The sequence below is a fragment of the Lysobacter niastensis genome, assembly GCF_015453285.1.
Classification (GTDB): domain Bacteria; phylum Pseudomonadota; class Gammaproteobacteria; order Xanthomonadales; family Xanthomonadaceae; genus Lysobacter_J; species Lysobacter_J niastensis.
Genome location: NZ_JADLZT010000006.1, coordinates 54,102 through 280,451, shown reverse-complemented (window position 1 = coordinate 280,451; position 226,350 = coordinate 54,102). Strand labels below are relative to the sequence as shown.

The 226,350-nt window shown below is 66.3% G+C and carries 218 protein-coding genes, 7 tRNA genes and 3 pseudogenes (1 of these 228 cut by a window edge); 81 read left to right on the top strand and 147 right to left on the bottom strand.

Annotation, left to right across the window (positions count from 1 at the left end; genetic code table 11):
• The first annotated feature begins 79 nt into the window (after positions 1–79).
• Together IU514_RS12420 and IU514_RS12415 are read left to right on the top strand one after the other, a co-directional pair.
• Positions 80–2,623 carry a cation-translocating P-type ATPase gene (locus tag IU514_RS12420; RefSeq protein ID WP_194931419.1) on the top strand — a complete coding sequence of 848 codons (2,544 nt, stop codon included), beginning with the start codon at positions 80–82 and terminating at the stop codon, positions 2,621–2,623.
• Between the two features lie 105 nt (positions 2,624–2,728).
• Positions 2,729–5,569, top strand: coding sequence for an AMP-binding protein (locus tag IU514_RS12415; protein ID WP_194931418.1), 2,841 nt, complete (start codon positions 2,729–2,731; stop codon positions 5,567–5,569).
• 173 nt (positions 5,570–5,742) lie between these two features.
• Here the strand turns inward: IU514_RS12415 and IU514_RS12410 are convergent, their stop codons facing one another.
• A complete protein-coding gene (locus IU514_RS12410; RefSeq protein ID WP_194931417.1) occupies positions 5,743–6,564 on the bottom strand; it encodes a universal stress protein in 822 nt (273 codons plus the stop codon).
• A 158-nt stretch (positions 6,565–6,722) separates the two neighbouring features.
• On the opposite strand from IU514_RS12410, the gene IU514_RS12405 reads away from it, so the two are divergent.
• Positions 6,723–7,289: a GNAT family N-acetyltransferase gene (locus tag IU514_RS12405; protein WP_194931416.1), complete on the top strand. Its 567-nt coding sequence runs from the start codon at positions 6,723–6,725 to the stop codon at positions 7,287–7,289.
• 69 nt (positions 7,290–7,358) lie between these two features.
• Here IU514_RS12405 and IU514_RS12400 read toward each other — a convergent pair whose 3' ends face one another.
• Together IU514_RS12400 and IU514_RS12395 are read right to left on the bottom strand one after the other, a co-directional pair.
• On the bottom strand, positions 7,359–8,207 hold the full coding sequence (locus IU514_RS12400; protein ID WP_194931415.1) for a universal stress protein: 849 nt from the start codon (positions 8,205–8,207) through the stop codon (positions 7,359–7,361).
• Between the two features lie 507 nt (positions 8,208–8,714).
• Positions 8,715–9,041: a DUF4377 domain-containing protein gene (locus IU514_RS12395; RefSeq protein WP_194931414.1), complete on the bottom strand. Its 327-nt coding sequence runs from the start codon at positions 9,039–9,041 to the stop codon at positions 8,715–8,717.
• Positions 9,042–9,508: 467 nt separating this feature from the next.
• On the opposite strand from IU514_RS12395, the gene IU514_RS12390 reads away from it, so the two are divergent.
• On the top strand, positions 9,509–10,024 hold the full coding sequence (locus tag IU514_RS12390; protein WP_194931413.1) for a cytochrome b: 516 nt from the start codon (positions 9,509–9,511) through the stop codon (positions 10,022–10,024).
• A 372-nt stretch (positions 10,025–10,396) separates the two neighbouring features.
• On the opposite strand, the gene IU514_RS12385 is transcribed toward IU514_RS12390, so the two are convergent.
• Positions 10,397–10,603: a hypothetical protein gene (locus tag IU514_RS12385; protein ID WP_194931412.1), complete on the bottom strand. Its 207-nt coding sequence runs from the start codon at positions 10,601–10,603 to the stop codon at positions 10,397–10,399.
• Between the two features lie 81 nt (positions 10,604–10,684).
• Positions 10,685–10,942, bottom strand: a complete 258-nt coding sequence (locus IU514_RS12380) for a helix-turn-helix domain-containing protein (protein WP_194931411.1) — start codon at positions 10,940–10,942, stop codon at positions 10,685–10,687.
• 600 nt (positions 10,943–11,542) lie between these two features.
• Between IU514_RS12380 and IU514_RS12375 the strand changes: the two genes are divergently transcribed.
• Both IU514_RS12375 and IU514_RS12370 read left to right on the top strand, forming a co-directional pair.
• Positions 11,543–11,968: a hypothetical protein gene (locus tag IU514_RS12375; protein WP_194931410.1), complete on the top strand. Its 426-nt coding sequence runs from the start codon at positions 11,543–11,545 to the stop codon at positions 11,966–11,968.
• A 42-nt stretch (positions 11,969–12,010) separates the two neighbouring features.
• Positions 12,011–13,708 carry a SulP family inorganic anion transporter gene (locus IU514_RS12370; RefSeq protein WP_194931409.1) on the top strand — a complete coding sequence of 566 codons (1,698 nt, stop codon included), beginning with the start codon at positions 12,011–12,013 and terminating at the stop codon, positions 13,706–13,708.
• Positions 13,709–14,177: 469 nt separating this feature from the next.
• On the opposite strand, the gene IU514_RS12365 is transcribed toward IU514_RS12370, so the two are convergent.
• Complete coding sequence (locus tag IU514_RS12365; RefSeq protein ID WP_194931408.1) at positions 14,178–14,648, bottom strand: Hsp20/alpha crystallin family protein; 471 nt, start codon at positions 14,646–14,648, stop codon at positions 14,178–14,180.
• Between the two features lie 366 nt (positions 14,649–15,014).
• Between IU514_RS12365 and IU514_RS19245 the strand changes: the two are divergent.
• The 4 genes and pseudogenes from IU514_RS19245 to IU514_RS19240 form a co-directional block, all read left to right on the top strand.
• Positions 15,015–15,236: pseudogene (locus IU514_RS19245) on the top strand (IS3 family transposase); the annotation flags it as partial.
• A gap of 100 nt (positions 15,237–15,336) precedes the next feature.
• On the top strand, positions 15,337–16,584 hold the full coding sequence (locus IU514_RS12355) for a DUF4236 domain-containing protein (RefSeq protein WP_194931407.1): 1,248 nt from the start codon (positions 15,337–15,339) through the stop codon (positions 16,582–16,584).
• Positions 16,581–16,916 (top strand): hypothetical protein, encoded by a 336-nt coding sequence (locus tag IU514_RS12350; RefSeq protein ID WP_194931406.1) that lies wholly within the window; start codon positions 16,581–16,583, stop codon positions 16,914–16,916. The genes IU514_RS12355 and IU514_RS12350 overlap by 4 nt, the downstream gene beginning before the upstream one ends.
• Before the next feature lie 200 nt (positions 16,917–17,116).
• Positions 17,117–17,437 (top strand): potassium channel family protein, encoded by a 321-nt coding sequence (locus tag IU514_RS19240; RefSeq protein ID WP_386761034.1) that lies wholly within the window; start codon positions 17,117–17,119, stop codon positions 17,435–17,437.
• 117 nt (positions 17,438–17,554) lie between these two features.
• On the opposite strand, the gene IU514_RS12340 is transcribed toward IU514_RS19240, so the two are convergent.
• The 10 genes from IU514_RS12340 to ppsR form a co-directional block, all read right to left on the bottom strand.
• Positions 17,555–18,055, bottom strand: coding sequence for a hypothetical protein (locus IU514_RS12340; protein WP_194931405.1), 501 nt, complete (start codon positions 18,053–18,055; stop codon positions 17,555–17,557).
• A 112-nt stretch (positions 18,056–18,167) separates the two neighbouring features.
• Positions 18,168–18,764: a His-Xaa-Ser repeat protein HxsA gene (gene hxsA, locus IU514_RS12335; protein ID WP_194931404.1), complete on the bottom strand. Its 597-nt coding sequence runs from the start codon at positions 18,762–18,764 to the stop codon at positions 18,168–18,170.
• A complete protein-coding gene (hxsC, locus tag IU514_RS12330; RefSeq protein WP_194931403.1) occupies positions 18,757–19,947 on the bottom strand; it encodes a His-Xaa-Ser system radical SAM maturase HxsC in 1,191 nt (396 codons plus the stop codon). Before hxsC ends, hxsA begins: the two co-directional genes overlap by 8 nt.
• Positions 19,947–21,440, bottom strand: a complete 1,494-nt coding sequence (gene hxsB, locus IU514_RS12325; protein ID WP_194931402.1) for a His-Xaa-Ser system radical SAM maturase HxsB — start codon at positions 21,438–21,440, stop codon at positions 19,947–19,949. The genes hxsC and hxsB overlap by 1 nt, the downstream gene beginning before the upstream one ends.
• Positions 21,437–21,736, bottom strand: coding sequence for a hypothetical protein (locus IU514_RS12320; RefSeq protein WP_194931401.1), 300 nt, complete (start codon positions 21,734–21,736; stop codon positions 21,437–21,439). The genes hxsB and IU514_RS12320 overlap by 4 nt, the downstream gene beginning before the upstream one ends.
• Before the next feature lie 221 nt (positions 21,737–21,957).
• Positions 21,958–22,140 carry a protein NO VEIN domain-containing protein gene (locus IU514_RS19235; protein ID WP_386761159.1) on the bottom strand — a complete coding sequence of 61 codons (183 nt, stop codon included), beginning with the start codon at positions 22,138–22,140 and terminating at the stop codon, positions 21,958–21,960.
• A 400-nt stretch (positions 22,141–22,540) separates the two neighbouring features.
• Positions 22,541–22,616, bottom strand: a tRNA-Glu gene (locus IU514_RS12310).
• Between the two features lie 20 nt (positions 22,617–22,636).
• Positions 22,637–22,712: transfer RNA gene (locus IU514_RS12305), tRNA-Ala, on the bottom strand.
• A gap of 45 nt (positions 22,713–22,757) precedes the next feature.
• The gene (locus tag IU514_RS12300; protein ID WP_194931399.1) at positions 22,758–23,273 is read right to left on the bottom strand and encodes a DUF1249 domain-containing protein; all 516 of its coding nucleotides are present in this window, start codon (positions 23,271–23,273) and stop codon (positions 22,758–22,760) included.
• 168 nt (positions 23,274–23,441) lie between these two features.
• Positions 23,442–24,263 (bottom strand): posphoenolpyruvate synthetase regulatory kinase/phosphorylase PpsR, encoded by an 822-nt coding sequence (gene ppsR / locus IU514_RS12295; protein ID WP_194931528.1) that lies wholly within the window; start codon positions 24,261–24,263, stop codon positions 23,442–23,444.
• A 134-nt stretch (positions 24,264–24,397) separates the two neighbouring features.
• Here ppsR and ppsA point away from each other — a divergent pair, with 134 nt between their 5' ends.
• Positions 24,398–26,782, top strand: a complete 2,385-nt coding sequence (ppsA, locus tag IU514_RS12290; RefSeq protein ID WP_194931398.1) for a phosphoenolpyruvate synthase — start codon at positions 24,398–24,400, stop codon at positions 26,780–26,782.
• A gap of 78 nt (positions 26,783–26,860) precedes the next feature.
• Positions 26,861–27,778 carry a mechanosensitive ion channel family protein gene (locus IU514_RS12285; RefSeq protein WP_194931397.1) on the top strand — a complete coding sequence of 306 codons (918 nt, stop codon included), beginning with the start codon at positions 26,861–26,863 and terminating at the stop codon, positions 27,776–27,778.
• 15 nt (positions 27,779–27,793) lie between these two features.
• On the opposite strand, the gene orn is transcribed toward IU514_RS12285, so the two are convergent.
• Positions 27,794–28,366 (bottom strand): oligoribonuclease, encoded by a 573-nt coding sequence (gene orn, locus IU514_RS12280; protein ID WP_194931396.1) that lies wholly within the window; start codon positions 28,364–28,366, stop codon positions 27,794–27,796.
• 78 nt (positions 28,367–28,444) lie between these two features.
• On the opposite strand from orn, the gene IU514_RS12275 reads away from it, so the two are divergent.
• Positions 28,445–28,927: a DUF2721 domain-containing protein gene (locus IU514_RS12275; protein ID WP_194931395.1), complete on the top strand. Its 483-nt coding sequence runs from the start codon at positions 28,445–28,447 to the stop codon at positions 28,925–28,927.
• Between the two features lie 6 nt (positions 28,928–28,933).
• Here the strand turns inward: IU514_RS12275 and tadA are convergent, their stop codons facing one another.
• The 5 genes from tadA to folD form a co-directional block, all read right to left on the bottom strand.
• Complete coding sequence (gene tadA / locus IU514_RS12270; protein ID WP_324187832.1) at positions 28,934–29,413, bottom strand: tRNA adenosine(34) deaminase TadA; 480 nt, start codon at positions 29,411–29,413, stop codon at positions 28,934–28,936.
• On the bottom strand, positions 29,410–29,907 hold the full coding sequence (locus IU514_RS12265; RefSeq protein ID WP_194931394.1) for a hypothetical protein: 498 nt from the start codon (positions 29,905–29,907) through the stop codon (positions 29,410–29,412). The genes tadA and IU514_RS12265 overlap by 4 nt, the downstream gene beginning before the upstream one ends.
• A gap of 36 nt (positions 29,908–29,943) precedes the next feature.
• Entirely contained in the window at positions 29,944–31,509 is a 1,566-nt protein-coding gene (gene guaA, locus IU514_RS12260) for a glutamine-hydrolyzing GMP synthase (RefSeq protein WP_194931393.1), read from the bottom strand.
• A gap of 81 nt (positions 31,510–31,590) precedes the next feature.
• On the bottom strand, positions 31,591–33,048 hold the full coding sequence (gene guaB / locus IU514_RS12255) for an IMP dehydrogenase (protein ID WP_194931392.1): 1,458 nt from the start codon (positions 33,046–33,048) through the stop codon (positions 31,591–31,593).
• A gap of 119 nt (positions 33,049–33,167) precedes the next feature.
• Positions 33,168–34,076, bottom strand: coding sequence for a bifunctional methylenetetrahydrofolate dehydrogenase/methenyltetrahydrofolate cyclohydrolase FolD (gene folD, locus IU514_RS12250; protein WP_194931391.1), 909 nt, complete (start codon positions 34,074–34,076; stop codon positions 33,168–33,170).
• A 106-nt stretch (positions 34,077–34,182) separates the two neighbouring features.
• On the opposite strand from folD, the gene IU514_RS12245 reads away from it, so the two are divergent.
• Positions 34,183–34,494 carry a DUF1244 domain-containing protein gene (locus IU514_RS12245; protein ID WP_194931526.1) on the top strand — a complete coding sequence of 104 codons (312 nt, stop codon included), beginning with the start codon at positions 34,183–34,185 and terminating at the stop codon, positions 34,492–34,494.
• 3 nt (positions 34,495–34,497) lie between these two features.
• Positions 34,498–35,316: an alpha/beta hydrolase gene (locus IU514_RS12240; RefSeq protein WP_194931390.1), complete on the top strand. Its 819-nt coding sequence runs from the start codon at positions 34,498–34,500 to the stop codon at positions 35,314–35,316.
• Between the two features lie 7 nt (positions 35,317–35,323).
• Here the strand turns inward: IU514_RS12240 and moeB are convergent, their stop codons facing one another.
• The 10 genes from moeB to ndk form a co-directional block, all read right to left on the bottom strand.
• Positions 35,324–36,448 carry a molybdopterin-synthase adenylyltransferase MoeB gene (moeB, locus tag IU514_RS12235; protein ID WP_194931389.1) on the bottom strand — a complete coding sequence of 375 codons (1,125 nt, stop codon included), beginning with the start codon at positions 36,446–36,448 and terminating at the stop codon, positions 35,324–35,326.
• Positions 36,449–36,479: 31 nt separating this feature from the next.
• The gene (locus IU514_RS12230; protein WP_194931388.1) at positions 36,480–37,712 is read right to left on the bottom strand and encodes a molybdopterin molybdotransferase MoeA; all 1,233 of its coding nucleotides are present in this window, start codon (positions 37,710–37,712) and stop codon (positions 36,480–36,482) included.
• Positions 37,709–38,293, bottom strand: a complete 585-nt coding sequence (mobA, locus tag IU514_RS12225; protein ID WP_194931387.1) for a molybdenum cofactor guanylyltransferase — start codon at positions 38,291–38,293, stop codon at positions 37,709–37,711. The genes IU514_RS12230 and mobA overlap by 4 nt, the downstream gene beginning before the upstream one ends.
• Before the next feature lie 129 nt (positions 38,294–38,422).
• On the bottom strand, positions 38,423–39,823 hold the full coding sequence (der, locus tag IU514_RS12220) for a ribosome biogenesis GTPase Der (RefSeq protein WP_194931386.1): 1,401 nt from the start codon (positions 39,821–39,823) through the stop codon (positions 38,423–38,425).
• A gap of 71 nt (positions 39,824–39,894) precedes the next feature.
• The gene (gene bamB, locus IU514_RS12215; RefSeq protein WP_194931385.1) at positions 39,895–41,091 is read right to left on the bottom strand and encodes an outer membrane protein assembly factor BamB; all 1,197 of its coding nucleotides are present in this window, start codon (positions 41,089–41,091) and stop codon (positions 39,895–39,897) included.
• Positions 41,091–41,729, bottom strand: a complete 639-nt coding sequence (locus IU514_RS12210) for a YfgM family protein (RefSeq protein ID WP_194931384.1) — start codon at positions 41,727–41,729, stop codon at positions 41,091–41,093. Before IU514_RS12210 ends, bamB begins: the two co-directional genes overlap by 1 nt.
• Before the next feature lie 86 nt (positions 41,730–41,815).
• Complete coding sequence (locus IU514_RS12205) at positions 41,816–42,619, bottom strand: RodZ domain-containing protein (RefSeq protein WP_194931525.1); 804 nt, start codon at positions 42,617–42,619, stop codon at positions 41,816–41,818.
• The gene (gene pilW / locus IU514_RS12200; RefSeq protein ID WP_194931383.1) at positions 42,619–43,416 is read right to left on the bottom strand and encodes a type IV pilus biogenesis/stability protein PilW; all 798 of its coding nucleotides are present in this window, start codon (positions 43,414–43,416) and stop codon (positions 42,619–42,621) included. The genes IU514_RS12205 and pilW overlap by 1 nt, the downstream gene beginning before the upstream one ends.
• Positions 43,417–43,474: 58 nt before the next feature.
• Entirely contained in the window at positions 43,475–44,605 is a 1,131-nt protein-coding gene (gene rlmN, locus IU514_RS12195) for a dual-specificity RNA methyltransferase RlmN (protein WP_228760711.1), read from the bottom strand.
• A 138-nt stretch (positions 44,606–44,743) separates the two neighbouring features.
• Positions 44,744–45,169, bottom strand: a complete 426-nt coding sequence (gene ndk, locus IU514_RS12190) for a nucleoside-diphosphate kinase (protein ID WP_194931381.1) — start codon at positions 45,167–45,169, stop codon at positions 44,744–44,746.
• 222 nt (positions 45,170–45,391) lie between these two features.
• Between ndk and IU514_RS12185 the strand changes: the two genes are divergently transcribed.
• The 3 genes from IU514_RS12185 to IU514_RS12175 are packed head-to-tail and all read left to right on the top strand — an operon-like array spanning position 45,392 to position 49,662.
• Positions 45,392–46,012, top strand: a complete 621-nt coding sequence (locus tag IU514_RS12185) for a TetR/AcrR family transcriptional regulator (protein WP_194931524.1) — start codon at positions 45,392–45,394, stop codon at positions 46,010–46,012.
• 39 nt (positions 46,013–46,051) lie between these two features.
• Positions 46,052–48,427 carry a 3-hydroxyacyl-CoA dehydrogenase/enoyl-CoA hydratase family protein gene (locus tag IU514_RS12180; protein ID WP_194931380.1) on the top strand — a complete coding sequence of 792 codons (2,376 nt, stop codon included), beginning with the start codon at positions 46,052–46,054 and terminating at the stop codon, positions 48,425–48,427.
• 26 nt (positions 48,428–48,453) lie between these two features.
• Entirely contained in the window at positions 48,454–49,662 is a 1,209-nt protein-coding gene (locus IU514_RS12175; protein ID WP_194931379.1) for an acetyl-CoA C-acyltransferase, read from the top strand.
• A gap of 54 nt (positions 49,663–49,716) precedes the next feature.
• On the opposite strand, the gene IU514_RS12170 is transcribed toward IU514_RS12175, so the two are convergent.
• Entirely contained in the window at positions 49,717–50,058 is a 342-nt protein-coding gene (locus IU514_RS12170) for a tRNA-binding protein (protein WP_194931378.1), read from the bottom strand.
• Between the two features lie 135 nt (positions 50,059–50,193).
• On the opposite strand from IU514_RS12170, the gene IU514_RS12165 reads away from it, so the two are divergent.
• A complete protein-coding gene (locus IU514_RS12165; protein ID WP_194931377.1) occupies positions 50,194–50,628 on the top strand; it encodes a hypothetical protein in 435 nt (144 codons plus the stop codon).
• Between the two features lie 24 nt (positions 50,629–50,652).
• Here the strand turns inward: IU514_RS12165 and galU are convergent, their stop codons facing one another.
• The 8 genes from galU to cmk form a co-directional block, all read right to left on the bottom strand.
• On the bottom strand, positions 50,653–51,555 hold the full coding sequence (gene galU, locus IU514_RS12160) for a UTP--glucose-1-phosphate uridylyltransferase GalU (RefSeq protein ID WP_194931376.1): 903 nt from the start codon (positions 51,553–51,555) through the stop codon (positions 50,653–50,655).
• The gene (locus tag IU514_RS12155) at positions 51,555–53,468 is read right to left on the bottom strand and encodes a polysaccharide biosynthesis protein (RefSeq protein WP_194931375.1); all 1,914 of its coding nucleotides are present in this window, start codon (positions 53,466–53,468) and stop codon (positions 51,555–51,557) included. Before IU514_RS12155 ends, galU begins: the two co-directional genes overlap by 1 nt.
• Before the next feature lie 15 nt (positions 53,469–53,483).
• A complete protein-coding gene (locus IU514_RS12150) occupies positions 53,484–54,464 on the bottom strand; it encodes an MraY family glycosyltransferase (RefSeq protein ID WP_194931374.1) in 981 nt (326 codons plus the stop codon).
• A 3-nt stretch (positions 54,465–54,467) separates the two neighbouring features.
• Positions 54,468–55,646 (bottom strand): lipopolysaccharide assembly protein LapB, encoded by a 1,179-nt coding sequence (gene lapB / locus IU514_RS12145; RefSeq protein WP_194931373.1) that lies wholly within the window; start codon positions 55,644–55,646, stop codon positions 54,468–54,470.
• A gap of 3 nt (positions 55,647–55,649) precedes the next feature.
• The gene (locus IU514_RS12140) at positions 55,650–55,901 is read right to left on the bottom strand and encodes a lipopolysaccharide assembly protein LapA domain-containing protein (RefSeq protein ID WP_194931372.1); all 252 of its coding nucleotides are present in this window, start codon (positions 55,899–55,901) and stop codon (positions 55,650–55,652) included.
• Positions 55,902–55,986: 85 nt separating this feature from the next.
• Positions 55,987–56,304 carry an integration host factor subunit beta gene (locus IU514_RS12135; RefSeq protein WP_324187831.1) on the bottom strand — a complete coding sequence of 106 codons (318 nt, stop codon included), beginning with the start codon at positions 56,302–56,304 and terminating at the stop codon, positions 55,987–55,989.
• A gap of 123 nt (positions 56,305–56,427) precedes the next feature.
• Entirely contained in the window at positions 56,428–58,116 is a 1,689-nt protein-coding gene (gene rpsA / locus IU514_RS12130; RefSeq protein WP_194931370.1) for a 30S ribosomal protein S1, read from the bottom strand.
• 193 nt (positions 58,117–58,309) lie between these two features.
• Complete coding sequence (gene cmk, locus IU514_RS12125; protein ID WP_194931369.1) at positions 58,310–59,002, bottom strand: (d)CMP kinase; 693 nt, start codon at positions 59,000–59,002, stop codon at positions 58,310–58,312.
• Between the two features lie 135 nt (positions 59,003–59,137).
• Between cmk and ykgO the strand changes: the two genes are divergently transcribed.
• From ykgO to IU514_RS12085, 8 genes are all read left to right on the top strand, one after another.
• Positions 59,138–59,263, top strand: coding sequence for a type B 50S ribosomal protein L36 (gene ykgO / locus IU514_RS12120; RefSeq protein WP_010342887.1), 126 nt, complete (start codon positions 59,138–59,140; stop codon positions 59,261–59,263).
• 174 nt (positions 59,264–59,437) lie between these two features.
• Positions 59,438–59,767, top strand: coding sequence for a hypothetical protein (locus IU514_RS12115; protein WP_194931368.1), 330 nt, complete (start codon positions 59,438–59,440; stop codon positions 59,765–59,767).
• 139 nt (positions 59,768–59,906) lie between these two features.
• Complete coding sequence (locus IU514_RS12110) at positions 59,907–60,941, top strand: agmatine deiminase family protein (RefSeq protein WP_194931367.1); 1,035 nt, start codon at positions 59,907–59,909, stop codon at positions 60,939–60,941.
• A 76-nt stretch (positions 60,942–61,017) separates the two neighbouring features.
• Complete coding sequence (locus IU514_RS12105; protein ID WP_194931366.1) at positions 61,018–61,905, top strand: carbon-nitrogen hydrolase; 888 nt, start codon at positions 61,018–61,020, stop codon at positions 61,903–61,905.
• Between the two features lie 4 nt (positions 61,906–61,909).
• Entirely contained in the window at positions 61,910–62,455 is a 546-nt protein-coding gene (locus IU514_RS12100) for a GNAT family N-acetyltransferase (RefSeq protein ID WP_194931365.1), read from the top strand.
• 53 nt (positions 62,456–62,508) lie between these two features.
• On the top strand, positions 62,509–63,111 hold the full coding sequence (locus tag IU514_RS12095; protein WP_194931364.1) for a TetR/AcrR family transcriptional regulator: 603 nt from the start codon (positions 62,509–62,511) through the stop codon (positions 63,109–63,111).
• Positions 63,112–63,147: 36 nt separating this feature from the next.
• On the top strand, positions 63,148–64,074 hold the full coding sequence (locus tag IU514_RS12090) for an alpha/beta fold hydrolase (RefSeq protein WP_324187830.1): 927 nt from the start codon (positions 63,148–63,150) through the stop codon (positions 64,072–64,074).
• Between the two features lie 165 nt (positions 64,075–64,239).
• On the top strand, positions 64,240–65,445 hold the full coding sequence (locus tag IU514_RS12085; protein WP_194931363.1) for a TraB/GumN family protein: 1,206 nt from the start codon (positions 64,240–64,242) through the stop codon (positions 65,443–65,445).
• 79 nt (positions 65,446–65,524) lie between these two features.
• On the opposite strand, the gene IU514_RS12080 is transcribed toward IU514_RS12085, so the two are convergent.
• Genes IU514_RS12080 through IU514_RS12070 form a run of 3 tightly spaced genes read right to left on the bottom strand, consistent with a single transcriptional unit; the run spans position 65,525 to position 73,310 of the window.
• Complete coding sequence (locus IU514_RS12080; RefSeq protein ID WP_194931362.1) at positions 65,525–68,629, bottom strand: efflux RND transporter permease subunit; 3,105 nt, start codon at positions 68,627–68,629, stop codon at positions 65,525–65,527.
• 11 nt (positions 68,630–68,640) lie between these two features.
• Entirely contained in the window at positions 68,641–72,159 is a 3,519-nt protein-coding gene (locus IU514_RS12075) for an efflux RND transporter permease subunit (protein WP_324187829.1), read from the bottom strand.
• Positions 72,160–72,176: 17 nt separating this feature from the next.
• Positions 72,177–73,310: an efflux RND transporter periplasmic adaptor subunit gene (locus IU514_RS12070; protein WP_194931361.1), complete on the bottom strand. Its 1,134-nt coding sequence runs from the start codon at positions 73,308–73,310 to the stop codon at positions 72,177–72,179.
• Positions 73,311–73,603: 293 nt separating this feature from the next.
• On the opposite strand from IU514_RS12070, the gene IU514_RS12065 reads away from it, so the two are divergent.
• Together IU514_RS12065 and IU514_RS12060 are read left to right on the top strand one after the other, a co-directional pair.
• A complete protein-coding gene (locus IU514_RS12065; protein WP_194931521.1) occupies positions 73,604–73,972 on the top strand; it encodes a c-type cytochrome in 369 nt (122 codons plus the stop codon).
• 14 nt (positions 73,973–73,986) lie between these two features.
• Positions 73,987–74,427, top strand: a complete 441-nt coding sequence (locus IU514_RS12060; RefSeq protein ID WP_194931360.1) for a c-type cytochrome — start codon at positions 73,987–73,989, stop codon at positions 74,425–74,427.
• Positions 74,428–74,505: 78 nt separating this feature from the next.
• Here IU514_RS12060 and IU514_RS12055 read toward each other — a convergent pair whose 3' ends face one another.
• A complete protein-coding gene (locus IU514_RS12055; RefSeq protein WP_194931359.1) occupies positions 74,506–76,212 on the bottom strand; it encodes a transmembrane repetitive protein in 1,707 nt (568 codons plus the stop codon).
• Between the two features lie 19 nt (positions 76,213–76,231).
• Positions 76,232–76,828 (bottom strand): NfuA family Fe-S biogenesis protein, encoded by a 597-nt coding sequence (locus tag IU514_RS12050; protein WP_194931358.1) that lies wholly within the window; start codon positions 76,826–76,828, stop codon positions 76,232–76,234.
• 103 nt (positions 76,829–76,931) lie between these two features.
• Between IU514_RS12050 and IU514_RS12045 the strand changes: the two genes are divergently transcribed.
• Positions 76,932–77,273: a 4a-hydroxytetrahydrobiopterin dehydratase gene (locus tag IU514_RS12045; protein ID WP_194931357.1), complete on the top strand. Its 342-nt coding sequence runs from the start codon at positions 76,932–76,934 to the stop codon at positions 77,271–77,273.
• Positions 77,270–77,689 (top strand): energy transducer TonB, encoded by a 420-nt coding sequence (locus IU514_RS12040; protein ID WP_194931356.1) that lies wholly within the window; start codon positions 77,270–77,272, stop codon positions 77,687–77,689. Before IU514_RS12045 ends, IU514_RS12040 begins: the two co-directional genes overlap by 4 nt.
• Positions 77,690–77,716: 27 nt before the next feature.
• Here IU514_RS12040 and IU514_RS12035 read toward each other — a convergent pair whose 3' ends face one another.
• Positions 77,717–78,676 carry an RluA family pseudouridine synthase gene (locus IU514_RS12035; protein WP_194931520.1) on the bottom strand — a complete coding sequence of 320 codons (960 nt, stop codon included), beginning with the start codon at positions 78,674–78,676 and terminating at the stop codon, positions 77,717–77,719.
• Positions 78,677–79,118: 442 nt separating this feature from the next.
• On the opposite strand from IU514_RS12035, the pseudogene IU514_RS19230 reads away from it, so the two are divergent.
• Positions 79,119–80,940: pseudogene (locus IU514_RS19230) on the top strand (Rne/Rng family ribonuclease); the annotation flags it as partial.
• Between the two features lie 1,263 nt (positions 80,941–82,203).
• Here IU514_RS19230 and IU514_RS12025 read toward each other — a convergent pair.
• Positions 82,204–82,851, bottom strand: coding sequence for a response regulator (locus tag IU514_RS12025; RefSeq protein WP_194931355.1), 648 nt, complete (start codon positions 82,849–82,851; stop codon positions 82,204–82,206).
• A gap of 126 nt (positions 82,852–82,977) precedes the next feature.
• Between IU514_RS12025 and IU514_RS12020 the strand changes: the two genes are divergently transcribed.
• On the top strand, positions 82,978–83,904 hold the full coding sequence (locus IU514_RS12020) for a M20/M25/M40 family metallo-hydrolase (RefSeq protein ID WP_194931354.1): 927 nt from the start codon (positions 82,978–82,980) through the stop codon (positions 83,902–83,904).
• 84 nt (positions 83,905–83,988) lie between these two features.
• Positions 83,989–84,798 (top strand): isocitrate lyase/PEP mutase family protein, encoded by an 810-nt coding sequence (locus IU514_RS12015; protein ID WP_194931353.1) that lies wholly within the window; start codon positions 83,989–83,991, stop codon positions 84,796–84,798.
• Positions 84,799–84,866: 68 nt separating this feature from the next.
• On the opposite strand, the gene IU514_RS12010 is transcribed toward IU514_RS12015, so the two are convergent.
• Together IU514_RS12010 and IU514_RS12005 are read right to left on the bottom strand one after the other, a co-directional pair.
• Positions 84,867–84,956, bottom strand: a tRNA-Ser gene (locus tag IU514_RS12010).
• 33 nt (positions 84,957–84,989) lie between these two features.
• The gene (locus IU514_RS12005) at positions 84,990–85,997 is read right to left on the bottom strand and encodes a LysR substrate-binding domain-containing protein (protein ID WP_194931352.1); all 1,008 of its coding nucleotides are present in this window, start codon (positions 85,995–85,997) and stop codon (positions 84,990–84,992) included.
• Positions 85,998–86,115: 118 nt separating this feature from the next.
• Between IU514_RS12005 and IU514_RS12000 the strand changes: the two genes are divergently transcribed.
• Positions 86,116–86,697, top strand: a complete 582-nt coding sequence (locus tag IU514_RS12000) for an FMN-dependent NADH-azoreductase (RefSeq protein ID WP_194931351.1) — start codon at positions 86,116–86,118, stop codon at positions 86,695–86,697.
• A gap of 102 nt (positions 86,698–86,799) precedes the next feature.
• Here the strand turns inward: IU514_RS12000 and serS are convergent, their stop codons facing one another.
• Positions 86,800–88,092 (bottom strand): serine--tRNA ligase, encoded by a 1,293-nt coding sequence (gene serS, locus IU514_RS11995; protein ID WP_194931350.1) that lies wholly within the window; start codon positions 88,090–88,092, stop codon positions 86,800–86,802.
• A 130-nt stretch (positions 88,093–88,222) separates the two neighbouring features.
• Here serS and IU514_RS11990 point away from each other — a divergent pair, with 130 nt between their 5' ends.
• Positions 88,223–88,864, top strand: a complete 642-nt coding sequence (locus IU514_RS11990; RefSeq protein WP_194931349.1) for an energy transducer TonB — start codon at positions 88,223–88,225, stop codon at positions 88,862–88,864.
• Between the two features lie 4 nt (positions 88,865–88,868).
• On the opposite strand, the gene IU514_RS19155 is transcribed toward IU514_RS11990, so the two are convergent.
• From IU514_RS19155 to serC, 5 genes are all read right to left on the bottom strand, one after another.
• A complete protein-coding gene (locus IU514_RS19155) occupies positions 88,869–90,461 on the bottom strand; it encodes an O-antigen ligase family protein (RefSeq protein WP_194931348.1) in 1,593 nt (530 codons plus the stop codon).
• Between the two features lie 196 nt (positions 90,462–90,657).
• Positions 90,658–91,980, bottom strand: coding sequence for a 3-phosphoshikimate 1-carboxyvinyltransferase (gene aroA, locus IU514_RS11980; RefSeq protein ID WP_194931347.1), 1,323 nt, complete (start codon positions 91,978–91,980; stop codon positions 90,658–90,660).
• Complete coding sequence (hisC, locus tag IU514_RS11975) at positions 91,977–93,146, bottom strand: histidinol-phosphate transaminase (protein ID WP_194931346.1); 1,170 nt, start codon at positions 93,144–93,146, stop codon at positions 91,977–91,979. Before hisC ends, aroA begins: the two co-directional genes overlap by 4 nt.
• Positions 93,143–94,279 (bottom strand): prephenate dehydratase, encoded by a 1,137-nt coding sequence (pheA, locus tag IU514_RS11970; protein ID WP_194931345.1) that lies wholly within the window; start codon positions 94,277–94,279, stop codon positions 93,143–93,145. The genes hisC and pheA overlap by 4 nt, the downstream gene beginning before the upstream one ends.
• A 56-nt stretch (positions 94,280–94,335) precedes the next feature.
• Positions 94,336–95,421: a 3-phosphoserine/phosphohydroxythreonine transaminase gene (gene serC, locus IU514_RS11965; protein ID WP_194931344.1), complete on the bottom strand. Its 1,086-nt coding sequence runs from the start codon at positions 95,419–95,421 to the stop codon at positions 94,336–94,338.
• A 148-nt stretch (positions 95,422–95,569) separates the two neighbouring features.
• On the opposite strand from serC, the gene msrP reads away from it, so the two are divergent.
• Positions 95,570–96,538: a protein-methionine-sulfoxide reductase catalytic subunit MsrP gene (gene msrP, locus IU514_RS11960; RefSeq protein WP_194931343.1), complete on the top strand. Its 969-nt coding sequence runs from the start codon at positions 95,570–95,572 to the stop codon at positions 96,536–96,538.
• Positions 96,538–97,200, top strand: a complete 663-nt coding sequence (locus IU514_RS11955) for a protein-methionine-sulfoxide reductase heme-binding subunit MsrQ (RefSeq protein WP_194931342.1) — start codon at positions 96,538–96,540, stop codon at positions 97,198–97,200. The genes msrP and IU514_RS11955 overlap by 1 nt, the downstream gene beginning before the upstream one ends.
• On the opposite strand, the gene IU514_RS11950 is transcribed toward IU514_RS11955, so the two are convergent.
• Complete coding sequence (locus tag IU514_RS11950; RefSeq protein WP_324187827.1) at positions 97,169–97,969, bottom strand: FHA domain-containing protein; 801 nt, start codon at positions 97,967–97,969, stop codon at positions 97,169–97,171. The two genes, IU514_RS11955 and IU514_RS11950, sit on opposite strands and share 32 nt — an antisense overlap.
• Positions 97,970–98,052: 83 nt before the next feature.
• Between IU514_RS11950 and IU514_RS11945 the strand changes: the two genes are divergently transcribed.
• Positions 98,053–98,331 carry a polyhydroxyalkanoic acid system family protein gene (locus IU514_RS11945; protein ID WP_194931340.1) on the top strand — a complete coding sequence of 93 codons (279 nt, stop codon included), beginning with the start codon at positions 98,053–98,055 and terminating at the stop codon, positions 98,329–98,331.
• Between the two features lie 6 nt (positions 98,332–98,337).
• Here the strand turns inward: IU514_RS11945 and IU514_RS11940 are convergent, their stop codons facing one another.
• Positions 98,338–99,066: a DUF8198 family protein gene (locus IU514_RS11940; protein ID WP_194931339.1), complete on the bottom strand. Its 729-nt coding sequence runs from the start codon at positions 99,064–99,066 to the stop codon at positions 98,338–98,340.
• A 92-nt stretch (positions 99,067–99,158) separates the two neighbouring features.
• Here IU514_RS11940 and IU514_RS11935 point away from each other — a divergent pair, with 92 nt between their 5' ends.
• The 3 genes from IU514_RS11935 (at position 99,159) to IU514_RS11925 (ending at position 102,240) form a co-directional block, all read left to right on the top strand.
• The gene (locus IU514_RS11935; protein WP_194931338.1) at positions 99,159–100,421 is read left to right on the top strand and encodes a patatin-like phospholipase family protein; all 1,263 of its coding nucleotides are present in this window, start codon (positions 99,159–99,161) and stop codon (positions 100,419–100,421) included.
• A gap of 81 nt (positions 100,422–100,502) precedes the next feature.
• Entirely contained in the window at positions 100,503–101,066 is a 564-nt protein-coding gene (locus tag IU514_RS11930; RefSeq protein WP_194931337.1) for a phasin family protein, read from the top strand.
• A 193-nt stretch (positions 101,067–101,259) separates the two neighbouring features.
• Positions 101,260–102,240 (top strand): restriction endonuclease, encoded by a 981-nt coding sequence (locus tag IU514_RS11925; RefSeq protein WP_194931336.1) that lies wholly within the window; start codon positions 101,260–101,262, stop codon positions 102,238–102,240.
• 24 nt (positions 102,241–102,264) lie between these two features.
• On the opposite strand, the gene IU514_RS11920 is transcribed toward IU514_RS11925, so the two are convergent.
• Positions 102,265–104,253 (bottom strand): SDR family oxidoreductase, encoded by a 1,989-nt coding sequence (locus IU514_RS11920; RefSeq protein WP_194931335.1) that lies wholly within the window; start codon positions 104,251–104,253, stop codon positions 102,265–102,267.
• 155 nt (positions 104,254–104,408) lie between these two features.
• On the opposite strand from IU514_RS11920, the gene IU514_RS11915 reads away from it, so the two are divergent.
• On the top strand, positions 104,409–104,666 hold the full coding sequence (locus tag IU514_RS11915) for an acyl-CoA-binding protein (RefSeq protein ID WP_194931334.1): 258 nt from the start codon (positions 104,409–104,411) through the stop codon (positions 104,664–104,666).
• A gap of 28 nt (positions 104,667–104,694) precedes the next feature.
• Positions 104,695–105,321, top strand: coding sequence for a TetR/AcrR family transcriptional regulator (locus tag IU514_RS11910; RefSeq protein WP_194931333.1), 627 nt, complete (start codon positions 104,695–104,697; stop codon positions 105,319–105,321).
• 64 nt (positions 105,322–105,385) lie between these two features.
• Here the strand turns inward: IU514_RS11910 and IU514_RS11905 are convergent, their stop codons facing one another.
• Entirely contained in the window at positions 105,386–105,784 is a 399-nt protein-coding gene (locus IU514_RS11905; protein ID WP_194931332.1) for a hypothetical protein, read from the bottom strand.
• A 137-nt stretch (positions 105,785–105,921) separates the two neighbouring features.
• Between IU514_RS11905 and IU514_RS11900 the strand changes: the two genes are divergently transcribed.
• From IU514_RS11900 to arsC, 3 genes are all read left to right on the top strand, one after another.
• Positions 105,922–106,776, top strand: coding sequence for a tetratricopeptide repeat protein (locus IU514_RS11900; RefSeq protein ID WP_194931331.1), 855 nt, complete (start codon positions 105,922–105,924; stop codon positions 106,774–106,776).
• Positions 106,777–106,864: 88 nt separating this feature from the next.
• A tRNA-Val gene (locus IU514_RS11895) sits at positions 106,865–106,939 on the top strand.
• 80 nt (positions 106,940–107,019) lie between these two features.
• Positions 107,020–107,373, top strand: a complete 354-nt coding sequence (gene arsC / locus IU514_RS11890; protein WP_194931330.1) for an arsenate reductase (glutaredoxin) — start codon at positions 107,020–107,022, stop codon at positions 107,371–107,373.
• A gap of 6 nt (positions 107,374–107,379) precedes the next feature.
• On the opposite strand, the gene IU514_RS11885 is transcribed toward arsC, so the two are convergent.
• The 23 genes from IU514_RS11885 to IU514_RS19150 form a co-directional block, all read right to left on the bottom strand.
• On the bottom strand, positions 107,380–109,002 hold the full coding sequence (locus tag IU514_RS11885; protein WP_194931329.1) for an FMN-binding glutamate synthase family protein: 1,623 nt from the start codon (positions 109,000–109,002) through the stop codon (positions 107,380–107,382).
• A 56-nt stretch (positions 109,003–109,058) separates the two neighbouring features.
• Positions 109,059–110,339 (bottom strand): nucleotide sugar dehydrogenase, encoded by a 1,281-nt coding sequence (locus IU514_RS11880; protein WP_194931328.1) that lies wholly within the window; start codon positions 110,337–110,339, stop codon positions 109,059–109,061.
• Positions 110,340–110,452: 113 nt separating this feature from the next.
• Positions 110,453–110,539: transfer RNA gene (locus tag IU514_RS11875), tRNA-Leu, on the bottom strand.
• Positions 110,540–110,642: 103 nt separating this feature from the next.
• Positions 110,643–110,716: transfer RNA gene (locus tag IU514_RS11870), tRNA-Cys, on the bottom strand.
• Positions 110,717–110,829: 113 nt separating this feature from the next.
• Positions 110,830–110,905 (bottom strand) — tRNA-Gly (locus IU514_RS11865).
• 152 nt (positions 110,906–111,057) lie between these two features.
• Positions 111,058–111,651 carry a CDP-diacylglycerol--glycerol-3-phosphate 3-phosphatidyltransferase gene (pgsA, locus tag IU514_RS11860; protein WP_194931327.1) on the bottom strand — a complete coding sequence of 198 codons (594 nt, stop codon included), beginning with the start codon at positions 111,649–111,651 and terminating at the stop codon, positions 111,058–111,060.
• A complete protein-coding gene (gene uvrC, locus IU514_RS11855; protein WP_194931326.1) occupies positions 111,648–113,519 on the bottom strand; it encodes an excinuclease ABC subunit UvrC in 1,872 nt (623 codons plus the stop codon). The genes pgsA and uvrC overlap by 4 nt, the downstream gene beginning before the upstream one ends.
• Before the next feature lie 172 nt (positions 113,520–113,691).
• Positions 113,692–114,174 (bottom strand): low molecular weight protein-tyrosine-phosphatase, encoded by a 483-nt coding sequence (locus IU514_RS11850; protein WP_194931518.1) that lies wholly within the window; start codon positions 114,172–114,174, stop codon positions 113,692–113,694.
• Between the two features lie 10 nt (positions 114,175–114,184).
• Positions 114,185–114,952 carry a 3-deoxy-manno-octulosonate cytidylyltransferase gene (kdsB, locus tag IU514_RS11845; protein ID WP_194931325.1) on the bottom strand — a complete coding sequence of 256 codons (768 nt, stop codon included), beginning with the start codon at positions 114,950–114,952 and terminating at the stop codon, positions 114,185–114,187.
• Positions 114,953–114,964: 12 nt separating this feature from the next.
• Entirely contained in the window at positions 114,965–116,029 is a 1,065-nt protein-coding gene (lpxK, locus tag IU514_RS11840) for a tetraacyldisaccharide 4'-kinase (protein WP_194931324.1), read from the bottom strand.
• Entirely contained in the window at positions 116,026–117,687 is a 1,662-nt protein-coding gene (gene msbA, locus IU514_RS11835; protein ID WP_228760707.1) for a lipid A export permease/ATP-binding protein MsbA, read from the bottom strand. The genes lpxK and msbA overlap by 4 nt, the downstream gene beginning before the upstream one ends.
• An 83-nt stretch (positions 117,688–117,770) precedes the next feature.
• A complete protein-coding gene (locus tag IU514_RS11830) occupies positions 117,771–118,214 on the bottom strand; it encodes an ExbD/TolR family protein (protein WP_194931322.1) in 444 nt (147 codons plus the stop codon).
• Between the two features lie 12 nt (positions 118,215–118,226).
• Positions 118,227–118,865, bottom strand: a complete 639-nt coding sequence (locus tag IU514_RS11825) for a MotA/TolQ/ExbB proton channel family protein (RefSeq protein WP_194931321.1) — start codon at positions 118,863–118,865, stop codon at positions 118,227–118,229.
• Positions 118,866–118,930: 65 nt separating this feature from the next.
• Positions 118,931–121,270 carry a DNA internalization-related competence protein ComEC/Rec2 gene (locus IU514_RS11820; RefSeq protein WP_194931320.1) on the bottom strand — a complete coding sequence of 780 codons (2,340 nt, stop codon included), beginning with the start codon at positions 121,268–121,270 and terminating at the stop codon, positions 118,931–118,933.
• Positions 121,271–121,273: 3 nt separating this feature from the next.
• Positions 121,274–121,969, bottom strand: a complete 696-nt coding sequence (gene lolD, locus IU514_RS11815; protein ID WP_228760705.1) for a lipoprotein-releasing ABC transporter ATP-binding protein LolD — start codon at positions 121,967–121,969, stop codon at positions 121,274–121,276.
• Between the two features lie 22 nt (positions 121,970–121,991).
• On the bottom strand, positions 121,992–123,236 hold the full coding sequence (locus tag IU514_RS11810) for a lipoprotein-releasing ABC transporter permease subunit (protein WP_194931318.1): 1,245 nt from the start codon (positions 123,234–123,236) through the stop codon (positions 121,992–121,994).
• Between the two features lie 6 nt (positions 123,237–123,242).
• On the bottom strand, positions 123,243–123,671 hold the full coding sequence (locus tag IU514_RS11805) for a YgfX family protein (RefSeq protein ID WP_228760685.1): 429 nt from the start codon (positions 123,669–123,671) through the stop codon (positions 123,243–123,245).
• Entirely contained in the window at positions 123,640–123,894 is a 255-nt protein-coding gene (locus IU514_RS11800) for an FAD assembly factor SdhE (protein WP_194931317.1), read from the bottom strand. The genes IU514_RS11805 and IU514_RS11800 overlap by 32 nt, the downstream gene beginning before the upstream one ends.
• A gap of 82 nt (positions 123,895–123,976) precedes the next feature.
• Positions 123,977–124,759: a succinate dehydrogenase iron-sulfur subunit gene (locus tag IU514_RS11795; RefSeq protein WP_194931316.1), complete on the bottom strand. Its 783-nt coding sequence runs from the start codon at positions 124,757–124,759 to the stop codon at positions 123,977–123,979.
• A 19-nt stretch (positions 124,760–124,778) separates the two neighbouring features.
• Positions 124,779–126,572 (bottom strand): succinate dehydrogenase flavoprotein subunit, encoded by a 1,794-nt coding sequence (gene sdhA, locus IU514_RS11790; protein WP_194931315.1) that lies wholly within the window; start codon positions 126,570–126,572, stop codon positions 124,779–124,781.
• A gap of 3 nt (positions 126,573–126,575) precedes the next feature.
• Positions 126,576–126,968: a succinate dehydrogenase, hydrophobic membrane anchor protein gene (gene sdhD / locus IU514_RS11785; RefSeq protein WP_194931314.1), complete on the bottom strand. Its 393-nt coding sequence runs from the start codon at positions 126,966–126,968 to the stop codon at positions 126,576–126,578.
• Positions 126,965–127,360, bottom strand: coding sequence for a succinate dehydrogenase, cytochrome b556 subunit (gene sdhC, locus IU514_RS11780; RefSeq protein WP_194931313.1), 396 nt, complete (start codon positions 127,358–127,360; stop codon positions 126,965–126,967). The genes sdhD and sdhC overlap by 4 nt, the downstream gene beginning before the upstream one ends.
• Before the next feature lie 60 nt (positions 127,361–127,420).
• A complete protein-coding gene (locus IU514_RS19150; RefSeq protein ID WP_324187826.1) occupies positions 127,421–127,588 on the bottom strand; it encodes a DUF1674 domain-containing protein in 168 nt (55 codons plus the stop codon).
• A gap of 26 nt (positions 127,589–127,614) precedes the next feature.
• Between IU514_RS19150 and ygfZ the strand changes: the two genes are divergently transcribed.
• Complete coding sequence (gene ygfZ / locus IU514_RS11770) at positions 127,615–128,484, top strand: CAF17-like 4Fe-4S cluster assembly/insertion protein YgfZ (protein ID WP_194931312.1); 870 nt, start codon at positions 127,615–127,617, stop codon at positions 128,482–128,484.
• A 14-nt stretch (positions 128,485–128,498) separates the two neighbouring features.
• Here ygfZ and asnB read toward each other — a convergent pair whose 3' ends face one another.
• From asnB to IU514_RS11740, 6 genes are all read right to left on the bottom strand, one after another.
• Positions 128,499–130,451 carry an asparagine synthase (glutamine-hydrolyzing) gene (asnB, locus tag IU514_RS11765; RefSeq protein ID WP_194931311.1) on the bottom strand — a complete coding sequence of 651 codons (1,953 nt, stop codon included), beginning with the start codon at positions 130,449–130,451 and terminating at the stop codon, positions 128,499–128,501.
• 10 nt (positions 130,452–130,461) lie between these two features.
• Positions 130,462–132,741 carry a thiamine pyrophosphate-dependent enzyme gene (locus tag IU514_RS11760; RefSeq protein WP_194931310.1) on the bottom strand — a complete coding sequence of 760 codons (2,280 nt, stop codon included), beginning with the start codon at positions 132,739–132,741 and terminating at the stop codon, positions 130,462–130,464.
• Between the two features lie 43 nt (positions 132,742–132,784).
• Positions 132,785–133,423, bottom strand: coding sequence for a glutathione S-transferase family protein (locus tag IU514_RS11755; RefSeq protein WP_194931515.1), 639 nt, complete (start codon positions 133,421–133,423; stop codon positions 132,785–132,787).
• On the bottom strand, positions 133,423–133,974 hold the full coding sequence (locus IU514_RS11750) for a GNAT family N-acetyltransferase (protein WP_194931309.1): 552 nt from the start codon (positions 133,972–133,974) through the stop codon (positions 133,423–133,425). Before IU514_RS11750 ends, IU514_RS11755 begins: the two co-directional genes overlap by 1 nt.
• 108 nt (positions 133,975–134,082) lie before the next feature.
• Positions 134,083–135,246 carry an acyl-CoA dehydrogenase family protein gene (locus IU514_RS11745; RefSeq protein WP_194931308.1) on the bottom strand — a complete coding sequence of 388 codons (1,164 nt, stop codon included), beginning with the start codon at positions 135,244–135,246 and terminating at the stop codon, positions 134,083–134,085.
• 172 nt (positions 135,247–135,418) lie between these two features.
• Positions 135,419–136,225: a glycine zipper 2TM domain-containing protein gene (locus IU514_RS11740; protein WP_194931307.1), complete on the bottom strand. Its 807-nt coding sequence runs from the start codon at positions 136,223–136,225 to the stop codon at positions 135,419–135,421.
• Positions 136,226–136,386: 161 nt separating this feature from the next.
• On the opposite strand from IU514_RS11740, the gene IU514_RS11735 reads away from it, so the two are divergent.
• Both IU514_RS11735 and IU514_RS11730 read left to right on the top strand, forming a co-directional pair.
• Positions 136,387–136,593, top strand: coding sequence for a DUF6116 family protein (locus tag IU514_RS11735; protein ID WP_194931306.1), 207 nt, complete (start codon positions 136,387–136,389; stop codon positions 136,591–136,593).
• Between the two features lie 4 nt (positions 136,594–136,597).
• Positions 136,598–137,365 carry a TatD family hydrolase gene (locus IU514_RS11730; RefSeq protein WP_194931305.1) on the top strand — a complete coding sequence of 256 codons (768 nt, stop codon included), beginning with the start codon at positions 136,598–136,600 and terminating at the stop codon, positions 137,363–137,365.
• Between the two features lie 6 nt (positions 137,366–137,371).
• Here IU514_RS11730 and IU514_RS11725 read toward each other — a convergent pair whose 3' ends face one another.
• Positions 137,372–138,184 (bottom strand): tRNA threonylcarbamoyladenosine dehydratase, encoded by an 813-nt coding sequence (locus IU514_RS11725; protein ID WP_386761003.1) that lies wholly within the window; start codon positions 138,182–138,184, stop codon positions 137,372–137,374.
• 99 nt (positions 138,185–138,283) lie between these two features.
• Between IU514_RS11725 and IU514_RS11720 the strand changes: the two genes are divergently transcribed.
• Complete coding sequence (locus tag IU514_RS11720; protein ID WP_194931304.1) at positions 138,284–138,730, top strand: hypothetical protein; 447 nt, start codon at positions 138,284–138,286, stop codon at positions 138,728–138,730.
• A gap of 161 nt (positions 138,731–138,891) precedes the next feature.
• The gene (locus IU514_RS11715; protein WP_194931303.1) at positions 138,892–139,371 is read left to right on the top strand and encodes a glycine zipper 2TM domain-containing protein; all 480 of its coding nucleotides are present in this window, start codon (positions 138,892–138,894) and stop codon (positions 139,369–139,371) included.
• An 81-nt stretch (positions 139,372–139,452) separates the two neighbouring features.
• Here the strand turns inward: IU514_RS11715 and IU514_RS11710 are convergent, their stop codons facing one another.
• Genes IU514_RS11710 through IU514_RS11685 form a run of 6 tightly spaced genes read right to left on the bottom strand, consistent with a single transcriptional unit; the run spans position 139,453 to position 146,305 of the window.
• The gene (locus IU514_RS11710; RefSeq protein ID WP_324187825.1) at positions 139,453–139,875 is read right to left on the bottom strand and encodes a type IV pilin protein; all 423 of its coding nucleotides are present in this window, start codon (positions 139,873–139,875) and stop codon (positions 139,453–139,455) included.
• A complete protein-coding gene (locus tag IU514_RS11705) occupies positions 139,872–143,564 on the bottom strand; it encodes a pilus assembly protein (RefSeq protein ID WP_194931302.1) in 3,693 nt (1,230 codons plus the stop codon). The genes IU514_RS11710 and IU514_RS11705 overlap by 4 nt, the downstream gene beginning before the upstream one ends.
• A 20-nt stretch (positions 143,565–143,584) precedes the next feature.
• Entirely contained in the window at positions 143,585–144,097 is a 513-nt protein-coding gene (locus IU514_RS11700; RefSeq protein WP_194931301.1) for a pilus assembly PilX family protein, read from the bottom strand.
• An 11-nt stretch (positions 144,098–144,108) separates the two neighbouring features.
• The gene (locus tag IU514_RS11695; RefSeq protein WP_194931300.1) at positions 144,109–145,215 is read right to left on the bottom strand and encodes a PilW family protein; all 1,107 of its coding nucleotides are present in this window, start codon (positions 145,213–145,215) and stop codon (positions 144,109–144,111) included.
• 59 nt (positions 145,216–145,274) lie between these two features.
• Entirely contained in the window at positions 145,275–145,748 is a 474-nt protein-coding gene (pilV, locus tag IU514_RS11690) for a type IV pilus modification protein PilV (RefSeq protein ID WP_194931299.1), read from the bottom strand.
• On the bottom strand, positions 145,745–146,305 hold the full coding sequence (locus IU514_RS11685; protein WP_194931298.1) for a GspH/FimT family pseudopilin: 561 nt from the start codon (positions 146,303–146,305) through the stop codon (positions 145,745–145,747). Before IU514_RS11685 ends, pilV begins: the two co-directional genes overlap by 4 nt.
• Before the next feature lie 301 nt (positions 146,306–146,606).
• On the opposite strand from IU514_RS11685, the gene IU514_RS11680 reads away from it, so the two are divergent.
• Positions 146,607–147,704: a M35 family metalloendopeptidase gene (locus tag IU514_RS11680; RefSeq protein WP_228760684.1), complete on the top strand. Its 1,098-nt coding sequence runs from the start codon at positions 146,607–146,609 to the stop codon at positions 147,702–147,704.
• 131 nt (positions 147,705–147,835) lie between these two features.
• Here IU514_RS11680 and IU514_RS11675 read toward each other — a convergent pair whose 3' ends face one another.
• Positions 147,836–148,048, bottom strand: coding sequence for a cold-shock protein (locus IU514_RS11675; protein WP_194931296.1), 213 nt, complete (start codon positions 148,046–148,048; stop codon positions 147,836–147,838).
• Between the two features lie 212 nt (positions 148,049–148,260).
• Here IU514_RS11675 and IU514_RS11670 point away from each other — a divergent pair, with 212 nt between their 5' ends.
• The 3 genes from IU514_RS11670 (at position 148,261) to IU514_RS11660 (ending at position 151,076) form a co-directional block, all read left to right on the top strand.
• On the top strand, positions 148,261–148,746 hold the full coding sequence (locus tag IU514_RS11670; RefSeq protein WP_194931295.1) for a DUF456 domain-containing protein: 486 nt from the start codon (positions 148,261–148,263) through the stop codon (positions 148,744–148,746).
• 91 nt (positions 148,747–148,837) lie between these two features.
• Positions 148,838–150,019, top strand: a complete 1,182-nt coding sequence (locus tag IU514_RS11665) for a phospholipase A (protein WP_194931294.1) — start codon at positions 148,838–148,840, stop codon at positions 150,017–150,019.
• Positions 150,020–150,119: 100 nt separating this feature from the next.
• On the top strand, positions 150,120–151,076 hold the full coding sequence (locus IU514_RS11660) for a CBASS cGAMP-activated phospholipase (protein WP_194931293.1): 957 nt from the start codon (positions 150,120–150,122) through the stop codon (positions 151,074–151,076).
• 79 nt (positions 151,077–151,155) lie between these two features.
• Here IU514_RS11660 and IU514_RS11655 read toward each other — a convergent pair whose 3' ends face one another.
• Positions 151,156–152,715: a fumarate hydratase gene (locus IU514_RS11655; RefSeq protein ID WP_194931292.1), complete on the bottom strand. Its 1,560-nt coding sequence runs from the start codon at positions 152,713–152,715 to the stop codon at positions 151,156–151,158.
• 193 nt (positions 152,716–152,908) lie between these two features.
• On the opposite strand from IU514_RS11655, the gene IU514_RS11650 reads away from it, so the two are divergent.
• From IU514_RS11650 to IU514_RS11640, 3 genes are all read left to right on the top strand, one after another.
• Positions 152,909–153,739: a hypothetical protein gene (locus IU514_RS11650; protein ID WP_194931291.1), complete on the top strand. Its 831-nt coding sequence runs from the start codon at positions 152,909–152,911 to the stop codon at positions 153,737–153,739.
• A 91-nt stretch (positions 153,740–153,830) separates the two neighbouring features.
• On the top strand, positions 153,831–155,693 hold the full coding sequence (locus tag IU514_RS11645) for an ABC transporter ATP-binding protein (RefSeq protein WP_194931290.1): 1,863 nt from the start codon (positions 153,831–153,833) through the stop codon (positions 155,691–155,693).
• Positions 155,694–155,769: 76 nt separating this feature from the next.
• The gene (locus IU514_RS11640) at positions 155,770–156,963 is read left to right on the top strand and encodes a PQQ-dependent sugar dehydrogenase (protein ID WP_324187824.1); all 1,194 of its coding nucleotides are present in this window, start codon (positions 155,770–155,772) and stop codon (positions 156,961–156,963) included.
• Positions 156,964–156,969: 6 nt separating this feature from the next.
• On the opposite strand, the gene IU514_RS11635 is transcribed toward IU514_RS11640, so the two are convergent.
• Positions 156,970–157,386, bottom strand: coding sequence for a hypothetical protein (locus IU514_RS11635; RefSeq protein ID WP_194931289.1), 417 nt, complete (start codon positions 157,384–157,386; stop codon positions 156,970–156,972).
• Between the two features lie 103 nt (positions 157,387–157,489).
• On the opposite strand from IU514_RS11635, the gene IU514_RS11630 reads away from it, so the two are divergent.
• Positions 157,490–158,299 carry a ferredoxin--NADP reductase gene (locus IU514_RS11630; protein ID WP_194931288.1) on the top strand — a complete coding sequence of 270 codons (810 nt, stop codon included), beginning with the start codon at positions 157,490–157,492 and terminating at the stop codon, positions 158,297–158,299.
• Positions 158,300–158,386: 87 nt separating this feature from the next.
• Positions 158,387–158,809 (top strand): universal stress protein, encoded by a 423-nt coding sequence (locus tag IU514_RS11625; protein ID WP_194931287.1) that lies wholly within the window; start codon positions 158,387–158,389, stop codon positions 158,807–158,809.
• Between the two features lie 40 nt (positions 158,810–158,849).
• On the opposite strand, the gene IU514_RS11620 is transcribed toward IU514_RS11625, so the two are convergent.
• The 3 genes from IU514_RS11620 to IU514_RS11610 all read right to left on the bottom strand — a co-directional run bounded on the left by IU514_RS11620 (position 158,850) and on the right by IU514_RS11610 (position 164,160).
• On the bottom strand, positions 158,850–159,332 hold the full coding sequence (locus tag IU514_RS11620) for a glutathione peroxidase (protein ID WP_194931286.1): 483 nt from the start codon (positions 159,330–159,332) through the stop codon (positions 158,850–158,852).
• A 118-nt stretch (positions 159,333–159,450) separates the two neighbouring features.
• A complete protein-coding gene (locus IU514_RS11615) occupies positions 159,451–161,832 on the bottom strand; it encodes a TonB-dependent receptor (protein ID WP_386761152.1) in 2,382 nt (793 codons plus the stop codon).
• Between the two features lie 267 nt (positions 161,833–162,099).
• Complete coding sequence (locus IU514_RS11610; RefSeq protein WP_228760683.1) at positions 162,100–164,160, bottom strand: amidohydrolase family protein; 2,061 nt, start codon at positions 164,158–164,160, stop codon at positions 162,100–162,102.
• A 193-nt stretch (positions 164,161–164,353) separates the two neighbouring features.
• Between IU514_RS11610 and IU514_RS11605 the strand changes: the two are divergent.
• Positions 164,354–166,553 (top strand): annotated as a pseudogene (locus IU514_RS11605) (M3 family metallopeptidase); the annotation flags it as partial.
• Between the two features lie 147 nt (positions 166,554–166,700).
• On the top strand, positions 166,701–167,015 hold the full coding sequence (locus IU514_RS11600; protein WP_194931283.1) for a hypothetical protein: 315 nt from the start codon (positions 166,701–166,703) through the stop codon (positions 167,013–167,015).
• 3 nt (positions 167,016–167,018) lie between these two features.
• Here IU514_RS11600 and IU514_RS11595 read toward each other — a convergent pair whose 3' ends face one another.
• The gene (locus IU514_RS11595; protein ID WP_228760682.1) at positions 167,019–168,140 is read right to left on the bottom strand and encodes a glycerophosphodiester phosphodiesterase family protein; all 1,122 of its coding nucleotides are present in this window, start codon (positions 168,138–168,140) and stop codon (positions 167,019–167,021) included.
• Positions 168,141–168,219: 79 nt separating this feature from the next.
• Positions 168,220–172,683: a DEAD/DEAH box helicase gene (locus IU514_RS11590; RefSeq protein ID WP_324187838.1), complete on the bottom strand. Its 4,464-nt coding sequence runs from the start codon at positions 172,681–172,683 to the stop codon at positions 168,220–168,222.
• 124 nt (positions 172,684–172,807) lie between these two features.
• Here IU514_RS11590 and IU514_RS11585 point away from each other — a divergent pair, with 124 nt between their 5' ends.
• Positions 172,808–173,638 carry an NAD-dependent protein deacetylase gene (locus IU514_RS11585; RefSeq protein WP_194931280.1) on the top strand — a complete coding sequence of 277 codons (831 nt, stop codon included), beginning with the start codon at positions 172,808–172,810 and terminating at the stop codon, positions 173,636–173,638.
• Position 173,639: 1 nt separating this feature from the next.
• On the opposite strand, the gene IU514_RS11580 is transcribed toward IU514_RS11585, so the two are convergent.
• The 12 genes from IU514_RS11580 to IU514_RS11525 all read right to left on the bottom strand — a co-directional run bounded on the left by IU514_RS11580 (position 173,640) and on the right by IU514_RS11525 (position 183,927).
• Positions 173,640–173,996, bottom strand: coding sequence for a GFA family protein (locus IU514_RS11580; RefSeq protein ID WP_194931279.1), 357 nt, complete (start codon positions 173,994–173,996; stop codon positions 173,640–173,642).
• Positions 173,997–174,023: 27 nt separating this feature from the next.
• The gene (locus IU514_RS11575; protein WP_194931278.1) at positions 174,024–175,445 is read right to left on the bottom strand and encodes an amino acid permease; all 1,422 of its coding nucleotides are present in this window, start codon (positions 175,443–175,445) and stop codon (positions 174,024–174,026) included.
• Positions 175,446–175,563: 118 nt separating this feature from the next.
• Positions 175,564–176,700, bottom strand: coding sequence for a cyclopropane fatty acyl phospholipid synthase (gene cfa, locus IU514_RS11570; RefSeq protein ID WP_194931277.1), 1,137 nt, complete (start codon positions 176,698–176,700; stop codon positions 175,564–175,566).
• Positions 176,701–176,806: 106 nt separating this feature from the next.
• On the bottom strand, positions 176,807–177,646 hold the full coding sequence (locus tag IU514_RS11565) for a DUF3298 and DUF4163 domain-containing protein (RefSeq protein ID WP_324187823.1): 840 nt from the start codon (positions 177,644–177,646) through the stop codon (positions 176,807–176,809).
• 111 nt (positions 177,647–177,757) lie between these two features.
• Positions 177,758–178,471 (bottom strand): pseudouridine synthase, encoded by a 714-nt coding sequence (locus tag IU514_RS11560; RefSeq protein ID WP_194931275.1) that lies wholly within the window; start codon positions 178,469–178,471, stop codon positions 177,758–177,760.
• Between the two features lie 159 nt (positions 178,472–178,630).
• On the bottom strand, positions 178,631–178,909 hold the full coding sequence (locus IU514_RS11555; RefSeq protein WP_194931274.1) for a GNAT family N-acetyltransferase: 279 nt from the start codon (positions 178,907–178,909) through the stop codon (positions 178,631–178,633).
• A gap of 22 nt (positions 178,910–178,931) precedes the next feature.
• Positions 178,932–179,633 carry a hypothetical protein gene (locus IU514_RS11550; protein WP_194931542.1) on the bottom strand — a complete coding sequence of 234 codons (702 nt, stop codon included), beginning with the start codon at positions 179,631–179,633 and terminating at the stop codon, positions 178,932–178,934.
• A 174-nt stretch (positions 179,634–179,807) separates the two neighbouring features.
• Entirely contained in the window at positions 179,808–180,020 is a 213-nt protein-coding gene (locus tag IU514_RS11545; protein WP_194931273.1) for a hypothetical protein, read from the bottom strand.
• A gap of 31 nt (positions 180,021–180,051) precedes the next feature.
• The gene (locus IU514_RS11540; protein WP_194931272.1) at positions 180,052–180,657 is read right to left on the bottom strand and encodes a rhomboid family intramembrane serine protease; all 606 of its coding nucleotides are present in this window, start codon (positions 180,655–180,657) and stop codon (positions 180,052–180,054) included.
• Positions 180,658–180,730: 73 nt separating this feature from the next.
• Complete coding sequence (locus IU514_RS11535; RefSeq protein WP_194931271.1) at positions 180,731–182,338, bottom strand: POT-type proton-dependent oligopeptide transporter; 1,608 nt, start codon at positions 182,336–182,338, stop codon at positions 180,731–180,733.
• 198 nt (positions 182,339–182,536) lie between these two features.
• Complete coding sequence (locus IU514_RS11530) at positions 182,537–183,298, bottom strand: hypothetical protein (protein WP_194931270.1); 762 nt, start codon at positions 183,296–183,298, stop codon at positions 182,537–182,539.
• The gene (locus IU514_RS11525; RefSeq protein WP_194931269.1) at positions 183,298–183,927 is read right to left on the bottom strand and encodes a glutathione S-transferase family protein; all 630 of its coding nucleotides are present in this window, start codon (positions 183,925–183,927) and stop codon (positions 183,298–183,300) included. Before IU514_RS11525 ends, IU514_RS11530 begins: the two co-directional genes overlap by 1 nt.
• A gap of 179 nt (positions 183,928–184,106) precedes the next feature.
• On the opposite strand from IU514_RS11525, the gene IU514_RS11520 reads away from it, so the two are divergent.
• Together IU514_RS11520 and IU514_RS11515 are read left to right on the top strand one after the other, a co-directional pair.
• Positions 184,107–185,873 carry a M14 family metallopeptidase gene (locus IU514_RS11520; protein ID WP_194931268.1) on the top strand — a complete coding sequence of 589 codons (1,767 nt, stop codon included), beginning with the start codon at positions 184,107–184,109 and terminating at the stop codon, positions 185,871–185,873.
• A gap of 129 nt (positions 185,874–186,002) precedes the next feature.
• Positions 186,003–186,713: a YbaY family lipoprotein gene (locus tag IU514_RS11515; RefSeq protein WP_194931267.1), complete on the top strand. Its 711-nt coding sequence runs from the start codon at positions 186,003–186,005 to the stop codon at positions 186,711–186,713.
• A gap of 16 nt (positions 186,714–186,729) precedes the next feature.
• Here IU514_RS11515 and IU514_RS11510 read toward each other — a convergent pair whose 3' ends face one another.
• Positions 186,730–187,338 (bottom strand): YdeI/OmpD-associated family protein, encoded by a 609-nt coding sequence (locus tag IU514_RS11510; protein WP_194931266.1) that lies wholly within the window; start codon positions 187,336–187,338, stop codon positions 186,730–186,732.
• Between the two features lie 89 nt (positions 187,339–187,427).
• Between IU514_RS11510 and IU514_RS11505 the strand changes: the two genes are divergently transcribed.
• On the top strand, positions 187,428–187,661 hold the full coding sequence (locus tag IU514_RS11505) for a hypothetical protein (protein WP_194931265.1): 234 nt from the start codon (positions 187,428–187,430) through the stop codon (positions 187,659–187,661).
• Between the two features lie 10 nt (positions 187,662–187,671).
• Here the strand turns inward: IU514_RS11505 and thpR are convergent, their stop codons facing one another.
• From thpR to IU514_RS11485, 4 genes are all read right to left on the bottom strand, one after another.
• A complete protein-coding gene (thpR, locus tag IU514_RS11500) occupies positions 187,672–188,244 on the bottom strand; it encodes an RNA 2',3'-cyclic phosphodiesterase (protein ID WP_194931264.1) in 573 nt (190 codons plus the stop codon).
• 7 nt (positions 188,245–188,251) lie between these two features.
• The gene (locus IU514_RS11495; protein WP_194931263.1) at positions 188,252–188,803 is read right to left on the bottom strand and encodes an SRPBCC family protein; all 552 of its coding nucleotides are present in this window, start codon (positions 188,801–188,803) and stop codon (positions 188,252–188,254) included.
• 125 nt (positions 188,804–188,928) lie between these two features.
• On the bottom strand, positions 188,929–190,812 hold the full coding sequence (locus IU514_RS11490; RefSeq protein WP_194931262.1) for an ATP-binding cassette domain-containing protein: 1,884 nt from the start codon (positions 190,810–190,812) through the stop codon (positions 188,929–188,931).
• A gap of 31 nt (positions 190,813–190,843) precedes the next feature.
• Positions 190,844–191,509 (bottom strand): hypothetical protein, encoded by a 666-nt coding sequence (locus IU514_RS11485; protein ID WP_194931261.1) that lies wholly within the window; start codon positions 191,507–191,509, stop codon positions 190,844–190,846.
• A gap of 137 nt (positions 191,510–191,646) precedes the next feature.
• Here IU514_RS11485 and IU514_RS11480 point away from each other — a divergent pair, with 137 nt between their 5' ends.
• Positions 191,647–192,351, top strand: a complete 705-nt coding sequence (locus tag IU514_RS11480; protein WP_194931260.1) for a hypothetical protein — start codon at positions 191,647–191,649, stop codon at positions 192,349–192,351.
• A gap of 13 nt (positions 192,352–192,364) precedes the next feature.
• Here the strand turns inward: IU514_RS11480 and IU514_RS11475 are convergent, their stop codons facing one another.
• Positions 192,365–193,921 carry a protein adenylyltransferase SelO gene (locus IU514_RS11475; protein ID WP_194931259.1) on the bottom strand — a complete coding sequence of 519 codons (1,557 nt, stop codon included), beginning with the start codon at positions 193,919–193,921 and terminating at the stop codon, positions 192,365–192,367.
• A 153-nt stretch (positions 193,922–194,074) separates the two neighbouring features.
• On the opposite strand from IU514_RS11475, the gene IU514_RS11470 reads away from it, so the two are divergent.
• The 3 genes from IU514_RS11470 (at position 194,075) to IU514_RS11460 (ending at position 198,743) form a co-directional block, all read left to right on the top strand.
• Positions 194,075–195,445, top strand: a complete 1,371-nt coding sequence (locus IU514_RS11470; RefSeq protein WP_194931258.1) for a metal-dependent hydrolase family protein — start codon at positions 194,075–194,077, stop codon at positions 195,443–195,445.
• A gap of 334 nt (positions 195,446–195,779) precedes the next feature.
• The gene (locus IU514_RS11465; RefSeq protein ID WP_194931257.1) at positions 195,780–197,855 is read left to right on the top strand and encodes a DEAD/DEAH box helicase; all 2,076 of its coding nucleotides are present in this window, start codon (positions 195,780–195,782) and stop codon (positions 197,853–197,855) included.
• Between the two features lie 120 nt (positions 197,856–197,975).
• Positions 197,976–198,743 carry a type 1 glutamine amidotransferase gene (locus tag IU514_RS11460; protein ID WP_194931256.1) on the top strand — a complete coding sequence of 256 codons (768 nt, stop codon included), beginning with the start codon at positions 197,976–197,978 and terminating at the stop codon, positions 198,741–198,743.
• 15 nt (positions 198,744–198,758) lie between these two features.
• Here IU514_RS11460 and IU514_RS11455 read toward each other — a convergent pair whose 3' ends face one another.
• Positions 198,759–199,652: a pseudouridine synthase gene (locus IU514_RS11455; RefSeq protein ID WP_194931255.1), complete on the bottom strand. Its 894-nt coding sequence runs from the start codon at positions 199,650–199,652 to the stop codon at positions 198,759–198,761.
• A gap of 92 nt (positions 199,653–199,744) precedes the next feature.
• Between IU514_RS11455 and IU514_RS11450 the strand changes: the two genes are divergently transcribed.
• The 6 genes from IU514_RS11450 (at position 199,745) to IU514_RS11425 (ending at position 203,441) form a co-directional block, all read left to right on the top strand.
• Positions 199,745–200,302: a YaeQ family protein gene (locus tag IU514_RS11450; protein ID WP_194931254.1), complete on the top strand. Its 558-nt coding sequence runs from the start codon at positions 199,745–199,747 to the stop codon at positions 200,300–200,302.
• A 2-nt stretch (positions 200,303–200,304) separates the two neighbouring features.
• A complete protein-coding gene (locus tag IU514_RS11445; protein WP_194931253.1) occupies positions 200,305–201,495 on the top strand; it encodes a BaiN/RdsA family NAD(P)/FAD-dependent oxidoreductase in 1,191 nt (396 codons plus the stop codon).
• Between the two features lie 78 nt (positions 201,496–201,573).
• Positions 201,574–201,939, top strand: a complete 366-nt coding sequence (locus IU514_RS11440; RefSeq protein ID WP_194931252.1) for an ArsR/SmtB family transcription factor — start codon at positions 201,574–201,576, stop codon at positions 201,937–201,939.
• Entirely contained in the window at positions 201,936–202,367 is a 432-nt protein-coding gene (locus tag IU514_RS11435) for an SRPBCC family protein (RefSeq protein WP_194931251.1), read from the top strand. The genes IU514_RS11440 and IU514_RS11435 overlap by 4 nt, the downstream gene beginning before the upstream one ends.
• Positions 202,368–202,385: 18 nt before the next feature.
• Positions 202,386–202,925: an SRPBCC family protein gene (locus tag IU514_RS11430; protein ID WP_194931250.1), complete on the top strand. Its 540-nt coding sequence runs from the start codon at positions 202,386–202,388 to the stop codon at positions 202,923–202,925.
• Positions 202,926–203,006: 81 nt separating this feature from the next.
• Positions 203,007–203,441, top strand: coding sequence for an FKBP-type peptidyl-prolyl cis-trans isomerase (locus tag IU514_RS11425; RefSeq protein ID WP_194931249.1), 435 nt, complete (start codon positions 203,007–203,009; stop codon positions 203,439–203,441).
• 14 nt (positions 203,442–203,455) lie between these two features.
• On the opposite strand, the gene IU514_RS11420 is transcribed toward IU514_RS11425, so the two are convergent.
• On the bottom strand, positions 203,456–203,905 hold the full coding sequence (locus tag IU514_RS11420) for a hypothetical protein (protein WP_194931248.1): 450 nt from the start codon (positions 203,903–203,905) through the stop codon (positions 203,456–203,458).
• Positions 203,906–204,013: 108 nt separating this feature from the next.
• Between IU514_RS11420 and chrA the strand changes: the two genes are divergently transcribed.
• Entirely contained in the window at positions 204,014–205,228 is a 1,215-nt protein-coding gene (chrA, locus tag IU514_RS11415; RefSeq protein WP_194931247.1) for a chromate efflux transporter, read from the top strand.
• A 16-nt stretch (positions 205,229–205,244) separates the two neighbouring features.
• Here the strand turns inward: chrA and IU514_RS11410 are convergent, their stop codons facing one another.
• Entirely contained in the window at positions 205,245–206,906 is a 1,662-nt protein-coding gene (locus IU514_RS11410; RefSeq protein WP_194931246.1) for a serine hydrolase, read from the bottom strand.
• 111 nt (positions 206,907–207,017) lie between these two features.
• On the opposite strand from IU514_RS11410, the gene IU514_RS11405 reads away from it, so the two are divergent.
• Positions 207,018–208,262, top strand: coding sequence for a TIGR03862 family flavoprotein (locus IU514_RS11405; protein WP_194931245.1), 1,245 nt, complete (start codon positions 207,018–207,020; stop codon positions 208,260–208,262).
• Positions 208,263–208,327: 65 nt separating this feature from the next.
• Here IU514_RS11405 and IU514_RS11400 read toward each other — a convergent pair whose 3' ends face one another.
• The 19 genes from IU514_RS11400 to IU514_RS11310 all read right to left on the bottom strand — a co-directional run bounded on the left by IU514_RS11400 (position 208,328) and on the right by IU514_RS11310 (position 223,304).
• Positions 208,328–208,957: a hypothetical protein gene (locus tag IU514_RS11400; protein WP_194931244.1), complete on the bottom strand. Its 630-nt coding sequence runs from the start codon at positions 208,955–208,957 to the stop codon at positions 208,328–208,330.
• 122 nt (positions 208,958–209,079) lie between these two features.
• Positions 209,080–209,832: a sulfurtransferase gene (locus IU514_RS11395; protein WP_194931243.1), complete on the bottom strand. Its 753-nt coding sequence runs from the start codon at positions 209,830–209,832 to the stop codon at positions 209,080–209,082.
• Between the two features lie 9 nt (positions 209,833–209,841).
• Positions 209,842–210,510, bottom strand: coding sequence for a DUF998 domain-containing protein (locus IU514_RS11390; protein ID WP_228760681.1), 669 nt, complete (start codon positions 210,508–210,510; stop codon positions 209,842–209,844).
• Positions 210,510–211,019, bottom strand: a complete 510-nt coding sequence (locus tag IU514_RS11385) for a DUF1993 domain-containing protein (protein WP_194931242.1) — start codon at positions 211,017–211,019, stop codon at positions 210,510–210,512. Before IU514_RS11385 ends, IU514_RS11390 begins: the two co-directional genes overlap by 1 nt.
• 118 nt (positions 211,020–211,137) lie before the next feature.
• Entirely contained in the window at positions 211,138–211,614 is a 477-nt protein-coding gene (locus tag IU514_RS11380; RefSeq protein WP_194931241.1) for a YbhB/YbcL family Raf kinase inhibitor-like protein, read from the bottom strand.
• A gap of 311 nt (positions 211,615–211,925) precedes the next feature.
• Positions 211,926–212,528, bottom strand: coding sequence for an HD domain-containing protein (locus IU514_RS11375; RefSeq protein WP_194931240.1), 603 nt, complete (start codon positions 212,526–212,528; stop codon positions 211,926–211,928).
• A 37-nt stretch (positions 212,529–212,565) separates the two neighbouring features.
• Positions 212,566–214,389, bottom strand: a complete 1,824-nt coding sequence (locus IU514_RS11370) for a sensor domain-containing diguanylate cyclase (protein WP_194931239.1) — start codon at positions 214,387–214,389, stop codon at positions 212,566–212,568.
• 16 nt (positions 214,390–214,405) lie between these two features.
• Entirely contained in the window at positions 214,406–214,687 is a 282-nt protein-coding gene (locus IU514_RS11365) for a hypothetical protein (RefSeq protein ID WP_194931238.1), read from the bottom strand.
• Between the two features lie 36 nt (positions 214,688–214,723).
• Positions 214,724–215,539 (bottom strand): SAM-dependent methyltransferase, encoded by an 816-nt coding sequence (locus tag IU514_RS11360; RefSeq protein ID WP_194931237.1) that lies wholly within the window; start codon positions 215,537–215,539, stop codon positions 214,724–214,726.
• 32 nt (positions 215,540–215,571) lie between these two features.
• On the bottom strand, positions 215,572–216,078 hold the full coding sequence (locus IU514_RS11355) for a GNAT family N-acetyltransferase (RefSeq protein WP_194931236.1): 507 nt from the start codon (positions 216,076–216,078) through the stop codon (positions 215,572–215,574).
• The gene (locus IU514_RS11350) at positions 216,078–217,343 is read right to left on the bottom strand and encodes an RNA polymerase sigma factor (protein WP_194931235.1); all 1,266 of its coding nucleotides are present in this window, start codon (positions 217,341–217,343) and stop codon (positions 216,078–216,080) included. The genes IU514_RS11355 and IU514_RS11350 overlap by 1 nt, the downstream gene beginning before the upstream one ends.
• Positions 217,344–217,425: 82 nt before the next feature.
• Positions 217,426–217,953, bottom strand: coding sequence for an SRPBCC family protein (locus IU514_RS11345; RefSeq protein ID WP_194931234.1), 528 nt, complete (start codon positions 217,951–217,953; stop codon positions 217,426–217,428).
• Positions 217,954–217,991: 38 nt separating this feature from the next.
• Positions 217,992–218,321 (bottom strand): VOC family protein, encoded by a 330-nt coding sequence (locus tag IU514_RS11340; RefSeq protein WP_228760680.1) that lies wholly within the window; start codon positions 218,319–218,321, stop codon positions 217,992–217,994.
• Between the two features lie 109 nt (positions 218,322–218,430).
• On the bottom strand, positions 218,431–218,871 hold the full coding sequence (locus IU514_RS11335; protein WP_194931233.1) for a YciI family protein: 441 nt from the start codon (positions 218,869–218,871) through the stop codon (positions 218,431–218,433).
• A gap of 104 nt (positions 218,872–218,975) precedes the next feature.
• Complete coding sequence (locus IU514_RS11330) at positions 218,976–219,581, bottom strand: YceI family protein (RefSeq protein WP_194931232.1); 606 nt, start codon at positions 219,579–219,581, stop codon at positions 218,976–218,978.
• 129 nt (positions 219,582–219,710) lie between these two features.
• On the bottom strand, positions 219,711–220,262 hold the full coding sequence (locus IU514_RS11325) for an NADPH-dependent FMN reductase (RefSeq protein WP_194931231.1): 552 nt from the start codon (positions 220,260–220,262) through the stop codon (positions 219,711–219,713).
• A 97-nt stretch (positions 220,263–220,359) separates the two neighbouring features.
• Positions 220,360–220,701, bottom strand: coding sequence for a zinc ribbon domain-containing protein YjdM (locus tag IU514_RS11320; RefSeq protein ID WP_194931230.1), 342 nt, complete (start codon positions 220,699–220,701; stop codon positions 220,360–220,362).
• A 72-nt stretch (positions 220,702–220,773) separates the two neighbouring features.
• Positions 220,774–222,087: an aminotransferase class V-fold PLP-dependent enzyme gene (locus IU514_RS11315; protein ID WP_194931229.1), complete on the bottom strand. Its 1,314-nt coding sequence runs from the start codon at positions 222,085–222,087 to the stop codon at positions 220,774–220,776.
• Positions 222,088–222,227: 140 nt separating this feature from the next.
• Positions 222,228–223,304, bottom strand: coding sequence for a diguanylate cyclase (locus IU514_RS11310; protein ID WP_194931228.1), 1,077 nt, complete (start codon positions 223,302–223,304; stop codon positions 222,228–222,230).
• A gap of 153 nt (positions 223,305–223,457) precedes the next feature.
• Between IU514_RS11310 and IU514_RS11305 the strand changes: the two genes are divergently transcribed.
• Positions 223,458–224,219, top strand: a complete 762-nt coding sequence (locus IU514_RS11305) for a flagellar brake protein (RefSeq protein WP_194931227.1) — start codon at positions 223,458–223,460, stop codon at positions 224,217–224,219.
• Positions 224,220–224,296: 77 nt separating this feature from the next.
• Positions 224,297–224,761, top strand: coding sequence for a hypothetical protein (locus tag IU514_RS11300; protein WP_194931226.1), 465 nt, complete (start codon positions 224,297–224,299; stop codon positions 224,759–224,761).
• An 18-nt stretch (positions 224,762–224,779) separates the two neighbouring features.
• On the opposite strand, the gene IU514_RS11295 is transcribed toward IU514_RS11300, so the two are convergent.
• The 3 genes from IU514_RS11295 to IU514_RS11285 all read right to left on the bottom strand — a co-directional run.
• A complete protein-coding gene (locus tag IU514_RS11295) occupies positions 224,780–225,154 on the bottom strand; it encodes a VOC family protein (protein ID WP_194931225.1) in 375 nt (124 codons plus the stop codon).
• Between the two features lie 238 nt (positions 225,155–225,392).
• Positions 225,393–225,839 (bottom strand): hypothetical protein, encoded by a 447-nt coding sequence (locus IU514_RS11290; protein WP_194931224.1) that lies wholly within the window; start codon positions 225,837–225,839, stop codon positions 225,393–225,395.
• A 149-nt stretch (positions 225,840–225,988) separates the two neighbouring features.
• Positions 225,989–226,350: the 3' portion of a DNA alkylation repair protein gene (locus IU514_RS11285; RefSeq protein ID WP_228760679.1), read on the bottom strand. 421 nt of this gene lie beyond the right edge of the window; 362 of the gene's 783 nt are visible here — the last part of the coding sequence; the start codon falls outside the window, past its right edge; it ends in the stop codon at positions 225,989–225,991.

The window sequence follows — 226,350 nt, the reverse complement described above, 5'->3', positions numbered from 1 at the left end:
CAGCGCCAGCGCCCCGACCAGGGACAAGCAGGTGCAGGCAGCGCTGCCCAGCCTGAGGTACGCGATTGGATCATCCGCTGTGAGCCACACGCGCCCTGCCCCCTCCGAGCCGCCAGTCGTCAATGGCCCGAATATTGCCGCCGGGCCGTTTCGCGGGCTGAGCCGCCGCGAAGCCGCCGAACGCCTGCGCCAAGATGGGCCGAACCTGCTGCCTGAGGCGGAAAGGCGGCGCGGCTGGGTCATCGCCCTGCACATCATCCGCGAACCGATGCTGGTGCTGTTGCTGGCGGCAACGGCTATCTACCTGCTGCTGGGCGATCCGGGCGAAGCGGCGCTGCTGGGCGTGTCGGTGCTGGTGGTGATTGCCTTGACCCTGTACCAGGAGCAGAAATCCGAACACGCCCTGCAGGCACTGCGCGACTTCAGCAGTCCGCGCGCGCGAGTGATACGCGATGGCACGATCCACGTTCTGGCCGCCCGAGAAGTGGTCGTTGGCGACCTCATCCTGGTGGCCGAGGGCGACCGCGTTCCGGCGGATGCCAGGCTGATCGAGGCGACCGACCTTCATGTCGACGAATCACTGCTTACCGGGGAATCAATCCCGGTCAGGCGCCATGCGGACGCCGCAGACGACGAGCACATGCTGCGCGCAAGCACCCTGGTCGTGCGTGGACACGGCAGTGCGGTGGTGTCCGCGACGGGCGCCGGCACCACAATCGGCCGCATCGGCGTCACCCTGCAGGCGATTCGCATCGAACGGACTCCGCTGCAACGCGAGATCCGGCGAGTGGTCATGCTGTTCACGCTGTTGAGCATCGCCGCCTGCGCGCTGATGACGGGGCTTTACGTCACGCTGCGAGGCGAATGGCTGAACGCGTTATTGGCGGGCATCACGCTGGCGATCGCCACCATTCCCGAAGAGTTCCCGGTGGTGCTGACCGTGTTCCTCGCGCTCGGCGCCTGGCGAATGGCCCGGCACCATGCTCTGGTAAGGCGGATTCCCGCGATCGAGGCCTTGGGCGCCACTGGCGTGCTGTGCACCGACAAGACCGGCACGCTGACCCTGAACCACATGGTCGTCGCGACGGTCGCCGCCGGCGGCAAACGAGCGCAACCGGCGGACATTTCCTCGGATGCGCTGCGCACCGTACTGTCCACTGCATGGCTGGCCAGCCGCGCAACCTCGTACGACCCGATGGAGGTAGCGCTGCGCGAGGCGGTCGACCTGGCATGCCTGTCGCATGCGAGTTCCGATGCCCACCATGTGCGGGAGTATCCGCTGAGTTCCCAGTGCTCCGCCGTCGCTCACGCATGGTCGCAGCCTGACGAACAATCGCTGTTCGTCGCCTGCAAAGGCGCACCGGAGACCGTGGCGGATCTGTGCCGCCTGCCACCGGAGCAACGGGACGCGGCGCTCACTGACGTAACCGCCATGGCCCGTCAGGGCTTGCGCGTGCTGGCGGTGGCCTCGGCGATGTGGCCCGTGGATGCCAGCGCGAACTCCCACGAACTGCCCGCTTCGATCCGCGATATCCACTTCGCCTGGCGGGGGCTCGTCGGCTTCGCCGACCCCCTGCGCCCAGGCGTGGGCCACGCGGTTGCCGAGGCCCGCGCCGCAGGCGTCGACATCATCATGTTGACCGGCGATCACGTCGAGACCGCACGCGCCATCGCGATAGAGGCCGGCATAGATCCGGATCCGAAAGTGATGCTCGGAGTGGAGATCGATGCGATGGATGCACAGGAACTTTCGCAGCGATTGCAGCACACCCGGGTATTCGCGCGCGTGCGACCTGAGCACAAGCTGCGCCTGGTGGATGCCATCAAACGCGCCGGCCGCGTGGTCGCGATGACCGGCGACGGTGTCAACGACGCTCCCGCATTGATGGCGGCCCACATCGGCGTTGCGATGGGGGGGCGCGGCACCGACGTCGCACGCGAAGCCTCTTCGATTGTGCTGCTCGACGACGACTTCGTTACGGTGGTTCGCGCGATCAGGCTCGGCCGCACCATCTACGACAACATACGACGGGCAGCGCGCTACATCATGGCCGTGCACGTGCCGATCACGGGCCTGGCGTTGCTGCCTCTGCTTGTTGGCAGTCCCTTGATCCTGCTGCCGTTGCACTTGGTCTTTCTGCAACTGATCATCGACCCCGTCTGTTCGCTGGTCTTCGAGCGCGAACCCGCATCCGCAGACATCATGCGGCGACCGCCGCGGTCTCTGAAGGAACCCATGCTCGGCCTCCGTGGTCTGCTTGGCAGTCTGTCTCACGGCCTGCTGATGTTCGCGGCGGTCGTTATCATCTATTCCCTGGGGGCACGGCAGGGACTGACCGATCCGCAACTGGGAGCGCTGGCCTTCACCGCGCTTGTGATCGGCAATCTCGGGCTGGTCGTCCTTTACCGCACGGGCGAGACGGTCTGGGCCACATTGCGCGCACGCAACCCCGCATTCATCACGGTGGCGACGTTGGCGATGGTGATCCTCGTCGCCGTCACCCGCCTGGCCGGCCCATCGTCCTGGTTTGGTTTTTCGGCACCACCGTGGGGCTTGTGGCTGGCGGCGTTGGCTCTGCCGCTGACCATGGTCGCGCTGCTGCACCTGGTGAGATTCAGATGAGGGGCTTCGCCCGCGCGCGCCGGAAGGCGTGTTTCTGAATCTCAGCGTGGGTATTGATCCACGTCAATCCCGTACCCCGATGTGGCTCCATGCTGGTGCGGTGTCTTGCCGCGCCTGCAGGCCGCCCTGTCCATGTCGTCATTGGAGCCAATCACCGATCCGGGTCGCTCCCCTTCGTCGAAGCAGGTCCTGCTCGCCGAGATCGCCTTGTTACTGCACGAGTTGCACCCCGACGACCGGTACCCGCCGGAGCCACGCCTGGACTCCCGACTGGATCGGGATCTCGGGCTGGACAGCCTTACAAGATTGGAATTGATGGCCCGCTTGGAGCAGCGCTTTCGGATCGAGATTCCGGAAAGCGCAGGCTTTGCCGCAGCGACACCGTCCGACCTGCTGAAGGCGCTCCACGGCGCAAGACCCCGGGGAACCATCGGTGTTTCCTCCGTACTGGAATTGGCGCGTCGCGAACACCTGGAACTTCCCGTGGCCGCGGTCACGATGATCGAAGTGCTCGCCTGGCATGCCGAGCGCCACCCGGAACGCGTGCACGTTCACTTTTCGGGCGGCACCGCCGACGGCATCGAATTGACCTACCGGGCACTCCAGGGCGCTGCCCGGCGCGTGGCGGCTGGTTTGCAGTCGCATGGCATCGGGCCGGCCGAACCGGTGGGGGTGATGCTGCCGACGCATCCCGATTTCCTGTGCGCCTTCTTCGGCATCGTGCTCGCCGGTGGTGTGCCGGTCCCCCTGTATCCGCCTTTGCGGCCGAACGAACTGACGGAGTACTGGCACCGCCAGGCCGGGATCCTGCGCAACTGCGGGGCGCGGCGACTGGTGGTCGATGACGCCCTGTACGCCCATCGACGCCTGATACGGTCCCTGACCGGAGGCGTGGAGCATCTGCTCACCGCATCCGGACTGTCGAGCGGATCCGCCGCGTACGAACCCGTGGCGGCCCAGCCTGATGATCTGGCCTTGCTGCAATACACGTCCGGCAGCACCGCCGATCCCAAGGGCGTGATGGTCAGTCACCGCAACATGCTGGCGAACCTGCGGGTGATGGGCGGATTTATCGGAGTGGATGCGTCAGATGCGTTCGTCAGTTGGCTGCCGCTGTATCACGACATGGGCCTGATCGGCGCGTGGCTGGGCTGCCTGTATTACGGTGCGCCGCTGGTGCTGATCCCTCCGCAGAGTTTTCTGCTGCGCCCGGAGCGCTGGCTGTGGGCGATCCACCAGCATCGCGCGACACTGTCCGCCGCGCCGAACTTCGCTTACGAATTATGCGTCCACCGGATTGGCGATGAGGCGCTGGAAGGCCTTGACCTGAGCTCGCTGCGCCTGGCCTTCTGCGGTGCGGAGCCGGTGTTCGCGCAGACTCTGGAGCGGTTCGCCACGCGCTTTGCCCGCCACGGTTTCCGCGCGGATGCGTTGTATCCGGTATATGGACTGGCCGAGAACACGCTCGGGCTTACTTTTCCGCCACCGGGGCGTGGCGCGCACGTGTTGCATGTCGAGCGCGACCGCTTCCTGAGCAGTGGCCATGTTCGTCTCTCGGAAGCGCCCATGACGCTGCCTTTCGTCTCCTGTGGGACGGTGCTCCCCGGGCATGAACTGCGCATTGCCGATCCCGACGAACACGAGCTTCCCGACGACCGCCAGGGACGCGTGCAGTTTCGCGGTCCGTCGGCATGTGCGGGCTACTACCGCAACCCGGATGCGACCCGGGCGTTCAAGCGCGGCGCCTGGCTTGACACTGGCGACCTCGGTTTCCTGCATGAAGGCGAGTTGTATCTGACTGGCCGCGTGAAGGACCTGATCATCCGGGCCGGTCGTCACCTGCATCCGCAGGGAATCGAACAAGCCGTCGGCGATCTGCCCGGCGTTCGCCGTGGGCGCGTCGCTGCGTTCGGCGCGGCAGTACCGAGCGCTGGCACCGAACGCCTGATCGTGGTGGCAGAAACCCGCCTCCACGACGAGTCTGAACGCCAGGCGCTGCGCCTGCGCATCCAGGAGTCGGTCGCAGGTCTTGCTGGCGAGCCCGCCGACGAGATCGTCCTTGCGACTCCGGGCACTGTCCTGAAGACGTCGAGCGGCAAGCTGCGGCGCGCGGCCTGTCGCGCCGCTTACGAGCGCGGCAGGCTGGGCTCCCACACCTTTTGGCCGATGCTGGCTGTGCTTGGCCGCGGCGCGCTCGTCGCGGGTAGTGTGCGTGCAGGCCGGTTGGGCGCGTTGGCGTTCTCCGGTTTTGCGTGGCTCGCATTGGGCTTGTTGACGCTGCCAGCGCTCTTCGCGGTGGCCCTCCTACCCACGGTGGCGGCGCGCTGGCGTGTCGTGCGCGGCCTGCTGGCCGCCGTGCAGCATGCGACGGGCATTCCACTGGTCCTGACGGCCACAGCAACCTTGCCGCCATCGCCATGCATCTTCGTGGCCAACCATGCCAGCTATATCGACGCGCTCGTGTTGGTACTCGCACTCCCTCGACCGGTCACGTTCGTCGCCAAGGAAGAGTTGGCACGTTGGCCATTGGCCCGCATGCTGCTGCTGCGCTTCGGCGCGGTGCCCGTCGCCAGGTTCGATCCGGCACGTTGCACGGCTGTCGTGGAAGAGGCCAGCCGCTCCGGGCGCGACTTCCTGTTCTTCCCCGAGGGCACATTCAAGCGCACACCGGGGCTGTTGCGTTTCCATCTCGGCGCGTTCGCGGCAGCGTCCAAAGCGGGGTTGCCTCTGGTGCCGATCGCATTGCGCGGTACCCGCTCGGTGTTGCGCGCCGGCGACTGGCTGGTGCACCACGCGCCACTGTCAGTGATTTTCGGTGCAGCACTCCTGCCCAATCCCGATGCCGAGCACTGGCCCGAGACCCTGCGCCTGGCCGGTGTCACTCGCGAATTCCTGCTCGCCCATTGCGGCGAGCCGGACTCGGGTTCACCCGAACTCGGGCCGTGAATCGGTCGCTTCGAAGATGACGCGGCGGAGTTGCAAGGGGCGTGCTCTGCCTTGGCGACAACCTGCGCGACGACGTGCGCGTGGTCGGCCGTGATTTCACGCCATGAAACAGGGTCCACGTATTGAAAGACATTGTCATACTTTGCCCCGTCGCTCCGCCGAGCACCCGGGCGCTAATGCGAAAACAGCACCGGAATCGGCGACCGTTGCAGCAGCCCGCGCGTGACGCCACCGATCACCTGCTCGAGCGCACGCGAGTGGCTATAGCCGCCGGCGACGATCAGGTCCGCCCTGCTTTCGCCGGCATGTCCCAGGATCTCCTGTGCCGCCGGTCCCGTTCCGGAACGCCTTACCAGATTGACCTGCACGCCATGCCGCTGCAGGTGCGGAGCAATGTTCACCTCGAGATGATCCAGCGGCGCGGCCCCGTGCCCCACCGTCAGCAGGTCCACCGAACGGGCCGCTTGGAGCAGCGGCAACGCATCGTGCACGGCCCGCGAGGCTTCCGGAGTCGACTTCCAGGCAATCACGATGCGCTCGTAAGCCGCTACTTCGGGCGTCTGAGGAGGCACCAGCAGCACGGGACGCCCGCCGCCGGCCAGCAGCCCGCCCAACAACCTGGCATCGGCGTCGGCCATCTTGCGATCCACGCCGAGCACCACCAGGTCAGCGTAGCGGGCGTGCAGCGCAGACAGCTCGGCCGGGGTCAGCCAGAACAGTTCGGATTTGCGAACCTCGGTGACCACGGGTTCCTTCGCCAGGCGTCGAGCCACGGCCTCGGCCAACGCCTGCGTCGTGGCCTCGGCGCTCTGGTGCATGGTGGGATAAACGCTGGCCGGATAGTACTTCCATGTCTCCAGGCTGGGCGCAATGATGCTGACGCCGGCCAATGCGACGAGGCGGGCATCGAACCTCGCCGCGATCGAACACGCGGCGCAGATGGCCGGCTCGTGAATGTCCCCGAGCACGACCGGGACTAGGATGTCCTTGTACATAGTGCACTCTCGGTATGAACTCCCAGATCAGAGTCTGGCGCCTGCGCGACCCCGGGAATTGACCTGCGTCAGGCCTGCCTTGGGCGAATGTTGATCCAGATCAAACCAGGTGTCCGCCGCTTGCCTAGCCTGCCTCTGCACGCAAGAGGAGATTTCCGATGAACACCACGGTTCCCATCACCGGTGACGGCGTTGGTCCTGAATACCCGCAGTGGACCGAAACGCTGCGTGATCGCAGTCAGGTATCAATCCGGCCAATCACCGCGGACGATGCCGCTCGCGAGCGCCAATTCATATTGGGCCTCTCTCCTCAGGCGCGTCGCTTCCGCTTTTTAGGTCAAGTCAGCCACCCAAGCGATGTGTTGATCCGGCAGCTGACGGCCATCGACTACGTGCATCAGGTCGCCTTCGCCGCGGTCGTGCAGGAAGACGGCGTTGAGAAGATAGTCGGCACCAGCCGCTACGCAACGGACCCTCAGGGGTTGTACGGCGAATGCGCCGTGACCGTGGATGATCATTGGCAGAACCGGGGCTTGGGAACGGTGCTGATGAAACATCTGATCGAGGTCGCCCGTGGCCGCGGCATCCGTTGCCTGACGTCGATCGACGCCGCCGACAACATCGCGATGCGCGATTTGGCGTCCTATCTCGGCTTCCTACGCCGGGAGGATCCCGGCGACGCCGGGCAGGTCATCCACGAGCTGGATCTGCAAGGCAACTCCTGACAACCATAAACTCTGCAGCATGCTTTGACGGCGAACCTCCGGCTGTTCTGGCGACGCTGTTGAGTCGGATCAATGCGAGAACAGCACCGGTAGATGCGCGAACTGCAGCAACTCCCGAGTCGTGCCGCCGAGCACCCACTCGCGGAAGCGTGAATGTCCGTATCCGCCGGCCACCAGAAGCGTGGCGTTTGATTGTTCGCAGTGCCGCAATAACGCGGTGGAAACGGACTCGTTGCGCTGTTGGTGTATCACCACCCGGACCTTGATGCCGTGGCGTGCCAGATGGGTCGCGATGTCGGCGCCGGGCAGCGCGCCGTCGTCGCTGCGCTGATCCGGGTCGGGCTCGACCTCCAGGACATCGACTGAATCTGCCATTTGGAGCCACGGCATGGCGTCGTGCACGGCGCGGGTGGCTTCGCGCGTCGGACGCCACGCCACCACCACGTGCCGCGCTGGGAACGAACCCGTGCATTTTGGAGGCACGATCATCACCGGCCGCCCCGACTCGAACAGCAATCCACTGAAGATCGCACTCACGGCTGAGCGCTCGCCGGCGTTGTCTCCCGCCGATGTGAGCACCGCCAGGTCGGCGTAGCGCGCGTGCAGCGCCGCGACATGCCGGGGTCCACCCACCACGGTCTCGGCCAGCCGGACTTCGGAGGACACCGCCTCGCGCCCCAGACGGTCGCGGAGCCGAGCGGCCTGGGCTTCGGCCATGGCGCGAACCTCCGTGTAGACCTGCTGCATCGAGCTCGCGTCCGGTGCGACACTCCACGCCCCGGGGATCGGTGCCGGCATGTAGACCGTGTCCAGCACCACCAGGTGCGTTTGGGCCATCGTGGCCAGCGCCAGCGCTGCTTCGATCGCATTCGAATCGCCCTGTGTGGCCGTAAGGGGGAGGATGAGGTCCTTGATCATGGCGGAAGCTCCGCGGCGCTGCAGACGACCGGATTAGGCGCCTTCCTGGCCGAGGCCTGTTGACCTGCATCAAGAAACGGGGCCTACCAAGCATCGGCTGCCCGGCTTGGCTCTGATGGGGATTGAGTCAAATGCTGGCAAGCCGCCCGTGGGCGCGGGGTGTCGTTGCGCAATGGGTGGGGCGTTTGGCGCACACGCGACTCTCGGGATTGGACTGCTGTCAGGCCTCGCCTGGAAGAAGTGGCAGCAGGCACACGTAAATAAATATGGCAAGCATCCATCCGGCGGCCATCAGGATCAGGCCCGTGGCCGAGCCGGGCGTGGATATCGTATCGGCCAGGATTAGGCCGAGGAGTGCGGGACCTAATGCATACAGCGACCTTGCTCCGGTAGTTACCCTCTTGCCGCACGATCTGCATGACGTGACGAAGCCCGGGCCCAGGAGGAGCTTCCGCGGACGCGTGACAGCACGGCCGCAGCAGTGCGGGCATTTAATCCCTTGGAGAGTCATCGGCTCGGCTTTTCGTCGATTACCCGCATCAGCTCCCACCGCGGTGGCTCCGTTGACGTCTGCGGCGAAACGCTGGGTTCGGACACCTCGATGACGTACTCGGTCCCAGGCGCATAGTTGAACCCGGCAATTTGTGCGTCGACGGTCTGCCACGCCCCTGCCCCGTCACTGATCTGATAGCACTCGCGGGTCGGGTCATGGGGACAGGCCGCCTTCACCGACGCGACGTGAATCGTCCTGACGACGGTGGCATCGTCGAGGAGGATCTGGGAGCAGCTGGTCAAGCCGATCGCTGCCACAACCCATGCACACCGTTTCTTCATGGCCAAGTCTCCAAAGCACGGCCGGATCATCGAGGATGACTACCATAACTCCACGGCCGGCCGGCGTTCTGATCTTGATCAACTAACTGACCGGATAGGCACGCCTGTTTGTCGGGCTGGTAGTAGCTGCGACGAAGTCGTACCGGGTCGAAACTCAGGCTTTGAGCACGACCGGCCCGGGTGGGATCACGTGCCGGGCCAGGTCACCGCAGAGCGGGTCACGCGGCCAGCGGGGCGGGCGGGCGCGTGCTTCTAGCGCTGCAGCTGCTGCCCCAATGCACCTTTCTTGCGCTCGCATTCCGGTTGCGGTTCGGCTTATTCGCCTATGAAAGCCAGGAGCAGTCATCCCCCGGCTATGCGCCCCGCAGAACGGCAGCTCATCATCCGCACGCATCGCCAAGTTGATTTGGATCAACGCAACGCAGAGCGACCGGCCCAAGCTGCATTCGTCGCGTCGGAGATCCCGCATGGCCATGCCCCTGCCGTTCCGTTATCCCCGCCCGGTCCGCTGGATCCACTGGCTCAGCGTCGTACTGGTAATAATCGCCTACGCCACTGCCGAATCGGCCGAAGACCCTAGAAGCAGTGGTGGCCAGTGGCACATCCTTGCTGGCCTAGCGCTGCTGCTGGTGTTCGTTCCACGACTACTGGCGCGGTTCGCCGCGAACCGCGCACCCGTGCTCACCTCGCCTTTCGCGACATGGTCCGCGCGGTTGGTGCAAGTGGCGTTGCTGCTGTTCCTGGTAGTTCAACCATTGCTCGGCGTGCTGATGGTATGGGCGGAAGGCGAGGTACTGCCCGTGCCGCTCACTGGGTGGCAGCTCCGGCCGCTCTTCGTGCTGGGCGAAGCGTGGTCTGAGACGCTGGAGGACTTGCACGAAACCGTCGGTAACGTGTTTTACGCCGTGATTGCACTGCACTCTCTCGCGGCACTGTGGCACCAGTTCGTCCGCCGCGACGACGTGCTTCGGCGGATGTGGTGAGACTATCTGACGGTCTTTTCGATCCGCAAAAAGCCTTGATGCCCAAAATACCAGTCACTCGGACCCGCGACGCCACTGTGTGATTGCGCGTTTAGCGTTGGAGCAAGGGTCGCACGCGCACGACTTCCGTGACCTGCCACTGTTCCCCGTCCCGCGCGATCAATCCCTTCTTCTCTAAGCTCTGCTTTATGCCGTCGGTGAAGGCTTCCCGCTCCCATTTGAACAGGGGCTTACGGCTCAGGAGCACGTCGAGCGCAGCGCGCTCAAACGGAGACAGATCAAACCTATGCATAGCCCACCAACCGGCGCGAGATGTTCTGCACCATCACGGTCCCTTCTTTGAGCCGCCTTAGTCCGCCATCCATCGCCTGGTTACGCTTCGCGCTGCGGCAATACGTTGACAAGGTGCCGCATCTTGTTCTCGAACTCTGTCAGATGCCCGGGGACCGCAATTTGATACTCGTCACGATCGCGAGATCCAACGGGTTCGATCTCTAACTTGCGGCGGATCTCCTGGAGTTCCAGGAACAACAGCACGCACATCCGCTTGATCTCGTCGATATCCGCATCAGTCGCCACTTCATCACCTCTTGCCTTATCGGGTTATCTGGTGGAGAGATCCGCGCCCCTTACCAACGAGGGTCGTGGTTGACCTGCAAGTCAGGGCGAAGCGGGGCTCTTGAGCCGGACTCCCCGTCCTGTGCCCTGACTCGGGGCGTTCTCTCCGATCAACTCAATGCCAGCCGCGTCGAGCGCCGTGATGATCTTGGTCAACGTGTCGACCACACCACGGACATTGCCCGTGCTGGCCTCCATGCGCTGGATCGTGGGCAGTGACACGCCGGCCTTTTCCGCCAGCGTCTTTTGATCCATTCCGGCCAGGGCTCGGGCCGCTCGAAGCTGCGCCGCCGTGATCATGGCCGGGACTCCAAAACCGCCATCGAGGAAAAGGCACTGCTCATTGCACGGGACGCGTTCTGCATCACTGTCTTCCGCTGCCACCGGGGCGACCGGTTTGGGATGCGCATGATCTTGAAGCGCTTCCCTAAAAGCCACCCCATGAATGCGTACCCCTCTAAAATGATGGGTTACACATCATGTATACTGTATATAGCATCAGTATATGGCTTTCAAGCCCTTGCCCAGTTGGACAGCACAGCCGCCGCCATGACGACCTTCTCTCCCGCCCGCTCCCCCAGATCGCGCGCCCCCGCAAAGGCGGAAAGACCCCAACCCGCTCGCATTGCATTCCTGGGTTCCGCGCAGGCCTCCAACGAGGCGGGCGAGACAGTCTTTGTGCGGTCCCTGTGCTGGCCGACGTTGCCGACCGCCTGGATTGACCTCACGCAGGGGTTGAGTTCTCTATGGGCCGGGCGGGGAAAACCCAGCCCCCATGCACCGGTCGTCGACAAGCCACCGTCCTGGCTGAGGTCCTGCGCGCCGCAGCTGGCGGCGCCCTTCTGCGGCACTGCTGCAGCCGAGGAGAGCTCGATCGCCGCCCTCCTGGCGCGCACTCCGATGCAAGCCGCCATTGCCGTCGTCGATTCCCACGACGGGCGCATTGCCACCGGCGCTCAACAGCAAGGGCTCGAGCAGTGTTTGTCGGTCTACGATCGGTTCCTCCGCACGCCGATGCGCGCGCCCTGCACCATGCTGGTGTCCCGCAGCCAGTCGGCCGCACTCGACAAAGGGTGCCAGGGTGAGCTGGAGCGCTGCCGAACGCTGTTGCCCAGTGCACCTTGGCTGAGTGACCTGCGGTTGCAGTTCTGGACCGAGGCGCAGGAACCGCTGCCGTTGGAGTTGGCCCAAGTGGTGGCCGCCGCGGCCGCCAGGCATGTGCTGTTCGAGAACACCGGCGATCCGCTGTTTGAAGCAGTATTGACGAAATTGGCGCACAACCCGTTCCAGCGCGGGAGACCGGCGGCCAGGAAAAAGCGCCGCTGACTCGCAGGCTGGCGAGCCGACAATGACTGAGGGGAGCAAGTCATGGCATCGCACAGGGTCAAGCAATACGCAAAGCTGTTAGAACCCAAACTCCTGACGGTGCTGCGCGAGGGCTACACCTCGGCCGACTTGCGCCGGGATGCCGTCGCCGGATTGACCGTGGCCATCGTGGCGCTACCCCTGGCCATGGCGCTGGCGATCGCCAGCGGAACGACGCCCGAGAAGGGGCTGTACACGGCGATCATTGCGGGTTTCCTGATCTCGGCACTCGGGGGATCGCGAGTGCAGATCGGCGGGCCGACGGCCGCCTTCATTCCGGTGGTGTTTGTCGTCATCGAGAGGTTCGGCATCGGTGGACTGATTCTTTGCACGCTGCTGGCGGGTCTGATGCTGATCGCTGCGGGTTTGATGCGCTTGGGCACCTTGATGAAGTACATGCCGCAGCCGGTGATCACCGGTTTCACCGCGGGCATCGCCATCAGCATCTTCTCCAGCCAGATCAAAGATGCGCTTGGCCTGCAGATGGGCAACGTACCGGCGGACTTCCTGGCGCGCTGGCAGGCCTACGGCCAGCACGTGGCGACGGCGCAGCCGGCAGCGCTGGGCATCACCCTGCTCGGTCTGGCCGTGATCCTGACCATGCGGCGCTGGTTCCCTCGGTGGCCGGGGTTTCTGATCGCTCTGCTGCTATGCAGCCTGGTATCCATCGGACTTCCCGCGGAAACCATCGGCAGCCGCTTCGGCATGCTGCCTTCCGCACTGCCCTCCTTCGAGATCCCGCACATTCCGTTCGAGCGCACCGGCGAACTCCTCCCCAGCTCGTTCACCATCGCGTTCCTCGCAGGCGTTGAGTCCCTGCTGTCGGCGGTCGTGGCCGACGGCATGACCGGCGGCCGCCACCGATCCAACTGCGAGCTGGTCGCGCAAGGCGTCGCCAACGTCGGATCTGCCCTGTTTGGAGGACTCCCGGCCACCGGAGCGATCGCGCGCACCGCCACGAACGTGCGAGCCGGCGGTCACTCGCCCATTGCAGGGATGCTGCATGCAGCGCTCCTGCTTGTCTTCATGCTCGCTCTGGCGCCATTGATGCGTTTCGTGCCATTGGCGGCCCTGGCCTCGGTGCTGCTGGTGGTCGCCTGGAACATCAGCGAGTACGAACACTTCCGCCACACGCTGTCGGCTCCGAAAGGGGACCGTCTGGTATTGCTGCTGACGTTTTTCCTTACTGTTTTCTTCGACCTGACGCTGGCCATCGAAGTAGGACTGGTGGTCGCCGCCTTCGTCTTCATGTTCAGGATGGCGGAGGCCGTCGAGGTCACCTCGGGCGTCAAATTGATCGAAGATAACGGCGAAGTACCCACCGACCTGTCGCAACGCGACCGTCTGCCACCTGGGGTCGAGGCGTTTCAGATCAGCGGGCCGCTGTTCTTCGGCGCCGCCAATCGCCTCGACAACCTGCTTGATCAATTCCGCGACCCACCGAAAGTCTTCATCCTGAGGATGCGGTTGGTACCGATCGTTGACTCAAGCGGCGTGCACGCGCTCAAGGCTTTGCTCGACCGCTGCAGGCGCCGAGGCATCGTCCTGGTCATGTCCGGCCTGCAACCGCAGCCGCGCCGGGTGATCGCCAAAATGCACCTCCACCCTCGTGAAGGCGAGCTGCATTTCGTTGCCGACTTCGAGTCGGCGCTTCAGTTGTCAGCGCAGTTGGTGGGAGTGTCGACACCTGAGCGCGAGTAAGCGCGGATTGTCACCTCAAGGGAGCCAGCGGGCGCCATGGCGCCAAATCTCATCGCGCGAAAGCGCGTCGCATGTCTGCTTCCGGCCAGAAGCGGACATCCACGCCGTCATCCGGCCTCTCCCGGCGCATGGAGATGCATCTAATTGCCCTTGCATGCAACCGCGTGCTCGACCAACTCGGCTGTCCAATCCTCAGCAAACGCATAGCACCTCTCGGTGACGTACTCGCTGCCACGAGCGTACACCGGCAACACGGCAGGACCGGACGCAATATCCGAAACTGTCGTACGCCATGCAGCCAAGCAGGCGTCCGGATCGGGATGCGTACGAATCAAAGCCCGTAGTGCCATCCGAAGGACAAGAACCTGAGCCTGCAAATCGCAAAGCGCTTCCTCCGTCAGTCGGTCCATAGGCTTCCACCAGCATTGAGGTAAAAGAAAGCGCCCCGCCTCCGCGGGGCGCTACTAGATCAGTTGTTGAAGGTTGATCCCACCTGGATGCGGCGAGGGGTTGTCTCGGGACGCTTCGGGATCATGATCTGCAACACGCCGTTGTGACCGGTCGCCGTAATCCCTTCAGGGTCCGCGCTATCGGGGAGCGCAAAACGGCGATGGAAGCTGCCGTGTTGGCGCTCGATGCGGGAGAAGCGTTCGCTTTCGTCGATCTCGCTCGTACGCTCTCCTTTGATAGTGAGCAATCCCCTATCCATCTGCACATCGATGTTCTTGGGGTCCACGCCGGGAATATCGGCATAGAGGATGAAGCGGTCCTGCTCTTCCTTGATGTCTACTAACGGAATCCATTGGCTTGTGACGACTGACGATTCATCCCTGGAGCCGCCTTGCAAAAAGTTGCCTTCAAAAAGGCGATCGATGATTTGGCGGACTGGGTCTGTGGTTCCCTGTCCGCCCCACTGCGGAAAGCGAGCCATCTGATTCATCGCATCTCTCCAATTAAGCGTTGATATCCGGATGTGGTAGGTCCCATCCGGCCCGAAAAATAGCGCGCCGACGCGCATTTTCAAGCGGGGGGATATAGGTCCGTTGGCGATTCTTAAGGGTCGTCAAAAATGCATAAAAATCGCACCCGCAGGAATGTCCGCTATGGGTCGAAAGCGGACACCGGCGCCATACCGGCGACAAGCCGGGTCTATCGGATGTATGACCACGGCGGATGGTCACCCCCTCTCTAACGAATCAAGCTTGCGCGCGCACTACGACCGCGCTTGGCCGTCCGCCCGCCTTGCTCGCATGACACCAGCACGTGAGCCGCCCAGCCCGCCTGGACCCGGCGAGACTTGCAGCCGCACCGGGTACGGTTGATGAAGGCCGAGGGCCTACGCGCCCAGGCAGGCTTTGGCCACTAGCCGCGCCACCGTGGCGGCCCCGCTGGGCGTGGTGGGCAACGTGCTCAACCGCGACTTCGCGCCTTCGGCGCCGAACACGGTCCGGGTCACCGACATCACCTACATCCGCACTACGAAGGCTGGCTTTTCCTAGCGGTGGTGATGCACTTGTACTCGCGGCAGAGCCCGCCAATTTGCCACCCACACTGGGCTTGGGAGCACACAATCCTTGGGGTACTCTTCCAAATTGGCCCACGAGGGTCTGTACGTCTGGGGAGACGTAATGGGGATTCGTTCTCGTAAGTCGTTCAAGCTTGCGCCCGGAGTTCGCATGAACCTAAGCGGAGGCGGCACCAGTTTCAGTTTCGGCCCTCGTGGTGCCTCTGTCAGTGTCGGCAAGCGCGGCGTCTATGGAAGCGTCGGCATTCCCGGAACAGGACTGTCAATGCGGCAGAAGCTATCAACTGGAGGCGGTACGCCCCACTCCCACTCTGCGGCACAACCGGCTCAGATGATCTCGCTTCCGGTTTCAGTCGGAGTCCGCGATGATGGAGAGGTATTTTTCCAGGACCAGGCTGGAGCGCCGCTTGCCGAGCGCCTGGTCCGCATCGCCAAACAGCAGCATGGCGACGCGATACGCAAGTTGATTCAGTCTAAGTGTGATGAGATTAATGCCCAGATCGAAGCAGTGGGCGAACTCCATCGCGACACCCCATCTCCAGATTATCGACCTGCCTTCATTGGGCGCGAGTTTGAATCGCCTCGCCCGGTTCAACCCAAGCCCAAAGCCCCCAGCTTCTTAGGGAAATTCTTCAAGCGGACGCGGGAACGCATCGACGCGGAGAATCAACAGATCAACCGGCATTATGAGGACTTAGTTGCCCAATGGGAGTCGGCGGCGACCGACCATAGACAGGCAGAGCATGCACGCCGCGTGTTGATCGAGGAGCAGATCTACGTCGGCACGAAAGCGATGGAGCTCCATCTTGAGGCAACGCTGCAAAACATCGCTTGGCCACGGGAAACTCTTATTTCGGCGGAAGTTGAGGCGGGTGGCCTGGACGTTTTTGCCGATGTCGATCTCCCAGAAATCGGCGACATGCCGGACAAAGTGGCGGGCGTGCCGGCGCGGGGAATGAAGCTGTCAGTCAAGGATATGTCGCCGACGCAAGTGCAACGCCTGTACATGCGACATATTCATGCCATCGTGTTTCGAATTGTTGGCGAGATTTTCGCAGCACTCCCCAAGGCTGAGCGGGTGGTCATATCCGGATACTCCCAGCGCAGCGACAAAGCCACCGGCCGAATTGCCGATGAGTATCTCTTGTCGTTGATTGCGACGAGGCAAGAGTGGACTGAGATTGAGCTCTCCCCCTCCGCTCTCGAATGCATTGACGTCGTTGATGCAATCGCCCGCTTCGATCTTCGTAGGGCCATGAGCAAGTCGGGCGTCTTTAAGGCCATTGCGCCGTTCTTGCCCGAGGAGGTAATGAAAGCATCGCCGGCACAATACAACGCGATCAACCAATGAACGACATGAATAGTGGGCTCGGGGTCGACGCGATAACCTGCGCGGGTGATGACGCGGATGACATTCGGCCGCGGGTCCACAAGGTGCTGCACGGCACTGAAGCCCACCAGTTGACCTGGTTTCAAAGGCTCAGCGCCTTGGTTATTGTCCTGTCCATTGTTTTTGCAATCTTCACGACGGAGCCTGCGATCAGCAGCTCGCTTGGCGCGATCGGGCCAGCTTTCGAGCTTGCTTTCATCACATTCTTTGCGACGGAATACGGACTTCGCCTTTGGGCGGCGGAACCGATCCGCGCTACTCAGATGTGTTGGGGCGTATTCGGTATGCACTGACCCCCATGGCCTTGCTCGACCTTGCTTCGATCCTTCCCTACTTCGGGGCTGGGGGACTCAGTCCTTCTTGTTCCGTCTACTCCGATTTTTCGGCTACTGACGCTTTCGCGCCTAGTCCGTTATTCAGCGGCGATGCAATTGGTTTTACGCTCGGTTTATGAGCGTCGACATGAACTGTTGTTCTCTGTATCCCTCGCGGGGTGCATGATTTTGTTGTCCGCCGCAGCGCTGTACTCTGTAGAAGCCGACGTGCACCCGAGGCGTTTGGCAGCATTCCCAGGGCGCTCTGGTGGTCGGTCAGCACATTGACAACGGTCGGCTACGGCGACGTTGTGCCAGTGACCGTATTGGGTCGCTTGTCCGCCGCTCTCACTGCGCTGTCTGGAATTGGCCTAATCGCAATGCCAACTGGAATCTTGTCCGCCGCCTTTTCGGAGGCGTTTCGCGCCAAGCGCGACTCCAAGCACCGTTGTGCTCCTGGCGCGCCCGGCCGAGACCAGGAGCTGCGTCGGCTCGAATAAATTAGCGGTACCGAGCTGCACGCCAGGCCTACTAAGACAGCGCTAACGGCCGGCCTGGATCCCAGTCGTTCCTGGTGAGCCCCCCCAGATTGTGCCACTAGAGGCCAACACCTCCGACTATGTCTTTTGGTGCTCGCGCGAGTACTGCCATAGCGCTTTGTCGAGGCTGCGTACGGACAGTCCGTTGTCCATTGCCATGTTTCGGCAACACGCCACGTACTCGATCCAGAATCTGGCCGAATATGCTGCTGGCTTCTCGATCCCAAGACTCCATAGGGCCCGAAAATCCAGGATTGGGTAGCTCCTGCTCACGCAGAAATGTAGGATGACTGAAGCGGTTGGAAAGCTGACGCCATCAAGCAAGGTCAACGCGCCAATTCTTGATTCCTCGCGCTTCGCGCTGAAGGCAAATGCGGTGATCTCTTTAACGAGTTCCTTCGAGTTTCCAAGTGCAAGTTCCGGCCGGCGCTTGGACTTCCACCTGCAGATCTCGTACAGCTGTGCGGGAGTCAGGTGCGCCACGCCACGCAGGTGGTCAAATTCTGAATCAGTGTATTCACTGTACCTATCTTGATGCTGTCGAAGCTGCTTTAACGGAATCCGTGGTTTCGGCTTCACGCGAGACCCCTAGTGCTAGAGAGGGCGCGCCGAAAGCGGCCTCGCCTTCGGCGAACTGACCAGAACTACGCTCATAAGGCGTCCAGCGTGTAAGTGCCGCCTTGTCGCTCTGTTACGGCGACAGAGATATGCCCAGCGCATTAAGCGTGTCCGTTGTCATTGTGCCCGTCACCGGCATGCCATGCCGGCTCTGGAACAGCTCGAGTGCCATTCGAGTCTGGGGGCCGAGTGCACCGTCAATACCACCAGGGTCGTAACCACGTGCAAACAGTGCCGCCTGCACGCGCATGATCATCAACTGCAATTGATCTTGGCTGGCACGTGGCGACTGACTGTTGCGCGCCGATGCAGCAGAAGGTGAAAACGGATCGGCAGATGAAGGCGAGGAGCCGCGCGACAGCGGAACGTAAGACGACGAGGCCGGCCGCGGTGAAGGCGGTGGCGGCGGCGTATAGGCCGGGGCGCTATAGCCGCCACTGCCCGAATAGTGGGAGCTGTGGCTACTATGCGACCTGTGTGAGCTGTGAGAACGGTGACCCGCATACATGTTATGCCTATCCAGGTTCAGCGGCGCCGTCAGCGTCACCGCGAAACGAGCATCATCCTGACTCATCGTCAGCAAGTGCGCCTGCCAGCCGACGACGTGATCCTGATGACCAGGCTGAAGCGAACCCAGCGTAGCCGTCGCAAGCGTCAATGCCTTACTCATCGAGAACCTCCGCGAATGATGGGATCGGCGCGATAGCCCTACTGCGCCACTGGTCGTTGATCCAAGAGAAGAATCCGCTGCAGTGCGCCTGAACCGCGCAGCCGCTGCATGCCGCCAGGTAGTCTTGCTTCCAGTCCGATATGCTCTGTCTAGCGTAAGGCCACAAATCACGCGGAAGCACACACAACGGCAGGTTGTACAGCGAAACTCGCATGCCGCGCTCGGACAGGAAGGTCACTGCCTCGCCCAAAGCTTGCGCCATGTCGACAGGATCCAGCCATACAGCGGCGTGATTGGCCTTGGCGAAGCCGATTGGCTCCACTCCCATCAGCGCCACATGCTCCACAAAGGGCATGTTGCGGTAAAGGAAGCGCGCCAGCGCCGCGAGGCGCTCCACGGTCGGTCGTACCAGCACCACGCGCACCTCGATACGTTGCGCGGCGCGCTCCAACGCGTACAACCCGCGAACGGTCTGGGCGAAAGCGCCCTCGCTCTGAACGATATGATCGTGAACTGCGAAGCTGTCGCTGTACAACGGCACACCCCAAGTCAGATGCGGGTGGAGGTCACGGAACGAGGCGGCATAGTCATCTTCGCCGAGCAGACGACCGTTGGACAGCACATGCAAATGTGTCTTGGGTAGTGCAACCGAACAATGCCGGATCACCTGCGGCAACCCGTCGCCAAGCAGGGTCGGCTCGCCTCCGCTTATCGCCAGCGACTGCTCGTCTGGATCGATAAGTTCCGCCAGTTCGCACAGTTGAGCGACTCGCCAATCGTCCTCGATCTTCCGCGGTGGCTGAGAACACATCAGGCAGAAGCTGTTGCAACGTTCGGTTGCGAACAGGACATTACCATTGCTTCCGCGGCGGTAGCGCACCCCAACCTTGCCCAGACTCGGAATGACCTCGACCACGTCGCCGGGCTGAACGGTGCGGGCGTTACCGTGGAGGTGCAGCCATCTGCGTCCTGGCGGGGCGGCCTCTTTCGAATCGACCAAGAAACCGGCCCAAGGCAATCTCGTCAGCATCGACCTAGTTGGGACGCCACTGCTCGGACGCAGATCCAGCAGCATCCTTTCCAGCGGCAATCGCGCAGCGGCGAAATCCTGCAATCCGGCGACTTTGTACTGGCCGCGGTGGCCCCAGCCCTCCAAAGTCGCCTTGGCCTCAAGTGCCAACATCAAGCAGCCTCTATCTGCCACGGGGTTGCGCTGCGCCGCGGTAAGGCCCAGCTTTCCAGGACCGCCCGATCATAGGCATCCGCCCGCTCCGTCCGCTCCAGCAGCAAATCGAAGAACCCAAGTTGCTTGCGACAGAAGTCCGACGATGGACGATGCCCGCATGTGTCGCCCTGGCGTGCATAGTGGTCGATTGGATCGGCTCCGCACAGCGGCACGAAAGCGCAATCTGCGCAGCCGGGCAACGCCTCGGCGACGCCAGCATCAAGCACGCGCCGCATCGCTGGTGAAGCCAGCCACTCTCGAACGGATTGACCTACATGACCGAGCGCGAATGAGCGATCACCCATGGCCGCCAGCATCCGCGCCTCGTCCGAGGGGTACGCTTGGCCATCATAGTCGTAGACCACCGCGCCAAGGCCCGCGCCAGTCGGCGAGCGCAGATCGACGTAGCCATGACTAAACGGAGTGAACAGCTGCGACAGCATTAGACTCGCGTACGCTTCTTCTAACGGATAACCGTCACGGTTGACCGCGAGGATGTGTTCCAGTGCTTCGCGGTAGAACGCAAAGAAATCGGCGAGCGAGTAGCCGATGCGGGGCCCCGTCTTCCTGGCAAAGCCGTAGGGACTGAGCGGGCGCAGGAAGATCGAATGGAAGCCTAGGCGTCGATACTCGTCGACAATCTCGCGCGGAGCCGAGAGGCTTCGCTGGGTTAACGTCGTCAGGGCCGACACCGCGTCGTCACCCAGGGCGCGGCGTGCGCGGTCGATGCCGGCCACGGTGCGCGCATAACTGTCGCGCTCCGGCCGGGGCCGGTTCGCGTTGTGCAGCCACTCCGGGCCATCCAATGAGGTCGACAGCTGAAAGTCGTGCTCACGGAAGAACGCAAGCTGGTCATCATTAAGGTCGTGAAGCGTAGAAGCGAGCACAAACCGCAGGGTTCGCCCCTCATGGCGATTGCGCTGCTGGATCTGCTCGGTAATTGCCCGCACGCGCGCAAAGTGCAGCAAAGGTTCGCCGCCTTGAAACTCGACGGTCAGAGTCGATGAGGGCCACTCGAACAAACGTTCCACTGCCAACCGGGCGTTGGTCTCGTCGAGATCAAAGGCGGTTTCGGTCGATTCTGCTCGCGATACTTGGCAGTAGCTGCATGTGTGATGGCAGCGCAGCGATACAACAAAGATATGGAGGGAAGGTCCCTGCTGCAGGTACTGCTTGCGGCTGCGCATCTGCGAAAGCAGTGGTGCCAGCGTCGTCCGCGACGGGTCGGCGGCGATCATGTTCCGTGCCTGCAGGTCCATCCCTAACGTCGAATTCTGGTCAATGGTCCCAGCAATAACTTGTTCGAGCTCGCGGTGCCCCATGATCAGCCAGTCACCGGCGGCTGAGCTGACGAATACCCGTTCTGTATCCCACGGCAATCGGCGAAAACGTAGCGGTAGTAGGCGATAGCCGGCCGCGCCCGAGAATGCATCAGCGGAACGGAACTTCACGCCGAGGCATCCCGAGGTTGCGCCTCGCCCAGTGCAGCCCGCACCAGTGCCGTGTGCAGCTCGGTGGTCTGCTCCGCCACCGCGGCGCGTAGGCGATCGTCTAAAGCGTCATTGCAAAAGCGCTGCGCTAGGTGCTCGGTGTCGACTGAAGGACCTTTGGGCGTCAGGCGTACCACGATGCTGCCGCCCGCCGCGCTCACCTCGACGAAGTAGTCGGCGGTATACCGATGCGCTGTGCGCGCGATAACGTCGGGCGTAAACAGTCCCCGATCCATCTCAATTTCGATGGTGCCCATGCCGCACTTTCCCCAGCCCCCTGGTTCCGGCATCGTGCGCGAATGTGACAACGGTTGCAACTTTCTGGCCGTGAGCCTATTGGCCGAGCACCTTCGCCTGCTATGACGCCTGAATTCGCCCCAGACGACTCACCCCATCACGCGGTAAACCATCGGCGTGAATCGCCCCTCGTACTCCTTCGAAGGATTTCGAACAATCTGCAGCTTCCGAAGCTCTGGCTTCAACAATTCGATACCAGATGGAGGTGATATCTGTCGCCCAGCTTTGTGGCAGCGCGAAGTTCGTTATCCGCTATCTCAAAGCAAGGGAACGTTGGTGAAGTGGTTGCCTTCACCTCCACCGAAATTGGCTCTCCCGCATCTGTCACGTACTCGATGTCCCACCCCGCAGCGAGCCTCAGCAAATAGAGAGATATGTCGGCTAGCTCCTCGGCTACCTTGCTTTGTAGGTCGGCATTGCCACTTACGGACGCGGCTTCCTCAGGGGATAGCCACTGGAACAATTCCAGAGTTCACCCGCTTCGCCTGCCAACGCCATAGCCAAGTTTCTTTGGGTTGTGGAACTGCTCCCAGTTCCGCTCATCAGCAAACGCTTGGAGAGCGCGTTGGATTTTTTCGATGTCCATTCGGCACCCTGGCAGACGGTCAGCTGCCATTTGGGCACATTTGCACCCTACTTTGCGGTTCTCGTGTTCGCACATTCGCTGACCGCTGGAACCGACACTCCTTGTACCGGAAGTTACCGCACCGTTACCGCAAAACAACTAGGGCCGCCTCTCGGCAGCCCTAAGTGCTTGTTCTAGTTGGCGTCCCCACGGGGATTCGAACCCCGGTCGCTACCGTGAAAGGGTAATGTCCTAGGCCTCTAGACGATGGGGACAAAACTGGTTTTCAGCAAGTTGGTGGAGCCAGGCGGGATCGAACCGCCGACCTCCTGCATGCCATGCAGGCGCTCTCCCAGCTGAGCTATGGCCCCACGTGCTGGAAAGACGAAAATTGTACTGGGCGTTCAGCGATGTCGTCAAGCGTTCGCTGCCAAGTTTTTTTCGTCCGTGTCGCCTGCTGTGTGGCCGGCGACAACGAGGTGCAATGTTGCCACACCATGTCCCCGCTCCGCTAGATACTCGAGCCACTTTCCGAGAAAAGTATTCATGCGCATGCGATGGCCGATGACTTCGGCCGGCGGCGGATACATGCCGATCACGTCCTGCCAGCGCCTGCCGACGTAGCAATGCGTGGCTTCCACCTGACGGGCGTCGTGGTAGACCCGCAGGAAAGCCGAGGGATCCGGCTCGCCGGTGAGCGGATCGCGCAGTACATACGTAAGGCGGAGTTCAGTGGTGTAGCGATGCTGCTCAATCACGTCGAGCTGCAGATCCAGCCCGTCGCCGATGCTGGAGCGGTAGCAGCCCGGCACCAGGTCCGCCGGCTCGAACAGGCGGGTCAGCCGCGCATGGTTCTCCGCATACAGGCCCATCAGCCAGCCGAACCGGCTGAGTTTTGGAATGCGTGCGGCGTGGGTTGCCAGGGACGTCATGGAACCGATCCTACACGTCCCTCAGCCCCGGCGGCAGCGTTGACGCACCCCGCCAGCAAGCCTACCGTAAGGATTCCCCGCGACCGGGCCCCTTCTCCGATGCGCTTTGCTCGCATCGACGTTCTCACTCAGTGAGAAGGTGTGGCCAAGCTATGGGCCGCTACGGCGTCAGAACATCTCGCGGTGGATACCCAGCGTCGTCAGTACCTTGCTCGAGATTTCCTCGATCGACGTATTGGTCGTACTCAGCGTGGTAATCCGTTCAGCGCGGAACATCATTTCAGCCGCCGCCACTTCGCGTTTGCAGGTCTCCAGTTGCGCGTAGCGCGAATTGGGCCGCCGTTCCTGGCGTATCTGCTGCAGGCGGATCGGATCGATGGTCAAGCCGAACAGCTTGTTGCGGTACGGGCGCAGGCGCGGCGGGAGGCGGTCTTGCTCCAGGTCCTCTTCGGTCAACGGGTAGTTGGCCGCGCGCACGCCGTAATGCAACGCCAGGTAGACGCAGGTCGGCGTCTTGCCGGCGCGCGACACCGCCACGAGGATCAGGTCGGCATCGTCGTAGTCGATGCTCTGGCCGTCGTCATGGGTCAACGCGAAGTTCATTGCGTTGATGCGGCGGTGATAGGTCTCGAAATCGACGAGGCCGTGCGCCTGGCCAATCCTGCGCTGGCGGGACTCGCCGAACTCACGCTCCAGCGGTTCGATGAACGGCGCAAAAACATCGAGCATCAAGGCGCCGCTTTCGGCCAGGGCCGCGCCGACGTCGCCATCCATGCACGAATTGATCACCACCGGGCGGACGCCATGGATCTCGGCCGCGGCGCGAATCTTCGCCCCCACTTCCCTCGCCCGTTCGACGCTGTCGACGAAGGGAATGCGATCGGTGACGAAGCGGGTTTCGGTGAACTGCGTCAGCAGGCTGTGTCCGATGGTTTCGGCAGTGATTCCGGTGCCATCGGAGACATAGAACACGGGGCGCACCAAGGCCATGGCCCAAACTCCCTCAAAAACCGTTTCCAATACGAAAAACCCCGTCGAATCAAGCTTGTATGCATCCGACGCAGCGGCGATCATATCCGCTTCGCCGCGCCCGCACGCGCCAGCCCCCTCTGGAGACCGCCCGCTTGAACGAGAACATCCTCTGGTTGCACGCGCTTCGTCTGACCGACCTGGCACGTGTCGGCGGCAAGAATTCCTCGCTTGGCGAGATGATCGGCAACCTGGCCGGCCTCGGCGTCTCGGTTCCCGGCGGCTATGCCACCACCGCCGAAGCGTTCAAGGAATTCATCGACCACAACAACCTGCACCAGCGCATCTACGACAAGCTGGCCACGCTCGACGTCGAGGACGTGCCTGCGCTGACCGCCGCCGGCGCCGAGATCCGCGGCTGGGTCATCGACGCACCGCTGCAGCCTCAGCTCGACGCCGACATCCGCAAGGCCTACAAGCAGCTGTGCGACGAGAACGGCGGCGGCGACGTGGCCGTGGCCGTCCGCTCCTCGGCCACTGCCGAAGACTTGCCGGACGCCTCCTTCGCCGGCCAGCAGGAGACCTTCCTCAACGTGACCGGTGCCGACGACGTCGTGCACAAGGTCAAGGAAGTCTTCGCCAGCCTATACAACGACCGCGCCATCGCCTACCGCGTGCATCACGGCTTCAAGCATGAGGACGTGTTCCTGTCTGCGGGCGTGCAGTTGATGGTGCGCTCCAACGTCGGTTCGTCCGGCGTGCTCTTCACGCTCGACACCGAATCCGGCTTCCGCGAGGTGGTGTTCATCACCTCCAGCTACGGTCTCGGCGAGATGGTCGTGCAGGGCGCGGTCAACCCGGACGAGTTCTACGTCTACAAGCCCACGGTCCAGCAGGGCAAGCAGGCCATCCTGCGCCGCTCGATCGGCGCCAAGCAGCAGCGGATGGTCTATTCGGACACGCCAGGCGAGCGTGTGCGCATCGAGGAAACGCCGGTCGAACTGCGCAACTCGTTCTCGATCGGCGATGAGGACGTGCAGGAGCTGGCCAAGCAGGCGCTCGTCATCGAGAAGCACTACGGTCGTCCGATGGACATCGAGTGGGCGAAGGACGGCGTCAGCGGCAAGCTGTTCATCGTGCAGGCCCGGCCGGAAACGGTGAAGTCGCGCGCCCACGCCACGCAGATCGAGCGTTTCCAGCTCGGCAAGCGCGGCGAGGTGATCTGCGAAGGCCGCGCCATCGGCCAGAAGATCGGTACGGGCGTGGCCCGCGTCGTGCGTTCGCTGGCGGACATGAGCCGAGTGCAGCCGGGCGACGTGCTCGTCGCCGACATGACCGATCCCGACTGGGAGCCGGTGATGAAGCGTTCGGCCGCCATCGTGACCAACCGCGGCGGCCGCACCTGCCACGCGGCGATCATCGCGCGCGAACTGGGCGTGCCGGCCGTCGTGGGCACCGGCAATGCGCTCGACACGATCAAGGACGGCCAGCAAGTCACCATCAGCTGCGCCGAGGGCGACACCGGCTTCATCTACGATGGCGCCCTGCCCTTCGAGCGCATCACCGCCGATCTCGACAAGATGCCGGAAGCGCCGCTCAAGGTGATGATGAACGTCGCCAACCCGGAGCGCGCGTTCGACTTCGCGATGCTGCCGAACGCCGGTGTCGGCCTGGCGCGCCTGGAAATGATCATCGCCAGCCATATCGGCGTGCACCCGAAGGCGCTGCTCGAGTACGCGCAGCAGGATGCGGAGACGAAGAAGAAGATCGACGCCAAGATCGCCGGCTACGGCAGCCCGGTTGATTTCTATGTCGACCGCCTGGCCGAAGGCATCGCGACGATCACCGCCTCTTTCGCTCCGCACCCGGTCATCGTGCGTCTCTCTGACTTCAAGTCCAACGAGTACGCCAACCTGATCGGCGGCAGCCGTTACGAGCCGCACGAAGAGAACCCGATGATCGGCTTCCGCGGCGCCAGCCGCTACGTCGATCCGAGCTTCACCGACGCGTTCGCGCTGGAATGCCGCGCGGTGCTGAAGGTGCGCGAGCAGATGGGCTTGACCAACTGCTGGGTGATGATCCCGTTCGTGCGCACGCTCGAGGAAGGCCGCAAGGTCGTGGAAGTCCTCAAGGCCAACGGCCTGGAACAGGGCAAGGGCGGCCTCAAGATCATCATGATGTGCGAAGTGCCGTCGAACGCCCTGCTCGCCGACGAGTTCCTCGAGATCTTCGACGGCTTCTCGATCGGCTCCAACGACCTGACCCAGCTGACGCTGGGCCTGGACCGCGACTCGGGCATCGTCGCCAAGCTGTTCGACGAACGGAACCCGGCGGTCAAGAAGATGCTGTCGATGGCCATCTCGGCGGCGCGCGCAAAGGGCAAGTACGTCGGCATCTGCGGCCAGGGTCCGAGCGACCATCCGGACCTCGCCGAATGGCTGATGGAACAGGGCATCGAGTCGGTGTCGCTCAACCCCGACACCGTCGTCGACACCTGGCTGCGCCTGGCGAAGGCAAAGGCAAAGGCTGCAGCGGCCTGACACCCCGTCGACGCGGCATTGAGGTAAAACAGACGCCCCGCCCTCGCGGGGCGTCGCATTTGGTACCGGAGGAACACCTTGCTCGCCACGCTTGTCCCGAAGTCACCCGTCGTGCCGGAAGTGCCCGACCTCAGCCTGCTGTCCACCCAGGAGTTGACGGACCTGGCGCTGCGCATCGGACTGAAGCTCGCGGGTGCGCTCGTCGTCTTCTACGTCGGCCTGCACCTGGTCAAATGGGTGTCGCGCATCATCTCGCGAGCGTTGACGCGCGCGCACGTCGAGCCGACCGCGATGCAGTTCATGAGCCGCCTCGCGTACGTGGTGCTGGTGGTCGTGCTGGTGCTGGCCATCCTGCAGGTCTTTTTCAATGTCGCGCCGACCTCGCTCATCGCGGTGCTGGGCGCGGCCGGTCTGGCTATCGGCCTGGCGCTGAAGGATTCGCTGTCCAACGTCGCGTCCGGCGTGATGCTGGTGACGCTGAAGCCTTTCCGCGTGGGCGACATCGTCCAGATCGCCGGAAGCAGTGGCAAGGTCGAGGCGGTCAGCATTTTCCAGACCCGGCTGCGCGGCGCCGACAACCAGACGATCGTGCTGCCCAACAACCTGATTACCACGGCGCCGATCATCAACCTGACGCCGGACACGATGCGCCGCATCGAGCTCATCATCGGCATCGGTTACACCGACGACATCGATGTCGCGCGCGAAGCGGTGATGAAGATCATGCGCGCCGACGAACGCATCCTGGCCGAGCCCGCGCCCGACGTGATGGTCTACGAGCTGGCCGATACCGCGGTGCGCCTGGGTGTGCGGTGCCATGTCGGCAACGCCGACCATTTCGCGACCAAGTGCGATCTCAACGAACGGATCAAGCGCGCCTTCGACGAAGCCGGGATCAGCATCCAGGGAGCGCAGCGCGACGTGCGCGCGGTGCGCGCCATCACCCAGGATGGCGCAACAGGGATCACGTTGACGGTAGAGCGCCCGCCATCCTGAGAATGGCGGCCCGGATCAGCCGTCCAGGCCGCCCAGGCGGCCCATCGACAGGCGGTAATGGCGCAATTCGGCGATGGAGTCGCGCACGTCACTGAGCGCGGTATGGCGCGCTTCCTTGCTGATGCCGGCGTAGACATCCGGCGCCCAACGCCGGGCCAGCTCCTTGATGGTGCTGACGTCAAGGTTGCGGTAATGGAAATGCCGCTCCAACTGCGGCATCAGCCGATGCAGGAAGCGCCGGTCCTGGCAGATCGAGTTGCCGCACATCGGCGACTTGCCCGCGGGCACCCAGCGCGAGAGGAACTCGACGGTCTGCGATTCGGCCTCGCCCATCGTCACCTGGCTGTCGAGCACGCGCTGCCACAGACCCGACTTGCGATGCTGGTTGCGGTTCCATTCGTCCATCGCTTCAAGCCGCGAGAGCGGATGGCCAATGGCCAGCTCCGGCCCTTCGGCCAGGATGTTGAGCTGCTTGTCCGTCACCACGGTGGCGATCTCGAGGATGGAGTCGCCACCCGTATCCAGCCCGGTCATTTCCAGGTCGATCCAGATCAGGTGCTCGTCGTTCGTCGTGTTTACGGCTGCCATGCGCGCGCACTGGTGGAATCCCGGTAGCATCATACAGACTGCCTGCGCATGCAGGCCGCGCCTCGCCACGGAAAGCCCATGCCCTCGCCCCTTCCGATCGATCCTTCGCACTACGCCGTCGTCTCGGCCATGATCACGCCCGCGTTCTTCCTGACAGCGGCCAGCTCGCTGCTGATCTCGTCGAACAATCGTCTGGCGCGTGTGGTCGACCGGATGCGTTCGGAGATCGATACCCTCAGGGCCACCTCGCAGGGAGACGCCCGACTCGCACTGGAAGCGCGCATCGCCATCCACCGGCAACGTTCCGTGCTGGTGCTGGCCTCGGTGCGCATGCTGTACGCGGCGATCAGCGCTTTCGTCGGCACCAGCCTGGGCATCGCCGTCGATGCCTTCTTCGGCTATCGGCTGGACCTGGTCCCGACGGCCCTGGCCGTGGTCGGGGTACTGCTGATGTTCGCCGCGTCCCTGTGCCTGGGTCACGAGGCGAAGCTGGGTCTGCGCATGCTCGACAAGGAACTCAACGAGCAACTCGCGAAGGACAGGCTGCCACCCGTTGGCTGATGCCGGTCAGACGGCCTTGCCGCGCTTGCGGCGGAAATATGCGGTAAGCCGCATGCCGGCCTCCTCGCCCAGTACGCCGCCCAGCACTTCAACCCGGTGGTTGTGGCGCGGGTCCGCGAGCAGGTCGAACACGCTGCCCGCCGCACCGGTCTTGGGGTCGGTGGCGCCGTAGACGACACGGGCCACGCGCGCGTGCACCATCGCCATCGCACACATCGCACAGGGCTCCAGCGTCACGTAGAGCGTTGCGCCGAGCAGGCGGTGGTTGCCCACGCGCTGGCCTGCCTGGCGCATGGCCACGATCTCGGCATGCGCTGTCGGATCGCGTTCGGTGATGTTCCGGTTCCAGCCTTCGCCGAGCACTTCGCCTTCGGCCGACACCAGCACGGCGCCGACCGGGATCTCGTCGTCCTCGCGCTCGGCGCGTTCCGCCAGAGCGAGCGCGTGGCGCATCCAATGCTGGTCATTGGCCGATTCGAGCGTCACTGGGCGTAGGTCCAGGTTTTCGATTCACCGCCCTGGCTGAGTATGCGACCTGCACGGCGAATCAGTTTTTCCGTGCCGCGGCTGCGCGCGAGCATCGTATCGCCGATCTTGATGGTGCTGACCGCTTCAACCGTGGCCGTCTTGCGATCGTGCGACAACTCGATGCGCTTGATGTCGATATCAATCTCGGGACTGAGCAGCCCGCCTGTCACCTTGCCCAGACGCTCGAAGACCTTGAGCGATTTTTCCAGCTCTGTACAAGCCTCCTCGCGATCCATCGTGTCAGTCCGGGTACCCTCGGGACCGTAGCTCGTATCGACCAGGCGGTAGTCGTCGGTCATTCGGGAACAGATCGCTTCAGCATTGGAAGCCTGGGTCGCCTTGAGCTGTTCTCGATAAGCCTCGTGGATCGACGCCTCGGTCATGCGGCGACTGATGTCGAAGTACCACAGCGCCAGTCCCGCCAGAATGAGCAACAGCGCGATCTTCTTCATTTACCCTCCCTGTAAATGCGGTACCGCTCCTCGCGGTTACTCCCACTCGATGGTCGCGGGCGGCTTGCCGCTGATGTCGTAAACAACGCGAGAAACACCGCGCAACTCATTGATAATACGGTTGGAAACTCGCCCAAGGAACTCGTACGGCAGGTGTGCCCAGTGGGCCGTCATGAAGTCGATGGTCTCCACTGCACGCAGTGCGATCACCCACTCGTAGGCACGCGCGTCGCCGACCACGCCGACCGACTTCACCGGCAGGAACACGGCAAAGGCCTGGCTGACGCGGTCGTACAGGTCCGCCTTGCGCAGCTCGTCGATGAAGATGTGGTCGGCCTTGGCAAGCAGCTCGGCGTGCTCGCGCTTGACCTCGCCGAGGATGCGCACGCCCAGGCCGGGGCCGGGGAACGGATGGCGGTAGACCATGCTCTTGGGCAGGCCGAGCTCGACGCCGAGGCGCCGCACCTCGTCCTTGAACAGCTCACGCAGCGGTTCGACCAGACCGAGCTTCATGTCCTCGGGCAGGCCGCCGACGTTGTGGTGACTCTTGATGACGTGCGCCTTGCCGGTCTTGCTGCCGGCCGACTCGATGACGTCCGGATAGATGGTGCCCTGCGCCAGCCACTTGGCGTTGGCCAGCTTGGACGACTCTTCGTCGAAGATCTCGACGAACAGGTTGCCGATGATCTTGCGCTTGGCCTCCGGGTCTTCGACGCCGGCCAGCGCGTTGAAGTAACGGTCGGCAGCGTTGACACGGATGACCTTGACACCCATGTGCTCGGCGAACATCGCCATCACCTGGTCGCCCTCGTTCCAGCGCAGCAGGCCGGTGTCGACGAACACGCAGGTCAGCTGCTTGCCGATCGCCCGGTGCAGCAGCGCGGCGACGACCGACGAATCCACGCCGCCCGACAGGCCGAGGATGACCTCGTCGGAACCGACCTTGGCGCGCACTCGCTCGATCTGGTCGTCGATGATGTTGGCGGCGGTCCACAGCGTCTTGCAGCCGCAGATCTCACTGACGAAGCGGCGCAACAGGGTCAGGCCCTGCTTGGTGTGCGTAACCTCGGGATGGAACTGCACGCCGTACCAGCGCTTCTCTTCCAGGGCCATCGCGGCCACCGGGATGCGGTCGGTGACGGCGGTGATCGTCCAGCCCGGCGGCGCCTTGGCGACGTGGTCGCCGTGGCTCATCCAGACGTCGATGCGCGGCTCGCCATCGTGGTCGCTGAGGCCACCGAGCAGCGCGTCGTGCGCGACCAGCTCGACTTCCGCATGGCCGAACTCGCGTGCATCGGCGGCTTCGGTGGCGCCGCCCAGCTGCGCAGCCAGCGTCTGCATGCCGTAGCAGATGCCGAGGATCGGCAGCCCCGAATCGAAGACTTCTTGCGGCGCCTTCGGCGCGCCCTCGACTGTGGTCGACTCCGGGCCACCCGACAGGATGATGCCCTTGGCTCCGTAGGCGGCAATCTCGGACGGGTCGTGGTCCCAGGCCCAGATTTCGCAATACACACCGATTTCGCGGATGCGGCGGGCGATCAGCTGCGTGTATTGCGCGCCGAAGTCGAGGATCAGGATCTTGTCGCTATGGATGTCGGTCATGGGGGCCGTGCAAATGCTGGATGAATTTCAGAGGCACAAAACAAAGAAGGGAAACCTGCGTCTCCCTTCTTTGGTCACAACTCAACCCGCCCGATAGTTCGGCGGTTCCTTGGTGATCTGCACGTCGTGCACGTGGCTCTCGCGCGCACCGGCATTGGTGATGCGCACGAACGACGGCTTCTTGCGCATCTCCTCGACAGTCGCGCAGCCGACATAGCCCATCGTCGCACGCAGGCCGCCGGCCAGTTGATGGACGACGCCGCGGAGCGGGCCGCGGTACGGGACGCGGCCTTCGATGCCTTCCGGCACGAGCTTGTCTGCGTCGCTGGCGTCCTGGAAATAGCGGTCCTTGGAGCCCTGCTCCATCGCGCCCAGGCTGCCCATGCCGCGGTAGCTCTTGTAGCTGCGGCCCTGGAACAACTCGACCTCGCCCGGTGCTTCCTCGGTGCCGGCGAACAGACCGCCGATCATCACCGTGGAGGCGCCTGCGACGATCGCCTTGCCGATATCGCCGGAATAGCGAATGCCGCCGTCGGCGATCAGCGGGATGCGATCCTGCAGCGCCTCGGCGACCATCGACACCGCCGTGATCTGCGGTACGCCGACGCCCGCCACGATGCGCGTGGTGCAGATCGAACCCGGGCCGACGCCGACCTTGACCGCATCGGCGCCGTGGTCCATCAGCGCAAGCGCGGCATCGCCGGTGACGATGTTGCCGCCGATGACCTGCAACTGCGGGAAGTTCTTCTTGACCCACTTCACGCGGTCGAGCACGCCCTGCGAATGGCCGTGCGCGGTATCGACCACGACCACGTCGACGCCCGCCGCAGCCAGCGCTTCGACGCGCGCTTCGGTGTCGCCGCCGACGCCCACTGCGGCGCCGACCAGCAGGCGCTCGCTGGTGTCGTAAGCGGCGTTGGGGTTGTCCGACTTCTTCTGGATGTCCTTGACGGTGATCAGGCCGCGCAGCTCGAAGCCGTCGTTGACCACCAGCACCTTCTCGATGCGGTGCTTGTGCAGCAGGCTCAGGACCTCTTCGTCGGTGGCGCCTTCGCGCACCGTCACCAGGCGGTCCTTCTTGGTCATGATGTGGCGGACCGGATCGTCGAGCTTCTTCTCGAAGCGCATGTCGCGACTGGTGACGATGCCGACCAGCTGGCCGCCCTCCACCACCGGCACGCCGGAGATGTTGCGGGCGCGGGTGAGCTTGAGCACCTCGGCGATCGTGGTCTCGGGGCCGACAGTGAACGGCTCCTTGATCACGCCCGCCTCAAACTTCTTGACCGAGGCGATCTGCGCGGCCTGCGCCTGCAGGCTCATGTTCTTGTGGATGATGCTCATGCCGCCAAGCTGCGCCATCGCGATCGCGAGGCGTGCTTCGCTGACGGTGTCCATGGCCGCCGACACGATCGGCAGGCGGATGGTCAGGTCGCGGGTAAGGCGGGTCGAGAGCGAGACGTCCTTGGGCAGGACCGTCGAGTGGGCCGGAACGAGCGAAACGTCGTCGTAGGTCAGTGCTTCAGCCTGGATACGCAGCATGGGCGGGGGCCGGGAGGATGAAGCGCGCCATTGTAACCCGTTCCGGCTCCCGCTTGCTCGCTTGCACGGTGGGAAGCCGCGTTCCAGCCGCGCAATGACGGCCCGGATCCCCCTGCGCCTCAGTGCGCGGGCGACCAGCCCCGCCCGGAATCGGCCGCATCGGCCGCTTCCAGCGTGTTCTGCATCAGCGTGGCCACGGTCATCGGGCCCACGCCGCCCGGCACCGGCGTGATCCAGCTGGCGCGTTCAGCCGCCGCGGCGAAGCCGACGTCGCCCACCAGGCGGCCATCGTCCAGGCGGTTGATGCCCACGTCGATCACCACTGCGCCCGGCTTCACCCATTCCCCTGGAATGAGGTCCGGGCGGCCGACGGCCACGACCAGGATGTCGGCATTGCGCACCGAGGCCTCCAGCACCGATGCCGGGGTGAACTTGTGGCAGCAGGTGACGGTGCACCCGGCGATCAGCAGTTCCAGCGCCATCGGCCGGCCCACGTGGTTGGAGACACCCACGATCGTCGCGCTCTGCCCCCGCACCGGCCGGTCGGTATATGCCAGCAACGTGGTGATGCCGCGCGGCGTGCACGGCCGCAGGCCGAACTGGCGCAGCGCCAGGTGGCCGACGTTCTCGGGGTGGAAGCCATCCACGTCCTTGCGCGGGTCGATACGGTGGATCAGTTCGGTCGCGTCGCGGCGGTCCGGCAGCGGCAATTGCACCAGGATTCCGTGGACGTCGGGGTCGGCGTTGAGGCGGTCGATCAGGGCCAACAGGTCCTCGTTGCTGGTTTCCGCCGGCAGGTCGTAATCGATCGCGCGGATGCCCACTTTTTGCGCCGCCCGACGTTTGTTCCGGACATAGACACTGGAGGCCGGATCGTTGCCCACCAGCACCACCGCCAGCCCGGGGCGCGTCTTGCCCGATGCCACGCGGGCATCGACCTGCGCCTTCAGGTTGTCGAGCAGATCCTCGGCAATGCGCTTGCCGTCGAGGATGCGGGCCGTGGAAGCTGTGGGAATCGAACCGGTCATCGCGGAGGCTGGGTTAAAGTCGAAGGCGCGCATTATCGCCCAAGGAGCCCGCGAACTCGCTGGTTCCGAAGAATCGACACCTCGCCCCGCCGCGACGGAGGCCACCATGACCGAAACCGATTTCGAAACCACCCAGATCGAAGCCGCCGCGTTTCGCCGTCTGCTCCAGCATCTGATGCAGGAACGCCCGGACGTGCAGAACATCGACCTGATGATCCACGCGGGCTTCTGCCGCAACTGTCTGTCCGACTGGTACCGCGAGGCCGCCGAGCAGCGCGGCATCACGATGACCAAGGACGAAGCGCGCGAGCAGGTCTATGGCGTGCCGTTCGCGCAATGGAAGGCCGAGCACCAGAAAGAAGCCACGCCGGAACAATTGGCCGCCTTCGAGGCGGCGCAGCGCCAACATCGGGGGTGAACCATGCGTCGCAAGCCGTTGCTGGGTCTGGCCGCACTGCCCTTGCTGGGCTATGCGGCGATGTGCGTCTGGATGTTCGCCAGGCAGCGCAACATCATCTACCTGGCCCGTGAAACGCGGATCCACGCCGGTCTGACCGATTTCACCCTGGAACGCGATGGCGTGACGCTACGCGGCTGGGTAGTGAAACCGGGGCTGCCCAACCCGGTGATCTACTTCGGCGGCAACGCCGAACGCATCGAGAACCGCCGTGACCAGCTGGCGCGCCTGCTGCCCGGACGCAGCATCTACCTGCTGGCGTATCGAGGCTACGGCGCCAGCAGCGGCGAACCGACCGAGGCGGGCCTGATGGGCGATGCACTCGCCCTGTTCGACCATGTCCAGGCCCAGCATCCGGACCAGCCGGTCAGCGTGATCGGGACCAGTCTTGGCACCGGTGTGGCGAGTTTCGTGGCCTCGAAGCGCCCCGTGGCGCGGCTGGTGCTGGTGGCACCGTTCGACTGCCTCGCCGACGTCGCCCAGGCCCGCTACCCGCTGTTGCCGGTACGCTGGATGGTGAAGGACCGCTTCGACTCAGCCACGCACCTGCGCGGCTATGACGGGCCGGTGATGGTGCTTCGCGCCGCGCAGGACGACGTGATCCCGGTCGCCAGCACCAATCGGCTGATTTCGGTATTGGCGCGACCGCCGCACGTCGTCGAGCTGCCCTATGCGGACCACTCCACGATCGGCAGCGATCCGGCACTGGAAGGCGCGCTGGTCGGCTTCCTGCAAGCGGATTTACCGCAGCCCGTCGAAGTCGTCCTGGCCAGGAGCGCGTAGGGCCCGGTCAACCCGCGCAGAACTGCACGTAGTCGATGTAACCGGGGAACTCGCGCCCGGCCGCACACACCGGGCAATGCGGATCGGCACGCAACCGGGTCTCGCGGAAGCGCATGCCCAGCGCATCGAAATGCAGCAACCGGCCCGTGAGCGATTCGCCCTGGCCGAGGATCAGCTTGATCGCCTCGGTTGCCTGCAGCAATCCGATCACGCCGGGCAATACGCCCAGCACGCCGGCTTCGGCGCAGTTCGGAGCGGCCTCCGGCGGCGGCGGCTCCGGGAACAGGCAGCGATAGCACGGCGCATGCCCCCGATCTCGTCCCGCATCGAACACGCTGACCTGCCCTTCGAAACGATGCACCGCGCCATACACCAGCGGCTTGCCCAGCTTCACGCAAGCGTCGTTGAGCAGATAGCGCACCGGGAAGTTGTCGGCGCCATCGATCACGACGTCGGCATCGGCAATCAGGCGTTCGACATTGGCCGCGGTGACGCGCTCGGGGAAGGCCTCGATCTTCACCTGGGGATTGAGCGCGGACAGCGCGATGCGCGCCGATTCGACCTTGGGTGTGCCGATGCGCGCGTCGGTGTGAAGAATTTGCCGCTGCAGGTTGCTGCGGTCGACGACGTCATCATCGGCCAGCACCAGCGTGCCGATGCCGGCCGCCGCGAGGTAATAGCCCGCTGGCGATCCGAGCCCGCCGGCGCCGACCATCGCGATGCGTGCGGCCTGCAACTTTCGCTGCCCGGCCTCGCCCACTTCCGGCAGTCGCAGGTGGCGCGAATAGCGGTCGTAGAAATCGACATCGATGTCAGGCCGTGTCAACGGAAGGCCTTCGGCAATCCAGCGGGTAGTGCCGCCTTCCACCGACGCGACGCGCCGGTAGCCGGCCTGCACCAGCGCTTCGGCGGCCTTGAGTGAACGCCCGCCGGACTGGCAGATCAGCAGCACCGGTGCTTCGACGTCGGGCAGTGCCGAACGGGGATCGGCTTCCAGGTCGGCGCGTGCGATGCCCAGCGCGCCAGTGGCGAAGCCTGTCACGCGCTCATGCGATTCGCGCACGTCGACCAGTGCCGCACCGGCGCGCAGGCGTTCCAGGGCTTCGGCGGGCGTAATGCGTTCGATGTTCATGTGGTCATTATCGCGCCTTCCGGCCGACGGATCAGGCGTAGCGAAGCACCTGCACGACCTCGCCTGCGGCCAGCCTCTGCGGACCGTCCGGCACGATGATCAGTGCATTGGAGTCGGCCACCGCGCGCAAACGGTGCGAACCGACCGCAGGGTTCGGATCGGCACGAAGGACGCCGCGCTCATCGCAGAAGACCTGGGCACGCATGAACTCGCGGCGCGGGTGGCTCTTGTCGATCGGAGCCACCAGCTGCGCCCATTCCATCGGACGCGGCTCGGTGCGGCCCTGCAGCCCGTCGATTACGGCCCGGCCCAAGCCCAGGTACGTGGCGAAGACCGACACCGGGTTGCCCGGCAGCCCCAGTATCCGCGCCTGGTCCATGCTCCCGAACAGCAGCGGCATGCCCGGCTTCATCCGGACTTTCCAGAAATGGATCTGCCCGAAGGTTTCGACCACTGAAGGGATGTGGTCTTTCTCGCCGGCCGAAACCGCGCCGCAGGTGATGATCAGGTCGAACGCACACGCGGCGTCACGCAGCGCGATCTCGACCGCGCGTGGATCGTCAGGCAGTCGCGGCCATGCGGTGGGCTCGAGGCCGTCGGCGCGCAGCAGGCCCATCAGCAGGTCGCGGTTGCTGTCGTATATCTCGCCTGGTGCGAGCGGCATGCCGGGTTGGACCAGTTCGTCGCCGCTGGTGAACACCGCGACGGTCGGCTTGCGCGTTACCGGCAGCGACGACACGCCCAGCGATGCCGCCAGCGACACTCTGGCCGGAGACAGCCACTGCCCGGCGCTCAGCACCAGGTCGCCAGCGGCGACGTCTTCGCCAGCCTTGCGGACATTCGCGCCCAGCGCGATGTCGCCGGGAACGACGACCTGGTCGCCGTCGATGCGTGCATGCTCCTCGCGGGCATTCTCCTTGATCACCACCGTATCCGCGCCGGCCGGCATCGGCGCACCGGTGGTGATGCGCACGCATTCGCCCTCGCCCACCGTGAGCCCGAGTGCCCGGCCCGCAAACTGCTCGCCCGACAGCCGCAGCGGCACCTCGCCCTCATGCAGATCGACATGACGCAGCGCGAAGCCATCCATTGCGCTGTTGTCGAACGGAGGCAACGCGATTGGCGCTCGAAGATCGGCAGCCAGCACGCGTCCGTGCGTGCGCGACAGCGCCAGGGTCTCGGCCTCGAGGCGATGCCGTGCCGACACCTCGCGCGCGATGGCCAATGCTTCGTCGAACAGCAGTCCGGTGGGGAATCCAGTCATGGAGTATCGCTGCCGATCCCGGCAGCCGTCAGGTCGCCGGGGGTATTGAGGTTGCCGAAGCGTACGCCGTCGAAGCGCACGGCCGCCATGCCCAACGTGGCCTGCAGCGCGTGCACGGCCATCTCGCGCGCCGCGATTGCCTGCTCAACGGCATCGCGCAGTGCCACTACGCGCCACAGCGCAACGAGGGGCTGCGGGCCGTCGTCGTCGACGGCGAACGCGCCGTTGTCTCCGGTCATCGCCACGAGCGTCGGCAGCAGGCACTCGTTGACGCCCACCAGGTCGACAGGGATCGTCACCAGCCATGGCGTTGCGCAGGCAATGGCCAGCGCGTCCAGGCCGGCTAAAGGCCCGAGATCGGTGCCCGCACGATCAGGCACCGCCCTCATGCCCAACGGCGCATAACGATCGAGGTTGCGGTTTGCGCTGACCAGCACGCTCGCTGTCTCGCCAGCGAAACGCCGGTGCCAGCGCACGACCTGCGCCACACCGTCGCGCTCGAGCCAGGCCTTGTCGATGCCACCGAGCCGGCTGGCGCGGCCGCCGGCGAGAATGCCGAGGGTGATATCGGACGGTGTCATGGCCTGAGCGTAGCGAACGTCATCCCGTGGCAATCGTCATCCCGGCGAACGCCGAGACCCATTCTGCTCTTGCGCAGACCAGCGGATGACGCTTCGGCAAGGCCACGCGCAAGCGCGTGGGCCGAAACGTCACTTGCCGCGCTTGACGTGCTTGATCAGGCGGCGCTTCTTGGCGACCTGGCGCTCGGTGAGGACGTTCTTCTTGCCCTCGTACGGGTTGGTGCCTTCCTTGAACACAAACCGTACCGGCGTGCCGACCAGCTTGAAACGCTTGCGGAAGAAATTCTCGAGGTAGCGCTTGTAGGTGTCGCCCAACGTGCGCAGGCGCGTGCCATGCACGATGAACGTCGGCGGGTTGCTCTGCGCCGGATGGGCATAGCGCAACTTGGCAACATGGCCGCGCACGGTCGGCGGCGGGTTGGTCTCGTAGGCGATCTCGAGCGCCTTGTTGACCTCGCTGGTGCTGAACTCGTGCGTCGCCGAGGCGTGCGCGCGATGGATCGCCTTGAACAGCTCGCGCAGGCCCGAGCCGTGCTTGGCGCTGATGCGCACCGCTTCGGCCCAGTCAACGAACCCCAGCTTGCGCGCCAGCAGCGCCTCGGCCTGCTGACGCTGGTAGTCGGTGAGGCCGTCCCACTTGTTGATGGCGACCACGAGGGCGCGGCCGGCGTCGAGCGCATAGCCCAACACGCTGGCGTCCTGGTCGGTAACGCCCTCGCCGGCGTCGAGCATGATCACCGCGACCTGGCATTCCTCGATCGCGCGCAGTGTCTTGACGATGGAGAACTTCTCCACCACTTCCTCCACCCTCGACTTGCGGCGCAGGCCGGCAGTGTCAATCAGGCGGTAGAGGCGGCCATCGCGTTCCATGTCGATCGACACGGCGTCGCGAGTGGTGCCCGGGACGTCGGAGGCGATCATCCGCTCTTCGCCCAGAAGGCGGTTGACCAGCGTCGACTTGCCGACGTTGGGACGGCCGATGAAGGCCACGCGTATACGCGACGGATCGGCATCCAGTTCGGTCGCCGCGCCCGTTTCAGGCAGCTTCGCCAATGAATGGTCGATCAGCGTGTCGATGCCCTGCCGATGCGCCGACGACACCGCCACCACGTCACTGAAGCCATAGCGCGCGAAATCGTTGATCGCGGCCTGAACGTCGAGTCCGTCGGTCTTGTTGATCACCAGCGTCGTCGGACGCGCCGACTTGCGCAGCCACTTAAGGATGTCGTCGTCCAGCGCCGAGGCGCCTTCACGGCCGTCGACGACGAACAGCACCAGGTCGGCCTCTTCCGCGGCGGCACGGGCCTGGCGCGCGGTGGCACCGGCCAGTCCTTCGTCCTCACCGGCGATACCGCCGGTGTCGACAAGCGCGAATGCCGGCTTGCCTTCCGGACGGCACACACCGTAGTTGCGGTCGCGCGTTACGCCGGGCTGGTCGTGGACCAGGGCGTCGCGGCTGCGCGTGAGCGCGTTGAACAGCGTGGATTTTCCGACGTTGGGACGGCCAACGAGGGCGACTAGCGGAAGCATGGGAAACCTACCCGATCAAAATGGAAACGCCCCGGCCTGGGCCGGGGCGGGCCGGGTCGCTTCCCGGCAGATTACTGCGCGATGGTGAACGCGGTCAGTTCACCGTCGACGTTTTGCACCAGCAGCACACCGTCGGCGACGACCGGCGCGGCGCGCAGCGGCTTTCCGCCGACGCGCTCGCGGGCGGCGAACTCGCCATTATCCAGCTTCAGCCAGTGCACGTAACCGTCGTAGTCGCCGACCACGGCGTAGTCGCCCTGAACCACGGCGCCGGTCAGGCTGCGGCGGGCCAGACCCGGCTGCTGCCACAGGGCGCTGCCACCGGCCTTGTCGATGCCGAACACGAGGCCGTCGCGGTCGGTGACCACGATGCGATCGCTGCCCACGCCGATCCGGCCCGCACCGCCGTGGTCGCTCGACCACATCGGACGACCGCTCGGGGCATCGATGGCAAGGGTCTGCTTCTTGAAGCTGGTGGCGTACAACGTGGTGCCTTCCAGCACCGGCGTACCGTCCACGTCGGACATGCGATCCAGTTCGGTGCGGCCTTCGGCCTGGCCGATGGCCTGGTCCCAGATGGTCCGGCCGTCGCTGGCTGCCAGCGCGCTGACCGTGCCATCGTCGTTGCCGACGAAGACATATCCCGGGCCCAGCAGCGGCGCATCGTTGCCGCGCACCGACAGGGCCGGCACGTCGTGCACCCAGAACCAGCGGCGCTCACCGGTGGCCGCATCGAAGGCGGTCACGCGGCCGTCGTTGCTGCGCACCAGCACGACGCCCATGCCGACGGTCGGTGCGGCGATGACCTCGTTGGGCACTTTTGCACGCCATTTCTCGGTACCGGATGCCGCGTCGAGCGCGATCACCTGGCCGTCGAGATCACCGACCACGACAAGACCGTCACCGGCTCCTGGGCCGCCCGACAGGAGCAGGCCCGACTTCTTCTCCGGCTTGAACTCCCACACCTGCTTGCCGGTCTGGAGGTCGAACGCGCTCACGCCGCCCTCGATGGCCGCGGCATAGACGCGGCCGTCGGCCACGGCGGGGCCCTGGCGAACGCCCATGCGCCCCTCGCCCTTGCCGGCATTGGCCGACCACAGCTTGGCGATCTTCACCGTAGGCGTGATGTTGGTGAGCTCCATCGGCTCGGTCGGCTTGGCATCGTCCTTCTTGCTTCCAAACCAGCCCTTGACCGTCGTGCAGCCGCCGAGCGCGATCGCGCACAGCAGTACCAGGGAGGAACGGAGCAGCGTCGAGCTGGGCTTCATCAGGACTTGGCCTCGGGCTTGGCGGGCGTACCACCGGCTTCGGTGAGTTTGAGTTCGAGCAGGCGGCGCTGCGGCGAAGCGACGTCGAGCTTGGTCAGCGCCTGGGTGTAATCCTGGCGGGCCTGCTCGAGCTTGCCGAGTGCGAACTGCGCGTCGCCTCGCACCTCGATCGCGGCCGGGCTGGTGGCGTTGGCGACCAGCTTGAGCGCTGCGTCGGCCTGCTTGGCGTCGATCAGCAGGCGTGCCAGGCGCAGATTGACGACTTCGGCAATGGCCGGATCGTCGCTCTTCACCGCCTTCAACGTGGCGATCGCGGCATCGCGCTGGTTCGCGTCGACCTGCGACTTGGCCAGTTCCAGCGAAGCCAGCGTGTGATAGATGTTCTGGCCGCCCTGCGCGAGCGCCTTGACCTGGTCGGTCGCCTTCGCGTCCTTGGCCTCGATGGCATCCATGGCCGCCTGGTATTGCGTAGCGGCATCAAGCCGCTTCTGCTCACCGTGCTGCTCCCACCACTTCCAGCCGCCGATGGCCGCCAGACCGAGCAGGATTCCGCCGATCAGACCGGCGCCATTATTACGAAGCCACTGCTGGACGCGTTCGCTTTGTTCGTGTTCGTCGAGAAGATCGTCGATCGCCATGCTGCCTCGCCCCGCCTTGCGGCAGGGCCCGAAGTTGATGCACGAGCCCGGTGCAGGCCGTGGAATGGAATGACCCGCAACGCGGGTCAGTCGGTGACCGGCGCGAGGGAACCGTCAGAGGATAGCGTAAAGCGCGCCACGTTCGCTCGGCTGAACGACGTCAGATCGACCGGCTTGCCGGCCTGCTGCACCTGCACGGCGGAAGAATTGCCGAGCACGACCTTGCCGACTTCGCCTGCGGCGTAGGTCCGCTGCTGGCCAGCGGCCAGCAGGCCCTTCTCGAGCGTGCTGCCATCGGGTGCGAAGACCTGCACCCAGCTTTCGCCGGTGAAGTTGAGAGACAACGCAGGCTGGGAGGCCTGCGTGGGCATCGGCGCCATGGACGCGATGACCGGGGTGCGCTGCGCAGCCTGCTCGGCCGATTCGACCGGGGCGCTGCCTGCCGGGGTCGGCGTGGAAGGAACTTCCAGCGACTGCACGGCGACCTTGTTGCTGAGGTGCGGCCGGGTCGCGAGCCAGACCGGCACGGCGATGGCCGCGGTCATGACGATGTAGATCGCGCGGCGGGTGACGTGCTCGAACACGCGCTGGTAGCGCGGCGTGTGACTATGGCTGACGAGCACCGACGGCGAGGCCGGCGGAGCGGTCTGCTCCAGCCAGGAATCGGCATCCACATTGAGCAGGCGGGCGTAGCTGCGGACTTGGCCGCGCACGAACACCGGAGCTCCCAGCGGAGTCCAGTCGTCCGACTCCAGCGTCTGGATCACGCGGTTCGGCATCTTCAGGCGCGCGGACACTTCTTCCACGGAAAGACCAGCGGCCTCGCGCGCCTGTTTGAGACGTGCGCCGTAACTGACGCTACCCGCAGGAGCGACTTCGATCGACGACATCATTGCTTACCCTCTTCCCCTATTCCGGAGCCCCGCGCAGTGGGGAACTCCGCCCTTAGTCGCTGAACGTACTTATCTGCGGCGGCCTTGTCGCCGAGTTTTTCTTCGATCTGTGACGCAAGCTGCAAGGAACGTGCGTCGGCCGGCCCCGCAGCGAGACGGCGTTCAGAAAATGCCCGGGCCTCGAAGGCCCGCCCAGCCCGGAGCTCGCGTTCGGCCAAGGCCGACAGCGCCACCACATTGTCCGGATCCATTGTGACGGCCCGTCGCAGGTCGCGATCGGCGCGGATACCCTGCCCGGCCTGGTCGGCACAGGCACCGGCATTGGCCAGCGCCACGGAGGGTGAGCCATAAGTCGGATCGGCGAGCGCGCGGTCGAACCACGCCAACGACTCGGCCTGACGGGCACTGGCGCAGAGCCAGGTCCCGTAATTGTTGAGAGTGGCACCCCGATCGGGCGCCAACTCGACGGCGCGCTGGTAGTACGGCCCAGCGCCCTTGGTATCGCCGCCTCGCTCCTTCGCCACGGCGATGAGCGTATTCGCGTCGACCGATGCAGGGTCACGCTTGAGTGCCTGACGGGCTTCCCGCTCTGCCGCGACGTAGTCGCCCTGCATCAGCTTTGACTGCGCCAATTGCAGGTGCTGGCGCGCCTCGACGGTTTCGCGCGAGCGTCGGTTCTCGCCCACGGCGACTTCCGGCGCAACTCGATCGAAACCCTTGCGGGTGGCGTCCGGCTTTACGAATGTCAGCCGGTTGCACGACGTGGAGAGCAATGCTGCAACCACGACCAGCATCACGACAGGAGCGGCAGCGCCCCGTAGCGCTACGCCGAAGGATCGAAGGATGCGGGCCTCAGGCCGCGGCATCGTCGACTCCCTGCTCGGCCAGCCGTTTGCGGAACTCGGCCTGCCGGCGCGTGCGGTCCATCACCTGCCCCTTGAGCTGACCACAAGCGGCATCGATGTCGTCGCCGCGGGTACGGCGGACGGGCGCGATCATTCCCGCTTCGTTGAGCAGCTTCTGGAACGAGCGGATCGCGGCATCCTCCGGGCGCTCGAATCGCGTGCCCGGGAACGGATTGAACGGGATGAGGTTGACCTTCGCGGCATCCTTCATCTGCACCGCGTTGTCGAACTGACGCAGCAGGCGGACCAACTGGCGCGCGTGCTGCGGCTGGTCGTTGACGCCCTTCATCAGCGTGTACTCGAAGGTGACCGAGGTGCCGCGCTTGCGCAGTGCGTAGCGCACGCAGGCCGCCATCAGTTCTTCGATCGGGTATTTCTTGTTGAGCGGCACGAGTTCGCTGCGCAGCTCATCATTGGGCGCATGCAGCGACACGGCGAGCGAAACGTCGCTCTCTTCGCCCAGGCGGTCGATCATCGGCACCATGCCGGCCGTCGACAGCGTGACGCGCTTGTTGGCCAAGCCGTAGCCGAGATCGTCGCGCATGATGCTCATCGCGCGCACGACATTGTCGAAGTTCGCCAGCGGCTCGCCCATGCCCATCATCACGACGTTGGTGAGCTTGCGCTGCTGGTGCGGGACGTTGCCGAGGTGGCGTGCGGCCACCCAGACCTGGCCGATGATTTCGGCGGTCGACAGGTTGCGGTTGAAGCCCTGGGTCGCGGTCGAGCAGAACTGGCAGTTCAGCGCGCAACCCACCTGCGAGGACACGCACAGCGTGCCGCGTCCCTTGTCGGGGATGAACACCGTCTCGATGGCATTCTTCGGATCCATGCCGAGCAGCCACTTGTGGGTGCCGTCATTGGAAGCCTTGTCGAAGACGACCTGCGGTACGCGCACTTCGGCATGCTGCTCGAGCTTGGCGCGCAGCGCCTTGCCCAGGTCGGTCATCTCGCTGAAGTCGGTGACGTAGCGGTGGTGGATCCACTTCATCACCTGGTGCGCGCGGAATTTCTTCTCGCCGAGCGTCTCTTCGAAGAAACGCTCGAGAGAAGCACGATCGAGGTCGAAAAGGTTCATCTTCTCGGCCCCGATCGCGCCCTTGGCGGCCACGCCAGCCGCAACGCGCGCAGCCGAATCGGTCGCCGCGGCATTGCCTGCCTCGGCGAGCGTGAGTTCGATGCTGTCGCGTTGCGTGGTCATGGCCTTTGCGTCAGATCAGCGAGCGTAGACGTCCGTCGCCGGGAAGAAGTACGCGACTTCGATCGCGGCATTCTCCAGGCTGTCCGAGCCGTGCACGGCATTGGCATCGATGCTGTCGGCGAAGTCGGCGCGGATCGTGCCCGGCGCGGCGTCCTTCGGGTTGGTGGCGCCCATCAGGTCGCGGTTCTTGAGCACGGCATTGTCGCCTTCGAGCACCTGGACCATCACCGGGCCGGAGATCATGAACTCGACCAGCGCGCTGAAGAACGGACGCTCACGGTGAACGGCGTAGAAGCCTTCGGCTTCCTGCTTCGAGAGCTGCTTCATCTTGGAAGCGACGACCTTCAGGCCGGCCTTCTCGAAACGGGTGTAGATCTCACCGATGACGTTCTTGGCGACGGCGTCGGGCTTGATGATGGACAGGGTGCGCTCCAGCGCCATGGATACTCTCCGGGTAGGCGGGCCCGCGAACCTTCAGTTCGCGCCCGAGGATAACAGAAAAACCCGCGTCAGGACGCGGGTTTAGCCCACAAGGCTCCGGTAATTCTAGCGGATTGGAACGGTGATTTGCAGGGTCTGGCCGAAGTTTCCATTGACGGTTCAGGCACGAGGGGCATAGCATCAAACAAGCGTTTGATTCAGCCCGGAGCAATCGACGAGCCCATGGCCAGCACTGCCCACTTCTCCACCAAAGACCGCATCCTCGGAGCCGCCGAGGAACTGTTCGCCCAGTTCGGTTTCTCCGGCACCTCGCTGAGGCAGGTCACCAGCCGCGCCGATGTGAACATCGCCGCGGTCAATTACCACTTCGGCAGCAAGGAAAACCTGATCAACGAGGTGTTCCGCCGGCGCATGGACGAAATGAGCGTCCAGCGGCTGGGCGCGCTCAAGGCCGCACTGGAGCAGCATCCTGGCGAGTTGGAGCCGATCCTCGCAGCATTCGTGCAACCGGCCCTGGCCATGGCCCAGGACCGTCACGGCGGTGGCGCCTTCGTGCGCGTCGTCGCCCGCGCCTACGCTGAAAAGAACGACCGCCTGCGCAAGTTCCTGTCCGATCACTACGGCCATGTCCTGCGCGAGTTCGCCAAGGCCATCGCCGGCTGCGTGCCGGGCCTGACCAAGGAAGAACTGTATTGGCGCCTGGATTTCCTGGCCGGCGCCCTGACCTATGCCATGGCCGACTTCGGCCTCATCAAGCGACCTGCCGGTGTCACGGAAGCGGTCCATCGTGAACGTGCCGCTGCGGAACTGATCCGCTTCGCCGCGGCCGGATTCAAGAGCTGACCCTAGCCTAATCCTTTTTGTAACAAGGACTTGAAACAAATGTCTAACAAACTGCTTGTACGTCGAGCCGCCGTGCTCGGCGCCGGCGTGATGGGCGCCCAGATCGCTGCCCACCTGACCAATGCCGGTGTCGACACAGTCCTGTTCGATCTCCCCGCGAAGGAAGGCGACCCCAATGGCATCGTCGCCAAGGCGATCGCCAACCTCGGCAAGCTCAGCCCGGCGCCGCTGGCGACCAAGTCGGTCGCCGAGCGCATCACCGCGGCCAACTATGAGACCGGCCTGGAACAGTTGCGCGGCTGCGACCTGATCATCGAGGCCATCGCCGAGCGGATGGACTGGAAGCAGGACCTCTACAAGAAGATCGCCCCGTTCGTCGCCGATCACACGGTGCTGGCGAGCAATACCTCGGGCCTGGGCATCAACAAGCTGGCCGAGGTACTGCCGGAGCAACTGCGCCATCGCTTCTGCGGCGTGCATTTCTTCAACCCGCCGCGCTACATGCACCTGGCCGAACTGATCCCGGCCCGCACGACCGACGCCTCCGTGCTGGAGGGCCTCGAGACCTTCCTGACCACCACCCTCGGCAAGGGCGTGGTCATTGCCAAGGACACGCCGAACTTCATCGGCAACCGCATCGGCGTGTTCTCGATGCTGGCCGGCATGCACCACACCGAGCAGTTCGGTCTCGGCTTCGACACCGTCGACGCCCTGACCGGCCCGGCCATTGGCCGCCCGAAGTCCGCGACTTATCGCACGGCGGACGTGGTTGGCCTGGACACGATGGCCCACGTCATCAAGACCATGGCCGACACGCTGCCGGAAGACCCTTGGCATGCCTACTTCCAGGCGCCGAAGTGGTTGTCGGCGCTGATCGAAAAGGGCGCGCTGGGCCAGAAGAGCGGCGCCGGCGTGTACACCAAGCGCGGCAAGGACATCCTGGTGCTGGACCTCAAGGCACAGGACTATCGCGCTTCGGCAGGCGAACTCGATGAAGGCGTCGCGGCCCTTCTCAAGGAGAAGGACCCGGCGAAGAAGTTTGCCGCGCTGCGCGGCAGCGAGCATCCGCAGGCGCAATTCCTGTGGGCGATCTTCCGAGACACCTTCCACTACAGCGCCTACCACCTGGAGTCGATCGCCGACACCGCGCGCGACGTCGATTTCGCCATGCGCTGGGGCTACGGCTGGTCGATGGGTCCGTTCGAGTCGTGGCAGGCGGCCGGCTGGAAGCAGGTCGCCGACTGGATCGCCGAGGACATCGTCGCCGGCAAGGCGATGAGCGCCGCACCGCTGCCGAACTGGGTGTTCGACGGCCGCGATGGCGTTCACGGCACAGCCGGCAGCTACAGCCCGGCCCGCAACGCCAACGTGCCCCGCTCGTCCAACCCGGTCTATGCGCGCCAGCGTTTCCCCGATCCGCTGATCGGCGAGAAGTTCTCGCAGGGCCGCACCGTGTTTGAGAACGACGGCGTGCGGATGTGGGCCGACGAGGGCGACGACATCGCCGTGGTCAGCTTCAAGACCAAGTTGCACACCGTCAACGACCACGTGCTCAACGGCCTGCAGGAAGCCATCGCCATTGCCGAGCGCGACTTCGCCGGCCTGGTGATCTGGCAGCCGAAGGAGCCGTTCTCCGCGGGCGCCGATCTTGCCGGCGCGCTGGGTCTGCTGCAGGCCGGCGACGTGAAGGGCTTCGAGGCGATGGTCGCCAACTTCCAGGCTACCAGCCAGCGCATCAAGTACGCGCTGGTGCCGGTGGTCGCGGCCGTTCGCGGCCTGGCGCTGGGTGGCGGCTGCGAGTTCCAGATGCATGCGGCCAGGACCGTCTTCGCACTGGAGAGCTACATCGGCCTCGTCGAAGCCGGTGTCGGCCTGCTGCCCGCCGGCGGCGGCCTGAAGGAGTTCGCGGTGCGCGCTTCCGAAGCCGCAGGCCCGGGCGGTGATGTGTTCGCCCAACTCAAGACGGCGTTCGAGAGCGTGGCGATGGGCAAGGTATCGGCTTCCGCGTTCGAAGCACGGGAACTGAAGCTCGCACGCGACAACGATGCGGTCGTTTTCAACGCGTTCGAACTGCTGCACGTCGCCAAGGCCCAGGCCCGTGCGCTGGCCGAAAACGGCTATCGCCCGCCCCTACCCGCCCGCCGCATCCAGGTCGCCGGCGATGTCGGCATCGCCACCTTCAAGATGATGCTGGTGAACATGCTCGAAGGCCGCTTCATTTCTCAGCACGACTACGAGATCGCGACCCGCATCGCCACCGTGCTCTGCGGCGGCGAAGTCGACCGTGGCGCGCTGGTCGACGAGGAATGGCTGCTCAAGCTCGAACGTGAACACTTCGTCGCGCTTGCGCAGATGCCCAAGACGCAGGAACGCATCGCGCACATGCTCAAGACCGGCAAGCCGCTGCGCAACTGAGCGACGACGACACAGGACCGAAGACAATGACCAAGCAAGTTCAAGACGCCTACATCGTCGCCGCCACCCGCACGCCCGTCGGCAAGGCGCCGCGCGGCGTATTCCGCAACACCCGCCCCGACGAGATGCTGGCGCACGCGCTGAAGTCCGTCGTCGCCCAGGCGCCAGGCATCGATGTCGGCCGCATCGACGACGCGATCATCGGCTGCGCCATGCCCGAAGGCGAGCAAGGCATGAACGTGGCTCGCATCGGTGCACTTCTGGCCGGGCTGCCCAACACCATGGCCGCGCAGACGATCAACCGTTTCTGCTCGTCCGGCTTGCAAGCCGTCGCTCTGGCGGCCGACCAGATCCGCCTCGGCAACGCCGACCTGATGCTGGCCGGCGGCACGGAGTCGATGTCGATGGTGCCAATGATGGGCAACAAGGTCGCGTTGAGCCCGCAGGTGTTCGCCAAGGACGAGAACGTCGCGATCGCCTACGGCATGGGCATCACCGCCGAGAAGGTCGCCGAGGAATGGAAGGTCTCGCGCGAGGACCAGGATGCGTTCGCGCTGGCCTCGCACCAGAAGGCCATCGCCGCGATCCAGGCCGGCGAGTTCAAGTCCGAGATCTCACCGTATGAAGTGATCTCGCGCATCCCGGACCTCGTGGGCAATACGGTCCGTACGAAGAAGATCATCGTCGAGAACGACGAAGGTCCGCGTCTGGACACGTCGCTCGAGGGATTGGCCAAACTCAGGCCAGTGTTCCGCAACGGCCAGTTCGGCGGGTCCGTTACCGCCGGCAACAGTTCGCAGATGAGCGACGGCGCTGCGGCCGTGCTGGTGGCCTCCGAACAGGCCATCAAGGACTACGGCCTGACCCCGCTGGCGCGCTTCGTCAGCTTCTCGGTGGCTGGCGTGCGCCCTGAAGTAATGGGCATCGGCCCGATCGCGGCGATTCCGAAGGCGCTCAAGCAGGCGGGCCTGACCAAGGATCAGCTCGACTGGATCGAACTCAACGAAGCCTTCGCCGCACAGGCGCTGGCCGTCATCCGCGACTCCGGCCTCGACCCGTCCAAGGTCAATCCGCTCGGTGGTGCCATCGCGCTCGGCCACCCGCTGGGCGCCACCGGTGCGATCCGCACTGCGACGATCGTGCACGGCCTGCGCCGCCGCCTGCAGAAGTACGGCATGGTGACGATGTGCATCGGCACCGGCATGGGCGCGGCGGGTATCTTCGAGTCGCTCTGACTGGCTGGTTAGCAAGCGTACGAAGCGGGCGGCTTGTGCCGCCCGTTTTTTGTTTCAAGCCATGCGGGTTCCGTCGGGCACGCGACGTTCGACCGTCGTAATCACGACCCCGTCCTCGGTGTGGAAGCCTGTGAGCAGGAACTCCGAGACGAAGGGCCCTACCTGCTTTGGCGGAAAGTTGATCACGCCGACGATCTGGCGGCCCACGAGCTGATCGGCTTCGTACAACTGCCGAATCTGCGCACTGGACTTCCTGACTCCGTGTGGTCCGAAATCGACCCACAGCTTCCAGGCCGGCTTTCGCGCCTCCGGGAATTCCTCAGCACGCAGTACCGTGCCCGCGCAGATCAGGACCTTCTCGAAATCGGCCCATTGGATCGTGTCTTGCGCACTCATCCCGTTCGCTTCACGTAATGGCTGACGACGTCACAGTTCATCACGCCAATAGGACAGCCGCTTCCATTGCCTGACGGACGGACTGGACATGCCGGAGGCCCGCGGGTTTCATGGCGCCGTACCGGGGAGAACATCGTGGAAATCCATCGCGCCGACAAGGCCTATCGCTCTCGCACCCTGTGGCTGCTGGCGATCATCGTGATGCTGTGCGCGCTGTTGCTGTGGCAGCTGAACCTGTGGCTGCGCGGCGTCACCGAGCACCTGGGCAGCAGCAATCCCGAGACCCTCCGGCACTGGCTGCGCATGCTGTTCACCGGTCTGGGCCTTGCACTCGCCGTGCCCGCTGCGGGACTCGGCCTGGGTCTTCGCCGCCTTGGATACGCCGCCCGCCTCCAGGGGCGGTTCCCGCCGCAGGATTGGAAAACGCTGCGCGACGTCCGCGTGCTTCGCGACCGCCCTGCGCTCGTCTGGGCGCGCCGCGTGGAACGGCTGGGCTTCAGCGCCCTGGTTCTGGCCCTCGGGCTGCTGGCCTGGGTCGCTTGGGCGTGGTGGCGCTACAGCAGCAGCTGAGCGCCGCCATCCCCGACGTCAGCCTCAGCCCAGGTCTTCGACGCCGAGTTCGCCCAATGCGTTCTGCATCAACTGGCGTGCGGAATCGCTGAGCGTCTCGTGGTCGAGCGCGTAGCGGATCGTGGCCTCGATCAGGCCGATATGGGTTCCGCAGTCGAAGCGCGTGCCCTGGAAACGGTAGGCATTCACCACCGAATCTCCGAGTAGCGCCGCAATGGCGTCCGTAAGCTGGATCTCCCCGCCCGCTCCCGGCGTCGTACGTTCCAGCAGCTCGAATATCCGCGGACTCAGGACATAACGGCCGACCACCGCCAGGTTGCTCGGTGCATCCTCGGGCTTGGGCTTCTCGACGATGGCACTGATCCGCCCCTGGCGCGCCTTGAACGCATCGGTTGCCACGATGCCGTAACTGCCCGTCTGTTCACGCGGCACGTCCTGCACTGCGATGACGCTGGCACCCGAAGCCTCGGCGGCATCGGCCATCTGCTTGAGTGCACCCGGGCCGCCGCGGTTCCAGATCAGATCGTCCGGCAGCAGCACGGCGAACGGTTCGTCGCCAACGATCGGCTTGGCGCACAGCACTGCGTGCCCCAGCCCCAACGCCTCGGCCTGCGTGACGAAGACGGCCCTCACGCCGGGCGGAAGAACGTTGCGGATCAGCTCCAGCTGCTCCTGCTTGCCGGCGCGCTCGAGCTTCTGCTCGAGTTCATAGGCCTTGTCGAAGTAGTCAGCCACCGCGTGCTTGTAGCGGTTGGTGACGAAGATCAACGTGTCGCAGCCGGCTTCCACAGCCTCGTCCACGGCATACTGGATCAGTGGCCGATCGACGATCGGCAGCATCTCTTTCGGAACGGTCTTGGTGGCAGGGAGAAAACGAGTGCCCAACCCGGCTACCGGGAACACGGCCTTGCGAACACGCACCGACATCAAATCTTCCTTGCGTTACGAGCGGGAAAAGCAACCACGGTCGAAGAACCGGTGTACGTGGCGGCGTGCTGTCCAATCGGCCGGAACTCCGGCACCGCGGCATGCAGCCATTCGGCAAGCGCTTCGCGGTCATAACGCGCGCTGGCGGCACGCAACTCTGCGATCGCGCCCTGCACCGCCGCAGCCTCGACTTCGCGAGGCTCCGCCAGGAGGATCTTCGGATGGAACGTCGGGCGATAGCGCTCGTCCGCATGGAACAGCGTTTCGTGCAGCTTCTCGCCGGGACGCAGGCCGGTGTAGACGATCGCGATATCGCGTCCTGGCTGCTTGCCAGCCAGGCGGATCATCTGCTCGGCCAGTAGCCGGATCGGCACAGGTTCGCCCATGTCGAGCGTGTAGATCGCCTCGTGCGTGCCGATCGCCGAAGCCTGCAGGATCAGCTGGCAGGCCTCCGGAATCGTCATGAAGAAGCGGGTAACTTCCGGATCGGTGACCGTAACCGGGCCGCCTCTGCGGATCTGTTCGCGAAACAGCGGAACCACGCTGCCAGCGGAGTCCAGCACGTTGCCGAAGCGCACGGTCACAAAACGGGTGGAATGCTGCGCGGCGAGCGCCTGGCACATCATCTCGGCAAGGCGCTTGGTCGCGCCAAGGACATTGGCCGGATCGACGGCCTTGTCGGTGGAGATGAGAACGAACGTGCCCACACCAGCATCGCAGCAGGCCCGGGCCACGGTGTCGGAGGCCAGCACGTTGTTGCGCACGGCCTCTCGAAGCTGTGCTTCGAGTACCGGGACCTGCTTGTAAGCCGCGGCATGGAAGACAGCCTCAGGCTCGGCCTTCGACAAAGCGTACGAAATCACCGCCTGGTCACCACAGTCGCCGAGGATCGGCAGCAACTCGACGTCGGGGAAATCCCGTCGCAGCGAGGCTTCAATCGTCATCAGCGAGAGCTCGTCGATCTCCAACAGCGTGATCCTGCGAGCGCCATGGCGCGCACACTGTCTGCAAAGCTCGGAGCCGATCGAGCCGCCTGCGCCGGTGACCAGAACCGAGCGTGCGCCCAGCCATCCTCGAATGGCCTTCCAGTCCGGCAGGACAGGCTTGCGACCGAGGAGGTCCTCGATGGCGACTTCCTTGAGTTCGCCCGGCAGTGAACGGCCTTCCAGCACATCCTGCAGACGCGGCACCATGCGGAACGGCACACCGGTTCGCTCACACGCCATGACCACTCGTTGCAGCGCGCTGGCATCGACCGACGGCATGGCGATCACCAACAGCTTCGCGGCGGTCTCGCGCGCGATCTCGGCGACGTCCTGCACCCGGCCGAGCACCGGCACGCCCTGCACCTTGGTGCCACGCAGGCGGATGGCGTCGTCGATGAAGCCCACCGGCTGGTAGGTTCCGAAACGCCGCAGATCGCGCACCAGCGCCTCGCCGGCATGTCCTGCGCCGAGGATCAGGATGCGGACGGAGTTCATCCGCAGGTTTTCGTTCTGTGCGTCCTTCCACGCGCGGTAGAGCAGGCGCGGCGCACCCAGCAATCCCATCAGCACCAGCGGATAGAGCACCAGGACCGTACGAGGGACGAAATCGAGCCGGTTATAGAGGAACAACCCCAGCACGATTGCGAACAGACCCAGTACGCAGGCCTTAAAAATGTTCCACAGGTCGGGAACGCTGGCGAAACGCCACAGGCCGCGGTACAGGCCGACTTGCCAGAACACCAGGGCCTGCGAGACCAGCACCAGCAGGATTTCGGTCGACCACAGGGGTATACGGGGAGGATGGGCCAGGACGCCCAGACGCAACCAGTGAAGGCCCAGCCACGTCACCCAGACCATGGCGAGGTCGTGCGCGACGACCGCCACTCGCGGTCCAGCGCTTTTCCATTTGTCACGCCAAAACGCCATTCCCTGACCTGTCCTTCAATGATTGCGTAAAACACGCTGCTGCGCCGCGCGGCGCAGCAGCCACCAAGCAAAAGCGGACGACATATACCACGCCACCACGCCACAGAGCATGAAAAGCGGGGAACTCTGCCGCAGGCCCAGCATCAGCAGGATCGCAAGCAATGTCCACGCCATATAGACGAACGTCACTGTTGCATGCCCCGCACCACTGCGCACCCAGACCTGATAGGAGTGCTGCACGTGGGCGGTCCACCATCGTTCGCCCCGGCGCATGCGCATCAATAACGTCAACCCCGCATCCACCAGAAACGTGGAAAGGGGCAGAAACAGCAAAGGCCACGGCATGGACTGCGTAGCGCTGGCCATGATCGTGATGGCACCCACTGCGTAACCCAACGCCCCGCTCCCTACGTCGCCCAGAAAGATCGCAGCCCGGGGGAAGTTGAAGGGAAGGAAGCCCAGACACGCGGCGGCCAAGGCAAGCGCGACACCCGTCCAGGGCCCACCAATGAAAGCGCCCAACGCGAATGCCACCAGCATGGTCTGGGTCGCCGCCAGGCCATTGATGCCATCCATGAAGTTCCACACATTGACCAGCACGAGGATCGCTATCGCGGCTGCACCGGCCAGCCAGGGGTCCGCGAACACGTGCAGGATCGCGCCGGCAAACAGCGTCGCAGCCACGGCATGTGCACCGAGACGGACCCAAGGTGACGTCGGGCGATGGTCGTCGAACCACCCTGCCCCGGCCACGACGACGAGACCGGCAGCGAAGGCAGCCATCAGCAAGGCCTGGTCGGGCAAGCGGATGGTCAACGCCACGCACGCCACCAGCAATGCGGCCACGATCGCAATTCCGCCGCCTCGCGGTGTGGTGACCGCATGGCTGCGACGCTCATCAGGGCGGTCCAGCAGATCCCGCTTGAGCGCATAACGCCTCGCCAGCCACGTACCGGCCGCCGCGAGAACGAAATACAGGAGCATCCATGCCAGCATGGGTCAGACCACGGCGTAGTTGAGCAGGGGCTTGATCGTCCCCCACTCCTTGCAGCTCGGGCACTGCCAGTGATGGCTGCGCGCACCGAATCCGCAGCGGTTGCACCGATAGCTGGGGTTGCGCACCAGTAGCTGGTCGGTGATGTGCTTGAGATCGTGCAGCGTGGCGAGCGGATCGGCCCCTTCGGCAAGCGTCAGGTCGATCAGCGCCGCCTCGCCGCGGACTGACGGGCGGTCCTTCAGCTGCTGCGCGAGGTAGGCGCGCGCGGCTGCGACGCCATCGGCATCTTCGACCATGCGAGTCAGCGCCAGCACCGGTGAAATGCCGCGATAGTGCTCACACATTTCGGCCAGGAAAGCGCGAGCACCGGGCGCATCGCCCACCCGCTCGTAACAAGCGAGCAATGGCGGAAGAATCTCGGGAAGATAGTCGGTATCGACACGGGCAACGCGCTCGAACGCCCGGATCGCGGCAGCATCCTGACCCGCATCCACCTCGATGCGCCCCTCGAGCATGCCTGCGCGCACCGAGTTGGTGTCGGCCTCGTAGGCCCGTCGCACCGCCTCGCGCGCCTGATCCACTTCGCCAGCGGAGCGGTGACGCTCTGCCAGCTCGCACTCGAACTGCGCGATCAGCTTGCCCATCGGCTCGCCGGTCGCTTCCTCGAACCGGCGCGCGTTCTCGATCGCCTTGTCCCAGTCGCGCTCCGCCTGGTAGATGCCGATCAGGTGGCGCAACGCCAACGGCGCGCGCATGTCCAGGGCCACCAGGTCGCTGAAGACGGTTTCCGCACGATCGAGCAGGCCGGAACGCATGTAGTCCTCGCCCAGCGCCAGCAACGCCTGTACACGCTGGTGGTCGCTCAGGCCCGGGCGCTGCACGAGCGCCTGGTGAAGGCGGATCGCCCGATCGACCTCGCCCCGGCGGCGGAAGAGATGTCCCAGCGCCACCTGTGTCTCGAAGGTGTCCTTGTCGAGTTCGGCGATGTGCAGGAACAGCTCGATGGCCTTGTCGGGCTGTTCGTTGAGAAGGTAGTTGAGGCCACGGAAGTACGTGGTCGACAGGCGGCTGACCTGAGTGTCGCTGTGACGCTCACCGCCGCGCCGGCCGACGATCCAGCCGCTGACCGCTGCGATCGGCAGCAGCAGGAAAAACCAGAACCACTCGCTGATGAACTCCATCGATCAGGCTCCGGGCGGCATGCCGTGGCGTTCGGCGCGCGCAAGGCGGCGGCGGAGCGGCAGCACCAGGCTGGCGCTGATGGCCAGACCGCCGATCAGCACGCCGGAAAGCAGTGCGACGATGAGCGCGACGCCGAGGTTGGTGGTGATGGTGGTGAAACCGAAGTCGATACTGATCAGACCGCGGTTGAGCGCGCCGACGACGGCACCTAGAGCGAGGCAGGCGAACGCTACGAGGAATCGGATCAAGCGCATGACGGCGGGCTCCGGCCAACTTACGCGACTAGCTTAGCGGACCTCGCGTACGGGTCCAGCGGACGATATTGCGGGGTGACTTGCGTCAGTCGACTTCGTCGACGGGCGCGACGCTGCTGACGCGCTCGCGCAGTTCCTTGCCAGGCTTGAAATGCGGCACGTGCTTGCCGCGCAGCGCGACCGACTCGCCGGTCTTGGGGTTGCGACCCAGGCGCGGCGGCCGGTAATGCAGGGAGAAGCTTCCGAAGCCGCGGATCTCGATCCGCTCTCCGGTCGAGAGTGCGCCACCCATCATCTCGAGCAGGGCCTTGACTGCCAGATCCACGTCTTCGCCCTTCAGGTGGGCCTGACGCTGGGAAAGGATCTCGATCAGCTCGGATTTGGTCATGGGCGAAACGTGCACGCTCTTCCAATGTGATGGCACCGGGTGCCAGACGGAAGACGACCCGGCCGAAGCCGGGCCGTCCCCGTGGTACTACTGCAAGACTTCACACCGCGGCCGCATGACGGCCGCGGTGCTTACGGCTTACTCGGACTTGTTGCCCAGCTGCTCGCGCAGCAGCGCGCCCAGCTTGGTCGTGCCGCTCGAAGCATCGGACGACTGACGGTTGTAGTCCGCCAGCGCTTCCTGCTGCTCGGCTTCGTCCTTGGCCTTGATCGACAGCTGCATCGAACGGCCCTTGCGGTCCGTGCCGATGATCTTGGCTTCGACTTCGTCGCCGACCTTCAGGTGCTGCGAAGCGTCGTCGACGCGCTCCTTGGCGATGTCGCGGGCAGCAATGTAGCCCTCGACGCCGCCGTCGAGCTCGACGATTGCGCCCTTGGCGTCAACTTCCTTCACCTTGCCCTTGACGATCGAGCCCTTGGCGTTGGTAGCCACGTACTGACCCATCGGGTCCTGCTCAAGCTGCTTGACGCCCAGGCTGATGCGCTCGCGCTCCGGATCGACGGCCAGCACGACGGCTTCCAGCGTGTCGCCCTTCTTGAAGTTGCGGACCACGTCTTCGCCGGTGGTGTTCCAGCTGATGTCCGACAGGTGCACCAGGCCGTCGATGCCGCCGTCCAGGCCGATGAAGATGCCGAAGTCGGTGATCGACTTGATCTGGCCCGACACCTTGTCGCCCTTCTTGTGGATCGCCGCGAAGGTTTCCCACGGGTTGCTGGTGACCTGCTTCATGCCCAGCGAGATGCGGCGGCGCTCTTCATCGACGTCCAGGACCATGACCTGCACCTCGTCACCGACCTGCACGATCTTCGACGGGTTGACGTTCTTGTTGGTCCAGTCCATCTCGGAGACGTGCACCAGACCCTCGACGCCCGGCTCGATCTCGACGAACGCACCGTAATCGGTGACGTTGGAGACCTTACCGAACACGCGGGTCTGCGCCGGGTAGCGGCGCGCGATGTTGTCCCACGGATCCTCGCCCAGCTGCTTGAGGCCCAGCGAAACACGGTTGCGCTCGCGGTCGTACTTGAGCACGCGGACGTCGAGCTCCTGGCCGACTTCCACGACTTCCGACGGATGACGCACGCGCTTCCACGCCATGTCGGTGATGTGCAGCAGGCCATCGATGCCACCGAGGTCGACGAACGCACCGTAATCAGTGAGGTTCTTGACGACGCCCTTGAGGATCGCGCCTTCCTGCAGCTTCTCCATCAGCTGCTCGCGCTCGACGCTGTACTCGCTCTCGACCACCGCACGGCGGGAGACGACGATGTTGTTGCGCTTGCGGTCAAGCTTGATGAGCTTGAACTCGAGTTCCTTGCCTTCGAGGTAGGCGGAGTCGCGCACCGGACGGACGTCGACCAGCGAGCCCGGCAGGAAGCCGCGGACATCCTTGATGTCGACGGTGAAGCCGCCCTTGACCTTGCCGCTGATGCGGCCGGTGATGGTCTCGTTCTTCTCGAGCGCCTGCTCGAGTTCGTCCCACACCATGGCGCGCTTGGCCTTCTCGCGCGAAAGGATGGTTTCGCCGAAGCCGTTTTCGATCGAGTCGAGAGCGACCTTGACTTCGTCGCCTTCGGCGACGTCGATTTCGCCGGCGTCGTTACGGAACTGTTCGATCGGCACGATGCCTTCGGACTTCAGGCCGGCGTTGATCACGACCACGTCGCCACGGACCTCGACGACGACACCGGTGACGATGGCGCCCGGCTTCAGCTTCGCCAGATTGGTCTGGCTCTGTTCGAACAGTTCGGCAAATGATTCGGTCATTGGAAAATACTCTGTTGAACACACGGGCCGCACCGGCTGTCAGGGTTGTCCGCAACGGACAACTACAAGCAGCACGTGGTCGACCCACCCGTTATGTGGCGCGATGCAGCTACGCCATGTGTTGTTGGATTGAAAACCGCCACTTCGGTTACAAACGAGGCGACGGAACTTTTCTGCTGCGTGGGAAACGCGCTCAGCGCGCCGGCAACAACGCCAGCACGCGCTCGACCACCTCGTCGATGCCCAGACCGGTGGTGTCGATGCGAACGGCATCATCAGCCGGTCGCAAAGGTGCCACCACCCGCTGGGCGTCGCGGGCATCACGGGCGAGGATCTCCCGCAGCAGACCATCTAAAGTAACGGAAACCCCCTTGTCTTTCAACTGCTTATAACGCCTTTCCGCCCGCTCATCGGCGCTGGCGGTCAGAAAGACCTTGTGAGGTGCGTCGGGGAAAATCACCGTCCCCATGTCGCGCCCATCCGCCACCAGGCCGGGGGCTCGACGAAAAGCGCGCTGGCGATCCTTCAGGGCAGCCCGCACTTCGGGAATGGCCGCGATGGCGGACGCGGCCGCGCCGGATGTCTCCGTGCGAAGCTCATCGGTGGCATCCAGCCCATTGACGATGATCCTGAGCTCTCGCGAGACATCGTCTTCGATAAAGTCAATATTGGTGTCGAACGTGCAGCGAACGAGCGCGGCCGGGTCAGCCAGATCAATGTCGGCCCACCCCGCGGCCACGCCGACGGCCCGGTAGAGCGCGCCGGAGTCCAGGTAATGCCAGCTCAGGCGCTGGGCGACGAGCCGGCTGATCGTGCCCTTGCCGGAGCCGGAGGGGCCGTCAATGGTCAGGACGGGGATGAAATCGGGAAAGTCGGTGCTGTTCATGCATCCATTATGAGGCCCGACCCGTCGATACGCTGGCGTGGGACCCGAATCTTTTTGCGTAACCACTTGATCAACGGAGTAACTGCCCGCTAGAATTGCGGGCTTCGTTCTATTCACCTGTTGCCGAGGTCTGTCATGAAGGTCCTGTCCTCCCTGAAGTCGGCGAAGGCCCGTCACCGCGACTGCAAGGTCGTTCGCCGCCGTGGCAAGGTCTTCGTGATCTGCAAGTCGAACCCGCGTTTCAAGGCTCGTCAGCGCTAATCAGCTTGTCCTCCGCCTGCGGAGGGCTTGCCCGAAGTACCGAAGGCCGCCGAAAGGCGGCCTTTCGCTTTTCCGGAGCGCTTCCGGTTGTGTGCGCAAACCGTGACGGCGTCTTGCTGCCGCAGCATGCATGCTTATGCGTACAATCCGCCCGTCCACTGGGGAGTGCACGCAATGAAATCCCGAATTGCCGTCGTTTCGCTGTCCGCCCTGCTCGCCCTGTCCGGCGCCGCATCGGCCGACACGCTTTTGATCGAGCGCGTGCAGGAAGAAAACAAGGCCGAAATGCCCACCCGCGGCCAGACCATGGCCGAGGTCGAAGCCAAGTACGGCGCACCATCCGAGAAACTCGACCCGCAGGGCGGCCAGAAGCGCCAGTGGCCGACAATCAACCGCTGGGTCTATCCGACGTTTACCGTCTACTTCGAGAAGAGTCGCGTCGTCGACGTAGTCGCCAACAAGGCCAGCGCCGAGGAAGTCGGCCCGAAGCCGCCGATCAAGTGAATCCTGACCCGCTCGCGCAGCGAGCGGGTTCGCCAAGACGCCATCGCCGCGAAGGCGGGGATTCAGCAATTCCAGCGCTGCAAATCAATCAGGCATGCGGCGGGCTATCATTGCCCGCCGTTTTTCCTTTGCAGATGCCATGAGCCCGAATGCCATTCGCTTCCCCGCGGAGTGGGAACCCCAGTCCGCGATCCTGATCGCGTGGCCGAACGCCGACACCGACTGGGCCGATCGCCTGGGCGACGTCGAGGAGACCTACATCGCGCTGGTGGCAGCGATCACGCGTTTCCAGCCGGCCATCGTCATCGTCGCCGACGAAGACGTGGAAGCGTATGCCCAGGCCCGCCTGTCTTCGGCACGCATCGACATGACGCAGGTGCGTTTCGTCGAGGCGCCCTATGACGACACCTGGCTGCGCGATTCCGGACCGATTTCGCTGCGCGAAGGCGACGGATTCAGGCTGCTCGACTTCCGCTTTACCGGCTGGGGCGGCAAGTTCGACGCGAGCCAGGACGATCTGCTGGTAGAGCGCTTGCACGATGCCGGAACCTTCCTGAAGAGTTCACGGCAAGGCATTGATTTTGCGCTGGAAGGTGGCGCGATCGAAACCGACGGCGCGGGCACGCTGCTGAGCACCTGGCAGTGCCTGCACGAGCGCCACCCGGGCGCCAGCCGCGAGGAAATCACCGCGAAGCTCACCGATTGGTTGCGCCAGGACCGCGTGCTGTGGCTCGACCATGGCTATCTGGAAGGCGACGACACCGATGCCCACATCGACACCCTCGCCCGCTTCGCCGGCCCGGATGCGATCGTCTACCAGGGCTGCGACGACCCGTCCGATTCGCACTACGACGAACTCCAGGCGATGGCCGCGGAACTGGCCGCACTGCGCACCCGCGATGGCAAGCCATATCGCCTGTTCGAGTTGCCATGGGCAAAGCCGATCATCGATGAAGGCCGCCGCCTTGCCGCCAGCTATGCGAACTTCCTGATCGTCAACGGCGCGGTGCTGATGCCGGCTTACGGCGATCAAGCGGATAAGCGCGCCGAGGCGGTGCTGGCCGAGGCATTCCCCGATCACGAAATCGTGGCGGTGCCATGCCGCCCTCTGATCTGGCAGAACGGCAGCCTGCACTGCATCACCATGCAATTGCCGCAGGGCCTGGTGGCCTGATACGCGCGCATCCCCTTGACCTGCAGGCGGGCATCACCCGCCTACAATGTGCCCGTCCCCGGAGTTCATCCCCACGATGAAGAAGACCACCCTTCCCGTCGCACTGATCCAGGATCGCGACCACGGCAGCCGTGAAGCCAACCTGGCCAACATCGAAACCCGCGTAGCCGAGGCCGCAGCAAACGGCGCGCGTCTGGTGTTGTTGCAGGAACTGCACAATGGCCCGTACTTCTGCCAGCACGAATCCGTGCACGAGTTCGACCTGGCGGAGACGATTCCCGGCCCGAGCACCGAGCGCCTGGCCCAGTTGGCCAAGCAGCACAAAGTGGTGCTGGTCAGTTCGCTGTTCGAGAAGCGCGCGACGGGCCTGTACCACAACACTGCGGTGGTGTTCGATGCCGACGGCTCCACCGCCGGCAAGTACCGCAAGATGCACATTCCGGACGATCCGGGTTTCTACGAGAAGTTCTATTTCACGCCCGGCGACATCGGCTTCGAGCCGATCGATACGTCCGTCGGCCGTCTCGGCGTGATGGTGTGCTGGGACCAGTGGTATCCGGAAGGCGCGCGGATGATGGCGCTGGCTGGCGCCGAACTGCTGCTGTATCCCACGGCCATCGGTTGGGATCCGGATGACGAACAGCCCGAGAAGGATCGCCAGCGCAACGCCTGGATCCTGAGCCATCGCGGCCACGCGGTCGCCAATGGGCTGCCGGTGCTGAGCTGCAACCGCATCGGTCACGAAGCCTCGCCGCTGGGCACGTCGGGCATCCGCTTCTGGGGTTCCAGCCATGTGCTCGGGCCGCAGGGCGAGTTCCTTGCGGAAGCCAACCAGGACAATCCGGAAATCCTGATGGCGGAGGTCGACCTGGAGCGCAGCGAACACGTCCGCCGTATCTGGCCGTTCCTGCGCGACCGCCGCATCGACGCTTACGGCGACCTGCTCAAGCGCTACCGCGACTGAGCCGTTGACGACTGACCTGCTGATCCGTTCCGCGATCGCCGGCGACCTCCCGGCGATCACCGCGCTTTACGCCGCGGAGGTCGATCAGCATGTCGCTACCTACGAATACTCCGCTCCGGACGAAGCGGAGATGGTCCGTCGTTGGTCGGGCATCGTTGCTCAAGGCTACCCATACATCGTCGCCGAACTGGACGGTCGATTTGCCGGCTACGCCTATGCCAGCAGCTACCGCAGCCGTGACGGCTACCGCTGGACGGTCGAAGACACGGTGTATGTCGCACCCGTTGCCCAAGGCTGTGGCGTCGGTCGCGCACTGCTGCAGCGCCTGATCGACGAATGCGCGGCGCTGGGCTACCGGCAGATGGTCGCCGTCATCGGTGACATCACCAACGTCCCCTCGATCGCGCTCCACGAGCGCCTGGGATTTCGCACCGTCGGCGTGTTCCATGGCCTGGGCCGCAAGCACGGTCGCTGGCTGGACACGGTCCAGATGCAACTCGATCTGGGTCCCGGGCGCGAATCGCCGCCCGAGGCTGAACAGGCCTCCTAGTCTGCCCGACGAACGGCGCACAATAAAACGAACGGACGTGCTATTTTGCACGCATGTCCGCACTCACCGCCACTACCAAAGGCGCCGCCACCCGCGAGGCGATCATCGACCGCGCTTACGGCATCGCCTGCTCGGCTGGGCTCGAGGGCCTCTCGATCGGCCCGCTGGCCCATGCGGTAGGGATGTCCAAGAGCGGCGTGTTCGCCCACTTCGGTTCCCGCGAAGACCTGCAGTTGGCGGTATTGGACGCGGCAGGCGAGCGTTTCGTCGCCCAGGTGCTCTACCCGGCATTGAAGGCGCCGCGCGGCATTCCGCGTCTGCGCGCCATTGCCGAAGGCTGGTTCGAGTGGGCGCGGCAGTCGGAAGGCGGCTGTGTGCTTCTCAGCGCCGCCAGCGAGTACGACGATCGCCCAGGCCCCCTGCGAGACCGCATCATCCGCAACGAACGCCTCTGGCGTGAGCAGATCACGCGCGCCGTGCAGATCGCCGTCGATGCCGGCGACGTGGCTGCTGACACCGATGCAGAGCAGATGGCCTTCGAGCTGTATGCCTTGGCGTTGACGGTTCACCATGACGCCGGCCTGTTCGGCTTTGAACTCGCGGTCAGCCGAGGGCGTCGCGCCCTGGAACGGCTGTTCCGCTCTTACACCCCTTAACCCTGCCCCCCACCCGCTCAAGCGGAGGTTTGTGCCGTGATCCCGATCATCGCCAAAATTAGCACGACCGTTCGTAACCTGGCGCAGCTTTACGGATTACGCCTGGGGTTCGTTTTCGGCAGCCATGTGGCGCCGCAAGCGACCCTCAAGCGCGCAGCGCGCCTGTTCAGCACGCCCATGGCGTCGTCGCGCTCGCGTGCGCTCGCCGCCTCGACGTGCGGCGCACGGCAAATCGAGCTCCTGGTGGACGACCACCGCATAGCCGCCTACGTCTGGGGAGATCCGAAGGCCCAGCCGTATGTCCTGTTCGCACATGGTTGGTCCAGCCATGGCACGCGCATCGCCGCATGGTTGCCGCAACTTCGCGCTGAAGGGTATGCGGTCGTGGCATTCGATCAGCCTGCGCATGGCCGCAGTCCGGGCCGGCAGGCCACCCTGCCTGACTTCACTCGCCATCTGCTCGCGGTCGGCAATCACTTCGGCCCAGCCGCGGCCGTGATCGGTCACTCGCTGGGCGGTGCGGCGACCATGCTCGCCATGGCGCGCGGACTGCAGGCCGAGCGGGCCGTGCTGATCGCCCCGGCGGCCGACCCTGTCGCCGCCGCCGAGCGCTTCGCCGGCCTGATGTGGATCGGCGCCAACCTGTGCCAGCGGATGTTCTCGTACTTCGAGCGCATCGTCGGCACCACCTTCGATGAGCAGCAGACGCACCGCAATGCGCCGGTCATCGGACGTCCCGCACTGATCGTCCACGACCTGGAGGACCGCGACGTGCCGTGGTCCGAAGGCGAGCGTTATGCCCGCTACTGGCCGGACTCGCGCCTGCTGACCACGCGCGGGCTGGGCCATCGCAGGGTCCTCGACGACAGCGGCGTCATCACCGCGGGCATGCGGTTCCTGAGCGGGGAAGAAGTCGGCGAGCACCTGGTGTCCAGTCCCAACCTGCCCTTCGGCGTGGCCTGAGCCGCATTCCGTTGCCGGGTGCAACGGCAGGCCCTAAGCTCTGCCGCTGATTCCAAGCATCGATACGACGGCGCCTTGATCGGCGCCGTCGTGCTGATGGGACCACCGCAGGCAATATCGAATGTACGCAGCTGAAAACATCCTCGTCCGCACCGGGGCAAACGCATGACCACCGCCCTGCAATCCGTGCTGGACACCCAGCCGCATGCGATCGTCGAACGCGAGGGCGTGCGTTACACGCTGCTCGGCACCGCGCACGTGTCCCAGGCCAGCGTCGACGCGGTGCGTGACGCGATCGGCAGCGGCGCCTTCGACGCCGTGGCTGTCGAACTCGACGCGCAACGCCTGCAGGCTCTGACCGACCCGGAAGCGCTGGCCCGCCTCGACCTGATCGAAGTGATTCGCACGGGGAAGACTGCGCTGTTCGCTGCCAACCTGGCCCTCGCCGCCTACCAGCGCCGCCTGGCCGAGCAACTGGGTATTGAACCGGGCGCGGAACTCAAGCGTGCCGTGCTGGAAGCCCGCCAGCGCGAACTGCCCGTGCACCTGATCGATCGCGATGTGGGCCTCACCTTCAAGCGCGCATCGCATCGCCTGGGCTGGTGGAGCCGCGCCAAACTGGGCGGCGGCCTCCTGGCCGCCTTGTTCGCCGACGAGGAAGTCGGCCACGACGAGATCGAGAAGCTCAAGCAGGGCGACATGCTCGAGTCGAGCTTCGGCGAGTTCGCCAGTGACAGCCCGGAGCTGTACGAAAGCGTGATCGCCGAGCGCGACCGTTACATGGCGGCGCGTCTGCGTGAAAGCCACGGGCCGGCGCGCGAAGTGCTCGCGGTCGTCGGTGCCGGCCACCTGCAGGGCCTCGCCAAACATCTGCGCGAAGAAACCCGTCCGCCGGAAGTCATCCGCGAGGCGCTCGAAGCGCTGCCGAAGAAGAGCGACATCCCGTGGTTCACGATCGCGCTATCGGCATTCGTGCTCGGCGGCTTCGCCTGGGGTTTCTGGCGCGGCGGCATCGATGTCGGTTCCGAGCTGCTGCTGCAATGGGTACTCGCCACCGGCGTGCTGGGTGCGATCGGCTGCGCCATTGCCGGCGGACATCCGTTGAGCATCCTGACAGCGTTCGTCGCCTCGCCCATCACGCCGCTGCATCCGGCGCTCGCTTCCGGTACGTTGAGTGCGCTGGTCGAAGCCTGGCTGCGCAAACCCACGTATGCGGACTTCATGGCGCTGCGCGACGACGTGCAGCACTGGCGCGGCTGGTGGCGAAACCGGGTAGCCCGCGTGCTGCTCAACTTCTTCCTGACCAGCCTGGGCACCGCGATTGGCGTTTGGACCGGCGGATTGCGAATGCTGGGGCGGCTCGTGGGCTGACCCGAACCGGCATCGTCATGAATGAAAAACGGGAAGGCCAAGCCTTCCCGTTTTTCTTTTCAGTCCGCGAAGGCGTCCCTCATTCCGCCTTCAGTGCCGCGACTGCCGCCGGCGGCACCGCGCTTTCCTTGCCTCGTGCACGGCGCACCATGCGCGCCGTGCCGTTGCGGAGGTCGTCGAGGATCGCGTAGATCGTCGGCAGGAACAGCAGGCTGACGATGGTCGAGAACGCCAGGCCACCCGCAATCGCGCGCGCCATCGGGTAGTACGGAGGACCGTCGCCGCCGATCTGGGTGTTGGTCAGCGAGATCGGCACCATCGCTAGGATCGCCGTGCCCATCGTCATCAGGATCGGGCGCAACCGCTCGCGGCTGCCCTCCACCAGTGCTTCGGTGCGCGACAGGCCACGCCGGCGCAGGTTGTTGATGTGCTCGATCATGACGATGCCGTTGTTCACCACCACACCCATCAGCACCAGGATGCCGATGAAGGCCATGATGTTGAACTCGGTGCCGGTCAGCCAGAACAGCCAGAAGACGCCGAATACCGAGAACAGCACGCCGCTCATGATGGCCGACGGGAACAGCAGCGACTCGAACACCGCCGCCATCACCACGTAGATCATGATCAGCGCGATCAGCAGATTGAACATCATCTGCTTACTGGCATCCGCCTCGTCCTCGAAAGCCCCACCTTCGAAGGTGTAGTTGTAGCCGGCCGGGAACTCGATCGACTTGAGCGTTTCCTCCATGGCCTTGCGCGCTTCGGGGACGGTCACCTTTTCAGCCAGGTTGGCCTGGATGGTGACCGTGGTCTGGCGATTGGATCGCTGGACCTGGGTCGCCGCGGGACGCACGGCGACATTCACCATCGCCAGCAACGGAACGGTGCGGCCGTCCGGCGCACGCACCGTGAACGCCGACAGGTCCTCGGTACCGTACTTCTCGGCACCGGCGAAACGGACCCACACGGGCACTTCCGTATCGCCGCGGCGGAACTCGCGCAGCGGTGCGCCACGCAATGCCAGGCCGACGAAGCTCGCCACTTCCTGCGCGCTGAAGCCGAATGCCGCCGCGCGATCCCGGTCCACGTGGACCGCCAGTTCGCTGTTCTGGTCGCCGGTGTCCACGCGCACATCGCGCAGTTCCTTGCGGCGCGACAGGATCGGAACGATGTCCTTGCCCAGCGCGACCAGTTGCTCGGTCGAATCGCCGACCAGCTGCACCTGCACGTTCTGGCCAGGCTGGCCACCGCCGCCCTGCCCGCCCTGGTCGCCGATGCCGATGTTGGCGCGCGCCGACTTCGGCAGGTCCTTGCGGATCTGCTCGATCAGCTTCTTGCTCTCGCTGACGTGGTCGGTGTCAAGGGTCAGGATGGTGCCGCCCCAGCCCTGCTCGCTATAGAACGAGTAGATCTGCTTGAGGTGGTACTGCTTGCGGCGGGCGTCGAAGAACTGTTCGACCTTGAGGATCTCGGCCGACATCTGCTCCTTCGTGTAGGCGCCCTTCCACTGGTAGAACATCTGGATCTTGTCGCCCTCGTCGCCGCCGAACATGTTCTTCTTGGTCAGCACCATCGGCACGCAGCTGATGGCGACGATCAGGAAGATGCCCAGCACGCTCCAGCCGCGATGCTCCAGGGTCCAGCGCAGCAGGTGCGCATAGCGCTTCTGCATGCGGGGAATGATGCCATTCTCCGAGCGCACCGCCGGTGGCGTCTTCAGGCGTGCCGACAGCATCGGGATCAGGCTGACTGCGACCAGCCACGACGCCAGCAGCGAGACCGAGATCGTGATGGCGATCTGCGACAGGTAGATGCTGAGGAAATTGCGCTCGCCGAACAGGTTCGGCAGGAACACGATGCAGTGGCACAACGTGCCGGCGGAGAGCGCGATGGCGACGTGCTTGGTGCCCATTATCGAGGCCAGCCGCGGCTGGTCGGGCATGCGTTCGCGCTCCTGGTAGATGCTTTCGACCACCACCACGGCATTGTCGACCAGCATGCCAACCGCGAGCAGCAACCCCATCATCGAGAGGATGTTGAGGGTGACGCCGGTGAAGTACATGAAACCCAGCGTCATCACGAAGCAGATCGGAATGGCGAGGGTCACCATCGCGGTGGATGGCCAGTGACGCAGGAAGAAGAACAGCACCGCGATCGACAGCAGCAGGCCGATGCCACCGGCCTCGGCCAGTTCCAGCAGCGACTTGGTGACGTTCTCGCCCTGGTTCTCGATGATGATGACCTGCAGGTCGCTCAGCTCGGGCTGCTGGCGGATCGCTTCCACCTCTTTCAAGGCATCCTTGGAAACCTGCACCAGGTTGGCATTGCGCTCCTTGAAGATGTCCAGGCCCACCGCGACGCGTCCGTCCAGGCGACGCCCGTAGTCCAGGCGAGCCGGCTTCATGTGCACCTCGGCGATGTCGCCCAGGCGCACGCCGTTGGAGCCGATCACGAGGTCGCGCAGCTGCTGGAGATCGGTGATCTCGCCCACCGGCTGCACCCGAAGGCGCTGGCCGTTGTCGTCGATCTCGCCTGCCGACACCGAGAAGTTGACGTTCTTCAGGCGCGTGGTGAGGTCGTTGATGCTGAGGTTGTGCGCGACCAGGCGATCGGGACTGATCGCGATCTCGACCTCGTTCGGTGCCGCACCGGTCACATCGACGCGGGCCACGCCGGCGATGCGCTCGATGCGCCGCTTGAACTCGCGCTCGATCATGTCGTAGGAGCCGGTCAGGTCGCCCTTGGCGGCCAGACGCACCTTGAGTACCGGCTGATCGGTGGTCGAGAACTTGAGGACGTTGTAGCGCTGCAGGTCCTCGGGCAGGTCGTCCCGGATCGCATCGATGCGTTCACGCGCCTCGGACGCCGCGATGGCAACATCGCGGCTCCAGTCGGAGAACTGCATGAAGATCTGGGCGCCGTCCGATCGCGCATTCGAATCGATGCGCTTGATGCCGGTCATGGTCGACAACGCTTCTTCCACCGGGCGCAGCACGGTCCGCTCCACCTCCTCCGGCGTCGACCCCGTGTAGGGCATCTGCACGAAGATGAAGGGCGGGGAGACCTCCGGGAAGGCCTCCAGGGGCAAGCGCACCGCCGCGATCAACCCGATTACGAACAGCGACACGAACAGCATGATGCACGTGACGGGCCGCTTGATGCTCAGTTCGGCGATGGTCATGGGCGCATACCTCAGGCCTTGCCGGGTTCGGTGGACTGACCGGGGTCGACGAGCGGAGCTTCCTCGTCGTCGATCAGCGCAACGACTGCTTCGTGCTCCCGGCGAGCGCGGCGGCCGCGCTCGCGGTAGTACTCATCGCCACGGCGATCGAGCAGGTCGTACACCACGGGGATCACCACCAGGGTCAGCAGCGTCGATACCAGCAGGCCACCGATCACCGTGATCGCCATCGGCGACCGCACTTCCGCACCCTCACCAAACGCCAGCGCCAGCGGCAGGAAGCCGAACAGCGTGCAGGCCGTGGTCATGATGATCGGACGCAGGCGCGAACGGGCACCTTCGACAAGCGCTTCCTGCTTCGGCGTGCCGTGTTCGCGTAGCTGGTTGACCTTGTCGATCAGGATGATGGCGTTCTTCACCACCAGGCCGACCAGCAGGATCAGGCCGATGAAGACCACCACCGAAACCGGCGAATTGGTCAGCAGCAGCGCCAGCACCGCGCCCACCAGGGCCAGCGGGATGGTGAACAGGATGACGAACGGGTGCAGCAGCGACTCGAACTGCGAGGCCATGACCAGATACACGAGGAACACGGCCAGGCCGAAGGCGAACAGCAGCGACTTCACCGACTCGGCCAACTCCTCGCCCTGACCGCCGATATGCATCCGCACGTCGGCGCCCAGCGGGTCCTTCTCGACCATCTTCTGCACTTCGTCGACCGCCGTACCGAGGTCGATGTCGCGCAGGTTGGCCGAGACGATGGCCACGCGCACCTGGTCGGCGCGGTGGATTTCGCTCGGGCCCGTCGTGGCAACCACGTCGGCCACCGAGTCCAGCGTCACCGGGCGCGAACTGCCCGGATTGACGATCAGGCGACGGATGCTTTCCACCGACGCGCGATCGTTCTCCTGGGCGCGCACCAGCACGTCGATCTTGCGATCGCGGAAGCTGTAGCGCGTGGCGACGTCGCCGCGCACCTTCTTCACCACGACATCGGCGATCTGGCGCGTGGTCAGGCCGAGCGCACCCGCGCGATCCTGGTCGAAGCGCACCTGGATCTCCGGGAAGCCCTGCTCCACCGTCGACTTCACGTCGGCGTAGTGCGGGTTCTTGCGCAACATGGCGGCCATCTGCTGGCCGGCACGTTCGATCGTGGCCAGGTCCTGCCCGCGCAGCTCGATTTCCAGCGGCGTGGAGAAGCTGAAGAGCTCCGGCCGGGCGAAGTCGACCTGCGCGGATGGATACGCCTTCATGGTCTGGCGCAGACGCTCGGTTTCAGTAGCCTCCACTTCCTTGCTGCCACCGTTGGCCATCACCACCGTCAGCTTGCCGATGTTCTCGCCGCTTTCAGTGGGACTTGCATCGAGGCGGGTGCCGCTGCCACTGACGCCATACAGCGTCTTGATGTCCGCGTCCTTGTCGTGCTTGGCCTGCAAGGTACGCACTAGCGCATCGGTGTCGCGCAGCGGTGTGCCCGGAGGCAGCTTGACCGTCATTTCGAAACGGTCCTGTGCCAGCTGCGGGATCAGATCGGCACCGAGCATCGGCACCAGCAGCAGCGTGCCGAAGAATGCCGCGGCGGCGACGCCCAGCACCTTCCACGGATGGCCCATCGCCGCCGGCAGCACCCGCAGGTACGCGCGTTCGGCGCGGCCGTACGGAGCCATGGCGAGATCGCTGGCCTTGCGCATGACCGGGCCGACCACCGCCACGATGCCGCGCCAGGCGCGCACGATCACCCAGGCGAAGCCGAAGCTGGCACCGCGCGTGCCCACGCCCAGACCGTGGCCGGTCGCGGCCAGCGGCTTCTGCCACTTCGCGTCCGGCTTCCAGCGCGGATGCGCCGGCTCTTCTGGGAACGCCATCGACGGCTTGTCCTTGAGCGCGCTGAGCATCGGGATCAGCGTCATCGCCACCAGCAGCGAGATGGCGATGGCGAGCGCCACCGTCAACGCCTGGTCGCGGAACAGCTGGCCCGCGATGCCCTCGACGAACACCAGCGGCAGGAACACCGCAACGGTGGTCAGCGTCGAAGCGACCACGGCCATGCTCACTTCGCGAGTACCGGCGATCGCGGCTTCGAGTATTCCCAGTCCCCGCTCACGCGCCTTGGCGATGCTTTCCAGCACGACGATCGAGTCGTCCACCACCAGGCCGGTAGCCAGCGCCAGGCCGCCGAGCGACATGACGTTGAGGCTCAGCCCGAACTGGTCCATGAAGAAGAACGTGGTGATGATCGAGACCGGCAGCGACAGCGCGATCACGAACGTGCTCCAGCCATCGCGCAGGAACAGGAAGATGATCAGCACCGCCAGTGCGCCGCCGATCACGGCATCCATCTTCACGTCGGAGATCGCGTGGCGGATGAACTGCGACTGGTCGTCGATGACGGTCAGTTCGACGTCATCGGGCATCTGCTCCTTGATGTCCTTCAGCTTGGCCTGCACCGCATCGGCGGTGGACACCGTGTTGGCATCGCCTTCCTTGTAGATCGCCAGCTCGACCGCTTCGCGGCCGCCCAGACGAATGATCGCTTCGCGCTCCTTGAAACCCTGGCGCACGTCGGCGACGTCCTTCAGGCGCACGGGCATGCCACCCGCGATCGAGGAGCTCGAGGAGGAGTTGGCGTTCTGCACCGACGCCGCCGCGGCCATCGCCTCGGCATTGCCGGTGGCGGCAGCAATCGCCGCCATCTGCGCAGCAGCGCTGGCCTGCGCGGAGTTGCCGGCGGCCTGCGTGGTCACCAGCATCTCGCGGATTTCAGCGACATTCGCGAACTGGTTGACGGTGCGCACCAGGTAGCGTTGCGAGCCTTCCTCGAGACGACCGCCGGAGATGTTGATGTTCTCCTGCTGCAGGCGCTGGATGACGGTGTCGATCGGCAGGTTGAGCTGGGCCAGCTTCTGCTGGTCGATATCCACCTGGATCTCGTCCTCGAGACCGCCGCCGACCTTCACCGCGGCCACGCCCTCGACCGGCTCGAGCTTCTTCTTGAGATCGTCGTCGGCGTAACGGCGCAGCATCGTCAGCTGGCGCACGTCGTCGCTCGAGCCCTTGGACGAGAGCGCGAGGCGAAGAATCGGTTCGGTCGAAGGATTGAAGCGCAACAGCACCGGCGCCTTGGCTTCCAGCGGCAGCTGCAACACTTCCAGCTTGTCGCGGACCTCCAGGCTGGCCTGGTCCATGTCGGTGCCCCAGGCGAACTCGAGCACGACATCGCTCTGGCCCGTACGCGAGACCGACTTGAGCTTGCGCAGCCCCTTCACCACGCCCACGGCTTCTTCCACCGGCTCGGAGATCAGCGTCTCGATCTCGGTCGGGGCGGCACCGGTGTACTCGGTGCGCACCGTCAGCGTGGGATAGCTCAGGTCAGGCAGCAGGTTGACCTTGAGGTTGAACAGCGAGATCACCCCGAACAGCACGAAGGTGATCATGAACATGAAGATCGTCACCCGGCGACGGGTGGAGAACTCGACGAGGTTGAACGAGCCCTCGTGGTGCGAGGGCTGCGATGCATTGGGTTCGGACACGGGGGCTCTCCGAGCTGTTACTGCTTAGTGCCTTCGGACTTCTTGTCGGCCGCCGCAACCTCGCGGTCCTTGCCGGGCGCTCCGATGACCTGCACGGCGGTGCCATCCCGCAGCGCGGTCTTGCCGGCGGTGACGACCTGCTCGCCTTCCTTCACGCCCTGGCGGATTTCCGCCCAGGCACCGTCGACGTAACCGAGCTTCACGGACACGCGCTTGGTCTTGTTGTCACCGCCGATCACGAACACCGCCGGATCGCCCTCGTCCTCGAGCAGCGCGACGCGCGGCACCACCAGGGCATCCGCACGCTGGTCGTAGTCGATCTTGATGCGGCCGAACATGCCCGGCTGCAGCACCCCGTCGCCGGCGAAGGAGCAGATCACGCGGAACGTGCCGCTGCCCGAATCGACCACCGGCGAGACGCGATCGACCATGCCGGTGAAGCTCTTGCCCGGGAGCGCGTCGACCTGCAGCAGCACCGGCTGGCCCGCTTTCAGCGTGGCCAGTTCGCGTTCGGGCACGTTCAACGTGGCCTCCAGGCGCGACGTGTCGACGATGCGGAAGATCGGCGTGTTGATCTGCACGAAATTGCCGGTCTTGATCGAGCGCGACGCGATCACGCCCGAGATCGGCGCCTGCACGTTGGCGTAGGACAGCTCGAGGTTGGCCATGTGGTTGGCCGCACGCGCTTCCTCGAGGTCGTAGCGGAGCTGGTCGTTGTCGTTGGCGCTGAGCAGCTTCTGCTCGGCCATCTGCTTGGCGCGGGCGTAGTTGGCCTCGAGCTTGCGCATCTGCGCCGCGGTCTGGGCCGCCTGCAGCTGCGAGCGTGCCGAGTCGAGGCGGACCAGAGTCTGGCCCGCGGTGATCTTCTGGCCTTCCTCGACAAGCACGTTCAGTGCCACGCCGGAGGTCTTGGCGATCACCTGCGACTCGGCCACCGGCTCCAGCGGAGCGGTGCCGGTGTAGCTGGCGGCGACGGCACGGCGCGAGGCCTTGGCGACTTCGACCGGGACCGCTTCAGGTCCCTTGTCCTTGCCTTCCTTGGCCTGCGCTTCACCGGCCCCGCCCTGCCCCTTGCAGGCAGCCAGCAGGAGCAGGCAGGGCAGCATGACGGCAGCGGCGCGTGCGCTGCGGATTCGGGTGAAGTGACGCATCTGATTGAACCCCAATGGCTGAATTCCGGGCTGTATGCCGGTGTTGTATGAAGGTATATCACCTCCTCCGGCGCACACATCCGCCGAAGGTCATGGTGACTGGAGCCATGCGCTCGCCGAGGACCGGCGGCCGGAGCGAGGCTGCACTCACTCCATTGTCTGATGCGGGATGAGACGACTTCGTTGCATCCGCATCGCACGTTATACTCCACCGCTTATGCGCAGCCCACTTGGCTGTGCCGCACGCGACAACACCCTTAGCCAGCCATTTCGAGATTGCGGACTACGACATGATGCGACCGCTGATGATCGCCGCCTGCTTCGCCCTGACCGCCGCTGCGTCCGTCGCATCGGCCCAGGAAGCGGCCCAGGCCACTCCGGCTCCCGCCACCACGGCCGCTCCGGCCATCAAGGGCGATGCCGCCAAGGGCCGCCAGCTCACCTACACCTGCCAGGGCTGCCACGGCGTCACCGGCTACAAGAACGCCTATCCGAACTATCACGTGCCGAGGATCGGCGGCCAGTCGGCTGCGTACCTGACGAGCGCGCTGACCGAGTACAAGAAGGGCAGCCGCAAGCACCCGACCATGCAGGCGCAGTCCCAGAGTTTCTCGGACCAGGACATCGCCGACATCGCCGCGTTCCTTTCGACCCTGAAGTGAGTGAGCAGAAGTCCATGACGATCAAGAACCTCGCCATCGCCCCTGCTCTGCTCGTGCTGGCCGCCGCCCTGACGGCGTGCTCCGGCGGCGACACGCCCGCCGAGCACTCCGCTGCCGACCGCGGCGCCGGCCACAGCTCGTCGTCCGCCGGCCTGCCCGCCGGCCACATCGCCGCTGGCGAGAAGCTGGCCAGCACCAAGGGCGCGACTGGTCAGTCCTGCGTCGACTGCCACGGCGCCGAAGGCAATGCGCCGATCGACGATACGTACCCGAAGCTGGCCGGGCAGTACTACGACTACATCGCCCATGCCCTGCAGGCTTACCGTTCCGGCGACCGCGAGCATGCGCTGATGTCGGGCCAGGCCAAGGAGCTGACCGACCAGCAGATCGCCGACCTGGCGGCCTACTTCGGCTCCCGCAAGAGCAATCTGCGCGACCTGCACGGCGCACACTGATCGCTCGCGACACGTTGCATGAAAAAGGCCCGCATCGCGGGCCTTTTTCTTTCCGGGCTTTCTGACGCTGCTGCGGCACTACGGCCTGACGCTGCCGTTGTCTTCCTGCAGAGCCGGCTTGAACGGGATGTCGGGGGGTGGCCTGGCGCCTGCCGGCTGATCATTGAGATTCGGATCGACGATGCCGCAGCCGCCACCGAACGCGAGCAGCGTAACGTCGCAGACGATCCGCTTGCTGGTGCCCGGAATCGGAATGAGCACGCGCTTGATGCTCTTGCGCACCCATTCCTGCAGCAGCGTTTCGCTCGGCCGCCAGTACTTGTCGAAGGCCGTCGGCTCGTAGTCCGTCGGCTTGCGCTTGAGCCAGACGCCGGCACGGTCGAGGTCCTTGATCTCTTCGGTGATGGTGCCTGGCGGCTGCCCTGGCGAAGCCGATCCTGGCGTCTCGGCCATGCGCACGCTGCCATCGGGGTTGTAGAGCCCGGGCTCCTGGCCTGCCGGTCCGCCCGGGCGGTCGCGGGTGGACGCGCCCCAGTCGTCACCGCGCTTGGGGCTCGGCAATCCCGGGGGCGCTGCGGTCTGCGGACCGGCGCCGCTGGGAGCCGTCGGGCGCGCAGGCACGGGTGCCGCCGCCGAAGACGGACCCGTAGCCGGCGCCGTGGTGGCCGCCGTGGTGGATGTCGCCGTCGCCGGAGCGGGCGTCGTCGAGGCGGGAGCCGCCACCGGTGCGCTGGAGGGCGGGCCCGCTGGCGCCGGGGAGACAGCCGAAGCCGCTGCCACCGGCGGCCGAGGAGACGGAATATCCGCTGTACGCACGGTCGGCGTGGGTGCCTGAAGTTCCGGAACGGAAGTGGGCGGCACCTTCACCTCCGGCAGCACCGGACGCGGCAGCGGCACCGGAATTTCCCGGGCGGTGACCTCAGGCGTGCGGGCCGTCAGCTCGGGCGCTTCGACCCGGCGTTGCGGCAATTCGCGCTGGCGCGCCTGCAGGGGCTCGGGCACTTCGACGGCCTGGACCTGCCGCGGTTCGACGCGGAGTTCCGGTGCGGTGAGAGGCGGCTCCTCGACCCGGCGCCGTGTCGGCGGCAGCACGAAGACCGTCGGCTCGCTGGGCACCGGCTCACTCACCAGAACGGGTTGCTCCGCTGCGGGTGGCGGCTCGGGCACGTCACGCTGCGCCACGTCCGGCGGCGGCGCTTCGAGGGTAGGCACGATGTCGGCCGGCGCGACGCTGGTCTGCGGCGATGCCAGTTGCGGTGCCGTTGCCGGGGAAGGAGCGACCTTCGATGGCGCCGACGAGGGCGCTGCCGGCACAGGCGACGACACACCACCCGTCTGCTGTGGCGTGCCGCGACCGATGTACTCGACCTGCACGACATTCTCGCCGGTGGACGGCGTTCCCAACGCCATGAACCGGATGTACATCAGCCAGATGAGCAGCACGCTGAAGAACAGGTGCCAGAGCGCCGACACGATGCCGGCGATCCAGCGGACCTTGCGTTCCTCCGGCTCGGGCGGTTGCCATTGCTGGCGCCAGAGCGTGGCGAATGCCTGCCAGCGCGTGAGCTCGCCGGCACGCCGCGGGGGCGTGGAAAGCGGCCTGTGCAGGAACTCCGCGACGATCTGTTCGCTCGGGGCACCGGTGACTGCACCGGCCCGCTCGCGCATCGTGTCGAACCACGTCTGCCAGCCGGCCGGAAACTCACCCGCAGGTCGCCTCTGACGCGGCGACCTCAGCAGCATGCGTCGCTGCAGGGCTTGGATCAGATCGGCGGCGGAGAACATCTACGTCGCCGGGCCCGGGTCAGGCCGCGTTATCGCGGCGGATGTAGGGGGCCTCGCCCGTTTCGTGATCCGTGGCGTCGCGCACCGCCGTCACACCGGGCACCTTGCTCATCAGCGTCTTCTCGATGCCCTGCTTCAGGGTCACGTCGGCCATGCCGCAGCCGTGGCAGCCGCCGCCAAAGCGCAATATCACCACGCCATCCGCCGTGACTTCCTGCACCGCGACGTTGCCCCGGTGCGAGGCGAGCTGTGGATTGATTTCCTGCTCGACGATCCAGTGCACGCGCTCGACCAGCGACGCGCTGTCCGCCGGGGCTTCGCCCTTGATCTTGGGCGCACGTATCTGAAGCTGGCCGCCGGTCGCCTTGGTCTCGTAATCGATCTCGGCGCCGTCGAGGTACTTCACGCTCGAAGCGTCCAGCCACAGCGTGAAGCCATCGCAGTCGATGGCCCATTCGTCGCCCTGAAGGTCGCCGGGCTCGGCGAACTCCAGCCGGACGTCGGCCCGCGGCGTGCCGGAATTGACCGCCGCCAGGCGGACGCCAAGGCCGGGCAGGCCTTCGCGTTCGATCAGCTTGCGGAAGTGGCTCTGGGCGGATTCGGAAATGTTGATCATGGCGCTATTCTAACGAGGTCCGCGCGACCGTATGGCGCGCCCGCATTCCACTGCCGCCACCGATGTGTTCCGTTCAGTCGGCGCGCCCCGCCAGGAAACCAGCATGAACGACCTCGTCCCTCTCGCCCAGGCCCACTGTACTCCCCGTCGCGGCAGCGAGCACCGGCTCAGCGAGGCGCGCGTGCGCGAGCTGCTGCCGCAGATCCCGGGCTGGGAACTGGCCGAGGACGGGCACGCCCTGACCAAGACGTTCCAGTTCAAGAACTACTACGAAACGATGGCGTTCGTGAACGCCCTGGCGTTCACGGCCCATCGCGAGGACCACCACCCCGACCTTGGGGTGCACTACAACCGCTGCGTTGTGCGCTACTCGACCCACGACGTCGGCGGCCTCAGCGAGAACGACTTCATCTGCGCCGCCAAGGCCGAGGAACTGTCGTCATGAATGCCAAAGCTGCATTGCCAGGCACGGCGCTGGCAGCGCTCCTGCTGCTGGGCGGATGCGAGAAGGCGCCGGAACCCGCTCCGGTCACGACCAGCCGTCCGATGGCGATCGACACGCCGCCGCCGGTCTACCCGGCCGAACTGGCCTGCGACGGCACCGGAGGCCAGGTCGTGCTGATGCTGACCATCGGCGTCGAAGGCAAGCCGACCGAAGCACGCATGTTGCAGAGCAGCCGGATTCCCGCGCTTGACGCCGCGGCGCAGGAAGCCGTGCGCAACTGGCGCTTCGAACCTGCCAAGGTCAACGAAAAGCCGGTGCCCGCCAAGATCAACGTGCCGATCACGTTCTCTCCGCCCAAGGTCCGCCCGGCGGAATGCTTCGTCCTCGACGAAAAAAAGCGCAAGGACAAGCTCTGAGGCGCCCGACCTGACGCCTCCTTCGCGTCAGGACAGCCGGTCGAGGACGTCGACCAGCTCGCTCGCCAGCGGAGCGTTGAGCAGATACGGCTCGCGCCCGCCATCGAGCGCGAACTCCAGCGTCGAAGCGTGCAGGAACAGGCGCTTCAGCCCGAACTGCTCGCGCAGCTTCTTGTTGACGACCGGATCGCCGTACTTGTCGTCCCCCGCGATCGGGTGCCCGATGTGCTGGGCATGCACGCGGATCTGGTGGGTGCGCCCGGTTTCGATGCGCACCTCGCAATAGGACTGGCCACCACGACGTTCGAGCACCTTGAAGTGGCTCAGCGACGCCTTGCCCGCTGGGTTGACCTGCACGTGGCGCTCGCCGCCCTGGCGTAGCCCGACATGCAGCGGCGCGTCCACCGTCATCACTCCGTCCGGCATGCGGCCGGTCAGCAGCGCCAGGTAGCGCTTGGCGATGCCACCGTCTTCGCGCATCAGGGCCTGCAGTTCGGTCAGCGCCGAGCGCTTCTTGGCGATCACGAGCAAGCCGGAGGTATCACGATCCAGCCGGTGGACCAGTTCCAGCGTGTGTCCCGGGCGCAGGGCGCGCAGGGTTTCGATGGCACCGAAACTGATCCCGCTGCCGCCGTGGCTGGCGACGCCAGAGGGCTTGTTCAGGGCCAGCAGGCGCGCGTCCTCGAACACGATTGCCGCGTCCAGCGCATCCATGAACCCCTTCGGCGGTGCGGTTTTCTCCCCGGTTTCGGAGAGTCGCACCGGCGGAATCCGGACCTCGTCGCCCGCAGACAGCTTGCGTTCGGCCTTGGCTCGGCCGCCGTTCACGCGCACCTGGCCGGACCTTACGAGCTTGTAGACCAGCGAGCGCGGCGCGCCTTTGAGCTGTCCAAGGAGGAAATTGTCCAGGCGCTGCCCGTCGCGATCTTCGGGAACGCGCACGGTCCGCGCCCCGGGGGGCGCCGTTGAGGAAACTGAATGGGTCATCCTGGGAGGGTTATCTGTTACACTCGCGACGCGAGATAAGGTTTTGATTTCGCAGGAAGTTGTAACGATCAGGCCGAAAGCCCTTTCCTGCGATTCCGGTCCGCGTCTAACCACTGCCCACGGGGCAGCCATGTTAGCAAGCGCAGCCCGGCGGAACCGGCCCTCGCGCGGCGGGTCCAACCCACCGTGATGAACACGTCCCGGGCGGCGTTAGCGCCACCGGCCTGCAATGCGAACAAGAAAATATTGAAATAGCGCTCCCGCGGCGTGCCGTGGTGTCGTAGCGCTGGAAAACTTGAAGCCGCCGCTGCGGGCCCTCCCGCGCAGGTCGGCTTGCGGTATCCAGAGGCGAAACGCCCACGGCGTTCCGCGGCCGCAGGACGCGCATGCGTTCTGCGCCGGACCACGCGCAGGAGCGCGCGAGGAACGCAAAATGAAGCGAATGCTGATAAACGCGACGCAGGCGGAAGAACTGCGCGTCGCCATCGTCGACGGCCAGACCCTGTACGACATCGATATCGAACAGCCGGCCAAGGAACAGAAGAAGTCCAACATCTACAAGGGCCGCATCACCCGGCTCGAACCCTCGCTTGAAGCCGCCTTCGTCGAATACGGCGGTGAGCGCCATGGCTTCCTGCCGCTGAAGGAAATCTCCCGCGACTACTTCCAGGCGGGCGTCGACCACAACAAGGCCGGCCTGCGCGAACTGCTGCGCGAAGGCCAGGAAGTCGTGGTCCAGGTCGACAAGGAAGAGCGCGGCAACAAGGGCGCCGCCCTCACCACGTTCATCTCGCTGGCCGGCCGTTACATGGTGCTGATGCCGAACTCGCCGACCGCCGGCGGCGTCTCGCGCCGCATCGAGGGTGAGGACCGCGCCGAACTGAAGAGGGCGATGGATGCCCTGAACATCCCCGACGACATGGGCGTGATCATCCGCACGGCCGGCGTCGGCCGCGATGCGGAAGAACTCCAGTGGGACCTGGATTACCTGCTGCAGGTCTGGAAGTCGATCGCCGAGGCCGCGCTGACCAAGCCGGCGCCGTTCCTGATCTACCAGGAAAGCCGCCTGATCATCCGCGCCCTGCGCGACTACATGCGCCCGGACATCGGCGAGATCCTGGTCGATACCGACGAGATGTACGCCGAAGCAAAGGACTTCGTCGAGCAGGTCATGCCGCACAACCTGCGCAAGCTGAAGAAGTACGGCGATGACACGCCGCTGTTCAACCGCTTCCAGATCGAATCGCAGATCGAGAACGCCTACGAGCGCGAAGTGCGCCTGCCCTCCGGCGGCGCCCTTGTCATCGACCAGACCGAGGCGCTGACCGCGATCGACGTCAACTCGGCGCGCGCCACCAAGGGCGGCGACATCGAGGAAACCGCGTTCAACACCAACCTCGAAGCAGCCGAGGAAGTCGCGCGCCAGATGCGCCTGCGCGACCTCGGCGGCCTGGTGGTGATCGACTTCATCGACATGGCGTCGAACAAGCACCAGCGCGAAGTCGAGAACCGCCTGCAGCACGCCCTCAAGCAGGACCGCGCACGCGTCCAGATCGGCCGCATCTCCCGCTTCGGCCTGCTCGAGCTGAGCCGCCAGCGTCTGCGCCCGTCGCTGGGCGAATCCAGCCAGATCGTCTGCCCGCGCTGCGAAGGCCATGGCCGCATGCGCAGCATCGAGTCGCTTTCGCTGTCGATCCTGCGACTGGCCGAGGAGCACGCGATGAAGGAGAACACCGGCCAGGTGCTGGTGCAGGCTCCGACCGAGATCGCCAACTTCCTGCTCAACGAGAAGCGCCGTGCGCTCAGCGAGATCGAGCGCCGCCACGACTCGCCGATCGTCATCGTCGCCGACGAGCAGTTGCATACCCCTCACTTTGAAGTCACTCGCATCCGCGAGAACGAACTGGGCGAGGAATCGAACAAGCCGAGCTACCTGCGCGGCACCCCGCGCAAGCTGCCGACCTACGCGCTGACCAAGGCGCACCTCAACATTCCTGCCGCCCCGGTCGTGACCAACGTCAAGCCGGCGCAGCCGGCTCCGATGCGCGAACCGCGCGAAACGCCGGCCGCCGCCGTCGCGCCCGCCCCCGCTCCGGTGGTGGCCGCGCCGACGCATTCGATCGGCATGGTCGAGCGCATCCTGCGCTTCTTCCGCGGCTCGCAACCCGCCGCCACGACACCTGCGCCGGCTGCTCGCCAGCAGGAGAACCGCGACCGCAGCGAGCGCGGCGACCGCAATCAGCGTCGCGACCGCAACGAGCGCCAGGGGCGACGCGATGAGCAGCAGCGTCGCGAAAAGCCGCAGCAGGCCGGCGGCCAGCAGAACCGCCAGCAGCAACAGCAGAAGCAGCCAAAGCAGCAGTCCGAACAGCAGCAGAAGCAGCAGAAGCCGCAGGCCGAACAGCAGCAGCCGAAGCAGCCGAAGCCGCAGGCCCAGCCGCAACAGCAGCAGCCTCAGAACGAGGACCGCAACCAGCAGCGCCAGCGCCAGGAACCCAAACCTGCCCAGGCGCCCAAGCCGGAAGCGGCCGTCGCGGCCAAGCCTGCCGCTGTCGCGCCCGTCATTGCGGATGCCGCGCCGGCTGTCGCGCAAGCCGCTGCCGAGACGGTCGAGGCCGTGAAGGTCGAAGTGGTGAAGGCGGAAGCCGCCGTGATGACCGAAGTCAGCACGACCGCGCCCGCTTCCGGGCAGGGCGGCGCTGATGGAGCAGCCGGTGAAGGCAGTGGACGCCGTCGTCGCGGACGCCGTGGTGGTCGCCGCCGTCGCCGCGGTAGCGCTGCAGGCACCGAGGCCGCGAACGGCGAATCGCAACTGCACGCGGACGATGGCTTCCTCGACGAGGAAGACGACATGATGGAGGGCGGCGAAGCCGACGAAGCATCGGCAACGACGGCTGAGCCTGGCGTCCAGCGTTCCCAGCCCGAGTTCGACTTCGACGACGTCCCGGCCCCGAAGTCCGAGCCCACTCCTGCTCCCGCCCCGGCAGCCTCGGCTCCAGTGGTTGCGGTCGCGGCGCCTGCCGCGCTCGCCGCGGCAGTGACCGAGGCCGTGCGCCACGCTGCCCCGGTAGCCGCGGTGCCGCCGGTACAGGAAGCTCCGGTGGTCGCTGCCCAGCCGAAGCCGGCGCCGGTGGAGGAAACCGTGGAAGTCGAGCAGACCGAGGTCTCGCCGGAAGTGGTTCCGCCGCCGACGGTGGTCGAGGAAACCGTCGTCGAAGAGACGCCGGTCGCCGTACCGGTCGAAAGCGAGCCGACGCGTGCTCCGGAAGATGCGGCCCCGGCCCAGACTGATGCGGCCGCCGTCGTCGAACCGGCTTCCGCTCCGCCCGCGAGACCCATCCCGCAGACCGGCAGCCTGTTCGATCAGCCGGAAGCTCCTGCCGATGCCGCGGTGTCGGGTGCGGAGCTGGCTGCAGACGAGCACGAAGGCGACGAGAAGACCGAGCGTCACGCCTGACAGGCATCGTCAAACCCGTAAAGAAAAAAACAGGCCGCGAAAGCGGCCTGTTTTTTTGCTCCAGCCACGCTCAGATCGCGTTGGCCGGATCCAGCAGTCCGTACTGCCCCGCCATCCTCGCGAGCGCGATGTTGTCGTGGATACCGAGCTTCTCGAACAACCGCGTCTTGTGCGTATTGATCGTCTTGGCACTCAGGCACAGGCGCTTGGCGATGTCCTCCTGGCGCAATCCCTGTACCAGCAGCAACGCGACTTCCAGTTCTCGCGGCGACAGCTCATCGAAGGGTGAGCCGTCGCCATTGATGCCGGCCAGTGCCAAGTGCTGCGCGATGCTGCTTGCCAGATAGCGCTTTCCGCGCGCGACGTCGCGCACCGCCCGCACCAGTTCGCCTGCATCCCCGCCCTTGCCGACGTACCCGGATGCACCGGCCTCGAGCAGGCGTCTGGGCATCGGCCCGTCTTCAAGCACCGATACAATGATCACGCGCGGCCCCTGGTCCATCTTGACCACGCGTTCGGTGACCTCGAGCCCGCTCACGCCAGGCAGGTGCAGGTCGCACAGGACGACGTCGGGCCTGAGCTTGCGGATCATCGGCAAGGCCTGTTCACCGGTGTCGGCATCGCCGACCACTTCGATGTCGGTTTCCGCAGACAAGATCATGCGCATGCCGGTTCGCACTAGCGCGTGGTCGTCGACGATGAATACACGGATGGTCATCCTGATCACTCCCTCTTCCTTGGGTGCAGTCGAGGCTACTGACCCGCAGCATGGCGCGCAACCAATGGCACATTCGCCCCACGTGACACTGTGCACACTGCCCCTTTAACCAGGAAGGAGCCTGCAATGTCCCCCAAGCCCACGTTCCTCGCACTTGCCGCGGCTGTCACGCTGGCGCTGGCCGCCTGCACGCACGCACCCGCCGACACGGCCTCCGCTGCTCCCGCGGCTGCGACCGCAACGTCCGCAGCCGCCGCGTCCTGGCTGGCCACCGTGGAGTCGATGGCCCAGGCCACCGATAACGCCGGACGCCGCCAGGCGATCGGGCATCGACTCGATGCGATCGGATTGAAGTGGCACAGCCGTACGTTCAAGGCGGGCGAACATGAAGGCCACAACCTGTTCGCCGATGTCAGCGGCGCGGCCGACGCACCGTTGCTGTTGATCGGCGCGCATTCCGATCGTGTCGCCGTGGGACGTGGCGCGACCGACAATGCATCCGGCAGTGCCACCGTGCTGGCACTGGCCGAGCGCTTCAAGCGCGAGCCGCTGCGCAATCATCGCGTCGTGGCCGCGTTCTGGGACCTGGAGGAAATGGGCCTGCTGGGCGCCAAGGCCTACGTGTCCGACAACAGCGAGAAGCCACAGCTCTACGTCAATTTCGACGTGTTCGGCTGGGGCGACACGGTATGGATGATGACGCCCGAACCCACCGGGCCGCTGGTGTCCGCAAGCGAAACCGCCGTCGCCGCGCACGGCCTCAAGCTTTCAGCCGGACCGCAGTATCCGCCCACCGACCACCTGGCCTTCCTCAAGGCCGGCTGGCCCGCCGTGTCGTATTCGCTGATCGGCAACGACGAGATCGGGCCGATCCTCGCGGCATATGCGGGCGAAAAACCCAAGACGCCGGCCAAGGTGATGCGAGTAATCCACAGCGACGCCGACGTCGTTGCCGAGATCGACGCACAGCAGGCGGTGCGTGGCGTCGACGCGGTCGAGGATGCATTGCGCCGCTGGGATGCCGCCAGCGCTGGTGCGCAAAAAGCGAAATAACATCGCCGTCCGAAAATGGCGGGCGCCACCGCATCGCGCGGGTGATGATGCCCGCGCCCCCCCCTCGCATCGGAGAACAAACGCATGGATACCGCTTCCGGCTTCGAAAGCTTCCGCCGCCTGCACCAGGACGGAATACTGCTGTTGGCCAACGCCTGGGACGCCGGCACGGCGCGCCTGATTGAAAGCCTGGGAGCGAAGGCCATCGCCACGACCAGCGCAGGCGTGGCGTGGTCGCACGGATATGGGGACGGCGATCATCTGCCGGTGACGCGGCTGGCGGCGACCGTGGCCGACATCCTGCGTGTGATCCGCGTTCCGCTGACGGTGGATGTCGAAGGCGGTTACTCCGACGATCCTGCGACGGTGGCCGACACCGTCGCGCGCCTCGCCGATGCCGGCGTCGCGGGCATCAACCTGGAAGACGGCGCCTCCCCGCCCGACCTGCTCTGCGCGAAGATCGAGCACATCAAGCGCGCTTGCGCGCGTGCAGGCACGAACGTCTTCATCAATGCACGCACCGATATCTACCTGCGCGCGCTGGCCGCTCCCGGCGCGCGCGTCGAGCCCACGCTTTCGCGTGCAGCCCGTTATCGCGACGCAGGCGCGGACGGCCTGTTCGTGCCGGGCCTGGCCGACCGTGACGAGATCGCCGCCGTCACCGCCCAGGCAGGCCTGCCGCTCAACCTGTTGCTGCGACCACAGCTTCCCGATATCGACGCACTGGCTTCGCTCGGTGTTCGCCGCCTGAGCGCGGGCTCGGACCTGGCGGAGTTCGGTTACGGCCAGACACGGCATCTGGCGGAGACGTTTCTTCGAAGCGGACGGCTCGATGCCGGTGCAACCACGGCGATGGACTATGGCGCGCTCAACAAGCTGTTCGAGAGCCGCTGAAAGCCGTGCTGACCGTTAGCTGGCTCAGAAAAAACGAAGCCCGCCGAAAGGCGGGCTTCAAGCATCCGTGGCGGAGAGAGTGGGATTCGAACCCACGGAAGGTTTGACCCTTCGGCGGTTTTCAAGACCGCTGCCTTAAACCACTCGGCCATCTCTCCGGTGATCCGCCTTGCGGGCGGCCGCGCATTCTCTCACGCCTGCGAGGGAATGCGAGGTTCGGCGGTCGCGGCCCCCGTCGCGGCCTTGATCCCTTCCGGGCACGGTGCGCCCTTGATGTCGCTGCATTGCAGGCGGGCCGATTCGACCAGGGCCGGCGCCTTCTCGGCGATGTAGTCGATGAAGACGCGGACCGCCGGCAACAGGCCGCGGCGCGACGCAAACACGGCGTGGAAGATGCCCTGTGGCAGGCGCCAGTACGGCAGGACCACTTCGAGTTCGCCACGACGCACCGCGTCGCCGCAGATCGTTTCCGGCAGCAGCGTGATACCGACGCCCTGCTGCGCGAGCGCCATCAGCATCGGAAAATCGAAGCCCATCACGCGCGGCTTCAGTTCGACACGGCGCACGTCGCCGTCGGGACCGTGCAGTTCCCAGCGCTGGCGCGCATCGTCCTCGCTCATGCTGAGCGTGACGTGGTCGGAAAGTTCGTCGGGGTTCTGCGGCCGGCCCATGCGGCGCAGGTAGTCCGGACTGGCGACCAGCAGTTCCTGGATCTGGCCGAAGCTGCGCATCACCAGGCTCCCGTCATCGTCGAGCTTGGAGCGCACGCGCAGGGCGACGTCGATGCCTTCGTTGATGATGTCCACGCGGCGGTTGCTGACCAGCAGTTGCACGCGCACCTGCGGATAGCGCGCCAGGAACTCCGGCAACAGCTTGGGCATGTGCTGCTGCGCCAATCCGACGGGGACGCTGACCCGGATCACACCACGCGGCTCGGCACTCAGCCGGTCGACCACCTCATGCGCGGCCTGCGCCTCGGCCAACATCGACTGGGCATGCCGGTAGACGCTGTTCCCCACGTCAGTCACGGCGAAGCGGCGGGTGGAACGCTGTAGCAGGCGCACGCCCAGGTCGGTCTCGAGCTGGCTGATGCGCCGGCTCAGTCGCGACTTCGGAATACCCAGTGCGCGCTCGGCCGCGGCGAATCCGCCGTGGTCGACCACCATCGCGAAGTAATAGAGGTCGTTGAGGTCTTGCATGGCATAATTCCAAAATCGGAACGGTTAGTGGTATTGGACCAGCTTTATCCCACGGGGGCAACAACCTAACTTGATCTCCAACGCGGCGCCCGCCGCATCCAGCCAAAGAGGCCCCCCCATGAAGCTCCTGCACCTCGATTCCAGCGCCCTCGGCGCCAATTCGGTGACCCGTGAACTGAGCGCGGCGGTCGCCGCCCGCTGGCAGGAGGCCCACCCGGGGCTGACCGTCGAATACCGCGACCTGGACAGCAACCCGATCCCCCACCTGACCGGCCGTTCGCTGGCCCAGGCCGATGCCGCCGAGGCTGCTGACGCTGCCGCCGTGATGGATCAGTTCCTGTCTGCGGATGTAGTGGTGATCGGCGCGCCGTTTTACAACTTCGGAATTCCCTCGACGCTGAAGGCCTGGATCGACCGCGTCGCGGTGGCCGGCAAGACCTTCAAGTACGACGAGAACGGCCCGAAGGGCCTCGCGGGCGGCAAGCGCGTGGTTGTCGTCAGCGGTCGCGGCGGCATCTACGGCGACTCCAGCCCGGCCGACTTCCAGGAGGCCTACCTGCGCCACGTGTTCGGCTTCCTCGGCATCACCGATATCGAGATCGTCCGCGCCGAAGGCGTCGCCTATTCGGACCAGCATCGCGCCGACGCGCTGGCTGCGGCCCGCGCCTCGCTGCCGGAGCCGCTGCGCGCTGCTGCCTGAGCCTGACCCGCTCGACCGGCTTCCTCCCTCCCCAGGATGCGCCGGTCGCGCAACGGGCCCGCAATGCGGGCCCGTTTTTTTACTTCCGGTGGGATGCGCGCATCAGCCGATGCAGTCGATCCCGCCCATGTACGGGCGCAGCACGTCCGGGACGGTGATCGAACCGTCGGCGTTCTGGTAGTTCTCCATCACCGCGATCAGCGCACGGCCGACCGCGACACCCGAGCCATTGAGCGTGTGCGCCAGCTCCGGCTTGCCAGTCGCCGGATTGCGCCAGCGCGCCTGCATGCGCCGCGCCTGGAACGACTCGCAGTTGGAACAGGACGAGATTTCGCGATACGTGTCCTGGCTGGGCAGCCACACTTCCAGGTCGTAGGTCTTGGTCGCCGCGAACCCCATGTCGCCGGTGCACAGCAGCATGCGGCGGTAGGGCAGACCGAGCTTCTCCAATACGACTTCGGCACAGCGCGTCATGCGCTCGTGCTCGGCATAACTGTTTTCCGGCGCGGTGATCGACACCAGCTCGACCTTCTCGAACTGGTGCTGGCGGATCATGCCGCGCGTATCGCGACCATGGCTGCCGGCTTCGGCGCGGAAGCACATCGAATGTGCGGTCATTCGCATCGGCAGCGCGTCGGCCTCGACGATCTCGTCGCGCACGATGTTGGTGAGCGGCACTTCCGAGGTCGGGATCAGGTAACGCTTGTGCGCATGCTCGCCCTCGCCCACGGTGGTGGCGAACAGGTCGTCCTCGAACTTCGGCAGCTGGCCGGTGCCGCGCATGCTGTCGGCGTTGACCAGCAGCGGCACATTGGTTTCCTGGTAGCCGTGGTCGCCCACGTGCAGGTCGAGCATGAACTGCGCGAGCGCACGGTGCAGGCGCGCGATGGGGCCGCGCAGCACGGTGAAGCGGGCGCCGCTGAGCTTGGCCGCGGTGTCGCCGTCGAGCCAGCCATTGCGCGCGCCGAGCTCGACATGGTCCTTGACAGCGAAGTCGAAGCTGCGCGGCGTACCCCAGCGGTGCTGTTCGGCGTTGTGCGCTTCGTCGTTGCCCAGCGGCACGGATTCGTGCGGCACGTTGGGGATGGTCAGCGCAATCGCCTCGATGTCGGCGCGGATCGCCTCCAGTCGAGCCTCGCTGGCCTTGAGCTCGTCGCCGAATCCGGCCACTTCCGCCATCAGGGCGGCGACGTCCTCACCCTTGGCCTTGGCCTGGCCGATCGCCTTGGAACGCGTATTGCGCAGGTTCTGCAGTTCCTGCGTGCGGATCTGGATCTGCTTGCGCTCGGCCTCCATCGACTCCAGCGCACTCGCGTCGAGTTCGTAGCCACGGGTCTGGCGCAGGCGCGCGGCGAGTTCGGCGGGGTTGTGGCGCAGCAGGTTCGGATCAAGCATGGCAGTGGATGGATGAGGGGTGATCGAGTTCGCGATTATCGCGTGTAAAGGCGTCCCGGGGCGACCAGGTTGCCCAACCGTTAACCCGGTTCCGCGCAGAATCCGGAGGATTCCCGCCCTCGGAGCCCGCATGCCGGCCACGTCCCCTGCCCCGTCACGACACAGGTTCCAGTTCCAGGATTGGCAGCCGTCTGCGCGATCCCTGCTCTGGGTGCTGGCAGCCTTCGTCGCCGGACTGGTGCTGTTCGCGCTGGCGACTTCCGGGGATCGAGCCCCTGGGTCCTCTGGCGCCACCCTCGCCTTGCCCACCGCGGCCGGCCCGGACTATGCGCCCCTGCCGACGCCGCTGCCCGGCGAGCGCGACGGTGCCAGCGGCATGGGCAAGACCCCGGAAATGCACGAAAACGCAGACAAGCCTCGCTTGGTCGAGGCCGCTCCGGCCCCGCACGCTCCGGAAGTGGCAGCAGCCCATCCGGCCCCGGTCGCTACCGCGCTACGCGACCCGAAGCCGATCCCCGGCCAATCCCCCGCGCCGCGCTACCCGGCGGCGGCGTTGCGGCGCGGCGAGAGCGGAACCGTCACGGTGCGTGCCGAAATCGGCGTGGATGGTGTTCCCGATGAGGTCAGCGTCGCCACCAGCAGCGGCTCGCGTCTGCTCGATCGCGCCGCCATGGACGCCGTGAGGCGCTGGCGGTTCACTCCCGCGATGCGCGACGGCGAAGCCGCCACCGGCACGATCGCCGTGCCGATCACCTTCGAAGCCAGCCGCTGAGCCGTCAGGACTTCGCCGTGGCGCGGCGACGGATCAGCCCATAGGCGATACAGCACCCGAACAGTATTTCCAGCGGGGCGCGCGAGTACTCGAATCGCCACAGCAGCGAATCGAAGGCGTTGGCCACCAGCACGATGCCGAAGCACCCACCGAACACCCAGAGCGTGGCCGTCGTGAGGAGGCCCGCTCGCCAGGCCAGCACCAGTTCGCGCATCAGCAGCGCGAACACAAGCATCAACAGCGTCGCTCCCACCAGCCCGATTCCGACGAGCGTATCGAGATAGGCGTTGTGGAGATGCACGTGTGGCACACCGGTGTCGAACCTGGCTTTCTCGATCAAGGTATGCGTGGTTCGCATGCCCCAGCCGAGCCACGGTCGCTCATGCCACTTCTCCATACCCAGTTCGTAGAGCTGCATCCGGACACTCACGGCCTTGATGGCCACGACATCGGACTGCGCAAGCCCGGGCGGCGTGGGCGCGACCTGTGCCACAGGCTTTACCGGTGCCTGAATCGCCTCGTTTGCCGTCGATGCGATGGCCTGCTCGGCAGGCGGAGCGCTGGGCGCACCCACAACTTTTCCTGCAGCGGGAGACGGAGCCGGTACAAGCGACGCCTGCTTTGCTTGGGCCGGCGCGTCCACGGCCGGAACTGTCGTTGACTCCACATCCAGCAGCCGGGTAGCCGTCGAAAGCCTCACCGACAGGATGTCGCGTCCGCCGAACAGCAGTACCGCGGTTGTGACCACCACCATCAACAACGGCGGCCACGCCTTTGTCGAAAAACCGCGTCCGCCGCGCATCCACCATAGCCCGACAGCGACGATCGGCAGTGTGACCGCGAACGCCAGCCAGGCGCCCCGCGACTGCGAGATCAGCAGCGCACACAGGCACCCCAGATAGGCGACCAGGAACCCGGCGATCAGGGTCGCTCTACGTTCGCGCGTAGGGCGACGAAACCAGAGCGCGGCCATCATGCACACCGCGAGCCATCCCGCGACGGCGGCCAGCTGGCCGGCAAGGTTCTCGGGAATGCGGAAACTCGGCCTCAGCTGTCCATCGATCACCGCGGCGAGGTCGGTCCAGGGCATGAAGATCAATACGCTGGACAACAGGCCGAGCACCATCAGGACGAACAGATACGGGATGGCCCTGGGCACAAGGGACAGCCACCAGCCGAGAAAGCAACTGAAAGCCCCCAGACGGACCAGCTTGCTCGCCGTGGTGAGTTGTTCCGGGAAGCCCCACGCGGGATCCGCGGGCTCCACCCAGGTCACATAGGCAGCCTGCAGCACCAGGAAGCCCGAAAACACGAGCACAGCCTGCGCCGCCGGCTGTGCGGCCAACTCACGCCAGGGACGCACGCCCGCCATCAGCAGCGCGACCAGCAGCATGTACCCGCCATGCTCCGGCCTCAGCTGCCAACCGAAGTTGGTCATCGAAAAAAAAGCCATGAACGCCATCGCCGCCATGGCCAGGCGCATCAGCCAACCCGGCACGTCCAACGGCAGATCGGGCAGACGCAGGCGTGCGCCCCTTCTCCGGGTACGGCTGCCAGCCTCACCGGACTGCGGAATACCTGGCGCGTAATCGTTCACGGCGGTGCTCGTCGATGCCGGCATGTCAGGTCCGGTCATCTCAAACTACCTGTTGGTTATTGCAGGGCATGATTTCCTATCACATCCATCCTGTACGGCCGTGAATCACGGCTTCCTTGTCCTCCGAAGGCGCCAGCCGGCCCTCCCTTCGGGTCGAAACTCTACTCCAAACAGCGTGTTCGATCCGAGAACGTCATCAGTTCTCGGCTTCGACACCCACTTGCATGCCAATCCCGCGCGCCAGCACCTCGAATCCCGGGAACGAGGTCGCGACATTGGCGATGTCATGGATCCGGACGTCGGCACTGGCGCATTGCGCCGCCACCGAGAAGCTCATCGCGATGCGATGGTCGCCGCGGCTGTCGATCGCGCCACCTGTCAGCCTGCCCGGAACGATGGTGGCGCCATCGGGATGCTCCTCGACCTCGATACCCAGCGCACGCATGCCTGCCGCCATCGCGGCGATGCGATCCGACTCCTTGACGCGCAGTTCGGCGGCGTCGCGGATGACGGTAGCGCCTTCGGCGCAGGCTGCGGCGACGAACAGCGCCGGAAACTCGTCGATCATGTCCGGCACCAGTTCTCCGCCGATCTCGATGCCCCGCAGCTGCGCATGCCGCACGACGAGATCGGCGACCGGCTCGCCGCCCGCCTCGCTCACGTTTTCCTCGCGGATATCGGCTCCCATCCAACGCAATGCGGTGAGCAAACCGGTGCGCCGCGGGTTCATGCCGACCGCCTCCAGCCGAAGCTCCGAGCCTGGAACGATGCTCGCCGCCACCAGGAAGAAAGCCGCTGACGAGAAATCGGCGGGCACGCTCACGGTGCGCGCCTGGAGCCGATGGCCGCCCTGCAGGCGGGCAAACCCGGATGCGTACTCGATTGGCCAGCCAAACGCAGCGAGCATGCGCTCGGTGTAATCGCGTGTCGGGTGTGGCTCGCGAACCACCGTCTCTCCCTGCGCATACAACCCCGCCAGCAGCAGGGCGGATTTCACCTGCGCACTGGCCACCGGCAGCGTGTACTCGACGCCCCGCAACGTTCGTGCGCCCTCGATGCGCAGCGGAGGCAAGCCACCGGGTTCCGAAGCGATGACGGCCCCCATGCGTTCCAGCGGCTCGATCACGCGGCGCATCGGCCGCTTCGAAAGCGACTCGTCACCAACCAGCAGACTGTCGAATGCCTGACCGGCCAACACGCCTGCCAGCAGGCGCATGCCGGTACCAGCGTTTCCGCAGTCGAGCGGGCCGGTACTGCCCGTCAGGCCGTGCAGGCCGACACCATGGACGATGCGTTCGTTGGCGCTGGGAGTCTCGATGCGCACGCCCAGTTGCTCGAACACCCGCGCCGTCGCCCGCGTGTCCTCGCCTTCGAGGAAACCGGTGACGTGCGTCGTACCTTCGGCAAGGGCGCCGAGCATGATCGCCCGGTGCGACACCGACTTGTCGCCCGGCACACGCAGGCTGCCGCGCAGAGGACTGCCGCGACGGGCGTTCCAGGCCTGCGGCGGCGTGCTCATTCCAGCACCGCGTCGATGGCCGCCAGCAGGCGACGATTCTCGTCGTCGGTACCGACAGTGATGCGCAGGCAGTCGGCGAGCCCATAGCCCGCCATCGGCCGCAGCACCACGCCCCGCGACACCAGCGCGGTCTCGATCTGCGCTGTACGCGGGCCGAACTCGGCCAGTACAAAATTGGTCTGCGACGGATAGACCTTCAATCCTCGCGATGCCAAAGCTGCGCTGAGAGCGGCTCGCTGCCCGGCATTCTGCGCGCAGGCCCATTGCTGGTGCTCGTCGTCGCCCAGCGCCGCCTCGCAGGCGGCGAGTGCCGGACCGTTGACGTTGAAACTCTCGCGCAACCGCTCCATTACCGCGACCAGACCGGGCGCGCCAATGAGGTAACCCACGCGCAATCCGGCCAGCCCGTACGCCTTGCTGAAGGTTCGAGTCAGTACCAGGTTGGGATGCGAGGCCAGCCAGGGCAGCGCAGTCGCCGCGTCCGAGTCGGCATCGGCCATTTCGGCATAGGCCTCGTCCATCACGACGATGACCTCGCGCGGGACGCGGGCCATGAACGCCGCGAACGCTTCCCGTCCAAACCAGGTGCCGGTCGGATTGTTCGGATTGGCCAGGTAGACCAGCCTGGTCTGCGCGGTAATGGAGGATGCGATCGCTTCGAGATCATGGCCAAGCGGCATCAGGAGATGCTCGCGCGGCAGCGCTTCGACCACGCGCGCGGTGGCACCGGCGGCCTGCGTCGACAGCGCGAACACGGCAAATCCGTAGCGCGAGAACACGACCTCGTCACCCGGTCCGGCAAACACCTGGCCCAGCAGCATCAGCAACTCATGCGATCCATTGCCCAGCAGGATCTGCGACGTCAGCACGCCATGCTTCGCCGCCAGCGCCCGCTTCAAGTCGCCACCGAGCGGATCGGGATAGCGATGGATCGCGTGCAACTGCTCGACGATCGCCTGCCTGGCCGCAGGCGACGGGCCGTAGGGATTCTCGTTGGACCCCAGCTCGACCAGCTGCGATTCGCCGAATCTGCGGCGCAATGCCACCAGGTCGTGCCCCGGATCGTAGGCGCGCAGGCGTTGCACGCCCGGTTGCGCACGTGCCGCGAACCAGGCCTCGTCGAAATCGGCGCGATCGTCGCTGCCGTGGATCGCTGGCGCGCTCATGCGATCGCGACCGGGTACGAGCCCAGCACCTTCACTTCCTGCGCGTACTCGTCGAGTTCGTCGACTGCATGGCGCATCGCTTCCTCATGCACGTGACCGCTGACGTCGATGAAGAATGCGTACTGCCACAGGCCGGTGTGGCCGGGCCGCGACTCGATGCGGTTCATGCTCAGGCCGTGCTTCGCGAACGGTGCCAGCACATGGTAGAGCGCGCCGGGCTGGTCCTTGATGAAGACCAGCAGCGAGGTGCGGTCGTTGCCCGAGGGCGGAAACAGCTCGCGACCGATCACCAGGAAGCGCGTGGTGTTGTCGGGCCGGTCCTCGATCGGCCCAGCGACGGACTTCAGGCCGTAGACGTTCGCGGCACTGATGCCGGCGATGGCCGCGGCGTCCTCGGCATTGCGCGCCCGGCGCGCCGCTTCGGCGTTGCTGGAAACCGGGATCTTCTCCGCCTTGGGCAGGTACTGGCGCAGCCATGCCTTGCACTGGGCGAAGGATTGCGGGTGCGAGTAGACGCGTTCGATATCCTCGATTCGGCCGTTGCGCGAGAGCAGGTGCTGGTGAACGCGAAGTTCGACCTCGCCGCAGATCTTCAGCTTCGAGGTGAGGAACATGTCCAAGGTCGACTGGATCGTGCCCTGGGTGGAGTTCTCCACCGGCACCACGCCGAAGTCGGCATGGCCCGCCTCCACTTCCTGGAACACCTCTTCGATGCTCGACAGCGGCAACCCGTGGATCGAATGGCCGAAGTGCTTGTAGACGGCCTGCTGCGAGTGCGTGCCTTCCGGCCCCAGGTAGCCAATCTTCAAGGGCTCCTGCTGCGCCAGGCAGGCCGACATGATCTCGCGGAACAGCCGCACCAGCACTTCGTCGTTGAGCGGGCCATCGTTGCGGTCGACGACACGGCGCAAGACCTGGGCCTCGCGCTCTGGCCGGTAATAATCGACCGCGGCGGCCAGCTTGCCCTTGGCCTTGCCTACCTGGTTGGCGAACTGTGCGCGCTCGGCGATCAGCTCCTGGATGTGGCGATCGATGCCGTCGATGCGCTCGCGCAGCGTGGCCAGGTCCAAGCCTGGTTGCTCCGGCGCCTTTTTCTCGGCGGGTTGCTTCGTTTTAGGAGTCTTGCTTTTCATTGTCCCGTTACCTTACGCGGCCGCAGCCGACGCCCACGAGGCGCCGGCTGTGCCACTTACCCGTTCCGTTGCTGGAAGTCGCGCATGAAGGCGGCTAGCGCCTGCACGCCTTCCTCGGGCATCGCGTTGTAGATCGAAGCGCGCATGCCGCCGAGCGCGCGATGTCCCTTGAGCGAGATCAGGCCGGCGGCCTCCGCTTCCTTCAGGAACGGCTTGTCGAGCGCCTCGTCGTGCAGGAAGAACGGCACGTTCATGCGCGAGCGCACGGGCGCCGCCACTTCGTTGCGATAGAACCCGCCGGAACCGTCGATCACCTCGTACAGCGCTGCCGCCTTGCGCGCATTGCGCTTGGCGAACTCGGCGACGCCGCCTTCCTTGATCATCCACTTGAACACCAGGCCGGCCAGATACCAGTTCCAGGTCGGCGGCGTGTTGAGCATGGATTCGCCCTTGACGTGGGCGCGGTAGTCGAGGATCTCCGCGCGCGGCTGGCCGGCGCGTTCGAGCAGATCGCGACGGACGATCACCACGGCCACGCCCACCGGGCCGAGGTTCTTCTGCGCGCCGGCATAGATCAGGCCAAACCTGGACACATCCAGCGGTTCGGAGGCGATCGACGAGCTGAAGTCTGCAAACACCGGCGTCGAACCGACGTCGGGAATATCGCGGAACTCGACGCCATGGATGGTCTCGTTGGCGGTGTAATGCACGTACGCCGCATCGTCGGACAGCTTCCATTCACCGCGGGCGGGAATGTCGCGGAAGCCGCCCGCTTCGCCATTGGCGGCAACGGTTGCATTCACATACGGCTTGACCTGCTTGAGGGCGGTCTTGCCCCAGTGCCCCGTGATCACGTAGTCGGCCGACTGGCCCGGATCGGCAAAGTTCAGCGCGATCAGTGCCTGCTGCGTCGTCGCGCCGCCCTGCAGGAACAGCACGGCGTAATCGTCCGGAATCGACATCAGCGTGCGCAGGTCGGCCTCGGCCTCCTGCGCCACCTGCATGAACTCCGGGCCGCGATGGCTGAGTTCGACGATCGACGCGCCGACGCCGTGCCAATCGAGCATTTCCGCCTGCGCCTGCTGCAGCACCGGTTCGGGAAGGGTCGCGGGGCCGGCACTGAAGTTGTAGGCGCGGGACATGAAACGCTCCATCGGCATTAGGGGGTGAAGACCTAGTATGCCGCAGTGCAACAGACAACGGATTCATGGTTTCCATCGCAACTTTTTGCCCGGCAAAGACCTCTATATTGCTGATGCAGCCCGCCCCCCAGCGCTGCCGGAGCCTGTCATGTCGCTGCGCGATACCCTGAAGATTCCCGCCGCCGAAATCACCGACGAGTCGGTGTACCGCGAGCGGCGGCGACTGCTCGCCGCCCTGGCGGCTTCGCCGGCCCTGGGGTTGGCGGGTTGTGCCGATGCCGACCCACCGCCCCCGCCGAAGGTCACCATCACGCCCGAGCAGGCGCGCTCGGGATTCCGGACGTCCGAAACGCTCACGCGTTACGAGGATGTCACCACGTACAACAATTTCTACGAGTTCGGCACCAACAAGGCGGATCCCTCGCGGGCGGCGCGCACGCTGCGCACGAGTCCGTGGACCGTGGCGGTCGGCGGACACTGCGCCAAGCCGGGGCGGGTCGCGCTGGAAGATCTCATCAAAGGGCTGACGCCTGAGGAACGCATCTATCGGCTTCGCTGCGTCGAGGGCTGGTCGATGGTGATCCCGTGGCTCGGCGTACCGCTCGCCGACGTGCTCAAGCGCTTCCAGCCCACCTCGCAGGCGAAGTACGTCGCCTTCACCACCCTCGCCGATCGCAAGCAGATGCCAGGCATCGGTTATCCGGCGCTCGATTGGCCGTACCGCGAAGGGCTGCGCATAGATGAGGCGATGCATCCCTTGACGCTGCTCGCCACCGGCCTCTACGGCAAACCGCTGCCGCAGCAGAATGGCGCGCCCATCCGCCTGGTGGTGCCATGGAAGTACGGCTTCAAGAGCATCAAGTCCATCGTCGCGATCACCTTCGTCGAGAAGATGCCTGAAACGAGTTGGCATGACGCGCAGTCCAGCGAGTACGGCTTCTTCTCCAACGTGAATCCGAACGTGGACCACCCCCGCTGGAGCCAGAAGACCGAGCGCCGCATCTCGGGCACCGCCAGCAAGCTGTTCGCAGAGCGGATCCCCACCCGCCTGTTCAACGGCTACGCCGACCAGGTGGGCGGCATGTACGCCGGCATGGACCTGAAGAAGTGGTTCTGATGGCGACCGCGACCTGGCGTCCCGGTACGCGAGCCATCTTTGGCGTAAAGACCGCCGTCCACCTGCTCGCACTGGTGCCGGCCGCGATCCTGGGCTGGCAGATCCGCCAGGAATGGCTGACAGGCAGTGGCGGACTGGGGGCGGATCCCGTCGCCGAGATCGAACATCGCCTCGGCCTCTGGGCCCTGCGCTTCCTGATGATCACGCTGGCCATAACGCCGTTACGCCAGCTGACGGGGCAGACCGTGTTGCTGCGCTTCCGCCGCATGCTCGGGCTGTACACGTTCTTCTATGCGACGCTGCACTTCACGGCCTATCTCGTGCTGGACCTGCGCGGCTACTGGACGCAGATCTTCGAAGAGATCGCCAAGCGTCCCTACATCACGGTCGGCTTCACCGCGTGGCTGCTGCTGTTGCCGCTGGCCGCGACCTCGACCCAGGCCGCGATCCGGCGACTGGGCAAGCGCTGGGCGCAACTGCATCGCCTCGTCTACGTGATTGGCGTGTTAGCCGTGCTGCATTTCTGGTGGCTGGTGAAATCCGACATCCGCGAACCGGCACTCTATGCCGGGATCCTCGCAGTGCTGCTGGGCTGGAGGCTCTGGAAGCGGCTGCGCAGGGCCAACAGCCCTAGCGCGCGCCGTACAGCAGCAGCAGGCTGAGCACGGCGGCCATCAGCAGTGCCGCCAGCAAAAGCCACGGCATCCTGCGCATCGGCCGCGGTAGCGGACGAGTGCCTTCGTCGCGGGTATCGGAGACGACCGGGTCGGGCCTGACCACACCTGATGCATGGCTTGTCGTCGCGCGTCCGACCGGAGCCTCGATCACGAAGCGGTGCTGAAGGTCGAACACGACTTGGTCGCCAGGCCGAAGCAGGGCATCGCGCACCGCCACGCCATTGACCAGGCTGCCGTCGGCCGAACCGGCATCGCGCAGGACCACGCCATCGGCGTGCGGTTCCAGCCGCGCATGGTGCTCGGCAAAGGCGGGTTCGTTGATACGGATGTCGCAATCGGCAGCGCGGCCGACGACGCGCGGCTGATCCAGCGAATATGCGCGGCCGTGATGCAGGCCGCCCACACCGCGCAGGACCATGCGCGCCTCGCTGTTCCCCTGTGCGGTGCTGCGCGGGACGGGCAGCGGCTCGTTGCCGAGCAGCATCAGTTCGACGCCATTGACGTAGATCGCGTCGCCTACCCGCAGCATCGCCATGCGCCTGACCGGGCGGCCGTTGACGTGCAGCCCCCGGACACCCGCGCGCACCTGGAGCCATACGCCACGGCGGTCCACGCACAGTTGGGCGACCGCTTCGTCCAGTTCATGGACCAGCACGGCATCGCCGCTGCGGTCGATGCCAAGCGCATGCACGCCCGGGCTCAAGGCCAGGTCGGCATGGGGTCGGTTCTGGAATCGAAGTCTGAGGGCTTCCACGCCGCGGCAATCTAACATGACGCCGCGCACACTTGGATGCCGTCACCTTCGACGCGCACAATAGGCGCCACTCGGGAGGACCCATGTCGAAGATCGATATCCGCCACGCGCATTCGCTGGCACCCAATCAGGCCCATCAGGCTGTGCAGGAAGTGGCCGACAAGCTCTCCGAGCGGTTCGGCATGGAATACGCGTGGGACGGCGACAGCACCCTGCACTTCAATCGCAGTGGCGTCGACGGCCACATCGAACTGGAACCGCAGCAGTTGCGGGTGACGGCCCAGCTCGGGTTCCTGCTCGGCGCGCTGAAGGGCCCCATCGAGGCCGAAATCCGCCGAGTGCTGGACGAACGCTTTACCTGACGCCGCTCACTCGACGCGGGTCATCCCGAACGGCCGGGGATCCCCGGCGAAGAGCCGGCGTAAGACTTCGCGCTCATCGGCCTCGATCTCGGCGATGAAGGCGCCGGCATCCCCCAATGCACCGAACGCGGCGAAGCCGCGTTCGAGGAAGCCCTGGAGTTCCTCCAGTCCGGCCGCCCGGGCCGGACCTCGCGAGAGTTTCAGCAGCATCGACACCCCCGGCAGCCGCATGGCCCGCCCCAGGTCGATGCCGACCTTTGCGAGCAGTGCGACCTGGTGCCCACGCAGGCGCGGTAGCCCGCACCTCCGGTACACCTCTGCATAGAGCACAGCATCGAGACGGCGCCGGTCCGGTGCGATCTCCTCCAGCACCTGCGCCATCCGCAGGTCGAGGGCATGGGTCAGCAGGCCCAATTCGATGGCGTCGGCGACCGTGGCCAGCAGAGCCCCCGGCAGCAGGCGCTGCATCATCGGAAGCACCTTCGCGATATCGGCATCGCGGCGGCTGAAGTCGTTGTCGTTGTAGACATCGGTGAGGAAGAACTGCGCGGCCGGACGGCGGCGCGGATCGCGCAGGAACCGGTCGAAACTCGCTTCCAGTCGCTGCGTCTGCCAGCGGCGCAGCTCCGGCAGCCAGCGCAACCGGTTGCGCGGTTCCCGTTCGTGGTCGTGCAGGACCTGATGGCGTGCCAGCAGGCAGCCGAGTCTTGCGGGGAGGTCGCGGGTCCTGGACATCGCGCCCTGATCATCGGGCCCGGCCCCGGCCCGGCGCAAGCCACGGGCTGGGCTACACTCGGGACCAGTTCCGTCGTAGTGTGTCCGCCTCCATGCTGTCCATCCACACCGCCCGGCAACGGGCGAGCAAGCCCTCCGGCGCCAAGGCCCGTATCGGACTGGCGGTCGCCGGCGGCGGGCCGATCGGCGGCATGTACGAGCTGGGGGCGTTACGCGCCCTCGACGAGGCGTTCGAGGGACTCGACCTCAATCGGCTGGACTGCTATGTCGGCGTCAGCAGCGGTGCTTTCCTGGCGGCCGGTCTGGCCAACCGCATGGACACCGCCGAGATGTGCCGGATCTTCATCACCGGCGACAGCGACGACGTGCAATTCCGGCCCGACACGTTCATGCGGCCGGCGATCTACGAGTATCTTCGCCGCGCCGCCAGCCTGCCGCGACTCGCCACGCAATGGTGGAGCGAGCTGCTGTTCGCACCGCGGGAAGCGCGCTGGGCCGACCTGATCACCCGTTTCGGTGGACTCGTGCCGAACGGCCTGTTCGACAACAGTCAGATCGAGGAATTCCTTCGCGACGTGTTCACCCGGCGCGGCCGTAGCAACGATTTCCGCGACTTGTCCGCACCGCTTTACGTGGTGGCCGTCGACCTCGATAGCGGCGAAGCCGTCAAGTTCGGCGGCCCTGGCTGGGAAGACGTACCCATCTCGCAGGCGGTGCAGGCCAGCGCCGCCCTGCCCGCCCTGTATCCGCCAGTGGAAATCCGGGGCCGCCACTTCGTCGACGGCGCACTGCGCCGCACGATGCATGCCTCGGTCGTGCTGGATCAGGACATCGACCTGATGATCGGCATCAACCCGCTGGTGCCTTTCAACCAGAACGAGGGCATGCCCGTCGACCACGATCGCAGCCTGGCTGCGGGCGGGCTGCCTACCGTTCTCTCGCAGACCTTCCGCACGCTGCTGCAATCGCGCATGCAGGTGGGACTGGCCCGCTACAGCCAGCAGTATCCGAACATCGACCAGCTGGTCTTCGAGCCCAACGCCCGCGACAGCGAGATGTTCTTCACCAATGCCTTCAGCTTCTCCTCGCGACGCAGGATCTGCGAGCTCGCCTACCGCAACACGCTGGCCGACCTGCGCCGGAACGCCGAGACGCTGCGCCCGCAACTGGCCGCCAACGGCATCCGCTTGCGCGACGAGATCCTGGCCGACGAGAAGCGGTCGGTCCTGGACGGCATCGCGCCGCCCTCCCGCCACACCGAAACGACCGCGCGCCTGAAACGTGCGCTGGACGACGTCGAACACATGGTTGCCCGCAAGCCGGCCAGCAGGACGCGGCGACGCGGCACGCACTGACGTCGCTCAGGCTGGTGTGAAAGCTCTAGACCGCGGGGCCAATGTGGCTGCACCACGACCACGCCCTTCGGCGGAGCGAACATGGCTGCCAAGTTCAAGAAGACCGCGAAGAAGTCCACGGCCGGATCGGCCAATGCACAACAGCAGGCCGAGCGCCTGTCCCGCAGCCTGAGCGAATCGGCACAGCAGATCTGGCTGGCCGGCGTCGGCGCCTTCAGCCGTGCCCAGGCCGAAGGAACGAAATTGTTCGAGGCTCTGGTCAAGGAAGGACTCACGCTCGAGCAGACCGCGCGCAAGTTCGCGGGCGGCCAAGCCGATGCGGTGCGAGATGCCGTCGAATCGAAAGTTGGCCAGGCGCGTGAGCGCGCCACCGACACGTGGGATCGGCTGGAAAAGGTGTTTGAAGAACGCGTGCAGCGCGCCCTCGTCAAGCTCGGCGTGCCGGGCCGCGACGACCTCAACGAACTCAGCCGCCGCGTCGACGCACTGACCGCCGAACTGCGCAAGCAGGGTGGCGCTCCGGCACGCAAGGCCGCGAAGACCCCTGCAGCCAGGACCACCGCTGCCAAGGCTCCGCGCAAGGCCGCCGCCAAGAAGGCGCCCCGCCGCGCTACCAGGAAGGCCCCGGCCGCACCTGCTTCCTGAAATCCGCTTCAACCCGGCCGTCGTCCGGGCACCAGACAAGCCCGTCAGTCCGCTCCTCCGTATGCTCCCCTCCCCTTACGGTTCCGGACTGGCGGGCTTTCTTTTTCGTCCCTGAAGCCGTGACCGTCTCCACGCGTCACGCGCCGGGACTGGGGTTATAGTCGCGCACCTCCAAGGGATTGGCGTCGACCGAATGCTCAACGGGTTCTCCGTCACCACCGCGCTGATCATCGCCGTACTGCTCGGCGTCGCCCTTACCGCCTATCTGTGGCTGGTTCGCCGCAAGCAATCGGAAGCACGCGCCGGCATCGAGGCACTGTCCGCGATGCGCTGGCGCGAGTTTTCACGCCTGGTGATCGAAGCACTGCAGCCACGCGGGTTCGTTGCCGAATCGATCGAGGACGCGGCCGAGCGTGGCCTGGAAGCCGACCTCCGCCTCAATCGCGAGGGCCGACTCTGGCTGCTGTCGTGCAAGCAGGGGGCGAACTACCGCATCACCACACCCATGGTCCGTGAACTGGCCGACGGCATCCGCTTCCACGGCGCCGCGGGCGGGATTCTCGCCACGCCCGGCACGATCGAAGCCGACGCCCGCAAGGCGGCTTCCGGCATCGAACTGTATGACGGCAATGCGGTGTGGACGCTGGTGAAACCGCTGCTGCCGCCCACGCTGCACAACGACCTCGCCAACCAGGCCCAGGCGCGTACTGCGCGCGAAACCGCGATCGCCTGGGGGGCCGCCCTCATACTCGGGTTCGTCCTGGCCGCAGTACTGGCCGCGCTGCTGGCCCGCAAGCCATCGCAGGAACCGTCCGCGCCGGCCGCGACGGAGGCAGCAGTTGCCGCGCCTGACGCCCCCGCCCGCGAGGCCGCGGCGCCGGCCAAGTCCGCCGTCAATGGCATGACCGCTCCGGCACCCGCCGACCCCAATCGCGAGGAGTTCGAGCGCAATGAGGTCATCCGCGGCGTTTCCGCCGTGCCGGGCATCGAACGGGTCATGTGGTCGACGCGCTCGACGCTGGTGGTGTACCTGCGTGAGGACGACGGCGACCCGGTCAACGACATCTGCGCGGTCCTCGAGCGCTACGAGACGCTGCGGGTGTCGCGACTGCACCTGCAACCGCCGGCCGGCAGCACTCGCCCGGTCCGCTTCCTGCAGTGCCGGACCTTCTAGTCCGGCACACCCTCGTTCGCGGATTTACCAGTGCACGCCGCGCATCAGCGCGGCGAACGCAATCTGCTCGTTACTGACGCGCTCGTCCTTCAGCGCCTTCTTGTCGCCCTTGGCGGCGGCCGAATCCGGGAACAGCTCGAAGGCGGTGTTCATCACCACCTCGTAGGCCTTTGGCGCCAGTGCGTTGACCACCGACGCGAAGATGCCAAGGCGCGTGGCGATGCGACTCGGCCGCTCGATGATGCCCTTGACCACCAGGTCTGCGGCCTCTTCCGTGGTCAGCGTCGGCACGCTCTCGTACATCTTGGTCGGTGCGATCATCGGCGTTTTCACCAGCGGCATGTTGATCGTGGTGAAACAGATGCCCTTGCCAGACAGTTCGCCCTGCGCGCAGCGGCTGAAAGCATCGAGCGCGGCCTTGGACGCGACATAGGCCGAGAAGCGCGGCGAGTTCGCCAGTACGCCGATCGAACTGATGTTGATGATGTGACCCTTCCGTCGCTGCGTCATGCCCGGAAGGAAACCCATGATCAGGCGAAGGCTGCCGAAGTAGTTGAGCTGCATCGTCCGCTCGAAATCGTGGAAGCGGTCGTAGCTGAGTTCGATCGAGCGGCGGATCGAGCGCCCGGCGTTGTTGATCAGGATGTCGACGCGACCATGCTCGTCCAGCACGGCCTTGACCAGGCGGTCGCAATCGGCCATGTCGGACAGGTCGGCGCTGTAGGCGAACACCTTGCCGCCGGCCGCGTTCATCGCATCGCGCGCCTTGAACAGCTCATCCTCGCCACGCGCGACAATGATCGTGATCGCCCCTGCTTCCGCCGCGCGTTGCGCGGTCGCCAGGCCGATGCCCGACGAACCGCCGGTGATCACCACGACCTTGTTGCGCACCTTGCCCTTCAGTGTGCGATCGACGAACAGGTCGGGGTCGAGATGGCGCTCCCAGTAGTCCCAAAGGCGCCAGGCGTAGTCCTCGAGTTTCGGCACCTGGATGCCGCTGCCGCGCAGTGCGCGCTCGGCTTCGCGATTGTCGAAGCGCGTTGGATAGGTGATGAACTTCAGCGTTTCCTTCGGAACTTTGAAATCGCGCAGCAGCATGCCGACGAAGCGCTTCACCGGCGGCAGGTTGCCGACCACGTTGCGCACGCTTCCCGGAACGAACGCGAACATGCGAGCGTCCAGGCGCATCGTCATCTGCGGCGTGTGGCCGGCGCGGGCGAACGTGTTGAGCACCTCACCCACGCGCATGGGCTCCGGGTCGACCAGGTGGAAGCAATGGCCATCCAGCCGCGGCTTGTGCGCGATGTGGTCCATGGCATCCACGACGTAATCGACGGGAACGACATTGATCCGCCCGCCTTCGAGGCCGAGCATCGGCATCCACGGCGGCATCATCTCGCGCAGTTTCTTGAGGAAGGTGAAGAAGTAGTACGGGCCGTCGATCTTGTCCATCTCGCCCGTCTGCGAGTGCCCGACGACCATGCCCGGCCGGTAGATGCGCCACTTCAGGCGCTTTTCCTGCCGCACCAGCCCTTCGGATTCGTGCTTGGTGCGCAGGTACGGATCGTCGAGCCCTTCGGCCTCATCGAACATGTCCTCGCGGAAAACGCCTGGATACAGGCCCGCGGCGGCGATCGAACTGGTGTGGTGGAACACGCCAGCGCCGATGGCAGCGGCCAGGTCCAGCGCATTGCGCGTGCCTTCGACATTGGCCAACCGCTGCGGCTCCGCCTTGGCGGTCAGGTCGTAAATCGCGGCGAGATGGAAGAAGTGTTTCACCTTGCCGTTGAGTGAGCGCAGTTGCGCGGCGCTCACGCCGCATTTGCCTTCGGTCATGTCGCCGTCGACCAGGACCACGCGCTTGCGGTCCCATTCCATCTTCTTGGCGATGGCGTCGAGCTTTTTATGCGAATCCTTGCGAACGAGCACGTAGATCGTGCCCTTGCGCTTGAGCAGCTTGCTGACCAGAAAGCGCCCGACGAACCCGGTCGCGCCGGTGACGAAGTAACTCATGCCCTCTCCCTGTCCCCAGTCGGGGCCGCCCGCGGCGGCGTCATGGCCACTAACTTGCCAGAGCCGATGGCGCCGAACAATTCCCCTGCGTATTGACCACCCCGGCAACGCGTGCGGTAATGCCCAGACCAATCTGACCGGGAGGGGGCGTTGTCATGTCCGATCTACAGCAGGCATTCGAGCAGGCCGCCAAGGACGTCCAACTGCTGCCGGAACGCCCGGACAACGAGACGCTGCTGCGCCTGTACGCACTCTACAAGCAGGGCTCGGAAGGCGATGTCAGCGGCCCCAAGCCCGGTTTCTTCGATTTCGTCGGCACCGCCAAGTACGAAGCCTGGTCGAAGCTGAAGGGCACCGGCCAGGACGAGGCCAAGAAGAAGTACGTCGACCTCGTGAAGAAGCTCCGCGGCTGAGCCGCGGCATACCGTCGCCCCGTCCCCCATGGCGAAACAGACGCGCCAGCGCATCCTCGACACCGCGTTGACCATGTTCAACGCGCAGGGCGAGCCGAACGTCACCACCAACCACATCGCCGACGAGCTGGAAATCAGCCCGGGCAACCTCTACTACCACTTCCGCAACAAGGACGACATCATCGAGCAGCTGTTCGCGCGCTTCGAGGAGCGCATGGACAGTGCCCTGTCCGCGCCGGAAGGGCGGCTGCCTGGCCTGGAGGACATATGGCTGCAATTGCACCTGGTGTTCGAGTGCATCTGGGACTATCGCTTCCTGCACCGGGACCTGGTCGAGATCCTCAGCCGCAACCGTCGGCTGCGACTGCGTTTCGCCCGCATCCTCAAGCGCGCTGACGAACAGGCCCACGCGGTCATGCGTGGCCTTTCGCAGGCCGGCGTGATGCGGGCCTCCAAGGACGAACTCGCGGCGACGGCGACCAACGTGCTGGTCATCGCCACGTTCTGGCTCAACTACGCCGCCGCCCGCGGCGACCGCGACGAGCAGGCTGCGATCCGCGACGGCATCGTGCAGGTGATGATGCTGCTGGCGCCGTTCCTGCGGGACGCCGAACGCGTGCATCTCAACACGCTGGTCCGCGCTTACATCGACTGAACCGCCGCTGGGCATCCCCAAAAAAACGCCCCGCATTGCGCGAGGCGTCGTGTTGCCAGTCGCCTCAGGCCCGGCGTGTTGCCCGGCTTGCGGGCTTGCGGGCAGTTGCCTTGCCGGCCGGACGCTTGCGGGCTGCCGTCTTTCGCGCCGGACGCTTACGCGAAGCGGGCTTCAGTCCAAGCTTGTCGAGCACCGGGGCCAGACGGGCTTCGACCTCGGTGCTGAACTGCACGACCCTCGGCTCGACTTGTCCACGCACGCTATCCAGGCCTCCAATGACGCTGGAACGCGCGTCGTCGGCCATCGCCAGTGCACGACGACGCAGGCCGTCGGCCTGCACGACCACCCGCTCGCCGGCACGCAGCGTCTGGCGCCGCGCCATCACGGCCAGGCCAAGGCTGGCCAGCCAGACATGACGCAGGGAGGTCTCGTGGTGGACGGGGGGCTTGCGACGGGGGGCCATGGTCTCGCTCCTGTCGGCCGGGGGGCCGTTTCGCAGGACACTCTGCCGGCGGGCCGCCGAGCAAACACACTACCCCTTGCCTGACGCCCGTACCGTGGCGGATGCTGCGGGCCTCCCTCCGCCGACAAGGACCGCACATGGCAGCCAAATCCAGTTGGGCCGCGTTTCCCCACGACGCCAAGGGCTTCGCCTATGCCGGCGACGCGCTGAAGAAGGCCTGGCCGAAGCTACACGCCGGCGACGCCGAGCCCTACCCCGACCCCAAGCGCGCGGCCGCCCTGATCGCGGCCGCCGGCAAGGCCGCGCCGAAGGGACTCGATGGCGACGGCCTGGCGGCGGAGCTGCAGGATGCCTGGCGCGCGTTCCACCACGGCGACTTCAAGGCAGCATTCGATGCGAGCGAGATGCTCGGCCCGGTGGGCGCATCGATCGCGGTCAAGGCATTGGGCATCCATGCCACCTATCTGGTCGACGACGACGCGGAGAAGCTCAAGCGCTTCGAGCAGGCCGCGAAGCTGGCCGAAGCGGCCATCAAGGCACTGCCGGACGAAGCCAACAGCCATTACCGCCACGCCTTCGCCCTGGGCCGGTACAGCCAGGGCCTGAGCATCGCCAAGGCCTTGAAGGCGGGCATCGCCGGCAAGGTCCGCACCTCGCTCGACAAGGCGCTCGAACTGGCCCCCAAGCATGCAGAAGCGCACACCGCGATGGCGCTGTACCACGCCGAGATCATCGGCAAGGTCGGCGCGATGATCGGGGGGCTGACGTATGGCGCCAAGGCGGCCGAGGCCGACAAGCACATCAAGGCCGCGCTGAAACTGACGCCCGACTCCCCCATCGCGCATATCGAGCATGGCAACGTGCTGATGCTGCTGCACGGGGACAAGCAGGAGGATGCTGCCGCGGCCGCCTACGAAAAGGCGGCCAAGCTGAAGCCGGTCGATGCGATGGAAGCGCTGGATGCGGCCTACGCACAATCGCAGCTGGAGTAGACCCGCGGGCGTCGATTCAGGGCCGATTGCACGGACCTGCTTGCCTCAATCGCCTCGCCCCCGTAAACTTTGCGCCCTAACGAGATTTGGGCGGTTAGCTCAGCGGTAGAGCACTGCTTTCACACGGCAGGGGTCACAAGTTCGAAACTTGTACCGCCCACCAGATCCAGGCGAAAGGCCGGCGCAAGCCGGCCTTTCGTTTTTCTGTCAACGCCCTTCGGCCGCGTTCATGAGGATCGCGCAATGACCGCAACCCGCCTATTCCACAATCCGCGCTGCTCCAAGTCCCGCGGCGCGCTGGAACTGCTGCGCGAACGCGGCATCGAGCCCGAAATCGTCACCTACCTCGAAATGCCGCCATCGGCATTTCAGCTGCGCGAACTGCTGGGACAGCTCGGCATCGCTGCACGTGACCTCTTACGCACCGGCGAGGACGAGTACGCCGCGCTGAACCTCGCCGACCCGACGCTGTCGGAGGACGTGCTGATCGAAGCGATGGTCGCGCACCCGCGGCTGATCGAGCGCCCGATCTTTGTCCACGATGGCCGTGCCGTGATCGGTCGCCCGCCCGAGCGCGTGCTCGAACTGCTGGACTGATCCGCCCTAGACCGACTTGCTCGCGCGCATCGCCTGGACCTTTTCCGGTGCGGCGAACGAATCGCTGCGCGCGCCCGCCCAGAACGCACGGAACACCGCGTGCTCGGGAATCCCGCCGAGCAGGTCGCCCGGCTTGAGGAAGTGATAGAGCGCAGCGAGCGATCGCACTTCGATCGGCGAAACCCGCCGCAGTATGTGTTCGGGCCCCAGTTGCTGCGGATGCTCCAGACCCGCCGCACACAACAGGTCGCGCAGTGCCTTCAGCGTGTTCTGCTGGAAGGCAGCGACTCGTACCGCCTTGTCCGACACATCCAAATGGCGCCAGCGTCGCGGGTCCTGCGTCGCCACGCCGGTCGGACAGCGATCGGTATGGCAACTCTGCGACTGGATGCAGCCCAGCGCGAACATGAAGCCGCGCGCCGAGTTGCACCAGTCCGCGCCCATCGCCATCGTGCGCGCGATGTCGAAAGCACTAGTGATGCGTCCGGCTGCGCCGATACGGAGTCGCTTGCGCAGGTCCAGGCCGACGAGCGTGTTGTGCACGAGCATCAGCGCCTCATGCATCGGCACGCCGACGTGGTCGATGAACTCCGCAGGCGCGGCGCCGGTTCCGCCTTCCGCCCCGTCGACGACGATGAAGTCCGGCAGCAGGCCACTCTCCAGCATCGCCTTGGCAATCCCGAACCACTCCCAAGGGTGTCCGACCGCGAACTTGAATCCCACAGGCTTGCCGCCGGACAGCTCCCGCAAGCGAGCCACGAACTGAAGCAAACCCAACGGTGAGTCGAAGGCGCTGTGCTGCGCCGGCGACACGCAGTCCACGCCCATCGGCACGCCACGCGTCAATGCGATCTCCGCGCTGACCTTCGCGGCCGGCAGCACGCCGCCATGCCCCGGCTTGGCGCCCTGCGAGAGCTTGATCTCGATCATCTTCACCTGCGGGTCGCGCGCGTTCTCGGCGAAGCGCTCCGCATTGAAGCTTCCATCGGCGTTACGACAGCCGAAGTAACCGGAACCGATCTCCCAGACCAGGTCGCCACCGTACTCACGGTGATAAGGGGAGATCGAACCTTCGCCGGTGTCGTGATAGAAGCCGCCCAGCCTGGCGCCGTGGTTGAGCGCGCGGATCGCGTTGGCCGACAACGAGCCGAAGCTCATGGCCGAGATGTTGAAGACGCTGGCCGAATAGGGATGGGCCGTGCCCTCGCCCACCATGATTCGGAAATCGTGGCCGACATGCGGCGCGGGCAGCAGCGAATGATTGATCCACTCGTAATCCGGTCCGTACACGTCCTGCAACGTACCGAAAGGACGCACGTCACTGACCGACTTGGAGCGCTGGTAGACCAGGGCGCGCTGCTCGCGTGAGAACGGCACTTCAGCCGTATCGGCCTCGATGAAGTACTGGCGCATCTCCGGCCCGATCGACTCGAGTCCGTAACGGAAATGCGCGAGCACGGGATAGTTGCGCCGCAGCGTGCTGCGCCGTTGCAGCACGTCCCAGGTGCCCAGCGCAGCGAGCACGCCGAACACGCCCAGGCCCCACAACCAGCCCGGCGAACGCACGCTCATCAGGGCCGAACCGAGCGTGGCGGCCAGGCAGAACGCATAGAGGGCGTAGCGCATCATCCATCCGGCTCAGGGCGGGCTGCCTGAAGCATACCCGCGCCGCGTTCCGGAGGGCGTTACAGGCGCGAGTCGACGCTGTCGCGGGGAAACAGGCTCTTGATGTCGTACAGCAGCGCCTGCGGCTTGCCGTAGGCACGGGCGCCATCGGGACCAAGCTCGCGGAACTCGTCGTGAGCGACCGCCAGGATCACCGCGTCGTAAGCCCCCTGCTCCGGCGTGCCTGCAAGCAACGACACGCCGTATTCGCGCAGCGCTTCACCGGCGTCGGCCCAGGGGTCGTGGATGTCGACCTGGGCACGGTACTCGCCGAACTGGCGCGCCAGCTCGACCACCCGTGTATTGCGCAGATCCGGGCAGTTTTCCTTGAACGTGATGCCGAGGATCAGGATGCGCGAGCCAGCGATGGCAATGCCGCGCTGGATCATCAGCTTGATGACCTCGTTGGCGACGTGGCTGCCCATCGCATCGTTGATGCGGCGGCACGCCAGCAGGATGTCGGGGTAGTACCCGGCCGCCTGCGCTTTCTGGATCAGGTAGTACGGATCCACGCCGATGCAGTGGCCTCCCACCAGGCCCGGGCGGAACGGCAGGAAGTTCCACTTGGTGCCCGCGGCTTCCAGCACTTCTGTCGTGTCAATGCCGAGCCGCTGGAAGATCAGGGCGAACTCGTTGATCAGCGCGATGTTGGCATCGCGCTGCGTGTTCTCGATGACCTTGGCGGCCTCGGCGACGCGCAGGCTGGAAGCCTTGTGCGTACCGGCCGGGATGATCTCGCGATAGAGCGCATCGACGAAGTCCGCGGTCTCCGGCGTCGAACCCGACGTCACCTTGGGAATATCGACCAGGCGTCGCTGACGGTCGCCCGGATTGATGCGCTCGGGGCTGTAGCCAACGAAGAAATCCTGGTTGAAGCGAAGACCGGATGCACTTTCCAGCTCCGGCACGCAGATCTCCTCGGTGGCACCCGGGTAGACGGTGGACTCGTAGATCACCGTGTCCCCGGGCTTGAGCACGCTGCCGATCGCGCGACTTGCGCCGATCAACGGCGAGAAGTCCGGACGCTTGTGCTCGTCGATCGGCGTCGGCACGGTGACGATGAAGACGTTGCGCAACCGCAGGTCTTCCAGTGAACTGCTGAAGGACAGTTGCGTCGCGGAGCGGATTTCCTCCGGCGAGGTCTCGCGGTTTCCATCCTCGCCGTTGCGCAGGTGCTCGATGCGGCGGGCATCGATGTCGTAGCCCAGCGTGTCGTGGCGTTTGCCGAACTCCACTGCCAGCGGCAGACCGACATACCCAAGGCCGATCACCGCGATGCGCGCACTCCGGACTTCCTGCATTCGTTCCCCCGCTGCCGATGCCCGCTGCGGGCATCTCCCCGATTCATTCTAGGGCCAGTGGCGGTCGAACAGCCAAGGATCCCGCGCCGATATGAATGGGCAGTTGCAACTGATGGTGCCCGGAGCCGGGATCGAACCGGCACGGCCGCGAGGCCGGCGAATTTTAAGTCCGCTGCGTCTACCGATTCCGCCATCCGGGCAGGATGTCTCGACTAGCTTACGCGAGCGCCCCTCGGCGCTGATACCCGCCTGCCAGTTCGACCGAAAAGCAAAAGCCCGGCTTCTCAGCCGGGCTTTTGTATTTGGAGGCCTGGGTCGGAATCGAACCGGCATAGACGGATTTGCAATCCGCTGCATAACCACTCTGCCACCAGGCCGGTGACTTCCGAATCGCCGAGCGAATCGCCGGACGATTCTTTCACAAATCGGCGCCCGACGCAGCGTGGGGCCGGAAACAACAAGGCCCCGCGTACGGGGCCTTGTTCGAAACTGGAGCGGGAAACGAGACTCGAACTCGCGACCCCGACCTTGGCAAGGTCGTGCTCTACCAACTGAGCTATTCCCGCAGAGGAAGCGACATTTTAGGCATGGAACGAAAAGTGTCAACACTTTTTTCATTCCCGGAAGGTCCGTCGCCAGACCTTCCTTGCTGCCCAATCCAGTGTGCCACCACCGGATCGACCGTCGAACACTGCACCGTTCGCGATGCGCACATTTTCTATGAACGGACGTCGTCGCGCAAGACTGGCCAAGCCACCCGGAGATATTCGAATCCGGACCACAGCGTCAGCAGCGCAGCCGCGGCAAGCAGCCAGTCGCCGATCCTGAATATCTGTTCACCCAACCAGATGTCCGCACGCGCCTGCGAATCCGGCGTCACCGAATACAGCAGGCATAGCAGTGCGACCATCTGCACCACAGTCTTGATCTTGCCGACATTCGCCACGGCGACGCGCGCGCGCTGCCCGAGCTCCGCCATCCACTCGCGCAACGCCGAGACGGCGATCTCGCGACCGATGATGACCGCCGCCCACAACGCCATCCATACCGTGTGGTGGCCCTGCACGATGATCACCAGGGCGGTGGCCACCATCAGCTTGTCGGCCACTGGATCGAGGAAAGCGCCAAACGCCGAATACTGGTTGTAACGGCGCGCGATCCAGCCATCCAGCCAGTCGGTGATCGAAGCCAGCGCGAAGATGAAAGCCGCGGCGAAATTGGTCCATTTGTAGGGAAGGTAGAACACCAGAACCAGTACCGGGATCAGCACGATCCGCAGCAGGGTCAGCATGGTCGGTACCGTCAACTTCATCCTTCGCTCCGCGTACTGCTGGTCGGTTCGTTCGATTCTGGCGCTTCCAGTCCGTGCAGGGTCGCATAGATGCGCTCGGCAAGGGCGGCATTGACGCCGTCCACCCGCGCGATCTCCTCGACCCCCGCCGCCTTGAGGCCACCCAGGCCGCCGAAATGCCGCAACAGATTAGCGCGGCGGCGCGGCCCGATGCCGGGAATATCCTCGAGCCGGCTGCTGCTCCGCGCCTTCTGGCGGCGGCCGCGGTGCCCGGTGATGGCGAAACGATGGGCCTCGTCGCGGACCTGCTGGATCAACTGCAGTGCCGGGGAATCCGCACCCGGCCGCATCGAGCGGCCGTCCGGCAGCAGGAGTTCCTCGTCGCCCGGGCGTCGCGCCGGCCCCTTGGCGACGCCCATCAGCGCCACTCCTTCGACACCAAGATCATCAAGCGCAGCCCGAGCCTGCGCGACCTGGCCTGCGCCGCCGTCGATCAGCAGGATATCGGGCATCACCCCGCCCTCCTCGACCGCACGGCGGAACCGTCGTTCGATCGCCTGGTGCATCGCGGCGTAGTCGTCGCCCGGCTCGATGCCGGTGATGTTGTAGCGGCGATATTGTCCGCGCACTGGCCCTTCGGCATCGAACACGACACACGACGCCACCGTGGCCTCGCCCATCGTATGGCTGATGTCGAAGCATTCGATCCGCGACGGCAACGCCGACATGCCCATCATTTCGCGCAGCGCGTCGGCCCGGAGGTGTTGCGCGGCATGGCTGGTGCGTTCGCTGGCCAGCGACATCTCGGCGTTCCGTCGAGCGAGGTCGAGGTAACCGGCGCGCTCGCCGCGCACGCTGTACTTCAGCTGCACCTTGCGCTCGCCAGCGGCGGACAGCGCGTGCTCGATCAGCTCACGATCCGGGATATCACGGTCGATGACGATTTCGCCCGGAGGCTGCTGCTCGCCGTAGTACTGGGATACGAACGCCGCCAGCACTTCCTCCGGATTCTCGCTGCCGTTGGTCTTCGGGAAGAAGGCGCGCGTACCGAGGTTGCGGCCGTCGCGAAACGCCAACAGCAGCACGCAGGCAGACGCCCCCTGCATGGCGATCGCGAGCACGTCCAGGTCGGCCGCGCGGCCGTCCACGTACTGCCGCGCCTGCAGGCTGCGGATCGAGGCGACGAGGTCGCGCAGCCGCGCCGCCTCTTCGAAGTCCAGGCGGACACTGGCTGCCTCCATCGACTTGACCAGCTCGTCGCTGAGCTCGTCGCTGCGCCCTTCCAGGAACAGCCCGGAACGCCTCACGCTCTCGGCATAGTCGCGCGCCGGCACAAGGCCGACGCACGGCGCGCTGCAACGACCGATCTGGTGTTGGAGACACGGCCGCGAGCGGTTGCGGAACACGCTGTCCTCGCAACTGCGCAGCTTGAACAGTTTGTGCATCAGGTTGAGGGTGTCGCGGACTGCCCCGACGCTGGCGTAGGGACCGAAGTAGCGTCCCGGAACCGCACGCGGCCCGCGATGCATGGCGATCCGAGGCCAAGGCTCCTGGGTCATCAGCACGTAGGGGTAGCTCTTGTCGTCGCGCAGCAGGACGTTGTAACGCGGCTTCAGCGACTTGATCAGCTGGTTTTCCAGGATCAGCGCTTCGGACTCGGTGCGCGTGACCGTCACCTCCATGCGCGCGGTCTGCGCCAGCATCGCCATGATCCGCGCGGACTTCGGCGTCGCGTTGAAATAGCTGGAGACGCGATTCTTCAGCGCACTCGCCTTGCCGACGTACAGCACGCCTTCGTCGTCCGCGATCATCCGGTAGACGCCGGGAGCGGTGCTCAGGTTCTTGGCGAAGGCCTTGCCGTCGAAGGCCGGAAGTTCGGGCTTGCTCATGAAGGAATGCGCCCCGCTGCGACGGCCGGCCGGCGGCCGCCCGGAACGGATGGCGGTTGAAACGCGACAACGTGCGTGGCGGAGGGCATCGACATGGATTGGGCCGATTATGCGTCAGCACAAGGCGCGGCCGCGATCGGACCGCCCCGGCAAACCCGCCCTGAACGGCCGTCTATCTGCGGCGATCCGGGTACTCGTGGCGGAGGCGCGCGATGACGCCGTCGGCGGCGCGGTCGAGTAGATGGAACACGTGTTCGAACTGGGCCGGACCGCCGGTATAGGGGTCGGGAACCTCGCCATCGGCCTCGACGCCGGCCCATTCCAGGAGCAACGCGGCCTGCGCATGACATTCCGCGGGCATGCGGGCACGCACGTCGCGAAGGTTGGCCCTGTCGGCGCACAACAGCCAATCGAAGCGCTGGTAGTCCTGCGCTCCCAGTTGCCGCGCGCGGAGTCCCGAGATGTCGACTCCATGCTCGGCCGCATTGGCGATGGCACGGCGGTCGGGCGGTTGCCCGACATGCCAGTCGCCGGTACCGGCCGAATCCAGCTCCACCCGGCCGGCCAGCGTGGACATGCCAATCCGCGGCCTCAACACGCCCTCGGCTACCGGCGAGCGGCAGATATTGCCGAGGCAGACGATGAGGAGGCGGATGGGAACAGGCTCAGCCATGTCCACTGGCGATGCGTGCTTCGGCACGGGCCAGGTCCTCGGGCGTGTCGACACCGGGCGGGAATGCTTCCGGCGTGATACCGACCGAGATTCGGAAACCGGCTTCGAGCACGCGCAGCTGTTCCAGCGATTCGATCTGCTCCAGACGGCCCGGCGGCAGCGCGGTGAAGCGCTGCAGGAAGCCTGCGCGATAGCCATAGATGCCGATGTGGCGCAGCCACTCGCCATGCTCGGGCATCCGCGTGCGGTCGCGGGCGAAGGCGTCGCGCGGCCACGGAATCGGCGCACGACTGAAGTACAGCGCATGGCCGTCGCCGGCACGCACCAGCTTGACCGCGTTGGGATCCAGCAAGGTCTCGACGTCGGTCACAGGCGCTGCCAGCGTCGCCATCTCGGACGTGCCGGCGTGCATCAGCTCCGCAACCGCGCGAATACCGGCGGCTGGTGCGAACGGCTCGTCGCCCTGCAGGTTCACGACCACGGTGTCGTCGCTCCATCCGGCGATGCGCGCGCACTCGGCCAGGCGGTCGGTGCCGGACGCGTGCGACGTGGACGTCATGGCGACCCGCACGCCGCAGCCATCCAGTGCCGCCGCGATGCGCTCGTCGTCTGCAGCCACCCAGACTTCGCGTGCGCCAGCGGCCAGTGCGCGGCGCGCGACGTGCAGCACCAGCGGTTCTCCGGCCAGCAGGCGCAACGGCTTGCCGGGAAGGCGTGAGGCGGCATGGCGTGCCGGTATCGCGACGACGAAGTCGTCCATGGGTCCTGCTCCCTATCGATCTGTGGGAATGTCGCCGCCGCGCAGGGACTCGCGCTTGCGGGCAAGCCGGTCCAGCAGCGACACCCAGAATGCCTCGGGCAATTCGCCGCGCACCGGCACACTGAAGGTGAGGTCGTTGGCGAAATCGGCGCATTTCACCGCGTCTTTTTCGGTCATCAGCACCGGCAACGGACTGCCGAACTCGAAGTCCTCGGCCACGTAACGATGATGATCGGCGAACGCGTGCGGCACGACGGCGATGCCGTAGCCGCGCAGCATCGTGAAGAAGCGCTCGGGATCGCCGATGCCGGCCACCGCATGCACGCGCTGCCCGGAGAACGACGCCAGCCTTCGCGCACGCACGCCGGTGAGCGGCGCCGCCTGGTCGGAAAGCAGCCGCATGGGCCACTCGCCAAAGCCGGTATCGCTGTTGCCATTGCCGTTGCCGCCGTTGGCGACGTTCACCACACGAAAATCGCAGCGTTGCGCCCGCTCTGGCAGTTCGCGCAGCGGTCCTGCGGGCAGCAACTGGCCATTTCCGTAGCGTCGCCGGCCGTCGACGACTTCGATCTCGACGTCGCGCGCGAGGCGGTAGTGCTGCAGGCCATCGTCGCAGATCACCACGTCGCAGCCGGCCTCGGCCAGCGCCTGCGCCGCGGCAGCGCGGTCGCGATCGACACGAATGCGCACGCCGGTGCGACGCGCGATCAGTACCGGCTCGTCACCGGCACTCGCAGCATCGGTACCCGCTTCCACCCAGAGGGAACGCGAACGCTCGTCGCGTCCGTAGCCACGGCTGGCCACGCCCGGGTTCCAACCCTCACTCCGCAGACGCTCCACCAGGGCAATGGTCAACGGAGTCTTGCCGGAACCGCCCGCCGTGATGTTGCCCACCACGATCACCGGCACGCCGGGATGCCGGCGGCGCAACCAGCCGCGAAGATAGAGCCGGCGCCGCAATCCGCTCAGCGCGGCGTAGATGCCGGAAAGGAGCCGGGCCAGCAGTGGGACCGGCGCGTCGCCGTACCAGTAGGCGGGCACTGCCCCGCGCGAGCTGTTCTTGGATGGCCCGGTCATTCCGCCTCGCGGAACTGCATGCGATGCAGATGAGCATACAGCCCGGCATGGGCCAGCAATTCGGAGTGCGTGCCGCGCTCGACGATCCGGCCGCGGTCGAGCACCAGCACCTGATCGGCGTGCTCGATCGTGGACAACCGATGGGCGATCACCAGCGTCGTGCGGTTCGGCATCAGGTGGTTGAGCGCGTCCTGCACCAGGCGCTCGGACTCGGTGTCGAGCGCGGCGGTGGCCTCGTCGAGGATCAGGATCGGCGCGTCCTTCAACATGGCCCGCGCGATCGCCAGGCGCTGGCGCTGGCCGCCGGACAGGCGCCCGCCCTTGCTGCCGATCGAGGTCTGCAGGCCTTCGGGCAGGTGCTCGACAAACTCCATCGCATTGGCGCCACGCACGGCCTGCTCCAGTGCCTCGGGCGATGCGTCCTGCAGCTCGCCGTAGGCGACGTTGGCCGCGACAGTGCCGTCGAACAGCATCACCTGCTGGCCCACCAGCGCGATCTGGCGGCGCAGGTCGGCCAGGCGGTATTCCTCGAGCGGATGGCCATCAAGCAGGATCTGCCCCGCTTCGGTGTCGTAGAAGCGGGGAATCAGCTTGATCAGCGTGGACTTGCCGCTGCCGGAACGGCCGACGATGGCCGTCACCGTGCCCGGCCGGGCCTCGAAGCTGATGTCGGACAGCGCCGGCTTCGGCTGGCCCGGGTAGCGCGCGACGACGTCGCGGAACTCGATCACGCCCTTCGCGCGATCAAGGGGGCGCGTACCGCTGTCGGGTTCGTCCGATGCATCGAGCACGTTGAACAGGCGCTCGGCCGAAGCCACGCCGCGCTGGAGCATGCCCTGCACGTTGGTCAGCTGCTTCAACGCCGGAATGATCGCCAGCATCGAGGTCATCAGGGCGACGAAATCGCCCGCGGTCAGGCGGCCGTGCGAAGCTTCGCGCCCCGCGAAGAACAGCAGCAGCGCCAGGCCGATCGCACCCACCAGCTGCACTACTGCCGACGAGATGCTGCGGGTCGACTCGACTTTCAGGCTGAGCTTGAGATGGTGATCAGCCTGGCCGCGATAACGGGCCAGCTCGGTCGGCTGCGCGCCGTAGACCTTGACCTCCTGCTGGTTGGACAGCGCCTGGTCAGCCGACTGCAGCAGCTGTGCGCCGCTTTCCTGGATGCGATGACCGATGCGGCGGTAGCGCCGGCCCACCGTGTCCATCATCCACGCCAGCACCGGACCGAGCAGCAGGATCGCCGCCGTCACGCGCCAGCTATAAAAGAGCATGACCGCCAGCATCGCCACGACCTGCAGCGACTGCTGCAGCATCACCTTGCCGGCGTCGATCGCGGCCTGCGCCACCTGGTCGCTGTCCGAACCCAGCCGCGTCAGCATCGAGCCGACCGGCTCGCTGTCGAAACGCAGCCCCGGCAGTCGCAGGTACTTGCCGAGCACCATGATCCGCAGGTCGCGGGCAATGCTGCGCCCGGCGCGCGCCATCGAGGTGTCGGTCAGGTAGCCGGCGATGCCGCGAACGACGAAGATGCCGACGATCGCCAGCGGCAGCAGCACCTTCAGGCGGTCGTTACGGCTGATGAAAGTCTCGTCGACGACGTGCTTCATCAGCCAGGTGAACGCACCGGCGGCGGCGGCCTCGATCAGCAGGCCCATCAGCGCGACGAGAAGAATGCCGCGGTACGGAGTGACGAACTCGGTGAGGCGGCGGTAGGTCTTCCAGGGCGACACGTTGTCGCTCACTTGCCGGCCCCTGCAGCGCCTTCGCGGGTCTGCGGTGCGGTCGCGCTCATGATCCGGCGGAAGCCCAGCTGCCCGAGCGCGTCGTAGACGGTGACGACGGACTGGTAGGGCGTGCGAGCGTCAGCGCGAAGCAGTACCGGGCGGTCGCGATCGCTGCCGGCGACCTCACTGATGGTGCCCTTGAGCGTTTCGACGTCGTCGCGCAGCACTTCGCGATCGTCGACGAAGTAACGGCCGTCGGCGTTCACCAGGACGATCAGCGCCTTGACCGGATCGCTGGCCTGCTCGCCCGTGGCACGCGGCAGCTCCAGCTTCAGCACCGAGCGCGCGTCGAACGTCGCCGTGACGACGAAGAAAATGATCAGCACCAGGATCACGTCGATCAACGGGACCAGGTTGATGTCCGGCTCATCGAAGGCGCGGTGGTCGCGGATGCGCATCGGTCGCAGGCCTCAGGCCGCGTTCTGCGCGCGCACGGCGCCGGCGGGCGGTCGTGCGTCGATGGTGTCCATCAGCTGGATCGCCTCGTGCTCCATCGAGACGATGTACTCGCCGATGCGGCCGCGGAACCAGCGATGGGCGATGAGCGCCGGGATCGCGACGATCATGCCGGCGGCGGTGCACACCAGCGCCTTGCCGATGCCGCCGGCCAACTGGTTCACGTCACCGATGCCGTGGTCGAGGATGCCGAGGAACATCTGGATCATGCCGACGACGGTACCGAACAGGCCCAGCAGCGGACCGGCCGCGGCGATGGTGCCGAGCGTGTTGAGGTAGCGCTCCATCTTGTGGACCAGGTGGCGGCCGACATCCTCGATGCGTTCGCGGATCTGGTCACGCGGGCGGTTGCGGACATCGAGCGCGGCGGCGAGCAGTTCGCCGAGCGGCGAGGTCTTGCGCAGGGTCTCGATGTGGGCCGGATCCAGCTTGCCGGTCGAGGCCCAGGCGCGCACTTCCTTGCCCAGCGCGGGGGGTAACACAGTGACGCGTCGCAGGGTCCAGGCGCGCTCGACGATCAGCGTCAGTGCCAGCACGGACAGCAACAGCAGCGGAATCATCGGCCAACCGCCGGCCTTGACCAGTTCCAGCACTCGCAACCCCCGGCCCGTGGCCGTATCAAAACTGGCCGATAGGATAGCCCAGCCGTCGCAATCGCCTACCTCCGGGTGGCATCCCATAGGCGCGGGTGTGCCCGTCGTCGCGCTTCCACCGCCACCCCGTTTTCCTGAATCCGGATACCGAGCGCGCCTTCCCGTGCCGTGTCGTGGACCTCCGCGCCGGCCTGCCGCCATCGCGCAAGCACTTCCGGACGCGGGTGGCCGAAGCGGTTGCCGAACCCGCTCGACACCACGGCCTGCCGGGCACCGGTGGCGGCAATGAACTCCGGATCGGACGAGCCGGCACTGCCGTGGTGCGCGACCAGCACCACATCCGCCTTCAGTGCCGAAGGCTGGGCGCGCAACAGGCGCCGCTCGATGACTTCGCCGACATCGCCCGTCAGCAGCGCGGCGCCATGCGCACCCTCGATGCGCAGGACGCAGCTGGCCTCGTTGCCCAGGTAGGGAAAGTGTTCATCAGGATGCAGGAAGCGGAACCGGACGCCATCCCACGACCATGCCTGCCCGGCCCGACAAGGCTGCGTTCCGGGCACCCCCGCCCCTTCCGGCGCAGCCACCTGCCGGAGCGGGAACTCGGCCCGGACCGCGTCCAGCCCGCCAGCATGGTCGTTGTCGCCATGGCTGACGACGGCACGGTCGAGTCGCGACACGCCCAGCGCATGCAGCGCCGGTACCACGGCACGCTCGCCGGCATCGAATCCATCCCGCACCGCGGGTCCCATGTCGTACAGCAGCGCGTGGTGGGAGGTGCGGACCAGCACCGACAACCCCTGCCCCACATCGATCACGGTCAGTTCGACGTCGCCAGGCGCGGGTAGACGCCGATCGGGCCAGAGCAACGGCAGCCATAGGAGCAATGCCAGCGGCTTGCCCGGAGCGCCGCGCGGCAACAACCACCAGAACGCGCCGAGCATCGCCAGGGGCAGCGCCAGCCACACCGGTTCGGGCAACCACAGCAGCGACAGCGGACTGGCGGCGAGACGTTCGAACATCGGCCAGCTGAGGTCGAAACACCACGCAGCAGCTCGCCATGCCCACGAGCCGGCACCGGCATTCAACGCTTCGAGGCCGGTACCCAGCAGCGACAGCGGCACCACGACCAGGCTCCACCATGGCACGGCCACCAGATTGGCCAGCGGCCCCGCGAGCGAGGCCTGTCCGAACAGCACGACACTCAACGGCAGCAGTCCCAGCGTTGCGACACCCTGCGCCGCGAGGAACTCCTTCCATGCTTCCCGCAGTGGCCTGCGCACGCCATCCGACAGGCACCACACCAGCCACGCCACGCCCAGGAAACTCAGCCAGAAGCCCGCGCCCAGCACGGCCAGCGGATCGATCAGCAGCACCGTCATCGCGACCAGCGCCAAGGTATCGATGGCCCGCCGCGGACGTCTGGACCACGTGACGGCCGCAACGACGGCGATCATCAGCATCGTGCGCACGGTAGGCAGCGATGCGCCCGCCAGCACCGCATATCCGGCCGACCCGCACATGGCGGCCGCTGCAGCCGCCACCGGGCGCGGACAGCGGCGTCCGAGTGCCGGCCACAGCCACCACAGGCTCTTCAACGCCAGGGCGAAGAATCCGGCCACCAACCCGACATGGAAACCGGATATCGCGATCAGGTGAGTCAGACCATCGGCGCGCAGCGTGTTCCAGTCGGCGTCGTTCAATGCGCGCGTGTCGCCCAACGCGAGGGCGCGAATGAAGCGGGACGATGGCGAAGCCACGCCGGCTCGAATCCGCTCCGACATCGTTTCGCGCCAGGCGGAGAGTCCCGTCGGAGTCGAAAGCGCCTGCGCCAGGGATGGCTCGCGCACGTATCCGACGGCGGTGATCCGCTGCGCCATGGCGTGCTTTTCGGCATCGAACCCGCCCGGGTTGCGCAGTCCTCGCGGCGTGCCAATGCGCACCGGCAATCGCCAGCGCGTACCGGCCTTGATCATGGCGCGGAGGCCAGGGTCGTCGTCGTACCAGGCCAGCCGCAGCAGCCGGCCACGCAATCGCGCCGGCTGCGCGGCATCGCTGGCGACACGGAACAGGAAGCGCGTGCGTCGGGGCTCATGCACCGGCAAGTCGATGATGCGCCCGCTGACGATGGCATCGTGTTTCTGCCACGACACCGGCAGTTGAAGCCACAGTGCGTGGGCGGCATGCAGGCTGGCCAGACCGAAGCCCAGCAGCAGCGCACCCGACAGGCGGCGCGCACCGGGTTGCCGGGTGAAGCGCCATCCCCACAGCCCAATACCGGCCAGCAGCGCAAGCAGCGAAAGCGGCCATGGCGGCCGCACCGGCAACCACAGCCCGGCGCAGATACCGGCGAGCAACGCCGAAGCGCTGCCGATCCCGAAACGCGGCGTCCCTGCCGCTGCAGCCATGGTCTACACCTCGTCGTGACTCAGCTGTCGCAACTTGCCTTCATGCAGTTCCATCACCCGGTCCAGCCGTCGCGCCAGGCGACGATCGTGTGTCACCAGGACCAGACTCGTGTGCTGTTCGTGGTTCAGCGCGAGCATCAGCTCGAACACCGTCGCCGCGGTCTTCTCATCGAGGTTGCCAGTCGGCTCGTCGCCGAGCACGCAGGCCGGCTTGTTGACTAGCGCGCGCGCCACCGCGGCACGCTGGCGCTCACCGCCGGAAAGCTCGCCCGGCTTGTGTTGCAGGCGGTGCCCAAGACCTACCGATTCCAGCAGCGATTGCGAGCGCTTCGACGCTTCGGAGACGTCGGCGCCGGACAACAACACTGGCAGCATCACGTTCTCGAGCGCGGTGAACTCTGGCAGCAGATGATGGAACTGGTAGACGAAGCCCAGCGCACGGTTGCGAAGCGCGCCACGCGCGGCATCGGACAACGCGCTCATCTTCTGCCCGGCGACGAACACCTCGCCTGCCGTCGGCGTGTCGAGCCCGCCCAGCAGGTGCAGCAGCGTGCTCTTGCCCGCGCCGGAAGCACCGAGGATCGCGACGGTCTCGCCCTTGCGCACTTCCAGGTCCAGGCCGTGGAACACGTGCGTACGCAGGCTGCCCTCGGCATAGGTCATCGCCAGGTCCTGGCAACTGATGACGGCGTCGTTCATGGCAACCGCGGCTTCGTTCTGCTTACTCATAGCGCAGCGCCTCCGCCGGTGCCGTGCGCGCGGCGCGCCAGGCGGGGTAGATCGTCGCCAGGAACGCCATCGCCAAGGCCACGCAGGCGATGATGGTGACGTCGCTCGCCTGCAGGTCGGTCGGCAGGCCGGTGATGTAGTAGACGTCTTCAGGCAGCAGCTGCACGCCGAGGATCGCCTCGATCGCCTTGAGGATGTGCCTGAGGTTGAGCGTCAGCACGATGCCGCCGATGACGCCCAGCACGGTACCGATGACGCCGATCAGCGAGCCCTGCACGACGAACACTTGCATGACGCCGCGCGGCGTGAGGCCGAGCGTGCGCAGGATGGCGATGTCGGCCTGCTTGTCGGTCACCAGCATCACCTGCGAACTGACCAGGTTGAAGGCGCCCATCGCGATGATCAGCGACAGCAGGATCGCCATGATGGTCTTTTCCATCTTCAGGGCGCGGAACATGTTGGCGTTCTCGCTGGTCCAGTCGCTGACGCGGAACGGACCGCCCAGGCTGAGCGCGAGGTCGCGCGCCACGTCCCAGGCCTTGTCCATGTCATGCAGCTTCAGGCGGACGCCGGTGACGCCCTCGCCCATGCGCAGCAGGCGTTGCATGTCGTGGAGGTTGACGACGGCCAGGCCCTTGTCGAACTCGTTGTACCCGGCCTCGAAAATGCCGCTGACGGTGAACCGCTTCAACTGGGGCACCGCGCCCAGCGGCGTGCTGCGGAAGTCGGAGGTGGTCATCAGCACGCTGTCGCCGACGTTCACGCCGAGCCACAGTGCCAGCTCCTTGCCGAGCACGATGTTGAAGCTGCCGGGCGCCAGCGAATCGAGCCGCCCCTGCACCATCTTGCCGGCCAGCACCGAGACCTTGTCCTCTTCGGACGGCAGCACACCGCGCACCATCGCGGGCTGGTTGCGTGTGCCCGAGAGCAGCGCTTCCTTCTCGATGTACGGCGCGGCGCCGGCCACGCGCGGATCGGCGACGGCCCGGTCCACGGCGCGCTGCCAGTCGGTCAATGGCTCGCCATAGGCGCTGACGGTGGCGTGGGCGGCCATCTGCAGCATGCGGTCGCGGATCTCGCGCTGGAAGCCGCTCATCACCGCCAGCGTGGTGATCAGCGCCATCACGCCGAGCGCGATACCCGCGATCGAGGCCAGGGAGATGAAGGAGATGAAGCCATTGCGGCGTTTGGCGCGCAGGTAGCGCAGGCCGATGGCGACGGGGATGGGTTTGAACATAGCGGACTAGGATGCCATCGAAGACGGTAGCTGGGCACCGCCTTGGACCGGAATGGCCAGCCGCAGTTCACGACGGCCACGGGCATCGAGCGTGTCAGGCCACCAGACCAGGCGTTGCCAGCGGCCCTGCGCGTCGCGGAAGCGCATGAAGACCATCGGCCCGCGCCAGCGGACGAGCACGTCCTTTATCGGCAAACCATCGAGGGTGGCCGTTGTCCCGGCGATAACCAGCGACCGCGCCGGCCGGCGCAATTCCCTTCTGCCCAGCCGCACGCCTTCGACCACGGCCAGGAACGCCGTCGGCAGCGACCCTGCCAGAGGAACGCCGCTCAGGGTCACGGACACCGCGGCCAGCACGCCCAGGCAGGCCAGCATGGCCACCAGCAGGAGCGACGGTCGCCACTCAAGGCGGCAGGTTGCGGATGCGTTCGACAAGTCCGGCGAGCTCGGCATCGGTCGGCGCGTCATGGCCCATGAACCAGTGCCAGAGCTTATCGTCTTCGATTTCCAGCAATCTTAGGAAAATCCCGCGCTCGGACTCGGAAGCCTGGCGCCAGGAACGATCGAGATAGCGGCCAAACAGCTGGTCCAGTTCGCGCATGCCGCGCCGGCATTTCCAGCGCAGGCGACGCAGTTCGATTTCGTCGGCTTCGCTCATGCGCGTCTTCCCTTCAGCTCTCGTGAGAAAGGGCGCACTCGCGTGCGCCCTTCCCTAATCTGCCTCACTGCCCCGCGCCGGATCAGACCCGGCGTGCCAGCATCAGCTTCTTGATCTCGCCGATCGCCTGCGCCGGGTTCAAACCCTTCGGGCAGGTACGCGCGCAGTTCATGATGGTGTGGCAACGGTACAGCTTGAACGGATCTTCCAGGTCGTCCAGACGCGCGCCGGTGTCTTCATCGCGCGAGTCGATGATCCAGCGGTAGGCCTGCAGCAGGATCGCCGGGCCCAGGTAACGGTCGCCGTTCCACCAGTAGCTCGGGCAGCTGGTCGAGCAGCACGCGCACAGGATGCACTCGTACAGACCGTCGAGCTTCTTGCGGTCGGCCGGCGACTGCAGGCGCTCACGGTCCGACGGCGCCGGGCTCTGCGTGCGCAGCCACGGCTTGATCGATGCGTACTGCGCGTAGAAGTGGGTCAGGTCCGGCACCAGATCCTTCACCACCGGCATGTGCGGCAGCGGATAGATCGGCACCTCGCCCTTCTCGCAGTCGCTGATCGCCTTGGTGCAGGCGAGCGTGTTGGTGCCGTCGATGTTCATCGCGCACGAGCCGCAGATGCCCTCGCGGCAGGAGCGACGGAAGGTCAGCGTCGGGTCGATCTCGTTCTTGATCTTGATCAGCGCGTCCAGAACCATCGGGCCGCAGGTCGCCATGTCCACCTCATAGGTGTCCACGCGCGGGTTCATGCCGTCGTCGGGGTTCCAGCGATAGACCTTGAAGGTGCGCGGCTGCTTGGCGCCCGGCGCCGACCAGTGACGGCCCTTCTGGATCTGGGAATTCTTCGGGAGGGTAAATTCGGCCACGATCGTATTCGCTCCGGAATCAGTAGACGCGCTTCTTCGGCGGAACCACGGACACGTCGTCGGTCAACGTGTACATGTGCACCGGGCGGTAATCGATCTTGGTGTTGCCCGCCTCGTCGACCGAGCACAGGGTGTGCTTCTGCCAGTTGGCGTCGTCGCGATCCGGGAAGTCCTCGCGGGCATGGGCGCCACGCGACTCGGTGCGGTTCTCGGCGGAAACAATCGTCACCAGCGCCTGATCGAGCAGGTTCGACAGTTCGTAGGTTTCGATCAGGTCGGAGTTCCAGATCAGCGAACGGTCGGCGACCTTGACGTCGGCGAAGGACGCATGGATCTCGCGCATCTTCTTGACGCCGTCGGACAGCGTCTCACCGGTGCGGAACACCGCGGCGTCGGCCTGCATGGTGCGCTGCATCTTGTCGCGGATAACCGCGGTCGGCGTACCGCCGTTGGCGTTGCGCAGCTTGTCGAGGCGCGCCAGCGCGGCATCGCAGGCATCGCTCGCGAGCTTGGCCTGCTTGCCGTCCGGCTTGACCGTCTCGGCAGCGCGGTTGGCCACGGCGCGGCCGAACACGACCAGGTCGAGCAGCGAGTTGGAGCCCAGCCGGTTGGCGCCGTGGACCGACACGCAGGCGGCTTCGCCGATCGCGTACAGGCCCGGCACGACTTCGTCCGGGTTGCCGTTCTTCAGCTGCACCACTTCGCCGTGGTAGTTGGTCGGGATGCCGCCCATGTTGTAGTGCACGGTCGGGATCACCGGGATCGGCTGCTTCTCGACGTCGACGTTGGCGAAGATGCGCGCCGACTCGGCGATGCCCGGCAGCTTCTCGTGGATGACTTCCGGGCCCAGGTGGGTCAGGTCGAGCAGGATGTGGTCCTTGTGCTCGCCGACGCCGCGGCCTTCGCGGATTTCCATCGTCATCGCGCGGCTGACCATATCGCGCGGGGCAAGGTCCTTCACGCTCGGCGCATAGCGCTCCATGAAGCGCTCGCCGTTGCTGTTGCGCAGGATGCCGCCTTCGCCACGCACGCCTTCGGTGATCAGGCAGCCGGCGCCGTAGATGCCGGTCGGGTGGAACTGCACGAACTCCATGTCCTGCAGCGCCAGGCCGGCGCGCAGCACCATGCCGCCGCCGTCGCCGGTGCAGGTATGGGCGGAGGTCGCGGAGAAGTAGGCGCGGCCGTAGCCGCCGGTCGCCAGCACCGTGCCCTGGGCACGGAACAGGTGCAGCGTGCCTTCGGCCATGTCCAGCGCCAGCACGCCGCGGCAGGCACCGTTGGCGTCCATGATCAGGTCGAGCGCGAAGTACTCGATGAAGAACTGCGCGTCATGCGCCAGCGACTGCTGGTAGAGCGTGTGCAGGATCGCGTGACCGGTACGGTCGGCAGCGGCGCAGGTGCGCTGCGCCGGCGGACCTTCGCCGAAGCGCGTGGTCATGCCGCCGAACGGGCGCTGGTAGATCTTGCCTTCCTCGGTGCGCGAGAACGGAACGCCGTAGTGCTCCAGCTCGATGATCGCCGGGATGGCCTCCTTGCACATGTACTCGATCGCGTCCTGGTCGCCCAGCCAGTCCGAGCCCTTGACGGTATCGAAGAAGTGGTAGCGCCAGTCGTCTTCGCCCATGTTGGCCAGCGCGGCGGCCACGCCGCCCTGGGCGGCCACGGTGTGCGAACGGGTCGGGAAGACCTTGGTGATGCACGCGGTCTTCAGGCCCTTCTGGGCCAGGCCGAAGGTGGCGCGCAGACCGGCGCCACCGGCGCCGACCACGATCATGTCGAAGGTGTGCTCTTGAATCTTGTAAGCGGCGGCCATGAATCAGGCTCCCAGCGCGATGCGGATGACGGCGAGCACGCTGGCAACAGCGGCGATTACGCAAACGAAAACGACCGCGAGCTGCGATGCAACCGCCACCCACGGGGTATGGACGTAGTCCTCGATGATCACCTGCAGGCCCAGCTTCATGTGCCAGAACGTGGCGATCAGGAACGCGACCAGCAGCACCGCGTTGAACGGGCTGGCGACGCTGTGGCGCACGTACTCGTAGTCGTGGCCGATCAGGTTCACGATCAGGGCGATGACGTACAGCGACAGGAACACCAGCGCCACCGCGGTCACGCGCTGGACGATGAAGTGGCCCGTGCCTTCCTTTGCGGAGCCGAGACCGCGTGCGGTCTTCAGCGGATTGCGCAAACGATTCTGGCTGCTCATGCCGCACCTCCCTGCATCATCGCGGCCATCCAGATCAGCGCTGTGAGCACCAGGCTGCCGATGATGGAGATCCAGCTGCTGCGCACGAACTGCTCGATGCGATAGCCCATGCCGGCGTCCTGCATCAGGTGGCGGATGCCGTTGAGCAAGTGGTAGGCCAGCGACCAGCTCCAGCCGAACATGATCAGGAAGCCGAATCCCGATCGCGCGAAGGCGGTGAAGTGGCCCCAGGCTTCAGGTCCTTTGGCCAGGGACATCAGGCCGCACACGACGAGCAGGCTGCCGACGGAAAGGACGACACCAGTCGCACGGTGCAGGATCGAGGTCACCATCTGCACCTGCCAGCGGTAAACCTGCAGATGCGGTGACAAGGGACGTTCGCGATTCGCCATGGGCTTGGCGGTCTCTCGGCTGGGCGGCAGGGCCGCGTGGCGGGAACGCGTGGTGACGCGTCAGAAGTCGATGCAGCGGCCGTTCTTTTCCCAGTCGCCGTAGCGGGTCGGCTCGGGGCCTTCGCGCCCGCCGAACTCCTTCGCCTTCGTATCGCCCGGGACCGGTGCTTGTTCCGGTGTCTCGGGTGCGTCCGGCGCTGCGGAGGGAGTGGTTTGGCCTATGATCACGGCGCTGAATGTTAAATCCCGCCCCCATGCATGACAACCCGCAGGCCTCGTCCGGCCTCGCCTTCGCCCTGCCCGACCATCGCCTGATCGCCCTCACCGGACGCGATGCGGCGGCTTTCGCGCAGGCACAGTTCATGAACGATGTCGCCGCGCTGGAGCCCGGTCAGTGGCACTGGAGCGGATGGCTGACGCCCAAGGGACGCGTTATCGCGTTGTTCGCCTTGCTGAAACTGTCCGATGAAGCCATCTGGCTGGTCGTGCCGGACGCCGACCCGGGCAACCTCGCCGCAGCGCTGCAGCGGTTCGTATTCCGCAGCAAGGTCGCGATCGCGGTCCGCGACGACCTACGTGTCCAGGGAGGCTTCACGAGACCTGCACATGCGCGAGGCCCTGCCTTGGCGGGCGACGCGGCAGCGGGGATCGAGCTCGATTTCAGCGCGGAGGGCGGTCCGCGCACGGTCCGCATCTCGTCCGACGCCGCGCCAGCCGATGCCGATGCCGTTTCGCACTGGCAGGCCTACGACCTCGCGCACGGGCTGCCTCGCTTGCCGGCTTCACAGGTGGAGCACTGGACGCCGCAGCAGTTGTCGCTGGAGCGGCTGCAGGCCTTCAGCGTGAAGAAGGGCTGCTACCCGGGCCAGGAGATCGTCGCGCGCACGCATTTCCTCGGCCAGGCGAAGCGGGGACTGGTATTGCTGGAGGCATCGGCCCCTGCGCCGGATGGCACCGACGTGAGTGGCGAATCCGCCGTACTCGGCAAACTCGTGGCCCAGGCGGCGGCCGGCGGCCACCACCTTGCCCTCGCCGTGCTGCCGCTCGAACGCGCCGAGCAGCCGTTGCGGCTGGAATCCGGGGCCGTTCGGGAGCTCCCCCTCAAGAGCGGCCTGGAACGCTAGCGAGCGGTTCGGCGTTAACCGGCCGCGCCGGCGCCCACTCTCGCCCGCTGCGCGCGCCAATGCTCCTGCCAGGCCTGGAACATCAGCACATTCCACAGGTGCGTGTGCCATTTGCGCTCGCCGCCGAGGAACTGCTGCCATAGTCCGTGCACCGCTCCGGCATCGAAGTACCCCTGCTCGCGCAGACGGTTCTCGTCGAGCAGAGCTGCCGCCCACTCGCGCAGGTCGGCGATCAACCACTGGCTGACGGGCGCACCGAAGCCGCGCTTGCCGCGATCGACCATGCTGTCCGGCAGGTAGCGGCGCAGCACCTGCTTGAGCAGGTACTTGTTGCCCGAGGTATGACGCTTGAACTCCAGCGGCAACGACCACGCGAACTCGGCGACGCGCCAGTCCAGCAGCGGAGCCCGCGCCTCCAGGCTCACCGCCATGCTGGTGCGGTCGACCTTGCACAGCAGGTCGTCGGGCAGGTACGTGGCGAAGTCGGCGAGCATCATCGCGTCGGCCGGCGTGCCGGCGCCGCGCAACGGATCGGGCTGGTCGTAGAAGGTTTCCGGCAGCTTCGAACCGGTGACCGCGCGAGCCGGATCGCGCCAACGCGCAATGCGCTGGCGGTAAACGTCGCCGATGCCGCGTGCGCCCATCTCCGCGGCCAGCGCTGCGAATCCGCCCGTGCGCGAAGCCTCGCCATGCTGCCTGGCGCTGCGCGCCAGTGCGTTCCGGATCGGCGCAGGGATGCGGCGCTGCCAGCGCCAGTTGCGAATCGCGCGGTCGTAGCGCTTGTATCCGTAGAACAACTCGTCGCCGCCGTCGCCGGACAAGGCCACCGTCACAGCCGTGCGCGCCAGACGCGCTACCAGCGCGGTCGGCACCTGCGAGGCGTCGGCGAACGGCTCATCGAACATCGCCGGTAGCGTCGGAACGACGGCCAGTGCATCGGCACCACTGACATAGAGTTCGGTATGCGCGGTGTGCAGGTGCTCGGCCACTTCGCGCGCCAGGTGCGCTTCGTCGTGGTGCGAGCGCTCGAAGCCGATCGTGAAGGTGCGCACCGGATGCCGGCTCTGCGCCTGCATCAGCGCGGTCACGATCGACGAATCGGTGCCGCCCGAAAGGAACACGCCGACCGGCACGTCGGCGACCATGCGAAGCGCCACCGAATCGCGCAGCAGCGTGTCGAGCCGGTTCTCCGCCTCCAGCACGTCGCCGGTGAATGGCTGCGAGATCGCCGCGGCCATCCGTTCGCGTGCATCCCAGTAGCGGCGCTGGTCGCGTGCGGGATCGTGCGACTTCGCACCGACCGCAACCGTGCGTGCATCCATCCGCAACAGCGAACCGGGCAGCAGTTTGAAGGTATCGGCATGGATCGCGTGCGGCGCCGGGATGTAATCAAGCCGCAACAGCAGCGCCAGCGAGTCCGGATCGACCGGGTTGTCGAACGCGGGGTGCTGCCAGAGTGCCTTGAGCTCGGAGCCGAACACGAACGTGTCGCCGGCCCATCCGTAATACAGCGGCTTCTTGCCGACACGGTCGCGTGCCAGCCACAGGCATTGCTCCTGGCGGTCCCACAACGCGATCGCGAACATGCCGTTGCAGCGGGCAATGGCGTCCTCGACGCCCCACTCCACCGCTGCTGCCAACAACACTTCGGTGTCGGAATGGCCACGGAACGCATGGCCGCGCGCGACCAGCACCTCGCGCAGTTCGGCGAAGTTGTAGATCTCGCCGTTGTAGGCGACGACGAAGCGTTGATCGGCCGAGGCCATCGGCTGATGGCCCAGTGGCGACAGGTCGAGGATGCTGAGGCGCCGATGCGCGAGCGCGATGCCGGTCTGTTCGTCGGCCCACACGCCGCTGTCGTCCGGGCCGCGATGCAGCATCGCATCGCCCATCGCCCGGGCGAGCGCAGACAGCCGATCCGCCCCCGTGTCCGGAGTCGGGCGGAGCAGACCGGCAAGACCGCACATCAGCGCGGCCTCAGGCCAGGCGGTCGGCGGCGGCGATCACGTCTTCATCGGACGGAATCACCAGGAATGCAGCACCTGCGAGCGGCGTGTAAGTGTCCTCGCCGACCACACGCTGGAACGGCCGTGCGGCGTATCCACCTTCGGCGATCGCGGTCACCACGCCCTCGCCCACGCCGGCGCTGTGCCGGCCTTCGTCGACGATCAGGATTCGCTTGGCGGTGCGCGCCTGCTCGCGGATGTATTCCTCGTTGAGCGGCACCAGCCAGCGCAGGTCAACCACGCGGGTCTTCCAGCCGTGTTTCTTCTCGATGGCGCGGGCGGCGCGCAGGCTCATTGGCACGCCGTTGCCATAGCTGAAGATCACCAGGTCGTCGTTGCCTTCGCCGTACACGCGGCCTTCGCCCAGGGTCATGGCTTCATCGGGCTTCGGATAGGCCGTCAGCCAACCGCCGTCGCCGGGCTCGTACAGGTCCTTGGTCATGTACAGGGCGATCGGCTCCAGGAACACGCTGACGCGGCCATCCACCTTCGACAGCGCGGTCAGCGTGCGCAGCATCGTCGCGGCATCGTCGCCGCGCGACGGACAACCCACCACCAGACCAGGGATGTCGCGCAGCGCGGTGATCGAGTTGTCGTTATGGAAATGGCCGCCGAAGCCGCGCTGGTAGCCGAGGCCGGCGATGCGCACGACCATCGGGTTGGCGTACTGGTTGTTGCTGAAGAACTGCAGCGACGCCGCTTCGCCACGGATCTGGTCGCAGGCGTTGTGGAAGTACGCGAGGTACTGGATCTCCGGGATCGGCAGCAGGCCGACGTTGGCGAAGCCCTGCGCCATACCTAGGATCATCGTCTCGTCAAGCAGCGTGTTGAACACGCGCCGCGGGCCGAATGCCTTCTGCAGGCCCTTGGTCACCGTGTACACGCCGCCCTTCTGCGCGACGTCCTCGCCGAACAGCAGGGTCTCCGGATACTTGGCGAAGATGTCGTGCAGCGCGTTGTTGATCTGGATGGCGAGATGCCGTGGCGGCTGGTTCTCCGGCAGCTTGGCTTCGCTGCCGAATACCTCGAGCCGGCGCTGCGGGAAATCGGCGCGCTCGGCCTCCTGCTTCACCGCTGCCGGCGAATACGGCGCCAGCGGCGCGATCACGTCCTCCAGCCTGTCGAGCTTGGGAGTGCGGTCGGCGTGATCGGCAGCAGCGAAGCACTTGCGGCGCGTTTCCTCATACAGCGCAAGCACTTCATCGCGACTCATCAGGCCCGACTCCATCGCGATGGCGGCCGAACGCAGCAGCGGGTCGGTCGCTTCGACCGCGCACAGTTCCTCGACCGAGCGCCACTCGATCTCGAAGTCGGTGCCGGCGTGGCCCATGATGCGGGTGGTCTTCAGGTGCAGAAACGTCGGGCGACGGGTGCGGCGGCAATGCTCGACCGCCTTCTGCACGTCGCCGTAGCCGTTGGCCAGGTCCAGGCCATCGGCGAAGAAGTAGTCCAGGCCGTCCATGTGCTGGAAACGGTTGGCGATCCAGCCCGACGGCGTCTTCACCGAGATGCCGATGCCATTGTCCTCGCAGACGAACAGGACCGGCGCCGGCAGCTTCTGGTAGGCCGTCCACGCGGCCGCGTTGAATGCGGTCTGCGCGGTGGCATGGTTGGACGAGGCATCGCCGAACGAGCAGATCGCGATGCTGTCGTCGGGAATCGGCAGCGCGTGGCCCAGGCGCTTGCCGGTTTCGATGGCGACCGCCGTGCCCAGCGCCTTGGGCAGGTGCGAGGCGATGGTCGAGGTCTGCGGCAACACCCACAACGGCTTGCTGCCCCACACCTTGTGGCGGCCGCCGCTGGCAGGGTCCTCCGCACTGGCGGCGAAGCTCAGTGCCGAGTCCATGATCGGATCCATGCCGGGCAGCTTGCGGAAACGCTCGGCCATGAAGCCGCCGGAGCGGTAATGCAGGAACGCCGGATCGGTGTGGCGCGTCAGCCGCGCGACCATCGCGTTGCCTTCATGGCCGCTGGAACCGATCGTGTAGAAGACCTTGTTCTGCACGCGCAGCACGCGAGCCATCAGGTCGAGATGGCGACTGATCAGTTGCGACTCGAACAGCTCCAGGAAACCGCGCGCGTCGAGGGCGCTGCCATCGAGCACCGCTTCGCCCAAGGCGGGGCGCGCATCGGCGCGGCCGTTCCAATGCTTCACGAACTCCACGAAGTTGACGTCGCAGATTTCGGCGCGGTTGAGGCCCTTCATGCGGGCCGGGATCGGATTCGGTACGGCGTACTGCTGTGCGGACATCGTCGACTCCACTCCCCGTTCCGGGGGAGCTCAATAGGAATATTCAGTCAGGCAGTGCTATGCGCGACGCTGCTTCCACCGGAGGCAAGGGCATCGCAATGAAATTGGGCGTCCTGCGCACACGCAGCAGCCAGTCGCGGATCGCCGGGTACGGCGCCAGGTCGAAGCCGCCCTCGTCGGCGACATCGGTATAGGCGAACAGGGCAATGTCGGCCACGCCGTAATCGCCACCGCTGAACCATGGATGCTGCTGCAGGTGCAGCTCCATCACCGCCAGCGCCAACTGGCCGCGCTCGCGCAGCTTCGGCAGGTCGGCGCGGCGCGGCGAATCCAGCGGCGTCCAGCCGCGGATGAAGCGTGCGACGGCGATGTAGGGCTCATGGCTGTACTGCTCGAAAAACATCCAGCTGAGCGCCTGCGCTCGCTGCCAGGCGTCGCCGCTCCAGAAGGCGGTGTCCTCGGCCAGCCAGCACAGGATGGCGTTCGACTCCGTCATGATGCGGCCGTCGTCGGCCTCGATCATCGGCACCTTGCCGTTGGGGTTCTTCGCCAGGTACTCGGGGGTGCGCGTCCCGCCGGACGTGCTGTCGATCTCGACCCAGCGGAACTCGCGGCGCAGCTGCGTCAGCATCAGTCGCAGCTTGTGGCAATTGCCCGAACTGGAATACCCGTAGACAGTGATCACGTGCGCTGCTCCCTGCGTGCGAACCACTCTTCGCGCGATTGGCCCCAGACTTCCACTTCGTTGGCGTCATGCGGCGCAGGCAGGCGCCCCATGCGCAGGTAGCGCGAGTCGAGTTTGGCCGCAACGCCCTTCGATGCAGCGTTGGCGGGATCGATGGTGTGAATGACTTCCGACCAGCCCAGGGTCTGGAAGGCCCAGTCGATCGCGACCGTCGCCGCTTCCGTGGCGTAGCCCTTGCCACCGGCACCGCCCGCAATGGCCCAGCCGACCTCGGTACCCGGCCAGCCCTCGGGTTGCCACGGACCCACGCGGCCAATCCAGCGACCGCTGGACTTTTCGATGACGGAGAACATGCCGAATCCGAGTACGGCCCACGACCCGACCATCGTCATCAGACCACGCCACGCCAACGATCGTGGCTGCGTGCCGCCGATGTAGCGCGTGCGTTCAACATCGGCCATGAGCTCGGCCCACGCCTCGAAGTCCTGCCCCTGCGGTGGGCGCAGGAGCAGACGTTCAGTTTCCAGCTGGACATCAGGTATCTGCACTGCCCGCTCCTCATGCCGCGACGCGACGTCACTGCACACCGGTCCATGGACGATGACGATGCGTCATGGTCCCGGGCCGCCCGCCCCGTCCGACGACGGGGCCTCCGGTCAGAACGCGCTGATGCCGGTCAGCTCGCGGCCGATCACCAGCTGGTGCACGGTCTCGGTGCCCTCGTAGGTGATGACCGATTCGAGGTTGAGCGCGTGGCGGATCGCTGCGTGCTCGGTGGTGATGCCGGCGCCGCCCAGCAGGTCGCGGCACTCGCGCGCGATGTCGATCGCCATGCGGCAGTTGTTCCACTTGGCCAGCGACACCTGCTGCGGCTGCATCTTGCCGGCGTCCTTCAGGCGGCCGAGCTGGAGCACCAGCAGCTGCGCCAGCGTGATCCGGCGCGACATCTCGGCGAGCTTGATCTGCGCGCTCTGCGTGGCCGCCACGGGACGGTCGAACAGGATGCGCTCCTTGGAGTAGTTCAGCGCCTCGTCCAGGCATGCGATCGCAGCACCGATCGGGCCCCAGGTGATGCCGTAGCGCGCCTGCGTCAGGCAGCCCAGCGGACCCTTCAGGCCCTTCACGTTGGGCAGGCGGTTGGCGTCCGGCACGCGCACGTTGTCGAAGAACAGCGAGCTGGTCACCGATGCGCGCAGGCTCATCTTGTGCTTGATTTCCTGGGCGGCGAAACCGGGCATGCCCTTTTCGACGATGAAGCCCTGGATGCCCTCGTCGGTCTGCGCCCAGACGATCGCGATGTCGGCGAGGTTGCCGTTGGTGATCCACATCTTGGAACCGTTGAGGATCCAATCGCCGCCGTCGCGGCGCGCGTTGGTCTTCATGTTGGCCGGGTCGGAACCGCCATGCGGCTCGGTCAGGCCGAAGCAGCCGATGACCTTACCCGCCGCCATGTCCGGCAGCCAGCGCTGGCGCTGTTCTTCGCTGCCGTAGGCGTAGATCGGGTACATGCACAGCGAGGACTGCACGCTGACGAAGCTGCGGATGCCGCTGTCGCCACGTTCCAGCTCCTGGCAGATCAGGCCGTAGCTGACCGCATTGAGGCCGGCACAGCCGTACTTTTCCGGCAGCGAGGAACCCAGCAGGCCCAGTTCGGCGATCTCGCCGACCAGTTCCTTCGGAAAGCGGCCCTGGTCGAAGGCCTCGCCGATGATCGGGATCACGCGCTCGTCGCTGAACCGTGCCACCGTATCCTGCACGGCGCGCTCCTCATCGGTGAGCAGGGAGCGGACGTCGTAGAGGTCGTACGGGTGCAGGGCCATGGCGTACTCGGTCGTGGGAAAGATCGCCATTGTAATGAATGGCCGCGACTCGGGGTAAGGCCGGGAAACCGCTTCCAGCGCGGTGATCGCGCACAATGCGGCCGCGTACAGCGCACAAAAAAGAAGGGCCGGATCGCTCCGGCCCTTCCTGACTCGATGTTGCCCGCGTGGATCAGCCGCGCGAGGTGCCGCTCGAAGCCGAAGCGGTCTGGGTCACGACCTGGCCGTCGATCACCGGCAGGCGATTGCCTTCGGGACGCTCGTCCATGCGCACGGTCTGCTCCTGGCCCTGGTAACGGTAGGTGACATCGTAGCCGACCACCTTCTCGTCGTCGCCCAGCGGGATGCGGTTGCCCGGCTTGCTGCCGACGCGCATCGTGCCGGTGGTGCCGTCCGGATTGCGGTAGGTCACGTTGTAGGCGACCACCTTCGAGGACTGCGACGTCGAGGTCGTGGTGTGGCACTGGCGCTCGGTGCGGTTGACGACCTTGCCGCCGACGTGGCGCTTGTCGACCTGGTTGCCAATGAAGCCACCGGCCACAGCACCCGCGGCAGTAGCGGCCTTGCGACCGTTGCCGTCGCCGATCTGATTGCCGACCAGGCCGCCAATCACGGCACCGGCCACGGTGCCGCCGACGTTGCCGTCACGCTCCGGGGCGCGCTCCTGCACGACCACGTCCTGGCAGACCTCACGCGGGGTCGAAGTGGTGCTGGTCTCGCGGACCGGCTCGGTGCCGATGACCTGGGCGTACTGCGGTTCCTTCTCCGTAATCGGCTTCACGTTGACGACGTCGGCGTATTCCACGCCCTGGATGGCGCCGTTCGCGGCGACGTCGCCGCCCTGCCCGGCCAGCTGGGCATCGGAGGCCGTGCCGGCCGCCTGCGGGTTGTCGTTGCTCTTGAAGCTATTGAAAGCCGCAACGGCCACGCCGCCCACGAGCAGCGAAGCCAGCGCAACTGCAAGCAAGTTCTTGTTCATTTCAGGCCTCTGCGGGGGGCAACCCGCTGTTGTTGGATGGCGCCATTCGATCATTCGCAAGCTGAACGGCTGCCGATTTTTTAACATCAGACCGACGCATCTGTGAACGCCGTTAAGGAGCGTGTTAGCGTCTTTGCGACCGCCGTCAAACTGTGTGCCCCATGGCCAACCCCCTGACCGCCCCCCTGCTCGGCTTCCTCGGCAAGCTCAGCTACCCGCGCCTTTTCATGCTGACTGCCGCGCTATTCGTGATCGATCTGGTCGTGCCCGACTTCGTTCCGTTCGCCGACGAACTGCTGCTGGGCCTGGGCACGTTGCTGCTCGCCAACTTCAAGAAGCGCAAGGACGTGATCCAGCCACCGCGCTGACGCCATGCTGTTCGACAGCCACTGCCACCTCGATGCACCTGAGTTCGACGGCGACCGCGCGGCAGTGGTTGCACGCGCGCGCGCAGCCGGCGTGACCCGCCAGGTCGTGCCGGCCGTGGACGCTGCCGGGTGGCCGAAGCTTCGCGACGTGTGCCGTGCGGATGCGGGACTGCATCCCGCCTATGGCCTGCACCCGATGTACCTGGCATCGCATCGCGACGAACACCTCCAGCAGTTGCGCGAATGGATCGACAGGGAAAATCCGGTCGCGGTTGGCGAATGCGGCCTCGACTACTTCATCGAGGGACTCGATCGCGACCTGCAACGCCACTATTTCGAAGGCCAGCTGCGCCTGGCGCGCGAGTTCGACCTGCCGGTCATCGTGCATGCGCGCCGTGCGGTCGACGACGTGATCTCGGCGATCCGCAACGTCGGCGGCCTGCGCGGCGTCGTGCACAGCTATTCCGGCAGCGAGGAGCAGGCCAGGCAATTGTGGAAGGCAGGGTTCCTGCTCGGCCTGGGCGGTCCGGTGACCTACGACCGCGCCAACCGGCTGCGCCGGCTGGTGGCGACGATGCCGCTCGAGTATCTGCTGCTGGAAACCGATGCACCCGACCAGCCCGACGTGGACATCCGGGGCCAACGCAACGAACCGGCGCGGCTGGCGCGGATACTGGACGTCATCGCCGGGCTGCGCGGCACTGCACCGGAGACACTGGCCGAAGCTACCTCCCGCAACGCGGAACGGCTTTTCGGTCTCGCCGCCGCGTAAGGTTCGCTACGCCTTTTTCTTCAACAGCAACTCCAGCGCACGTCCGGTGGCGGCAAACGCGAACGTGCCGGTGATGTGCGTCGCAGCACCGAGGCCGACACCGCAATCGAGCTTGAGCGCCGCATCACCGCTGGCCTGCGGCCGGACGCCGCACACCGTTCCGTCGGGCTGCGGATACTTGACGTTCTCGAGCGAATAGATCGCGGAGATGCCGAAGTAGCGATCGGCGTTCTTCGGGAAGTTGAACTCGCTGCGCAATTTCTTGCGCACCAGCGCCAGCATCGCATCGTGCTCGGTGCGCGACAGGTCGCGAACGCGCACGAGGGTCGCATCGGTGCGCCCGCCAGCGGAGCCCACCACGATCAGCGGCAATTTGCGGCGTCTGCACCAGGCTGCCATCTCGACCTTCGTGCGGAAGCTGTCGCAGGCGTCGATGACCAGATCGAAGCCACGGTCCAGCATCTCGGACAGGTTCGACGGCGTGACGAAACTCGACACGGATTCCGCCGTGATCAGCGGGTTGATCGCGCGGCAACGCTCGGCCATCGCCTCGACCTTGGAACGGCCGTACTGCCCCGCCAATGCCGGCAACTGGCGGTTGGTGTTGGACACGCAAAGGTCATCGGCGTCGATCAGCGTCAGGTGCCCGATGCCGCTGCGCGCGAGCGCCTCCACGACCCACGACCCGACGCCGCCCATGCCCACCACCGCCACACGGCAGGCGGCGAAACGAGCCACCGAGCCGGCACCATACAAACGGTCGACACCGGAGAACCGTTCCTGCCAGGCAGGGTCCAAAGTCAAAGTCACATCGTTCATGCCGCCCATTGTAGCGGCGCGCCCAATGCCACCGCCTGCCCGCAGCGGCCGTGATAAGGTGCGGCCACGTCGCGACCGCAGAGTCAAGGAGAAGATGTCATGAGCGATCCACAGGCCGGCACCGCCGTCCGCAAGAGCCACGCCACCCGATACCTGTTCCTGTTCCTGATCGGCCTCGTGATCGGCGTCATCGCCACGGTGATGGCGATGCGCGCGATCGACGCGCGCCGCGATCACTTCCCCGACAGCGTCATGCAGGTGCAGCAGTGGCACCTCGGCCAGCTCAAGGACCGTGTCTCCGAGAACCGCTGCGCCGCCACGGACACGCTGCCGCACCTGAAGGCACTGCGCACCATGACCGACAACCTGGAGCCGGCCTTCGCCGACCTGAAGGACGATCCGCGATTCCGCGATCACGCCAGCAAGATCCGCGGCACGCTCGATGCAGCGCTGGCCAACCCGCCGCTCAACTGCGAAGGCGTCGGCAACACCGTCAAGAGCATCGGCGAAGGCTGCAAGGCCTGCCATCAGGATTTCCGCGGCTGATACCGCGCTTTCCCATCGCCGCGCGCGACGCCAGTGCGCGGCGATCACACGGCGTTGACACTTCGCGTCGCGATTGAAGGACTGTTCACGGGCCCCCGTCTAGGTTTGGAGTCACGCAGCGACACGTGTCGCCGCGACCAATCCTCATCAAGGAGTTCGTCATGAATGGTCGCACCCGTTTTCGTATTGCCGCTGCAGCTACTGCGACTGCCTTGGCGCTCGCCGGCTGCGCTACTTCGCCATCATCGGGCTACAGCAGTTACCCCCAGTCGACTTACGGTGGAAGCACGGCCAACTGCTACGACTGCGGCACAGTGACGCGGGTGGAGCAGGTCACCAGCGGCAGCAGCGCGCCTGGCGCCACCGGCGCGGTACTCGGCGGTATCGTCGGCGCCGTCGCGGGTCACGAGATTTCGCGACATACCGGCGGCAGCGAGGGCAACCAGAACGTATCGGCCGCGGTCGGCGCAGTGGGCGGCGCGGTGGCCGGCAATGCAATCCAGAAGAACACGTCGGCTTCCTATAACGTCTATGTGCGCATGAACGACGGCCGCACCACGGTCGTTACACAGACCGATCTGGATGGCATCCGCCAGGGTTCCTATGTTCGCGTCTACAACGGTCGCGCCTGGGCGCAGTGATCACTGCGCGGTCGCAGTAGAAAAAACAAAGGCCCGCGATTCGCGGGCCTTTGTCATTGCCGGTGCTCCGGAGCGAGTCCGTCACCAGCACTGGTACCCGCTCGGCGGCGTACCACTCTGCGCGCGCACCCCGACATGCGTCAGTGTCAGAGTCCCGCACTTGGTATCGCTGGTCGCCTGGCCGCGCTGCGGAACCGCCTGCAGTGTGTAGGCACTCGCCGAGATGGCGCTGGCGCTGACCCGGTACCAGTCGTTCTCCGAAGTCATCTGGTCGACGCCGTTGCACCCTGCGGCGTTGTACGCATTGAATCGCGTGAAGCATCGCTCCAGCCGGCTGGCCACCTCATTGAGCGCGGCCTTGCCTTCGGCCCGGCGCGTCTTGCGGACCTGCTCCTCGTAGCTTGGGTAGGCGATCGCGGCCAGGATCGCGATGATCGTCACCACGATCATCAGCTCGATCAGGGTGATGCCGCGCATCGCGGCGCGCGTGGCGGTCGTCTTCATGGCCAGAACTGCCTCCAGGACGTGCGGCCGCGCGGCAGAGTGTCGCGTTCGCCGACCTCCTGGATGTTGCCAGTGGCGCCCGACATGATCTTCTTCTGCAGGCCCTGTCCCGGCACGTTGATGATGCTCGGCGTCTGCAGACCGCCCACCGTCGACTTGACGCCGGACGCCGGCACTTGCTGGTTGTTGTGGGTGATCGTGTCGCCCTGGTTGCCCGGCGTGGAGACGGTGAACAGACCATCACCGTTGATGTCGAGGATCGGACTGTCGAAGCGGCCGCCGTCGCGGGCCTGCAATTCCATCAGCCAGCCGTCGGAACCGCCGCTACAGGCGTCGCCAGGCATCAGCGTCGTGAAGATGATGCGGCCGCCCTGCAGCACCGGATCGGCTACGACGCGCTCGCCGAGGAACCCGGCTGCGCTGTAGATCAGGTCGACGTACCAGCCCTTGTGGCTGGTGGTCAGCGCATTGCGCGAGGTCACCCGGTACGACCCCACGTTGGGCAGCGTCACCTCGTTCTGGATCGTCTGCTGCAGCAGTTCGCTGCGACCAGCGACCACGGCGCGGTTGTTGGCGTTGTCGTCATAGATGGCATAGAAGCTCTGCACCGGACCGGTCGCACCGGCGGTGAGGGAGTTGTCGCCGTCTTCGAAGAACTTGCCGGTGCCGAAGTAGATCGTCTGGCCTGCGGCATACGGGCCACGGCCCACCACCGGACGCACGGTGATCGGCTGGCGGCTGGCCGCCGGGCACGCATAGATGTTGTTGACGTTGCCGGATGCGCAGACGGTGACCAGTGGGCGCGGATCGTTGGCCTGGCCGTGATGGACGCGCCAGTTGTTGGTCGAGCTCGAGTCGACGTCGAACCGCCACAGGTTACCCATCAGGTCGCCCGCGTAGATCATGTCGATGACGGAATCGCCGTTGGTATCGACCGGGTACGGGGGCGACAGGCCGTTCGCTGGATTGCTCGCTGGGTTGTAGTCCGGATCGGTGTCGATCGGCGCCCGCGCGTTGGCCGGGCCGGTCATCAGCTCGCCAGTCTCGATATCGACGATGAAAAGCTTGGCCGACTTGTTGAGGCCATACCCGCTGCCGAAGATCGCCGCCCATCGGCCGTTGGCCATGCGCTGGATGCTGGGCTGACCCATGACATACCCGAGATCGGGATGGGTGAACTCCCACAGCACTTCCGGTGCGGTCGCCGCGGTCGGGTTGCTTACGTCGATGGCGACGATGCTGCGGCCACCCGCGCCCATCGTCGTGACCAGCACCGTGTGCCACGCATTGCCGAAGTAAGCGTCGCCAGCAACGGGTTGTCCGTCGACGTAATAGCGGTGCGTGTAATCGCTGCGCGGCAACTGGGCCAGGGCCGGCGACTGGCCGAGACCGGCAGCCATGAACTCGGACGGGATGAAGGCCCACTGCTCGACGCCGTCGGACGCACGGAACGCGTGCAGCATGCCGTCGTTGGCGCCGATGTAGACCATCGCCGTGCGGTCGGCCTTGCCGAACCGGAACGCCTGGTACGAATCGCGGCCATCGGCACCCGAAGGCAGGCGGTCGTAACCGAAGTTGTCGGTGCCGACGTAACGCGGACTGGAGTTGACGATGTCACCCAGCGACGAGGCACGCTCACGCAGCCGCACCGTGCCCGGGGTCGGCACGCCCTGCACGGAGCGGTCGCCGCGGATCCAGGCGACGCGGCGCTGCCCGGCGCCGTCGCTCTGCGAGGTATTGGCCGGATTGAGGTTGAACGAGGCCTGCTGGGCGGTCGTCAGCTGATCCCATGCGAACGACGTTCGCTGGCCTGACGCATTGCGGAAATAGATGTTGCGGACGCCGTGCGCCGGTATCGACCCGGCCGCGCTCCAGCGCGGGGTCGACGAGACCGTACCGCCGGTCTGGATCTCGTGGGCGGCGAGCTCACCGGTCCACTGCGAGGCGTCGAAATGCGCCTGGAACAGGAGCGAGCCGCCGCCGGCGCGCGTGGACGACGATGCGGTGCGCGAGCCCGAGCCTTCCGAGTTGGAGATGATCGACTCCAGCGCCTGGCGCAGACGGTTGGTCAGTTCGGTGCTGGAACGCGCGTTGAGCATCTCGCCGCGGCCGTTGACCGAGGCGTGGTACAGGTCGTCGACCTGCACCGGGCTGCGCTGCGCGGTCGGATCGACCCACGCCGGGGCCGCCGTGTACGCGTCGGCCACGCGCTGGTGCGTGACGCCGAAGATGTTGCCCTGCGCGCCGAGCGTAATGCCGTAGTGGTTCACGTGCGGATTGGAGTTGCAGTCCAGCTGCGGGTCGCGATTGGCGGCGCGGCAACCCACCGGCACCGGCACCTGGCCACTGGCCAGGTCGGTGCGGATGCGCGTGTAGTACTTCATCGCGATGTCGGCGATGGTGTTGCTGTAGGCGTCCTGATACGGCGTGCCCTTGTTGTTGTCGGCGTTGCCGACGCCCGAGGACGTGCTGGGAGTGGAGAAGCCGTCGGTGAACTGAAGGACGAAGTTCTTCTGACAGGCGTGCTGGACGATGCCGGTGCTGGTGCTGTCGAACTGGTCGCCCGCGAACTTCAGGCCTTCACGGTTCGGAGTACCGCCGTTGTTGCCGCCGATGCCGTAGAACCAGTCGTAGACGCTGCTGCGCTGGGTATCGAAGTCGTACATCGTGACGTTGTTGGGGCGATTGTTGATCGGCGTGCCGCCCAAACGGATCCCGCTGATGTCGTTGAACGCTTCGCCCATGCCCGCGCGCAGCGCCAGGTGGCGCTTGCGGTGGTACTGGAACCAGTTGGCGAAGTTCTGCATCTCCGGCGTGCCCGACGCGATCTCCGTGCGGGTCAGGCAGTAGCCGTCCGGCGCCAGCGCCACGACGCCGTTGCTGAAACTCGCCGAGCCCGGATTGGAGAAGAACGCCGCATAAGCCGCCGGGGCCGGCGTCGAGCAGTTGTAGTTGTTGCCGCCTACGGTGTAGGCCGAAGCCTCAGTACGGCGGCTGTAGTACGTCGCGACCTTGTAGGTGAAGTCGTAGTTCCGCCCAACGACGTCGTTGTTGTTGGTGAGCTCGTTGGTCCGCATCGCCGTGCCATCGGGCTTGTGCATGCCCGGGTGCAGTCGGAACGAGTGCGTCACGTTGCCGGTGACATTGATCGTGGTCGTGCCGAGGGGATCGGTCTTGACCGCCGCGGGCGTCGCAGCCGCGAAGGTCGTGGCGCCTTCGCTCGGCCATGGCGCATAGGTCACGGCGGGGTTGTAGTACTGACCGTTGTAGTCCGGGCTTCGCGCAAACGCGAACTCCAGGGTCGGCGGAACCGCGAAGTGGTCGTTGTCGGCATCGGCGTAGATGCGCGGCTCGACGGGGAACAGGTAGACGTACTTCTTCCACGTGCTGTTGGCGTCGCCGACATTGTTGAAGTTGAGTCCGGCGCCACCGCCTCGACCGCTGGAGGATCCCCAGAAGCCGCGGTTGCCCGTGTCCCACCACAACGCGCCGTCGTTGGTGGGATACAGGCCCTCGCCGTCCATGCTGCCGGAGTTGTCGATCACCAGCATCAGGTTGGGCTTGACCCGCGTGCCGATAGTCAGTGGCTGCTGTGCGATACCGGCCTGGACGTCCTTGCCCGGCGTCAACGCCGAGATGCCCAGAACCAGCGCCGTCGCCGACAGCGCGCCCCACATGCTCGATTTCATGTCGTCCCCCTGCCCCTCGGTCAACGCCGGTAGGTGGTTTGCAGAATCACGAAGGTGTCGCCGCGCTGGCCGTAGCCACGCGCGCTGATCCTGTACACCGTGGTTTCCTGCGGCTGTTCGGTCGGATTGAGGCCGCCACCTGGATCTGGCACGGGAGGCAGTTCCTCGATCGCGATCTGCGCGTTCGCGCCGTCGATGGAGTAACTGATCTTGCCGTTGCCGCCCGCGTCCCACGCGGTCGGCGTGCTGAAGTCCGGCGCGGGCTTGGCGGCGTAGTGGTACCAGCCATTGGCGGTGAGTACGTTCGGCAAGGTTCCGTCGACCAGCCCTTCGCCGTGTCGCAGCGCTGCTTCGGTGGTCTGGAAGGCCTGGTCGAGCTGGCGCGAGTTGCCGACCAGACGCTCCATCAGCGTCGACCCGCGCATGGCGGCAAGCACCAGCAGCGTGAGCACGATGAGGATCATCAGGCTGATCATCAGCACCGAACCGCGGGCGCGATGCGCAGGAACGCGACGTGCAGGGATGGGAAGCATCGGGCGCGCGGTCATGGCAGGCGGTTCCGTAGCGAAATGGTCATGGAGAACACGCGGCGCTGGCGGCGGTCATCGACTGGATTGACGGTGGTTCCCGCCAGCGAATAGGTGGCGGAGTCGTCCTGCGCGAGGCTGTTCTCCTGCGCCCGGGCCAGCACCGACATCTGCACGGTGCGGACCTGGCTCCAGTCGGTGACGCCGGCCGCGGTCTGGTAGCTGTTGATGGCGAAGTCGCCGTCGCTGTCCACGCCGTAGAGCAGCTGCATGGACTCGATGCCGCTTACCAGTTCCTCCGCGCGCAGCTGGCGCTGGTTGGGAGTGCTGTCCGGAGCCAGCAGCGTCGCGCGGAACAGCGACGGTGCATTGCCGGAGCCGCGACCGATGAAGTACGCCGTGCTGGTTGCACGGGCGATCATCGCGCCGTCGCGGAAGGCGCTGCCGTTGGGGCCGTTGCCGGCAATGTTGCTGGCGTTGCCGGGCGACACCGTGTTGCCGTTGGACCCGACCACGTTGGTCCTGCCGCCGGCCTGGGTCACGTTCGTGGCCTGGAAGATCATGCCCTGCGCGCAGTCGGTGACGAACAACACGTCGCCCAGCGAAATGTCGTTGCCGGTCTGCACGAACATCTGCGAGCCGCTGTTGAACGGGTCGACCAGGGGCCAGGTCTGCGCGCCGATGCCACCGAGCAGGAGCACATCCGAACCCGGGATCGCCAGGTTCAAGTCGCGCAGCGTCTGCGGCAAGGTGGCGTTCCACGTACCGCCGGGCGCAGGATCGCTGGCCGCCAGCGTCAGCGTGCTCCCGGGGGCGCTGCCATTGGCTTCGAACCCCATGATCGCGGCCGTGAACTGCCACGGGAACGCGGTGCCGCCGTTGAGATAGTTGGTAACGGGGAACTGCGCGCCCGGCATGGTCCGGCTGGCGCAGCCGGTCAGTCCGGCCATCCGCACGTCACGGGCAACGAACTCCAGCGCATAGCGGCCGGTTTCCTCGACGCCGGACTTCTGGTCCTGGGCGACGAAGGTCATCTTGGTCGACAGGTAGACCTGCAGGACCGCGCCCAGCAGCAGCAGGCCCAGGACCATCGCCACCATCAGTTCGATCAGCGACAGGCCCACGGTACGCCCGAGTGACGGACGGAATCCGTTCCGCTTATTCGCAATCTGCGACGTCCGCATCATTGGGTACATAGGCGCGTGCTCTCGCTGAAGGTCAGCAACGCTGGATCGCCGGCAACCAGCGGCGCGTTCTCGGCACCCTGGTCGCCGCGCGCGTCGTTCCAGCGCACGGTTACGGTGGCCACCCGGGTGGTGGCATTGACGGCGATCGAACCGGTGCCCTCCGGCAGCGCCTGGGCGATGCGTGCCCGCCACTGCCGCAGATCGGTGCTGGGCAGATCCGTGCCGGAGCCGGGCGTGCCGGTCAGTGCCAGGTTGTAGGACCCGACCAGCGCCGCGGCGCAGTTGCCGCGCATCCGCTCGATCATGTCGTGGTTGAGCTGCGTAGCCTGGCCGCGCATGAAGGCGTTGTGCTGGGTCTTGATCGACAACAGCTGAAGCGACGCGAGTCCCAGCAGCCCCATGGTCGTGACCACCAGCGCGACCAGCACTTCGATCAGGCTGAAGCCTCGTTGTGTGCGTGAGGTTTTCATTGAGTGCACGACTCCGCGGCGCTGCGAATGCGGCCGATGCGGTTGACGGTGATCCTGCGGAGCTGGTTGCCGCGGCACAGGCTGTTGCGCAGGACGAAGCTGCGCTCGCCAAGGGTTCCTGCCGTGCTCCAGCTGAGGGTGCCGGTGGGCGAGTAGCGGTACCACTGGTCGGCGCCGGTAAGCGTGAACCCTGCATCGGTCGCGGCCGACACCGACACCATCCGGCTTTCGTAATCGGCGCCCGAACTGCTAGCGGGAGCCGCGGGCGTGCCACTCATGGCCGTATCCTGGAATACCACCCAGCCGGTGGCCCAGTCGGTGCTGGCACTGCAGGAGCGTTGATTGGTACTGGCGCAGACAGTGACAGGCTGGCCCCTGCGCAGCGCTTCGGCGCGCGCGACATTCAGTGCCGTGACCAGCGCGTTGTTGGCGGCTGCCAGACGATTGGCACGCAGCAGGTCGGCGAACGACGGCGTCGCCATGGCGAGCAGGATCGCCGCCACAGCCAAGGTGACCAGTAGTTCCACCAGCGTGAAACCGCGCGATAGAGCGCGCATGCGTCCCCTCCCCCTGTCCTTGTCCTTTCCTTCCCCTGACGCCCGGGCTGGGCGCTACCGTCATCCCCGAGATCGACGGCGGCCAATACAGCCGACATGCGGCATAAAATAGCGGATGGAATGGCCAAATAAACCGACCAGCGGTTTTTTTATCACAAAATCTGGAAGCGGTCGCATATTTTGACGCCCGCCCGTCGGGTTCCCGTCACTGCGCGGCGAGCCTCATCCGGCTAGTGTCGGCCGGTCCGCGTCCGCGGGCCTCACCAACACACTCCGGGGGTTTCGAATGGAATTCCGCCTCATGCACGTCGTTTCCGGCGCTGCCGTCCTGGCCGGCGCCGTTGCCGCCGCCACCGCCGCACCTCCTCTCGCCAAGACCAATCCCCTGCGCATCAGCGTCGTGGCCGCACCGGCGCAGGCGGGAGGCTTCCTCGGCGCGATCGAGGTAACCGTGACCAACACCAGCCGGCACACCGTGCGCGTTCCCAACTGGGAACTGCCGTCGGAGTTCATCGATTCGAAACTCTTCGGCGTCAGCCGGGACGGCGTCGCAGTCCAATACGAAGGCGCCCTGATCAAGCGCGGCCTGCCGCAGGCGGCCGACTTCACGATCCTCCGTGCCGGCGAAACCCTGCGTCGCGTGGTCGACCTGTCGAGCGCCTACGACCTGTCGAAGACCGGCGAGTACGTCGTCACCTTCCGCTCGCCGTTGCAGCACGCTTCGCTGTCGGACGGCAGCATGCTCCAGCAGGGCAACGGGCTTCCGATGCTCGCCCAAAGCGCTCCGCTGCGGCTCTGGGTGGATGGCGCCGACCAGCTTGGCGCGGCCAAGGGCAATGGCACTGCCGGCAAGGGCAAGCCGGGGACCGGTGGCACGGTCGTCAACGGCGTGACCTACAAGGGCTGCTCGACTACCCAGATCAACGGTGCCGGCGACGCGGTGGTATCGGCGCGCGGATACGCCGAGAACGCCAAGGGATACCTTGCCGCCGGCACACCGGGGTCGCGCTACACGACGTGGTTCGGCGCCTACACCACGTCGCGCTTCAACACGGCAAGCCAGCACTTCGTCGCGATCGATGCGGCCATCGACCAGAACAATGGCCAGGTCACGATCAACTGCGGCTGCAACCAGAATTACTACGCCTACGTGTACCCGACCCGGGAATACGAGATCTTCGTCTGCAGGGCCTTCTGGACCGCACCTCGCACCGGCACGGATTCCAAGGCCGGCACCCTGATCCATGAAATGAGTCATTTCAATGTGGTCGCTGGCACCGACGACGTCGTCTACGGCCAGACCGGGGCGAGAAACCTCGCGGCCACGGATCCCAATGGCGCGCTCAACAACGCCGATAACCACGAGTATTTCGCCGAGAACACGCCGTCACTCAACTGAGGCCTGGCACTGCCGGCGGCGGCCCATCTGGGCCGCCGCTGCTGTTTTGGAGAAAGCAAAAAAGAAAACCCGGCCGAGGCCGGGTTTTCCTGAAGTCCCATGCGCGGAAAACCGCGCCAGGCCTCTTTTGATTACATCGGCTCGACGGCGTCAGCCTGCAGGCCCTTCTGACCCTGGACGACCGTGAAGGTGACCTTCTGGCCTTCCTTCAGGCTCTTGAAGCCCTGGGACTGGATGGCGCGGAAGTGCACGAAAACGTCTTCGCCATTCTCGCGGCTGATGAAGCCAAAGCCCTTAGCGTCGTTGAACCACTTGACGACACCGGTTTCGCGGTTGTTCGACATTTATACTTTCTCCTTGGAACATTGGTTGTAAGCGCGTTTACGACGCGTGCTGGTTGCAAGGAGGAAGCGAGGTGCAACGATGTAGCGGATCGATGGATCAACCGCATCGGGCCACGATTCACGGTGACCCTGGCAAACACAGCGACCGCACGGTACCCCGCACCGGATGAAAATGCAATCCGTGCAAAGTCGCCCCAAGAACGGATTACGGAATGGACCCCACACCTATTTATTACGTATTGGCAGGCCTGCTTATCCTGGTCGGAATCGCAGGCACCGTGCTGCCCGCGCTGCCGGGATTGCCCCTCGTATTCGCCGGCATGCTGCTGGCCGCCTGGGCCGGCGACTTCCAGCAGGTCGGATGGATCCCGCTGGTGATCCTGGGCCTGCTGACCCTGCTCTCCCTCGGCATCGATTTCCTGGCCACCTCGATGGGCGCCAAGCGGGTGGGCGCCAGCAAGCTCGCCGTGGCCGGGGCGATGCTCGGCACGCTGGCGGGCCTGTTCTTCGGTCCGCTCGGACTGTTCGTCGGTCCGTTCGTGGGTGCGCTCGCGGGCGAGCTCATCCATGGCCGCGAAGTGCTGCATGCCACCCGCGTGGGCTTCGGCACGTGGCTGGGCATCGTCTTCGGCGTGGTGCTCAAGCTCGGCCTCGCCTTCGCGATGGTCGGCCTGTTCGCGCTGGCCTGGTTCGTCTGACCGCCCGAAAATACCGGGCCGACATTCACTATCGAGGCAGTGTGGCGATGCCAGACTGCCAGCGAAAAACCGATACGCCACCGAGCGACGCATGACGCCAGCTTTCAAGCGCGACAGTCTCCCAACTCTCCGACCCACGATCCTGTTGCTGGCTGCGGCCTCCGCCGCTCCCCAACCGGTCCATGCCCAGACGCCGGCCACGCCCGCCACTCCCGAAGCGTGCCTCTCGATCAATATCGATGCCGATCGCCTGGCCTGCTACGACGCCGCCCTCGGCCGCAGCGCGCGCGACACGCAACGCGCCGACATCGCGGCCAAGGAGGCGCGCGCGATCCAGAAGAACCTGGAGCTCGCCGACCAGATCCAGCCGACCGAACCCACCGAGGCCACATCGCCAACGCAGGGCGACCTCTACGTCCATGACGATCCGCTGCGAAGCGCGATCGCCAATGCCGGCAAGGGCTCGCTGCTCGACAGCCGCTGGGAGCTGGCCCGCGATTCCAAGCTCGGCATCTTCAACTTCCGGGCGTACAAGCCGGTCTACCTGCTGCCCGCGTTCTGGAGCAGCAGTCCCAACGAGACGCCGCTTTCGCCCAATCCGCTCAACACGGTGCAGGAACCGATCCCGGTCGACGCGCTCGAGGCCAAGTTCCAGCTGAGCTTCAAGACCAAGGCCTGGGAAAACATGTTCGGCGACAACGGCGACCTGTGGATGGCCTACACCCAGAGCTCGCACTGGCAGGTCTACAGCCCGGAGACCTCACGGCCGTTCCGCGAGACCAACTACGAGCCCGAAGTGATGCTGATGTTCCGCAACAACTATCGGCTCGGGGGTTGGAACGGGCGGATGGCGGGCGTCAGCTTCAACCATCAATCCAACGGCCGCGCCAATCCGCTTTCGCGCAGCTGGAACCGCGTCATCGGCATGGTCGGGCTCGACCGCGAGAACTGGGCGCTGACGGTCCGGCCCTGGTGGCGAGTGCCGGAGAGTGGTGCCGACGACAACAACCCTGACATCCAGGACTACGCCGGGCGTGCCGACGCCACGCTGGTCTACCGGTACGACGGCCACGAGTTCGCGCTGATGGGCCGCCACTCGCTGCGGGGCGGCGATCGCTCTCATGGCGCCGTGCAGTTCGACTGGGGCTTCCCGATCCACAACAGCCTGCGCGGCCATCTGCAGGTGTTCGACGGCTATGGCGAGAGCCTGATCGACTACAACCACCGCGCCACCTATGTCGGACTGGGGGTCTCGCTGCTGGAGTGGTACTGAGCGCCGCCGGTTCGCAGGCTGTGCGACCGGCGTCGCGGATCATGACGTCCCATTGCCGGATGCTGGAGAAGGAATGCAGGGAGTGCAGGGAGACGTCACGATGAAGATGCGCCGCATCCTATCCTTGGACGGCGGCGGCATACGCGGCCTGGTCAGCTGCCTGTGGCTCGGTGGCGTCGAGGACGCGCTCATCCACGCCGGCAAGCCTGGCATCCTCAAGAGCTTCGACCTGCTGGCGGGCAGCTCGACCGGCGCGATCATCGCCTGCGGGCTCGCACTCGGTTTTCCGCCCGGTCAACTGGCGCAGCTGTACCGCGAACAGGGCCACGACATCTTCCCGGGCATGGCCGGACGCCTGTGGTCCCGCGCCGGCCGGATGTTCACCCAGGGCATCTCCGCGCCCCGCTACGACGGCAAGGGCCTGGAAAAGGTGCTGAAGAAAGTCTTCGGCGCCGCGACGCTGGGACAGGCGAAGAAGCCCCTGCTGATCACCAGCTACGACACGATTTCGCGCACGCCGATCGTGTTCAAGAGCTTCAAGCCCGAGCATGCGGACCTGCCGATGTGGGAGGTCTGCCGCGCATCCTCGGCCGCACCCACCTATTTTCCCGCGCACCCGATGAAGGTGGAGGGCCATCGCCGCGCGATGATCGATGGCGGTGTCGTGGCCAACAATCCGACCGCGTGCGCCATCGCCGAAGCATTGCGCAAGGATGCGCGCGTCGACAGCGCACAGGACCTGGTGGTGCTGTCGGTGGGCAGCGGCGAGCGCAACCGTCCGATCGACCTGAAATCCGCGCAGGAATGGGGCGCGGTGGAATGGGCCATCCCCATCATCGACGTGTTGTTCGATGGCAGCACCGACGCCGTCGACTACATCGCGCAGCACCTGGTCGGCGATGGTTACTTCCGGTTGCAGGCCGAACTGCTGGCCGGACTGGACGACCTGGACGATGTCAGCGCGACCAACATCGCCGCGCTGGAGACCCTGGCCCGGAACTATCTGATCGACGCAGCCACGCAAGCCAAGCTCGCCGCACTGGCCACCCGACTGTAACGGGCGGCTTCATTTTCACCGGAAAACGAGAAGCCCGGGACATGCCCGGGCTTCCTGCGTACCGCGATCGTGCAGCGCGTTATTCGACGACGACCGGGATCTTGCCGATGCGCGCCTGCCACTCGCGCGGGCCGGTCTTGTGCACCGACTCGCCTGTGGAATCCACGGCCACCGTCACCGGCATGTCCTGCACGTCGAACTCGTAGATCGCTTCCATGCCGAGATCGGCGAAGCCGACGACCTTGGCCGCCTTGATCGCCTTGGACACGAGATAGGCCGCACCGCCGACCGCCATCAGGTAGGCCGAGCCGTGCTTGCGGATCGCCTCGATGGCTGCCGGGCCGCGCTCGGCCTTGCCGACCATGCCCATCAGGCCGGTCTGCGCCAGCACCTGCTCGGTGAACTTGTCCATGCGCGTGGCCGTCGTCGGGCCAGCCGGGCCCACGACTTCGTCGCGCACCGGATCGACCGGGCCGACGTAATAGATGAAGCGGCCCTTGAGGTCGACCGGCAGTTCCTCGCCCTTGTTGAGCATGTCGACCATGCGCTTGTGCGCGGCATCGCGGCCGGTGAGCAGCTTGCCGTTGAGCAGCAGCACCTCGCCCGGCTTCCAGCTGGCCACTTCCTCCTTCGTCACCGTGTCGAGATTGACGCGGCGGCCCTTGGAGGCGTCGTAGGTCAGCTCCGGCCAGTCGGCGAGCGACGGCGGATCCAGCATCACCGGGCCGCTGCCGTCGAGCGTGAAGTGCGCGTGGCGGGTCGCGGCGCAGTTGGGGATCAGCGCCACCGGCAGGTTGGCGGCGTGGGTCGGGTAGTCCTTGACCTTGATGTCCAGCACCGTGGTCAGGCCGCCCAGGCCCTGCGCGCCGATGCCCAGCGCGTTGACCTTGTCGTACAGCTCCAGGCGCAGCTCCTCTGCACGGCTGGACGCGCCGCGAGCCTGCAGCTCGGTGATGTCGATCGGCTCCATCAGTGCTTCCTTGGCCAGCAGCATCGCCTTCTCGGCGGTGCCGCCGATGCCGATGCCGAGCATGCCCGGCGGGCACCAGCCGGCGCCCATCGTCGGCACGGTCTTGAGCACCCAGTCGACGATCGAGTCGGACGGGTTGAGCATCGCGAACTTGCTCTTGGCTTCCGAACCGCCGCCCTTGGCCGCGACGATCACCTCGACCGTGTTGCCCGGGACGACCTTCACGTTGACCACGCCCGGCGTGTTGTCCTTCGTGTTGGTGCGCTTGCCGGCAGGGTCGGCCAGCACCGAGGCGCGCAGCTTGTTGTCCGGGTGGTTGTAGGCGCGGCGCACACCCTCGTGGACCATCTCCTCCACGCCCATCGTGGCGTCGTCCCAGCGCACGTTCATGCCGATCTCAAGGAACACCGTGACGATGCCGGTGTCCTGGCAGATCGGGCGGTGACCCTCGGCGCACATGCGCGAGTTGATCAGGATCTGCGCGATAGCGTCCTTGGCTGCCGGCGACTCCTCGCGCTCGTAGGCGGCGGCGAGGTTCCGGATGTAGTCGACCGGGTGGTAGTAGCTGATGTACTGAAGGCCGTCGGCGATCGACTGGATCAGGTCTTCCTGGCGGATCGAGACGGGCTGACCGGCGACCGGGCGGCTCGGGGACTGGCTTGGACTCACGGCGGGCTGGGACTGGCGGTTGGGGCCGGTATTTTAGCGGCTGGGACGGGAGCGCGGTCGGGACACCCCACGCTTCACCCGCCGAGCGACCGGCGGCCAAGCCTTCACGTGTCCGCCACGGACCGCATGGAACGTTTGACCGGGCGTAACGTGGCCTCATGCCGGCCGCGCATCCACCCACGGGGAGCTCGCCATGCCGTTGTCGACGCGCCAAGCAATCGCAGGTGCCGCCTGTTTTTCCCTCCTGACCCTGATGCCGTCCGCCGCGCTGGCGGTCGAGCCGCTGGACACCTTCAGCTTCCGGCTGAGCGGCTATGTCAGCAAGTTCGATACCGAAATCCGTGCCGACGGCGAAACCGAGCGCGGCACGCCCATCGACCTGGAGCGTGACCTGGGTCTGGACAACGACAACATCATCGCCAACCTCGGTCTCACCTGGCGCCCCTGGGAAAACCACGAGTTCGGCCTCTCCTACTACACGCAAAGCTCCGACAAGACCCGTCAGACCCAGCGCACCTTCGAGTTCGATGGCACCGTCTACGAGGCCCAGAGCACCGTGCGCGTCGACTTCGACATCGACTCCTACGAGGCCTACTACGTGTGGTGGGCAGCCAACAATGAGACCTGGGCCCTTGGGCCGCGCGTGGGCCTGCTCTGGTACCGGATGAAGCTGGGCCTGTCGCTCGATATCGACTCCAGCGGCAACCAGGTGGGCGGCGCGATCAGCAACGATGTCTCTGCCGACCTGCCCGCGCCGACCATCGGTGGCAGCTGGCGCTGGGCCTTCGCCGACGATTGGCGCATGTCCGCCGATGCCGGCTATTTCTCGATGAACGTCAACGATGTCGACGGCGACGTCTACTTCGGCCGCATCGGCGTCGAGTGGTTCCCTTGGGACCGCTCGGGCTTCCTGCTCGACTACACGACCAGCAAGATCAGTGTCGATGCCGACAAGTCGGATTTCTCCGGCAATGTCGATTTCAATGACAGCGGCCTGCGCCTGGGCTACGTCTACCGTTTCTGAGCCCCTTCGAGCGCGCCACTGATCGCGTGGTGGCGCGTCTCCTGCCGGCGGCATTCACCGGCCATCATCGCGGGGCGGGCAGAATCGGCGCATGTCGTCATCTGCCATACCCGCATCCGGGAAACCCAGCCTTCGTGAGCGCTTCGATGCGCTGCGCAACTTGCCGCCCTTTCTGCGGCAGATCTGGAGCACCAGCCCGGGCCTGACCCTCACCACGCTGGGACTTCGCGTGGTGAGGGCGTTCCTGCCGATCGCGACGCTCTATGTCGGCAAGCTCATCATCGACGAAGCGGTACGCCTGGTCGCAGCGGGCGTGCAGTTCGAATCGGTCGGCGCGGCCTGGCACAGCGACCAGCTCGACACGCTCGCATGGCTGCTGGTGGTCGAGTTCGCACTGGCGATCGGATCCGACCTGCTGGGCCGGCTGATCAGCTACGGCGATGCGCTGCTGTCGGAACTGTTCACCAACGCGACCAGCGTGCGGCTGATGGAGCATGCCGCGACGCTCGACCTGGAGGATTTCGAGGATCCGGACCTGCAGGACAAGCTGGACCGCGCGCGCCGGCAGACGATGGGGCGCATGAACCTGATGAGCCAGTTGTTTGGCCAGGTGCAGGACACGATCACCGTCCTCAGCTTCGCCGCAGGCCTGCTCGTGTACGCGCCATGGCTGATTGCGTTGTTGGCGGTGGCGCTGGTGCCGGCCTTCGTCGGCGAAGCGCACTTCAATGCGCTGGGCTATTCGCTCAACTTCGCCTGGACGCCGGAACGTCGCCAGCTCGAGTACGTACGCCAGATGGGCGCGAGCGTGGAAACAGCGAAGGAGGTGAAGATCTTCAACCTCCATCGCTATCTGATTTCCAGATACCGCGAACTGGCCGACAAGTTCTTCCGGGCCAATCGCGCCCTCGCCCGCCGACGCGCCGTGTGGGGCACGCTGCTGGCGGCATTGGGCACGCTGGGCTACTACTTCGCCTATGCCTACATCGCCTGGCGCACGGTCAGGGGCGACTTCAGCATCGGCGACCTTACCTTCCTCGCCGGCAGCTTCCGCCGCCTGCGCCAGCTGCTCGAAGGACTGTTGGTAGGCTTCTCGCAGGTCGCCGGGCAGGCGCTCTATCTCGATGATCTGTTCTCGTTCTTCGAGATCCAGCCGGAGATCGTCTCCCCGGCTAATCCGCTAGCCGTGCCCCGCCCGATCGCGCGTGGCTTCGTGTTCGAGAATGTCGGCTTCCGTTATCCAGACGCCGAACGCTGGGCGTTGCGCAACCTCAGCTTCGAGCTGCACGCCGGCGAGGTGCTCGCGCTGGTCGGCGAGAACGGCGCCGGCAAGACCACGCTGGTCAAGCTGCTCGCGCGCCTGTACGACCCCGACGAAGGCCGCATCATGCTGGACGGCCGAGACCTGCGCGAATACGACCTGGACGAACTGCGCGCCAGCATCGGAGTGATCTTCCAGGACTTCGTCCGCTATCACCTGACTGCCGGCGAGAACATCGGCGTCGGCCAGATCGATGCGATGGGCGACCGCGAGCGCGTCCGCGACGCTGCGCGCCGGGCGATGGCCGACGAGGTGATCGAAACCCTGCCGCAGGGTTACGACCAGGTGATCGGCCGACGCTTCAAGACCGGCGTCGACCTCTCCGGAGGACAATGGCAGAAGATCGCGATCGCCCGCGCCTACATGCGCGATGCGCAGGTGATGATCCTCGACGAGCCGACGGCGGCACTGGACGCGCGAGCCGAGTTCGAAGTGTTCCAGCGCTTCAAGGAACTGTCGGAAGGCAAGACCGCCGTGCTGATCTCGCATCGCTTCAGCAGCGTGCGCATGGCCGACCGGATCCTGGTTCTCGCCGAAGGACGCCTCGAGGCCAGCGGCACACACGAGCAATTGCTTCGACAGGGCGGCCGCTATGCCGAACTGTTCGAACTGCAGGCTTCGGGCTATCGCTGAAATGCCGCCAACACCTGCCCGATATGATCGACGGGATTTCGCTACGCTTCCCTTATCCATACGACGGAACTGCCACATGCTTCCTTCCAATCGCACACTGATCGCCCTCGGTTTGTCGCTGGCCCTTGCCGCCTGCCAGGCGCCGATGAATGAAGCCGCCTCGGCCACGACTGCCTCAACCGCGGCGCCGAAGCAGTTGCCGTCGCAGGAGGTGTCGAGCAAGAACGGCGCCGTCCGCGTCACCACGATCGCATCTGGCCTCGAACACCCGTGGTCGGTCGCGCTGCTGTCCGACGGCGGATTCCTGGTGACCGAACGCCCGGGACGCCTGCGCCGTGTGTCCGCCGATGGTGCGCTGTCTGCGCCGCTGTCCGGCGTGCCGCAGGTGTGGGCCGAAGGTCAGGGCGGCCTCCTCGATGTCGTGCTTGCGCCCGACTTCGCCACCAGCAGGCGCATCTACCTGAGCTACTCCGAACCGGGCCCGGACGGGAGCGCCGGCACCGCCGTGTCGATCGCCACGCTAGGCGATTCCGGCCTGAGCGACGTGCGTCGCGTGTACCAGCAGCAACCCAAGCTGGTCGGCCCCAACCACTTCGGCTCGCGCATCGTCTTCGACGGCAAGGGCCACATGTTCATCAGCCAGGGCGAGCGCAACGATCGCCCGACCGCGCAGAAGCTCGACATGCTGCAGGGCAAGCTGGTGCGCCTGAACCTCGATGGCAGTGTCCCCGCCGACAACCCGTTCAACGGCCGCAAGGATGCACGCCCGGAAATCTGGAGCTATGGCCACCGCAACATGCAGTCGCTGGCCCTCGATCCGCGCACCGGCAAAGTGTGGGAAGCCGAACACGGCCCGCGCGGCGGCGACGAGATCAACATCCCCGAGCCCGGCAAGAACTATGGCTGGCCGATCATCACCTACGGCATCAACTACTCCGGCCTGAAGATTCCCGAGGCGATCGGCACGTCCGCGCCGGGCATGGAGCAGCCCCACCATTACTGGCCGGTCTCGCCCGCGCTGTCGGGCATGGCGTTCTACACCGGACACGCGGGCAGCAAGTGGAACGACAGCCTGTTCCTGGGCGCACTCTCGGACGGCAGCCTGATCCGCCTCTCGCTCGACGGCGACAGGATCACGGGTGAGGAGCGGCTGCTGAAGGAACTGGGCAAGCGAATCCGCGACGTGCGCGTCGGCGCGGACGGCAAGATCTATGTGCTGACCGACGAGGCCGACGGCCAGTTGCTGCGCCTGGACGCGCCAGGCAACTGAGGTCCGCTAGTGGGTGGCGCCGCCCTGCACCGGCATGGCGGCGACATCCGACGTCAATTCCTGCGCGAGCTTGGACTCGAACTGCTCGAAGCTCAGGCCCTGCCCGGCCGCCTCCTCCGTGGCTGCGGCGCGCAATGCCGCGGAACAGGTCAGCCGCACTTCCGTGCCTTCGCGCTCGTGCAGTTCGGCGGCGCGCCGGAGGATCGCCAGCACGCGGGCCGCGCTGTGCGTCTCGCCGACGATGCGGCCTCCCAGGCCCAGGGTCCACTCGCCTTCGCGACGGACGATGCCGCCGAGCAGCGTGCCTTCGGGATCACGGAGTTCGGCGTGCGGCTCGATCGATGGACGCTCGGGCGACGCTGTCTTCTGCTTGGACAGCCTGCGCTTCTTCGCATCGCGGCGCGCCTTGGAATGGATGGACATCGGCGCACCTCCCGGGAACTCAGCCCATGATACCCGCGGCCGCCCCCCATACACCCGCGCCAGTGGCGTAAAATTCGCCCAGATTCACTCCCCCGCCCCCGCAATGTCCTCTGCTTTCGGCACCGAAACCGTGCTGGACGTCCGTCACTGGACGGACGACTACTTCAGCTTCACCACCACGCGCGACGACGGCTTCCGCTTCGACAACGGCCAGTTCGTGATGATCGGCTTGCAGGTGCCGCAAGCCGACGGTTCGACGCGCCCGCTGTTGCGCGCCTATTCGATCGCCAGCGCGAACTGGGAGGAGCAGCTCGAGTTCTTCAGCATCAAGGTGCCCAACGGCCCGCTGACGTCGCGCCTGAAGTCGATCCAGCCGGGCGACCAGGTACTGGTCGGGCGCAAGCCCACTGGCACGCTGCTGATCCACGACCTGCATGCCGGCCGCAATCTGTACCTGCTCGGCACCGGTACCGGTTTCGCGCCGTGGCTGGCGATCATCAAGGACCCGGAAACCTACGAGCGCTTCGACAAGGTCATCCTGACCCATGGCGTGCGCAACGCGCAGGACCTCGCTTACCGCGACTACATCGTCAACGAGTTGCCGCGCCACGAGTTCCTGGGCGAGCAGATCGCCGCCAAGCTCAAGTACTACCCGGCGGTGACGCGCGAGGACTTCCGGTTCAACGGCCACGACCACCGCGGCCGCCTCACCGACCTGATGGCCAGCGGCCAGATGATGGAGCAGCTCGGCATCGAGCCGCTGGATTCCGGGCGCGACCGCGCGATGATCTGCGGCAGTCCGCAGATGCTGGCCGACTTCCGCGCGCTGCTGGACGGTCGTGGCTTCACTGCTGCGCCGCGCATCGGTACGCCCGGTCAGTACGTGTTCGAGCGCGCTTTCGTGGAGAAGTGAGCATCTCGCCGCCGGATTGACCAGGATCAAGTACCGGAAAGCACCGGCTCGGTATGCTCTGGTTGGGCATGCACCGGAGAAGTCCAGATGAAGATCTTGCTCGCGGTCGACGGCAGCGACATCAGCCTGCGCGCCGTCAAACACGTCATCGCGCTATCCAAGCAGCTGGCCAAACCGCCGCAGGTAATCCTGGGCAACGTCGATGTTCCGTTGCTACAGCGCGTCGCAGTGACCCTCGGGGCACAAGGCGTAGCGCGCTACCACGCCGAGAATGCGGAAGCGATGTGCGGCAAGGTACGGCGCATGCTGCGCCGTGCCGGCCTCGCGTTCGAGGAGGAGATCCACGTGGGCGACGTCGCCGACGTGCTGCTCGGCATCGCGAAGAAGCGGCGCGTCGACCTGATCGTGATGGGCTCGCATGGCAACGGCCCGCTACGCGGCATGTTCCTCGGCTCCGTCTCGGCCAAGGTGATCTCGCACACGACCCTTCCGGTGACGATCGTGCGCTGATATGCCCGCACGGACAGGCACCGGCTGCCGGGAGCGCGGCTTACGCCAGTGCGGTCTCGATGTCCCTGGCGATCGACTCGGGCTTGTCGGTCGGCGCGTAGCGCTTCAGCACGCGGCCGTCGCGACTGACCAGGAACTTGGTGAAGTTCCACTTGATCGCATCGATGCCGAGGATGCCGCCCTTCTCGTCCTTCAGCCACTTCCACAGCGGATGGGCCGCATCGCCGTTGACGTCGATCTTGGCGTACATCGGGAATGTGACGTCGTAGTTCAGCGAACAGAAGTTCTTGATCTCGGCTTCGTCGCCCGGCTCCTGGTGACCGAACTGGTCGCACGGAAACCCGAGCACCGCCATTCCACGGTTGCCATAGTCGCGCCAAAGCTTTTCCAGGCCGGTGTACTGCGGGGTGAACCCGCATTGCGAGGCCACGTTGACGATCAGCAACACCTTGCCGCGGTATTCGTCCAGCGAACGGGCTTGGCCGTCGATGTCGGTGGCGGTGAAATCGTAGGCGGTGGTCATGGGGAGTCCTCCGTTCGTCGTTTGCCGAAGGATAGCGCAGCACGTCGTACGGACGCACAAAAGACAACGCCGGGCGAGCCCGGCGTTGTCAGTGCACAACAAACGATCGAGGCAGACGTCAGAAGGTCGCCTTGAACTCCGCACCGAACAGGCGCGGCTCGTTGATCATGCCGGTCAGGTTGTTGAAGTCGATCGCGCCGACCACCTGCACCTCGTCGGTGATGTTGCGGCCGTACAGGGCAACGTCGTACTTGCCGTAGCCCCAGGTGTAACCCAGGCGCAGGCCACCCTCGACCAGCGACTTGCCGGTGAACTCCACCGAGTCGTACAGGAAGAAATTCACTTCGCTGCGGTAGACCCAGTCGGTGTAGGCGTAGAACTCGCCGCCGTTGTCCATCGGGATGCCCCAGCGAAGGGTCAGGTTGTGCGTCCACTCCGGCGCCTGCGGCAAGCGGTTGCCGTCGATATTGGCACGCGCAGTCCAATCGCCCGTCACCGGATCCTGCTCGAAGACATGCGGGTCGCGGATCGTGCAGTTGGCCTCCGGGTTCGGGAACTTCTGGCCGGTACCGCAGGCCGAGACCACCAGGTCGGGATCGTCGATTTCAGTGTCGTTGTAGCTGCTGCCCAGGGTCAGCAGCAGCGTGTCGGTCAGGTAGGCCTGGAAGTCCAGCTCGAAGCCCTGACCCGTGGACTTGTCGGCGTTGAGCAGGATGTTGGAATTGGCCGAGCCACCGACCGCGGTGAGCTGCTGGTCCTTGACCTCGTAGTAGAAGATGCCGGCGTTGATGCGCGCACGGTTGTCCCACAGGTCGGCCTTCATGCCCATTTCGAACGACGTGGAGGTCTCCGGCTCGGCGACCGACTTGGCGTTGAACGCGCCGGCCGCCTGGATGCTGCTGCCGCGGTAGCCCGTGGCGACGCGACCGTAGACGTTGACGTCGTCGTTGATCTCGTACGTGGCCGACAGGTCCCAGCTGAACTTCTGATCGTCGGTCGAAGCCGACAGGTCGCCGTCCGGCTCCTGCGCGGCCAACTGCTCGATGGTGCACTTCGCCAGGTCAGGGCGGTTGAAGATGAACTGATAGCGGATGCACGGCGCAAAGCCGTCCGCGAAGTACTCCTCGACCTTCAGATCCTTCTTGTCCCAGGTGTAGCGCGCGCCCGCGCGCAGCTCGAGCTTCTCGGTCGCCTGCCAGGTCGCTGCCGCGAACACGGCCCACGAGTCGTTGGTCTGGTTGACGCGCTCGTAGCCGTCCTGCTGGTTGTTGTTGAGCGAGTCGTAGCTGAAGCTTTCGACGTCGTAGTCTTCGTTGAAGTAGAACAGGCCGCCCTGCCAGTTCCACGCACCGTCGTAGTTCGACTCGATGCGGAACTCCTGGGTCCACTGCGAGTGGTCCGGAATGCCGTCGGCGGTTTCCGAAGCAAACGGGATGATGCCCGGGCCGGAGTTGCCCGGACCGAGGAACACCGCACCGAAGCCGCCGTCGATGTCGCCGCGGCTGAAGGTGTCCAGCGTCTCGTAACCGGTGATCGAGTACAGCGTGTAGTCGTCGTTGAGTTCCCAGCTCAGGCGGGCATTCGCGCCGAAGCTGTCCAGTTCGGAGTGGTTCAGGCCGTCCAGCGAGACCTTGTCCTCGTCGAAGCCGTCGACCAGGTTGTTGGTGCCCGGCTCGATGATGTTGGCGCGGAACACGCGCGCGGTGCCGTTGAGGTGGCGCGCGTGCACGTTGAACAGCGCCTCGAAGCCCTCGCCTTCGTACAGCGCCTGCAGGCGCGCGGCGGATTCGTCATAGCCTTCGAAGGCATCGTTCGGGCCCGGGAACGTGTTGTTGACCCAGTCGTCGCGGCGCTGGAACAGCACCGACGCGCGCGCCGACCACTGGTCGGTCAGGCCGCCGCCAACGGCGCCCTCGAGGTTCCACATGTTGTCCTCGCCGACGCCGACCTTGCCGTAGCCGCCGAAGTCCTGCGACGGACGGGTCGACTCGAACTTCACCACGCCGGCCGGGCTGTTGCGGCCGAACAGCGAGCCCTGCGGGCCGCGCAGCACTTCGACGCGATCTAGGTCGAACACCGGGAAGCCCTTGAGGATCGGGTTCTCCTGCACGACGTCGTCATAGACCAGCGACACCGGCTGCGACGTGTTGAGGCGGAAGTCGGTGTTGCCGTAGCCGCGGATGTAGAAGCGCGGGAAGGCGCGGCCGAACGAGGATTCGATGTTCAGGCTGGGCACGCGGCCGGACATGAAGCGCACGTCGTTGCCGCCCGAGCCGAGCACGTCCAGCGTCTCGGTATTGATCGTGGTGACCGACACCGGAACGTCCTGCAGGTTCTCGATTTTGCGCTGTGCGGTGACCTGCACCGTATCGAGCGTGCGGGCCTCCGACTGCGCGGGGGCAGCGGTCTGCGCGTCCTGCGCGAGGGCGACCTGGGCCGGCAGCAGCAGCGCGATGGCGGCGGTCAGGGCGTGACGGGGAAGCTTGCGGGCAAGCGGCATGGAAGGCATTCGGGCGGTCTCGATAGGCGGCGCCAAAACGGGCGCCAAGGATTCGAAGGCCGACGCACCGGCACGCCCTCTCCGACATGCTGGTACGGCGATGGAACGAGTCTTCACGTGTGACTCAGGCCGTCCCCTGACGGCCCCGACGCGGTCGCATCCGCGCCATGTCGGCTCACTTGGCCGGCAAATGTTACCAGACGGTTAAAGCCCCGTACTCCGGCGCATCCCGCGCCCGGATGGCGCGGGCTTGCGGGGCCAGAGGGGTCAGTTGGCCTTGCCCACCTTGACCGGCAGGGCGAACGGCTTGACCCCCAGCGCTTCATGGATCTCGCTGGGGTAATAGGCCGTATCGCCCTTGATGACCAGCGCCACTTTGCGGATATCGCCGATGTTCCTGGTCGGATCACCGTCAATCAGCACCAGATCGGAGCGTTTGCCAGGACTGACCGAACCCCGCTGGTCAAGCGTGCGGCTGTACTTGGCTCCGTTCCAGGTCGCGATCTGCAGCGCCTGGGACGGGGTCAGGCCGGCCTTCACGTAGAGCTCAAGCTCACGCTGCAGCGTGAAGCCCACCATCTCGTCGGTGCCGGCCACGATGGGCACGCCAGCCCGGTAGGCGCGGCCGACGAAGTCGACCATCTTGCTGTACGAGCGGTTGTACTTCGCTGCCGTGGCGTCGTCAGGGATGTTCATCTCGGCGACGCGGCGGCCGCGCTGGATGTCCGGCGGCAGGTGGTCGGCGACATCGGCGACGATCGGCGACATCTCACCCGCACGCTGATGCAGGAACTCGAATGTCGCCAGGGTCGGATCGATCACGATCTGCTTCGACGCCAGCGACTGGATGAAGTCCTGCACCGGCTTGCTGTCGAGATCGAGCGCGTCGGTCCTGTCGGCGACCAGGTAGAAGCGCGCCAGCGTGCGCGTGTCGGTCTTGTCGTCGACGAAGAAGTTCAGCATCAACTGATTGATGTGCTGGATCTCGTCGAAACCGCTGTCGACGACATCCTGCGCGCGGAGGAACGCCGGCACGTGTCCGCTGACGCGCAGGCCCTTGGCGTGCGCGTAGGCGACGGTGTCCTTCAGCACGTCCTTCGGGAACGAGTTGTAGATCTTGATCTGCGGATAGCCGTGCTCGGCATACCAGTCGACGGCCTTCTTCGCCTCGTCCAGGTCCTTGATGACGAAGCCGTTGCGCGCGGAGAACTTGCTTTCGCCCTCGATGAACCCGGCCGGGACGATGTCCGGCGACATCAGCGTGCCTGACTGGATCTCCTGCAGCATCTGCTGCAGTGTCGCGTTGTCGTTGCCCATGTCTCGCACGGTGGTGACACCGGCCGCGAGGTCGAGCCCGCCATCCCAGCGCCCCATGTGGCCGTGCATGTCGAACAGGCCGGGCAGCAGCACCTTGCCACCGGCGTCGACGACGTTGTCGGCCTTCGCCTTGCCCTTCCCCGCGGGCGCGACCGACACGATCCTGCCACCCTGCACCAGCACGTCGCTGGCCGGACCGAGAGTGGCCTTCTCGCTGTCGAACACGCGCGCATTGCGGATCAGCGTGGCGCCTTCGAGGCGATGACCCAGGCGCTTGGCAAGGTCGACCAGCGCTTCGCCCTCGGCGACTTTCTGCCTGGCTTCCAGCGCGTTCGCGTCAGCCTGGCAACCGTCCTCGATCAACTGCAGGTAGCCCGGATAGATATAGGCGAACAGACGCGGATTGGCGTCCGTGGTCGCCCAGGCGAAGGTCGGCGTCAGGCCGACACCGGTGACGGCCACCAACTGCACCTGGCGCTTGGCGCCGCCGCACTGCACCTCGGCCTGGTCGACCTTGCGCGACGTCAGCGTGCCGCTCGGGATCAGCGACAGCTTGCCGTCGGGCCGCTGCGCCAGCGCGTTGAGCGCAACCGAGAACGACGCCGGGGTGCCACCCAGCGGGGAGTACAGCGCGGTGCCGTCGACGCTCTGCCGGCCGTCGTCGGAGGTCGACCTCCACTGCGCCTGCGTGCCATCGCGCGTGAAGCTTTCGTCGACCTTGGCGCCGAACGTGGACGTGCCCTGGACCCGGTAGGTCTGGTACGTGCCGTCGGCGGCGAGACGGTATTCCTCCTTGAGCTCCGGGCCTCGGCCGTTGTCCTTGAAGATGAAGTCGACCGCGGTCGAACCGTCGTCGCGGACCGTCACCACCTGCTGGCCGGCCTGCTTGCCGCCGTCCACCAGAGCCACATAGCGCAGCGTTTCCGCGGCCAGGGCATTGCCGGCCATCCCCACGGCCAGCAGGCCTGCCAGCGCCGCACTCGATTTCAGCGTCACGACGTTCGACTTCATGCGATTCCCCTTGCCCCACGTGTTCAGGTTGATGAGCCGCCACATCCGGCAAGCCCACCCGCGCCTGCCTGGTCGCCGGAGTGTAGCCGTCCGGATACCGATGAAGCCGTTCACGGCCCCATGCCTTTCGTCAGGGGTCCGGCCGTGACCCTTCAGGTAGGCTGCGGGCTCCCTTTGACGAGGCAACCGTCCCATGAAGCACCCTCTCGCGCTGGCGCTGGCCGTGGCTTTGGCCGCAACCGCCCCCACCTATGCCAAATCCCCCAAGGCAGATACCTCCGTGAGTGCGCAAGCCGCGAATCCGTTCTTCGCCGACAGCCCGCTGTCGCTGCACTACCCGCAGTTCGACAAGATCAAGGACAGCGATTTCGCTCCTGCCTTCGACGCCGGCATGGCCGAGCAGCTGAAGGAGATCGATGCGATCGCCAACAATTCCGCCAAGCCGACCTTCGACAACACCATCATCGCGATGGAGAAGTCGGGCCGCACGCTGACCCGCTCGCTCACGGTGTTCTTCAACCTCGTCGGCACCGACACCAATCCGACGCGCGAAAAGCTGCAGGCCGAGTACGCGCCGAAGCTGTCGGCGCACCGTGACGCCATCAACCTCAATGGCAAGCTGTTCGCGCGCGTCAAGGCGTTGTACGAGACCCGCGACTCGCTGGGCCTGGACGCCCAGGGCGTGCGCCTGGTCGAGCGCTACTACACCGACTTCGTCCGCTCCGGCGCCAACCTGTCCGACGCCGACAAGGTCCGCCTGAAGCAGATCAACTCCGAACTGGCTGCACTGGGCACCAAGTTCAGCCAGAACGTGCTGGCCGAAGTGAACGCGTCCGCTATCGTCGTCGACACCAAGGAAGAGCTCGACGGCCTGTCCGACGAGCAGATCGCCGCCGCCGCTGAAGCCGCCAAGGCGCGCAAGCTCGAGGGCAAGTACGTCATCGCGCTGCTCAACACGACCGGCCAGCCGCCGGAAGCCTCGCTGACCAACCGCGCCCTGCGCGAACGTCTGCACAAGGCCTCGGTGGTCCGCGGCGCCCGCGGCAACGAGTTCGACAACACCGGCATCGTCTCGCAGGTCACCAAGCTGCGTGCCGAGCGCGCCAAGATGATGGGCTACCCGAACTACGCGGCCTACGTGCTGGAAGACGAGACCGCCAAGTCCCCGGACGCCGTCAACAAGATGCTCGGCCAGCTCGCCCCGGCGGCGGTCGCCAACGCCGAGCGTGAAGCCGCCGACCTGCAGGCGATGATCGACAAGGAGCAGAAGGCCAAGGGACAGCCGACCTTCAAGCTCGAGCCGTGGGACTGGGCCTTCTACACCGAAAAGGTGCGCCAGGCGAAGTACAGCTTCGACGAATCGCAGCTCAAGCCGTACTTCGAAATGAAGAACGTGCTGGAGAACGGCGTGTTCTACGCCGCCGGCCAGCTGTACGGCCTGAAGTTCAAGGAGCGCACCGACCTGCCGAAGTACCACGCCGACACCACCGTGTACGACGTGTTCAACGAGGATGGTTCGCAGCTGGCGATCTTCATCTTCGACCCGTACGCGCGCGCCTCCAAGCGCGGCGGCGCCTGGATGAACTCCTACGTCGACCAGTCCGGTCTGAGCGGCTTCAAGCCGGTGGTCGCCAACCACCTCAACATCCCCAAGCCGTCGGAAGGCAAGCCGACGCTGATGACCTGGGATGAGGTGACCACGGCGTTCCACGAGTTCGGCCACGCGCTGCACGGCATGTTCTCGAACGTGAAGTACCCGTACTTCAGCGGCACCAGCGTCCCGCGCGACTTCGTCGAGTACCCGTCGCAGGTCAACGAGATGTGGGCCGACTGGCCGTCGATCCTGGGCAACTACGCCAAGCACTACCAGACCGGCGCACCGATGCCGAAGGCACTGCTGGACAAGGTGCTGGCCACGTCGAAGTTCAACCAGGGCTTCGCCACCACCGAATACCTCGGTGCGGCCATGCTCGACCAGAACTGGCACCAGGCCACCGCCGACCAGCTGCCGGCCGCGGCTGGCGTGATCGGCTTCGAAGCCGATGCGCTGAAGAAGGACGGCGTCAACTTCTACGCCGTTCCGCCGCGCTACCGCACGACCTACTTCAGCCACATCATGGGCGGCTATGCGGCCGGCTACTACGCCTACATCTGGTCGGAAGTGCTGGACGCGAACTCGGTGCAGTGGTTCAAGCAGAACGGCGGCCTGACCCGCGCCAACGGCGACCACTTCCGCCAGAGCCTCCTGTCGCAGGGCGGCAGCGAGGACGCGCTGCAGCTGTTCCGCAACTTCGCCGGCCACGATCCGCAGATCGAGCCGCTGCTGGAGAAGCGTGGCCTGACCGCCGGCAAGGGCGCGGCAGGCGTCGACAAGGCTGCCAAGAAGTAAGCCGCACGCAACGTCGGATGCACGAAGCCGCCCGGAGAGATCCGGGCGGCTTTTTTTCGCCCGGTCCCCCTACCGGGGGATGGGCGTTGCCGGGTCCGCGCCCCAATTCGCTCGCATCCGGCGCGCTCCGCGCCGCGCACGGAGGCCGTCCATGATCATCGCCCGCTGGCATATCGACGCCCGCTTCGGTCACAAGCAGACCGTCATCGATTCAATGAAAAAGTGGCACAGCACCATCGCCATCGAGATCGGCTGGACCGCGGACAGGTGCCGCCTGATGACCGGTTCGGTCGGTGCACTGGAATCCACGATCGAAGTCGAGATCACGCTCAAGGACCTGTCCGAGCTCGATGCTTCGTGGAGCAAGCTTGCGACGATTCCCGCCCACAAGGAATGGAGCAAGGCGCTGGAGCCCTACATCGTCTCCGGCACACCGCATTGGCAGGTATTCCGCGTCATCGAATGATGATTACAGAACCTTGCGCCGCGCTGCTTCGTGCGCGTTTCGCGCGGCCACTCCCAGGTCGGGGTGATCGATGAAGAATCCGTGCACGCCGAGTTCAAGCAGCAACCGCGCCTCGTCCAGCACGGGCCGCTTTGCGCCGTCGGTTGTTCGCGACAGGAACGGCTCCTCCGCGCGCAACGTGTAGGGGTGAACCTGCAATCCGGCAGCGAGCGCCCGCGCAAGCAACGGATGCGTGCCCTGCTCCATCGCCGAAACCGACACCGGCAGACTGCCCTTCCAGGGGCCGATGGCGGTGGCGTAGCGCCCTTTCATCCAGGCAAGCGCGGACTCGCTGGCGAGGTCCGCGTAGTGCGTCTGCGCACCCGATGAAACGACTCCGTTCAAGCCGCTGTAGATCTCCGCGAGGTCCGCACCGCGGGCCGCATTGAAGAGCACATCGTAAGGCCGCGTGAACTCCAGCTCGCCCATCAACTGCACCAGCGGCACGCTCACATTCGAACGCGGCATGACGACATCATGGAGTTCGATCAGGTTCGCGATCTCGAAGCTCTGGATATAGACGCGTTCCGGATCAGTGAAGTCCTCCGCTACCAGCGTGTCCACCAGCATCTGGCCCAGCGACAGGCCGATGACGCTGCCATCGAGGCGGCGCCCCTCGAATGCAAAATAGGTCGGGTGCTTGGTTTCGGGATAGATGCCGATGCGGCGTCCGTCGCGGCTCTCGCGCTTGGCCAGCTGCACCACCTCGGCGAAGGTCGGGATTTCGTACAGGCCATCGAAACGGGCATTGTCTGGGCGCAACTCGGGAATGCGTTCTTTCGCGCGCAGCGTCTTGAGTTCGGCCAGCGTGAAGTCTTCTGTGAACCAGCCCGTCATGCTGGCGCCATCCACCGGCTTGGTCGTCCTGCGATCGGCAAATTCCGGGCGCGCGGCGACGTCGGTCGTGCCGGAAATCTCGTTCTCGTGCCGGACGACCAGCACACCATCCTTCGTCGCCACCAGGTCGGGCTCGATGAAATCGGCGCCCTGGTGGATCGCCAGCCGGTACGCCTCCAGCGTGTGCTCCGGCCGGTAGCCGCTGGCGCCGCGGTGGGCGATCACGATGGGGCTCGTATGGGCTGCCATTCGCATGCGGTTCCGGTGTCGTCTGCGTCGAGTCTATTTCAGCGTAACGCGACCGTTCGGCGGCTCAGTGAACGTGTTCTCAGTGGACGTGCTTCGGTGGCGGCTCGTCATGGCTGGCCAGCGCAGTCCAGATCGCTGTCTCGGGCTCGCGCAGCAACTGCTTGCGTGCGGTGCGCTCATCGTCGGCATCGAGCGGGGCCGTGATCTCGACCTGGCCCGCCACCAGCGTCGCCACCGCCACGCCGTCGCGATAGAGCACACGCGATCCGCTCAGGCGCGCGACCTTGTCACCGGGCAACACGGTACCGACCAGGTTGAGCGGGTCGGCGGCCGACAGGCAGATCCAGGCACCGTCATGCGCTCGCTGGCGCACCTGGCGCAGCAGGCCGATCGCCTCCGGCAGCGCGAACTGCTCGCCCGACAGGCCGGCGATGAAGCGGCCGCCGCGGATTTCACCGCGCGCTTCGAGGCGGTGATAGACGCGCAGCAGCTCGCGCCACGGCGGTAGCCAGCCCGCCTCGCGTTCCAGCAGCCGCCAGCACACCACGCCGTAACGGCGCAGCAGTACGCGGGCAATGTGTTCGATCGCCTCGGGATCGGGCTTCTTCCCTGCTTCAACGACGGGCGCCGGACGGCGGATCAATGCCCAGCGTCCTGCGTCCTCGATGCCGAACAGCGCGGCGCGACGGCGCCGCTGGGGCTGCGCGCTGGGACGCTTCGATGCGGGCACGAGGAGCGCACGCAGGCCGGCGTAACTGTCGCCGTGCACGCGGCCGTTCGCGACCAGCTCGGCCAGCGCATCTTCCAGTTCGGTCCGCAGCAGATGCGCGCCGGTCACGAGTTCATCGAAGAACGAAGCGCCATTCTGTTCCAGATGATCGACCACCCGCTGCGCACGCGACGACAATGATTCATCGGCCGAAGGCGGCGGTGCGAGCCGCGCCCACATCGCGGCATTACGACGAGGCAGGAGCACCACCGGCGTGGCACGGACGGACGTCGTGCCCCGCCCGCCTTCGGTGGCGTTGGCGCGGAGCCGCGTCCACATCACGCGACCGGCGGTGCACAGGTCGTCCAGCCAGGTGATCGAGTAGTCGAGCACGCGTGCCGGGAGCAGTTCGCCTTCCCACGCCGCGGCGGGCGCCTCGTAGCCCTCCAGTTGCGCGAGCACGCCTTCCAGCGCCTCAGGCCCGCTGACGCGGGTACCCGGGCTGACCCGCTGCCAGTCGAACAGGAAACGCATGAAGTCGCGTGGTTCGACAGGCTCGATCTCGCGACGCAGGCGCTTGAGCGTGTACCGGTGGATGCGCGCCAGCAGGTGCCGTTCGCACCACTCGTCTTCGCTCGCGCCGGGCGAGGACGTACTGGGTGAAAAGCGGCCCTGCATCACGTAGCCCTCGCCTTGAAGGTGCAGCAGCGCCACGTCGATATCGCCACGCGACAGCGACAGGTCGTCGGCCAACGCGCGCGCGGTCACCGGACCCAGCCCGGTCAGGCGCGAGCGCAGCAGTTCGACCAGCGCTTCCTCTCGCGACCACTCCTGTTTCGCATATTCGGCGGGCGCATCGATAGCGGGTCTCAACGGTGAGTCCGGGAAGATCGCGCGCAACTGTGGAAGCCGTTCCGCCGCGACCCAAAGACCGTGACCGTCGCTGCCTCGCAGCGCGATCGCGCTACCTGCCACCGGTGGCTCCATGCGCGTGGCGCGGTGCGCCTTCACCAGCCGCTGCAGCCAGTCGGCCCAGCCGTTCTCTCGCGCCTCGCGTGCGGTGACCACGCCGAGTCCCATCAGCGCCTCATGCATCTCGTCCGCGTTGCGCACCTGCGGCCAGGCTTCCTCGCGCACCGCCTCGATCGCGTCGCGGTCGAGCCGGCCGAGGTCATCCGCGCTCTGCGGGTCGGCATACCGGCGTGTCTGCACCGCCTGGGTGCGGCGCTCCTCCAGCGGAGCATCGTCGAGGAACGAGTACGGACGCGCATTGAGCGCCTCGGCGGCGAACGGCGACGGCGCCATCAGATCGCGCGCGACCACTTTCACGTCACCCGATTCAAGCCCGCGCAGCAGCTCCAGCCACTGGTCGACGTCCATCGCCTCGTGCAGGCAATCGTGCAGCGTCTGCGCGACCAGCGGATGGTCGGGCACCTCGCGCTCGCCGACCAGGTTCTCGGCACAGGCGACCTGGTCGGGGAACACTGTCGCCAGCAGGTCTTCGGACTTCATGCGCTGCAGTTGCGGCGGCACCTTCTTGCCGCCGACGAAGCGCGGCAGCGCCAGCGCCGTGGTCGCGTTCCAGCGCCAGCGCACCGGGAACAGCGGAGCATCGAGCAGCGCCTGGATCAGCACGTCGCAAGCCGAGCTGGAATGCAGGTAGCGCGCAACCTCCTCCAGTGGGAAGCTGTGGCTGGTCGACAGCGACAGCACGATCGCGTCCTCGGTCGCGGCCGCCTGCAGTTCGAAGTTGAACTTGCGGCAGAAGCGCTTGCGCAGTGCCAAGCCCCAGGCGCGATTGACCCGGCTGCCGTAGGGCGTGTGTATGACCAGTTGGGTGCCGCCGGAGTCGTCGAAGAAGCGCTCCAGCACGATCGTGTGCTGGGTCGGCATCTCGCCCAGTGCGGCCTGCGTCTGGCCGAGGTATTCGGCGATCTGCTCGGCGGCGGCGCGCGGAAGCTGCAACTCCTCGGCAAGCCAGCGAACCACCTCGCTGCCTCCGCTGCCCATCGCGATCCGCTCCGCCACGTCCTCGCGCAGACGCGACACCGCGAACGACAGTTCATCGGTGCGACCGGGCGCCTCGCCCAGCCAGAACGGGATGCTCGGCGGCAGGCCTTCGGCATCCTCCACGCGCACGCGGCCGGGCTCGACACGCAGGATGCGGTAGCTGGCGTTGCCGAGCTGGAAGATGTCGCCGGCCATGCTCTCGATGGCGAAATCCTCGTTGATGGTGCCGATGTTCTGCGCCTGCGGCTCGAGGATCACCGAGTAATCGGCGGTGTCGGGGATCGTGCCGCCCGACATCAGCGCGGTGGTGCGCCCGCCCTGGCGTCCGCGCAGCTTGTGGTTCACCGCATCGCGGTGCAGGTAACCCGCGCGGATGCCGCGGCGGGTGGTGAATCCGTCGGCGAGCATTCGCACGACGGCATCGAAATCCTTGCGCTCCAGCGTGCCGTACGGCCTGGCGCGGCGCACCCAGTCGTACAGCGCATCCTCGTCCCATTCGCGGCACGAGGCCTCGGCGACGATCTGCTGCGACAGCACGTCCAGCGGTGCAACTGGCATTACCAGCGCGTCGAGCTCGCCGCGCCGCACGCTGTCAAGCAACGCTGCGCACTCGACCAGTTCATCGCGCGTCTGCGGGAACAGCCGCCCCTTGGGCACGCCGCCGACATGGTGGCCGGAACGGCCGACGCGCTGCAGGAAAGCGGCAATCGAACGCGGCGAGCCGAGCTGGCAGACCAGATCCACATCGCCGATGTCGATGCCGAGCTCCAGCGACGCGGTCGCGACCAGCACGCTCAGTTCGCCACGCTTGAGGCGCTGTTCGGCGTCCAGGCGCAGTTCCTTGGCGAGGCTGCCGTGGTGCGCGGCGACGTGCTCCTTGCCGAGCAGGTCGCCCAGGTTCTTGGCCGCGCGCTCCGCCATGCGCCGCGTGTTGACGAAGACGAGCGTGGTGCGGTGCTGCTTCACCAGTTCGGCGACGCGGGCGTAGACCTGCTCCCACTGGTCGTTGGACATCACCGCGCTCAGCGGCGTCGGCGGCACCTCCATCGCGAGGTCGCGCTGGCGGGTGTAGCCGATGTCGACGATTTCGCAGTCCGGCGTGCCGTCCGGCGCCATCGCTGCGGCGCCGACCAGGAAGCGCGCGACCTCCTCGATTGGCTTCTGCGTTGCCGACAGGCCGATCCGGGTGAGACGGCGGCCGCACAGCGCTTCCAGCCGCTCCAGCGACAAGGCCAGGTGGCTGCCGCGCTTGCTCGACGCCATCGCGTGGATTTCGTCGACGATGACCTCGCGCACGGTCGCCAGCATCGCCCGCCCCGATTCGGATCCGAGCAGCACGTAGAGCGATTCCGGCGTGGTCACGAGAATGTGGGGCGGCTTGCGCCGCAGTTGCGCACGCTCGTTCTGCGTCGTGTCGCCGGTGCGCACCGCGGTGCGGATATCGACATCGGGCAGGCCGAGGCGCTCGAGCTCCGCGCGGATGCCCGCCAGCGGTGCTTCCAGATTGATGCGGATGTCGTTGGACAGGGCCTTCAGCGGCGAGACGTAGACCACCACGGTTTCATCGGGCAGGCCGGACTGCACCGGCTCCTCGCCGAACAACCCCGGTCCGCCGCCTTCCAGGCCCTGTCGCACCAGGCTGTCGATCGCGCACATGAATGCGGTCAACGTCTTGCCCGAGCCGGTAGGCGCCGCGACCAGCGTGTTGCGGCCGCTGCGGATCGCCGGCCACGCCTGCGCCTGCGCCTGGGTCGGTGCAGGAAAGGTGTCGGCGAACCAGGCGGCGACGGCGGGATGGAAGGCTTCCAGAGGCATGGGATGGATGCTGCCGTGGCGGCGTCTCAACCTGTGAGACGGAACCGGAGTGTTCCTGCCCGCGGCTGAACAGACCGTCGCGCGCAGCCCACGAATGGAGCACTCGTGGGATGAGATCATGGCGGCCGTGAACATGCTTTCCAATCCCGTACCCGAGGCCGCGCAGCGACTGCGCCAGTGGTTTGCCTCGCACCGGCGGTTGTTCGTGCTGACCGGAGCCGGCTGCAGCACCGGCTCCGGCATCCCCGACTACCGCGATGCGGACGGCCAATGGAAGCGCACGCCGCCGGTGACCTATCAGGCCTTCACCGGCGACGCGCACACCAACGCCCGCTACTGGGCCCGCAGCTTCATCGGCTGGCCGCGCATGGCCCAGGCCCATCCCAACGACGTGCACCGCGCGCTGTCGCGATGCGAGGCCGAGGGACGCATCACCACGCTGGTGACCCAGAACGTCGACGGTCTGCACCAGCGTGCCGGCAGCCGCGAGGTGATCGACCTGCACGGACGCATCGATACGGTCGTCTGCCTGGGCTGCGGCGAGCGCCACTCGCGCGCGGAGATGCAGGAGAGGCTGTCGGCAATGAACCCCGCCTGGAGCGGTCTCGATGCCGCCACCGCCCCCGATGGCGACGCCGACCTGGAGGGCCACGACTTCTCGCGCTTCGACGTGCCGGCCTGCGAACGCTGCGGCGGCATGCTCAAGCCCGATGTCGTGTTCTACGGCGAGAACGTGCCGCGTCCGCGCTATCAGCAGGCGCTGGCCGCGCTGACCGCGTCCGATGCGGTGCTGGTGGTCGGCTCCTCGTTGATGGTCTATTCCGGCTACCGCTTCGTGCGGCAGGCAACGGAAGCAGGCGTGCCGGTGGCGATCCTCAACCGCGGCCGTACCCGCGCCGACGACTTGGCCGGCTTGAAGCTGGAAGCCGATGCCGGAGCGGTGCTGACCGCCGCTCTGGGCTGAGTCAGTCGAGATACTCCCAGGTATCGGCGCCATCAAAGTGGCGCACCGGCACCGCGGCGATCACCGCCGGATCGAAGTTGCGCATGTTGACGCCAACGCGCTCCAGCCCCGGCTGCAGGGGTTCCCAATGGGTGATGCAGCCACAGTGGCTGCAACGCACCGTGCGCAGCGTGCGGTCGCCCCACACGTACTCGCTGGTGTGCTGCGGATGGCCAATGACGCGCACGGCATCCGGCGGGTAGTACGCCCACAGCGCCGCGTTGCGGCGGCACAGTGAGCAGTTGCAGTCGAGCAGCGACTGCGGAGGCTCCGGGACCTCGATCTGGACGGCGCCGCAGTGGCAGCTTCCCGAAATCATTCCGGAGCCTCCTGCGGCGCCCGCGCCTTACGCTTCCTGTCCGCGCGCAAGCACGCTGCTGCGGCGGCCGTAGGCCAGGTAGGCGACAACACCCAGCGCGTTCCACAGCAGGAACCACAGCTGGGTCTTCTGCGGCAGGCTCCAGAACAGGTACAGGCAGCCGAGGATCGCGACCGGACCGACCACCCACGCCAGCGGCGTGCGGAAGATGCGCTTGCGGCCGGGATCGCGCTTACGCAGCACCAGCAGGCAGACCGCCACGGCCGTGAAGGCCGCCAGCGTGCCGGCATTGGCGAGCGCGGCGATCTCGTCCAGACGCGCTACGCCAGCCAGTGCCGCGACCAGGATCGCGGTGAAGGCGGTGATCGCCACCGGCGTGCCGGTGCGCGGGTTGACCTTGGACAGGCTGCGCGGCAACAGGCCGTCGCGCGACATCACGAAGAAGATGCGGCTCTGGCCATAGAAGAACGCCAGCAGCACCGTCGGCAGCGCCACCACGGCCGCGCCGGCGACGATCTTCGCCGCCGTGCCCTGCCCCAGTTCGCGCATGATCAGCGCGAGCGGTGCCGGACTCTGGCTGAACACCGTGTAGCTCAGCGCGCCGACCGCGGCCAGCGCGACGACCATGTAGATCACCGTGCAACCCACCATCGAACCGATGATGCCGATCGACAGGTCGCGGCCCGGGTTCTTGGTTTCTTCTGCCGCGGTGGAGATCGCATCGAAGCCGTAGAAGGCGAAGAAGATGATCGCCGCGGCTGCCATCACGCCGCGTTCGACGCCGTCGGGCCCCATCTGCTTGGCGAAGCCGAACGGCATGAACGGCTCGAGGTTGTCCGGGTTGAAGTGCGGCATCGCGATCGCGACGAACACGCCCAGCGCCACCACCTTGATGACCACCAGGATCGCGTTGAGCGTGGCGCTTTCCTTGGTGCCGACGATCAGCATGCCGGCCACGGCGAAGGTGATCAGCACCGCCGGCAGGTTGATGATGCCGCCCGCGTGCGGTCCCGCCGCCAGGGCATGCGGTATGTGGATGCCGAGGCCATTGAGGAATTCCAGCACCGAGCCGGACCAGCCCACCGCGACCGCGCTGACGACCAGCGAGTACTCCAGGATCAGGCTCCATCCGACCACCCAGGCGATCGCCTCGCCCAGCACGATGTAGCTGTAGGTGTAGGCGCTGCCGGCGGCGGGCATCATCGTCGCCATCTCGGCATACGCCAGCGCGGCGCAGGCGCAGACCACGCCCGCCACCAGGAAGGACAGCAGCACCGCCGGGCCCGCCAGGTTGGCGCCGACGCCGATCAGGGTGTAGATGCCGGTGCCGACGATGGCGCCGATGCCCAGCGCGATCAGGTGGGGCCAGCTCAGGGTGGGCACCAGCCGGCGCCCCTCCTCATGCACGGTGACCTGATCGATGTTCTTGCGCCGGAACCATGTCTGCATAGAACCCCCGTCTTGGGCAGGCAAAGGATGAAAGGACGCACATCATGTGCCATCCACCCCGGCCTTGGCGATGTGCAGTGCAGCTTGCGTGTTGGACGAGGGCCTGCTGAGGCCGCTGTCAGCGCGGCGCCACGTACCCGCCCGGGACACCCTGGGGCGACAGGACCAACTGCCACAGTTGTGAGCGGCGGCTGCGGAAGGAGGCCATCGAGCTGCACAGGTAGAACCGCCACATACGGTGGAAGCGTTCGTCGTAACGCGCTTCGAGCCGTGGCCAGGCGGCCTCGACGTTGTCGCGCCAGGCCTGCAGCGTGCGGTCGTAGTCGGTGCCGAAGTTGTGCCAGTCCTCGATCACGAAGCGCCCTTCCACGCTTTGCGTGATCTGTTCGGCAGATGGCAGCATCGAGTTGGGGAAGATGTACTTGCCGATCCAGCGATCGGTGTGCCGCACCGACTCGTTGCCGCCGATGGTATGGAGCACGAACAGGCCCTTCTGCGGGTCCAGGCAGCGCCGCACCGTGTCGAAGTAGATGTCGTAGTTGCGCACGCCGACATGCTCGAACATGCCGAGAGAGAACACGCGGTCGAAACGCTCGTCGATTTCGCGGTAGTCCTGCAGGCGGATCTCAATCGGCAAGCCATCGCACAGTTGCCTCGCAAACTCCGCCTGCTCGCGAGAGACCGTGATGCCGACGCCGCTGATGCCATAACGTTCGGCAGCGTACTTGAGTGCCTCGCCCCAGCCGCATCCGACGTCGAGCACGCGCAGCCCCGGGCCAAGGTCGAGCTTGCGGCAGACCAGGTCGAGCTTGGCCTCCTGCGCGGCATCGAGGTCGTCCAGCGGCATGCCCGAGGCATTGCGCCAGTAGCCGCAGCTGTACACCAGGCGATGGCCGAGCATCGCCGCATACAGGTCGTTGCCGAGGTCGTAGTGGCGGCGCCCGATGGCGAAGCTGCGCCGGCTGGATTGCATGTTGATCAGCCGCGCCTGCAGGCCGGCAATCAGATCGCCCAGGCCGCGCACGCGTTCGTCCACCCGCGCGCGCAACACCTGGAAGAGGAAGCCATCCAGCGAAGGCGCATCCCACCAGCCGTCCATATACGACTCGCCCAGGCCCAGCGAACCCTGCGCGAGCACGCGCGCATAGAAGCGCGGCTCATGCACCTGCAGGTCCCACGGTCGTTCTCCGCCGACCCGCACATCTGCGGAGGCGAGCAGTTCCTCGACCTTGCTGCGGGACGACAATGCCGGCATGGCGACCTCGTGTCGGCCACCGCCCGGCGCTGGTTGCGCAAGGTCGGCGGGGCGCCGCAATTGCCGCGGCGCCCGTTCATCGTAGCGAGGGGCCGTAAACGCGGCGTCAGCCGCCCGCGAACAGGCCGCGATACTCCGGAGCGAGGAACGGCAGCAGCACCGAGGCCGGCACGTCCACCGTCTGGGTGCCGTCCGAGTACGGGCCAACCTGATAAGGCGCGAACACGAAGCGCAGCGCCGACAGCTTGCCGCCCACGCCGACTACCGGTTCGAACTGGGCGAAGTGCGCGGCGTCGGCCTCGGTGCCCTCATCGATCATCTGGCCGGCGCTCTTGATCACCTCGGCGCGCTCGGCGGCATCCAGGTCGTCCGCGTCGATGCGCTGCGACAGCGCGGTATGCAGCTGTTCGCGCACGTAACCGGAGATGGCGTTCCAGCCCTGCTTGCCGGGCACCAGGTCGCTGGCGAGCAGGCGCCGGTTCTCCTGTGGCAGCCAGACGAAACGTTCGAGCAGGGGCGCGCCATGCGCGCCACCGGTATAGCTGCTGCCGTCTGCAGCGACGGCGACCAGCGCCGGCGAGTCCATCACCATCGAAAAGCTAAGTGACAGGTCGTAAGGCGCAGGCGCATCGGGCCGGCGTTCGGATGCGGCCTGCACCAGTTCGGCGCGGGCATCATCGGCGTAGCGCCTGAGTTCGGCGGCCAGGCCCGGGTACTTCGCTGCGGCCGGCGGATAGCTGATGCCGATGACGTAGTTGGACGTCGTCTCGACGACGTCCTTCAGCTCCGTCGCCGACACCGCGGCCGGTGCGGGCGGCGTCGCGGCGGGGGCCGGCTGCGGCGCCGGGGCTTCACGGCGGCAGGCCGCGCACAGAATCAGTAGGACGATCAGCAGGACAGCACGAAACAACACCCAGCGCGAAGCACGGCCGGACGATACGGACACGGGGGGTCGAACCACGACAGATTCCATTCCGGGGGAGGGGATAACGGAATCATAACGAACGTGACGTGATGCCGGAATTGACACCACGCAAGTCACACCTTGTCGATCAACTCACCACTGCGTGCGGTTGGGCAGCAGGCCGTGCAATTCGGCGTCGGTCAGGTTGCGCCATTGCCCGACTTTGAGATGGGCCATCTTGACGTTGCCGATGCGCACCCGCATCAGCTGTTTCACGCGGAAGCCGAAATGCGCGGCCATCAGGCGGATCTGCCGGTTGAGGCCCTGCACCAGCACGATGCGGAAGCCGAACTTGCCGAGCCGGCCGGTCTTGCACGGCAACGTGGTCTGCCCGTGCAACGGCACGCCGCGGCTCATGCCGCGCAGGAACTCGTCGGTGACCGCGTGGTTCACCGCGACCAGGTATTCCTTTTCCAGCTTGTTCTCGGCACGCAGAATCTCGTTGACGATGTCGCCGTTGCTGGTCAGCAGGATCAGCCCTTCGGAGTCCTTGTCGAGGCGGCCGATCGGGAAGATGCGGCGCTCGTGTCCGACGAAGTCGACGATGTTGTCCTTGACGCCCGATTCGGTCGTGCAGGTGATGCCAACCGGTTTGTTTAGGGCGATGTAGATGTGCTGGCGCTTGCCCGGCGCGACCTTGCGCACGCGCAGGGCCTCCCCGTCGACCAGGACCTCGTCGCCCTCGCCCAGTTCGGCTCCGACGCGCGCGCGCACGCCGTTGACGGTGACCCGTCCCTCGCCGATCAGCCGGTCGGCCTCACGCCGCGAGCAGAAACCGGTATCGCTGATGTGCTTGTTCAGGCGCATTGGGGGCGGCGCGTCGGGATCGGAAACGGGCGCGCATGATACCTGTGCGGGCGCCGGGCCAGGATGATCGCCCTTCCGGGCACGAAGGCTCGGGCCCGCAGGGCTCCGTTCGCCGCGGGCCAACGGCCCGCCCTTGCGGCGGGCACGAAAGCCTTGGGCTCATCCCAGTTGCTGGTTGAACTCCGGATGGCGCTCGGCCCACGCCGCGGCGTAGGAGCATTCCGGGCGCACATGCAGGCCCTTTTCGCGGGCGTACTCGAACGCTGCCTGGACCAGTTCCCCGGCAATGCCCCGGCCCGAGATCGGATCGGGCACGCCGGTATGCGTGATCACCAGGTGGTTGCCGTCGAGGTAATAGTCCAGGCGCGCGTGATGCCCGTCGACGATGGCACTGAACTCGCTGGCGGCGGAATCGTGGGTGATGGCGTGGCCGGTCATCGGCCCTCCTCGATGATCGTGGTCAGCGGTGGTCGCGCTTGCCCTGGTTGTGCCGGTCCTGGCTGCTGATGCTGCCCTGGATCGCCTGCATGCGGCTCTCGTTGGCGTGCAGCTCCTCGGCCTTCGCCGCCGCGCCCTCGGACTGGAACCCCGGACCCGGCACGTGGCCGTGCTGCGGGTCGAGCTGCTGCCACGGCTGCGCGTGACGATCGTGCTCGTGCTTGGCTTCCAGCAGGCGACGGGTGTTGGCGAGGGCCTGCTCCGGCGTGATGTGCCGCTTCCTCACGGCCTTGCGAACGGCCTTCTTCGCCACCGCTCCGGCCACGACCGTCTTGGCTCCGCGCTTGACGACCTTCTTGGCGACGACCTTCTTCACCGCCCGCTTGGCGACCTTCTTCGTGACGGCCTTCTTCACGACGCGCTTGGCCGCCTTCTTCGCGACCGCCTTCTTCACGACGCGCTTGGCGACCTTCTTCGCAGCGGCCTTCTTCGCAGCGGCCTTCTTCACGACACGCTTGGCGGCCTTCTTCGCGGCAGTCTTCTTCACGACGCGCTTGGCGACCTTCTTCGCCGCCGCCTTCCGGACCACTTTCTTCGCCACCTTCCTGGCCACGGCCTTCTTTGCCGCCTTCTTGGCAACCTTCTTTGCGGCGGTCTTCTTCGCGGCTTTCTTCACGGCTTTACGGGCAGGGGTCTTGCCGGCACGGCGGGCGCTAGTGGCCATTGGCGTCTCCTTCGGTCTGTGGACAGCAGGTGAGCGTGGTTCGTGGGCGTAGCGATACCACGATCGACCTGCACGAACAGTGATCGCGCGCCTAGCGCCATGGCGTGGTGTTGTCCATCACCCGTTCCCTCACCCGCCGCAAACGGTCCTGACACGCCTGCCCGGGACGTTTTTTTACATACCGCAGGTGTGAATCCAGACGTTCAGATGCGCATCATTCCGCACATTCCGGTCAAAGAAGGCGACGATCAGCTGCTGACCGAGCGTCTGTTCGATCTCGCCTTGAACGGCGATACCGCCAGCGACGAGCTGAATGCCATCGACGCCCAGGTCTATGCCCGCCTCGAAGAGGCGTATGGGCACGACACCGAAGATCACCTGCCCCACGCGCGCGTGCGGCAGCCGGAGGACGACCGGCTCAGCCGAGCCTGGGGTTCAGCAACCGCTGCACAAATTCCGCCCCTACCGTGGGCTCCATGAGCAGCATGAACAGCACGCCGTAGACGGCACCCGACAGGTGCGCGCTGTGGTTGATGTTGTCGCCGCCGCGGCGGTCCATCCAGAACGAATACGCCACGTAGCCGACGGCATACAGGATCGCCGGCAGCGGCACCACGAACACGATGATCAGTGCCCACGGCTTCAGCAGGATGTAGGCGAACAGCACCGCCGACACCGCGCCCGAAGCGCCCAGGCTCCGGTAATGCGGGTCGTGGCGGTGGCGCAGATAGGTCGGCAGGATCGCGATCACGATCGCTGACAGATAGAACACCACGAACCCGATCGGCCCGATGATCTGGCCGATCACCTGCTCGACCACGCGCCCGAAGAAGTACAGCGTGATCATGTTGAACAGCAGGTGCGACCAGTCGGCATGGATGAAGCCGTGCGTCAGCAGGCGGTCGTACTGCTTGCTGCGATCGATCGCCGGCGGCCACAGGATCAGCCGGTTCAACAGCGCCGGTCGCTCCCAGGCCAGCCAGGACACCAGTACGGTCACGGCGATCAGGATGAAAGTCAGCATGGGCTCCAGCTCGTAGCGAAAAAGCACCCTCCCGCCCCTCCCCTTCGCCTATGGCGAAAGGGAGGAAGAAGAATCAGGCGGCGCGATAGTTGTCCTGCATCGGGTAGCTGCGCGCGTAAAGCGCGAAAGCCGCCGCGGCCAGGAACGCGAAACCGGCGAAGAAGAACATCAGGAACGCGTTCTCGCTGAGGCCGGTGCTGGCGATGTGCGATATCACCGCTTCATTGCGCACGCCGGCATTGGTCAGCAGCACCCACAGGCTGCCGAACGTGCTGGCCAGGTACCAGAACGCCATGATCACGCCCTTCATCGCCTGCGGCGCCTGGCTGTAGGCGAACTCCAGCGCCGTTGCCGACACCAGCACTTCGCCGAAGGTCAGCAGCGCGTACGGCGCGATCTGCCAGGCCAGCGACACCGGATCGCCGCCGTCGATCCACAGCTGGATCAGGCCCGCCACCACCCACGCCAGGCCGGAGAAACCGATGCCGGCGCCCATGCGCCGCAACGCGGTCGGGTTGAATCCGAGCTTGCGCAGCGCCGGATACAGCACGAGGTTGTTGAACGGAATCAGCAGCATCACCAGGGCCGGGTTCAGCGCCTGCATCTGCGCGGCGTCCTTGACCAGCCAGCTCGGCCACCACCACGCCTCGTGCGGCATGGCCATCTCGTTGCCCTGCAGCACCCAGGTCGAGGCCTTCTGGTCGAACAACGACCAGAACGGCGTTGTCAGGGCGAACACGATCAGGATGCGCAGCACCGCACGCACGCCGTCGACGGCGGCGTCGGGATGCTTGCCACGCGCGCGCTCGAGCTGCATCGACGCGCCCATGCCGCCGAAGGCGATGACCAGGCCCAGCGCCATGCAGGCGCAGATGACGAAGCCGAGCTTGGGGATCAGCGCCAGCGCGCCGAGCGCCAGCACACCGCCGAGCGCCGCGACGGTCAGGCCCGCACGTCCCTGCCCCGGCGCCTGCGCCAGCAATGCGGTGCGGCACACGTGCAGGAACGAGTTCGGGTCGGCCGCCGTCGGCGGCACGTTGACGTACTGCTTGCGGCCCAGCCAGAAGATCAGCGTGGCGATGAACATCAGGATGCCGGGGATGCCGAACGCGACTGCCGGACCGTAGCTGCGCAGGAAGATCGGCATCAGCAGCGAGGCGAAGAAGCTGCCGAAGTTGATGATCCAGTAGAAGGCGTCGAAGACGACCTTCGCCAGGTGCTTGTTGGTCTGGTCGAACTGGTCGCCGACGAACGACACCACCAGTGGCTTGATGCCACCGGAGCCCAACGCGATCAGGAACAGGCCGGTGTAGAAGCCGGTGCGGTTGTCCTCGAACATCGCCAGGCAGGCATGGCCGGCGCAGTAGATCAGCGAGAACCACAGCACCGTGCGGTATTTGCCGAAGAAGCGGTCCGACAGCCAGCCGCCCAGCAGCGGGAAGAAGTACACGCCAATGACGAAGCTGTGGAAGATTTCCTTGGCGATGCCGGCGCGTTCGGCCTCGGGCGCGTACAGCAGGAGCGTACTGACCAGGAACGGCGTCAGGATGTTGCGCATCCCGTAAAAGCTGAAGCGCTCGCAGCCTTCGTTGCCGATGATGTAGGGAATTTGGCGCGGGAGCTTGGCGCTGCCTGCGGCGGCGGTGTTCTCGGCGGGGCTTGCGCTGGTCTGGATCGTCATCCGGTTCTGCCTGTTGCGTGGGTAGCGGCGCGAATCCGTTCGCGAGGCGGGAGCCCGCCGCCGGGTCCGCCACGCGTGGCGGAGTCCGGACACAAAAGCAGCGGAGGTAGGCTCCGCTGGTTTCTGGAGATTAGCAGGCGGCGGACGGCCCGCGAAGCGCCGCCGGCGGCCCGCCCCGTCGGGCGGACCGTGGCTGTCTTACTGAACGGCGCCGGCCACCTCGCCCGCCGCGCCTTCCACTTCGAGCTCGTAGCGGAAGTTCTGCATCGACTCGCGCGGTCCTTCGCGGAACGTCGCCGCGATCGCGAGCTGGTGCTTCCCCGGTGGCAAGGGCTTGAGCATCAGCCAGTAGCCATCACTGGCGCCAGACACGCCGCCGGGCCCGCTGAAGCAGTCCTGGCTGGCGACGCGCATGCGCTTGAACTCGCCGACCGGACGGCCGTCGAGCAGCACCAGGCCGGAAATGACATGTTCGGCAAAGCGGGCGGCCTGCGCGCGCTTCTGCTCGCACGACCACGCTGCGTCGCCGGGAGGCCCCGCGGTGACGACCCAGTTGATCAGCGGCACGAACAGGTGCCGGTCGGCCGGTACCTTGCAGCTGCGCACTGCGTCGAAGTTGCCGTCGGTGCCGGCCAGGAACCACACCGGCCCCTGCTCCTGATGCTGCGTGCAGCGGCGTCCATCGGGATCGAGGTAAGGGACATCGGCAGCGTCGAAACGGGCGACCCATTGCCACCAGCGCTCGCTCCATCGCGCCTGGCCGGCGCTGTCCACGGCCGTGTCAGACGGAATCCAGTGCGAAGCGAGCGAGGTCTCCTCGATCGGCGGGAGCGTTCGCTCGCGCTCGATCCAGCCCAGCTCCTCGCCGGCATCCTTCAATTCCTTGCAGCCGGAGGCCAGCAACGGCAGGAGCGCGCAGAGAGCGACAGCCAGCCATGGCGTGCGATTGCGTTGCGGCATCAGGCCCATTCGGTCAGGCCCTCGCGCTCGTACAGCGTCTTGAACGACGGCCGCGCCTTCATGCGCTGCGCCAGTGCGGCCAGGTGCGGCCACTGGAGGGCTGGCCTGGGCATGTTGCGGGTCCAGCGCATCAGCATGGTCAGGTAGAAGTCGGCTGCGCTCATGCGCTCGCCGAGCAGGTACGGTCCGTTCGCGGCCAGGTGTGCATCGAGCCGGTCCCAGGCCGCTTCGATGCGCTGGCCCACGCCGTGCTTCACAGCCTCGGCGTGCTCGGCATCGATGTCCTGCGGATACCACCACAGGCGCAGCGGCGACTGCACCGTGTTGGCGATGTTCAACATCCACTGCAGGTACTCGCCGCGACGCGTGTCGTCCGCCGCAGGCGCGAGGCCCGCATCGGCATGGCGGTCGGCCAGGTGCATCACCAGCGCTGCCGTCTCATACAGCGGCTTGCCGCCGTCGACCAGCGTCGGGACCACGCCGTTGGGATTGAGGGACAGGTATTCCGCGCTCTTGTGTTGCTTGGAAGCGGTGTCGACCAGCCGGAGTTCGTGCGGCACCCCGAGTTCGATCAGCAGCCAATGCACGACGAAGCTTGCCGCACCGGGCGAGTAATACAGGCAATACATGCAGGTCTCCCCTTTGGATGCAGGCATGATCGCATGGGCACGCCTTCCGGAATGTGGCGTCCGTCGGCGACGAACGCGAGGCCTGCTGCCATCCGGCGTCAGCAGCGTGATGCATGGCCGCGGCAGGGCCGCGCCGCTCGGCTACCATGCGCCCACCTTTAGCGAGACCTTTCCGCGCAATGACCCGCACCCTCCTGCTCTCCGCGCTGCTGGCGACGCTGCCGGCACACGCACTCGCCCATGGCGACGCGTTGACCACGGTGTCCGAACGCAGCGGCTTCGTCCGCACCGGCCGCTACGACGAAGTCATCGCGCTGTGCGACGCGTTCGCACGCCGCTACCCGGACGCCGTGCGTTGCGCCGACTTCGGCACCACGCCTGAAGGCCGTCCGATGAAGGTTCTGGTCGTCTCGAAGTCCGGCGCGCTCACGGCGGAAGCGGCCAAGGCGAAGAACCTGCCCGTGATGCTGATCCAGGGCGGCATCCATGCCGGCGAGATCGACGGCAAGGATGCGGGATTCCTCGCGCTGCGCCAGGCACTGGAGGGCGAAGCCGCGCCGGGCGCGCTGGAGAAGCAGGTGTTGCTGTTCGTGCCTGTGTTCAACGTCGACGGCCATGAGCGTTTCGCGGCATGGAACCGTCCGAACCAGCGCGGCCCGGAGGAAATGGGCTGGCGCGTCACCGCGCAGAACTACAACCTCAACCGCGACTACGTGAAGGCCGATACGCCGGAAATGCAGGCGATGCTGCGCCTGGTCGAAGCGTGGGACCCGCTGGCCTACATCGACCTGCACGTCACCGACGGCGCCAAGTTCGAGCACGACGTCTCGATCCAGGTCGAACCGGTCAACAGCGGCGACGAGCCGCTGCGCACGGACGGCAAGGCACTTCGCGACGGCGTGATCGAACGCCTGGCCGCGCAGGGCTCGCTGCCGGTGCCGTTCTATCCCTCGTTCGTGGTTAGCGACGACCCGGCCTCGGGCTTCGAGGACGGCGTCGCCACGCCCCGTTTTTCGCAGGGCTACTTCCAGCTGCGCAACCGGCTGGGCATGCTGGTGGAGACGCATTCCTGGCGCGAGTACCCGCACCGCGTGAAGGTCACGCGCAATACCATCGTCGCCCTGCTCGACCTGGTCGCGCAGCACGGCAGCCAATGGCGTCGAGACGTCGCCGCGGCCGATGCGCGCGCCGCGAAGCTGGGCGGCCAGCCGGTCGCGCTCGACTACAAGGCCACGGCGAAGACCCGCACGATCGACTTCCGCGGCTATGTCTACACGCGCACGCCATCGGAGGTGTCCGGTGCGCTGATGACCCGCTACGACGAAAGCCAGCCGCAGGTCTGGCACGTGCCGATGCGCGACGAGATCGTGCCCGACCACGTTGTCGCCGCGCCGAAGGCCGGCTACCTCGTTCCAGCCGCGCATGCCGCGTGGGTCGCGGGCAAGCTCGACCAGCACGGCGTCCAGTACCGGCGCATCGGCGGCGCGCTGAGCAAGGCGCCGGTCGAAGCCTTCCGCGCCGATACGTCGGTCTTCGACGCGAAGTCGCTGGAGGGACATCAGCGCCTCACGCTCACCGGCGCGTGGAAGCCGGAAACACAGGACCTCGTCGCCGGTGCGCTTTTCGTACCGATCGCCCAGCCCAAGGCGCGCCTGGCGATGGCGCTGCTGGAACCGTTGGCGCCGGACGCGCTGGTGGCGTGGGGCGAGTTCAACACCCACTTCGAGCGCAAGGAGTACATGGAGGACTACGTCGCGGAGGAAGTGGCGCGCGACATGCTCAAGGATCCGAAGGTAAAGGCCGATTTCGAGCGGCGCCTGAAGGACGATCCCGCATTCGCAAAGGATTCGCAGGCACGCCTGGAATATTTCGCGCGCCGGCACTCCTCGTGGGATTCGCACTATCGTCTTTACCCGGTGCTGCGCACCGATAGCGCACCACGCTGATGCATCGTCCAGCTGACGCGGGCTGAACAAACGCCTCGCTAGGCTGGCCACGGCTTGTCATCCCCGCACCCGGCCGGACTCGCTCCGGTCGCAGGCGGGGACGACGACAAACGTCCACGGAGACACACCATGAACCCTCGTTTTCTCAGCCTTGCGCTCATTCCCGCCCTGGCGATTTCACTGGCCGCGTGCCAGTCCACTCCGGCAGGCGCATCCAGCGGCAATGCCACCAGCGGTCCGTCCGAGCACGTGATCACGGGCACCGCGACCTACCTCGAACGCATGAAAGTGCCGCCGGGCGCGAGCTTCCACGTGCAGTTGATCGACAGCCAGCTTGCCGACACGCCCAAGGCGGTGTTGTCGGAGATCACGATGAAGGACGTTGCCGGCGCGCCGTACCACTTCACCCTGCCCTACGATCCGAAGACGCTGCGCAAAGGCGGCATGTACGGCCTGCATGCTTCCTTGAACGGGCCGAACGGCGAACTGTGGTTCGTCACCGACACGCGCGTGCCGGTCGATCCGGCCAGCAGCGCGCCGGTGGAGTTCCGCATGGTGCGCGTCCCGGGACCGGGGGAAACACAGGCGAATGCCGCGGCCAATGTCACCCACTGGAGTTGCGGCGACCTGCATGTCGGAGCGACTTTCGACAACGCCGCCGATCGGGTCGTCCTCGCTTTCGCCGGCCGAAGCCTGCCGCTGCTGCATGCGATGGCCGCGTCCGGCGCACGCTACGCCGACGGTTCCGGCAACGAGTTCTGGACCAAGGGCGATGCCGGCGTGTTGACGCTGGCCGGCGAGAAGAAGCGCGACTGCACGCAGGCCGACTCGGCTCGCTGATGCGGGCCCACCGCCCTCAGCAGTTCATGTACTTCCAGTTGCGTGGCTTGCCCTCGGCCAGCCACTCGACGGTCTGTTCCAGGCGCCGCTTGCGGGTGTCCTCGCGCTTGGCCTCGGTGATCCATTCGATGTAGTCGCGGCGGTAGCTGGGCGCAAAGCCCTCGAACGTGGCGTTCGCCTTCGCGTTCTTCGCCAGCGCTGCAGCGAGGTCCGGCGGCACTTCCAGCGCCGGCTTCGGTCCCTTGGTGGCGTTGGCGGGCGTGCGCGTGGCACCGCTGTCGATCAGCTGCATGGCCTGGCGGAGATAGCCGGTCAGTTCGCGCTTGCCAGGAAGGTCGGAGATCCTGGTCAGACGACCAAACTGTCCCATGCCCTCGCCGGCCGCATCGGCGCCGCCGACGACCTGCGCGCCCTGCCAGAAACCGAATGCCGCGTGCTGCTTGAACGCGGCCATGCTGCACAGGATCTTGCCGCGGTAGGTGAAGCTCGGCGCGCCCCACTTCAGCGTCTCCACCACCTCGGGGCAGGCCGCATGCACCGCCGCGCGCAGGTGGGTGAGGATCGGCCTGGCGAACTCGGCCGCCTTGGCGATATAGGCATCGATGCGCGGGTCCTGCTCGGCCATGAACGGGCTCCTTGGGGTTCGCGGCCTATTGTGCACCGGGTTTTGCGTTGGCTCGGGCAGAGGCCACGGCAAGACCGGAGGGCACCGTCATGCTGCGATTCGACCGGCGTACGCCACCCACCCACATCCGTGTGCAACGGCGCATGGGCCTGACCCGCGCGCAGGAGCTGATGATGATGGTCTGCGAGGACAACGGCTGGACGCTGCGCTTCGTGCGCGGCCCGCTGGAACACCCCACGCCGGTGATGTTCGCAGGCGAGCAGGACTACCTGGTCGTGCGCGCCGACGGCAGCATCGACGACGACATCCAGCTGCGCCACTGAGCCGTACGCGTCACGCCAGCAGCGGCCAGCGCCGCACCACCTCGTAGTCCCGGCCCGGGCGGCTGTCGACGAGCACGAACGCATCGACACGCCATGGCAGTGGCGCGACCGGTTCCGGCGCGATGAATCGGCGCACGTTGCGCAGGATCGTCAGGTGCGGCGCGAATGCCTGCCCGTGCGGCTTCACCGGCACCTTCGCGCGGGCCAGGGCGATGCCCATCTCATCCCACAACCGCAGCAATTCCGGCGGCCGGTGCTGCGTGCCAAGCCACCACACGTGGCTGCCATGGAAACTGCCGGCGCAGTCCAGGGTCATGTCGAACGGCGGCAACTGCAGTGTGTCCGCGGCCGCGCAGGCGTCGCCGATCAGCGACGGCGGAAGCGGATTGAAATCGCCGAGGAACTGCAGCGTCATGTGGTAGCGCGCGGCGGACAGCAGGCGTCCGCCGGGATCGTGGCGCTGCATCAGCTCGCGCGCCACCTCGTCGATGCCCGCACGCAGCGTGTCGTCGGGCCACAGCGCGAAGAACAGGCGGTGCATGCCGTCCTGTGCCGCATCGCCGCGATGGCCGACGGGCTTCATCGCCTTATCAGCGCTTCGCTGGCGCCGCGCCTGCCTGCTTGCGCAGGTAGTCGGCCAGGCCGCCGAGCTGCAGGCCCTGTACCTGATCGACCACAGGCGCGAACTTGCCCAGGTCGTCCGGCGCATAGCCGCCGGCGCGCAGGAACAGCGTGATGCGCGTGCCACCGCCTTCGGCCGGGGCGAGCCGGAACTCGACCACGCCGCCTAGGCCCATGCCCTGCAGCGGACCGAGGCCACCGACCATGCGCAGGGTCTTGCCCGGATCGACGAAGGTGACGGTGAGGTGCTGCGCCTGCTGCGCTCCGGCGATCTCGCAGAAGCAGCCACCGGCACGCGCGTCGATGGACAGCTTCGATGCGGCGCCCCACCAGGTGTGGTCCTTCGGCCACCAGCGATCGACGTCCTGCGTCAGCGCCTTCCATGCCGTTGTGGCATCGACCGGAACGACCTGGCTGTTCTCGATGGTGAAGCCGTCGCGTGCGGAGTCCTTAACCTCGGCGTGGGCGATCGCGCACCAGCCGAGCAACAGTGAGACGACCGTCAGGGTGAGCGAGCGCATGGCGAAGGCCTCATGGTGGACCCGCCGATTATTTGCTCCTGGGCGAAAGGTTGGAAGCACGGATTTGGGAAGGAGGCCCTCCGCCCCCTCCCACCTTGGCCTGCGTCAGGCTCGGCGTGCTTCGATCAGCCTTCCAGTTCGCCCCAGCGCGCGTAGGCCACTTCCAGCTCTGCCTGCGTCCTGGCCAGCTCGTCGTTGTGCGCGGCGACCGCGGCGCGATCGCGCTGGAAGAACGAGGGTTCGTTCATCTGCGCGGTCAGCTCGGCGACGCGGGTCTCCAGCGATTCGATGCGCGCCGGCAACTGCTCCAGTTCGCGCGCGTCCTTGTAGCTGAGCTTGCGCTTGGCCGCTGCGGGAGGCGATACGACTGCCGCTGCAGGCGTCGCCGCGGACTTCGCCGCAGCCTTGGCGATGGGTTCCTGCCCGGCCGCGGGTCGCTGCCGCACCCAGTCGCTGTAGCCACCCACGTACTCGCCGACACGGCCATCGCCTTCCATGACGAGGGTCGACGTCACCACGTTGTCGAGGAAGTCGCGGTCGTGGCTGACCAGCAGCAGCGTGCCCGGGTACTCGCCCAACATTTCTTCCAGCAGTTCCAGCGTCTCGACATCGAGATCGTTGGTTGGTTCGTCCATCACCAGCAGGTTGGACGGCTGCGCGAACAGCTTGGCCAGCAGCAGCCGGTTGCGCTCGCCGCCGGACAGACGTGTGATCGGCGCGCGCGCACGCTCGGGCGTGAACAGGAAGTCCTGCAGGTAGCCGATCACGTGCTTGGACTTGCCGCCGACGTCGACGAACTCGCGCCCCTCGGCAACGTTCTCCAGCGCGTTCCAGTCCTCGCGCAGTGTCGCCCGGTACTGGTCGAAGTACGCGACCTGCAGGTTGCTGCCGAGCTTCACCTCGCCACTATCCGGCTTCAGCTCGTCCAGCAGCAATTTGATCAGCGTGGTCTTGCCGCTGCCGTTGGGGCCGATCAGACCGATGCGGTCGCCACGGAAGATCGTCGTCGACAGGTCGCGCATCAGCGTGCGCTCGCCGTAGGCGAAGGACACGTCTTTGGCCTCGACTACCTTCTTGCCCGAGGAATCGCCCTGCGCCAGCGCCATCTTGACGTTGCCGGTCTGCTCGCGGCGCTGCGCGCGTTCCACGCGCATCGCCTTGAGCCTGCGCACTCGACCCTCGTCGCGGGTGCGCCGGGCCTTGATGCCCTGGCGGATCCAGACTTCCTCCTGCGCCAGCAGCTTGTCGAAGCGCGCGTTCTCCTGCGCCTCGGCGTTGAGCCGCTCCTCGCGGCGGCGCAGATAGTTGTCCCAGTCGCCCGGCCAGCTGGTCACCTGGCCGCGGTCGATCTCGACGATGCGCGTGGCCAGCGAACGCAGGAAACGGCGATCGTGGGTGACGAACAGCAGCGCGCCCTGCCAGGCCTTCAGGAACCCTTCGAGCCAATCGATCGCTTCGATGTCGAGGTGGTTGGTCGGTTCGTCGAGCAGCAGCAGGTCCGGCGCGGACACCAGTGCGCGCGCCAGCAGCACGCGGCGCTTCATGCCGCCCGACAGCCGCGCGAACAGCACGTCGCCGTCCAGGCCGAGCCGCTCCAGCGTCTCGGTCACGCGCTGGTCCAGTGACCAGCCGTGCGCGTCCTCGATCTTCGCCTGCACTTTCGCCAACGCGTCGGTGTCGACGTGTTCGGCATGGCTCAGGTGGTGGTATTCGGCCAGCCAGGCGCCGAGGTCACCCAGTCCTCCGGCCACGACGTCCCAGACGTCGCCGTCGGCGCCGGCCGGCACTTCCTGCTCGAGCCGGGCAATGCGCACATTGCCCTCGCGGCGGATTTCGCCGTCATCGGGGTGGATCTCACCGGCAAGCAGGCGCATCAGCGTGGACTTTCCGGCGCCGTTGCGGCCGATCAGGGCAATGCGCTCGCCGGCTTCGATCGAGAGGCCGACGTCATTCAGCAGCAAAGGGCCGCCGACGCCGTAGTCGACGTTGTTCAGGGTGATCAGGGGCATGGCGCCATTCTACGGCCCCCGCCCGCGGCGATCACGGATTGACAGCTGGCGGGTTGCCGCCTGGGCGGATCAGCACCACGCGGTCGGCATAGCCCAGCCGCCCACGCATCTTGACCGACATGTCGACCTCGTCGCCGGCCTTCAGCGATGTCACCGGCAGCACCTTGCCGTCGACCGACTTCAGCGTGGTCTGCTCGTCGTAGTTGATGCGATTGAAGATCATCGTATCCGCCTGGTCGATGTGCACCGTACGGCTGCCGGTCTCGACCGCCTTGATCGTCCCGTGCAGGTAACCACCCCAGGTCTGCCCCGGCGTGGTGCTGGCCAGGACGTACACACGCTTGGCTTGCACGCGGTTGCCCGCCTTGCTCGTGTCGACGAGCAGGCGCTGGCCCGGCTGCAGGCCAGCGGCCGTGATGGTCGCGCCGTCGCGGCTGAACTGCGTCGCGTCGTCGTAATAGAGGTGGATGGGACTGCTCTGGCCCACGCCGCTTCCGGTCTTGGAATCGCGGTTCAGGACCAGGCGTCGGCTTCCCTCATCGAGCCGCTGGAACGTGCCGACGGTGCGATCCGTCGCGGTCGGCGGTGCCGCCTGCGCCGCAGCGAGGACGACCGCGGCAAGCATCGCCAGCCACCTCCACGCAAGCCGGTGCATTCGCAGATCACGACTGCTGCGCGCCGATTCGATGCCACTCATGGCCCTGCTCCTGCGGTTGCGGGAGGCCATCGTGCGGGAGGCGATGTATACGCCTCGTGCTGCGGCTTGCGGCTTGCCTGGCCGAACCGTCATCGTCCGGCTTCCTGTCGGCACCCTGCCGCTGCGACACTGGGCCCATGGCTGCTCTTTCCCCATCACCGCTGCGGGCCTCGCTTTGGCTGGCGCTGGTCCTGACATGGGTCTGGGCCGGCTCGGTGTTCACGCCGTGGGCGGAGGACCTCGACCATCGCCTCTGGCTGTACGACACGCGCTACTACCTGGGCTTTGCGCTGCTGTTCTGGGGCATCGCCGAAGCCGGCATCGCGCTGTACCGGGTCCGTCGCGGCACCCACCGGTCCGCTGCAGCGGTACTGGCCATGCTGGCGCTGGCCGGCAGCGTCGCGGTGTCGGCCACTGCACTGGAGCACACTGCGACGGGTCTTGCGTGGCGCACGCAATGGAGCGCCGTAGCGCTGCGCACGGAACTCGGCAAGGGCGACAGCGACCTGCGTCATCGCAGCGGCTGGCTGCTGGTCGACACCCGCCGCCATCCCTGCGGCACTTCGCCGTGGCTGTGGCTGGGACGGCCGTTCGGTGGCGGCACCGGCACCAGCCTGGCGCTGGTGCACAGCCCGCACGGCGCGCCGGCGACACCGGACCCGGACGCGTTCCGTTTCCGTCCGGTCAACGGCGGCTGGTGGCTGGCCTACCAGCATGGAGCCGCTTACCGGCGCGGCCTGGACATCCGCCGCGGACGCTCCTGCGAACCCGGAACCACGGTGGCCAAACACACCGACGGCCTGCGCTTCGTCGCTGACGGTCGAGCGGCGTCCCTGCCCTGAAGGCGTCCCAGCCTCAGGAACTGCAGGACAGCATCGAGCAACCTGCACGCGAGCGGGCCCAGTCCGGACGCCGTGCCGCATAGGCCTCGCGACCGGGCTGGTCCTCGTACGGACGCCGCATCACGTCGAGCAGGTCGTTGACGCCGGCCAGGTCGCCCTGCGTCGCGCGATCGATCGCCTGCTGCGCCAGGTAGTTGCGCAGCACGTAACGCGGGTTGGCGGCGTTCATCGTTTCGCGCCGCAGGCTTTCCGGCAGGTCCTGCTGCAGGAGCCGGGCCGCGTACAGCGACAGCCATTCCTGCAACTGCGGCATCGCGGTTTCGCGCTTGGCTTCGTCGTAGAAGCTGTCGGCGAACAGGTTTGGATCCGGCGCGTCAGGGTCGACATCGGCCAGCGCGCGGAAGAACAGCGTCATGTCGATCTCGGCATCCACCATCAGGTCCTGCAGCGCCTGCATCAGGCCGACGTCCTCGTCGCGGCATTCATCCAGGCCGAGCTTCCGCGCGATCTGGTCGCGATCGGCCGCCGTGTAGGCAGCCACGTAGCGCCGCAAGCCTTCCTGCAGGTCCTCGACGCCGTCGAACACCAGCGATAGCGCACCGGCGAGGCGGCCGAGGTTCCAGTACGCGACCTGCGGCTGCTGGCCGAAGCGGTAGCGGCGCTGGTGGCGGTCGGTGGTGTTGGGTGTCCAGCCCGGGTCGAAGTTGTCGATCCAGCCGTACGGGCCGTAGTCGATGGTCAGGCCGAGGATCGACATGTTGTCGGTATTCATCACGCCGTGGACGAAGCCCACGCGCATCCAGTGCGACACCATCAGCGCGGTGCGCTCGCACACCTGCGCGAACCATTCGGCGTACAGCGCCTGGCCCTCGCCACGCAGGCGCGGGTAGTCGCGACGGATGCAGAAGTCCACCAACCGGCGCAGCAGGTCCACGTCGCCGCGCGAGGCCGGCAGTTCGAAATTGCCGAAGCGCAGGAAACTCGGCGCGACGCGGCACACCACCGCGCCCGGCTCCAACTCCGGATGGCCGTCATAGAACATGTCGCGCTCGACCAGTTCGCCGGTGCCGACCAGGCTCAGGGCGCGCGTGGTCGGCACGCCCAGGTGGTGCATGGCCTCGCTGCACAGGAACTCCCGGATCGATGAGCGCAGCACGGCGCGGCCGTCGGCACTGCGCGAGTACGGCGTCAGCCCGGCGCCCTTCAACTGCAGCTCCCAGCGCTCGCCGGTGGCGTTGACCATCTCGCCCAGCGTGATCGCGCGGCCGTCTCCAAGCTGGCCGGCCCAATGGCCGAACTGGTGGCCACCGTAGTTGACCGCGAAGGGCTGCATGCCCGGCAGCAACGCGTTTCCGCCGAACACCTGCGCGAACTCCGGCGATGCAACGTCGGCGTCGCTGAAGCCGAGCGTCCGGGCCATCTCCGGCGAATACGCGAGCAGCCGCGGCGCGGCCACCGGCGTGGGCTCGACCGGCGACCAGGCAGCCTGGACCTGGCGCACGCCGGGGCCCGCCTCGGAGTCGCCGGGAAGGTCGCGGATGAAGGCGTTGTCGAAATCGGGCGTCAGCATGGTCGTCTGCAAAGTACATCCCCCGACATGGTGCCCGCGGAGTCCGTGGACAAGCGGTCACGGCCCATCCGGCAAAGCGGAACCCGTACGCAGTCGCGGACGGACGGCCGCGCGGTTTGTATGCTGCGGTCATCGAATGGGGGAAACACCGCAATGACCGCACATCCTGGCCGCATCGCCGGCCCTCGTACCGCCTTGTGGGCGGCCCTCGCCAGCCTCGGCCTGGCTGTCGCGCCACAGGTCTTCGCCGCAACCGCTCCGGCGCAGTGGACGCTGGTCCAGGCCGGCCACCTGCTGGACCGCCCCGGCCACGCGCCACGCGGGGCCAGCACGCTGCTGCTGCGCGACGGCCGCATCGAGGCGGTGCGCGACGGCTTCGTCGACGCCAGCGCGTTCGCCGGTGTCACCGGCGAACCGAACGTCGTCGACCTGCGCGACCGCTACGTCCTGCCGGGCCTGATCGACAGCCACGTCCACCTGACCTCGGACAAGGCCGGCATCGAAGGCCAGCTGGAATCGGTGACAGCCAACGTCGCCGACCTCGCCTACCAGGCCGCGGTCAACGCACGTCGCACGCTCGATGCCGGCTTCACCACCGTGCGCAACCTCGGCGACGAGGATGGCGTGACGCTGTCGCTGCGCGACGCGATCGCCGCCGGCAAGCTGTCCGGTCCGCGCATCATCGACGCCGGGACCTCGATCTCCACCACCGCCGGCCACATGGACCCGACGCTGGGCTTCCGCGACGACCTGCACGCGGCGCTGGACGTGCATGGCAATACCTGCGACGGCGCCGAAGATTGCCGCAAGGCCGTGCGCCGCCAGGTCGCGCGCGGCGTGGACGTGATCAAGATCGCCACCACCGGCGGCGTCAACAGCCGCATCGGCGCGGGCCTGGGCCAGCAGATGTTCGACGACGAGGCCCGCGCGATCGTCGAGACCGCGCACCTGTACAAGAAGAAGGTCGCGGTGCACGCCCACGGCGCCGATGGCATCGCCCTCGCTCTTCGTGCCGGCGCCGACTCGATCGAACACGGCACGCTGATGGACGACGAGGACCTGAAGCTGATGAAGAAGACCGGCGCGTACTACGTACCGACGCTGTCGACCGTCAACGGCTACAAGGAGCGCCTGGCGAAGAATCCGGACGCCTACACCGGCGAGGTACGCAGCAAGATCGAATGGCGCATCGGCATCACCGGAAAATCGCTGGAGCGCGCGGTTCCGGCCGGCGTGAAGATCGCTTTCGGCACCGACGCCGGCGTCAGCCTGCACGGCCGCAACGCCGACGAGTTCGAGCTGATGGTCGCCCACGGCATGACCCCGGCCACCGCGATCCAGGCCGCCACCGTCAACGCCGCCGACCTGCTCGGCCTGGGCGACCAGGTCGGCAGCCTCGAGCCGGGCAAGCGCGCAGACCTGATCGCCGTCGCGGGCGATCCGCTGAGCGACGTCACCGTCCTCAAGCATGTGGATGTGGTGATCAAGGATGGCCGCGTCGAGAAGGATTCACGCGGGCGTTGAGGAAATGCGCATCAACCCGTTCGCCCTGAGCGCAGGTGCGCAGCACCGGGCAAGGGCGGACGGGTCCCAGCGGGTCAGGCTCGTTTGAATCGCTTTGGAGCCGGCGCACTGACCCGTTCATCCTTCGACTTCGCGGCGTTGCCGCTGCGCTCAGGACGAACGGTGGCAGCGCGCCTTCACCCGGACTGAAGAATCCGCAATTCCCGGAATAACCGGCGCGCTTGCAACCATCCTGCCGGCACGCCCGGACCGCTACACCCGGTCGATACACCGGCGTCCGGTACACTGTTCGGTCTTCCGACCGGCGTCTGCCGGCGCTGCCGAGCCCTCCCCCATGAGCGCCGAAACGCCCTCTTCCGACACCCCTCCTGAACAACCGACCCTGAAATTCACCGATCTGGGCCTGCCAGAGCCGTTGCTGCGCGCGCTGGCCGAGGTCGGCTATGAATCGCCTTCCCCCATCCAGGCGGCGACCATTCCGCCCCTGATGGAAGGCCGCGACGTGCTGGGCCAGGCCCAGACCGGCACCGGCAAGACCGCCGCGTTCGCCCTGCCCGTCCTGGCCCGCATCGACGCCGCGCAGCACAAGCCGCAGGCATTGGTGCTGGCCCCGACGCGCGAACTGGCGATCCAGGTCGCCGAGGCGTTCCAGAAGTACGCGCACCACCTGCCCGGCTTCCACGTGCTGCCGATCTACGGCGGCCAGAGCTATTACCCGCAGTTGCAGGCGCTCAAGCGCGGCGTTCAGGTCATCGTCGGCACGCCCGGCCGCGTCATCGACCACCTCGAGCGCGGCTCGCTGGACCTGTCGGAACTGCGCTGTCTGGTGCTCGACGAAGCCGACGAAATGCTGCGCATGGGCTTCATCGACGACGTCGAGGCGGTGCTGAAGAAGACCCCGGAAACGCGCCAGGTCGCCCTGTTCTCGGCGACGATGCCGGCACCGATCAAGCGCATCGCGCAGACCTACCTGAAGGATCCGGTCGAGGTCGCGATCAAGGCCAAGACCACCACCGCCGCCAACATCCGCCAGCGCTACTGGTCGGTCAGCGGCGTGCACAAGCTCGATGCGATCACCCGCATCATCGAGGCCGAGCCGTTCGACGCGATGATCGTATTCGCGCGCACCAAGCTCGGCACCGAGGAACTGGCCGAGAAGCTGTCGGCACGCGGTGTGTCGGCGGCGGCGATCAACGGCGACGTGGTCCAGGCGCAGCGCGAGAAGACCATCCAGCAGCTCAAGGACGGCAAGATCGACGTACTGGTGGCGACTGACGTGGCCGCGCGCGGCCTCGACGTCGAGCGCATCAGCCACGTGCTGAACTACGACATTCCGTACGACACCGAGAGCTACGTGCACCGCATCGGCCGTACCGGCCGCGCCGGGCGCAAGGGCGAGGCGATCCTCTTCGTCACGCCGCGCGAGCGCGGCATGCTGCGCGCGATCGAACGCGCCACGCGCCAGCCGATCGAACCGATGGCGCTGCCCACGGTCGAGACCGTCAACGAGCAACGCGTGAACCGCTTCCTCGGCCGCATCACCTCGGCGCTGGAAAGCCAGGAAATCAGCCAGTTCCGCGATCTGGTGGAGCGTTACGAGCGCGAGAAGAACGTGCCGGCGGTGGAGATTGCCGCCGCCCTCGCCAAGCTGGTGCAGGGCGACATGCCGCTGCTGCTGGATGTCACCGCCGAGCAGCTGCGTCCGCAGCGCGCCGGCTTCGACCAGCCGCGCGAAGGTCAACGCCGCGAGTTCCAGCGCGACGGACGCCGCGAGCGCGACAGCGGCCCGCGCGCACCGCGCGAGCGCAGCTTCGATCGCGGCCCGGAACGCAGTTTTGACCGTCCGGAGCGCAGTTTCGAACGCGACGAGCGCCCGCGCCACGATCGTCCTTCGACCCTGCCGTCGCACACCCCGCCCGCCAATGTCGGCGAGACGATGTTCGACGACGATGCCGCGCCGCGTCGTCCCATGCGTGAGACGCGGGAACCGCGTGCACCCGACGTCGGCATGGAAACCTTCCGCATCGAGGTCGGCCACATGCACGGCGTGAAGCCCGGCAACATCGTCGGCGCCATCGCCAACGAGGCGGACCTGGAAAGCCGCTATATCGGCCGCATCGACATCCGCGACGACCACAGCCTGATCGACCTGCCCGAAGGCATGCCGCACGAGGTCATGGATCACCTCAAGCGCGTGCGCGTCGCCGGGCAGCCGCTGCGCATCAGCCGCCCAGGCGAAGGCACCCCGCCCCCGCACGGACGAACCGGCGATCGCCATGAAGGAGGGGGTCGCCATTTCGACAGCGATCGCCGTCCGCCGCGCGGCCCGCGACCCCACGGTGACAAGCCGCATGGCGGACCGCACCGTCCGGGCGGCTTCAAGGGCAAACCGCGCCCGCCGCGCGGTTGAGAGACAGGGGCGGCATGACGATCGCTCATGTCGCCCTGACCGGCCGGAAGGTCGGCGCAACGCCCGCCCCCGGCGCGGATTTGGCATAGTCGCGGCGTACACCCGCAACGCCCTTGCACCATGCCCCGCCTGCTCGTCTTCCAGCATGTCGCCGCCGAACCGCTCGGCACGCTCGATCCATTGATCCGGCGGCGCGGCCATCGCATCCGTTTCGCCAACTTTGAGCGCCATCCCGACCTGCAGCCCAACGTCGACCGCTATCGCGGCCTGATCGTGCTGGGCGGTCCGATGAACGTCGAGGACCATGCCCATCGCGCGCACCTGCTGACCGAAATGCGCGCGATCGAACGCATGCTCGAACTCGGCCGCCCGGTGCTGGGCATCTGCCTGGGCGCGCAATTGCTGGCGCACGTGCTCGGCGCGCCGATACGCAGGCATCCGGAAGCCGAGATCGGCTGGTATCCGCTGCATACCACGCAGGCCGGACGCGCCGATCCGGTGCTGTCGCCGTTGGGCGACTCCGCACCCGTGTTCCAGTGGCACCGCTACAGCTTCGACGTGCCGCGCGACGCCGTGCACCTGGCGCGCACGGAAGGTTGCGAGCACCAGGCATTCCGCTACGGCGACAACGCCTATGGCTTCCAGTTCCATCTGGAGATGGACCAGCCGCTCATCGAGCGATGGCTCGGCAACCCGGCGTATCGCGAGGAGCTGGCCGAACTCTCGGGAATCGCGCAGGGCCACGCCACCGAGGACAGCATCCGCGCCCGTACGCGCGAGCACATCGCGGCCATGCAGGTGCAGGCCGACAGCGTCTTCAATCGCTTCCTCGACCTGGTCGGCATGCCACAGCGGCGCTGGACCCTGCCCTCGCGCGAATGGGTTTGAGCGACGTCCACCCGATCAAAGGCATCGCAGGCTTTCGAATCGCCGCTCAGCGCCGCTGATTGGATCGACGAACGCCAGCGAGCGCGCCAGCAGCTTCAACGGGCGCTCGTAATCGTCGCCCTGCTCCGTGCCCGGCCACGGATACAACGGGTCGTTGAGGATGGGCGCACCCAACGCCGCCATGTGCACGCGCAACTGGTGCTTGCGGCCGGTGACGGGTTCCAGCGCATAACGCCAGCACGCCTCGCCGCGTTCCAGCACATCGATGCGGGACTCGCTGTTCGGCTCGAGATCGTCTCCATTTGCTTCGCGCATGCGGAAGAACGGCTCGCCTGGCTCCAGCCGCGACCGGCGCAACAGTGGGAAGCTCACTCCAGGCAGCGCCGGCGCCAAAGCTTCGTAGCGCTTCCGGATCAGGCGCTGCGGAAACAGCGCCTGGTAGCGCGAGCGCGTGTCCGGATCCACGGAGAACATCACCAGCCCAGCGGTACCGCGATCGATCCGGTGCAATGGCACCAGATTCGGGTTGCCCAGCCTGCGCACCAGCCTCGCCAGCAACGTCTCGGTGACGAAGCCGCCTGCCGGCGTGACCGGCAGGAAGTGCGGCTTGTCGGCGATCACCAGATGGTCGTCGGCGTGCACCACGCCCTCCTCGAACGGAATCGGCCGCTCCGCAGGCACTTCACGGTAGTAGCGGATCTCGACGCCTACGCGGTAGGGGCTGTCGGGCGTGATCGCGAATCCGTCTGCGTCGCGTACCAGCCCGCGCGCCATGCGATCCAGCCAACGTGCCCGTTCGATCGCGGGAAAGCGCGCGCACAGGCCGTCGAGCACCGTGGCCCATGGCCCCGGCGGCAGTTGCCAGCGGCTGGCAGCGACGCCATCGCGAGGCAGTCCGGTTCCCGTCATGCGCCCATTCTGGCATCGCCTCCACCGGGTCAGGCAGCGGCCGGCCGCAGCGCCTAGAATGCGCGCTCCGTTTTCGCCCAAGGCAACCGCACATGGCGCTCAAGGCGACCGTGGTCAAGGCCGAGCTCCAGCTCAGCGACCTTGACCGGCACCATTACGCAACCTACCCGCTCACCCTGGCCCAGCATCCGTCTGAGACGGACCAGCGGCTGATGGTGAGGCTGGTCGCGTTCGCACTCTTCGCCAGCGAACGCCTGGAGTTCGGCAAGGGCCTGAGCGCCGAGGACGAACCCGACCTCTGGCGTCGCGACTACACCGGCGAGATCGAGCAATGGATCGACCTCGGCCAGCCCGACGAGTCCCGCATCCGCAAGGCCTGCGGCCGCGCGCGCCAGGTGATCGTCGTCAACTACGCCGGCCGCGCCGCAGACCTCTGGTGGGACAAGCAATCGGCCGCGCTGATGCGATTGGGCAACCTCACCGTGATCGACATCGATGCCGACGCCGTCGAAGCGCTGGCTGCCATGATCCAGCGCACCATGCGCTTCAACGCGTTGATCCAGGACGGCGAGCTGCAGCTGATGGGCGACACCGGCACGGTCGCCCTGCGCGCCCGCACGCGCATGGCAGCCGGTATGCAAGCGGCCTGAACATGAGCGGTCATTTCGACGTGATGATCGTCGGCGGCGGTGCCGCCGGGTTGATGTGTGCGATCACCGCCGGCCAGCGCGGCAAGCGCGTGCTGGTCGTCGAGCATGCCAATCGCGTCGGCAAGAAGATCCTGATGTCGGGCGGCGGCCGCTGCAATTTCACCAACACCGGCGCCACGCCGGCGAACTACCTCTCGGCCAATCCGCATTTCTGCAAATCGGCATTGGCGCGCTACACACCGTGGCACTTCATCGAGATGGTCGAGCGGCACCGCATCGCCTACCACGAGAAGGAACTGGGCCAGCTGTTCTGCGACGTCTCGTCCAAGCTGATCGTGAAGATGCTGCTGGACGAATGTCATGCCGCCGGCGTGCGCGTCGAAACCAGCTGCAGCATCGAGCGCATGAGCCACGGCGACAGCGACGATGCCAGCTTCCGCCTGCACACTACGCACGGCAATTTCTCCGCTCCCGCGCTGGTCATCGCCAGCGGCGGACTGTCCATTCCCAGCATGGGCGCAACCGGTTTCGGCTACGAGGTCGCCAAGCAGTTCGGCCATGCCGTGCTGCCGACGCGCGCCGGGCTGGTGCCGCTCACGCTCAGCGGCAAGCATCAGGAGCGGCTGGCCGATCTCAGCGGCGTGGCGCTCCCCGTCACCGCCAGCTGCAACGGCACGAGCTTCAGCAATTACATGCTGGTCACGCACCGCGGCGTCAGCGGGCCTGCGATCCTGCAGATCTCGTCCTTCTGGCAAGCAGGCGACGACCTGCGCCTGGACCTGTTGCCGGGGCATGACGCGCTGGAAACGCTGCAGCAATGGCAACGCGAGCGTCCCGCGGCAGAACTGAAGACCGTGCTCGGAGACGCCATGCCCAAGCGCTTCGCGCAGCGCCTGTGCGAGCACTGGCTGCCGAACCGCCCGATGAAGCAGTACAACGCCCCGCAACTGCGCGAGATCGCGCAGGTTCTCAGCGACTGGACGCTGGTCGCCAGCGGCACCGAGGGCTACCGCACGGCGGAGGTCACGCTGGGTGGCGTGGACACCGACGAACTGTCCTCCAGCACGATGCAGTCCAGGCGCGTACCGGGCCTGTATTTCATCGGCGAGGTCATCGACGTGACCGGCTGGCTCGGCGGCTACAACTTCCAGTGGGCCTGGGCCTCGGGCCACGCTGCGGGCAACGCGGTATAGCCCAGCCGGAATGGGCTCCATCGAAAACACTTTACCAATTGGTTGACAATCGTTTCGGGCGCGCGCATATTCAACCGCATGGTTGACAAACAAGCCCGCCTCGATGCCGTCTTCCGGGCGCTCGCCGATCCCACCCGGCGCGCGATGCTCAACGACCTCGCCGGGGGCGAGCGCAGCGTCGGCGAACTGGCCGCACCGTTCCAGATGTCGCTGGCCGCGGCATCCAAGCACATCAAGGTGCTGGAAGGCGCAGGCCTGATCCGCCGCGATGTGCAAGGGCGCACGCATGTCTGCCGCCTCGACGCGCGGCCGATGCACGCCGGCCTGGAATGGATCCGCCATTACGAGCGGTTCTGGAACCAGCGCCTCGACGCACTTGAAGCATTGCTCCAGGCCGAAGACGCCCGCGCCGCGAAGGCGCGCAAACCCGGGAAGTCGCGATGACCGACGCCACGATCCAGATCCGCGTGAGCCGCCACTTCGACGCGCCCGCCGAACGCGTGTTCGATGCATGGCTCGATCCCGCCACTGCCGGCCGCTGGCTGTTTGCCACGCCGTCCGGTCAGATGCAGCGCGTGGAGATAGACGCGCGCGCCGGCGGCCGCTACGTGATCGTCGAACGCAGGACCGAAGGCGACGCGGAACACCACGGCCGCTACCTGGAAATCGATCGTCCGCGCCGGCTCGTGTTCACACTGGCAGCCGACGCATCCTCCGAGGGCGACGTGGTCACCGTCGAGATCGAGTCCGAAGGCGCCGGATGCACGCTCACCCTCACCCACCTGCTCGCCGCCGAATGGGCCGAGTACGCCGATCGCACCGGGTCTGGATGGACCGGCGTGCTGGCAGCCCTGGCCGAGCAACTTCGCTGAGCCCACGAGGACCACGCCATGAACGACTACGCCCAGGTCATTGCCCCCACCACCGTGCGCATCGAGCGCAGCATGCCCGGCCCGATCGAGCGCCTGTGGGACTACCTCACCGATTCGGAAAAGCGCGGGCATTGGCTCGCCGCGGGCGACATGGAACTGCGCGAAGGCGGCCGCGTCGATCTGGTATTCCGCAACTCGGAGCTGACCGGGAACGATGACCCCGCACCGGCCAAGTACGCGCAGTACGCCGGCGAAAGCCGCATGCACGGACGCATCACGGCCTGCGACGCGCCGCGCCTGCTCGCCTACACCTGGGGCGAGGACGGCGGCGACTACTCGGAGGTGCGCTTCGAGCTCAGCCCGCAGGGCGAGCGCGTGCACCTGGTGGTGACGCACAGTCGCTTGAGCACGCGCGATGCGATGCTCAGCGTCGCCGGTGGCTGGCACGCACATCTCGACATCCTCGCGGCGCGTCTGGAAGACCGCGAACCGGACGGCTTCTGGCGCTCGCACACGCGACTGGAAGCGGAGTACGCACGGCGCATCCCCGAAGCCTGAGCCAAGCGGTCGCAAGCCGCAGGAGACCGATCGACCCCCGCGTTATCCTTGCCGCCCGTTCCTGCTTCCGGCGACATCGACATGCGCGTGCTGCTCCTTCTCCTGCTGGCCTGCGGCCTGCTCACGTCCTGCGCCGACCCGGGTCCGCCGCCGGGCGGCACCATCGCGAAGTTCGAGGCCATCGACGAGAAGGTCGGCGATGGCGCCGTCGCCAAGGCCGGGCAGGACGTGGTGGTCCACTACACCGGCTGGAATTACGACGAGAAGGCGCCGGACAAGCGCGGCGCGAAGTTCGACAGCTCACGCGACCGCAACGAGCCCTTCACCTTCCTGCTCGGCGCGGGGCGTGTGATCCGCGGCTGGGATGAAGGCGTCGCCGGCATGCGCGTGGGCGGCCACCGCGTGCTGATGATCCCGCCGGAGTACGGCTATGGCCGCCGCGGCGCCGGCGGCGTGATTCCGCCGAACGGCTCGCTGGTGTTCGAAGTCGAACTGCTGGACGTGCGCGAGCACTGATCCCGCGCACAGGCCTACCAGAGGTCGAACACCAGGCCTTCGCGTTCGTTGTCCCAGATCGTGCTGAACACCCACCAGCGCCCGTGCTCGTGGCACAGCTGGATGCTGTTGGCGCCGCGCTTGAGCAGCACCGGCGAGTCCGGTGCCGGGCGCGCCTCATACAGGCTCCACACGTGGGCGACCTGGCCGAAGCGCTGGATGCGCTGGTCGATTTCGACCTCGTGGAAATCGTGGGCGGCGAAGAACGGCGCCACGTCCTCGATGTAGCTGTCGACGTCGAACACCCGCGCGCGCGTGCTGCCGTCACCCTCCACCACGGTGCGCAGGCTGCGCGCCTGCGGATGCTGCAGGTAGCGGAAGCGCTCCCAGTCGCGCGGCGCCCCGGCCGGGCCCGAGATGCATTCGTAGATCGCGCGCACCAGGCGCGGAATGTCCTGCGTGTCCTGCCACCACTGTGTATTCATTCGGTCTCCCTCCCTGCTCGGGCGGAGATTACGGACGCGGGCTTCTTGCACAAGTGCCGCAACGTCCGTGCGTGATAATCGGCCGCGTCGCCGTTTCCCGACTGACGCATGCTTCCTCCACGCTCTCATACCGTTCGCGAGGTATTCCTGGCCTTCCTGCGCCTGGGACTGACCTCGTTCGGTGGGCCGATTGCGCACCTGGGGTACTTCCGCGAGGAGTTCGTCGTGCGCCGCGGCTGGCTCGACGACGCGCATTACGCGCAGTTGCTCGCGGTCTGCCAGTCCCTGCCCGGCCCGGCCAGCAGCCAGATGGGCTTTGCCATCGGTCTGGCGCGCGCGGGGTGGCGCGGCGCACTTGCAGCCTTCGCCGGCTTCACGCTGCCATCGTTCCTGTTGATGCTGGCTTTCGCGGGGTTTGCGCAGCGGCTGCAGCAGGGTGTGGGCGTGGCGCTGCTGCACGGGCTGAAGCTGGTCGCGGTGTGCGTCGTCGCGTGGGGTCTCTGGGGAATGGCACGGCAGATGATCACGGGCGTCAGGCGCGCGCTGCTCGCGACGGCAGCCTGCGTGCTGGTGCTGGCCGCGGGAACCGCCTGGTCGCAGCTGCTCGCCATCGCAGTGGGCGCGGTACTGGGCACCTGGCTGTGCCGGGATGCCATCGCGCCTGCATCCTACGCACCAGCGTCGCAGGGCTTCATCGTTCGCCACGGCAAGCGTGCGGCGCTGGCGGCATTGGCTGTATTCACGGCCGCGCTGGCGCTGGCGATATTGTGGCCGTCACGCGAGCCGACCGCACCGGCGATGGCGGCGGCGTTCTACCGTGCCGGCGCGCTGGTGTTCGGTGGAGGACACGTGGTGCTGCCGCTGTTGCAGGAGTCGCTGGTCGATACTGGCTGGATCGGTACGGACACGTTCCTCGCCGGCTATGGCGCGGCGCAGGCGGTGCCGGGGCCGATGTTCTCGATCGCTGCCTACCTTGGCGCCGAGGTTCCGTTGGACATCCCGCGGTTGGCGGCCGCGCTGCTCGCCGTCGCCGCGCTGTTCCTGCCGGGCTTCCTGCTGCTGGTGGCCGCGCTGCCGGCCTGGCAGCGCCTGATCGCCTCGAAACGCGCAGCACCGATGCTCGCCGGCATCAATGCGTCGGTCGTCGGCCTGCTCGCGGCGGCTTTGTATGACCCGGTGCTGCTGCAGGGCGTGCAACACTGGAGCGATGTCGCCATCGCTATCGTGGGGATCGCGCTACTGGCGCGTCTTCGACAAGGCGCGCTGTGGACCGTCGCCTGGTGCGTGGCCACTGCGGCCGCCATGCACCTGCTGGCGCGATGATCCGGCTGCTGCGCGCTCAGCCTTGGCCTTCCGCCTTTACCGGCGTCAGCCGCAGGTCCTGGAAATCGAAGCTGAAATCGGTCAGCGGCGAGATCGCTTCCATGCGCGCCTCGCGGACCGCACCGTCGGCGTCCAGCGAGAAGGTCACGAACGCATCGGCGTTGAGCCAGCGCTCGTTCCAGCGGACGATGAAGGTGTCGTGCTGCCAGTGCGACAGCTCGCCTACCAACTGCTTCGTGCGGCTGAAGCGCATGACCAGCTTGTTTCCGCGCGGCTCGATGACGACATCGCCGTACCACGGGTCTCGATAGGTGCCGGCGTACCCGGCCAGCGGCAGGGACGGATGTGAATCCTTCGCACGCGCCTGCTGGTGTTTGTTCCAGTCCTCGCCGGCCTTCTCCTGCGACTTGGCCAGCGCGGCGCCGTAGGCGGCGGCCCAGTCGGTCTTCGGCGCATCCAGGTATGCGTCGAGCACGCGCATCGTCACGGCGTTGAACGCACCTGACAGCTCGGCGCTGGTCAGCACGATGACGCCGAGCTTCTTCGACGGCACCAGCGTCAGCCGCGACACCATGCCCGGCCATCCGCCGGTGTGCCAGGCCAGCTTCTGGCCGCGGTAGTCCGACAACTGCCAGCCTTCACCGTAGCCCAGGAAATTGGGGCGCACCGGCTCCAGTTCAGGCACGGAAGGCTTGGCGATCGGCATCGGCGTCAATACCGACCACATCTCCTGCTGCCGTTTCTCGCTGAAAAGGCGTTGTTCGCGGCCCTGCGCATCGCGATAGACGCCGCCGTCGAGCTGCATGCGCATCCAGCGGGTCATGTCGTGCACGCTGGAATACAGGCCGCCGGCACCCGACACGTTGGACCAGGTCATGCGCGGCGCCGCCTGCAGGTCCTTGAAGTCGGCCTTGGCATAGCCGGTGGCGACGTTGTCGCCGGGCTTCAGCGCATCGCTGTTGAAGCGCGTCTCGTCCATGCCGAGCGGACGAAGGATCCGCGTGCGCAGGAACGTTTCGTAGGACTGGCCGCTGGCCTGTTCGATCACCAGCTGGGCGACACCGTAGAGGATGTTGTCGTAGGCGTACTGGCTGCGGAATCCGCCGCTGAGGGGAACATCCTTCAGCCGCCGCGCCACGTCCTGCGTGCTGTAGTCGGTACCCGGCCAGTACAGCAGGTCGCCCGCGCCCAGGCCGAGCCCGCTACGGTGCGCGAGCAGGTCGCGCACTCGCATCTCGCGGGTGACATAGGCATCGGACATCTGGAACCAGGGCAGATGGTCGATGACGCGGTCGTCGAGACTGAGCTTGCCTTCGTCGGCGAGGATCGACAGCGAGGCCGCGGTGAATGCCTTGGTATTGGATGCGATCGCGAACAGCGTGTGCGCATCGACAGGAGCCGGCTTGCCGCGTGCATCCTGCGGCAGCTGACGTACGCCAAAGCCGCGCTCCAGCACCACGCGCCCATCCTTGACGATCGCCACGGCGATGCCGGGCACGTCGAACTGCTTGCGCACGCCTTCGACGTAGGCATCGAAATCCTGCAACTGCGCCGGCAGTTCCGCCTCGGCAGCGGACGGCGCGGGCGCCGCCGCGGTCGCGATGCCACCCCAGGCCAGCGTGGCCCCTGACAGCGTGGCCCCCAACAGGGCGCTGCGCGCCCAACCTGCATTTCGCATCTACGACTTCCCCGGAAACGTCCCGCCGAAGATAACCGAAGGCCAGCCGCCGCCGCAGGTGCGGACGCGCGGCCCGGCATAATGTCGGACCGTGTCCCCGGTTCCCCACGCATGCCCTCGCCCACCGCCCTTCCCGGACTCGCCATCGTCGGCGGCGGTCCCGCCGGCCTGATGGCCGCCGAGGTCGCGCGCGCAGCCGGGATCGAAGTGGATCTGTTCGAAGGCAAGGGTTCGGTCGGGCGCAAGTTCCTGATCGCCGGCAAGGGCGGGCTCAACCTGACGCACGGCGAGCCGCGTCCCGGCTTCGACCAGCGCTACGGCGCGCGCAGCGGCGAAGTCGGCGCATGGCTCGACGATTTCGACGCCGATGCGCTGCGCGATTGGGCGCGCGGTTTCGGCGTGGACACCTACATCGGCACGTCCGGCCGCGTGTTCCCGATGGATCGCAAGGCCGCGCCGCTGTTGCGCGGCTGGGTACGGCGCCTGCGCGAGTCCGGTGTGCGCTTCCACGTGCAGCACCGCTGGCTGGGCTGGGATGAGACCGGCGCGTTGCGATTCGCCACGCCCGAGGGCGAAGTCGCCGTCAGGCCCCAAGCTACGTTGCTCGCTCTAGGCGGCGGAAGCTGGCCGCAGCTCGGCTCGGACGGTGCCTGGCAGTCGCTGCTGCGCGAGCGAGGTGTCGACGTGGCCGAATTGCAGCCGTCAAACTGCGGTTTCGACATCGGCTGGAGCGATCATGTCGCCAGCCGCCATGCCGGCGCACCGCTGAAGCCGGTCGTTGCGATCTGGACCGACGACTCAGGACAGGAACATTCGCTGCAGGGCGAGTGCGTGGTCACCACCACCGGCATCGAAGGCAGCCTGGTCTACGCGCTGTCGGCCATGCTGCGCGACTCGATTGCGCGAAATGGCGAAGCCTGGCTGCATCTCGACCTGGCGCCCGGCCGCGACGCCGAACGTCTGCGCCGCGACCTCGCCAAGCCTCGCGCCGGCCGCAGCCTCGGCGAACACCTGCGCCGCCAGACCGGGCTCAACCCGGTCAAGGTCGCCCTGGTGCATGAAGTGCTGGACGCATCGCGGCGCGGCGACGTGGATGCGATCGTGGACACGATCAAGCGTCTGCCGCTGCGCTTGCTGCGTGCGCGGCCGATCGCCGAGGCGATCAGCAGCGCCGGTGGCGTGCGGCTGGAAGCGATGGATCAGGACTTGATGCTGCGTTCGTTGCCGGGCGTGTTCTGCGCGGGCGAAATGCTCGACTGGGAAGCACCCACCGGCGGCTATCTGCTGACCGCCTGTTACGCCAGCGGCCGCAAGGCCGGGCTTGGCGCGGTGGAGTGGATCAGGTCACATCGCTGAGGGAATCCGCCCTGATGCGCGCGGATAGCGCGCCGACAGCGCGCCATCGAGCAGCGATTCCGACATCACTTCTTCCCGATGTAGTTCGTGCTCGCGCACAACGCGGTACCCGAAGCACCCGGCGCGGGGATGTCGCTGCCCTGCAGGCCGATCAGCTTGACGATCTCGGTGTTGTCTTCCATCACCTTCGCCATCGCGATGTAACCGGCCTTGGTGTTCGCGCAGATGGCGTTGCCCGGCGTCTTGCTGGGCGGGGTTTCTTCCAGCACGCGGCGCAGTTCCACCGTCTCGGACGGCTCGATCATCATCGCCTCGGCGTAGGTTTCGCCCGCGGTGTATTCGTCGCCACCCTTGAGGATGGCCACGCGCTCGGTGGTGAAGCTGGCGCCATTGGCCCCCTTCAGCATCGTGTCCTCGATCTGCAGCCTGCCGGTGATGGCTTCGGCAACCGGATTGCCGGGCTCGAACGTGCCCAGTGCGACTGGCTTCAGCATCGGCGGCGCGGCACGTTCGACCGGCGCGGCGCTGGCGTCCGGCTCAGGATTGGCGGGCGGCGGCGGCGCGATCGTCGCTTCCGGTGCCGCAACGGCGGGAGTCTCGGCGGGTTTCCTGGCCTCGCAGGCGGTCAGTCCGGCGAGCGCAGCGACGATCACGAGACCACTCGTGGCCAGGGGGATGACTCGAAATCCGCGCATGACGCCTTCCATTCCGGACGAGGGTCCGGATCGATTCGCAAGGAAACACGACTTCGCCCGCACGCGCAATGCGCGAAGCGTGAAAACGCGGGCGGCAGGTCACACCGCTCGTTGTGCCGGGTTCACGCTGCGGCGTCTTGCGGAACGTCCACCATCGGCGTCAGGGCAGGATCCAGTGCGACGCGCTCGTCGAAGACGAAGCAGCGGCCGTCGTAACCGTAACCGCCCACCTGTTCGAAGTAACCGAGGATGCCGCCGTCGAGCTGCAGCACGTTGTCCATGCCGTCGGCACGCATCCACAGCGCGGCCTTCTCGCAGCGGATTCCGCCGGTGCAGAAGCTGACCACCGTGGCGTCACGCAGCGATTCGCGGTGCGGCGCCAGCGCGTCCGGCAAATCGGTGAAGTTGTCGATCGGAAGCGTCAGCGCGTTGGTGAAGGTGCCGTAGCCCACCTCCTCGCGATTGCGCGTATCGAGCAATACCACGCGCTTGCCGGCATCGTCGCGCCCCTGCTCCAGCCAGCGCGCCAGTTCGGCAGGCATCACCGCCGGCGCACGGCCCTGCAATGGCGAAGACTGGTCGCGGCGGAAGCTGATGATTTCCTTCTTGACCTTGACCTTCAGCCGTCCGAACGGCTGGGTCGCGCTGTGGCTGAACTTGACTGTCAGGCCAGCGAAACGCGGATCTTCGCGCAGTGCGTCGAGGAAGCCGTGCAGTGCCTGACCGGCACCCGCCAGGAATAGGTTCACGCCCTCCTCCGCCACCAGCACCGTTCCGCGCAGTTCCGCGATTTCGGCGCGCTCGCGCAGTTGCGCGGCCAGCGTCCGCGGGTCGTCGATGGTGGCGAAATGGTAGGCGGCGGCATTGAGGATCATGGCGATATTTTAACCGTCCCCGGCCGCCATCCCGGCAGGCGTGGCCAGACGGTCGGGGGCCGGCGACTCGGCACGCCTCAGCCACAGGGCCATCAGCCCCATCCAGGCCAGGATCAGCAGGATCACGGCCTTCTGGGTGGCCCCGCGTGGCGCCGAGCGCCACAGGGCATGCCCCCACAGCGCCGCGAAACTGACTGCCGCCAGAACGAAGGCCGGCCCGAAGCGGGTCCGCCAGCGCCCGTCTGCGCGGAGCCTCCAGGACAGCAGCAGCATCCCCGTGCTGACGAACAGGAACGCCAGCGGCGCGGCAATCGCATGCACGTAGCCTTCGAAATCGATCGAGGCCAGGTTGCGATTGGTCTCGGCCACGGCGGTGATGGTCAGCGCGATGCCGGCCAGCACGAACAAGGCGCGCGCCACGCCGCTGCGCGCGCCAGGCGCCATTGCACGGTGGTAGCCGATGCCGATCAGGCCCAGCGACATGCTCAGCAGCACGTAGGCGGCCTGGACCCAGCGGCCGTAGGCGTCGACCAGGTAGAAGCTCAGCGGCGTGCGCAGCCAGTCCAGGTCGGCGCGAAGGAACTGCACCGCCGTGCACACGACGGTGAACACGAGCACGCCGGCCAGTGCCGCCGTGCCCATCCGCCTCGCTGTCGCATCACCCTGTGCGGGGAGCATCAGTAGGCCCCCATGTAGTCCTTCTTGCCGACTTCGACGCCGTTGTGGCGCAGCAGCGCGTACGCGGTGCTCACATGGAAGAAGAACTGCGGCAGACCGTACGCTAGCAGGTAGGCCTGGCCATTGAGCTTCTTCTCCTTCGGCGTGCCGGGACGCAGGACGATCTCGCGTTGCTCGCTGCCCTCGAACTTCGCGGCATCCAGGCTGTCGATGAACGCCAGCGTGCGCGCGATGCGCTCGTGCAACTGGGCGATGGTCTGCTCGTTGTCCTCGAACGCCGGCACGTCCACGCCGGCCAGTCGCGCGGGCACGCTCTTGGCGAAGTCGCAGGCGATCTGCACCTGGCGGATGAAGGGGAACATGTCCGGGAACAGCCGCGACTGCAGCAGCGCCGCGGGATCGATATTGCGTGCGGCGATGTGCGCCTCGGCCTTGCCGAGCAGGCTGTCGAGGCTGCCCAGCATCTGCCGCAGTACGGGGACGCAGGCGGTGTACATGGAGATCGTCATGTCGGTTCGTTTGCACGGGGAAGTTCCGCGCATGGTACCGCCGGCGCACCCGTGCCTTCATGACGGCCGGCACGCCATCGCCACGCGGCGATGGCGCACACACCATTGGAGATGGGGCTCAGCGATCCTTCTGGTAGGTCCCCACCAGCTCCGCCTGCGCCACGATGTGGCCCTTCATCGCATCCAGCAGCTTCGCTTTGTCGGGCTTACCGAGGTCCAGCAGTTCGGTGTCGAGCGCGTAGAGCTTGTGGAAATAGCGATGGCGCCCGATCGGCGGACACGGACCGCCATAACCCGTGCGCTTCCAGTCGTTGAGGCCTTCGCGCGTACCGGGCGGCAACTGCGAAGCCGCTACAGCCTCCTCCAAGCCCTTCGCGCTGGCCGGCAGGTTGTACAGCACCCAGTGCACCCAGGTGCGCTGCGGCGCGGCGGGATCGGGCGCGTCGGGATCGTCGACGATCAGGACCAGGCTGCGCGCGCTGTCGGGAACGCCCGACCATTGCAAGGGCGGCGAGGCGTCCTGCCCCTCGCAGGTCTGCCTGGCCGGGATCGAGCCTCCGGCGGTGAACGCGGTGGATGTCAGGGTCAGGCTCACGGCAGGCTCCTTTCCTTCACTGAACGGGCTGACCATGGCCAGCACGAGCGCCGCGAGCCCAGCAGGCCAGATGCGGATCGGGTTCATGGCGCAACTCTCCAACGGACGTTCCGATTCTAGGCAGCAGCGCATCACGTGAATGCGATGGGCGATGTTCGCAGGCCTGCCAAAGCAAGTGCGCCCTCACCCTGCCCTCTCCCGCAAGCGGGAGAGGGAAAAGCAAGCCCGCCAGTCGCTTTCTGAGTCTGCTTTCCTTCCCCCTCTCCCGCTTGCGGGAGAGGGTTGGGGTGAGGGCAGTCAGCCCGAGCGGTCTAACGCTTCTCTGTCACCGCCCGGCGCAGGTTGCGACGCGCCTGCTGGTCCAGCCGCGCATGGAAGAAGTCGCTGAGGTAGATCCGCTCGCGGCCGAGCAGGCCTTTCAGGAAACGGCGACGGTTGATCCTGTACAGCCAGCCCGGCACGTGGCCGCGGTATTCGGCGGCGATGGCGCGGTCATAGGCATCGAACACCGCCGGCTCGGCGCCGAGGATGGCCATGTCGCAGTCGAGGAACAGCGCGGCCTCGGCGTCCACTTCATCCGCGGCGAGGTGGCCATGGCGAGCGGTCAGCTCGATCAGGGCGGCCACGCGATCGGCATCCACTCCATGCTGCCAGCGCGTGATGTGTTCGCGTGCCAGGACGGCCGATTGGGCTTCGTTGTCCTTGCGCCCAGGCTCATAGATCGCGTCGTGGTAGAGCACGGCCAGGTACACCTCGGCCGGCTGGCGCCAGCCCGGCCCGGTCACCACGTCCTCGTAGTGGTGCAGCACGTCCTGCACGTGGCCGAAGTGGTGATAGGCGCGCGCAGGCGTGGAGTACGAAGCCTCGACGGCGGCGAGCTGTTCCGCGGGGATCACGATGGGCGGTGGATGCATCACCTGCGCACTTTACCGCCCAACAGCGTGCGATGGCTCAGGGCGCGGAAGCGCCGAAAGCCGGTATCTGGGCCGGCTCCTGCTCGCAGTCTTCTTCGCGACGCGACGTTTCGGCGATCGGCATGTCCGGCGTGTACGCCCGCACCTGGTTGCGGCCGCCACGCTTGGCCCGATAGAGCATGCGGTCGGCGTGCGAGATCAGCACTTCCAGGCCGAAACCCGACGAGGCCGTGGCACTGACGCCAAAGCTCGCCGTCACGGTGAAGTTGTGCCCGCTGGGCCGCGTGTCGATGCGGGTCAACCGCACGCGGCAATCCTCGGCCAGGCGCGTCGCCGCGGCCAGGTCGCAACCGAGCAGCAGGAACGCGAACTCCTCGCCGCCGAGCCGGCCAAAGCAGTCGATGCCCCGGCAAAAGCTGCGGCAGGCGTCAGCGACCTCGCGCAGCACCCAGTCGCCGGCGGCGTGGCCGTAGGTGTCGTTGATTTCCTTGAAGCGGTCCAGATCGAACATCACCAGCGCAGCCTGTTCGCCGTTTCGCGCGCACTGGGCCAGCGCCTGCTCGGCGCTCTGCGTGAAATGGTGGCGATTGCTGGCGCCGGTCAGCGCGTCGGTCTCGGCGAAGCGGCGCAGCGCCTTCTGCCGGCGGCGGATCCAATAGGCCCAGTACCCCAGGCCGGCGACGACCACCAGCAGCAACAGCACCACCAGCCGCGTGTTCTGTGCGTTCTGCTTCGCCACCCGCTGCTGCAGCTGCAGCACCTGGTTCTGGCGGTTGAGCAGTTCGATCTGCTGGGTCTTCTGCGCGGTTTCCTGGCGCACGAACTGGTAGGCCAGCTCGCGCGTCTTCACGTCGTTGAGGTAGGCCTTGTCGGCCTCGGCGTAGCGCCGGTAGTAATCCAGCGCCGCGGCGGTATCACCGCGGCGGCTGGCGATCTCGTAGAGCGCCTTGAAGGCGGCCACCAGCGGCTGCGAATGCGGCATGGCGGGACCGTGCGAAATCGCGGCGCGTGCGTTGCGCTCGGCCTCGACGAGGCTGCCCTGGGCCAACAACAGTTCGGCCAATAGCGAATGGGCTTCGCCGACCAGCCGCGCATACCGCGTCGACTCGATCTCCGGCATGTGCTGCTGCAACAGGGCGATGGCCTTGCCGCGCTGCCCCTGCGACGCCCACTGCCGGGCCAGGGTTCCGCGCAACAGGTTGGCGATCACGGCTTCGTCTTCGGCCACGCAATGCTGGATCGCATCGCGGAGCATGGCGTCGCTGGCAGGCAGGCGCTTGAGCTGCCACAGGGCCTCGGCGCGGTACTGCCCGGCGAAGCAGCGGGCGCGTCCATGCGGAGGATTGGCGAGGATACGCTCGGCGTAATGCAGGCCGAGCCGGTACTCGCCGATTTCGTTGTACATCACGGCCGCCACGCCCAGGCCGTGGGCACGCAGGTCCGTATCCTCGATTCGATCCACCAGCTCCAGCGTCTGGTCGAGCTGGCGCAGGCCTTCGGTGAACTGACGCGTGACCGCGTAGCCATTGACCATCAGTGCGCCGGCGCGATAGCGGGTTTCGACCGTGGTCGCGTCCCGGGCGAGCTTTTGCAGCGCCGGGATGGCGATGTTGTATCGCCCGAGGTACGACTGCCGGTATGCCTGCAGGTACGCGATCTGGTCGCGCTGCGCCGACGAGGCATTGGGCCTGGCCTCCTCGAGTTCGACCAGCAGCTGCTGGAACTCACCGGGATCCGAGCTGCGCACGGCTTCCGCCCGGCTCAACAATGCCGCGACCGAAGTCGCGGCATTGCCGTTACCCAGCGCAAGGCAGATCCCGGTGAAGATCACCCAGGGCAGCAGCTTGCGCGCGACGAGCATGACGTCTGCTTGCCGGTCAGTTGACCTGTTCCGAATCCGGCGTCGGATCCTGCGAGGGCTCCTCGCCTTCCTGGTCGTCGTCGCGGCGCTGCGGCTCTTCCAGCGGCGCGTACTGGCTCATCATCATCGGCGCGGCACGGCCGCCCAGCAGATCGTTGAGCGACGCCGCATTGCCCTTGAGCAATGCCTGCTTCAGCGCGTCGTCGGCCTGCAGCATCGAAACGCTCGCGGCGAACTGCGCCGCCGACATGGCCGGGTTGCGGCCCATGCTTTCCAGAAAACGAATGACCTCGGACACGTTGCATTTCCCCTTATGCGTGATGTTGCGAAGGTATTACGGCAAATGGATCGGCTCGCCCAGGACGCTCCCACGATCTAGCGCGGCAATTCGGTCCAGCATTGCCTCGTTACGTTGCAGAGGCCGGGCTGGCGGTATCACCAGCGTGGTCTGCAGCCGCAGGTCGGCATCCACTATCGCGGCAAGCGGCATCCCCTCCGTCCGCGGCGACGAGATCGGAAGGGTAGCAGCTTCGTAGGCGATCACGGCATGGTCGAGGGGATAGTCCTCGGCCAGCAGATCGACCAGCAGGCGGCGGTACGCCGGCCCGGTGATGTTCCGGCTGACCGAGCGGTCGCCGGCATGCCCGACCTGCCACAGGATCAGGTAGGCCGAAGGATCGATCCGGCGCCGGTAGAACATGAACTGGCTGGCCTCGTAATGCTGGCAGCCGACGTCGCCCGGATCGATGCCCAGGTCCGCGTACAGGCAGCCCTCGGCCGAGATGCCGGGCTCCATGTGGGCCTGGAAGCCTTCATGCCGGGCCTGGGCAACGGCACGGTGCGGCGCCTGCGCGAACACGCCCGGATGACCGTAGAACACGCCGCAGACGCGCCGTCCGGCTCGGACTTCGGCGAGCAGCGCCTCGACCATCTCGCGATAGGTGTCGTGGCGCGACTTGCCCGCTGCGTAGCAGGACTGAAGGCTGCGCACGTCGCCGTGCATCTGCTGCAGCCACAGCTCGACCACCGGGTCGGACACGGCAGCGAACACGACATCGGCCTGCTCGATATGGCTGCGCGATCGCGGGCTGACGTGGGCTCCGAGCATCATGCCGAGGCCGACGCAGACCAGGCTTCCGGTTTGGGGCATGCAGGCCGCGAATTGAGACGGGAGTCCGGAATCTAGCGGGATATGGATTTCATTTCCATGCACAGGCTCCAGCGGCAGGCGTCCGGCCCTGTCCCATCCTGCGTGCGCGTGGCGCCCAGGCGGCTCGCCACGGCGGCCATCGCGACGTTGCCGGGCGCATGGCGCAGCCACAGCCGTGACGCCAATCCGGTGGCAAAGGCCGCGCGCGCCAGCGCATCCATCGCTTCGACGGCCAGTCCGCGCGCCTGCGCCTCGGGCGCCAGCACGACGCCGATCTCCGGCTCTTCGCGATCCAGCACGAGGCCGACGATGCCCGCGTCACCCCGCCCGTGTTCACGGATGACCCACCAGGGGCGGCGCATCGGCCGCTCCGCCGCCTGGCAGCACGCGATGGCAAAGCTGCGCCGCGCCGTTTCGTGCGGAAGCGGCCCGGCGATATGGCGCATCACCTGAGCATCGCCATACAGCCGGCAGTACAGCGCCTCGTCGCCTTTGCCCACCATCTGAAGCTTCAGGCGCGGCGTGTCGATGAGATCCATCAGCCGGCCTCGCACTCTGCTGCACGCTGCAGCAGCAGTTCGCGCTCGCGGGCATTTCCGGTCAGGCCGGCGGCCTTCTCGAACTCCGCGCGCGCCTCGTCCAGGCGTCCCAGTTTCTTCAGCAGGTCGGCGCGCACACTGGGCAGCAGGTGGTAGTGCTGCAGCGCGGCCTCTTCAACCAGCGCATCGACGATGCGCAACCCCGCCTCGGGGCCGAACAGCATCGACAACGCCACGGCACGGTTGAGCTCGACGATCGGGGACGGCATCACCTGCGCGAGTGCGCCGTACAGGCCGACGATGCGGGCCCAATCGGTCTCGTCGGCGGTACGGGCGCGCGCATGACAGGCGGCGATGGCCGCCTGCAGCGCGTACGGTCCGCGCTCGCCGCCGAGTTTCACGGCGCGCTCCAGCGAAGCGAGTCCCCGGTTGATCAGCAACCGGTCCCAGCGCGCCCGGTCCTGGTCGAGCAACAGGATCGGCTCACCGGTCGGGCCGACCCGCGCCCTCGAGCGCGAGGCCTGGATCTCCATCAATGCGACCAGCCCGTGCACTTCCGGCTCGTTCGGCGCCAGTCCCGCGACCACGCGTCCGAGACGCATCGCCTCCTCGCACAACGACGGACGCAACCAGTCGTCGCCAGCCGTGGCCGAATAGCCCTCGTTGAAGATCAGGTAGATCACGCCCAGCACAGACGCCAGCCGCGCCGCCAGCTCATCGCCGCGCGGCACCTCGAACGGCACGTTGGCGTCCGACAGCGTGCGCTTGGCGCGGACGATGCGCTGGGCCACGGTTGCTTCCGGTACCAGGAAGGCGCGCGCGATCTCGGTCGTGGTCAGGCCGCCGAGCATGCGCAGCGTCAGTGCGACACGCGCCTCCATCGACAGGACCGGATGGCAGGCGGTGAAGACCAGCCGCAGCAGGTCATCGCCGATGGGGTCGTCGAGCGCCTCGAACCGCGCCTCGACCTCGTTCTCGCGGTCGTCCTCGAGTTCGCGCGCGAGTTCCTCGTGCTTGCGCTGCTGCAGCTTGCTGCGGCGCAGCCGGTCGATGGCGCGATGCTTGGCGGTGGCCATCAGCCACGCACCGGGGTTGTCGGGAACGCCGGCCTCGGGCCAGCGTTCCAGCGCGGCGACCAGCGCGTCCTGGGCAAGCTCCTCCGCGAGGCCCACGTCGCGGACCATGCGCGCCAGCCCAGCGATCAGCCGGGCCGATTCGATCCTCCAGACCGCTTCGATGGTGCGATGGATGTCGTGCGCCGTCATGGCCGGCGATGACACCATCGCACCACGCGCGATGCAATAGCGACCGGGCCGCACATGCCCTGCACTGGCGCTCCGCCCTGCATCAATGCTCGGCGACGGCCTTGAGGTCTGCCAGACCGTTCTCGAAGTCTTCGCCGATCATCTCGTCCATGTCGAACACCAGCCCCATCACCTTGGCGATATAGGGACTGGGGCCATGCATGGCCCACGTCACCTCGGTGGCGCCCCCCTTGGGCTGCAGGGTGAACTCGACCTGGTTGTGGCCCTTGAATGGCCGCGCGAACTCCAGCGACAGCGCCACGCGCGACGTCGGCACCGACTCGGTGATGCGCATCTGCCCGGCCCCGATGTTGCGGTCGCCATCCCAGGCGTAGGCGGCACCGGCACCGTTCGGGTTGCCGGAGAACGCGCGCTTCATGCCGGGATCCTTCTTTTCGTAGGGCGACCACGCCTGCCAACGATGGAAATCGTTGATCAGCGCGAACACCCTGTCCGGCGGCGCATGGATCCGGGTGGATCGTTCGACGCGGAAGGTATCCGGCCGGGTGGCCGCGAGCACGAGCACGCCGGCGATCAGCACGGCAAGGACGATCAGAACGGTCTTGAACATGAGGTTCCTTCCTTTGGGTTGAATGTTCACTTGGGGATTCACGCCTTCAGCGCGATCACCATCCACGACACGCCGAAGCGGTCGGCCAGCATGCCGAAGCTCGATGCGAAGAACGTAGGCGACAGCGGCGCGATGAGCTGTCCGCCGTCGGCGAGCGCATCGAACACCCGCTTCGCTTCGGCATCATCCCTGGCCGTGATCGACAGCGAAAAACCGTCGAAGCGCGTCGGTCCACCATGGCCATCGGAGGCCATCACCAGCGTCTCGCCGATGCGGAAAGCGCTGTGCATCACCTTGTCCTCCCAGCCCGGCGGCGTCGGGCAATCCGGGTTCGGCGGCTCCGGGCTTTCCTTGTAGCGCATCAGCATTTCCACCTTCGCGCCAACGGCTTGCCGTAGAACTCGATCGCTTCCTCGCAGCGACCGTTGAAGAACAGGTAGGGCTCGATCCTCATCATCTGTCTCCTTGGGGGTGGTATCAGACGTTGCCGTGCTGATCGGCGATCCGGGCGCGCAGGCGCTCTTCCTGCTCGCGAAGCTCCGGCGTGAACTCGTCGCCGAAGTCTTCGGCTTCGAACACCGGGCGGATCTCGATCTCGCTCTCGATGTCGCCCTCGAACGGGTTCGGGCAACGCTTGACCCATTCGATCGCCTCTTCCATCGAGCTCACCTGCCACATCCAGTAACCGGCAACCAGTTCCTTGGTCTCCGCGAACGGGCCGTCGACCACCGTGCGCTTGCCGCCCGAGAACTTCACGCGGGCGCCCTTCGAACTCGGGTGCAGGCCCTCGCCCGCCAGCATGATGCCGGCCTTCACCAGCTCCTCGTTGAACCGCCCCATGTCGGCCAGCAGCGTCTCGCTCGGCATCTCGCCCGCTTCCGAAGCCGCGGTGGCCTTGACCATCACCATGCAACGCATCGTCTTTCTCCTTTCAAGTCTGGAATCGTGGGTTGTGGATCGAAGGCCGGCCGATATCACCGCGCCTTTGTGATGGCGACGAACCGGGAAACCCGGGATCGACATCACCGCGAAACTTTTTTTCCGGCATCAGCCGGACCGTCGCGCAGGGCCTCGACCTGGATGCGCACGTGGATCCGGCCCATGCCGTCCTGCGTGTAACGGGTCAGCCCGAAGTCCCCGCGATCGAGCTCGCCCTCGGCGTCGGCACCGCAGACTTCGCGGTTGAGGACCGGATGCGGCATGCACTTGAAGCTGCGGATGGACAGCGTCACCGGCCGGGTCACGCCCAGCAGGGTCAACTGTCCGTCCACCGAAACCGGGCGGTCGCCGTTGAAACGGATCGCCCCGCGGTAGGTCATGTCGGGGAATGCGGCCACGTTGAGCCAATCAGCGGTGACGGCGTGTTCGTGCATCGACGCCAGGCCGAAGTCGATGCTGTCCGTTTCCACGCGTACGTCGACCTGACCGGTGCGACCGGCGCGATCGAGCGTGACCGATCCGGTGGTGCGATTGAACTTGCCCCGCCACACCGACAGGCCCATGTGCGACATCTCGAGGCTCGGATAGGTGTGGTCCGGGTCGATCGTGTAGCGGTCGCCGCCCGCCCAGGCGGGGACGGCCGCGAACATGAGCAGGGAGATGACGAGGATGGCGGACTTGCGGGGCATGGCGGGCTCCTTCGGCGCAGGCGGGGCCCGGATTGGGCCCTTTGTCCATGCGACGAACGGGAAGGCGCCGGATCGACACATCGATTCGACATCGGCCGGGAGCCGCCAGGCCTCCCCCCCGCCAGCGCCTCAACCCGCGTGAGACCGCACCCAGTTCGCGTAGGCGTCCACCCAGCCCTGCAGGAACTTCTGGCTGCCCTCGCCGATATGGCCGTCGGCACCGAAGAAGCCTTCCTTGGCCTGCAGGAAGGCCTCGGGCTGCCCCAGTGTCGGCATGTCCAGGTAGGCGAGGACGTTGCGCAGGTGCTGCTGCGCGATCGCGGTGCCGATCGCCCCCACCGAGATGCCGATGACGCCGGCCGGCTTGCCGGCGAATGCGCTTTGTCCGTACGGGCGCGAGGCGTGGTCGATCGCGTTCTTCAGCACGCCGGGAATGGACCGGTTGTATTCGGGCGTAACGAACAGAACGCCCTGCGACTCGCCGATCTCGTGCTTCAGCCGCTTCACCGGCGCGGCCTGGTGGCCGTCATCGTCCTGGTTGTAGAGCGGCAGGTCGCCAATCTCGCAGTGATGGAAGGTGAAATCCCGCGGCGCCAGCCGCACCAGCCCATCGGCCAGTTTCTTGTTGAAGGATTCGCGGCGCAGGCTGCCAACGATCAGGGCGATGCGGAACTGACTCATCTCGATGCTCCCAGGGGGCCTCCGGCAATGGAGGCCCTACTGTTGGAAGCCGGCCGTTACCGCGTCGTGACGGCATCTCGCGCGCACGCAGTGGCGTTCACGCCTTGCGCAGGAAGCAGGTCTTCAGCACCAGCCCCTTGATCTTGTCGGAGTTGCCTTCGATATGCTCGGCGTCGTCTTCGACCAGGCGGATGTTCTTGATCACGGTGCCCTGCTTGAGCGGGATCGAGGAACCCTTCACCTTCAGGTCCTTGATCACCACCACGGTGTCGCCCTCGGCCAGCGCGTTGCCGTTGCTGTCGCGCACGACGACGCCGGATTCCGCCGAGGTGTCGCCGGCCATCGGCCATTCGTAGCCGCAATCCGCGCAGACGTACTGCCCCCCGTCGACATACGTGTTCTCGAGGGTGCACTGCGGGCATGCGGGAGACGTGGGCATTGCGATGACTCAGCGATACGGGGGAGCGTGCATTCTAAGGCAGCGCGGCACGCTTCCCGGCATGCGCAACGCTCAGCCGGAGATCTCGCGCACGGCCTTGACCGCCTTGTCGACTTCCTCAGGGGTGTTGACCAGGCTCGGCGCCAGCCGCGCATAGGTGATCGCATAGGGGCTGGTGCTGGCGATGATGTTACGAGCCAGCAGCTGCTGCACCACCTCGTTCGGCTTCAGACCGTCGACTTCGAACGCCACCAGTCCAGCCGACAGATCGCCCGAGCGCGGCGTATGCATGCGCACTTTCGGATTCTTCGCGAGCCCCTCCTTGAGCTGGTCGTTGAGACTGCGGATCCGCGCGGCCACTTTCGCCTTGCCCATCTGCCGATGCATGCGGAACGCCGCGGCGGCGCCCCACTGGTGCTCGAATGCATGGAAGCCACCCGGTGCCATGCGTGCCGCGTTGTTCGGCGTGGCCGGTTCGCGATCTGCCATCCAGGCCTCGTAGGACTCCATGTCGGTGAAGTTCGGGATCGTCGGCCGCAGTTGCGCCCAGCGCTGCGCGTTCGCCCACACCAGCGCGGTGCCACGCGGCCCGAGCATCCACTTGTGTGTCCCTGCGCAGAAGAAATCGACGCCCATCGTCGCCACGGTCTCGTCGACCGAACCCAGGCCGTGCACGCCATCCAGGATGATCAGCGGCGGCTCGCCGGATGCTCGCAACGCCGCGGTGATCTCGCGCACCGGCAGCCGGATGCCGCTGCTGGAATGCACCCAGGTAAGGCCTATCGCCTTCGTCTTCGGCCCGATCGCCTGGCGCAGGCGCGCGATGATGCTCTCGGTGGTGGCCTGCGCCGCGTCCTCGAACAGCGGCACCTTGCGCATGGTCGCGCCGGCACGCGCGGTGGCGAGCCGGATCGACTCGTGATGCGAGTAGTGGTCGTGCGTCGTGCACAACACCTCGTCGCCGGGCTTGAGCGGCAGGCCGTGATAGACCAGCGCCAGCGACTCGGTGGTGCTGCGGGTCAGGCACACGTCCTGCGCACGGCCGCCCAGGTAGTCGGCGATCTCGGTGGCCACCTTGATCGGCAGGTTGTGCTCGACGTCTTCGAACATCGCCTGCTCGACCGTCAGGAACGGATTGCGATCGATGGCTCGCCGATAGGCTTCGATCGCATCGCGTACCGGCGCCGGATGGCTGGAAATGAAGAAGCTGGCGAAATGCGAATAGGCCGGATCAAGCACGAACTGGGCACGGACCTTGCCCCAGTCGGACAGGTCGGGCATCGCCGGCGTCTCGGAAACCACGGCCGCGAACAGGCCGGCCGGCAGCATGGAGCCCGCCGCCAGTGCGGCTGGCACGGCCAGGAATTCGCGTCGCGTCAGGGACATGGCAGCACCATCTCGCTCGGAGGGATCGCCGCAGCGTACTCGCGTGCACGTGAGCGTGACCCGGGTGCACCCGACGGGAGTAGGCTACCTCCGTGCCATGCCCGCTTCCGGCAGCCCGAACGGGCCCGGACGTCCGCGAATCAGCCGGGTATGGCCGCTGCCTGCACCTGTACCCGGTTTCGCCCGGCCTGCTTGGCCCGGTACAGCGCGGCGTCGGCCTGGCGCACCCAGGCACCGGCGTCCGTCACCGATGCGTCCGCCATCGCGATACCGATGCTGACGGTGAAGCGCAACCCAGGCGCCTCGTCGAATCGCGCCGACTCCAGCGAGCGGCGAATCCGTTCGATCAGCGCCACCGCGTCGGCGGGCTCCAGTTCGACCAGCACGGCGCCGAACTCGTCTCCACCGAAACGCGCGGGCGTGTCGATGCTGCGCAGATTGTCGCGCATCGTGTCCGCGACGCGGCGCAGGACCGCATCACCGGTCGGATGCCCGTACTGGTCGTTGATGCGCTTGAAGTCGTCGATGTCGAGCATCATCAGCGCCGCCGGCCGCTGCGTGCGCAACGCGCGCTCCAGCTCGTGGCGCGCGGTCTCTTCCCAGTTCGCGCGGTTGGACAGGCCAGTCAGGCCGTCGGTGCGATTGATCTGGTCGAGCTGGCGGTTCTGCCGCACCACCTTGCGCGACAGCGCATGGGCGACGGCGCTGATCGCCAGTGGATAGGTGAACATGAAAGGCAGGCTGAGCAGGATGTTGAACATGCTGCTCTCGGGTTTGAACGGAAAGCCCAACAGCGCCGCCGTCACCGCGCAGGTAACGACCTGCAAGGTGGCCGTGCGCCGGAGCAGCCGCCAGCCGCCGACACCGAGTTTGTCCGCCGACAGCATCACCACGATCACCGCGCTCGGCAGCACGTTGAACTGCATCATCGCCACCCAGAAACCGCCGGCAGCCGAATCGAAGGCGAGATTGCGCAGTTCGGCACGATGCGGATCCGCACTGCGGCTTGCGATGAAGTAAGCCACGACCGGCCAGACGAAGCCGTTGGCGAACAGCAGCGCCCACACGGGCCAGGACGCACCGTTCTCATACAGCACGCCCGCCACCGCGATCGCTCCGGCGCCCAGGCCCAGCGTTCGCATGCGATGGATGCGCGCGACCATGCGCAGCGGATCGGACACAGCGCTGTGGTCCGATGCTGCGGTCCCGATCTTCATTCGTTCGACCCCGTCCAGCGCCTGCCCCCTCAAGCTCTCTGGATCAAGCCTCTATCGTAACGGGCAGCCACCGTCCGTGTCGCGCATCGCATTGCGCAGGGAAATTGTCGATTGCGGCTAAAGTCCATCGCCCTGCCGCCGTTAACGACGGCGATGACGAACGCCCCATCCCATTACGGCACGCCGGATGCCATCGAAGAGCACTACGACAAGTGCCTGGTCCGCACGCACGCGGACATACGAAGGCACCTGCAACGCCTGCTGGATGGCCGCTGCACGCTGCGTGTCCACGCCGGCGGGCACGATGCGGGAACGCTGACGGTATTGCTGGAGGTGGGCACGTCGTCGTTCTGGATCGACGTGCCGCCCTCACGCATGCAGCTCGAACACTGGTTGGGCAGCCAGCGGCTGCACTTCGAAGGGCATGTCGAACGGGTGGCAGTCCGGTTCGCCTGTGGAACGGCCCGGCTCGACACACAGGAGGGACAGCCGGCGCTCGCGCTCCCGCTGCCTGACCAACTGCTGCACATGCAGCGTCGCGAGTTCATGCGGCGCGAGCCGCTGGGTGGACTGCGCTGCCGCATTCCCGCCGGGCCGTATGTCGAGCATCCGGGAGGGCTGACGGCGACCATTCGCGACATCGGCGGCGGCGGCGTTGCACTGCTGCTTCACGCCGCGGCTTCGCGATTCCAGGTGGGCGACCGCTTGAGCGGATGCGTCGTCGAGCTGCCGGGGCTGGAGCCGATGAGCGTGACGCTCGACATCCGCCACATCGTGCCGACCACGCAACGCGGCAAGCCGATGCAGCAGCTCGGATGCGAATTCACCGACCTGCCGGCTGCGACCCAGACCCGCCTGCTGCGCTACATCATGCAACTCGATCGCGAACAGGTACTGCGGCGACGCGGCGCCTGAAGACCCCGTTACCGCCTTCACGGCCGGGCAACGTTGGCATGCGGATGCTCCCCCCAGCCCCGCATCGGCCCGACGCCATGAGCCATCGCATCGTCCTGCTCCACGCCGTTGCCGCCGTGTCGCTCGCGCTCGCCGCCTGCAAGCAGGGCGATGAGGCAACGCCGCCTTCGCCTGCCAAACCGGCCGACGCGCCCGCGCCTGCGGCCACCACGGCAAAGGCCCCGCCGCCGGACGCCGCACGGATGGCATCCGGCTTTCGCGCGATAGGCAATGAACCTGGCTGGACCGCGCAGGTCGCTCCCGGCGACGCACCCGCGCTGCATGCCGAGGTCGACTACGGCGAACGCAAGTTCGACATCGCCCCGGCGACCCGCCTGCCCGACGGCTGGAGCGGCAAGGCCGCCGACGGCACCTCCCTGATGCTGAAGGTCGAGCTGAAGACTTGCCGTGACGTGATGAGCGGCCAGGCATTCGAAGCCGTCGCCACGCTCACCGTGGCCGAACGGACTTACGACGGCTGCGGCAACTTCGGTCCGAATTGACCGCCGCCGCGGCCGCGCTTACGCGGCCTTCGGCTTGAGCTGGTGCAGCAGGATCGAATTGCCTTCCGAGTCGAGGCAGACGGCCATCCGGCACACCGGGCTGTGGATGACGTCGCTGCGGAAGGTCACGCCCTTCCCTTTCAGGTCCGCCATCAGGGTGTCGAGATCCTCGACCTCGAGCGCAATGGTGCCGCCCGACGATTCGCTCGGCTTGTCCGGCACGAAGTTGGTCAGCGCCAGGCATCCGCCTTCGGGCAGGTCGTACTCGATCCAGTACTGGTCGCCCTGGTTGCCGACGGAACCCGCTGCGAGGCCGAGCTTGTTCTCGTAGAAGTCCCGCGCACGCTGCACGTCGCTGATCGGATACATCGTGAAAGCCACCTTCCTGAACATGAACATCCTCCTGACGGTCGATAGTTCGTAACACGTGTCCGGAGGCAGCATGCGGCAACCCGGCAGCGAACGGGTTCGCATTGGCCCTTTCCGGGCCTCGTTTTCGCGGGAGCCGCAGAGGCCAGCCATGGCCGACGATGCAGAAGGCGAGAACGCTCGGCCAGGCACGACTGCACAAGACCATCCGAGCGCGAAACACCCTAGGCGGGCACCCGCCCGCCTGAGGTGCGCGAAGCCATCACTTGAAGACAATCTCACGCAGCAGCTGCTGTCCCAGGATCGTGCGCATCGCCGTGCGCTTGCCCGAGGCCTCGTCCTGCTGCTTGATGGACATCTTGGTGACCTTGGCCGCGATGGGATCCATCTTCTTGTCCATGTCGTCGAACGTGGCCATGTTGGGATAGGTCACCACGAGGTAGAGGTCGGCTTCGTCCGGGTCGTGCGGCTGGGCGCCCATCACGTGGTAGTCGAGGACCATGCCGGCGGCCTTCGCCTCTTCCTGGATCCTGCGCCAACTCGTGTTGAGGAAGTCCATGTAGTTCTCGAACTGGCCGTCGACCACCTTGATCGAGGTCACGATGGTGACCGGCCCGTCCTTGTACGGGCGCTCCTGGGCCCCGGCACCGGTGGCGAACAACAGGAACGCGCAGCACAGGGCTGCGCACCACAGACGTGTAGGTTTCATAAGTCCTCCGCGAAGAAGGCCGCGCGGGACGATCCGCGTGGCGCGATCCGTCACATCGACAAGGACCGCACAAACCTTAACGGCGCCAGCGCGCAGGCAAGGCCCGTCCGGACGTCACTCCGACGGGTGCACGAGCGCCCCGGTGCCGGTCATGCGGAATCCCGCTTCGCTTGCGCCTTGGCGAAATCGCGCAGCGCATCCTTTCCCACCCAGCGCGCTGCCGGCTCCTGCGATTCGGCCAGGCGTTTGGCGGTCGCGAGTGCAGCCGTCCTGAGACCCGGGCTGCGGCGGCGTCCGATCGATCGCAATGCCCAGCTCACTCCTTTCTTGACGAAGTTGCGGTCGTCACCCGACTCGCGCTCGATCAGCTCAAGCCCATGCAGGAACTGCGCATCCGCCGCTTCGCGGTCGTGCAGCGCCAGGCTCGCAAGCAACGCGAACGCCGCCCGCTTGACGAACTCGTCGCGACGCCCTGCCCACAGCGGCACCTTCTTCCACGCGTGCGGCGCGC

Bases quoted from the DNA above. Each gene is read 5' to 3' on its own strand.
- IU514_RS12410 (WP_194931417.1), bottom strand. From the start codon at position 6,564: ATGTACAAGGACATCCTAGTCCCGGTCGTGCTCGGGGACATTCACGAG.
- IU514_RS12405 (WP_194931416.1), top strand. From the start codon at position 6,723: ATGAACACCACGGTTCCCATCACCGGTGACGGCGTTGGTCCTGAATAC.
- IU514_RS12400 (WP_194931415.1), bottom strand. From the start codon at position 8,207: ATGATCAAGGACCTCATCCTCCCCCTTACGGCCACACAGGGCGATTCG.
- IU514_RS12395 (WP_194931414.1), bottom strand. From the start codon at position 9,041: ATGAAGAAACGGTGTGCATGGGTTGTGGCAGCGATCGGCTTGACCAGC.
- IU514_RS12390 (WP_194931413.1), top strand. From the start codon at position 9,509: ATGGCCATGCCCCTGCCGTTCCGTTATCCCCGCCCGGTCCGCTGGATC.
- IU514_RS12380 (WP_194931411.1), bottom strand. From the start codon at position 10,942: ATGATCACGGCGGCGCAGCTTCGAGCGGCCCGAGCCCTGGCCGGAATG.
- IU514_RS12375 (WP_194931410.1), top strand. From the start codon at position 11,543: ATGCAAGCCGCCATTGCCGTCGTCGATTCCCACGACGGGCGCATTGCC.
- IU514_RS12370 (WP_194931409.1), top strand. From the start codon at position 12,011: ATGGCATCGCACAGGGTCAAGCAATACGCAAAGCTGTTAGAACCCAAA.
- IU514_RS12365 (WP_194931408.1), bottom strand. From the start codon at position 14,648: ATGAATCAGATGGCTCGCTTTCCGCAGTGGGGCGGACAGGGAACCACA.
- IU514_RS12355 (WP_194931407.1), top strand. From the start codon at position 15,337: ATGGGGATTCGTTCTCGTAAGTCGTTCAAGCTTGCGCCCGGAGTTCGC.
- IU514_RS12350 (WP_194931406.1), top strand. From the start codon at position 16,581: ATGAACGACATGAATAGTGGGCTCGGGGTCGACGCGATAACCTGCGCG.
- hxsA (WP_194931404.1), bottom strand. From the start codon at position 18,764: ATGAGTAAGGCATTGACGCTTGCGACGGCTACGCTGGGTTCGCTTCAG.
- hxsC (WP_194931403.1), bottom strand. From the start codon at position 19,947: ATGTTGGCACTTGAGGCCAAGGCGACTTTGGAGGGCTGGGGCCACCGC.
- IU514_RS12320 (WP_194931401.1), bottom strand. From the start codon at position 21,736: ATGGGCACCATCGAAATTGAGATGGATCGGGGACTGTTTACGCCCGAC.
- IU514_RS12300 (WP_194931399.1), bottom strand. From the start codon at position 23,273: ATGACGTCCCTGGCAACCCACGCCGCACGCATTCCAAAACTCAGCCGG.
- ppsR (WP_194931528.1), bottom strand. From the start codon at position 24,263: ATGGCCTTGGTGCGCCCCGTGTTCTATGTCTCCGATGGCACCGGAATC.
- orn (WP_194931396.1), bottom strand. From the start codon at position 28,366: ATGGCAGCCGTAAACACGACGAACGACGAGCACCTGATCTGGATCGAC.
- IU514_RS12275 (WP_194931395.1), top strand. From the start codon at position 28,445: ATGCCCTCGCCCCTTCCGATCGATCCTTCGCACTACGCCGTCGTCTCG.
- IU514_RS12265 (WP_194931394.1), bottom strand. From the start codon at position 29,907: ATGAAGAAGATCGCGCTGTTGCTCATTCTGGCGGGACTGGCGCTGTGG.
- guaA (WP_194931393.1), bottom strand. From the start codon at position 31,509: ATGACCGACATCCATAGCGACAAGATCCTGATCCTCGACTTCGGCGCG.
- guaB (WP_194931392.1), bottom strand. From the start codon at position 33,048: ATGCTGCGTATCCAGGCTGAAGCACTGACCTACGACGACGTTTCGCTC.
- folD (WP_194931391.1), bottom strand. From the start codon at position 34,076: ATGACCGGTTCGATTCCCACAGCTTCCACGGCCCGCATCCTCGACGGC.
- IU514_RS12245 (WP_194931526.1), top strand. From the start codon at position 34,183: ATGACCGAAACCGATTTCGAAACCACCCAGATCGAAGCCGCCGCGTTT.
- IU514_RS12240 (WP_194931390.1), top strand. From the start codon at position 34,498: ATGCGTCGCAAGCCGTTGCTGGGTCTGGCCGCACTGCCCTTGCTGGGC.
- moeB (WP_194931389.1), bottom strand. From the start codon at position 36,448: ATGAACATCGAACGCATTACGCCCGCCGAAGCCCTGGAACGCCTGCGC.
- IU514_RS12230 (WP_194931388.1), bottom strand. From the start codon at position 37,712: ATGACTGGATTCCCCACCGGACTGCTGTTCGACGAAGCATTGGCCATC.
- mobA (WP_194931387.1), bottom strand. From the start codon at position 38,293: ATGACACCGTCCGATATCACCCTCGGCATTCTCGCCGGCGGCCGCGCC.
- der (WP_194931386.1), bottom strand. From the start codon at position 39,823: ATGCTTCCGCTAGTCGCCCTCGTTGGCCGTCCCAACGTCGGAAAATCC.
- bamB (WP_194931385.1), bottom strand. From the start codon at position 41,091: ATGAAGCCCAGCTCGACGCTGCTCCGTTCCTCCCTGGTACTGCTGTGC.
- IU514_RS12210 (WP_194931384.1), bottom strand. From the start codon at position 41,729: ATGGCGATCGACGATCTTCTCGACGAACACGAACAAAGCGAACGCGTC.
- IU514_RS12205 (WP_194931525.1), bottom strand. From the start codon at position 42,619: ATGTCGTCGATCGAAGTCGCTCCTGCGGGTAGCGTCAGTTACGGCGCA.
- pilW (WP_194931383.1), bottom strand. From the start codon at position 43,416: ATGCTGGTCGTGGTTGCAGCATTGCTCTCCACGTCGTGCAACCGGCTG.
- rlmN (WP_228760711.1), bottom strand. From the start codon at position 44,605: ATGAACCTTTTCGACCTCGATCGTGCTTCTCTCGAGCGTTTCTTCGAA.
- ndk (WP_194931381.1), bottom strand. From the start codon at position 45,169: ATGGCGCTGGAGCGCACCCTGTCCATCATCAAGCCCGACGCCGTCGCC.
- IU514_RS12185 (WP_194931524.1), top strand. From the start codon at position 45,392: ATGGCCAGCACTGCCCACTTCTCCACCAAAGACCGCATCCTCGGAGCC.
- IU514_RS12180 (WP_194931380.1), top strand. From the start codon at position 46,052: ATGTCTAACAAACTGCTTGTACGTCGAGCCGCCGTGCTCGGCGCCGGC.
- IU514_RS12175 (WP_194931379.1), top strand. From the start codon at position 48,454: ATGACCAAGCAAGTTCAAGACGCCTACATCGTCGCCGCCACCCGCACG.
- IU514_RS12170 (WP_194931378.1), bottom strand. From the start codon at position 50,058: ATGAGTGCGCAAGACACGATCCAATGGGCCGATTTCGAGAAGGTCCTG.
- galU (WP_194931376.1), bottom strand. From the start codon at position 51,555: ATGTCGGTGCGTGTTCGCAAGGCCGTGTTCCCGGTAGCCGGGTTGGGC.
- IU514_RS12155 (WP_194931375.1), bottom strand. From the start codon at position 53,468: ATGGCGTTTTGGCGTGACAAATGGAAAAGCGCTGGACCGCGAGTGGCG.
- IU514_RS12150 (WP_194931374.1), bottom strand. From the start codon at position 54,464: ATGCTGGCATGGATGCTCCTGTATTTCGTTCTCGCGGCGGCCGGTACG.
- lapB (WP_194931373.1), bottom strand. From the start codon at position 55,646: ATGGAGTTCATCAGCGAGTGGTTCTGGTTTTTCCTGCTGCTGCCGATC.
- IU514_RS12140 (WP_194931372.1), bottom strand. From the start codon at position 55,901: ATGCGCTTGATCCGATTCCTCGTAGCGTTCGCCTGCCTCGCTCTAGGT.
- rpsA (WP_194931370.1), bottom strand. From the start codon at position 58,116: ATGACCGAATCATTTGCCGAACTGTTCGAACAGAGCCAGACCAATCTG.
- cmk (WP_194931369.1), bottom strand. From the start codon at position 59,002: ATGAACAGCACCGACTTTCCCGATTTCATCCCCGTCCTGACCATTGAC.
- ykgO (WP_010342887.1), top strand. From the start codon at position 59,138: ATGAAGGTCCTGTCCTCCCTGAAGTCGGCGAAGGCCCGTCACCGCGAC.
- IU514_RS12115 (WP_194931368.1), top strand. From the start codon at position 59,438: ATGAAATCCCGAATTGCCGTCGTTTCGCTGTCCGCCCTGCTCGCCCTG.
- IU514_RS12110 (WP_194931367.1), top strand. From the start codon at position 59,907: ATGAGCCCGAATGCCATTCGCTTCCCCGCGGAGTGGGAACCCCAGTCC.
- IU514_RS12105 (WP_194931366.1), top strand. From the start codon at position 61,018: ATGAAGAAGACCACCCTTCCCGTCGCACTGATCCAGGATCGCGACCAC.
- IU514_RS12095 (WP_194931364.1), top strand. From the start codon at position 62,509: ATGTCCGCACTCACCGCCACTACCAAAGGCGCCGCCACCCGCGAGGCG.
- IU514_RS12085 (WP_194931363.1), top strand. From the start codon at position 64,240: ATGACCACCGCCCTGCAATCCGTGCTGGACACCCAGCCGCATGCGATC.
- IU514_RS12080 (WP_194931362.1), bottom strand. From the start codon at position 68,629: ATGACCATCGCCGAACTGAGCATCAAGCGGCCCGTCACGTGCATCATG.
- IU514_RS12070 (WP_194931361.1), bottom strand. From the start codon at position 73,310: ATGCGTCACTTCACCCGAATCCGCAGCGCACGCGCCGCTGCCGTCATG.
- IU514_RS12065 (WP_194931521.1), top strand. From the start codon at position 73,604: ATGCGACCGCTGATGATCGCCGCCTGCTTCGCCCTGACCGCCGCTGCG.
- IU514_RS12060 (WP_194931360.1), top strand. From the start codon at position 73,987: ATGACGATCAAGAACCTCGCCATCGCCCCTGCTCTGCTCGTGCTGGCC.
- IU514_RS12055 (WP_194931359.1), bottom strand. From the start codon at position 76,212: ATGTTCTCCGCCGCCGATCTGATCCAAGCCCTGCAGCGACGCATGCTG.
- IU514_RS12050 (WP_194931358.1), bottom strand. From the start codon at position 76,828: ATGATCAACATTTCCGAATCCGCCCAGAGCCACTTCCGCAAGCTGATC.
- IU514_RS12045 (WP_194931357.1), top strand. From the start codon at position 76,932: ATGAACGACCTCGTCCCTCTCGCCCAGGCCCACTGTACTCCCCGTCGC.
- IU514_RS12040 (WP_194931356.1), top strand. From the start codon at position 77,270: ATGAATGCCAAAGCTGCATTGCCAGGCACGGCGCTGGCAGCGCTCCTG.
- IU514_RS12035 (WP_194931520.1), bottom strand. From the start codon at position 78,676: ATGACCCATTCAGTTTCCTCAACGGCGCCCCCCGGGGCGCGGACCGTG.
- IU514_RS12025 (WP_194931355.1), bottom strand. From the start codon at position 82,851: ATGACCATCCGTGTATTCATCGTCGACGACCACGCGCTAGTGCGAACC.
- IU514_RS12020 (WP_194931354.1), top strand. From the start codon at position 82,978: ATGTCCCCCAAGCCCACGTTCCTCGCACTTGCCGCGGCTGTCACGCTG.
- IU514_RS12015 (WP_194931353.1), top strand. From the start codon at position 83,989: ATGGATACCGCTTCCGGCTTCGAAAGCTTCCGCCGCCTGCACCAGGAC.
- IU514_RS12005 (WP_194931352.1), bottom strand. From the start codon at position 85,997: ATGCAAGACCTCAACGACCTCTATTACTTCGCGATGGTGGTCGACCAC.
- IU514_RS12000 (WP_194931351.1), top strand. From the start codon at position 86,116: ATGAAGCTCCTGCACCTCGATTCCAGCGCCCTCGGCGCCAATTCGGTG.
- serS (WP_194931350.1), bottom strand. From the start codon at position 88,092: ATGCTTGATCCGAACCTGCTGCGCCACAACCCCGCCGAACTCGCCGCG.
- IU514_RS11990 (WP_194931349.1), top strand. From the start codon at position 88,223: ATGCCGGCCACGTCCCCTGCCCCGTCACGACACAGGTTCCAGTTCCAG.
- aroA (WP_194931347.1), bottom strand. From the start codon at position 91,980: ATGAGCACGCCGCCGCAGGCCTGGAACGCCCGTCGCGGCAGTCCTCTG.
- hisC (WP_194931346.1), bottom strand. From the start codon at position 93,146: ATGAGCGCGCCAGCGATCCACGGCAGCGACGATCGCGCCGATTTCGAC.
- pheA (WP_194931345.1), bottom strand. From the start codon at position 94,279: ATGAAAAGCAAGACTCCTAAAACGAAGCAACCCGCCGAGAAAAAGGCG.
- serC (WP_194931344.1), bottom strand. From the start codon at position 95,421: ATGTCCCGCGCCTACAACTTCAGTGCCGGCCCCGCGACCCTTCCCGAA.
- msrP (WP_194931343.1), top strand. From the start codon at position 95,570: ATGTCGCTGCGCGATACCCTGAAGATTCCCGCCGCCGAAATCACCGAC.
- IU514_RS11955 (WP_194931342.1), top strand. From the start codon at position 96,538: ATGGCGACCGCGACCTGGCGTCCCGGTACGCGAGCCATCTTTGGCGTA.
- IU514_RS11945 (WP_194931340.1), top strand. From the start codon at position 98,053: ATGTCGAAGATCGATATCCGCCACGCGCATTCGCTGGCACCCAATCAG.
- IU514_RS11940 (WP_194931339.1), bottom strand. From the start codon at position 99,066: ATGTCCAGGACCCGCGACCTCCCCGCAAGACTCGGCTGCCTGCTGGCA.
- IU514_RS11935 (WP_194931338.1), top strand. From the start codon at position 99,159: ATGCTGTCCATCCACACCGCCCGGCAACGGGCGAGCAAGCCCTCCGGC.
- IU514_RS11930 (WP_194931337.1), top strand. From the start codon at position 100,503: ATGGCTGCCAAGTTCAAGAAGACCGCGAAGAAGTCCACGGCCGGATCG.
- IU514_RS11925 (WP_194931336.1), top strand. From the start codon at position 101,260: ATGCTCAACGGGTTCTCCGTCACCACCGCGCTGATCATCGCCGTACTG.
- IU514_RS11920 (WP_194931335.1), bottom strand. From the start codon at position 104,253: ATGAGTTACTTCGTCACCGGCGCGACCGGGTTCGTCGGGCGCTTTCTG.
- IU514_RS11915 (WP_194931334.1), top strand. From the start codon at position 104,409: ATGTCCGATCTACAGCAGGCATTCGAGCAGGCCGCCAAGGACGTCCAA.
- IU514_RS11910 (WP_194931333.1), top strand. From the start codon at position 104,695: ATGGCGAAACAGACGCGCCAGCGCATCCTCGACACCGCGTTGACCATG.
- IU514_RS11905 (WP_194931332.1), bottom strand. From the start codon at position 105,784: ATGGCCCCCCGTCGCAAGCCCCCCGTCCACCACGAGACCTCCCTGCGT.
- IU514_RS11900 (WP_194931331.1), top strand. From the start codon at position 105,922: ATGGCAGCCAAATCCAGTTGGGCCGCGTTTCCCCACGACGCCAAGGGC.
- arsC (WP_194931330.1), top strand. From the start codon at position 107,020: ATGACCGCAACCCGCCTATTCCACAATCCGCGCTGCTCCAAGTCCCGC.
- IU514_RS11885 (WP_194931329.1), bottom strand. From the start codon at position 109,002: ATGATGCGCTACGCCCTCTATGCGTTCTGCCTGGCCGCCACGCTCGGT.
- IU514_RS11880 (WP_194931328.1), bottom strand. From the start codon at position 110,339: ATGCAGGAAGTCCGGAGTGCGCGCATCGCGGTGATCGGCCTTGGGTAT.
- pgsA (WP_194931327.1), bottom strand. From the start codon at position 111,651: ATGAAGTTGACGGTACCGACCATGCTGACCCTGCTGCGGATCGTGCTG.
- uvrC (WP_194931326.1), bottom strand. From the start codon at position 113,519: ATGAGCAAGCCCGAACTTCCGGCCTTCGACGGCAAGGCCTTCGCCAAG.
- kdsB (WP_194931325.1), bottom strand. From the start codon at position 114,952: ATGGACGACTTCGTCGTCGCGATACCGGCACGCCATGCCGCCTCACGC.
- lpxK (WP_194931324.1), bottom strand. From the start codon at position 116,029: ATGACCGGGCCATCCAAGAACAGCTCGCGCGGGGCAGTGCCCGCCTAC.
- msbA (WP_228760707.1), bottom strand. From the start codon at position 117,687: ATGGGCCTGCTGATCGAGGCCGCCGCCGCCGGTGCGTTCACCTGGCTG.
- IU514_RS11830 (WP_194931322.1), bottom strand. From the start codon at position 118,214: ATGCGCATCCGCGACCACCGCGCCTTCGATGAGCCGGACATCAACCTG.
- IU514_RS11820 (WP_194931320.1), bottom strand. From the start codon at position 121,270: ATGGCTGCAGCGGCAGGGACGCCGCGTTTCGGGATCGGCAGCGCTTCG.
- lolD (WP_228760705.1), bottom strand. From the start codon at position 121,969: ATGAACGACGCCGTCATCAGTTGCCAGGACCTGGCGATGACCTATGCC.
- IU514_RS11810 (WP_194931318.1), bottom strand. From the start codon at position 123,236: ATGTTCAAACCCATCCCCGTCGCCATCGGCCTGCGCTACCTGCGCGCC.
- IU514_RS11800 (WP_194931317.1), bottom strand. From the start codon at position 123,894: ATGAGCGAAGCCGACGAAATCGAACTGCGTCGCCTGCGCTGGAAATGC.
- sdhA (WP_194931315.1), bottom strand. From the start codon at position 126,572: ATGGCCGCCGCTTACAAGATTCAAGAGCACACCTTCGACATGATCGTG.
- sdhD (WP_194931314.1), bottom strand. From the start codon at position 126,968: ATGAGCAGCCAGAATCGTTTGCGCAATCCGCTGAAGACCGCACGCGGT.
- sdhC (WP_194931313.1), bottom strand. From the start codon at position 127,360: ATGGCGAATCGCGAACGTCCCTTGTCACCGCATCTGCAGGTTTACCGC.
- ygfZ (WP_194931312.1), top strand. From the start codon at position 127,615: ATGCATGACAACCCGCAGGCCTCGTCCGGCCTCGCCTTCGCCCTGCCC.
- asnB (WP_194931311.1), bottom strand. From the start codon at position 130,451: ATGTGCGGTCTTGCCGGTCTGCTCCGCCCGACTCCGGACACGGGGGCG.
- IU514_RS11760 (WP_194931310.1), bottom strand. From the start codon at position 132,741: ATGTCCGCACAGCAGTACGCCGTACCGAATCCGATCCCGGCCCGCATG.
- IU514_RS11745 (WP_194931308.1), bottom strand. From the start codon at position 135,246: ATGGCCCTGCACCCGTACGACCTCTACGACGTCCGCTCCCTGCTCACC.
- IU514_RS11740 (WP_194931307.1), bottom strand. From the start codon at position 136,225: ATGAACAAGAACTTGCTTGCAGTTGCGCTGGCTTCGCTGCTCGTGGGC.
- IU514_RS11735 (WP_194931306.1), top strand. From the start codon at position 136,387: ATGGCCAACCCCCTGACCGCCCCCCTGCTCGGCTTCCTCGGCAAGCTC.
- IU514_RS11730 (WP_194931305.1), top strand. From the start codon at position 136,598: ATGCTGTTCGACAGCCACTGCCACCTCGATGCACCTGAGTTCGACGGC.
- IU514_RS11725 (WP_386761003.1), bottom strand. From the start codon at position 138,184: ATGAACGATGTGACTTTGACTTTGGACCCTGCCTGGCAGGAACGGTTC.
- IU514_RS11720 (WP_194931304.1), top strand. From the start codon at position 138,284: ATGAGCGATCCACAGGCCGGCACCGCCGTCCGCAAGAGCCACGCCACC.
- IU514_RS11715 (WP_194931303.1), top strand. From the start codon at position 138,892: ATGAATGGTCGCACCCGTTTTCGTATTGCCGCTGCAGCTACTGCGACT.
- IU514_RS11710 (WP_324187825.1), bottom strand. From the start codon at position 139,875: ATGAAGACGACCGCCACGCGCGCCGCGATGCGCGGCATCACCCTGATC.
- IU514_RS11705 (WP_194931302.1), bottom strand. From the start codon at position 143,564: ATGAAATCGAGCATGTGGGGCGCGCTGTCGGCGACGGCGCTGGTTCTG.
- IU514_RS11700 (WP_194931301.1), bottom strand. From the start codon at position 144,097: ATGCTTCCCATCCCTGCACGTCGCGTTCCTGCGCATCGCGCCCGCGGT.
- pilV (WP_194931299.1), bottom strand. From the start codon at position 145,748: ATGAAAACCTCACGCACACAACGAGGCTTCAGCCTGATCGAAGTGCTG.
- IU514_RS11685 (WP_194931298.1), bottom strand. From the start codon at position 146,305: ATGCGCGCTCTATCGCGCGGTTTCACGCTGGTGGAACTACTGGTCACC.
- IU514_RS11680 (WP_228760684.1), top strand. From the start codon at position 146,607: ATGCACGTCGTTTCCGGCGCTGCCGTCCTGGCCGGCGCCGTTGCCGCC.
- IU514_RS11675 (WP_194931296.1), bottom strand. From the start codon at position 148,048: ATGTCGAACAACCGCGAAACCGGTGTCGTCAAGTGGTTCAACGACGCT.
- IU514_RS11670 (WP_194931295.1), top strand. From the start codon at position 148,261: ATGGACCCCACACCTATTTATTACGTATTGGCAGGCCTGCTTATCCTG.
- IU514_RS11665 (WP_194931294.1), top strand. From the start codon at position 148,838: ATGACGCCAGCTTTCAAGCGCGACAGTCTCCCAACTCTCCGACCCACG.
- IU514_RS11660 (WP_194931293.1), top strand. From the start codon at position 150,120: ATGAAGATGCGCCGCATCCTATCCTTGGACGGCGGCGGCATACGCGGC.
- IU514_RS11650 (WP_194931291.1), top strand. From the start codon at position 152,909: ATGCCGTTGTCGACGCGCCAAGCAATCGCAGGTGCCGCCTGTTTTTCC.
- IU514_RS11645 (WP_194931290.1), top strand. From the start codon at position 153,831: ATGTCGTCATCTGCCATACCCGCATCCGGGAAACCCAGCCTTCGTGAG.
- IU514_RS11640 (WP_324187824.1), top strand. From the start codon at position 155,770: ATGCTTCCTTCCAATCGCACACTGATCGCCCTCGGTTTGTCGCTGGCC.
- IU514_RS11635 (WP_194931289.1), bottom strand. From the start codon at position 157,386: ATGTCCATCCATTCCAAGGCGCGCCGCGATGCGAAGAAGCGCAGGCTG.
- IU514_RS11630 (WP_194931288.1), top strand. From the start codon at position 157,490: ATGTCCTCTGCTTTCGGCACCGAAACCGTGCTGGACGTCCGTCACTGG.
- IU514_RS11625 (WP_194931287.1), top strand. From the start codon at position 158,387: ATGAAGATCTTGCTCGCGGTCGACGGCAGCGACATCAGCCTGCGCGCC.
- IU514_RS11620 (WP_194931286.1), bottom strand. From the start codon at position 159,332: ATGACCACCGCCTACGATTTCACCGCCACCGACATCGACGGCCAAGCC.
- IU514_RS11615 (WP_386761152.1), bottom strand. From the start codon at position 161,832: ATGCCGCTTGCCCGCAAGCTTCCCCGTCACGCCCTGACCGCCGCCATC.
- IU514_RS11610 (WP_228760683.1), bottom strand. From the start codon at position 164,160: ATGAAGTCGAACGTCGTGACGCTGAAATCGAGTGCGGCGCTGGCAGGC.
- IU514_RS11600 (WP_194931283.1), top strand. From the start codon at position 166,701: ATGATCATCGCCCGCTGGCATATCGACGCCCGCTTCGGTCACAAGCAG.
- IU514_RS11595 (WP_228760682.1), bottom strand. From the start codon at position 168,140: ATGGCAGCCCATACGAGCCCCATCGTGATCGCCCACCGCGGCGCCAGC.
- IU514_RS11585 (WP_194931280.1), top strand. From the start codon at position 172,808: ATGCTTTCCAATCCCGTACCCGAGGCCGCGCAGCGACTGCGCCAGTGG.
- IU514_RS11580 (WP_194931279.1), bottom strand. From the start codon at position 173,996: ATGATTTCGGGAAGCTGCCACTGCGGCGCCGTCCAGATCGAGGTCCCG.
- IU514_RS11575 (WP_194931278.1), bottom strand. From the start codon at position 175,445: ATGCAGACATGGTTCCGGCGCAAGAACATCGATCAGGTCACCGTGCAT.
- cfa (WP_194931277.1), bottom strand. From the start codon at position 176,700: ATGCCGGCATTGTCGTCCCGCAGCAAGGTCGAGGAACTGCTCGCCTCC.
- IU514_RS11560 (WP_194931275.1), bottom strand. From the start codon at position 178,471: ATGCGCCTGAACAAGCACATCAGCGATACCGGTTTCTGCTCGCGGCGT.
- IU514_RS11555 (WP_194931274.1), bottom strand. From the start codon at position 178,909: ATGACCGGCCACGCCATCACCCACGATTCCGCCGCCAGCGAGTTCAGT.
- IU514_RS11550 (WP_194931542.1), bottom strand. From the start codon at position 179,633: ATGGCCACTAGCGCCCGCCGTGCCGGCAAGACCCCTGCCCGTAAAGCC.
- IU514_RS11540 (WP_194931272.1), bottom strand. From the start codon at position 180,657: ATGCTGACTTTCATCCTGATCGCCGTGACCGTACTGGTGTCCTGGCTG.
- IU514_RS11535 (WP_194931271.1), bottom strand. From the start codon at position 182,338: ATGACGATCCAGACCAGCGCAAGCCCCGCCGAGAACACCGCCGCCGCA.
- IU514_RS11530 (WP_194931270.1), bottom strand. From the start codon at position 183,298: ATGCCGCAACGCAATCGCACGCCATGGCTGGCTGTCGCTCTCTGCGCG.
- IU514_RS11525 (WP_194931269.1), bottom strand. From the start codon at position 183,927: ATGTATTGCCTGTATTACTCGCCCGGTGCGGCAAGCTTCGTCGTGCAT.
- IU514_RS11520 (WP_194931268.1), top strand. From the start codon at position 184,107: ATGACCCGCACCCTCCTGCTCTCCGCGCTGCTGGCGACGCTGCCGGCA.
- IU514_RS11515 (WP_194931267.1), top strand. From the start codon at position 186,003: ATGAACCCTCGTTTTCTCAGCCTTGCGCTCATTCCCGCCCTGGCGATT.
- IU514_RS11510 (WP_194931266.1), bottom strand. From the start codon at position 187,338: ATGGCCGAGCAGGACCCGCGCATCGATGCCTATATCGCCAAGGCGGCC.
- IU514_RS11505 (WP_194931265.1), top strand. From the start codon at position 187,428: ATGCTGCGATTCGACCGGCGTACGCCACCCACCCACATCCGTGTGCAA.
- thpR (WP_194931264.1), bottom strand. From the start codon at position 188,244: ATGAAGCCCGTCGGCCATCGCGGCGATGCGGCACAGGACGGCATGCAC.
- IU514_RS11495 (WP_194931263.1), bottom strand. From the start codon at position 188,803: ATGCGCTCGCTCACCCTGACGGTCGTCTCACTGTTGCTCGGCTGGTGC.
- IU514_RS11490 (WP_194931262.1), bottom strand. From the start codon at position 190,812: ATGCCCCTGATCACCCTGAACAACGTCGACTACGGCGTCGGCGGCCCT.
- IU514_RS11485 (WP_194931261.1), bottom strand. From the start codon at position 191,509: ATGAGTGGCATCGAATCGGCGCGCAGCAGTCGTGATCTGCGAATGCAC.
- IU514_RS11480 (WP_194931260.1), top strand. From the start codon at position 191,647: ATGGCTGCTCTTTCCCCATCACCGCTGCGGGCCTCGCTTTGGCTGGCG.
- IU514_RS11475 (WP_194931259.1), bottom strand. From the start codon at position 193,921: ATGCTGACGCCCGATTTCGACAACGCCTTCATCCGCGACCTTCCCGGC.
- IU514_RS11470 (WP_194931258.1), top strand. From the start codon at position 194,075: ATGACCGCACATCCTGGCCGCATCGCCGGCCCTCGTACCGCCTTGTGG.
- IU514_RS11465 (WP_194931257.1), top strand. From the start codon at position 195,780: ATGAGCGCCGAAACGCCCTCTTCCGACACCCCTCCTGAACAACCGACC.
- IU514_RS11460 (WP_194931256.1), top strand. From the start codon at position 197,976: ATGCCCCGCCTGCTCGTCTTCCAGCATGTCGCCGCCGAACCGCTCGGC.
- IU514_RS11455 (WP_194931255.1), bottom strand. From the start codon at position 199,652: ATGACGGGAACCGGACTGCCTCGCGATGGCGTCGCTGCCAGCCGCTGG.
- IU514_RS11450 (WP_194931254.1), top strand. From the start codon at position 199,745: ATGGCGCTCAAGGCGACCGTGGTCAAGGCCGAGCTCCAGCTCAGCGAC.
- IU514_RS11445 (WP_194931253.1), top strand. From the start codon at position 200,305: ATGAGCGGTCATTTCGACGTGATGATCGTCGGCGGCGGTGCCGCCGGG.
- IU514_RS11440 (WP_194931252.1), top strand. From the start codon at position 201,574: ATGGTTGACAAACAAGCCCGCCTCGATGCCGTCTTCCGGGCGCTCGCC.
- IU514_RS11435 (WP_194931251.1), top strand. From the start codon at position 201,936: ATGACCGACGCCACGATCCAGATCCGCGTGAGCCGCCACTTCGACGCG.
- IU514_RS11430 (WP_194931250.1), top strand. From the start codon at position 202,386: ATGAACGACTACGCCCAGGTCATTGCCCCCACCACCGTGCGCATCGAG.
- IU514_RS11425 (WP_194931249.1), top strand. From the start codon at position 203,007: ATGCGCGTGCTGCTCCTTCTCCTGCTGGCCTGCGGCCTGCTCACGTCC.
- IU514_RS11420 (WP_194931248.1), bottom strand. From the start codon at position 203,905: ATGAATACACAGTGGTGGCAGGACACGCAGGACATTCCGCGCCTGGTG.
- chrA (WP_194931247.1), top strand. From the start codon at position 204,014: ATGCTTCCTCCACGCTCTCATACCGTTCGCGAGGTATTCCTGGCCTTC.
- IU514_RS11410 (WP_194931246.1), bottom strand. From the start codon at position 206,906: ATGCGAAATGCAGGTTGGGCGCGCAGCGCCCTGTTGGGGGCCACGCTG.
- IU514_RS11405 (WP_194931245.1), top strand. From the start codon at position 207,018: ATGCCCTCGCCCACCGCCCTTCCCGGACTCGCCATCGTCGGCGGCGGT.
- IU514_RS11400 (WP_194931244.1), bottom strand. From the start codon at position 208,957: ATGCGCGGATTTCGAGTCATCCCCCTGGCCACGAGTGGTCTCGTGATC.
- IU514_RS11395 (WP_194931243.1), bottom strand. From the start codon at position 209,832: ATGATCCTCAATGCCGCCGCCTACCATTTCGCCACCATCGACGACCCG.
- IU514_RS11390 (WP_228760681.1), bottom strand. From the start codon at position 210,510: ATGCTCCCCGCACAGGGTGATGCGACAGCGAGGCGGATGGGCACGGCG.
- IU514_RS11385 (WP_194931242.1), bottom strand. From the start codon at position 211,019: ATGACGATCTCCATGTACACCGCCTGCGTCCCCGTACTGCGGCAGATG.
- IU514_RS11375 (WP_194931240.1), bottom strand. From the start codon at position 212,528: ATGCATCCACCGCCCATCGTGATCCCCGCGGAACAGCTCGCCGCCGTC.
- IU514_RS11370 (WP_194931239.1), bottom strand. From the start codon at position 214,389: ATGCTCGTCGCGCGCAAGCTGCTGCCCTGGGTGATCTTCACCGGGATC.
- IU514_RS11360 (WP_194931237.1), bottom strand. From the start codon at position 215,539: ATGCCCCAAACCGGAAGCCTGGTCTGCGTCGGCCTCGGCATGATGCTC.
- IU514_RS11355 (WP_194931236.1), bottom strand. From the start codon at position 216,078: ATGGATCTCATCGACACGCCGCGCCTGAAGCTTCAGATGGTGGGCAAA.
- IU514_RS11350 (WP_194931235.1), bottom strand. From the start codon at position 217,343: ATGACGGCGCACGACATCCATCGCACCATCGAAGCGGTCTGGAGGATC.
- IU514_RS11345 (WP_194931234.1), bottom strand. From the start codon at position 217,953: ATGTTCAAGACCGTTCTGATCGTCCTTGCCGTGCTGATCGCCGGCGTG.
- IU514_RS11340 (WP_228760680.1), bottom strand. From the start codon at position 218,321: ATGCTGATGCGCTACAAGGAAAGCCCGGAGCCGCCGAACCCGGATTGC.
- IU514_RS11335 (WP_194931233.1), bottom strand. From the start codon at position 218,871: ATGCGTTGCATGGTGATGGTCAAGGCCACCGCGGCTTCGGAAGCGGGC.
- IU514_RS11330 (WP_194931232.1), bottom strand. From the start codon at position 219,581: ATGCCCCGCAAGTCCGCCATCCTCGTCATCTCCCTGCTCATGTTCGCG.
- IU514_RS11325 (WP_194931231.1), bottom strand. From the start codon at position 220,262: ATGAGTCAGTTCCGCATCGCCCTGATCGTTGGCAGCCTGCGCCGCGAA.
- IU514_RS11320 (WP_194931230.1), bottom strand. From the start codon at position 220,701: ATGCCCACGTCTCCCGCATGCCCGCAGTGCACCCTCGAGAACACGTAT.
- IU514_RS11315 (WP_194931229.1), bottom strand. From the start codon at position 222,087: ATGTCCCTGACGCGACGCGAATTCCTGGCCGTGCCAGCCGCACTGGCG.
- IU514_RS11310 (WP_194931228.1), bottom strand. From the start codon at position 223,304: ATGAAGATCGGGACCGCAGCATCGGACCACAGCGCTGTGTCCGATCCG.
- IU514_RS11305 (WP_194931227.1), top strand. From the start codon at position 223,458: ATGACGAACGCCCCATCCCATTACGGCACGCCGGATGCCATCGAAGAG.
- IU514_RS11300 (WP_194931226.1), top strand. From the start codon at position 224,297: ATGAGCCATCGCATCGTCCTGCTCCACGCCGTTGCCGCCGTGTCGCTC.
- IU514_RS11295 (WP_194931225.1), bottom strand. From the start codon at position 225,154: ATGTTCAGGAAGGTGGCTTTCACGATGTATCCGATCAGCGACGTGCAG.
- IU514_RS11290 (WP_194931224.1), bottom strand. From the start codon at position 225,839: ATGAAACCTACACGTCTGTGGTGCGCAGCCCTGTGCTGCGCGTTCCTG.